General features: G+C 41.4%; 160 protein-coding genes, 1 rRNA gene and 2 pseudogenes (1 of these 163 cut by a window edge). 55 read left to right on the top strand and 108 right to left on the bottom strand.

Annotated features, from left to right (window positions below; all coding sequences use genetic code 11):
* Nucleotides 1-80 (bottom strand): 16S ribosomal RNA (locus ES896_RS16090); the annotation flags it as partial.
* Nucleotides 81-395: 315 nt separating this feature from the next.
* Nucleotides 396-1,274, bottom strand: coding sequence for a nucleotidyltransferase-like protein (locus tag ES896_RS16085; protein ID WP_035703773.1), 879 nt, complete (start codon nucleotides 1,272-1,274; stop codon nucleotides 396-398).
* 189 nt (nucleotides 1,275-1,463) lie between these two features.
* Here ES896_RS16085 and ES896_RS16080 point away from each other — a divergent pair, with 189 nt between their 5' ends.
* Nucleotides 1,464-1,811, top strand: coding sequence for a YgzB family protein (locus ES896_RS16080; protein WP_007496750.1), 348 nt, complete (start codon nucleotides 1,464-1,466; stop codon nucleotides 1,809-1,811).
* Between the two features lie 35 nt (nucleotides 1,812-1,846).
* Here the strand turns inward: ES896_RS16080 and perR are convergent, their stop codons facing one another.
* Together perR and bcp are read right to left on the bottom strand one after the other, a co-directional pair.
* Entirely contained in the window at nucleotides 1,847-2,284 is a 438-nt protein-coding gene (perR, locus tag ES896_RS16075; RefSeq protein WP_003217782.1) for a peroxide-responsive transcriptional repressor PerR, read from the bottom strand.
* Between the two features lie 159 nt (nucleotides 2,285-2,443).
* Nucleotides 2,444-2,911 carry a thioredoxin-dependent thiol peroxidase gene (gene bcp / locus ES896_RS16070; RefSeq protein WP_007496746.1) on the bottom strand — a complete coding sequence of 156 codons (468 nt, stop codon included), beginning with the start codon at nucleotides 2,909-2,911 and terminating at the stop codon, nucleotides 2,444-2,446.
* Between the two features lie 129 nt (nucleotides 2,912-3,040).
* Between bcp and ES896_RS16065 the strand changes: the two genes are divergently transcribed.
* Nucleotides 3,041-4,336, top strand: a complete 1,296-nt coding sequence (locus ES896_RS16065) for a glutamate-1-semialdehyde 2,1-aminomutase (protein ID WP_007496744.1) — start codon at nucleotides 3,041-3,043, stop codon at nucleotides 4,334-4,336.
* A 247-nt stretch (nucleotides 4,337-4,583) separates the two neighbouring features.
* Entirely contained in the window at nucleotides 4,584-5,657 is a 1,074-nt protein-coding gene (locus ES896_RS16060) for an FUSC family protein (protein WP_025206980.1), read from the top strand.
* Nucleotides 5,658-5,686: 29 nt separating this feature from the next.
* On the opposite strand, the gene ES896_RS16055 is transcribed toward ES896_RS16060, so the two are convergent.
* The 10 genes and pseudogenes from ES896_RS16055 to fabL all read right to left on the bottom strand — a co-directional run bounded on the left by ES896_RS16055 (nucleotide 5,687) and on the right by fabL (nucleotide 15,236).
* A complete protein-coding gene (locus ES896_RS16055) occupies nucleotides 5,687-6,583 on the bottom strand; it encodes an ABC transporter permease (RefSeq protein WP_008341942.1) in 897 nt (298 codons plus the stop codon).
* A gap of 18 nt (nucleotides 6,584-6,601) precedes the next feature.
* Complete coding sequence (locus ES896_RS16050) at nucleotides 6,602-7,603, bottom strand: ABC transporter permease (RefSeq protein ID WP_007496737.1); 1,002 nt, start codon at nucleotides 7,601-7,603, stop codon at nucleotides 6,602-6,604.
* A 61-nt stretch (nucleotides 7,604-7,664) separates the two neighbouring features.
* Nucleotides 7,665-9,251, bottom strand: coding sequence for an ABC transporter substrate-binding protein (locus ES896_RS16045; RefSeq protein WP_135227025.1), 1,587 nt, complete (start codon nucleotides 9,249-9,251; stop codon nucleotides 7,665-7,667).
* On the bottom strand, nucleotides 9,226-10,203 hold the full coding sequence (locus ES896_RS16040; protein WP_135227024.1) for an ABC transporter ATP-binding protein: 978 nt from the start codon (nucleotides 10,201-10,203) through the stop codon (nucleotides 9,226-9,228). The genes ES896_RS16045 and ES896_RS16040 overlap by 26 nt, the downstream gene beginning before the upstream one ends.
* Nucleotides 10,172-11,194 carry an ABC transporter ATP-binding protein gene (locus ES896_RS16035; protein ID WP_135227023.1) on the bottom strand — a complete coding sequence of 341 codons (1,023 nt, stop codon included), beginning with the start codon at nucleotides 11,192-11,194 and terminating at the stop codon, nucleotides 10,172-10,174. The genes ES896_RS16040 and ES896_RS16035 overlap by 32 nt, the downstream gene beginning before the upstream one ends.
* A 112-nt stretch (nucleotides 11,195-11,306) precedes the next feature.
* On the bottom strand, nucleotides 11,307-13,049 hold the full coding sequence (locus ES896_RS16030) for an ABC transporter ATP-binding protein (RefSeq protein ID WP_041090773.1): 1,743 nt from the start codon (nucleotides 13,047-13,049) through the stop codon (nucleotides 11,307-11,309).
* Nucleotides 13,050-13,144: 95 nt separating this feature from the next.
* Entirely contained in the window at nucleotides 13,145-13,675 is a 531-nt protein-coding gene (gene ntdP / locus ES896_RS16025; protein ID WP_008341956.1) for a nucleoside tri-diphosphate phosphatase, read from the bottom strand.
* Nucleotides 13,676-13,822: 147 nt separating this feature from the next.
* A complete protein-coding gene (locus ES896_RS16020; protein WP_035391255.1) occupies nucleotides 13,823-14,083 on the bottom strand; it encodes a YgaB family protein in 261 nt (86 codons plus the stop codon).
* Nucleotides 14,084-14,257: 174 nt separating this feature from the next.
* A pseudogene (locus tag ES896_RS16015) lies at nucleotides 14,258-14,407 on the bottom strand (gamma-type small acid-soluble spore protein); the annotation flags it as partial.
* 76 nt (nucleotides 14,408-14,483) lie between these two features.
* Nucleotides 14,484-15,236, bottom strand: coding sequence for an enoyl-[acyl-carrier-protein] reductase FabL (gene fabL, locus ES896_RS16010; protein WP_007496726.1), 753 nt, complete (start codon nucleotides 15,234-15,236; stop codon nucleotides 14,484-14,486).
* Between the two features lie 81 nt (nucleotides 15,237-15,317).
* Between fabL and ES896_RS16005 the strand changes: the two genes are divergently transcribed.
* Nucleotides 15,318-15,542: a hypothetical protein gene (locus ES896_RS16005; RefSeq protein ID WP_008341962.1), complete on the top strand. Its 225-nt coding sequence runs from the start codon at nucleotides 15,318-15,320 to the stop codon at nucleotides 15,540-15,542.
* Here ES896_RS16005 and mutY read toward each other — a convergent pair.
* Nucleotides 15,529-16,629, bottom strand: a complete 1,101-nt coding sequence (mutY, locus tag ES896_RS16000) for an A/G-specific adenine glycosylase (RefSeq protein WP_017366880.1) — start codon at nucleotides 16,627-16,629, stop codon at nucleotides 15,529-15,531. The two genes, ES896_RS16005 and mutY, sit on opposite strands and share 14 nt — an antisense overlap.
* 191 nt (nucleotides 16,630-16,820) lie before the next feature.
* Between mutY and ES896_RS15995 the strand changes: the two genes are divergently transcribed.
* On the top strand, nucleotides 16,821-17,801 hold the full coding sequence (locus ES896_RS15995) for a metal-dependent hydrolase (RefSeq protein ID WP_008341965.1): 981 nt from the start codon (nucleotides 16,821-16,823) through the stop codon (nucleotides 17,799-17,801).
* A 27-nt stretch (nucleotides 17,802-17,828) separates the two neighbouring features.
* Here the strand turns inward: ES896_RS15995 and rsoA are convergent, their stop codons facing one another.
* A complete protein-coding gene (gene rsoA / locus ES896_RS15990; RefSeq protein WP_034646349.1) occupies nucleotides 17,829-18,050 on the bottom strand; it encodes a sigma-O factor regulator RsoA in 222 nt (73 codons plus the stop codon).
* Nucleotides 17,998-18,600 carry a sigma-70 family RNA polymerase sigma factor gene (locus tag ES896_RS15985; protein ID WP_017366877.1) on the bottom strand — a complete coding sequence of 201 codons (603 nt, stop codon included), beginning with the start codon at nucleotides 18,598-18,600 and terminating at the stop codon, nucleotides 17,998-18,000. Before ES896_RS15985 ends, rsoA begins: the two co-directional genes overlap by 53 nt.
* 166 nt (nucleotides 18,601-18,766) lie before the next feature.
* Between ES896_RS15985 and ES896_RS15980 the strand changes: the two genes are divergently transcribed.
* From ES896_RS15980 to ES896_RS15970, 3 genes are all read left to right on the top strand, one after another.
* A complete protein-coding gene (locus ES896_RS15980; RefSeq protein ID WP_003217819.1) occupies nucleotides 18,767-18,931 on the top strand; it encodes a YvrJ family protein in 165 nt (54 codons plus the stop codon).
* Nucleotides 18,932-19,025: 94 nt separating this feature from the next.
* The gene (locus ES896_RS15975; protein WP_017358845.1) at nucleotides 19,026-20,189 is read left to right on the top strand and encodes an oxalate decarboxylase family bicupin; all 1,164 of its coding nucleotides are present in this window, start codon (nucleotides 19,026-19,028) and stop codon (nucleotides 20,187-20,189) included.
* A gap of 68 nt (nucleotides 20,190-20,257) precedes the next feature.
* Entirely contained in the window at nucleotides 20,258-20,680 is a 423-nt protein-coding gene (locus tag ES896_RS15970; protein ID WP_035391267.1) for a regulatory YrvL family protein, read from the top strand.
* 4 nt (nucleotides 20,681-20,684) lie between these two features.
* On the opposite strand, the gene ES896_RS15965 is transcribed toward ES896_RS15970, so the two are convergent.
* Nucleotides 20,685-21,152: a DinB family protein gene (locus ES896_RS15965; RefSeq protein ID WP_017358843.1), complete on the bottom strand. Its 468-nt coding sequence runs from the start codon at nucleotides 21,150-21,152 to the stop codon at nucleotides 20,685-20,687.
* 206 nt (nucleotides 21,153-21,358) lie between these two features.
* Between ES896_RS15965 and ES896_RS15960 the strand changes: the two genes are divergently transcribed.
* Entirely contained in the window at nucleotides 21,359-22,492 is a 1,134-nt protein-coding gene (locus tag ES896_RS15960; protein WP_017358842.1) for an FAD-dependent oxidoreductase, read from the top strand.
* A 23-nt stretch (nucleotides 22,493-22,515) separates the two neighbouring features.
* Here ES896_RS15960 and ES896_RS15955 read toward each other — a convergent pair whose 3' ends face one another.
* The 3 genes from ES896_RS15955 to ES896_RS15945 form a co-directional block, all read right to left on the bottom strand.
* Nucleotides 22,516-25,110: a YfhO family protein gene (locus tag ES896_RS15955; RefSeq protein ID WP_017358841.1), complete on the bottom strand. Its 2,595-nt coding sequence runs from the start codon at nucleotides 25,108-25,110 to the stop codon at nucleotides 22,516-22,518.
* An 87-nt stretch (nucleotides 25,111-25,197) separates the two neighbouring features.
* Complete coding sequence (locus tag ES896_RS15950) at nucleotides 25,198-26,181, bottom strand: glycosyltransferase family 2 protein (RefSeq protein ID WP_008341983.1); 984 nt, start codon at nucleotides 26,179-26,181, stop codon at nucleotides 25,198-25,200.
* Nucleotides 26,182-26,482: 301 nt separating this feature from the next.
* Nucleotides 26,483-26,755 carry a YfhJ family protein gene (locus ES896_RS15945; RefSeq protein WP_017358840.1) on the bottom strand — a complete coding sequence of 91 codons (273 nt, stop codon included), beginning with the start codon at nucleotides 26,753-26,755 and terminating at the stop codon, nucleotides 26,483-26,485.
* A gap of 116 nt (nucleotides 26,756-26,871) precedes the next feature.
* On the opposite strand from ES896_RS15945, the gene ES896_RS15940 reads away from it, so the two are divergent.
* Entirely contained in the window at nucleotides 26,872-27,021 is a 150-nt protein-coding gene (locus ES896_RS15940) for a small, acid-soluble spore protein K (protein WP_003217849.1), read from the top strand.
* 25 nt (nucleotides 27,022-27,046) lie between these two features.
* Nucleotides 27,047-27,220, top strand: a complete 174-nt coding sequence (locus ES896_RS15935; protein ID WP_003217811.1) for a YpzG family protein — start codon at nucleotides 27,047-27,049, stop codon at nucleotides 27,218-27,220.
* Nucleotides 27,221-27,282: 62 nt separating this feature from the next.
* On the opposite strand, the gene ES896_RS15930 is transcribed toward ES896_RS15935, so the two are convergent.
* Together ES896_RS15930 and recX are read right to left on the bottom strand one after the other, a co-directional pair.
* Nucleotides 27,283-27,597 carry a YfhH family protein gene (locus ES896_RS15930; protein WP_135227022.1) on the bottom strand — a complete coding sequence of 105 codons (315 nt, stop codon included), beginning with the start codon at nucleotides 27,595-27,597 and terminating at the stop codon, nucleotides 27,283-27,285.
* A 3-nt stretch (nucleotides 27,598-27,600) separates the two neighbouring features.
* On the bottom strand, nucleotides 27,601-28,392 hold the full coding sequence (gene recX / locus ES896_RS15925) for a recombination regulator RecX (protein ID WP_017358838.1): 792 nt from the start codon (nucleotides 28,390-28,392) through the stop codon (nucleotides 27,601-27,603).
* 95 nt (nucleotides 28,393-28,487) lie between these two features.
* Here recX and ES896_RS15920 point away from each other — a divergent pair, with 95 nt between their 5' ends.
* The 3 genes from ES896_RS15920 to ES896_RS15910 all read left to right on the top strand — a co-directional run bounded on the left by ES896_RS15920 (nucleotide 28,488) and on the right by ES896_RS15910 (nucleotide 29,764).
* Nucleotides 28,488-29,384: a TIGR01777 family oxidoreductase gene (locus ES896_RS15920; RefSeq protein WP_135227021.1), complete on the top strand. Its 897-nt coding sequence runs from the start codon at nucleotides 28,488-28,490 to the stop codon at nucleotides 29,382-29,384.
* Between the two features lie 52 nt (nucleotides 29,385-29,436).
* Nucleotides 29,437-29,547 (top strand): YfhE family protein, encoded by a 111-nt coding sequence (locus ES896_RS15915; RefSeq protein WP_017358836.1) that lies wholly within the window; start codon nucleotides 29,437-29,439, stop codon nucleotides 29,545-29,547.
* 61 nt (nucleotides 29,548-29,608) lie between these two features.
* Entirely contained in the window at nucleotides 29,609-29,764 is a 156-nt protein-coding gene (locus ES896_RS15910) for a YfhD family protein (RefSeq protein WP_008341997.1), read from the top strand.
* A 35-nt stretch (nucleotides 29,765-29,799) separates the two neighbouring features.
* Here ES896_RS15910 and ES896_RS15905 read toward each other — a convergent pair whose 3' ends face one another.
* Complete coding sequence (locus ES896_RS15905; RefSeq protein ID WP_034646352.1) at nucleotides 29,800-30,387, bottom strand: nitroreductase family protein; 588 nt, start codon at nucleotides 30,385-30,387, stop codon at nucleotides 29,800-29,802.
* Nucleotides 30,388-30,657: 270 nt separating this feature from the next.
* Between ES896_RS15905 and ES896_RS15900 the strand changes: the two genes are divergently transcribed.
* Complete coding sequence (locus ES896_RS15900; RefSeq protein WP_135227020.1) at nucleotides 30,658-31,914, top strand: transcriptional regulator; 1,257 nt, start codon at nucleotides 30,658-30,660, stop codon at nucleotides 31,912-31,914.
* Nucleotides 31,915-31,949: 35 nt separating this feature from the next.
* Here the strand turns inward: ES896_RS15900 and ES896_RS15895 are convergent, their stop codons facing one another.
* From ES896_RS15895 to mprF, 3 genes are all read right to left on the bottom strand, one after another.
* Entirely contained in the window at nucleotides 31,950-32,417 is a 468-nt protein-coding gene (locus ES896_RS15895) for a thiol-disulfide oxidoreductase DCC family protein (RefSeq protein ID WP_007496690.1), read from the bottom strand.
* Between the two features lie 338 nt (nucleotides 32,418-32,755).
* Nucleotides 32,756-33,304, bottom strand: coding sequence for a thioredoxin family protein (locus tag ES896_RS15890; RefSeq protein WP_008341670.1), 549 nt, complete (start codon nucleotides 33,302-33,304; stop codon nucleotides 32,756-32,758).
* A gap of 93 nt (nucleotides 33,305-33,397) precedes the next feature.
* Nucleotides 33,398-35,968 (bottom strand): bifunctional lysylphosphatidylglycerol flippase/synthetase MprF, encoded by a 2,571-nt coding sequence (mprF, locus tag ES896_RS15885; protein ID WP_060832188.1) that lies wholly within the window; start codon nucleotides 35,966-35,968, stop codon nucleotides 33,398-33,400.
* A gap of 168 nt (nucleotides 35,969-36,136) precedes the next feature.
* Between mprF and ES896_RS15880 the strand changes: the two genes are divergently transcribed.
* The gene (locus ES896_RS15880; RefSeq protein WP_008341672.1) at nucleotides 36,137-36,616 is read left to right on the top strand and encodes a MarR family transcriptional regulator; all 480 of its coding nucleotides are present in this window, start codon (nucleotides 36,137-36,139) and stop codon (nucleotides 36,614-36,616) included.
* Between the two features lie 17 nt (nucleotides 36,617-36,633).
* On the opposite strand, the gene ES896_RS15875 is transcribed toward ES896_RS15880, so the two are convergent.
* From ES896_RS15875 to ES896_RS15850, 6 genes are all read right to left on the bottom strand, one after another.
* Nucleotides 36,634-36,918 carry a hypothetical protein gene (locus tag ES896_RS15875; protein WP_046527466.1) on the bottom strand — a complete coding sequence of 95 codons (285 nt, stop codon included), beginning with the start codon at nucleotides 36,916-36,918 and terminating at the stop codon, nucleotides 36,634-36,636.
* 12 nt (nucleotides 36,919-36,930) lie between these two features.
* Nucleotides 36,931-37,461 carry a YfiT family bacillithiol transferase gene (locus tag ES896_RS15870; protein ID WP_017366866.1) on the bottom strand — a complete coding sequence of 177 codons (531 nt, stop codon included), beginning with the start codon at nucleotides 37,459-37,461 and terminating at the stop codon, nucleotides 36,931-36,933.
* A gap of 13 nt (nucleotides 37,462-37,474) precedes the next feature.
* Nucleotides 37,475-38,482, bottom strand: coding sequence for a zinc-binding alcohol dehydrogenase family protein (locus ES896_RS15865; RefSeq protein ID WP_135227019.1), 1,008 nt, complete (start codon nucleotides 38,480-38,482; stop codon nucleotides 37,475-37,477).
* 89 nt (nucleotides 38,483-38,571) lie between these two features.
* Complete coding sequence (locus ES896_RS15860) at nucleotides 38,572-39,069, bottom strand: hypothetical protein (protein ID WP_050827071.1); 498 nt, start codon at nucleotides 39,067-39,069, stop codon at nucleotides 38,572-38,574.
* 99 nt (nucleotides 39,070-39,168) lie between these two features.
* Nucleotides 39,169-39,927, bottom strand: a complete 759-nt coding sequence (locus ES896_RS15855) for an anti-sigma factor (RefSeq protein WP_050827070.1) — start codon at nucleotides 39,925-39,927, stop codon at nucleotides 39,169-39,171.
* The gene (locus ES896_RS15850; RefSeq protein WP_017358828.1) at nucleotides 39,924-40,490 is read right to left on the bottom strand and encodes an RNA polymerase sigma factor; all 567 of its coding nucleotides are present in this window, start codon (nucleotides 40,488-40,490) and stop codon (nucleotides 39,924-39,926) included. The genes ES896_RS15855 and ES896_RS15850 overlap by 4 nt, the downstream gene beginning before the upstream one ends.
* Before the next feature lie 354 nt (nucleotides 40,491-40,844).
* Between ES896_RS15850 and ES896_RS15845 the strand changes: the two genes are divergently transcribed.
* Nucleotides 40,845-41,171, top strand: coding sequence for a YnfA family protein (locus ES896_RS15845; RefSeq protein WP_008341684.1), 327 nt, complete (start codon nucleotides 40,845-40,847; stop codon nucleotides 41,169-41,171).
* A 55-nt stretch (nucleotides 41,172-41,226) separates the two neighbouring features.
* Here the strand turns inward: ES896_RS15845 and ES896_RS15840 are convergent, their stop codons facing one another.
* From ES896_RS15840 to ES896_RS15810, 7 genes are all read right to left on the bottom strand, one after another.
* Nucleotides 41,227-42,942, bottom strand: coding sequence for an ABC transporter ATP-binding protein (locus ES896_RS15840; protein ID WP_007496669.1), 1,716 nt, complete (start codon nucleotides 42,940-42,942; stop codon nucleotides 41,227-41,229).
* Between the two features lie 12 nt (nucleotides 42,943-42,954).
* The gene (locus tag ES896_RS15835) at nucleotides 42,955-43,881 is read right to left on the bottom strand and encodes an ABC transporter substrate-binding protein (RefSeq protein WP_024720274.1); all 927 of its coding nucleotides are present in this window, start codon (nucleotides 43,879-43,881) and stop codon (nucleotides 42,955-42,957) included.
* 111 nt (nucleotides 43,882-43,992) lie between these two features.
* Nucleotides 43,993-45,597 carry a helix-turn-helix domain-containing protein gene (locus ES896_RS15830; protein ID WP_135227018.1) on the bottom strand — a complete coding sequence of 535 codons (1,605 nt, stop codon included), beginning with the start codon at nucleotides 45,595-45,597 and terminating at the stop codon, nucleotides 43,993-43,995.
* Between the two features lie 75 nt (nucleotides 45,598-45,672).
* Nucleotides 45,673-46,713, bottom strand: coding sequence for an NAD(P)/FAD-dependent oxidoreductase (locus ES896_RS15825; RefSeq protein WP_024720272.1), 1,041 nt, complete (start codon nucleotides 46,711-46,713; stop codon nucleotides 45,673-45,675).
* Nucleotides 46,714-46,866: 153 nt separating this feature from the next.
* Nucleotides 46,867-47,496, bottom strand: coding sequence for a rhamnogalacturonan acetylesterase (locus ES896_RS15820; protein ID WP_135227017.1), 630 nt, complete (start codon nucleotides 47,494-47,496; stop codon nucleotides 46,867-46,869).
* A 150-nt stretch (nucleotides 47,497-47,646) separates the two neighbouring features.
* Nucleotides 47,647-48,111: a DUF6884 domain-containing protein gene (locus ES896_RS15815; protein WP_024720270.1), complete on the bottom strand. Its 465-nt coding sequence runs from the start codon at nucleotides 48,109-48,111 to the stop codon at nucleotides 47,647-47,649.
* Nucleotides 48,108-48,656: a VanZ family protein gene (locus tag ES896_RS15810; protein WP_135227016.1), complete on the bottom strand. Its 549-nt coding sequence runs from the start codon at nucleotides 48,654-48,656 to the stop codon at nucleotides 48,108-48,110. The genes ES896_RS15815 and ES896_RS15810 overlap by 4 nt, the downstream gene beginning before the upstream one ends.
* Before the next feature lie 174 nt (nucleotides 48,657-48,830).
* Here ES896_RS15810 and ES896_RS15805 point away from each other — a divergent pair, with 174 nt between their 5' ends.
* From ES896_RS15805 to ES896_RS15795, 3 genes are all read left to right on the top strand, one after another.
* Nucleotides 48,831-49,409: a TetR/AcrR family transcriptional regulator gene (locus ES896_RS15805; RefSeq protein ID WP_035703724.1), complete on the top strand. Its 579-nt coding sequence runs from the start codon at nucleotides 48,831-48,833 to the stop codon at nucleotides 49,407-49,409.
* 80 nt (nucleotides 49,410-49,489) lie between these two features.
* Nucleotides 49,490-49,834, top strand: a complete 345-nt coding sequence (locus ES896_RS15800) for a DMT family transporter (RefSeq protein ID WP_017358819.1) — start codon at nucleotides 49,490-49,492, stop codon at nucleotides 49,832-49,834.
* On the top strand, nucleotides 49,835-50,149 hold the full coding sequence (locus tag ES896_RS15795; RefSeq protein ID WP_017366853.1) for a DMT family transporter: 315 nt from the start codon (nucleotides 49,835-49,837) through the stop codon (nucleotides 50,147-50,149).
* A gap of 40 nt (nucleotides 50,150-50,189) precedes the next feature.
* Here the strand turns inward: ES896_RS15795 and ES896_RS15790 are convergent, their stop codons facing one another.
* The 4 genes from ES896_RS15790 to ES896_RS15770 all read right to left on the bottom strand — a co-directional run bounded on the left by ES896_RS15790 (nucleotide 50,190) and on the right by ES896_RS15770 (nucleotide 58,512).
* Nucleotides 50,190-51,002 carry a leucine-rich repeat domain-containing protein gene (locus ES896_RS15790; RefSeq protein ID WP_135227015.1) on the bottom strand — a complete coding sequence of 271 codons (813 nt, stop codon included), beginning with the start codon at nucleotides 51,000-51,002 and terminating at the stop codon, nucleotides 50,190-50,192.
* A 414-nt stretch (nucleotides 51,003-51,416) separates the two neighbouring features.
* Nucleotides 51,417-51,743 carry a hypothetical protein gene (locus tag ES896_RS15780; RefSeq protein ID WP_135227029.1) on the bottom strand — a complete coding sequence of 109 codons (327 nt, stop codon included), beginning with the start codon at nucleotides 51,741-51,743 and terminating at the stop codon, nucleotides 51,417-51,419.
* Complete coding sequence (locus tag ES896_RS15775) at nucleotides 51,736-52,338, bottom strand: class D sortase (RefSeq protein ID WP_017358814.1); 603 nt, start codon at nucleotides 52,336-52,338, stop codon at nucleotides 51,736-51,738. Before ES896_RS15775 ends, ES896_RS15780 begins: the two co-directional genes overlap by 8 nt.
* A 21-nt stretch (nucleotides 52,339-52,359) precedes the next feature.
* Entirely contained in the window at nucleotides 52,360-58,512 is a 6,153-nt protein-coding gene (locus ES896_RS15770; protein WP_240688392.1) for a SpaA isopeptide-forming pilin-related protein, read from the bottom strand.
* A gap of 701 nt (nucleotides 58,513-59,213) precedes the next feature.
* Here ES896_RS15770 and ES896_RS15765 point away from each other — a divergent pair.
* Nucleotides 59,214-60,722: an AcpB/EbpR/MafR family transcriptional regulator gene (locus ES896_RS15765; RefSeq protein WP_046526913.1), complete on the top strand. Its 1,509-nt coding sequence runs from the start codon at nucleotides 59,214-59,216 to the stop codon at nucleotides 60,720-60,722.
* Between the two features lie 52 nt (nucleotides 60,723-60,774).
* On the opposite strand, the gene ES896_RS15760 is transcribed toward ES896_RS15765, so the two are convergent.
* From ES896_RS15760 to ES896_RS15725, 8 genes are all read right to left on the bottom strand, one after another.
* A complete protein-coding gene (locus tag ES896_RS15760) occupies nucleotides 60,775-61,056 on the bottom strand; it encodes a hypothetical protein (RefSeq protein ID WP_017366847.1) in 282 nt (93 codons plus the stop codon).
* A gap of 370 nt (nucleotides 61,057-61,426) precedes the next feature.
* The gene (locus ES896_RS15755) at nucleotides 61,427-62,701 is read right to left on the bottom strand and encodes a hypothetical protein (RefSeq protein ID WP_057078320.1); all 1,275 of its coding nucleotides are present in this window, start codon (nucleotides 62,699-62,701) and stop codon (nucleotides 61,427-61,429) included.
* 31 nt (nucleotides 62,702-62,732) lie between these two features.
* A complete protein-coding gene (locus ES896_RS15750; protein ID WP_057078321.1) occupies nucleotides 62,733-63,302 on the bottom strand; it encodes a hypothetical protein in 570 nt (189 codons plus the stop codon).
* 239 nt (nucleotides 63,303-63,541) lie between these two features.
* Entirely contained in the window at nucleotides 63,542-64,372 is an 831-nt protein-coding gene (locus tag ES896_RS15745; RefSeq protein WP_008341723.1) for a DNA alkylation repair protein, read from the bottom strand.
* A 190-nt stretch (nucleotides 64,373-64,562) separates the two neighbouring features.
* The gene (locus ES896_RS15740; protein ID WP_135227012.1) at nucleotides 64,563-65,750 is read right to left on the bottom strand and encodes an MFS transporter; all 1,188 of its coding nucleotides are present in this window, start codon (nucleotides 65,748-65,750) and stop codon (nucleotides 64,563-64,565) included.
* A 26-nt stretch (nucleotides 65,751-65,776) separates the two neighbouring features.
* Nucleotides 65,777-66,604 (bottom strand): MerR family transcriptional regulator, encoded by an 828-nt coding sequence (locus tag ES896_RS15735; protein ID WP_135227011.1) that lies wholly within the window; start codon nucleotides 66,602-66,604, stop codon nucleotides 65,777-65,779.
* Nucleotides 66,605-66,744: 140 nt separating this feature from the next.
* On the bottom strand, nucleotides 66,745-67,068 hold the full coding sequence (locus tag ES896_RS15730; RefSeq protein ID WP_135227010.1) for a carboxymuconolactone decarboxylase family protein: 324 nt from the start codon (nucleotides 67,066-67,068) through the stop codon (nucleotides 66,745-66,747).
* A gap of 26 nt (nucleotides 67,069-67,094) precedes the next feature.
* Nucleotides 67,095-67,484, bottom strand: a complete 390-nt coding sequence (locus tag ES896_RS15725) for a tautomerase family protein (RefSeq protein ID WP_065460026.1) — start codon at nucleotides 67,482-67,484, stop codon at nucleotides 67,095-67,097.
* A gap of 111 nt (nucleotides 67,485-67,595) precedes the next feature.
* Between ES896_RS15725 and ES896_RS15720 the strand changes: the two genes are divergently transcribed.
* The gene (locus tag ES896_RS15720) at nucleotides 67,596-68,480 is read left to right on the top strand and encodes a LysR family transcriptional regulator (protein ID WP_135227009.1); all 885 of its coding nucleotides are present in this window, start codon (nucleotides 67,596-67,598) and stop codon (nucleotides 68,478-68,480) included.
* Nucleotides 68,481-68,509: 29 nt separating this feature from the next.
* Here the strand turns inward: ES896_RS15720 and ES896_RS15715 are convergent, their stop codons facing one another.
* The 4 genes from ES896_RS15715 to ES896_RS15700 form a co-directional block, all read right to left on the bottom strand.
* Nucleotides 68,510-68,923, bottom strand: coding sequence for a DUF6508 domain-containing protein (locus tag ES896_RS15715; protein WP_058214336.1), 414 nt, complete (start codon nucleotides 68,921-68,923; stop codon nucleotides 68,510-68,512).
* 147 nt (nucleotides 68,924-69,070) lie between these two features.
* On the bottom strand, nucleotides 69,071-69,832 hold the full coding sequence (locus ES896_RS15710) for a methyltransferase domain-containing protein (protein ID WP_412055289.1): 762 nt from the start codon (nucleotides 69,830-69,832) through the stop codon (nucleotides 69,071-69,073).
* 441 nt (nucleotides 69,833-70,273) lie between these two features.
* Entirely contained in the window at nucleotides 70,274-71,659 is a 1,386-nt protein-coding gene (gene rlmD / locus ES896_RS15705; protein ID WP_420359081.1) for a 23S rRNA (uracil(1939)-C(5))-methyltransferase RlmD, read from the bottom strand.
* 102 nt (nucleotides 71,660-71,761) lie between these two features.
* Nucleotides 71,762-72,631, bottom strand: coding sequence for a DNA-3-methyladenine glycosylase family protein (locus ES896_RS15700; RefSeq protein WP_135227007.1), 870 nt, complete (start codon nucleotides 72,629-72,631; stop codon nucleotides 71,762-71,764).
* 433 nt (nucleotides 72,632-73,064) lie between these two features.
* Here ES896_RS15700 and ES896_RS15695 point away from each other — a divergent pair, with 433 nt between their 5' ends.
* From ES896_RS15695 to ES896_RS15685, 3 genes are all read left to right on the top strand, one after another.
* Nucleotides 73,065-73,571 carry a hypothetical protein gene (locus ES896_RS15695; RefSeq protein ID WP_007496625.1) on the top strand — a complete coding sequence of 169 codons (507 nt, stop codon included), beginning with the start codon at nucleotides 73,065-73,067 and terminating at the stop codon, nucleotides 73,569-73,571.
* A gap of 131 nt (nucleotides 73,572-73,702) precedes the next feature.
* A complete protein-coding gene (gene corA, locus ES896_RS15690; protein WP_135227006.1) occupies nucleotides 73,703-74,662 on the top strand; it encodes a magnesium/cobalt transporter CorA in 960 nt (319 codons plus the stop codon).
* 33 nt (nucleotides 74,663-74,695) lie between these two features.
* Nucleotides 74,696-75,190 carry a DUF2716 domain-containing protein gene (locus tag ES896_RS15685; RefSeq protein ID WP_041090709.1) on the top strand — a complete coding sequence of 165 codons (495 nt, stop codon included), beginning with the start codon at nucleotides 74,696-74,698 and terminating at the stop codon, nucleotides 75,188-75,190.
* Nucleotides 75,191-75,224: 34 nt separating this feature from the next.
* Here the strand turns inward: ES896_RS15685 and pdaA are convergent, their stop codons facing one another.
* Nucleotides 75,225-76,016, bottom strand: a complete 792-nt coding sequence (gene pdaA / locus ES896_RS15680) for a delta-lactam-biosynthetic de-N-acetylase (protein WP_065460022.1) — start codon at nucleotides 76,014-76,016, stop codon at nucleotides 75,225-75,227.
* Between the two features lie 102 nt (nucleotides 76,017-76,118).
* Nucleotides 76,119-76,310 (bottom strand): SE1561 family protein, encoded by a 192-nt coding sequence (locus ES896_RS15675; protein ID WP_003218031.1) that lies wholly within the window; start codon nucleotides 76,308-76,310, stop codon nucleotides 76,119-76,121.
* 147 nt (nucleotides 76,311-76,457) lie between these two features.
* Between ES896_RS15675 and yfkAB the strand changes: the two genes are divergently transcribed.
* From yfkAB to ES896_RS15655, 3 genes are all read left to right on the top strand, one after another.
* Nucleotides 76,458-77,579 carry a radical SAM/CxCxxxxC motif protein YfkAB gene (gene yfkAB, locus ES896_RS15670; RefSeq protein ID WP_017366833.1) on the top strand — a complete coding sequence of 374 codons (1,122 nt, stop codon included), beginning with the start codon at nucleotides 76,458-76,460 and terminating at the stop codon, nucleotides 77,577-77,579.
* A gap of 7 nt (nucleotides 77,580-77,586) precedes the next feature.
* The gene (locus ES896_RS15665; RefSeq protein WP_025206933.1) at nucleotides 77,587-78,423 is read left to right on the top strand and encodes a mechanosensitive ion channel family protein; all 837 of its coding nucleotides are present in this window, start codon (nucleotides 77,587-77,589) and stop codon (nucleotides 78,421-78,423) included.
* A gap of 280 nt (nucleotides 78,424-78,703) precedes the next feature.
* Nucleotides 78,704-79,423: a YebC/PmpR family DNA-binding transcriptional regulator gene (locus ES896_RS15655; protein ID WP_007496614.1), complete on the top strand. Its 720-nt coding sequence runs from the start codon at nucleotides 78,704-78,706 to the stop codon at nucleotides 79,421-79,423.
* A gap of 374 nt (nucleotides 79,424-79,797) precedes the next feature.
* On the opposite strand, the gene ES896_RS15645 is transcribed toward ES896_RS15655, so the two are convergent.
* The 3 genes from ES896_RS15645 to ES896_RS15635 form a co-directional block, all read right to left on the bottom strand.
* A complete protein-coding gene (locus ES896_RS15645; RefSeq protein WP_017358796.1) occupies nucleotides 79,798-80,580 on the bottom strand; it encodes a YfkD famly protein in 783 nt (260 codons plus the stop codon).
* 67 nt (nucleotides 80,581-80,647) lie between these two features.
* The gene (gene cax / locus ES896_RS15640) at nucleotides 80,648-81,715 is read right to left on the bottom strand and encodes a calcium/proton exchanger (protein WP_135227004.1); all 1,068 of its coding nucleotides are present in this window, start codon (nucleotides 81,713-81,715) and stop codon (nucleotides 80,648-80,650) included.
* 65 nt (nucleotides 81,716-81,780) lie between these two features.
* The gene (locus tag ES896_RS15635; protein ID WP_058214339.1) at nucleotides 81,781-82,158 is read right to left on the bottom strand and encodes an OsmC family protein; all 378 of its coding nucleotides are present in this window, start codon (nucleotides 82,156-82,158) and stop codon (nucleotides 81,781-81,783) included.
* A 75-nt stretch (nucleotides 82,159-82,233) separates the two neighbouring features.
* Between ES896_RS15635 and ES896_RS15630 the strand changes: the two genes are divergently transcribed.
* Nucleotides 82,234-83,415, top strand: a complete 1,182-nt coding sequence (locus ES896_RS15630; RefSeq protein WP_046342950.1) for an MFS transporter — start codon at nucleotides 82,234-82,236, stop codon at nucleotides 83,413-83,415.
* A gap of 207 nt (nucleotides 83,416-83,622) precedes the next feature.
* Here the strand turns inward: ES896_RS15630 and ES896_RS15625 are convergent, their stop codons facing one another.
* From ES896_RS15625 to ES896_RS15615, 3 genes are read right to left on the bottom strand one after another with little or no spacing between them, the layout of a single operon-like run.
* Nucleotides 83,623-84,441: a YihY/virulence factor BrkB family protein gene (locus ES896_RS15625; protein WP_008341753.1), complete on the bottom strand. Its 819-nt coding sequence runs from the start codon at nucleotides 84,439-84,441 to the stop codon at nucleotides 83,623-83,625.
* Between the two features lie 18 nt (nucleotides 84,442-84,459).
* Entirely contained in the window at nucleotides 84,460-84,792 is a 333-nt protein-coding gene (locus ES896_RS15620; RefSeq protein ID WP_017366825.1) for a hypothetical protein, read from the bottom strand.
* Between the two features lie 20 nt (nucleotides 84,793-84,812).
* Nucleotides 84,813-85,283: a low molecular weight protein-tyrosine-phosphatase gene (locus tag ES896_RS15615; RefSeq protein WP_008341755.1), complete on the bottom strand. Its 471-nt coding sequence runs from the start codon at nucleotides 85,281-85,283 to the stop codon at nucleotides 84,813-84,815.
* Between the two features lie 174 nt (nucleotides 85,284-85,457).
* Here ES896_RS15615 and ES896_RS15605 point away from each other — a divergent pair, with 174 nt between their 5' ends.
* The gene (locus ES896_RS15605; protein ID WP_007496593.1) at nucleotides 85,458-86,813 is read left to right on the top strand and encodes an alanine/glycine:cation symporter family protein; all 1,356 of its coding nucleotides are present in this window, start codon (nucleotides 85,458-85,460) and stop codon (nucleotides 86,811-86,813) included.
* A gap of 75 nt (nucleotides 86,814-86,888) precedes the next feature.
* On the top strand, nucleotides 86,889-87,104 hold the full coding sequence (locus tag ES896_RS15600) for a DUF1128 domain-containing protein (protein WP_008341757.1): 216 nt from the start codon (nucleotides 86,889-86,891) through the stop codon (nucleotides 87,102-87,104).
* A gap of 107 nt (nucleotides 87,105-87,211) precedes the next feature.
* On the opposite strand, the gene ES896_RS15595 is transcribed toward ES896_RS15600, so the two are convergent.
* A complete protein-coding gene (locus tag ES896_RS15595) occupies nucleotides 87,212-87,730 on the bottom strand; it encodes a type 1 glutamine amidotransferase domain-containing protein (protein ID WP_007496591.1) in 519 nt (172 codons plus the stop codon).
* A 255-nt stretch (nucleotides 87,731-87,985) separates the two neighbouring features.
* On the opposite strand from ES896_RS15595, the gene ES896_RS15590 reads away from it, so the two are divergent.
* The gene (locus ES896_RS15590; protein ID WP_135227003.1) at nucleotides 87,986-92,266 is read left to right on the top strand and encodes a multifunctional 2',3'-cyclic-nucleotide 2'-phosphodiesterase/3'-nucleotidase/5'-nucleotidase; all 4,281 of its coding nucleotides are present in this window, start codon (nucleotides 87,986-87,988) and stop codon (nucleotides 92,264-92,266) included.
* 97 nt (nucleotides 92,267-92,363) lie between these two features.
* Here ES896_RS15590 and ES896_RS15585 read toward each other — a convergent pair whose 3' ends face one another.
* From ES896_RS15585 to ES896_RS15555, 7 genes are all read right to left on the bottom strand, one after another.
* Nucleotides 92,364-92,798 (bottom strand): terpene synthase, encoded by a 435-nt coding sequence (locus tag ES896_RS15585; protein WP_135227002.1) that lies wholly within the window; start codon nucleotides 92,796-92,798, stop codon nucleotides 92,364-92,366.
* An 82-nt stretch (nucleotides 92,799-92,880) separates the two neighbouring features.
* The gene (treR, locus tag ES896_RS15580) at nucleotides 92,881-93,597 is read right to left on the bottom strand and encodes a trehalose operon repressor (RefSeq protein ID WP_017358787.1); all 717 of its coding nucleotides are present in this window, start codon (nucleotides 93,595-93,597) and stop codon (nucleotides 92,881-92,883) included.
* 19 nt (nucleotides 93,598-93,616) lie between these two features.
* The gene (gene treC, locus ES896_RS15575) at nucleotides 93,617-95,317 is read right to left on the bottom strand and encodes an alpha,alpha-phosphotrehalase (RefSeq protein WP_017358786.1); all 1,701 of its coding nucleotides are present in this window, start codon (nucleotides 95,315-95,317) and stop codon (nucleotides 93,617-93,619) included.
* Nucleotides 95,318-95,332: 15 nt separating this feature from the next.
* Entirely contained in the window at nucleotides 95,333-96,766 is a 1,434-nt protein-coding gene (treP, locus tag ES896_RS15570) for a PTS system trehalose-specific EIIBC component (RefSeq protein ID WP_017358785.1), read from the bottom strand.
* Between the two features lie 162 nt (nucleotides 96,767-96,928).
* Nucleotides 96,929-97,315, bottom strand: a complete 387-nt coding sequence (locus ES896_RS15565; RefSeq protein ID WP_135227001.1) for a DnaJ family domain-containing protein — start codon at nucleotides 97,313-97,315, stop codon at nucleotides 96,929-96,931.
* Nucleotides 97,316-97,397: 82 nt separating this feature from the next.
* Nucleotides 97,398-99,122 (bottom strand): methyl-accepting chemotaxis protein, encoded by a 1,725-nt coding sequence (locus ES896_RS15560; protein ID WP_135227000.1) that lies wholly within the window; start codon nucleotides 99,120-99,122, stop codon nucleotides 97,398-97,400.
* A 31-nt stretch (nucleotides 99,123-99,153) separates the two neighbouring features.
* Complete coding sequence (locus ES896_RS15555) at nucleotides 99,154-100,812, bottom strand: pyridoxal phosphate-dependent decarboxylase family protein (protein WP_135226999.1); 1,659 nt, start codon at nucleotides 100,810-100,812, stop codon at nucleotides 99,154-99,156.
* A gap of 578 nt (nucleotides 100,813-101,390) precedes the next feature.
* Between ES896_RS15555 and ltaS the strand changes: the two genes are divergently transcribed.
* Both ltaS and ES896_RS15545 read left to right on the top strand, forming a co-directional pair.
* Complete coding sequence (ltaS, locus tag ES896_RS15550; protein ID WP_017358781.1) at nucleotides 101,391-103,373, top strand: lipoteichoic acid synthase; 1,983 nt, start codon at nucleotides 101,391-101,393, stop codon at nucleotides 103,371-103,373.
* A 101-nt stretch (nucleotides 103,374-103,474) separates the two neighbouring features.
* The gene (locus ES896_RS15545; protein WP_135226998.1) at nucleotides 103,475-104,062 is read left to right on the top strand and encodes a YjgB family protein; all 588 of its coding nucleotides are present in this window, start codon (nucleotides 103,475-103,477) and stop codon (nucleotides 104,060-104,062) included.
* A gap of 42 nt (nucleotides 104,063-104,104) precedes the next feature.
* Here the strand turns inward: ES896_RS15545 and ES896_RS15540 are convergent, their stop codons facing one another.
* Complete coding sequence (locus tag ES896_RS15540; protein WP_007496570.1) at nucleotides 104,105-104,608, bottom strand: DoxX family protein; 504 nt, start codon at nucleotides 104,606-104,608, stop codon at nucleotides 104,105-104,107.
* 368 nt (nucleotides 104,609-104,976) lie between these two features.
* Nucleotides 104,977-105,444: a DUF4944 domain-containing protein gene (locus tag ES896_RS15535; protein WP_019743524.1), complete on the bottom strand. Its 468-nt coding sequence runs from the start codon at nucleotides 105,442-105,444 to the stop codon at nucleotides 104,977-104,979.
* A 71-nt stretch (nucleotides 105,445-105,515) separates the two neighbouring features.
* Here ES896_RS15535 and ES896_RS15530 point away from each other — a divergent pair.
* A pseudogene (locus ES896_RS15530) lies at nucleotides 105,516-105,803 on the top strand (DUF817 family protein); the annotation flags it as partial.
* An 18-nt stretch (nucleotides 105,804-105,821) separates the two neighbouring features.
* On the opposite strand, the gene nagE reads toward ES896_RS15530, so the two are convergent.
* Nucleotides 105,822-107,186, bottom strand: a complete 1,365-nt coding sequence (gene nagE / locus ES896_RS15525) for an N-acetylglucosamine-specific PTS transporter subunit IIBC (protein ID WP_038475020.1) — start codon at nucleotides 107,184-107,186, stop codon at nucleotides 105,822-105,824.
* Nucleotides 107,187-107,376: 190 nt separating this feature from the next.
* Here nagE and map point away from each other — a divergent pair, with 190 nt between their 5' ends.
* The 3 genes from map to ES896_RS15515 all read left to right on the top strand — a co-directional run bounded on the left by map (nucleotide 107,377) and on the right by ES896_RS15515 (nucleotide 108,822).
* Entirely contained in the window at nucleotides 107,377-108,126 is a 750-nt protein-coding gene (map, locus tag ES896_RS15520; RefSeq protein WP_008341769.1) for a type I methionyl aminopeptidase, read from the top strand.
* A 262-nt stretch (nucleotides 108,127-108,388) separates the two neighbouring features.
* The gene (locus ES896_RS20180; protein WP_008341770.1) at nucleotides 108,389-108,550 is read left to right on the top strand and encodes a hypothetical protein; all 162 of its coding nucleotides are present in this window, start codon (nucleotides 108,389-108,391) and stop codon (nucleotides 108,548-108,550) included.
* 134 nt (nucleotides 108,551-108,684) lie between these two features.
* On the top strand, nucleotides 108,685-108,822 hold the full coding sequence (locus ES896_RS15515; RefSeq protein ID WP_008341771.1) for a YflJ family protein: 138 nt from the start codon (nucleotides 108,685-108,687) through the stop codon (nucleotides 108,820-108,822).
* A 41-nt stretch (nucleotides 108,823-108,863) separates the two neighbouring features.
* On the opposite strand, the gene ES896_RS15510 is transcribed toward ES896_RS15515, so the two are convergent.
* On the bottom strand, nucleotides 108,864-109,514 hold the full coding sequence (locus tag ES896_RS15510) for an MOSC domain-containing protein (RefSeq protein WP_035391364.1): 651 nt from the start codon (nucleotides 109,512-109,514) through the stop codon (nucleotides 108,864-108,866).
* Between the two features lie 122 nt (nucleotides 109,515-109,636).
* On the opposite strand from ES896_RS15510, the gene ES896_RS15505 reads away from it, so the two are divergent.
* A complete protein-coding gene (locus tag ES896_RS15505; RefSeq protein ID WP_035391366.1) occupies nucleotides 109,637-109,909 on the top strand; it encodes an acylphosphatase in 273 nt (90 codons plus the stop codon).
* 14 nt (nucleotides 109,910-109,923) lie between these two features.
* Here the strand turns inward: ES896_RS15505 and ES896_RS15500 are convergent, their stop codons facing one another.
* The 3 genes from ES896_RS15500 to ES896_RS15490 form a co-directional block, all read right to left on the bottom strand.
* On the bottom strand, nucleotides 109,924-110,349 hold the full coding sequence (locus tag ES896_RS15500; RefSeq protein ID WP_135226997.1) for a hypothetical protein: 426 nt from the start codon (nucleotides 110,347-110,349) through the stop codon (nucleotides 109,924-109,926).
* Nucleotides 110,350-110,449: 100 nt separating this feature from the next.
* Entirely contained in the window at nucleotides 110,450-111,556 is a 1,107-nt protein-coding gene (locus ES896_RS15495; RefSeq protein WP_135226996.1) for a nitric oxide synthase oxygenase, read from the bottom strand.
* A gap of 104 nt (nucleotides 111,557-111,660) precedes the next feature.
* On the bottom strand, nucleotides 111,661-112,218 hold the full coding sequence (locus ES896_RS15490; protein WP_135226995.1) for a PadR family transcriptional regulator: 558 nt from the start codon (nucleotides 112,216-112,218) through the stop codon (nucleotides 111,661-111,663).
* Between the two features lie 113 nt (nucleotides 112,219-112,331).
* On the opposite strand from ES896_RS15490, the gene ES896_RS15485 reads away from it, so the two are divergent.
* A complete protein-coding gene (locus tag ES896_RS15485) occupies nucleotides 112,332-112,817 on the top strand; it encodes a phenolic acid decarboxylase (RefSeq protein ID WP_008341777.1) in 486 nt (161 codons plus the stop codon).
* 73 nt (nucleotides 112,818-112,890) lie between these two features.
* On the opposite strand, the gene ES896_RS15480 is transcribed toward ES896_RS15485, so the two are convergent.
* The 12 genes from ES896_RS15480 to ES896_RS15425 all read right to left on the bottom strand — a co-directional run bounded on the left by ES896_RS15480 (nucleotide 112,891) and on the right by ES896_RS15425 (nucleotide 129,552).
* Nucleotides 112,891-114,522, bottom strand: a complete 1,632-nt coding sequence (locus ES896_RS15480; RefSeq protein ID WP_135226994.1) for a M14 family metallopeptidase — start codon at nucleotides 114,520-114,522, stop codon at nucleotides 112,891-112,893.
* Between the two features lie 181 nt (nucleotides 114,523-114,703).
* Nucleotides 114,704-116,002, bottom strand: coding sequence for an Mg(2+)/citrate complex secondary transporter CitM (citM, locus tag ES896_RS15475; RefSeq protein ID WP_024719341.1), 1,299 nt, complete (start codon nucleotides 116,000-116,002; stop codon nucleotides 114,704-114,706).
* A 190-nt stretch (nucleotides 116,003-116,192) separates the two neighbouring features.
* The gene (locus ES896_RS15470; RefSeq protein WP_135226993.1) at nucleotides 116,193-117,170 is read right to left on the bottom strand and encodes a tripartite tricarboxylate transporter substrate-binding protein; all 978 of its coding nucleotides are present in this window, start codon (nucleotides 117,168-117,170) and stop codon (nucleotides 116,193-116,195) included.
* 4 nt (nucleotides 117,171-117,174) lie between these two features.
* Nucleotides 117,175-117,873: a response regulator gene (locus tag ES896_RS15465; protein ID WP_135226992.1), complete on the bottom strand. Its 699-nt coding sequence runs from the start codon at nucleotides 117,871-117,873 to the stop codon at nucleotides 117,175-117,177.
* Between the two features lie 3 nt (nucleotides 117,874-117,876).
* Nucleotides 117,877-119,472 carry a sensor histidine kinase gene (locus ES896_RS15460; protein ID WP_072367740.1) on the bottom strand — a complete coding sequence of 532 codons (1,596 nt, stop codon included), beginning with the start codon at nucleotides 119,470-119,472 and terminating at the stop codon, nucleotides 117,877-117,879.
* 141 nt (nucleotides 119,473-119,613) lie between these two features.
* Nucleotides 119,614-122,100, bottom strand: a complete 2,487-nt coding sequence (locus tag ES896_RS15455; protein ID WP_240688390.1) for an exosporium glycoprotein BclB-related protein — start codon at nucleotides 122,098-122,100, stop codon at nucleotides 119,614-119,616.
* Between the two features lie 116 nt (nucleotides 122,101-122,216).
* Nucleotides 122,217-123,299: a bifunctional diaminohydroxyphosphoribosylaminopyrimidine deaminase/5-amino-6-(5-phosphoribosylamino)uracil reductase RibD gene (gene ribD, locus ES896_RS15450; protein ID WP_135226991.1), complete on the bottom strand. Its 1,083-nt coding sequence runs from the start codon at nucleotides 123,297-123,299 to the stop codon at nucleotides 122,217-122,219.
* A 281-nt stretch (nucleotides 123,300-123,580) separates the two neighbouring features.
* Nucleotides 123,581-125,338: a WD40 repeat domain-containing protein gene (locus ES896_RS15445; protein ID WP_135226990.1), complete on the bottom strand. Its 1,758-nt coding sequence runs from the start codon at nucleotides 125,336-125,338 to the stop codon at nucleotides 123,581-123,583.
* A gap of 4 nt (nucleotides 125,339-125,342) precedes the next feature.
* Nucleotides 125,343-126,146: a formylglycine-generating enzyme family protein gene (locus ES896_RS15440; RefSeq protein ID WP_024718589.1), complete on the bottom strand. Its 804-nt coding sequence runs from the start codon at nucleotides 126,144-126,146 to the stop codon at nucleotides 125,343-125,345.
* 32 nt (nucleotides 126,147-126,178) lie between these two features.
* Nucleotides 126,179-126,904: a GTP cyclohydrolase II gene (locus tag ES896_RS15435; protein WP_017360404.1), complete on the bottom strand. Its 726-nt coding sequence runs from the start codon at nucleotides 126,902-126,904 to the stop codon at nucleotides 126,179-126,181.
* Nucleotides 126,905-127,416: 512 nt separating this feature from the next.
* A complete protein-coding gene (locus ES896_RS15430; protein ID WP_007496773.1) occupies nucleotides 127,417-128,073 on the bottom strand; it encodes a class I SAM-dependent methyltransferase in 657 nt (218 codons plus the stop codon).
* Between the two features lie 1,131 nt (nucleotides 128,074-129,204).
* Nucleotides 129,205-129,552, bottom strand: a complete 348-nt coding sequence (locus tag ES896_RS15425; protein ID WP_035391383.1) for a YflT domain-containing protein — start codon at nucleotides 129,550-129,552, stop codon at nucleotides 129,205-129,207.
* Nucleotides 129,553-129,774: 222 nt separating this feature from the next.
* On the opposite strand from ES896_RS15425, the gene ES896_RS15420 reads away from it, so the two are divergent.
* Together ES896_RS15420 and ES896_RS15415 are read left to right on the top strand one after the other, a co-directional pair.
* Nucleotides 129,775-130,152 (top strand): YfmB family protein, encoded by a 378-nt coding sequence (locus tag ES896_RS15420; protein ID WP_017366799.1) that lies wholly within the window; start codon nucleotides 129,775-129,777, stop codon nucleotides 130,150-130,152.
* A 121-nt stretch (nucleotides 130,153-130,273) separates the two neighbouring features.
* A complete protein-coding gene (locus ES896_RS15415) occupies nucleotides 130,274-131,278 on the top strand; it encodes an NADP-dependent oxidoreductase (RefSeq protein WP_008343189.1) in 1,005 nt (334 codons plus the stop codon).
* A 37-nt stretch (nucleotides 131,279-131,315) separates the two neighbouring features.
* Here the strand turns inward: ES896_RS15415 and ES896_RS15410 are convergent, their stop codons facing one another.
* Nucleotides 131,316-132,458: a DEAD/DEAH box helicase gene (locus tag ES896_RS15410; RefSeq protein ID WP_008343190.1), complete on the bottom strand. Its 1,143-nt coding sequence runs from the start codon at nucleotides 132,456-132,458 to the stop codon at nucleotides 131,316-131,318.
* Nucleotides 132,459-132,610: 152 nt separating this feature from the next.
* Here ES896_RS15410 and ES896_RS15405 point away from each other — a divergent pair, with 152 nt between their 5' ends.
* Nucleotides 132,611-134,164, top strand: a complete 1,554-nt coding sequence (locus tag ES896_RS15405; RefSeq protein WP_008343192.1) for an ABC-F family ATP-binding cassette domain-containing protein — start codon at nucleotides 132,611-132,613, stop codon at nucleotides 134,162-134,164.
* A 49-nt stretch (nucleotides 134,165-134,213) separates the two neighbouring features.
* Here ES896_RS15405 and ES896_RS15400 read toward each other — a convergent pair whose 3' ends face one another.
* Nucleotides 134,214-135,404, bottom strand: coding sequence for an MFS transporter (locus ES896_RS15400; RefSeq protein ID WP_135226989.1), 1,191 nt, complete (start codon nucleotides 135,402-135,404; stop codon nucleotides 134,214-134,216).
* A 259-nt stretch (nucleotides 135,405-135,663) separates the two neighbouring features.
* Nucleotides 135,664-136,089, bottom strand: a complete 426-nt coding sequence (locus tag ES896_RS15395) for a MerR family transcriptional regulator (RefSeq protein WP_060780864.1) — start codon at nucleotides 136,087-136,089, stop codon at nucleotides 135,664-135,666.
* Between the two features lie 143 nt (nucleotides 136,090-136,232).
* Here ES896_RS15395 and folE2 point away from each other — a divergent pair, with 143 nt between their 5' ends.
* A complete protein-coding gene (folE2, locus tag ES896_RS15390; protein WP_060780863.1) occupies nucleotides 136,233-137,129 on the top strand; it encodes a GTP cyclohydrolase FolE2 in 897 nt (298 codons plus the stop codon).
* Nucleotides 137,130-137,157: 28 nt separating this feature from the next.
* Here the strand turns inward: folE2 and ES896_RS15385 are convergent, their stop codons facing one another.
* Nucleotides 137,158-139,050, bottom strand: a complete 1,893-nt coding sequence (locus tag ES896_RS15385) for an ABC-F family ATP-binding cassette domain-containing protein (RefSeq protein ID WP_041506629.1) — start codon at nucleotides 139,048-139,050, stop codon at nucleotides 137,158-137,160.
* A 133-nt stretch (nucleotides 139,051-139,183) separates the two neighbouring features.
* On the opposite strand from ES896_RS15385, the gene ES896_RS15380 reads away from it, so the two are divergent.
* The gene (locus ES896_RS15380; protein ID WP_017366794.1) at nucleotides 139,184-140,257 is read left to right on the top strand and encodes a tetratricopeptide repeat-containing glycosyltransferase family 2 protein; all 1,074 of its coding nucleotides are present in this window, start codon (nucleotides 139,184-139,186) and stop codon (nucleotides 140,255-140,257) included.
* A 178-nt stretch (nucleotides 140,258-140,435) separates the two neighbouring features.
* Nucleotides 140,436-141,827, top strand: a complete 1,392-nt coding sequence (gene bcaP / locus ES896_RS15375; RefSeq protein WP_008344176.1) for a branched-chain amino acid transporter BcaP — start codon at nucleotides 140,436-140,438, stop codon at nucleotides 141,825-141,827.
* A 36-nt stretch (nucleotides 141,828-141,863) separates the two neighbouring features.
* Here bcaP and ES896_RS15370 read toward each other — a convergent pair whose 3' ends face one another.
* Together ES896_RS15370 and ES896_RS15365 are read right to left on the bottom strand one after the other, a co-directional pair.
* Nucleotides 141,864-142,097: a hypothetical protein gene (locus ES896_RS15370; RefSeq protein WP_008344178.1), complete on the bottom strand. Its 234-nt coding sequence runs from the start codon at nucleotides 142,095-142,097 to the stop codon at nucleotides 141,864-141,866.
* A gap of 6 nt (nucleotides 142,098-142,103) precedes the next feature.
* On the bottom strand, nucleotides 142,104-142,361 hold the full coding sequence (locus ES896_RS15365) for a hypothetical protein (RefSeq protein WP_008344180.1): 258 nt from the start codon (nucleotides 142,359-142,361) through the stop codon (nucleotides 142,104-142,106).
* Between the two features lie 65 nt (nucleotides 142,362-142,426).
* On the opposite strand from ES896_RS15365, the gene ES896_RS15360 reads away from it, so the two are divergent.
* Nucleotides 142,427-142,906, top strand: coding sequence for an Hsp20/alpha crystallin family protein (locus ES896_RS15360; protein ID WP_008344182.1), 480 nt, complete (start codon nucleotides 142,427-142,429; stop codon nucleotides 142,904-142,906).
* Here the strand turns inward: ES896_RS15360 and ES896_RS15355 are convergent.
* The gene (locus ES896_RS15355; protein ID WP_017360415.1) at nucleotides 142,887-143,114 is read right to left on the bottom strand and encodes a hypothetical protein; all 228 of its coding nucleotides are present in this window, start codon (nucleotides 143,112-143,114) and stop codon (nucleotides 142,887-142,889) included. The genes ES896_RS15360 and ES896_RS15355 overlap by 20 nt on opposite strands.
* Nucleotides 143,115-143,205: 91 nt before the next feature.
* Between ES896_RS15355 and ES896_RS15350 the strand changes: the two genes are divergently transcribed.
* The gene (locus ES896_RS15350) at nucleotides 143,206-143,610 is read left to right on the top strand and encodes a hypothetical protein (protein ID WP_056705609.1); all 405 of its coding nucleotides are present in this window, start codon (nucleotides 143,206-143,208) and stop codon (nucleotides 143,608-143,610) included.
* Here the strand turns inward: ES896_RS15350 and ES896_RS15345 are convergent.
* The gene (locus ES896_RS15345) at nucleotides 143,542-144,972 is read right to left on the bottom strand and encodes an SLC13 family permease (protein ID WP_135226988.1); all 1,431 of its coding nucleotides are present in this window, start codon (nucleotides 144,970-144,972) and stop codon (nucleotides 143,542-143,544) included. The two genes, ES896_RS15350 and ES896_RS15345, sit on opposite strands and share 69 nt — an antisense overlap.
* Nucleotides 144,973-145,204: 232 nt before the next feature.
* Between ES896_RS15345 and pbp4 the strand changes: the two genes are divergently transcribed.
* Both pbp4 and ES896_RS15335 read left to right on the top strand, forming a co-directional pair.
* Nucleotides 145,205-147,244: a penicillin-binding protein PBP4(5) gene (gene pbp4, locus ES896_RS15340; RefSeq protein ID WP_135226987.1), complete on the top strand. Its 2,040-nt coding sequence runs from the start codon at nucleotides 145,205-145,207 to the stop codon at nucleotides 147,242-147,244.
* A gap of 144 nt (nucleotides 147,245-147,388) precedes the next feature.
* Nucleotides 147,389-148,627, top strand: a complete 1,239-nt coding sequence (locus ES896_RS15335) for an MFS transporter (RefSeq protein WP_135226986.1) — start codon at nucleotides 147,389-147,391, stop codon at nucleotides 148,625-148,627.
* A 34-nt stretch (nucleotides 148,628-148,661) separates the two neighbouring features.
* On the opposite strand, the gene ES896_RS15330 is transcribed toward ES896_RS15335, so the two are convergent.
* From ES896_RS15330 to rfbF, 5 genes are read right to left on the bottom strand one after another with little or no spacing between them, the layout of a single operon-like run.
* A complete protein-coding gene (locus ES896_RS15330; RefSeq protein WP_056408123.1) occupies nucleotides 148,662-149,591 on the bottom strand; it encodes a putative nucleotide-diphospho-sugar transferase in 930 nt (309 codons plus the stop codon).
* Nucleotides 149,592-150,782 carry a glycosyltransferase family 2 protein gene (locus ES896_RS15325; RefSeq protein ID WP_035391401.1) on the bottom strand — a complete coding sequence of 397 codons (1,191 nt, stop codon included), beginning with the start codon at nucleotides 150,780-150,782 and terminating at the stop codon, nucleotides 149,592-149,594. It lies immediately after the preceding gene.
* Nucleotides 150,779-151,690 carry a putative nucleotide-diphospho-sugar transferase gene (locus ES896_RS15320; protein WP_057078350.1) on the bottom strand — a complete coding sequence of 304 codons (912 nt, stop codon included), beginning with the start codon at nucleotides 151,688-151,690 and terminating at the stop codon, nucleotides 150,779-150,781. The genes ES896_RS15325 and ES896_RS15320 overlap by 4 nt, the downstream gene beginning before the upstream one ends.
* A gap of 12 nt (nucleotides 151,691-151,702) precedes the next feature.
* Nucleotides 151,703-152,674 (bottom strand): GDP-mannose 4,6-dehydratase, encoded by a 972-nt coding sequence (locus ES896_RS15315; RefSeq protein ID WP_057078351.1) that lies wholly within the window; start codon nucleotides 152,672-152,674, stop codon nucleotides 151,703-151,705.
* Between the two features lie 4 nt (nucleotides 152,675-152,678).
* Nucleotides 152,679-153,443: a glucose-1-phosphate cytidylyltransferase gene (rfbF, locus tag ES896_RS15310; RefSeq protein WP_019743935.1), complete on the bottom strand. Its 765-nt coding sequence runs from the start codon at nucleotides 153,441-153,443 to the stop codon at nucleotides 152,679-152,681.
* A 354-nt stretch (nucleotides 153,444-153,797) separates the two neighbouring features.
* On the opposite strand from rfbF, the gene ES896_RS15305 reads away from it, so the two are divergent.
* Nucleotides 153,798-153,947: a DUF1540 domain-containing protein gene (locus tag ES896_RS15305; RefSeq protein WP_008344201.1), complete on the top strand. Its 150-nt coding sequence runs from the start codon at nucleotides 153,798-153,800 to the stop codon at nucleotides 153,945-153,947.
* A gap of 200 nt (nucleotides 153,948-154,147) precedes the next feature.
* Nucleotides 154,148-155,227, top strand: a complete 1,080-nt coding sequence (locus ES896_RS15300; protein ID WP_039168562.1) for a DUF3900 domain-containing protein — start codon at nucleotides 154,148-154,150, stop codon at nucleotides 155,225-155,227.
* 63 nt (nucleotides 155,228-155,290) lie between these two features.
* Here the strand turns inward: ES896_RS15300 and ES896_RS15295 are convergent, their stop codons facing one another.
* Nucleotides 155,291-156,490 carry an MFS transporter gene (locus ES896_RS15295; protein WP_135226985.1) on the bottom strand — a complete coding sequence of 400 codons (1,200 nt, stop codon included), beginning with the start codon at nucleotides 156,488-156,490 and terminating at the stop codon, nucleotides 155,291-155,293.
* A 102-nt stretch (nucleotides 156,491-156,592) separates the two neighbouring features.
* Between ES896_RS15295 and ES896_RS15290 the strand changes: the two genes are divergently transcribed.
* Complete coding sequence (locus tag ES896_RS15290) at nucleotides 156,593-157,501, top strand: LysR family transcriptional regulator (RefSeq protein ID WP_019743938.1); 909 nt, start codon at nucleotides 156,593-156,595, stop codon at nucleotides 157,499-157,501.
* Between the two features lie 32 nt (nucleotides 157,502-157,533).
* Here ES896_RS15290 and ES896_RS15285 read toward each other — a convergent pair whose 3' ends face one another.
* Nucleotides 157,534-158,013 carry an aminoacyl-tRNA deacylase gene (locus ES896_RS15285; RefSeq protein ID WP_135226984.1) on the bottom strand — a complete coding sequence of 160 codons (480 nt, stop codon included), beginning with the start codon at nucleotides 158,011-158,013 and terminating at the stop codon, nucleotides 157,534-157,536.
* A 146-nt stretch (nucleotides 158,014-158,159) separates the two neighbouring features.
* Between ES896_RS15285 and ES896_RS15280 the strand changes: the two genes are divergently transcribed.
* Entirely contained in the window at nucleotides 158,160-159,362 is a 1,203-nt protein-coding gene (locus ES896_RS15280; protein ID WP_135226983.1) for an MFS transporter, read from the top strand.
* A 13-nt stretch (nucleotides 159,363-159,375) separates the two neighbouring features.
* Here ES896_RS15280 and ES896_RS15275 read toward each other — a convergent pair whose 3' ends face one another.
* The gene (locus tag ES896_RS15275; RefSeq protein ID WP_135226982.1) at nucleotides 159,376-160,107 is read right to left on the bottom strand and encodes a MurR/RpiR family transcriptional regulator; all 732 of its coding nucleotides are present in this window, start codon (nucleotides 160,105-160,107) and stop codon (nucleotides 159,376-159,378) included.
* A 204-nt stretch (nucleotides 160,108-160,311) separates the two neighbouring features.
* On the opposite strand from ES896_RS15275, the gene ES896_RS15270 reads away from it, so the two are divergent.
* Nucleotides 160,312-161,640 carry a 6-phospho-beta-glucosidase gene (locus ES896_RS15270; RefSeq protein ID WP_135226981.1) on the top strand — a complete coding sequence of 443 codons (1,329 nt, stop codon included), beginning with the start codon at nucleotides 160,312-160,314 and terminating at the stop codon, nucleotides 161,638-161,640.
* A 34-nt stretch (nucleotides 161,641-161,674) separates the two neighbouring features.
* Here the strand turns inward: ES896_RS15270 and ES896_RS15265 are convergent, their stop codons facing one another.
* Nucleotides 161,675-162,265, bottom strand: the 3' portion of a protein-coding gene (locus ES896_RS15265; protein ID WP_135226980.1) for a DUF3885 domain-containing protein. The gene runs 57 nt beyond the window's last position; the window shows 591 of its 648 coding nt (coding positions 58-648); the start codon falls outside the window, past its right edge; its stop codon occupies nucleotides 161,675-161,677.

Below are 162,265 nucleotides of genomic sequence, written 5' to 3'. Positions count from 1 at the left end.
CTCCCTTCTGTCCGCTCGACTTGCATGTATTAGGCACGCCGCCAGCGTTCGTCCTGAGCCAGGATCAAACTCTCCGAGGTATGCAGGATGCATATCACACATGCGTTGCTACACGATGTAGCGAACTTAGCATGTGATCATTTCCTGCCTCGTCAGTCTGACTGACTACCTATGAAGTATCATAGGATTTTTTATAAAAACTCGAATTAACAGGTACGTTTTGTCTTGTTTAGTTTTCAAAGATCATCTTCGTTATCGCTCAGAAGCGACTTTCTTAATATAACATTTGAGCGCCGTGTGCGTCAAGTGTTTTTTTGAATTTCTTTTTGTCCGCTTTTCTTTCAAAGCAACTCGGTTGCTCATTAGCGACGTTTAATAATATACCATCATAATATTCATGCGTCAATATCTTTTTTAACAAAATATCCTCGGTGATAGATTTTTTGTCCCTTCGTTTCAATTGGCTCTACTAGCACAATTCCTTTTTCCACAAAGAAATCAATCATCACACTAAGATCAGGTGTGAAATGTTTTAGATCAGGATGTGCAAGAAGCTCGCCAAACAGCCAAATTTCCTGCTGTTCCATGACATGACGCAAATGAGCCGCACCAATTTCTGCTTTTGAATGAATCAAGAAATCATTCGCTAGGAATAAAAGTTCTAACCGTTTATGAAGACTTTCGTGGCTTTCAATCAACTCTGAATAAAGTTTATATACTTCCGGCTCCATATGACGTACTTGGTTCCAAACGGTCACTTCTGGGTGGAAGCCTTTATCAATCACTTCAATACGCGCCAGATGATGCAGGGCATGCACAATGGAATTATATGCATCGAGGAATTGATTTGATTCAAAAAATGCTTTTCCTTCTATATATCTTCGAATGAGCTTGCCATATTCTAAACCAATTTTGAGCTTGCGGTTAGAAAACGGGAATGTACTCAGTTCATCAATCAAGTTGAAAATATATTCATTTCGATCAAACAGGACTTTTCCGTTTAAAATCCAATCAATAATCCGTCTGTTGGTACCTAAGGTAATCCATTCCTTCAACTGATCATCTGTGACAACATTTAAAGAAGCTGTTTGGTGACCGGATTCATAGTGCTTAATAAATAACGGTTCTTCCGCATCCTTTACGATGACTAGAAGCGCTGCATCAAAGTTATCCGTCTCAGAAGATACTTTATGTCTTCTTTCTACTATAATCACAGCTAATGTATCTGGATGACTTGCTCTCTCTTGATAAATAGGACGGAGAAGATTTTCCATAGTGATTCCTCCAATACTCGGGTGTAAGGTTCTTCTCTAATGCTATGTATTTCTCCTCATAGAATCAAAATTCCTTCAATACATGAAAAAAGATCGTTGAATCATTATAAGCAATTTATTCACAAAACTCTATAACTAATTCAAACAGAAAGGTAAAATGTGCTATATTGGAGATAAGGGGGACTAGGGATGGCGAAATACTCCAGTAAGATTAATAAAATCAGAACATTTGCACTTAGTTTGGTTTTTGTTGGTTTTTTGATCATGTATATCGGTGTGTTCTTCAAGGAATCGGTCTGGCTGTCGACCTTCTTTATGCTACTCGGCGTGTTATCGATTGGATTGAGTACAGCCGTTTACTTTTGGATCGGTATGCTTTCTACGAAGGCAGTCCGGGTCGTATGTCCAGGCTGTGAGAAGGAAACAAAAGTGCTTGGGCGGGTGGACATGTGCATGCATTGCAGAGAGCCACTTACACTCGATCCAGCATTAGAAGGCAAAGAGTTTGATGAATCCTACAATCGAAAAAAGTCATAAAAATAAGCTGACCATTCAACTGGTCAGCTTTTTCATTAATGATTTTCTTTTTTTGCACATTCTTGACAAGTGCCATAGATCTCCAAGCGATGATGACTTACTGTAAAGCCTGTCACATGGGATGCAAGCTGTTCTACTTCATCAAGGCCAGGATAGTGAAAGTCAACGATCTTTCCGCAGTTTTCACAAATCGCATGGTAATGGTCAGATGTCGCAAAATCAAATCGGCTTGAGGAATCCCCATACGTTAATTCTTTTACTAATCCAGATTCCCGGAAGACTCGTAAATTGTTGTAAACCGTTGCTACACTCATATTAGGAAATTTTCCTTCAAGTGCCTTATATATATCGTCCGCGGTTGGGTGTGTCATAGAATTTACGAGAAACTCCAAGATGGCATGGCGCTGCGGAGTAATTCGAACACCGGTTTCTTTTAGAGCATCTAAAGCGTCTTTTAGTTCGTGAGCAGCCATTTCATCATGCACCTCTCTTTTCAAAAATATTCTTATATTATAATCTTTATAAATAGTGTACCCCCAGAGCCGAAACTTTGTCAATTACAATCCTCTTTTTTACCTATTCTTCTATACAAAAAAGACCGGCACGACTGCCGATCTCATCTCGTCAACATATTAAGCATGAGCTTTCAGTTCCTCAAGCGCTTCTTCCACATGATCTTTCACCTTTACTTTACGCCACTCTTTCACAAGCTTTCCTTCTTTATTAATAAGAAACGTTGAGCGTTCAATTCCCATGTATTCCTTACCAAAGTTCTTTTTCAGCTTCCATACACCGAAAGCTTCAGACAATTTTTGTTCGTCATCTACAAGAAGCAGGAAAGGTAAGTCATGTTTTTCTTTAAACTTTTGGTGCTTGTCTTGACCGTCTGGGCTTACGCCGATGATCACAGCATCTAATTCCGCAAAGCTTTGATGGCGGTCACGGAAATCACAAGCTTCCGTTGTGCACCCCGGCGTCATATCTTTTGGATAAAAATAAAGGACAATGTGTTTCCCTTTAAAATCAGAGAGCTTTACTTTCTCTCCATTATCACCAAGTAATTCAATATCAGGTACTTGCTGCCCCACTTCGATTGTCATGATACAATCCCTCCAACCTATTTTTTCATTAGCCTATCCAATTTCGAGAAGATATTCAACTAAGGACGCTTGCATCGGCATGTTAAAATAATGATAGACGACGTGATACGTTGAGATAGGAGGCTATTTATGAAATTCACCGAATCAGAAAAATTACATCAAGAGGCGCTGGAGCATATTGTTGGAGGGGTTAACAGCCCATCTCGTTCATATAAAGCAGTGGGCGGCGGGTCACCTGTTGCAATGGAAAAAGGCGAAGGCGCTTATTTTTGGGATGTTGACGGAAACCGTTATATCGACTATTTGGCAGCATACGGTCCAATTATTACGGGACATGCTCATCCTCATATTACAAAAGCCATCACGAAAGCAGCCGAGACAGGTGTCCTTTACGGAACACCAACGAAGCATGAAGTCACTTTTGCTAAGATGCTGAAGGAAGCGATGCCTGCTTTGGATAAAGTTCGTTTTGTCAATTCAGGTACAGAAGCTGTGATGACGACAATCCGTGTCGCTCGCGCTTATACAGGCAGAACAAAGATCATTAAGTTTGCCGGATGTTACCACGGTCATTCTGATCTTGTGCTAGTTGCGGCCGGCTCTGGACCTTCCACTTTAGGAACACCAGATTCAGCGGGCGTGCCTAAAAGTATTGCCAATGAAGTCATTACCGTTCCATTCAACGATATAGACAGCTACAAAGAAGCATTAGACCGCTGGGGTGATGAAGTAGCAGCTGTTCTTGTTGAGCCAATTGTCGGGAACTTTGGCATCGTAGAGCCTAAAGACGGTTTCCTGCAGCAGGTTAATGACCTGACTCATGAAAAAGGGGCTCTAGTCATCTATGATGAAGTCATTACAGCTTTCCGCTTTATGTATGGTGGTGCACAGGACTTGCTTCAAGTAAAACCTGACCTCACTGCATTAGGTAAAATTATCGGCGGCGGTCTTCCAATCGGCGCTTACGGCGGCAAAAAAGAAATTATGGAGCAAGTCGCCCCGCTTGGACCAGCCTACCAAGCTGGTACGATGGCAGGTAATCCCGCCTCCATCCTTTCTGGTATTGCATGCTTGGAAGTGTTAAAACAAGACGGGGTGTACGAACGTCTTGATCAACTCGGGGCCATGTTAGAAGAGGGAATTTTAGCCCACGCAAAAAAACATCAAGTAGATATTACAGTGAATCGCTTAAAAGGTGCTCTCACCATTTATTTTACAAAAGAAACGATTGTGAACTACGAGCAGGCTGAAAATACGGATGGTGAAATGTTCGCCCGTTTCTTTAAATTCATGCTCGCACAAGGTATTAACCTCGCTCCTTCTAAATATGAAGCTTGGTTCTTAACCATTGCGCATACTGAAAATGATATTTCCGAAACGCTCAAAGCAGTAGATCATGCGTTTGAACAACTGAAACAATCATAATGAAGAGAAAAACAGACGTAAATTCATGCGTCTGTTTTTTTATTTACCAGCTCTTGATTGTCAAAAGCGAGTGAATCTGTTACATTTTTTCTCAATACCTTCTTTTGATGTTTTCATGAACTTTCAAAAATCACTTGAATATTTCGGAAGACCGCTGTATATTACTTAGTTGTTTCATCAAAATATTTATGATATATGACAAGTGGTCATCTATTATCGAAAAGAAAGGAATGCAGGGACAAAACCAATGAAACTTGGAGCCCGTATTTTAAAAACTGGTATTGCCATTGTACTCGCGCTTTACCTGGCAACATGGCTTGGATTGCCGACACCCGTCTTCGCGGGAATTGCAGCTGTATTTGCTATCCAGCCATCTATTTATCGATCATTTTTAACGATTGTTGATCAAGTGCAAGCCAATATTATTGGAGCAGCACTTGCCATTACGTTCGGTCTGCTTTTTGGCACAGGACCAGTCATCATCGGCTTAACTGCCGTCATGGTCATTGCGATTAATTTAAAGCTGAAGATTGAACACACGATTCCGATTGCACTCGTAACCGTCATCGCGATTTTAGAAAGTGCAGGGGATCATTTCCTTTCCTTTGCCTTAATTCGAACAGCAACTGTGGTGTTAGGCGTACTTTCTTCATTTTTAGTGAATTTGATTTTCCTGCCGCCAAAGTATGAAACAAAGCTTGTTCATCACATTATGGAAAATACGGAGGAGATTTTAAAATGGATCCGTCTGAGCTCCAGACAGTCTACTGATCATTCCACTTTAAAGGATGACATCGATCAAATAAAAGAACGCATGATCAAATTAGATCACATTTACTTGTTATACAAAGAAGAACGAAGCTATTTAAAGAAAACAACTTATGTCAAATCTAGAAAGCTTGTTTTATTCAGACAGGCAATCATGACGTCTAATCGAGCGCTGTACTTGCTGAAAAAGCTTCATAAGTTAGAAAATGAAATTCATTTGATGCCAGAGCATTTCAGAGAGAGCTTAACAGATGAGATTGATTATTTACTGTACTGGCATGAACGTACCTTGATGAAGTTTGTTGGAAAAATGAAACCGCAGGACGATGATTTTCAGAATGAATGCTCTCTTCGTCTTGAAGCATTAACGAAATCATTTATTCAGCACCAGCAAAATCAAGAAAACGACTTGCTGGATTACAATATGCTGAATGTGATGTCGAGCATTATTGAATACCGTGATGAATTGGAGCATCTAGATACTTTGATTACAAGCTTCCAAACGTATCACCCAAAAGATAGTGAGATTGAGACAGAAGAAAAAGAAGCTTAAATAGAAAAGACCGATTCTTAGAATCGGTCTTATTTTATTTTCTTCATTTTAGGATCAAGGGTGTCCCTTAATCCATCTCCCATCAAGTTAAAACCAAGAACCGTCAGCATGATCGCAATCCCCGGGAAAAATAAAGTCCACGGCGCTTGTACGAGATAAGGTCTCGCATCGGCAAGCATTTTCCCCCACTCTGGACTTGGCGCTTGTGCACCTAATCCTAAAAATCCTAAAGCCGCCGCTTCGATAATGGCTGTACCAATCGCAAGCGTCGCCTGAACGATCACCGGCACCATACTATTTGGCAGAATGTGACGAAGAACGATGCGGCGGTGTGACATCCCGACTGCCTTTGCTGCTAAAACATATTCTTCTTGCTTAATGCTCAGCACCTTTGAACGAACCAGCCGCCCAAAAGTCGGGACGTTAATAATCGCTATGGCAATAAGGGCATTTTGTAAGGAAGGGCCTAAGATGGAAACGATCGCAATCGCTAATAGAATGCTAGGAAAAGCGAGTAAAATATCAAATAGTCTTGAGATGACAGCATCCAGCAATCTGCCGCCGTAACCTGCCATCAATCCAAGCAATGTCCCTAAAATAACCGACCCGAGAACGGAGAAGAAACCCACCCATAATGAAATCCGAGCTCCATGCACGACTCTAGAAAATATGTCTCTCCCGAAATCATCCGTACCAAACCAATGTGCAGCCGAAGGGGCACTAAATCGTTCGCCTAGTGACTGCTCGTTGATTCCATAAGGAGCAATGAGCGGTGCAAAGATTGCTAGGATCAGAAATAAAAAGACAATCACAGTGCCAATGACCGCCAGCTTGTGCTGAAAGAACAGTTTCATCGATTCAAGAATCAGTGATTGAGAGCGTTCTTCCTTTTGTTCAGGTGCTTGAAGCTCTTTTTGCGCTTCCATGTCGTCACTCTCCCTTCTCTAGTATTTAATCCTCGGATCAATGACTGCATACAAGATATCCACAATGAAATTGATCAGCACAAATATGAGCGCTACAACAAGAATGCCAGTTTGAATGACAGGATAATCACGATAGCTAATGGCATCGTAAATATACCGCCCAATTCCCGGCCAAGCAAAGATCGTTTCTGTTAAAATGGCTCCGCCTAGCAAGAGACCTGTTTGAAGACCAATAATCGTTAAAATCGGAATGAGCGCATTTTTCAGCCCATGCTGATAAATGATGAAAAATGAACGTACCCCTTTTGCTTTTGCTGTTCGAATAAAATCTGAATGAAGAACTTCCAGCATACTTGCCCTCGTAATCCTTGCAATAATCGCAGCAGGAATCGTTGCGAGAGCGGTACTTGGTAAAATTAAATGCTTGATGCTGTCAAAGAATTGATCAAATCGTCCTTGCAAAAGCGTGTCCAGCGTATGAATATAGGTGATCGACTCTACCGGATTTCTGACGTTTTCTCGTCCTGTAGTCGGCAAAATACCTAATTCAATCGAGAATAGCCACTGTCCCATTAAGCCTAACCAGAAAATCGGCATGGACACCCCAATGAGCGCAATAAACATGGCCACATAATCAAAGAAAGAATGTTTAAACCACGCACTAATGATTCCGGCATTCACACCGACAATAATCGCCAGCAACATAGCGAAGAAAGTCAATTCTAATGTAGCGAATAAGTAAGGCTTCATTTCCTGGGCAATAGCCGCTCCTGTTCGTATGGAAGTCCCTAGATCGCCTTTTAAAAGCCCCAGCATGTAGTGACCATATTGTACGTACCACGGCTGGTCTAAACCAAGCTGAATCGTCAATTGCTCTACTGCTTCTTTCGTTGCCCGCTGTCCTAAGATGACCTGCGCCGGATTTCCAGGGATAAACCGAATAATAGAAAATACAACTAAGGTCATTCCGATCAGTACTGGAATGAGCATTCCTGCTCGCTTCATACAATAAGCAAACAAACAGCTTTCACCGCCTTTTCATTGTTTGGATAAGGGAGATCGAACGATCTCCCTTATTTGCTTATTCGAAATATACGTCAGTCAATGCTTCGGAACCAGTCGGATGCGGCTGGTAGCCTTTTAAATCTTTAGATGCAGCAAGCATTGGAATTGAATGGACTAATGGAATCCAAGGCGCTTCATCATGAATGATTTCTTGAGCTTCTTGATATAATTCATTTCGCTTCTTTTGATCCGTATCGGTCTGCGCTTCAATGAGGATGTCATGCATTTTATCGTTTTGGAAGAATGTATAGTTGTTGCCGCCAATACTGTCTTTATCTAATAATGTATAGATGAAATTATCAGGATCGCCATTGTCCCCTGTCCATCCTAATAAGAACACATCTGCTTCGCCTTTACTTGCTTTATCTAAATAAGTCGCCCAATCATATGTGACGATTTCGGCTTTGACACCAACTTTTTCAAAGTTTGACTGAATGACTTCAGCTACCTTCATCCCGTCTGGCATATATGGACGCGGCACAGGTATTGCCCAAAGCTTGATGCGAAAACCGTCAGGGAAGCCTGCCTCTTTCAATAGTTCTTTTGCTTTTTCCGGATCATATGGATATGGCTCAATCTCGTCATTGTAGCCTTCTAATGACGGAGGAAGTGGATTTTTTGCTGGTTCAGCAAGCCCTCCATAAAACGACTCGATGATTGATTCTTTATCAACTGCATAATTGAGTGCCTGACGAACCAACTTGTTATCAAGCGGCTTTCTAGTCACTGTCAACCCGATATAACCTACGTTCATGGATGGTCTTTCAATCAGCTGGAGCGCTTTGTCTGTTTTAATGCCATCTAAATCGGACGGATTGACGCCGTCCATTAAGTCAATTTCGCCTGTTTTAAGCGCATTTAAACGAGCAGAGTTTTCAGGAATAGAGCGGAAAATGATTTGTTTCAGTTTTGGTTTATCTTTTTGCCAGTAATCTTCGTTCTTTTCTAAGACAATACGGTCGTTCTGCTTCCATTCTTTAAACTTAAATGGTCCTGTGCCAACTGGGTTTTCTCTAAATGAATCACCGCTTTTTTCAACTGCTGCAGGACTGGCGATACCAAATGGTGACATGGCGATGTTTTTCAGAAATGTTGCTTGCGGGCGTTTGAGCTGAAATTCAATTTCATGCTCTCCTTTGACGATGATGTCTTTAATGACATGCCCTTTATCTTTTTTATAGCCGCCAAACATGCCGTAGTAAGGAAATTTTTCGGCATCTCCATTCATCCAGCGGTCAAAGTTGAATTTCACTGCTTCTGCATTAAAGTCTGTGCCATCGTGAAATTTCACACCTTCTCTTAAGTAGAACGTGTACGATTTTCCGTCCTTTGCAACATCCCATTCTGTTGCGAGGCCCGGATGGATGGTCGTGTCTTTTTCACCGTAATTCAAAAGCTTTTCAAACATATTCTCTGTGACCTTGAAGGTTTCGCCTTCTGTTGTTGTAATCGGATCAAGTGACGTAGAGTCCCCTCCTCTGCCGAATACGAGAGTGTCTTTTGTGGCTTTTTCTTCTGATGTTGATGAAGATGAACAGCCCCCTAAAAATAACGCAAGTGCTAGCACAAAAATGAAACTACTGAATAACCATGTCTTCTTCATTGTGTTCCTCCTTTTGATATAAATAGCACGCAGCTGCATGGCCTGTTTTCTCCTCATACAAAGGCGGAACAGCTTGCAAGCATTGCGCCCACCTTTTTGGACATCTTTTATAGAAAGGACAGCCATCTTCTGACACCAGGGTGGATTCTTCCGCTGACACATCCTGCGTTTCCAGCACGTGATCCATATGTGGAATGGATGTCAGAAGAAGCGATGTATAAGGATGAAGCGGCTTGTGAAATACGTCCTCCGCAGGACCCATTTCTACAATACGGCCAGCGTACATCACTGCAATTCGGTCGCTCATATACTTGACAACGCCTAGATCGTGAGAAATAAACAAGTACGTCAGAGAAAGCGTATTTTGCAATTCGAGCATTAAATTCAATATTTGCGCTTGAACCGATACATCTAAAGCGGAAACTGGCTCATCGGCAATCACAAGACTTGGATGAGTAATCAGCGCCCTAGCAATTCCAATACGCTGCCTCTGACCGCCACTGAATTGGTGCGCATAACGGTCTCCATAGGATGGGTCAAATCCAACAATGTGCAGCATCTCTTTTACACGCTTTTGTCTTTCTGCTTTTGTTCCATGTTTATGAACAATGAGCGGTTCTTCTAAAATGTCTTTGATTTTCATTCGTGGATTTAAGGAAGCATATGGATCTTGGAAAATCATTTGAATGTCTTTTCTGAAGGAACGCATGTCTCGTTCTTTCAGAAGCGTCACTTCTTTTCCTTTCATTTGGATTGAGCCAGAAGTCGGTTCGATTAATCTCATTAAGCTTTTGCCAAGGGTTGATTTCCCGCAGCCAGATTCGCCCACAATGCCGAGCGTCTCTCCTTCTTTCACATGAAAGGACACTTGATTTAAAGCCAAAGTCGTCTGTTTGTGTTTAGAAAAAAATGCCGATGTGTCATAACGCTTCGTCAGTTGATTCACTTGCAAGAGTGGGTGATTCAGTGTCTTCTCCTCCTTCCATTAGAAAACATGCAACGCGGTGATTGTATGAAATGGTTTGTAAAGATGGGTCTTTTTCAAGACATTGCGTCATTTGATATGGACAGCGTGGTGCAAATTGACAGCCGGACCGAATAGCTCCTGGCTTAGGTACATGACCCGCAATCGACATGAGTTTTTCTTTTTTCTCTTTAAATGATGGAACAGAGGCGAAAAGACCTTTCGTGTAGGGATGGAGAGGTTTTTGGAAAATACGGTCAACGGTTCCTTCTTCTACGATTCGACCGGCATACATAATCATGACACGCTGGCATATTTGCCGCACGACGCCTAAATCATGAGTAATAAATAAAATAGCGGTGTCCATCTCTTCATTTAACTTTTTGAGCAAACGAAGAATTTGTGCTTGGATGGTGACATCAAGTGCAGTCGTTGGTTCATCTGCAATCATGAGCTTTGGGTGACACAGCATCGCCATCGCAATCATCACACGCTGACGCATGCCGCCCGATAGTTCATGTGGATATTTTTTGAGTAATGACGCTGCTTGTTTCAGGCCTACCGTTTGAAGCAAATCTACCGCCTTCACTTTTGCTTCTTTTTGGCTGATGGCCTGATGTGTAAAAAGGGCTTCTGTCATTTGCTTGCCGATGGTCATGAGTGGATTGAGAGAAGTCATGGGTTCCTGGAAAATCATTGAGATGTCATTCCCTCTGACCTCTCGCCATTGTTTCTCCGAAAGTGACAGCAGGTTTTGACCTTCAAATTGTATGTGACCTGTTGTTTCTGTTTGGTGATTCAGCCCCATTAAAGACATCGATGTGATGCTTTTCCCGCAGCCAGATTCGCCCACAATACCTAAGGTTTCTCCTTTTTGAATAGAGAATGAGATGTCATGGACGATCGGTACTCTCTGCTTTTTTTGCTGAAAGGCAATGGACAGCTGTTTGACATCTAGCAATACTTCTTGTTCTTTCACATCTTCACCACCCCGTCATACTTTTTAAAATTGTATTGAGACAAGCTGGGAAATATGTCATGTTTTTGACAAGCATAAAAAAGCCTATCCGCTAGAATCGGATAGGCTTCTACTAATTTAATGTTTGAATGGTAAATAGATGGCGATAGTGGCTGTCTCGGTTCATTAATTCTTCATGTGTTCCTTTTTCCACAATCTCGCCTTGTTCCATGACCACAATGAGGTCCGCATGTGTAATCGTTGATAAACGGTGCGCAACTATAAAAGTTGTGCGATCTTTTGCCAGCTTTTGCATCGCTTCTTGAATGTAATGTTCACTTTCTAAATCAAGTGCAGACGTCGCTTCGTCTAAAATAAGCAGCGGTGGATTTTTAAGAAATACCCTTGCAATTGAAATTCGTTGTTTTTGACCGCCTGATAGCTTTACGCCACGTTCTCCTACTTTCGTGTCATATCCTTCAGGAAGAGACATGATAAAATCATGCGCATTAGCCGCTTTGGCAGCCGACACAATTTTCTCAAAGGATGCTTCCGGGTCTCCCACAGCGATATTTTCTTTAATGGTGTCACTGAATAAGAATGTATCTTGGAGGACCATCCCGACTTGATTACGCAGGCTTCTTGCCTTGTACTCTTTAATATCAATGCCGTCAATTTCGAGTGATCCGCTTGTGACATCATAAAATCTTGGAATTAAACTGACGAGTGTCGACTTCCCTCCGCCACTCATTCCTACAAGCGCAACGGTTTGACCTTTTTCTACTTTCAAGGAGATATTGTGTAAAATCTCTTCCTGTGTATGTTCGTAACGGAACGTCACATCTTTAAATTCTACCTCTCCTTTTAAGTGATTGGCTTCTTTTGCATTGGGCTTGTCTGTTACTTCATACGGTTCATCAATAAACTCAAAAATACGATCCATTGAGGCTACTGACTGAGTTAAAGTCGTCGATGAGTTAATGAGACGACGAATCGGGTTGTACATCCGGTCAATGTAGCCGACAAAGGCAATCATTGTCCCAATTGAAAGCGACCCGTTAATGACGGTATAGCCAGCAAAAGCAATGATGAGCAGCGGCGCAATGTCTGTGATCGTATTGACGACGGCGAATGTTTTGGCATTCCAATTCGTATGATTGATCGCTTTGTTTAAGAAATTTTTATTTTCATCGTGAAAATTCTCTTGTTCGTATTCTTCAATCGCAAAGCTGCGAATGACAGGCATTCCTTGTACTCGCTCATGCAGGTGCCCTTGTACCTCAGCGAGTGCCTGCGACCGCTCTTTTGTCAGTTTGCGAAGCCGTCCGTAAAAATACTTCACTGCTAACGCATACAGCGGAAAAATAATGACAGACACAATGGTGAGTTTAAGATCCAGTGTACACATAATGGCTATCACAATCAGGACGGTCATCAAATCAAGCCAAATGTTCATAAGCCCTGTGATGACAAATTCCTTTGTTTGCTCCACATCGTTGATGACCCTTGAAATAATTTCCCCTGTTCTCGTGTTGGCGTAATAACGAAGGCTTAGCTTTTGAATGTGCGAGAACAGTTTTTCCCGAATATCAAATAATACTTTACTGCCTGTCCACTGCGCATAGTATTGTCTGTAGTACTCAACAGGCGGTCTCATCACTAAAAATAATACAAGCATGATTCCCATAATAATAAAGAGAGTGGATGTTTTTTCTTCAGCCGATCCAGAGCCTTGAATGACATCATCAATGACATACTTTAAAAGCAGAGGCAATGTTAAGGGGATCGAGAACTTAATCATTCCGATCACCATTGTCAATGCAATCTGTTTTTTATACGGTGTTACAAAAGCCATGTAACGTTTTATGACCCCCATGTAAATCTCCTTCCCAATCTATCAGTGCCTCTTATCCGTACGCAATCAAAAACCTGTTGGCTTTGAAAAGCCAAACAGGTTTTAGCTGCTGTTACTTATTTTGTATAACGCAAAAAACGTTCATACCACATATCCACAAATTCTGGAGCAAACGGTCCCTTCCGCTGGTGAATCCAATGCAGTAATGTATTTAGATGCTCTCGTAAGATACTATCGATTTCTTTTGGATAATTCATCTGCCTCTTATGATCTGCATATTCATCCTCATCCAAAATATTATACGTCATGTCCGGAAAGACTTTGACATCTAAGTCGTAATCAATATACTTAATCGCCTCTTCATCTGTCGCAAAAGGAGAGCTGATGTTGCAGTAATAATACACCCCATCATCTCGAAGCATCCCAATGACATTAAACCATTGTTTTGCATGAAAATAGCAAATAGCCGGTTCTCTTGTCATCCATGTTCGGCCATCGGATTCAGTCACCATTGTTCGATCGTTTGCACCAATGATACACAATTCCGTTGCTTTCAGAATGGTGGTTTCATTCCAAATCCTGTGGATCAAGCCATTATGTTTATAGCTTTGAATTTGGATGGTTTCTCCTTCCTTGGGATAGCCCATATTTTCTCCCCTACTTTCTATAACAAACAAACCTAACAGTCCAAAGACCTAATTTCCCAACTAAACATGTCTCTATTATATTATACCGTTACATCATTAAAAAATGAAATGAAAAAGCCATTCAACCCAATTGAACGGCACACTCTTTTACATCACGGTTGAGCTCTTCTCCATTTGTTTATACGAATTGATGACTTGTTTAGTCTGTTTTGTAAATAGTGTCTGGACTTTTTGCAGTTCCTCTCGTTTCTGTTTGATTTGATCATGAAGCTTATGCCGCTCTTCCTTTTTTTCACCTTGCAGCAATTGTTTTTCTGTCTCTAAGTACAGATCAAGTTCTCCTTGTACATCGAGCAGCTGATCCATAAGCTGCATTTGTTCTTTGACAAGCTGATCGAAATCAGACATCTAACTCCTCCCTTTCCTTCGATTCCACTTTTTGTATCTATACCATTTCTTGAAAGAAGGAAGAAGTCCTTTGACTGTTTATGTAGAGGTTTTACAGGTTTTGTCGGATGGTGGAAAGAGGCAAAAAGAAAAGCACTTCATTCGTAGATGAAGTGCTTCCCTTTGTTTCAGTGATTAGCTGTTTTGTTGTTTGTTTTGCTCAGCTTTTTGGTTGTATTTTTTTACGTGCTGTGCGTCAGTCTCGCTAGCAAATTCAGTGCCATATTGACCGCCTTGTGCAGCAGCTTGGTTTTGTTTTTTCACTTGTTGTGCGTTTGTTTTGTTTTGTTGTTTATCCATCATTATCACCTCCACGCACATTAATTTGTGCAGAAGGTGTACATCTTATTCATGATTTTTTTTAAACAAGCAAAGAACGTCCGCCATCGACGATAATCGTCTGTCCTCTAATCATATCTGCTTTGCCTGATACAAGGAATTCTACACTGTCGACCATGTCTTTAATTTCCACCATACGGCCTGCTGGTGTATTTTTCTTAGCGTCTTCTAATAGCTCTTCACGATTTGGGAAGTGCTTGAGTGCATCTGTATCGATGGCGCCGCCTGATACGGCATTTACGACGATATTTTTTTGTGACAGCTCAACGGATAAGTAGCGTGTCAAAGCTTCTAGTGCTGCTTTAGATACACCTACCACCGTGTAGTTTTCAAGGTAGCGGATAGAGCCTAGTGAGCTAATGCTGACGATATGTCCGCCGCCGTTTTTCTCCATTAATTTGGCTGCTTCTTGTCCGCAGAATAACAAGGCCTTCGCATTGATATTCATAGTCCAGTCCCAATGATTTTCTTCAAGATCCATGATTGGGCGCTGAACGCCAGATGCCGCATTGTTCACAAATACGTCTAAACGGCCAAACGTTTCGTCAATTTGCTGGAACATATCTTTGATTTTCTCTGGCTGACCAACGTTGGCTTTGACAACTAATGTTTTAACACCCATCGCTTCAATTTCTTCAGCTGTTTCAAGTGCTGCTTTTTTGCTTCTTGCATAGTTAATGACAATGTCATATCCTTTTTCAGCCAGGCGAAGGGCTACTTCTTTCCCGACACCTCTACTGCTGCCTGTAATTAGTGCACATTTACGCTTGTTCATTATGGTTCATCTCCTGATTTGAATAGTTTTCGTCCATTCGCTTCACACTAATAGGAAAGTTCCTATTAGGAGGTTACATTCATGTATGTCGGACGCGATTTAAGCCAGCTTGGCATGATGTCAAAGGATCAATGGAAAGATACTGAGCTTGCTTTTTTTCATCATGCTTTCCAACAAATTTTACCTTATTTAAACGAAGAAGGGCAATCTAAGTATCGAGAAATCATTTCTGAAATTGAAAACCGCGGGGGTCTGCACCGAAATGAAGCCGATTATACCCATGGTACAACGGTTAAATATGACTAGGCTGTTCAAGTGCCATCTTCCATATTTTTTGATGTGAGACTGGCAAAGCATATGCCTCAAATTCTTCTGTTGTGACTTTTTTCAGCATCGTGTCATCAGATACAGAGGTCACACGTCCAAAGAAAACAGAAATATTCCAGATGAGGTGGGTAAATACATGTTGAATGGTGCCTTCTAAATCACCAAGTTCTGCTTGTACACCCGCTTCCTCTTTTAAGAAATCAATCAGCTGCTCTTTTTCCGTTTTTCTTCCCTTCATTGTTTCCATGTTTGGGAACTCCCATAAATTCGCAAGCAGACCTGTACTTGGACGCTTATGAATATAGAGGTGGCCTGCATCATCAAATAACACCACCGCTGCCATTGATTTCGCAGTCGGCTTTTTCTTTTTACTTTTCACCGGCAGCTCATGCTGAACGCCTTCCTCAAGTGCCGAGCAATGCATGTTTACAGGACAAATGAGGCATGCAGGAGAGGTTGGGGTGCAAATAAGCGCACCTAGCTCCATTAGCCCTTGATTGAATTCTGACGGCTTTTCCCGGGAAATGAGCTGATCAACCGCAAATTCGAAAATGTTTCTCGTTTTTGGTTTTGCAATATCATCCCATATGGACAAGATACGGGAAATGACCCTCATCACGTTGCCGTCTACCGCAGGGTATGGCTTGTTATAGGCGATACTCAGCACTGCGCCGCTCGTATACGGACCTACTCCTTTCAGCTTTGAAAATTGCTCTTTCGTATCAGGGACAACGCCCTCGTAGGATTCATATACTTCTTTCACAGCAGCCTGTAAATTACGCACTCTTGAGTAGTAGCCCAGACCTTCCCATGCTTTCATGACCTTTTCTTCATCAGCTAGTGCGAGATCTTTCACCGTCGGGAATTGCTCCATAAACCGGTTGAAGTACGGAATGACCGTATCCACTCTCGTTTGCTGGAGCATTACTTCTGATACCCAGACGCGGTATGGATCTTGATTTTCACGCCATGGAAGGGTACGTTGTTCTTTTTCATACCAATCGATTAAATCATGCTGAAAACCCGCAATATCTTTGCGGTCCAGCTTTTCTTGAATGTCTTTCATCTCTATACTCCTTCTTATCGAACCGAGAGCTAACGTTCTGAAAAGAACCTTATTTGTTGTATACTGTTTGTAGATACGTTAACATGTTACATTAAATCGGGATAAAGCAAAAGTGATTTTGCACATAGTCTTGTTGAGAAACGTATACTTTGTATGATTGTTCCTAAGCATGACAACTAGGAGGTAATCAATTGGACACTGGTACTCATGTAGTAATGGGCATTTCTCTTGGGGGACTTGCGCTTTTAGATCCAGCCGTCAGCGCAGATCCACACATGGCTCATGCCGTGATGATTGCGACTATTGCCGGCTCCCAAGCACCAGACATTGATACTGTGCTAAAACTAAAAAATAATGCAGTTTATATAAGAAATCACCGAGGATTTACTCATTCCATTCCGGCTGTACTGTTCTGGTCACTGCTGATTCCGGCTGTGATTTTCCCATTTGTGCCGGGGGCAAATTTACTTCACCTTTGGTTATGGACACTATTAGCCGTCGTGCTTCATGTGTTTGTCGATATTTTCAATGCATACGGCACACAGGCCATTCGGCCATTTTCAAAGAAGTGGGTAGCGCTAGGGATCATTAATACGTTTGATCCGTTTATCTTTTTTACACATCTTGTCGCCATTGTCGTTTGGGCGATTGGCGGGCATCCCGGCTATACGTTTATTACGCTGTATGCCGTGATTTTCTGTTATTATATCGTCAGGGTCATCATGCAGCTTCAGATTAAACGTCAGCTGCGTGCACGATTCGATGAAATTGAAGACATTATTATTTCGCCTACAATGAAGTTCAGACAATGGCGCATTGCCGTGAAATGTAAATCCTCTTTCCATGTTGGACGCAGTATGAATGGTGAGATCATCATTTTAGACACCTTTAACCGTGTGCCGGTCCCTGATACAGAGATTATGAAAATTGCCAAGCAAGACGAAAACATTTCAGCCTTTCTCTCCTTCTCCCCTGTCTACCGGTGGGAAGTGGATAAATACAAGGATCATTATGAGGTACGGTTCATTGATTTGCGCTACCGCAGCAAAGGTCACTATCCTTTTGTCGCGATCTGCCATATCGACATGGACCACCAAATCAAAAATTCCTATACCGGCTGGATTTTCAGTGAAGAAAAACTGCAAAAAAAATTAAGACTCGGCTCTGTGTGAGCGAGTCTTTTTTTGTGCTTACAACTCTTACAACTTCGTCATATATTCCACAATAAACTCCCAAAAGCCAGGTCCTTCTTGGTAAATCAGCCAGTCTACTTTTTCGATGAGTTTGATATAGAGTTCTTGTTCGAGGTCTTCCCTTTCTTGATATGCCGTGTTTTGTAGTTTCTTTTTGATCATGGGTGTGAAGGTTTCAATGAGTTCTTCCATTTCTCCATTGGTCATTTTGTCTTCGTTCACGGACATTTCCCCCTGTTTCTTCTTTTAGTTTGTTGAGCGCTTTTTTGTGGATGTTTGAGATGTTTTGTCTCGTTTCGCCTAGCCGGTCGGCTATTTCTTTCATTGTTTGACCATCGACATAGATTTGGGTTAGAACCATTTTTTGTTTTTCTGTGAGCTGCTGATAGGCCTTGTACAATCTTGGGTCTTGCAGGTGCTCCCCTAAGTCTTGTTGGTTGAAGAGCACCGCTTCATACGTATCTGTTTGAACAGGGTCTTTCACTTCTTGCGTATCAGGATGATCGAGTATGAGCGGAAAACGCTGCTGCTTTTTTTTCACTCGTTTGTCAAAGTCGACTGAAAAGATGCGGATCATTGTGGAAATATACTTGATGATGCGGATTTTTTGATAAAACTGCTTGAACTCGGAATCTAGTTTTTTCGCATTTTCTTCGTTTGGCTCTTCCATGACTTGCCTAAGCAGTTGCTGGTTTTTAGGATTGCTTAAAAATTGCTGAATGAGCGGGTGGTCAACGATTTCCTTCCATTTTGCTTTCAATAACAGCCGATAATCCATGTGCATCCTCCCCTTTGTTCTCTCTACTTGCATTAAGTGGACAAAAGTTAAAAAAAGTAAACTTTGTGAAACGGGTCTAATGGTTCATTTTCTCCCCTTTTGATTTCATATTTCTTCTTTCATACCACTTATAGAGAAGACGAGCATCCGCTGGGAGGTGAGATAAATGGAGACCTTTTTTTCGGAGGAATGGCTGAAGCAGCTTGGTCAGGCTGGCTTTCCTGCCATTTTGACGGTTTATTTGCTGACACGCTTTGAACGAAAGTTTGATGAATTAAGCAAACTCATCCAACGATTGGTCGCTGTTCAAAAAAATGATGAATCAGATTGACATCTTCTTGATTCGTTTCACCTTATGAAAGCGAGGGCGAAATGAAAGGCCTTTTGTCACCTCACACAATACGATGTTGAAAGGGGATTTTATCATGAGTGAAAAGCAAAATGGGGTACCGCAGCCGATTCGAGGAGAAAAAGGAGCAACGGTCAAAATTCCACGTAATCTCGAGCGAGACAGGCAAAACCCAGATATGCTCACGCCACCAGAAACCGATCATGGAACGGTTCCCAACATGAAATATTCTTTTTCTGATACGCACAACCGTTTAGAAAAAGGCGGCTATGCCCGCGAGGTAACGGTACGTGAACTGCCAATCTCTAAAAGTCTTGCCTCTGTGAACATGCGGCTAAAGCCTGGTGCGATTCGCGAGCTGCACTGGCATAAGGAAGCGGAGTGGGCGTACATGATTTATGGAGAAGCACGAATTACATCGGTTGATGCAGAGGGGCGGAATTTTACAGAGGATGTGACTGAGGGAGATTTATGGTACTTCCCTTCTGGCTTGCCGCACTCTATTCAAGCACTTGAACCGGGAGCTGAATTCTTGCTTGTGTTTGATGATGGTTCCTTCTCTGAAAATAGTACGTTCCAAGTGACTGATTGGCTTGCCCATACCCCAGAGGAAGTCGTTCTCCAAAACTTTGGAATGACAAAGGAGCAATTTAAGAAGCTGCCAGAGAAAGAGAAGTATATTTTCCAAAAAGGAATTCCTGGTTCCCTTGAATGTGACAAGGTGCAAACAGAGCAAGGAGAAGTTCCGAATTCCTTTAAATATGAGCTGTTAAAACAAGAGCCGATTACGTCAAGCGGTGGACAAGTGTGGATTGCGGACTCTACCAATTTTAAAGCGTCTAAAACGATTGCATCCGCTCTTGTGAAAGTTGATCCAGGTGCCATTCGTGAGCTGCACTGGCACCCAAATACGGATGAATGGCAATATTTCATTTCTGGAAAGGCACGAATGACGGTCTTTGCTTCTGATGGACATGCGAGAACCTTCAACTATCAGGCGGGAGACGTTGGCTATGTGCCATTTGCGATGGGGCATTATGTAGAAAATACAGGCGACGAACCGCTCTATTTCTTAGAAATCTTTAAGAGCGATCATTATGCAGACATTTCACTCAATCAGTGGCTTGCGGTGACACCGAAACAGCTTGTTTTGGATCATTTAGATCAAGGCGAAGAATTCTTAAAACTGCTTGATACAGAAAAACATCCTGTCATCGCTGCACCTAAAAAAGAGGATTAATTCCAACCTTCCTGCAAAAAGGCTGTCCTTTTTGCAGGTATCTTCATGTAAGGGAGTGTTGTTTATCCATGCAGCAATCTATTCACGCTTTATGGCAAGGGGTGAAATGCCTGATAGCGCTATCAGCTGTCTGTTACATATTTTTGTTGTTTTGTGTACTGTTCTTTCATTTGACGGGTGCTTTTTATCAATCGGTTTTATCGTTGCTTCTGTTTATGGGCATCTACGTTGTACTCGGGATCTCTTTTGAACATCTGGAACACGTGCTCATGTGTTTTGTTCGTAAGTGTCGGTCCAAAAAACGATCCATTGTTTTCTATACCGTTTTATTTCACCTTTTGTTTATTTGGGGTGCTGTCTATTTATCAGACGAATTGGTTGACGGCATTTTGCTGACTACTTCTGAAGAAATTCTTTTTGCGCTAAGTCTTTGGCTATTTCATTTTTTGTTTGATTATGCGACGTTTTCGTTTGATAAGGAAGCTTCGTGAGGCGCTATCGTCTTTTTGTGGAGAGCACTTGTTTGACCTGCTCCATATGATGAAGATCATGCTTAATCAAACCTTGAAAATAACTTGATAACGTCAGCTCGGTTTGACCGATCAGAAAGGGTGTAGTCCAGCGGGATGCTTCGATTTTCTTCATTTCTTGAAGCAATTTTGTTCTAACAGCAATAAATCGCCCGATCGTCTCGCTTCTCTCTTCCTTTCTTGCTCTTTCGGCTGACTGCCGGTTCATTTCATGCACATCAGGTGCCTGAGGTAACGCTTTATTGTTCCAAAATTCCTTTAGGCGATCGTCTAAAATAAATTCATCCCATGGAACGAAATGTGCGATGATCTCAGCAATGCTCCACTTTCCATCAGCGATGGCGCTACGCCATTCTTCTTCTGTTACTTTCGTTAGTGACTGTACCCATTCAAGGGTGTGTTCATAGTGTTTTATCACGGTGTCTTTGTTCATGTTTTGTTATCCCCTTCATGTTTTTAAAAGAAGTTGATCAGAAATTGGTTAGTTTCATTCTTGCGAAATCATTTATAACATATTATCATATACTTTAATTACCAAATGAAGAGGGGGAATTGTGATACGCTGTCCTATATGAAAAAGCTTATTTTTTTGCACTAAAATAAACCGACCGGTCTGTTTATAAAATAGGAGGGAAAATAATGAAATCTCAAAATGTGATCATTATCGGCAGTGGTGTAGCAGGATTGGCTACTTCTTTATTCTTAAAAAAGGCTGGAATGGAAAGTACGATTTATGAAAGCAGGTCAGATGAAGAATTAGAAACAGGAGCAGGTTTTTTACTGTCTCCGAATGGGGTAAAGATTTTGGATGAAATCGGGTGTAAAAATGAAGTGATAGCAAATGCAACCGTGATAAAGAAGCTCCAGCAAATAAACAGTGAAAATGAAGTAGAAGCGATCTTTCACAATTATAGTGAAAAATATTATGATGCTCCTTTACTGAACGTCATGAGAGACCAAATCATCAAATCACTTTTAAAAGAAGTTCACCGTCAAGGAATAGAAGTGAAATACAACAAAAAATTAATCTCAATCAAACAGCAGCCTCATACCGTTCAGGTTCTTTTTGAAGATGAAACTGAGATAACAGGTGATATTGTAATAGGAGCAGATGGAACTTTTTCTAAAACAAGAGAGGCTATTGCGTTTAATGCTAAATTAGACTATAGCGGTTTTTGGGGACTACAAGGAGTATCGTTTGTGAAGGATTTTGTATTGGATGAGGCAACAAGTTATTTTTACAATGACGGAAACTTTCAATTCATTTTTGGGAAAGCGCATCCAACAAATAAAATGAATATTTTATGGCAAGCTTTCTCTCAGTGTCCTGAGAAGTTACCTACAAAACATTTTGAGAAAGCCAATAAAGAAACCATCCGACAGTTATTATATAAACAAATGGAACATTGGAACATTCCTAAACACCTTTCTGACATCATCGATCATACTAACATGTTCTTTCCAAGAAGTATCTATGAAATAAAGGATTTTCCTGTGTGGTCAAAAGGACGTGTTGTTCTTGTAGGTGATGCGGTACATACGGCGAACCCTTTTGTTGGTCAAGGAGCATCGTATAGTCTAGAAGATGCCATGCTCATAGCAAAGATGCTAAGGGATCATGATTATCGAGATGCGTTCTATTATTATGAAAAAGATCGAAGAAAGAGGACAGAAGAATTGAATGCGCTATTTCAGCACATGAGTATTCAAAACGATATTGATAAAAAAATGAACGAATACACGATTGAATGGGATGAAGAAACTTACGTATGAGATGAAAGATAAAAAAACACCACTTATGCTGAAAAGTGGTGTTTCTTGTGTTTTCTCCGTGCATAGAGGATCGCACCGATCAAACTGACGAGTGAAATCAATGCGAGAATTCTGATATAAGGCGGATAGTAGGTTAGCACGATCTCGTTTTTTCCTTTTTCTATTGGAAAACCGATAAACGCATAATTGGCTTGTTCAATCTCGGTTTGATGGCCGTTCACCGTGAGCTCCCAGCCTTTTTCATATGGAACAGGCAGAATCATATAATCATCGCCGCGCTTGTTCTCATAAGAAATCGTAAAGCGGTTATTTTTAAGTTTCACCTGCTGGCTGCCATCATCCTGTTTTTCTTTTTCATATGCCCGCGCAAGGGTGCGGTAAGACTCATGATACAGCTTTAATTGACTCAGCTCATACGTCCCTTTTGGAACTCGTATGGAAAGGATTTTTTCCGCAGGGACTCGGATCGTCACGTCATTAACGCCTGTTTTGTAGATAGACGTATTGCTTTTGCGTGATGTGACATAGTCATCCACAGATAACTGAAACCCTTCGTTACGGTCGGTCCGCTTCACATAAAAGCTCACATACACATCCCCAGCGCGGACCATATCATCTGGAAGGGTGATATTCAGCCCACCCGTTTTCCCGTATACATCAAGCACGCCATTTTCGTATACCGCTTGTTCAGTATGAATGTTTGTATCCTTTATTCGATCAGGCGATTGGTCGATTTCAGCATTTCCTTTTTTGTTTAAGATCACACCTTGCAACATCGCATGTTCTTTATCAAGTGCTGACGCATGCTCTAGTGACTTTTCTGAATAGACGGTACTCGTTGTTCTTGCAAATGGGAGCGGGCGTGTATTTTCATACACTTCATAATGTTCGCTTTCCAATATTGGCTTAAAATAAACCGGCGGTGAGAAAGACATCGATTTGTCTCTCATATAATACTTCCCGTAGGTCAGACTGTATAAATTCGCCCTGTCCCCCATTGTTGCATACCGGCTGACACTTTCCCGTCCCATATCAATTTGCAGGTCATTCCAGTAGAAATGGAGCAGATGCTGATTCAATATACTTGAATACGCACTCATGCCTTGAAAGCCTTCAAACAATGGGGTGTTGTTGCGCACGCCGTTCATCCAATCAATCCGGGCAAGCGGATCTTCTTTTGAACGGCTTTGAATCTGCTGAATGAGCTTCATTTGCTCATGTCCAGCATACGCCTCACTATTCAGATACGTATCTGATACGCTCTTAATATTGCTTCTTTCAAATAAGTAGCCCTGCTGATACACGCCTGCTGTCAGTAAGCTCACAACGATGAGCACAGCTGAAAAGAGTCGAAGGTGCAGACGTTTTCCCGCATGTATCGAGAGGAAGAACAAACTGATCACAAGCAGTCCTATTCCAGTAAATACAACAACATCCATATTTCCCTTTGCTCGTTCTGAAAGAGCGACTGCGAGAAGGAATACAAGCCAAGCGCCTAAAACCGCACGTTTTTTCCACTTCCACTCCATTTGCGAGAAATGCTTGATGGTGATGGCTACGACTGCTCCAACTGTAAAAGCAAGAATATATTCAAATCTGTACTGCGGTGCAGAAAAACCATTAAACACGCTCGCCATCTTTGGACTGTAGTGAAAAATGATCAGCAGAACACTGATTGATGTGAACATGAAAAACCATCTGTTCCGGTAAAGCGGAACGAGAAACAGACAAATCAGAAAGATGACCGGCAATAAGTACACCCTGCTTGTAAACAGCAGATGATCATGCAGCTCAAACCAAGGAATTGCCTGTTCATACGGCGGTCTTACATTATTAAGAAAGCCGTAAACAGACGGGATAAAAAAGGCAGCACTGATCCCAAACGATAACAACGTAGAGATCGCAAGGGTCCAGAACACCTTCCAGCCTCGCTCCTCGCTTTGAAGCTTAATCATATATCTGAAGACGAGATAAATGGCTAAAAAGATAAAGTGAATGTAAGCAAAGTAAAAATTATTGATCAGCATGAGACTGCAAGCCGCAATAAACCAAGCCGGCTTGCCTGTTTTAAAAATCCGTTCAACCCCGAGCACAAGCAGCGGAAGCCACATCATGCTGTCGGTGAAAAACTCCCAAAACGTTTGATGCCGAAAGTACACAATAGACAGTCCGTAAATACCGGCACCTGTCAGCGCCCCCAGCCTATGTTGCACAATCGAAAGGAGCACACGATATGCGATGAACAGAATGACTGTCAGCTTGATCACACTCAGCCAAATAACAGCATTTGCCCAAAAGTGAATGTCTGTTGACTGTAAAAGATGAAGCGCATTTAACAGCCAGACAACAGCGACTGTGACCATAAAGACCATCGACGTTGTAAAATAATAACCTAATTGCGTATATGTACCGCCGCCTAGACCAAATTGATAGGAATAAAAGAAGTTTCCTTTGACGTATTCGTCATACAGCAGCTTTTTAAACGGGAGCATTTGCGAAATGCCATCTCCATCTCCCGTCATATATCGGCCTTGCGTATATTCATATAAGAAAAAGGAGTGTCCTAATAAAGCAAGAATGAGGCACATTCCAATGAGTATCCATCTACGTTTCATCATCTAAATCCTTTCTCCAAAAGATCCACTGTTCTTTGAAACAAAACAACCCAGCAAGCGATTCGTGCTTGCCGGTTATTTGACTCCACGTTATTTAAATAACTGCGTTAACACTCGGTCTTGTTCTTTTGAGCTCGTCTCTTGTTCCATGACATTTGATTCTTGAATTAAGTAATGCGGCCTCTTTTTCGTTTCATAGTAAATCCGGCCAATGTATTCTCCGATCACGCCTAGACTCAAAAGCTGGACACCACCGAGGAAAAGCACAGCTGAGATTAAAGTGAAATAACCCGGTACCATGATGCCCGTTCTGACGATTTGAATAAAGGTCGCCACGATGTAAATCAAAGAGAGAAATAAGATCAAAATACCCGTATAAAAACAAATACGCAGCGGGCGGTTGTTAAAGGAAATGACACCATCAATCCCGTAGTTAAATAATTTCTTCAGTGACCATTTTGTATCACCGTGCTGTCTTTCCACATTTTCATAATAGATGACCTTTTCTTCAAAGCCAATCCAGCAAAAAAGCCCTTTTGAAAAACGATTTCCCTCTTTCAGCTGAAGCAATGCGTCGATCGCTTGACGGGAAATTAAGCGGAAATCTCCTACACCATCACGCAAGTCCACTTCGACCACCTTGTTCATCACTTTATAATACATCGATGATAGGTAAGAACGAAGCTTGCTGTCCCCTTTACGGTTTCGTTTGGCAATGACTTGATGATAACCTTCTTCGTAGCCTCTAACAAAATCCTGAATCAAATACGTTGGGTGCTGCAGGTCGGCGTCCATAATGATCGCAGCTTCCCCTTTTGCATGCTCAAGACCTGCTAAAATTGCAGCTTCTTTCCCAAAGTTACGGGAAAAGGAAATGTATTTGACTTTTGCACTTTTGTGAGAGAGCTCTCTCATGTATTGAAGCGTATTGTCTTTGCTTCCATCATTCACAAAGATGATTTCAAAGTCATAATGAAAATCGCGAAACTCTTCCTCGAGTGCCTCAAAGATTCGTCTGATGTTTTCACCTTCATTGTAAGAAGGAATTATAACAGAGAGCAGTTCCCGTTCCATATCGCACCTTCTCTTCACTTTTTTCACATAGTCTGTTATGTTCATTATTCCTTTTTTGTCAGAAAACGAAACCCTTTTTTATTATCCATAAATTTCATGTATCCTTAATCGTTACATTATATCAGAGTTTTATTTCCAGTGATTTTCACCAACATGAATTTAATGTAATTTTAAGTTTATCCATTGTAAAAAGCCTGTAATTTTGATCACAGACTGGGTATTGTTTCATAAAATTGTTTGGTCATTTATATATTTTCCTGTTTGTTGAAAAAGATGAGTGGATGTGAAAAGGGCAACCCTTTTAATGAAGCAGCCCTTTGTTGTTTTGTTGCAAATGCTCATTTGCCTTCGATTGTTTATTTTGAAATAAATGCAGCTGAGCACCATAGCTTTCGATCCATTCTTGGACAATCCGTTCAGTCGTTTCCTGTCCTTTATATTTGCGGCCAGCCTTTGCATAGGTTGTTTCAAAATCACTCCAAAGGAGCTCTACCCATGTACGTGCTTCTTCATATGTGAGCATATTGTTTTTTTCCATTAGTTGTTCGGTTAATCGCTCAAAATATTGTTCCATACTGGTTCCTCCTTCATCTAGCAGAAAGTGCCTTTTTAAAAAAACCTCTTTTTTCATATACTACCCTTACGTCTTCAAAAGACGCAAATGATTTGTATTGTTTGGAGGGAATCAGTATGCGTAATAAAGCAAAGGGCTTTCCAAATCAAGTGAATCACAAGTTTGAAGGCGAACCAGGGGCCACAGATGCTTATGCGTCTAAAAGGCCGAACGGTGAGACGAATACACGTCCACAGGAACGTATGAGGGCATCAGGGAAACGCTAATTTTTCCAAAGGGAGTGCTTGAGATATGAGTTCAAATGGGAAATCGTATATGGAAGACTTTGTTCAATTAAGAACAACTGCTTACCCTCAACCATGGGCGAATGCTAAACATTCTGCCTCTCAGGTCAACGGAGAAACGCAGCAAACGCAGCACGACATCGTACTTCAGAACAACGTCCGTAAACAACGTTCGAAGTAAAGAAAAGGACTGATCTCTAGGGATCAGTCCTTTTTCTTCTTACCTCAGCAAATGGCTATTGATCAGTCCTTTTGCGTAAGCATTGAAATCGGTAGGGCATCTTCTTTATTTGGCGCTGATACTCTGTAGCCCCAAGCAAAAACACCATTTAAATACTCCACATAAAACTGCTCGTCTGTATCTTTGATGTTATAAATCGTTTTCGTCTGAATAGCAGCTGGATCTAATAAATAGGCTTTCGCCATGTCAATTTTCCGCTCCAACACGGCATATTCATTCACAATGCCTAGCTGCTCAGCCTTTCTTGCTTTTTCAGAAAGAGCGGCAATCTCCTGCTTTAATTCGTATTCTGTCATTTCACTATAGCGCTTTTCCATCTGTCATTCCCCTTTGTCTAAAACGTGATCAATTGTATCAAGATCAAATCCTTTTCGGTAAAGGAATTGCTTCACTTTCATTTTTTTCTCAAATGATCCGTCATATCCTACCTTGCGTTTTGCCTTCTCAAGCATATAGTGAAGGGCTTCTTCTTCCTTTTCCTCTTCTTGTCCATCATAGGCTTCTTGAAGGGCTTTATCAATGATATCAAATGAAAATCCTTTTCGCTGAAGCTGCAATTTGATACGCTGTTCAATTTCTTTTGCGGACCGGTTTTTCTCTTTCTTAACCAGCTTCAGCACTTGCTTCACTGCTTCCTCTAGCTGCAAATCATTTGGATATTGCGATAGTGCTTGTTCGATGGTGTCATCGTCTATGCCTTTCAGCTTTAATTCTTTTTTTAGCACTGACGGGCCTTTGCTATTCGTTTTTCGGTGGGTGCTTACATATGCTTCTGCAAATTCAAGATCATTTACATACTTATAATGTTTTAATTTGTGTATAATTTCACTAATAGCAGGTGCTGGTATGTCTTTTTTCGTCAAATAATCGGTGACTTCTTTCACTGATCTCATCCGATACGATAAATAATCGACGGCCTGCTGAAATCCTTTTTTTACTGCATCACCGAATTGAATCTCTATGATATCGGCTTCGTCCAGCTCTTTTCCCTTTTTCAAATCATGCTGGACGAGCACATCTAGATCAACGCTAAAAGCGTACTTTTCATCAAGAAAGATATTCACGCGTTCTGTATTGTTTTTCTGAGCAGAGATTTTCGTAATATAGGGCATCCTGTGATCACTCCTTTTTTCAAACAGTCAGGATGTTTCTTCTGATTCAAAATCGTGAAAGATATAGGTATGTATATGAGAGGAGAAGATGTCAATTGAATATCGCCATTACCGGAGGAACCGGGTTTATCGGCCAGCATGTTACAAAGGTGCTCGCAGCTGAAGGACATCATCTATATATTTTAACAAGAAATCCAAAGGAATCCGAACAAAATCATTTACACTATGTGCAGTGGCTGACAGAAGGTGCTAAGCCTGAACATGGATTGCCTGCGATTGATGTATGGATTAACCTTGCTGGAAAATCCATTTTCACACGCTGGACGGACAAAGCAAAAAAAGGCATTCTCTCCAGCCGTATTCAATCCACACAAGAAGTGAGACGAATTATAGAAGCGCAGGAATCGAAACCATCAGTTCTCATTCAAGCAAGTGCTGTCGGTATCTACGGCACTTCCAAGACAGAAGACTTTACGGAGGAGGCCCCTCCAGCCGATACAGACTTTTTAAGTCATACGTCAAAACTTTGGGAAGCTGAAGGGCAAAAAATTGAGGCGCTCGGTATTCGCACGGTTTATACACGCTTTGGGGTAGTGCTAGGAGAAAAAGGCACACTTCCTCTTATGACCTTGCCATACAAGCTGTTTGCCGGTGGAACAATTGGCTCTGGCTCGCAATGGGTATCTTGGGTTCACGTGGAGGATGTAGCACATCTCATTGCGTATGCCATTCTACATGATCACATATCAGGTCCACTCAATGTCACGTCTCCAAATCCTGTTCAAATGAAGCAGCTGGGGCAAACCATTGCATCTGTCCTTCATCGCCCTCACTGGCTGAAGGTGCCGTCCTTTGTCATCAAAACTGCACTTGGCGACATGTCATTGCTTGTTCTAGAAGGCCAGCGCGCCCTGCCGAAAAAGGCACTGCTGTCTTCTTATGAGTTTTTACACCCTGAGCTAAAAGAAGCGATTTTGCATTCAGAGGAATAAATGTTGTCAAAAACACCCATCCTATTAAAAATGAGATGAGGGGGCGATTTTGATGAAGAAAAAAGAACACCAGCCGACTTCAAAACTGAAGAAAACCCAGGAAGTTCTGTATCAGCAGGAATTCAAAAAAGCGGAAAGAGCAGCAGAAAAAAGAAACAAATAAAACGGATATTCCTCTTTTACAAGCACATAACTAAAGTGATCTTGTAAAGGAGGGAAAAGCTTTGAAAAAAGACCAACACAAAAAATCCAACCACCAGCTTGCGGCACAAGAGACGGATGGCGAATATGTTGAATTTTCCAAAGAACTTGCAGATCCGAATGACGTAAAAGCGATGGCACGTATGAAAGCAGCCGATCAGCGTGCCAAAAAACAATAAGTAAAAAGAAACAGACCTTATCAAAAGGTCTGTTTTTATTTGATTTCAGTTAGCAGGCTTGATGCCTTCTGACGTGACTTTTCCTCAGGCACCTCTTCTGGATAACCGATGTGAAGAATCGCTGCAAAGCGTTCGTTTTCCTTTAATCCCATATCCTGTTGAAACCCTTTGTCGTATAAAATACGGCCGCTCTTCCATACCATACCGACTCCTTGATCCCAAGCCAGCAGCTGGAAGTTTTGAATGAGCGCACTCACAGCGGCAAAATCATCATTTCTCACAACTGGATTTTCGTCTTCTTTTAGAACAACAAGTAAAAGTGCTGGTACTTTAGAAAAATAATCTCTGTACTGATTGATCTTTTCTTCTTTTGCGTCTGGATTGTTGCGTTTAAAGAAAGCAATAAACCGCTCCACAAATACCTCTTTTGCTTCATCCGTCACTGCATATAAAAAACGCCAAGGTTCCGTGATTTTATGATTGGGTGCATAGACTGCGTCCTCTAATAATGGCTGAAGCTGTTCAATGCTCACCGGCGTTTCTTTAAATTTTCGAATCGATCGTCTATATCTGACAGCGTCTCGAACCGTTAACGCTTCTGTTTGTTGTTTTGTTTCTGGCATATATGTCATCCTTTCAATCAACCTTAATTGAAATTGATTCTCATTCACATTATAAACATGATCATGTGTTGTTTGCAAATAGGACCTCACCTCTCTGCTAAAAAGTTGTTTGACTTTTTCAAGTAATGTTACAATCATATTACGTTTTAAACAAATTTTGAGAAAAAAGCCAAGATGATGAAATGATTTCAGGTATTTCCACTTTGTCTCATGCGGCTATTTTCTCAAAAAGCTTTCAACCCATGATTGGAAGGGAGGCTTCTGGATGGAATGAAAATCAATATTGGGCAAATCATCAAACTCTATCGTTATAAACAAAATATGACCCAATCGGAGTTGGCAGAAGGAATTTGTTCTGTCTCTCATTTAAGTAAAATTGAAAATGGCTCAAAAGAGGCCAATCAAGATACGATCAATCTTTTGCTTGAACGGCTTGGAATTAGTCAAGAAACGCTGTCGCAAAAGGCGCGTCACCTGCTGTCATTGCTCGATGAGTTTCAAATGAACATGTATTTCTATGCACTCGATCAAGCAGAGCAAAATGCAGAAATGATCATTCAACACGAAGAACAGTTCTTTTCGCTAGATTTAGGGATTCAGTATCATTTGTCCTTATTTCAATTTTATTTATTAACAGAAAAACAGCCGCTTGCCTTAAAAACGCACCGCGTGCTTAAAAAGTTTGAAAAAACCTTTATTGACACAGAAAAAGAAACGTTTGAATATCTAGATGGCATCCACCAGATTAAAATCGGTCAGCTCGAAGAAGGATTGAAAAGACTTGAAAGCTGCTTTTCTTACGCTTCTGTTGAACAGAGCGACCTGTATTATCACTATGCAAAAGCACTTGGAGCCATGGGGCATCTCGGTGATGCGCTTGAGGCCACACATCAAGCAATGGATTTGTATAGACAAAAAAATAATTTCAAGCGGGTCATTCATTGTACACTCATTCATGGGGTCATCTCACTGGAATTAAAGGCCTTTCAAACAGCTAAAAGATATTTAAAAGAAGTGATTTTACACACGTCGCTTCACCCTGATGCTTATATTAAGATGACAGCTTATTTTTATTACGGGGTTCTCTTAAAACGCCAAGGCGATTTCTCATCCGCTGTGCCTTATTTACTAGATTCACTCAATTATTTTAATCAAGAACAGATAGAAGATCGTTACTGTGAAACGCTTTATGAAATCGCGACATTGTATGCGGAATATGATCGCAAAAAGGCGCTTCCATACATACACGAGCTGCTCAAACAGCCTCGTATTCAACCTAACTGTTTATATATGATTAAAATCTATAAATTGATGATTGAAGAGAATCCTCATGATTTGAAAACTTATTTAGTAGAAGCAGCGATTCCTTACTTTGAACACAATCAGCTCCACAATGAGTACTTGTTTGCTCTTAGAACCTTGCTTTCCTATGCGGCTTCTGAGCTTGATAAGCGTGCATATATGTCTTACACAACGAAGCTGCTTGATCACTTAGCATCATTTATCCCATATTACAAAAAAGCATGACCTTCTGCCGATCGAAGGTCATGCTTTTTCTATGATTAGATGGTCTTTTGTTGATCTGTATCGGGACGGGTGACTTGTTCGACAGAATGAATGTACCGTTTTCTCGCAAAATAATCGTAAGCATGCTGTCCAAAGCCAAGCCAAATGCTGAGTACAATGAATGGGACCGTTCCCCATAATGCAGGAATGTGACAAGCCATTCTCAGCCACGTATAAATCCCTGAGTTTTTTTGATTTTTCGCTAAGGAAATAGACACGATTCGTTTCTCTGCCTTCTCTTCACTAATTTTATTCAGTCTCAGCAGCTGTGAGTGTCTAAATGATTCAAAGTGAATTCGGTTTTTCCAATCAAGTGATTTCAACAGGTCAATTGCTTTTGCACATGAAGGACTTTGTCCGTCATAAAACACAAGCAGTCTGAGTGATTTGATGGAACGCTGTTCTCTTTTCTTTGATTCAGCGAGCTTCTTTTTTTCTTGATCGAGATAGATGATTTTTTTCATAAATTGATCGCCAGCCCTTTTCCTTCATTTATTTTTTTTAGTTCGTTCAAAGGAGATTACAACTAGATTACTATAGTTGCTGGGCCTCTTGTATTGGGAAAAAGCCATCCAACGTGCGTTATATGAGCCTTTAGATAAGGGCAAAATAGCTGATTTCATGGCCTATATGAGGTTTTTCAACTAAAAGTGGTTGGGAAAATCGTGATGCTTTGCGGTTTTCTGCGGTATTTGATAGAATTCTGCGGTTTTTCTACATCTTTATGCGGTGTTTTGTAGGTGAAACGCAAAAACAAGATAAAAAAAGACTACTTCCCATTGCGGCGAAGTAGTCTTTTGGTTTATATTTTTGCCAAAACTTCTACTATTTCTTTCTCAATATCTTTCCATAAGTAACGATCTGTCGTATAGTGATGTGCGGCTTCTTTCGCAAACACTTTAAATGCCTCCTCAAAATCGGGTGCATCTTTATCCGGCTTTTTCTCGTCGACAAAGCGCTGAGCTTCTGCTGAGCGAGGTCCCCATTTCCCCACTTCTTTCCCGTCCTGATCAATAATGACGATAATCGGAATCGATCTTGCGGTCCCGTTCGTTAAATACTGATCCATCAGGTCTAGGTGCTCGTCCCGAATGAAATAGCGCGCATCAATCAGTGCTTCATTTGCAATACGCATGAAAATAGGTACATTGACCATCGCATCGCCGCACCAATCTGCCGTGATCACAAGCGCTCTCAGTTTTTTCTTTTGAAGTTTTTGAAGCAGCTCTTTTTCCTTTTGATGAATTGCGTACTGGTTGTACACCGTGAGTAAGTTTTCACGGTTTTTCTCCATGTTGTGTACATATGTACGTTCAGCTAATCCCTTTGTAAACCATTCATTTAGTGTCATGTGAACATCCCCCTTACCCTTCAACTTTACCACTTTTGCTATTCTTTTGTCTAAAAAAACCTTCACCTAGTGAAAGGTAAAGGTTCTTTGGACTTATGGACGCCGTTTTCGATTTGGGTCCATTCCTATCAGCTTAGTGACGAGCACCATTGTGACAGGCAGTGATGTATTCTTTTTATACGCTAAATATTTTCCGCGCCATTCTGGTTTATATTTCTGTTTAAACGACCGTAAGCCGCTGAAACTATACATATATCTGACGTTATTGAAGATGACACTCGCCAAACGTTCTGTCAGAAAGGACTGGTGGAACGTGCCAACATTCGATAATGGCGCCATTCCCATGTTAAAGGATGTGTAGCCTTTTTCTTTCGCCCATTGAAAAAGGTGGATAAAGAGTGCATCCATCATCCCGTTCGGTGCATCATGCATATGACGCATGAGGTCGATGGATATCTCTCCTTTTTGGTACATCGGCATTAAGGACACAAAAGATATGATCTGCCCTTGTTCATCCTTTAAAATCGCAATCGGTGCTTTTTGAAGGTAGTCTTCATGGAAATAGCCTAATGAAAATCCTTTTTCTTTTTTCTTGCCCAGCCAGCTGTCAGAGATTTGTTTTAAGGTTGAGATCAATTCCTCTGAAAAGGGCGGCTCCAGCATTTCAAACGTATAGCCTTCTCGTTCAAATTTATTTGCGACAGCCCGTAAGTTTGATTTTTTCTTTCCTGACAAAGAGAACGTTTCTAAATCGACCATGGCTTCTTCCCCAAGCTTAAAGAAGTGAAAACCTAGGTCATGATAAAGCGCCATTCCTTCACGTTCTACTTGATAAAAAGCGACACGATAGCCTGCTTTTTCTGTCTGCTCCAAAAATTCTTCCAGTACAAGCGGATAAGAGGCTCTACGCCCAGAAGGATCTCCAAGCACAATAACGCAGCGGCCAATCCGGCCAAACTGAAGCATCGCCTCTCCATCACTTGAGAAAAACAGTTTTTTGTCTCCCAAAAAACCTAGATGACTAAGAGCATTTCCTCCCTTTTCTTCGAGAAAAGTTTTTAATTTTTCTTCATCGGCTTCTTCGCCGATTGGAACTGCTTTTTTGTTAAAAATCAATTTGCTAATGAAAAAGAAAAGAGGGACGCCAATTAAAGCAATCATACTGGTCATCGTGATATGCCGTTCATTATGAACCAAATAGTCCTTGCTTAAGAAATGACCAATTTTCATCCAAATGAAGTTTCCAATGACATTATAGTTAAACAACACGAGTAAATATCCGGCGGCGGCGGCCACAAACTGATTCAAAGAATAAGGCGCCTGCTGCTTCACAAATTGATTTCGAAGCGAGAAAAATACCACCATGATGACCGGCAATATAAAGATCAAACTTAGGTTAAACCCTTTTAGTAAAGTAAACACAAAGCCGCCTGCCAGGGCAATCATTGTCAATAGATAAGACCGTTTTGTTCTTTTATACACTTCAATGGACAAAATCATTAAAATGATCCCGAACATTAAAGAAAGACCATTAAATCCTGATAACAAAAAGCGTGGAATGGTTGTGATCACACCTAAACGATCAACAGGAAGCACAACGGAAGCCATAATGAGCAAACCGCTTCCAAACGTTAAAATGGACAAAGATCCGTACAATAAACGGATGAGCAGCGCTCGGTGCAACACAATTAAGACGTTTGTTGTTTCAATTGCAGGCGCCATTCTCGGATTGCCTTCAAGACGCCTGAGTGTTGTTCCAGTTAAATCGTATGCCGCTAGACAAAGTCCAAGAATAAACGGGAAAATGGAGTAAACGAAGCGGTACAAAACAAGCGCTGTCAGCACCATCTCTTTATCAAACCCAATGTATTGCATACTGAGTAAAAAGATCAGATCAAACGAACCAAATCCGCCCGGAACCATACTGATTAAACCGCCGATTGACGCAATCGCAAAGACGCCTAATACAATACGGACATCAACGTTCATCCCCATAGAGACAACAGCCATGTACATGACAAGACCAGCTGCCAGCCACTCTAAAAACGATGCACCAATATAAGCATAGATCGGGTGCTTCAGTCCGTTTTCACCGCTCTCAATCGAGCTTTTTCGAATGGACGCCATGATGATGTAAATGGGCACAATACAAGCAAAAATAATGACAAATGCCCATAACCACGGCTCCTGACTAATAATACTTTCAACTGGCAGGACCCTAACTAAAATCAAATCACTGAAAATAGATAAGCCTAGCAGAACAGAGGATGTTAAAAGGGCTATGCCTTTCAGCAATTTTTTCGTATCGGTTATGTATTCCTTATATAGAAGCGTTCTAAGCCCTGCTCCTGATAAACCACCGAATCCAAGTACACTGTTAAAGGAGTTGGCGATCCAAGAAATTCGGATCGTTTTCCAGCCGCTGATGGGCATATCAAGGCTTTTTCTTAAAATAAAATCATATAAGGACATGGATAAAACAGCGACAAGTCCAAGAAAGACAAGAATAAACAAGTCCATTCGATTCAAGCTGTCAATAATATAAAACGTCTTTTTAATGGAAAGGCCGCTCAGCTCCTGCTTGGCGACAAAAATTAAGACAAGGATGATCACGATCGGAAAGAGCATTTTTAAGATCGTCATACCCGTTTTTTTGTTCCACATGTTTTTCCCAACTTTCTAAGTTGCTTCATTAATTTCAACTGACCATTATTATACAACAAATACCACTTAATTCATGCAGTTTAACATTCAAAAGCTTCATGATACTTTCAATTAGAAGTAAAAATCAGTAATATAAAGAAAAGAGCCGCTTAAAGGAAGTGAACAAGCGTGGAATATAATATTCATGACACCACCGTACTAAAAGAGGAAATCCTATCTCCTGAGGAAAAAAAGACATGGGTGCTGTATATGAAAGTGCTCACTGCTGCAGGACTTGGAGATGTTTCTGAATGGATGAAGCTTGATATGAGTATGCCTCAAATGAAAGTGCTCATGCTGCTCAATAACCATGGCTCTCTTAAAGTGTCCGAAATTGCTGAAAAAATGGGGGCTTCTTTGTCCAATATGACAGGGCTGCTTGATCGGTTAGAACAATCGAACTTTGTGGAACGAAAGCATTCTGAGCGTGATCGTCGAATCATTGTCGTAGAATTGACAGAGGAAGCGAAAAATATTTTCAGAAGTATTTATCAAAAAGGGCATGAAAAAATTAAAAATTCCCTGCAACGGCTCAATGACGAGGAAAAAGAAAAAGTTAATGAAGGTCTAGCCATTTTAGAAAAAGCACTTCGTCCTGAACGTGGCTAAAAAAGAAAAAAAGACGGTCACTTGAGGTCCGTCTTTTTTAATTCTTCTTTTCCTTGTTTATCTGGGGTGAAAAGATATTGACGAATGACTTCCCGATCATCCCACAGGAGATAACCTAAACCGATAATGAGAAAAATGATGCTGATCCACGTACCGCCTGGGAGTATATCTTCCAGTTCCTCGATCGTTCTTACTGTGCTTACATTTCCACCATAACGAATCTCAAACAAAACGAATTTTGCTATATAAAACAATGCCGCCATGCAGATAAACATAGCGCCGACAATTCTTCTACTAGACATGTGTTGACTCCTTTACTTCCACTGATTTCTTTTGATTAATTCCGTGATATGGGCGAGATGATGCTGTGAATGCCAGACGTACATTCCTGTTGCATCATATAAGGACACCGTTTGTTGATCGGCCGGATGGTAATATGCAGCGTTGAAATCTTCCTCTGTCATCTCGCGAAGTAATGTGACCCATCGGCGATGCAGACTGCTGATTAACGGCAGCGATAGACTGATAGACGCCTTACTGTCAGGAAGTGAAGCAAATGCTTCCTGATCATATGGACGTATGTGCGGTGTTTCTTCTGTCAGCGCAAGTTTAAATCGCAAGTAGGCGTTCAGATGGCTGTCGGCTACGTGGTGAATGAGCTGACGAACGGTCCATCCACCTGGCCGGTATGGGGTATCCAGCTGATCATCTGTCAATGGAACAACTGCCTCTTCATACTTTTGAGGAATGAGTGCCAGCTCATCAATCCATGCCTCCAGCTGCTTTTTCGTTTGTTGGTCCACCCGTTCATATAAGCCAATCGGATATTGTAATGACGTCGTCATTTGCTGCCCCTCCTTAAAATCCTTCTAGAACAAATTTACCTATCATCTTCCCTTGCTCAAGTGTTTGATGTGCCTGCTTCAAATTGGCGGCATTGATGGGGCTAAGCACCTTTGTTAATGTATGTTTTAACTTCTTCTCTTCAAATAATGTACTCGCTTCTTTTAAAAGCTCGTGCTGCTTCATCATATCCGATGTTTTGTACATCGGCCGTGTGAACATGAATTCCCATACAAATGCAGCACTTTTATTTTTGAGTAATTGAATGTCTAAATGCTGCTGATTTTCAACAATGGTACAGATCGTTCCTTGAGGTTTAATCGCTTCTGCCATCCCTTTGAAATGGCCATCTGTATCATTTAAGCATAAAATGTAATCCACTACGCCAATCCCTTTTTCCTGAAGCTGCGCTAAGAGCGGCTGGTGATGGTCAATGATATGATCAGCCCCTAATGAGAGACACCATTCATTTGTTTCAGGTCTTGAAGCAGTGGCGATCACAGTCGCTTTCGCTAATTTGGCGAGTTGAATGGCGATAGAGCCCACTCCGCCTGCTCCACCGATGATCAGCAAGGTCGAGCCTTCTGCATTCCGCTTCATATGCATTCGGTCGAATAGCGCTTCATATGCCGTAATTGTTGTAAGAGGCATGGCAGCTGCTTCGGCAAAAGAGAGATTTGCAGGCTTTTTCGCCACAATTCTCTCATCCACAAGCTGGTATTCACTATTTGAGCCTTGTCGCGTGATATCTCCTGCGTAATAGACGTGGTCACCCGGCTGAAACAACGTACACGCTTCGCCCACTTCCACCACCGTACCGCTTGCATCGTAGCCAAGAATTTTCAGTTCTTCTTCTTTCTGATTCTTCGGTGACCTCACCTTTGTATCCACTGGATTCACCGACACAGCCTCTACTTTCACCAAAATATCCCTGCCAGCTGCTTTGGGCTTTGCCACCTCCTGATCGATCAAGCTTTGTTCATGCTCAATTGGCAAATACTCAAATAGTCCAACTGCTTTCACTCGCTCGCACTCCCTTTCTCCATGCTTCTTTTCCACATTTTATCATACATTTCTGATGCTGATGGATCAGTCAGCAAGCGATTGCACATTTAGGAGTTCTTCAAAGCCCTTCGTTCCCTCACGATGTAAGAAGGTCGAGCCTTTTGTAAAGAGAGGACATAGGTGAACCAGCCGCTCGATTTAAAGAAGTACTGAACATAATAAAACTGAATGTGCTGAAAGAAAACGACGATGAACAGAAAAATTGTGAATAATAGCGTCACAATGTCTCCCTGCATCGATCCACTGATCAATAACATCACAAAACCGAGCATCATGAGCTGTTCGAGCCTCTGCATGATCAGGATAACGAGATGTCCCCGTTTGGTTAGGTCACCTGATTGACGCTTTCGAATGTTTCTTGATTTATAAAACCATACCATACTTGTCACTAGATGATGAATGATAAAAAGAGAGATCATGACCATCAATAAAGGAGTTGATTCAAAAAGGTCTTTTATAATGAATGGGATCACCAAAAAATAAAATGCGGTAAATGCGTGTCTAGCTGATAAGAGAAATAGTTGTTTTTCTATGTATCGCTGCATGTGCCTCACCTCTATATGTAGTACGTCTCATTTGTCATAAGGTTCCTTCTGCCTATCAAAAAAGGATGCCCTTAAAAAGGCATCCTTCATGAATCAAGCTTAAAATGCAGCACTCAGTACGACAGGGCCTTGCGGAAGCTTGTTATCCTTTTTTGGTTCAAGGGTGACAGCCACCGTATCCCATGATTCGTTTGCTTCTTTTTCAGATAACGCATAGGTGACAGTGCCCTCTCCTTTGCTATCTGTTTTAAAGGCACCTGCCGGAACGGGCTGATCTCCTTTAATGAGCCATACTTGATAAACAGCTGATGAATCAAGCTGGCCTTTTAATCCGTCGGCACTCACGACAAGCTCTTTTTTGCCGTGATGCTCAATCACTGAAAAAGCACCCGTTGTTTTTGCCGATTCGGCAGATGCCAGTGATTTTGTCGCAACAACTTTGACAGGTTGTTCTGCTTGATCTGTTCCATTTGTTAAGAAATACACGTTCCCAGCTGCAGAAATGAGAAGTAGTGCGGCAACGAGAGGCAAAAGCCATTGATTTTTCTTCTTCATTGGCGGTTTCATCTCATTTGCATCACGCACTATTTTGAGATCTTGAGGCGGGTTCGATGTTGCAGCGATTGTTGTCTCTCGTATCTCTTCTTCAAATACTCTTGATAAAATGCGGTCTTTCATCCCTGCCGGAGGCGTTTCGTCCTCTGCTAGAAACGGAATATCAGACATGAGCGATGTCAGTTCTTCAAGCTCTTCTTTGCAATCCGAGCAATGTTTGATGTGTTCTTCAAACTGCGTCTTTTCTTCTCCTTGTAAATGCCCGTTAAAGTAATCAATGACTTGATGTTTACACTGAGTCATGCCTCTTCCTCCTTTCCTCCGCGAGACAGTTTCGTTCGTAAATGCTTCAATGACAATCGAACTCTTCCCTTCACCGTTCCAATAGGAATGCCTAGTTTTTCCGCAATGCTCTTTTGTGTCATTCCTTTAAAATAAACATCTTCGATGATGGTTTGCTGTTCTTTCGACAATGTTGATACTGCTTCACGTATGATTTGTTTTTCTTCGTTCCATTCTACTTCTTTTGACACATCTTCTTGATGATCTGCCAAGTATTCAATATGCTCATCTTCAAGAGCTGTTTCATTTCGGTGTTTCCTTAATAGATCGATTGCCGTGTTTCGTGACATCATAAATAACCATGAGGAAAATTTCCCTTTATCTGTATTGTATTCTCCTATGCCGCGCCAGAGCTTGATAAAGACTTCTTGAAGCACTTCCTCCGCCAGCTCACGGTTTCCAGTCATTTTATAAATAAACGAATATAACACACGTTCATAGCGATCGTACAATAATTCAAGCGAGGGCTTATGTCGATCATGTTTGATCTTGTGATACAGCTCAAAATCCTTCAGTGTGTCCATGGTCATCTCCTTCCTTTTTCATGAGAAAGAGCATTATGCATTCATCATGAAATCTTCACGTATGGCTCATCACCCAAATTGCTGAGATCAGCCTCCTTTGTACTTTACTCTTTTTTCAAGGAGAAAAAAAGAGCGCTGAAAAAGGAAATGTGTTCCTCATGAGAATGTACTTACTAAACGGATGGATTGACCATTTGGATCATCCACCTCTAGGAAAGTCAAGAATCCATGTGTTTCATTCACTGTTCAGTTGATTTTAGCAAACTCTCGTCAGGCTCTCAATTTACATCAGGTAGAACGCATCCTTTCATCATGTCATAATAGAACGAAACAGGAGAACTGGAGTGTCCGAAAATGATTGTAACGATTGTTCTTTTTTTATTAGCTGGTCTGGCTGAAATAGGTGGCGGTTATCTTGTCTGGCTGTGGCTGCGTGAAGCAAAACCCGTCAGCTACGGAATCGCAGGTAGCCTCATCTTGGTCGCTTACGGCGTCATCCCTACATTCCAGCAGTTCCCGACCTTTGGGCGGGTTTATGCGGCCTATGGCGGTGTTTTTGTCGTTCTCGCTGTGTTTTGGGGCTGGTGGGTCGATCGCAAAACCCCTGATCTGTACGACTGGGTGGGTGCTTTGATCTGTTTAGCTGGTGTCAGTGTGATGTTATTTGCCCCCCGCAGTTAATGGTCGGATGATGATCACACGCTAAAAAGCCGGCAATATGCCGGCTTTTCCTCTTTTACATTCTAAACTGTGTTTCATACAAACGCCGGTACATCCCGTCCATTTCCAGCAGGTCTTCATGCCTGCCTTGCTCCTTGATGCCCTCTTTTGTTAAAACCACAATCCGGTCAGCATGCTGGATGGTCGCTAGGCGATGCGCAATAATAAACGTGGTTCGTCCTTCAGATAGTTCTTCAAGTGAGCCCTGAATAAAGGATTCTGTCTCCGTATCCAGAGAAGATGTGGCTTCATCTAAAATAAAAATTGGCGGATTTTTAAGGAAAATACGTGCAATAGAGATACGCTGTTTTTGTCCGCCAGATAACATCATTCCGCGTTCACCGATGATCGTATCAAGCCCATTTGGCAAGCTATTTACAAGATCCTTCAGTTGGGCTTTCTCCACTGCCTGCCACACTTCTTCATCAGATGCATCGAGTTTTCCGTATAAAATGTTTTCTCGGATGGTCCCATGGAATAAATAAATATCTTGCTGGACGACACCAATTTGTCTCCGCAGCGAAGGCAGTGTCATCTTTCTTGTCTCTATGCCATCAATTGTAATGGTACCCTCCTGCCATTCGTAAAAACGTGGCAGCAAACTGCAAAGCGTCGATTTCCCAGCACCAGAGGGACCTACGACCGCAATGGTCTCTCCTTGTTTCACCTCAAGATTGATGTCATGAAGAACCGGTTTGTCTGATTCATATTGAAAAGACACATGCTCAAAAACGATATCCCCATTTAACTGATCAACTTCAATGGCATCATCCGCATCCTTTTCATCTGGTGATTGATCGATGAGTGATGCAAATCGTTTAAAGCCCGCTGCACCTTTTGGATACATTTCAATGACTGCATTGATTTGTTGAATGGGTCCTAAGAAGATGCCTGTTAATAGCACAAATGACACAAATTCCCCATACGTCATATTTTTTTGCAGCACAAACCATGCGCCACATACAAGGCCAAACACTGTCACACTCTTAATAAGAAAATGACTGACAGCGGTATGCACAGCCATCATTTGATATGTGGTTAGCTTTGTCTTTCTAAATTGCTCGTTATGTTCAATAAATCGGTCCATTTCATGTGATTCATTTCCGAATGCTTTCACAACCCGTATGCCACTAATATTGTTTTCCACACGTGAATGGAATTGACCAATACTCGAGAACATTTTATCAAAAGCAGCAGACATTTTTTTCGTAAAATAGACGGATAATCCGATCAAGAATGGAACGACAATAAATGTGAGAACTGCCAGCTGCCAATTAATCGATAGCATCAAGCCAAAAGCACCCGTGAGTGTCATGATCGCGATAAATAAATCCTCCGGGCCATGATGCGCAATTTCACCAATATCCATTAAATCATTTGTCATACGGGACACGAGTTTTCCCGTTTTCTTTTTGTCAAAGAAGCGAAAGGACATTCTTTGCACATGAGAAAATAGCTGATTCCTCATATCCGTTTCTATATTAATGCCTAATTTGTGCCCAAAATAGGTCACGACATAATGCATCGTAGAACTGATCACGTATAAAACGAGGAGCAGAATGCCCCAAAACCAAATGGCATCCCAATCACCATTTGGCAGCAAATCGTCCATCACTTTACTGATGGCAAGGGGAAAGGATAATTCGAGTAAGGCTGCCAGTACCGCACAGGAAAAATCTAATATAAACAGCCCCATATATGGTTTGTAGTATGAGAAGAAACGCTTTAACAATTGACAGACCTCCTACCGATCAGACATTTCTGTCAATATGTCAGCAAACTCTTCCGCTTGATTGGCTACTGCAATCGGATCGTAAGGCCAGAAGAACTCTGTATCCATTTGATAGGTCTGCTCTTTTTTGACAGATTCTAGACTCTTCCAAATAGAATTGTTTTTATCAAATGTTCCGCCGTTGCTTTCATCAATGAAAATGTAATCTCCTGCATATTCAGGAAGGGTTTCATAAGAAATGACTTCATACCCTGTCTTACTTTTTAAAATTGTATCTCTGACCTGTTTTGGTGGGTTTACCTGTAATTGCTGATATAATGCCTGCCCGCCTCGATAAATTCCGTTACCATATACATAGACATCATTTTTAAAAGCGCCCATAATCGAGACCGTTTCATTCTCTTTTAAAGCAGACTTCACTTTTTTCCTAGCAGCCTCGATTCGTTGATCGAAGGCGGTGAGGAATGCTTTTCCTTCCTCTTCTTTATTTAAAATTTTTGCCAGCGTCGTTAATTCTTCATGTGCATCTTTGAAAGAACCGTAAGGATACACGATGGTAGGCGCTATTTTTTTGTACACATCATAGACTTTTTCATCCTGTACGGCTGTGATAATCAGATCAGGCTTTAAGCTAAGTGCTTTTTCAGCTGAACGCTCGTCACTGATGTCCTCTATTCCTTTTATCTTGTCCTTTAAGTGTACGTTCTTTAAATCCTGCGTGGTCGATCCCACAGGCTGAACGTCAAGTGCAATCACACTTCCTAAATATCCATCTACGAGAATTCGTTTAGGTTCAGCAGGAATCTCTATCTTTCCTTTCACTGTTTCAACCGTTTTCGTTTCTTGCTTTGATTCTGCTGTTTTGGCTTGTTCTTTATTGCCACAAGCCGTCAATATCATTAGAAGAATGACAGCACATATCCAATACGTCTTTTTCATCTCCATATTCCTCCTTCATTTTCGCCACTTCAAATGAGAATAGTTATCAATTACTAGTCTCATGTATTCTATCAACCTCATCTGTCGTGGTCTATGGAGGATTCTCGCAACTTACATATGGACAATTGTTGGATAGGCTGGCTGTGTCAATTGAGAGACAAACCGGTCCATCAAAAGAAGTGCACGCTCTCCTTCATCAAATCGAAACTCCTCCAGTTTTACTGGATAAAAGGTACCATTTTTCACAGCCGATAATTGACGAAGAACATCACTTTCTTCCATTCGCTTGTCCATTTGCTTATACCACCCATATTGGTCAGAGACAATAAAAAACATATGATCCGCCTCGTATTCTCCAAGTCTCTCTAAAGGAATGACTGTATGTTGATTAGGAAGAAGAACTTCTTCTAAAATGGCTTTTGGAGGTTTTAAGCCAAGCGTTTCGTAAAGATAGAAGGCCCCTCTTGCCTCATAGGACCACATATACACTTTGTCATGTCCTCTCATTTCATAGATTGCAACGGTCTCGCCTTTTTCTCTAAAGGAAGACAGGGTGTTTCTTGCCTGTTGACTATGCTGTTCAAATCGCTTCACCCAATCGTTTGCCTCATTTTCTCTTCCTAAAAGGCGTCCTATAGACAGTACCTCTGGTACAGCATGATGACCGGCGTATGGCAGAACAAGAACTGGTGCGATTTGCTCCAATCGCTTGATCAATGCAGGTTTTGAATAATAATAGTTAGGGACGATGATGACATCTAATTGAAGTGATTTAAAGACGTCATCAGGCGTGTGTTCATTTATGACGAGCGAACTAGCTAGATGTTCTTTGAGTATATCTGAATGGAGATCGGTTTCTTCGTCAATACAAACAGGCTCAATGCCTATTGCAACCAATGACCCGACAAATTGAAAAGCAGCAATCCGCTCTGGTCTTCGGTTCATTCGAAACTGACTGGGCGTTCTTCCTGTTTTTTGACGGAACTTCCTGCTGAAATATAAACTGTCTGCATACCCGACTTGCCGTGCTATGATTTGAATTTGATCGTCTGTTTGCAAAAGACGTTTTTTGGCTTCGTCTATTCGAATTTGTGCAATGTATTCTGTCACACTCATTCCCATACTTTGTTTGAAAAAGGTAGAAAAGTAACTCTCATGAAACCCCATCTTATGAGCTAAGTCTTTTCTTGTTAGTTTTTGATCATAATGCTCAGCCATATACTGCAAGATCATGTTAATCGAATAATGCACTTTTTCGTTGTATGGCTTGGATTGTTTGCGGAAAATGAACATGATTTCTTCCAGCCATTTCGCCTGTTCTTGTATGATTTGGCTCGTCTGTATTTGTTTGATGTAAGAAAAAAGGACGGCAGAGCCTTTCACCACTTCCCCGTTATCAGGGAGATTATCGTGATTCACCTTATAGACCAATTCATTTTGTGCATCTTGTGCCAGAGTGAATTGGTCAAATGTGACAGTATAGATCACTACTTGCTCGCTGGATAAAGATTGAACCATAACATCTATTCCTGAGCGGATCAACACACTGTCTTTGGCGTTTAGCTCATATCGAATTCCTTCCATGTCAAGTCTTACCGCACCGTCCGTAGACAAGAACATCAGTGAAGATGTTTGCCATGAGTCCGTTTGTTTCACAGAAAGAGATCGTTTACTGCTTTCTTTCATGCGAAGAATTGTATGAGTATAGGCGGTCATTTCCTCTTTCTCCTTCCATATAAAAAAGTGCTAAAATAAACCATTTTAGCACTTCAATGTCTGACTGAATGGTGATTATCGCGCTCCAGCCGTTTGTAATTCTTTGTTTTTCTCTTTAAAGCGTTCATTATGTGAAGACACGTACGCTACTTTTTCTGCTTCTGGTTCGATGTATAGCTTTGCGCTATTGAGTGCATTGACTCCATCAACAAACGTACCGGCAATTAAACGCACTTTACTTTTATGTGTGCATAAGTCGCCAACTGCATAGACGCCAGGTAAATTGGTTTCCATCTTTTCATTGACCTCGATGAGTCCCCACTCACCTTGCTTGAGTCCCCATTCTGATAGAACGCTTAAATCACCTTTCATGCCATGGTTGACGATGACAGCATCGGTTTCGATTCGTTCGATGTCGCCTGTTTCTAAGTGCTGAATGGTGACGGCTTCAATTTTGTCACCTTGACCATGAAGCTCTGTGAGTTCATGCGGTGTGAGAATGCGAGCACTAGATGCTTTCATGTTGGCGACGTTTTTTTCATGTCCACCAAACATATCACGACGATGCACAACGGTCACACTTTCAGCAATTGGAACGAGGGCATTGGCCCAATCAACAGCTGAATCTCCGCCTCCAGAGATGACCACCCGCTTTCCTGCAAACGTCTTTAGCTCCTGCACAGTGTAATAAAGGTTTGTTACTTCATAACGGTCTGCATGCTCGATTTCAAGTTTTCGCTGAACTGGAATTCCGTGACCCATCGCTAAGATGAGGGTCTTTGTCAAATGACGATCGCCATTTTCAGCCGTCAGCAGGATATGACCATTCTCATCCCGCTCGAATTGTGTGATTTTTTGATTCAACGCAATCTCTGGTTCAAATGTTTTCGCCTGCGTTTCTAACTGCTGAATCAGCTGTTCACCTCTTGTTGGCGGCAAACCACCCACATCCCAAATAACTTTTTCAGGATAGAGGAGGATTTTTCCGCCAAGGCTTTCGTTATACTCCAGTACCTTCGTCTTTAAATCCCGCATCCCGCTATAAAAGGCGGTGTACATTCCTGCTGGACCGCCGCCAATAATGGTGACGTCAAACAATTCAAGCTGATCTGTCATTTGAGTCCCTCCGTTTTTTCATTGAATGATCTATTTATCATTGATATTGATTCTCATTATCATATGTACCTATTGTAGTCTACTCTGGTGAAGGGAATCAATAGCTTTCTGCAAAAAAAGAACAGGACGAGCGCTTTCTCGTCCTGTCAGCCATCACACAATCGTTAATCCAAGGTCCTTTAATTCCAGCGAAACAAGTCTTGCAATCGCATCTGCTCCTTCTTTTGTAAAGTGCGTGCGATCCTCTATGCCTGTTGACAGCATAAAGTAAGAAGTCGTTTTCTCTATGCCGGAAATTTGATAAAACTGAAGGCTTGCCGTATTTAAATCTACAAGAAGGACTTCTTCTTCATCAGCTAGTTCTTTCATCGCGGCACAGTAATCAGGGAAATCGTTGATATATTCTCCGTCTTTTTCATGAAAGCGGCCGACTGGCGTTAATAAAAGCGGTGTAGCTCCTTTCGCTCTTGCTCCGTGAATATATTGAGACAAATAGCTTTTATACGTTGTGAAAGGATCTGTATGCCGTTCGGGCTTCTCCGTTGAAGCATCATTGTGCCCCATTTGTGTAAACAGCCAGTCCCCAGGCTGAATGTCAGCCAATATTTTATCAAGCCGTCCTTCTTCAATGAATGTTTTTGAGCTTCTTCCACCGATTGCGCGGTTGTCGACGCTCACACCCTGCGCTGTGTAGCGATGTAAAAACTCTCCCCATCCTCCTTGAACAGGACGATCTGGATAAGATGCAACGGTTGAATCACCAGCTAAATAGATGGTTGTCATGTTCATACGCCTCCTTTTTCATCTAGCCACTCTAATAAGCGATGCGGACATCCAAGTGGCTGCTGAAAAGATATGAAACAATCAGCATCGCTACTTCATTCATTCTCTTTTTAATGATCAAAACCCTGCTTACCGGTAGATGTGAATACGTTAAATATGCGGCGGAAGTTCTACTTTTGTCTCAACAGCTTGCTTTAACGCCTGAAGCATATAGCCAATTCCTTTATATGGAGCCAGCGGATAAATCGCTGTCTGATGAGGAAGTAATAACGGATCGATCACCTTTCGATATTTCTTTCCACCTAGTATCACTAATTCATCATATGCAGTGAGATGTTTTTCATGAAATTGCTGACTTAGTGCTTCTCTTGTTATCTGATCAGTATGCGGTGTACCAAAAGCCACATCATAATTTTCATGAATAATATCATCTGCCTTTAAGAATCCATGCTTCGCTGAAATGATTAGATAGTCTGAAAAGAACGTTCGGGCATAGCTTTTCGTACGCTGATGCAGCGGACTTAAATAAACGAGGTTCGCCGGCTGGCTCCCTGCCTCTGGATGGACGTCCCACATTTTCTTCGCCCCACATGGAATGATACAAACTCGCTTCACTTGATTTTCTCCTTCCTTCGTTGATACATCCGATACAACATACAACCTAGCGCTGTGCCAAGTGTATTTAATAGAATATCATCAATATCGCTGCTTCTTGTAATCATACCAGATTGCGAGAATATCCATTGAAGCACTTCAATTATTGTTGACAAGAAAAAGCCAGCAAGAATCGCCTTTTGCCAGCGCAAGGTTCGGAATGCTTGATAAAGAAAAAAACCAAGTGGCACAAATAACAAAATGTTCCCTGCCAAATTTAAAAAAACAAGATTGGGATAGCCATGATGATAGGCATGGAGATTTTGATAAATGGACTGCAAAGGCATGAGGTTGACACTCACCTGATCCCTTGGAGCGGAAAAACGATTAGGAAAGACCGTCAAATATAATAAAACATTTGTATACATAAATAGACAGGCAAAAACGATTTCAGTTCGTAAATAGATAAATCGTTTTTGTTTTTTCGCCTGTCTGTATCTCATATGTAAATAAAGCGGGACGAGCAAGAGAAAATAAGTCATGGAAAACATCGCACTGAATGTCATACAGAGAGCTGCCCCTTTCTCACATCATGCTTGACCATATTTACAGCTTATTCAGGCCTGCCCGCATCTATTCATCACTTATTCTCCTATTCAATGACGAGAAACCCATATTGACAAATCGTCATTTTTCCGCTAAACTGACTGACATTCAGTCATTTTAAGGTCGGTGATCCTGTGTCAAAACGAGAAAAAATTATGCTTGCTGCGATTGATGCCTTTAAAGAGAAGGGAATTGAAAAGACGACCATATCGGATATTGTGAAAACAGCAGGAGTAGCGCAAGGAACGTTTTATTTATATTTTCCTTCAAAGCTTTCCGTCATGCCTGCTATCGCTGAACATCTGATCGCACAGATGGTGCCTGCGATCGAAAAGGAATTAACTCAGCATGCGGATGTACTTGATCAAGCAGATGCGCTAGTTGAATTTATTTTCTCTTTTACAAGACAATACCGTGATGTCCTTGCCCTGACCTACTCAGGTTTAGCTGCCACCGAGCATCTAAAGGAATGGGAAGATATTTATGAACCGATTTACAAATGGGTCGCTGCTTTTTTAGAAAAAGCTAAGCGGGACAAAAGAGTCCGTGCGAACTTGAACTGTCAATATGCTGCGAAATTCATTATCGGTTTACTTGAATCATCAGCTGAGCAAATGTACTTATTTACAGAAACAGATACAGAAGAGGTTCTGATTCAAAAACGAGAGGTCAAGCAATTCCTTCTTTACGCACTCGGCATAGAGACACCTTAACTTAGTACAGCACTTGCTGTACGCTCTTTTTTGGCTTCAAAATGACGAATCGTCAGTTTTAAGTTTTAGGAGGAAATACGATGAAAAAAAGCTGGATGTATGTTGCACTCACATGTTTATTTGAATTACTTTGGGTGTTTGGTTTAAATAAAGCAGATGCTGTGTGGGAGTGGGCGATCATTATCTGCCTGATCCCGGTTGATTTTTATTTTCTAATGAAAGCCTGCGAGAAGCTGCCGACAGGGACCGTGTACGCCGTGTTTGCCGGAGTTGGAACGATTGGTACGTCTTTAATGGATTATGCGCTGTTCGGCGGTTCGTTTTCATTAGAAAAGCTTTTATTTATGGGTATTTTAATTCTCGGAATTATTGGACTGAAGGTGTCTGATGGAGATGCACATGAGCAGAAAGGAGAAGCGGTATAAATGGGCTGGTTTTTTGTACTGTTGGCCTCTGCCTGTGAAATTGGCGGAACCATTGGTCTCAATATGTTTAGTAAGAAAAAGCAACTCACGACAGGCATGTTATTTGTCGGCGGATTTGCCTTATCCTTTTTGTTTTTGTACGCCTCGTTCTCTTCCGTTCAAGTCTCCGTTGCCTATACGGTTTGGATTGGACTTGGAACAGCGGGTTCTGTCTTGTTTAATATGATTCTATTTAAAGAGCCGAAAAACATGATTCGTATCCTCAGCTTGCTGCTGATTGTGATTGGCGTCGTTGGGCTGAAGTTATTTGCGTAATAGAAAAAGCAATGGAATAGATTATCCATTGCTTTTTAAGTTAATTTTTATACTTTTCTTGGTACGCTTTAAATTGTTTTTCGTATTTTTTCAACTTTTCCCCATCGACTTTTGAATTTATTTTCGGTTTCCGCTTTCCAATTACCATTACATCTTTATCTACAATAGGACTTGATAAAAAGATGTATGGTGCAAAACGATCACACTTCGTATGTGGAAGGGTGACGGATAATCTAGCGTATTCTTCTGTCGGGAATTGGTTTGAAATGTCAAGTTCCTTGAGTCCCTCTAATGCCGATATTGGCTCTAAAGACTCGTCCTTCACTTTTATATTTGATAAGCACAGATATTTTAAATGTTTGAGGTATCTTAAAGGTTGTAGAGTATTTAAGTTTAATGTATTCCAAATCCCACCTGACAATTGCAACCATTCTAAACCAGTGTTTTTTTGCAAAGGAGCTATGTCATTCAACTTTGAAAAATCTGTTAAGGATAAAGATTTTAAAAAAGTGTTTTTTGATAGATCCCATAAACTTTGTGCCTTTGTATTCCATTCAAGTGACAATACCTCAACATCTTGAAGAGAACTGATGATTGATAAATCTTCTACTCTCAGTTCACGCATATAGAGCATTTTGGGATTAACTAAGCTCAAGATCGCATTGAATTCCTTTTGGCCCACTTTGTAAATCCACAATTTCGTCAGGTTAGAAAAAGAGTTCAACCTTTCAATATTTTTTGTTTTTCCTGTGATTACTAACTCAGTGGCATTTTCATCTACATCGGCTAAATCATGAACAGCTTCTGGTCGTGCATCATGACGAAAAATATATTCAGGGTCTTCTTTAAACATTCTTTTACCTCCACACCTACTAATGATGGATATCTAAATGAATTTTATCAGAAGTTTGGAGTCAAAACTTGATTCTTTCCGATATTTTTGCCGAAGAAATAGAGGAAGGGATAAAAACTAGATGATCTTCTTTGTCCGTTTAACCACAATCCGCCGATGATTACGTCTGTTTTCAATCCATTTTATAAAATCTTTTTCATCTAAAATATGGAGCAACAACATATCAACGACTTCGCTTTCACTATACTCCATATATTCTGCACAGGTCTTGACGATAGCTCGTACTCTTTCATATAAACAAATAAAAGAACTCCAATTCATAGACGAATTAGAGTCCTCATTATATGACTAATACAATTTTCCCACCTTAAAACCGAACCCGTTCATTAAAGATCTTGCTTTTTTATTTCTCGTTTAATGTGGATCATGCTGCTCAAGCAAGAGATCCATTGCGTAAATCGATTCGCCTTTTTCATCCAATAAAAAGTACACAATCAAAGGCTCTCCAAAGGACCCTGTCTGCTGCGTGAACAAAACACATGTGAATTTTTCAATACCTATCGGAATCTTCCTTCTTAATAAAGGATGAAGAATAGGCGAAGTCCGAATTGTATCTATATCCACATCCCAACGTTCGTTTTTTAAAGTGGGATAATGCTCTACTAACAATTGGTGTAACATGTCGGTCGTGAACGCTGCTTTTCCAGCATACCCATCATCTATTATGTTGGTGTTATACATCCGAAGGTTGCTTATCCTTTGAAGCATTGATTCGTATTCCTTTTAAGACAAATCGTTTCTGGCCATCAAGAGTACAAGTGATCAATGTCAGTTCATTTTTCCCGCGATCCTTTAGTACATCAACATCCGTCGGTTCTATCGTAGCAGAGCTGACAATTTTATATTCGTATGTTTCTGCTTGATGATGTAAGACGACTTTTTCTCCTTTAGGCACCTCTGGCAGCTGCCGGAAAAGCCGGTCGCCTCTATACCCTCTATGGCCTGCAATCGTGAAATTTCCTTCACCTGGCATTTGATGAGATTTGATTTGAGTCAGTGCAATACTTAAATTTTCTTTTGTTGTAACAGGTAGCACTTTTTCATTTAAATCAATTGACGGGATCTCAAGCTCCATCGTATCTCGCAGGTCTTCTTCTGACACAGTTAAATGTGGAATAGAAGAAAGGGCATCACTGTCATTTTCTTCAATCATTTTCAATGCCTCTTCCATGGCTGCTGCCTCTTGAGACGTTCGCCACTCATATAGAAAAGGAACGGAGATGAGCATTAGTCCTGCGACCACCAAAAAGCTGCCTAATAAGGTTCTTTTTTTCATCAATACACTCGTTCCTTTCTTTTACTGAATGGTTCTTCTTCTGACTACAAGAAGAACAGATCCAGACACTACTAGTAAAATCCCTGCATAAATCAAATAACGAAGCCATTCTTCCCCAGTCTTTGGCAATTCACCGTTTGAGTCATGAGGCGGATGTTGATCCCCTTGATCTGAGACTGGAGGATTCGTGTGGTCCTCTTCATTCTTCATTGGAGCATTTTTCACAATCAATGTCTTGATCTCCACTTCGCCCATTTGAATTGTAAAAGCGATTGGTTTTTTTAACGCTACATAACCATTTGGAGCTTTCGTCTCTGTGAGTGTATATTCACCAGGTTTAAGCCCTTTGACAATGGCTTCTCCGTCTTTTCCTGTTGTCACAGATTTGATGATTTTCCCTGCTTTTGTACGAATGTCAAAAGCTGCACCTTTTAAGGTTCTATCAGTCTGCTGGTCTACCTTTATGATACGCAGACTTCCTAAAATCAAGTGATTCTTCGCTGTTACTTGAAGAGGCTTCTGCTGATTTTTCTCAATCGTAAACCGGATCGGCTGATCATCTAATTCATAGCCGTGAGGCGCTTTCGTTTCAACGAATTGATATTCTCCCGGTTTTAGATCGTTGATGTGAAGCTTTCCTTTTTGATCCGTTACAAGTGATTTCTTCAACGTTTTCCCGTCTTTACTCTGAAGAGCAAACTCTGCGTTTTCCAACGTGTGTCCTTCAGCATCCACTTTGGTCAGTTCCACTGCTCCCGGCGTCAGTTTGTTGATCATTTCTACTTTTGCTGGTTTGTCTTGACCTAAACGAATCGTAAATGAGACAGGTGTCTGATCCAATTCATAGCCGGCAATGCTTGCTGTTTCGACAAATTGGTAGGTTCCTGGCTTCAGTTGATCGACTGTCAGTTGACCGTTTTTGTCTGTCTTTAAGTCTTTCTTCACACGCTGATCGTGCGCATCAATCAGGTCAAAGGTCACGCCAGCGAGCAATTGACCATCCTCCCCTTTTTTCTGAAGCTTTACCGCACTTGTCGTCCGAATATTTTCTTTTGTCACTTTCACCAGTTGATTTGGATTGAAATCAATCTTGAAGTCTACTGGTTCTGCATCAAGTTGATGTCCAAAAGGAGCCTTCGTTTCAACCAATTGGTAAGCGCCTGGTTTCAAATCGTTGACAGTGATGATGCCTTTTTCGTTGGTTGTTAAACCTGACATCAATTCTTTACCATCATCATTGAAAAGGGTAAATTCTGCGCCTTTCAATCTTTCTTGTTCTTCCCCTATTTTAGTTAGTTCTACAGAACCTTTCTTGAGCTGATTGATTGCCTCCACTTGAATCAAGTCTTTTTGACCTAATTCAACTTCAAAGACAAGTGGTTTCGCACTCAATTCATAGCCTTCAAGACTCTTTCTTTCAACAAATTGATAGGTTCCAGGTTTAAGACCTGTGAAGGTAATCTTTCCATCCTGATTGGTTGTAATTCCTTCTCCTCCTGCCACAATCTTTCCTTTGGCATCAGATAGATCAAAGACAACCCCTTCTAATGATTTCCCATCTTCACCTTTTTTGTGTAACAGCACTCCGCCAGTTGTGCGGCTATTTTCTTTTGTCACACTGACCAGCTTCTCAGGGTTAAATGGAATAGCAAAAGTGACAGGTGTTTCGTCAAGCTCATGACCGAATGGCGCCTTCGTTTCAACAAACTGATAGGTTCCAGGTTTCAGATCGTTGACGATGATCTTCCCGTTCTCATCTGTGACAAGACCTGTTTTTATCTCTTTTCCATTTGCATCTACTAGCTTGAATTCTGCTCCTTCAAGCACATCATTCTTTTCACCGAGTTTCGTGAGCTGGACAGCTCCAGTTTTGAGATCATTGATCACTTTGATCTCTGCCGGTTTTTTTTGTGCGATTTCGATGGTAAACGGATAAGGTTTATTTTTCTTTTGGTAACCATCAATACTCTCTGTCTCCACAAGCTGATATTTGCCCGGTTTGAGGTCATCGACCAACAGCTTCCCATCTTCATCTGTTGTCAAATCTTTACGCACGACTTTGTCATTTTGATCCAAGACTTCAAATCGAACATCTTGAAGCTTCTTGCCATCTTCCCCTTCTTTCATCACTTCTAATGCACTTGTTTCATAGAGGTTCTTTTGTGAAATGATGACTGGTTCTTTTGGATCGAGTGGTACTTCAAATGTGATGGGTGTTTCATCTAATACATAACCGTCTGGTGCGTTTGTTTCGATGAGCTGATACGAACCCGGTCTTAGTTCATTGATCGTGATCTTGCCATCTTTTCCTGTGACAAGCGCACCATTTAGCTCATGCCCATCTTGATCTAAGAGCTTGAACTGTGCACCTTCTAGTCTCTCTCCGCCTTCACCTATTTTGCTCAATTCTGCAGAGCCTTTGATGATGTCATTTACTGCGGTGACAACCGTTGTTTCTGTTTGATTTTCTTTAATGGTGAACGGCCATTTTTGCTGATTTAATTGATAGCCTTTCGGTGCGTTTGTTTCAACAAAATAATAGGAACCTGGCTCAAGATGTTTGAATAGGATTTCTCCTTTTTCATCCGTTTTCAAATGGGTTTGGACGGTATCTCCAGATTCATTTTTCAGTTCAAATTCTGCATTTTCTAATGCCGCACCCGTTTCTTTGTCTTTTTTCGTGAGCTTCACATGCTGGCGGATTTCTTGGTTTTGCACCGTCATGCTGTTTCCTATTTTCGTTTGATCTCCTGATTCGTAAGGCTGATCAATCGTGACATTGATCGGTTCCTTCGTTTTCAAATAACCATCAGGTGCTTTCTCTTCTGTCACGATATAGTCACCATACAGAAGACGATCAAATCGAAGAGCTCCTTCTTCATCTGTTGTCTTTGTTCCAATGACGATACCGCTCGCAGCATCTGTCAGAGAAAAGGTTGCTCCTTTTAGCGCTTTTCCACCACTCGCATCTACCTTTTTAATGGTTAAAGCGCCAATCGCTCCTGTGCCATCTCCCATGCCAGCGGTACGTTTGACCACAATTGAGGCTTCGGATTCCTTTTTGATTTCTTTTACATTTTCACCTCTAAACGTTACTTCGTTTTGAAGTGTACTTCCCACCTTATCTAAAATGAGAGATTGGTATTCTAAAATATAGGGTCTCGTGATTTCTTCTTTAAATTTGATTTGAAAAGAATCTGGATCGAATTCAAGGTCTAGTTCATAATCCTTCCCTTTTTCAAGCTCATCCTTTTTAGTCACTTGCCCTTTTTCATCTATTGTTGTCGAATACAGATGAAATGAGTTTTCTATTATGGCTTGATTACTGCTCGGATGGTCTATAATCGTCGCATCTTGGACTGTTGATTGACCAAAGTTGATATTCAGTTTCCAATCAATGACTTTCCCTTGTTGATTTCCTGACTTGCTCGTGTATTTCCCTCCATTTGGAATGGACACCACAGCATTCACGTCTGATTCTTTCGTCTTCCCATCATAAAGGGTCGCTTTATTTTCGTAGGTTTTCTGTACTAAATCCATTCCTTCAACACTTGTTTGATACGTGATTTTGTATGGGGAATCAATGGCATGTTTGAAAATGACTTCGAAGCCTGATTCTCCCTTTTCATTTTCAAGGAATTTGATGTCATAATGTTCTTTCGCTAATACTTCTTTTTCTTCCGCACCATTTTCCCCGCCTTGTAAATCAAGCGAGTAGACGATAATTGAATCTTTAAGCAAACGCTGATTTCCTTGAATGAAATCCTCGATTTTCGCCTCTTCTAGATGCTTCAAATTATAGTTCACACCGATATTCCATGTGATCTCTTTTTTCTTTGCATCATATGTTCCATTCTTGAACCCATTGGACTGCGTGTATGTGTCAGGCGTAAAGACAGATTGGTTTTCCTTCGTCAAATCCTTGCCATCTTCATTTACCCATTCAAGTTTTACATGGTTACGCAAGTTCTTTTGATCTTTATCTGCTCTTTTTTCATAATCAAAAGACGTTGTATATGTGATAGTATGTTCTGTCTTGATTTCTTTCGTAAATTGAATATCAAATCCATTTGCATGTTCAACGATTTGATAATCTGTGCCTTCTTCAAGCACTGTATTACCTGTCGTCACTTTTAAACTATCTTTTTGCAGCGTCAATCCTTCGTTTGTAAACGTATCTTTTAATATCACGTTGTTCATGGTTTGTTGATCTTTGTTGAAGATGATACGCCATGGAATGGTCTTGTTCTTGTAATCCGGTGTTCCGTGGTCTTTCGTTAGGATTTGCTGATCAATTCTTTGCTTCCCTTGTTCGCTCTCTTTGCCAGCTGTTACAGTATTGATAATGTCTTCAGCTTCGAAAATTCGCTCGGTTGCTTTTGTTTGATATGTGATCAGGTAAGCCGAGTGGATATCTTGATTGAATTGCAAGGTAAACCCGTTTTGTTCATCCTTTTTTTGAGGTTGAACCACATAATCTTCAAACGCTTTTGTTCCTGATTCTTTGCCATTCTCATCAATTGTGACTTCTTTGACTTGAATTGAGTCAGATATTAGCGCCTGTGTGCCGTTAAAGAAGTCTTCTATCAAAGCATCCTTTTGAGCCAGCTTTTTTTCGTTATAGTTATACCGAATTTCCCAAGTAATCGTTTGTGTGACTGGATCGTAGTGGGCGGCTTTTTTATTTAAAGGGCTGCCTCTTGTCACATTCACGGTTCCTTCTGCTGAACTAATCTCTTTATCAGCAGAGACAAGGGAGGCTTTATTACGAAATGCAGACTGATCTTGATTCGTAATGTCCGTTTCATACATTAAACGGTAAGCGAGATGCACGTCATCTTTAAATTCGATCGTGAAATCTTGACCATCTGCTGTTTGGCCGATGGTGTAGTGATTTTCGTCAAGCAGCTGTCCAAGCGATGTTTCACCATTTAGCTTTGTATCTACACGATAAAGCTTGATTGAATCTTTTTTTAACGCTTGACCTTCTTGAATCGGATCTAACAGTTTCGCTTGTTTGACATCATCTAAGTCCATATTAAAATCGACTGTCCATTGAATGGTTTCAGCATTGTAAGATCGATTGGGTTCTCCCTTTTTAGAGACATTTGGACCATTTGGAATGTATTGAATCGGAATCGATATCGTATCTTTGCCTTCAATCGGGGTAATCACCACTTCTTTTTCTTCAGTGATCACTGTTTGTTTATCTAATTGTGTCCATACTTGAAGTGTTCCTTGGATATTTGAATATTGTTTAATAAAATCTGTGAACTCGATGGAGGCATTTCCGCTTTCATCTACAGAAAAATAACCGATGATCGATTGATTAAATTTCATCTCGAGTCGATCGATTTTTTCGTAAATGACTAATTCCTCTGGAACCTTGAAATGGAATTCATCCCCGCCATTATAGTTATGACCATTCGGGATGGCCCACTTATAGTTAATGGAAATCAGTGAGTTGACGTCAGGCTTATCAACTGAATTACCTTCCTGATCTTCAAAAATTAATTTGGCATCAGTAAGGAGATTTTCTTGTATCTGCATTTGTTTTGAAACACTTTGCAGCCCTACACGCTTAGACACGTTCACTTTGTTTTTTAGTAACTCATCTTCATCGCTTTGTGTCTTTTGAACAGTTTCTTGATTGTTAGCAGCTTTGTCTTTCTCCGATGAGGTTGAATCATCTTTTGAAAGATTTTCTTTATGCTCATTTTGCTTTGTTTTCTCTTTTTTCTCAGCTATACTGGTGACGTCAATATCTATAGATCCTTCTAAATTCGGATCAAGCTCAATATCCTCATTGAATGTGACAGTCACTTCATTTTGTTTTGAAACGGTATACTCACCAACAGGGATGTCATCGACAGTAATGAGTTCTTTCTGCTCCTTCTCTACCTGCATGACTGAAGGAAGAGAGAGAATATACGGATATTGCTTTTTGAGATCAATTCCTTTAATAGACCAATGCACAATGGCCTTTCTAACTTGCTGATCTTCTATGTTTGATAACTTGTTGCCTTCGCTATCAGCAAACTCAATATTCACATAAATATTCTCTTGAATGTCTTTAGCTTGTGCCCCTGCTAAAGGCAAGATTCCTAATATACTAGACTGTATGACTAACACCGCAATGAGAGCCAATGACAATATTCTTTTCAATACATCCACCCTTTTCTAAAATTAATTTTCAACAATGATAAAAAAATCAGTTGTATACTGTCAGATCAATCACTCCGCTTCTGATCAAATATTTTCTAAAAAAAATGCACCTTAAGACCCTATGAATAAGATGAGTTGATCAATCATGAATTGAAAGGAAATCATGAGTAGTGGGAATAGTAACTAGATAGGGGTCTATAGAAATGGGGAATAGTGAGAGGGATCGTGAAAAGATTAAATGTGAATTTTTCTATTTATACTGGAACGAACAATAAATAATTAGTACATGCATATATAAGCATGTATTCACATATAGAACGTTCATATAAAACAAGCATGACTCATATGGTATGTATGGTGAGATAGTTCAGCATCATATAGATCGCATTCCTTCTACTCCCTTCCATATGGTAATCAAAAAGCCGATGCTTTTTATTCTTACTTTTACCGTTTGAGCAGCAAAAAAATAAACAAAATGATCCATTTTTATGGGATTCATGGCATACTTATCATCTTTTAAAAGAAAGATATGGAGAATTAGGGTATAACATTTGTTTTCGTCTAATTTTTTTCTCTTTTATCATGAAAAGTGAAGACAAAACGATTTAGCCTAAACATTAAAATCATTTTATGCCTATTTAGAAATTAAAATGTTCTTTAAGTGAACTTCATAATATAAAGGCAAGCCAAGGGAAGGAGTTAGTTGTTTAATGGAGCTCATTGATAATAAATCAAAGAGATGGATAAAAATTCTAAAACTGCTTGTATCAAAAGATAAGTGGTGGAGCCTTCAAGAGATATCGAATGAACAAATCGGTTCGGTTCGTGCCATTCAAAACGATTTAGAACAAATGAAGTCGTTCCAAACAGAGAACGGTGAGCCGTTAATCCGCATAAAGCCAAGACAAGGCATATCCATTTGTTATACACAGACGATACGAGTCGACTACTATATCAAAGAAATTCTAAAAGATACGATTGAAATTCGATTGATTGACGGCGTTTTCTTTGAACAAAACAGGTCTTTCTATGAATGGATGGACACGCTGAATATCAGTAGATCCACATTGTATAACACCATACATAAAATCAATTCGCTTCTTACCTCGTATGACATTGAGTTACGACCAGATAGTATGCAGTTCCATGGAAATGAGAAGGAGATTCGTCAATTTTTTGTGGAATTTTTGTTTGAAGTTTATGGAAGCAGGCTTTGGCCATTCGATGATATTCAAAAGCAAGATGCAGTTGATTTTTTACAAAAGCTATTTCAGGTGCTCGAAGTCAATCTACCTGATGTGGCTTTAGATAAATTTTGCCTATGGCTCGCCGTTTCCATACACCGATTGAGGAAAAATTTTACCATACGACGCAATTATAGGTACTCAATGGATAAGGAAAAACAAACATCTACAGCTAAAGGTATCTATAAACAAATCAAAAACTTGGAAGAACACGTTTGCCAAATGACAAAGGACACTTTTGGTGTTACATTGGATCGTCACGAATTTGTCTTTTTATTATTGATTGAACCAGCTATTGGCCATTATAAATCAATTGAAACGGTCGAAGAAAAATTGACGTTCTTTCAATCGCATACACCACAGCTCTTTGAAGCCATTCATTCCTTTATCAATCAATTGGAGTTGATTTTTCATCAAGAGGTGGCTAATCGCAAGGCGATGACACTGATTCTTCTCCAATATTATGTGTATTCTAGGGAAATTACCGTAAGAGATGGATTCCTTTTCAAAAAGAAATCGAGTTATTTATCAGAGGTAAAAAAACAGCTTCCTTACTTCTATTCGAGGATTACTCATATCATCCAAGAGTTAAAAACAGACGATATACTCGCTTCTTTTGTGAAAAATGAACGAGAATTGATTCGTATCATTACTTCTAACTGGAGAGGGCTTGTTCATTTGGAAATGGATCGGAGAAACGTGTTGAACATTTTTGTCATTTCAACATTAGGTTATAATCATAGTTTGTTTATTGCGGATTTAATTAAATTAAGATTGCCTCCTCTCATTCATATTTTCACAAGTCCAGAAAATACATTAAATGAACTGACAATGGATCGACTTGGGATTGATATGATTGTGACCGATACTGAGCTTCCTCATCAATTAGGACGGTCTACGCTGCTGATCAGCTCTTTTCCAACAAAGAAAGAATTGGACAACTTGCAATCAAGATTGGTTGATATGACAAACTAAGTTTCACCAAAAAAGCTGCTGAGACATGCTCAAGCAGCTTTTTGGTTCTGTATTAATGAAGCACGATTTGTTCATTCATCAAATCAATGGCGTAAAGCGATTGCCCATATTCATCTAATAAAAGGTATACTTTGAGCGGGGCAGTGGTTTGATCTGTTTGCTGCGTGAATAGGACACAAGTGAATTTTTCAATCCCATCTGGCAGCTTGCTTTTCAGAAAAGGATGAAGAATAGGAGAGATTCGAAGGGTATCAACATCTTTTAGCCAAAGCTCATCTTGTAACGCAGGATAATGGTCAACCAAAAACTGACGAAACACTTCCAATGTACTCAAGGTAGATATCCTCACTTTCTTCTAACTTGGCTTCAAACTCACCTAAAAACAAACGGAACCAACTCATCATATGATCTCGGTACACGTATTTTCGCATACGGCTTGAGACATGATCATTCACTTTTTAGACTTGATACTGTAGATCAACTGTACTGTCACGAATGTTTAATATGTATAACGTTTCCTATGTCTTCTCATTGACTCCACCACGAATCCAAACAATGGACCTATGATCATATTCTTACCTGTTTTCTTTCGTGATGAAACGACAACTTCCTGCTACAATATTCCATTTTTCTGCAAAAAAGAGGGAGATGGGACAAAAAAAAGAACAGCACTGACTGTTCTTTCAATAGCGTAAAGTGCCAATTCAAATATCCTGTAAAGGAATGACTTCCCCGCTCACTGCATCCACTCCATCATGACAATCTAGTTTTCCACATAAGACATACTGCTTTTCTGTAAAATCATATACATAGATGGGGGTCAGCTCTAACCGATCTTTTAATTTTTCGAAGGCTTCTTGTTTTGTCAGGGTGATTTCGCCAGGGGGGTGGAGTTCATCCAACATGCCACACTCCTTAAACATTTCTTTTCTATCTATGTAATTAACGGCTTCAAATGTAAGGGCATCAATGAATATCAAGATTTTATCTGTAAGCAAGCTTTTCTCTTGTCTATTTGCTTTTACTGTTGCATGAATGTAATGATCACGATGAAGAGAAATGCAAACCCATTTTCCGGTGTCGTTAGGATATTCCTGACTCAACAATTTTTGAACTGCTTTCAAACACTTATCTTTTTCTTCCTCTGTTATGGGCATTGTATCTGGTGAGGGTTCAATTGAAAAGGCTTGATCATCTGAGATGTCTTCTTGAATATTTAATTCCTTTCTTACAAAAGGTTCAGTTATTGGTTCATCCCATTTGATGATTTGGTTGATATTGAGACATTGATGTTCCTGTATCGTACCTTCAAACGGGAGGATTCCGGTTCCATCATTCTTTACATACACTTCTTCTAACGCATAAATTGGACGAATTTTATTCTGATCAAAAGAAGGCCATTCGATTCGTTGCACTTGCTGAAGGGCTAAGCTTTCAATCTTCTCAATGAGCAGCGTATATTTTTCAGCCCTGTGCTTTTTTATAGAAACAAATGGGCCGTGAAGAACAAAGTAAATGAGTTGTCCATGTTCATCCCATTTCACATCAATCATGCCCGAAGGGGTCACTGGTACACCAGCAATTTTTTCTTCAAAAATAAGCTCCCCTTTCTCCTCTTTATGCAAGTGAAAGTGCTCTCCATATATCAACCCTGTTTCTTGTTCAATCCATTTGATGGCGTCATTCTGGCCGCTATCAAAGCACACACCCTCCTTTGCATATGTTTTACCCCTGACAAAAACAGCACTCTCAACCTTTCCTGTATTCAAATTCACTTCTATCACGGCTGTGCCATCCGGATTTAAATCTTCGTCCACAGGTGCCGTTTGATGTGGAGGAAACCATTCCATACACAATTTATAAATTGTTTCATTAAACATATTCACATTTCGGTAATACTCGTAGTTTTTTAAACGATAATCATCTAAGCCGAACTTCTTTCTTGTATCATCTATTAGATGCTGTAGAGTTTCATTCATTTGTTTCACCTCAATCTGTTAAGTGATTATCTTATGGAAGGACGAATATGACGATAAAGCCGAATAGGATGATAGCTGATAAAAGGCCTAAAACCAAACCCATCATATTTGATTCCTTTGTATACCCTTTTAATTCGTGTTCCTCAGTAGATCGATCAATTTTTCTAAAGCGAAAAAGCATGCTTACATTCATAATAACTAGAAACATAGCCACTAAGAAAAATAGAAATGCAGGTTGTATTTCAAAGAATGGGTTCGTTACATCTCGGAAGCTAAATGACTGAAAAAACATCAGACCACTCAACACTACTCTCGAAATATTTTCTGTTCTCTGTTCTTTCTCCCACTCTTTTCCTAACTTCTCTTTTTCATAGATAGCTACCTGCTCAAAAATGGGAATGATAGATTTTGTTGATTTCCTTTTAAAAAATCCTAAAATACTTTGAAAGAGCATGACAATTCCTAGACAAAAAAACAAATGAGTTAATTGAATATGTAAGAATTGAAAAAAGATTGAAAACGTCACGATCATGATGCCAGCTATTAAATTACATGTGACTAATTGGTTTGTTCTCATTTTTTTCAGTGCTACTTGTTCCATACAATACTCCTCTCCGTCTCTATTGGTTCTAATAAAAGCTCTATCTGTACTACGTTTTTATCGAAAAAATGTTTCAATATTTTTCCTTTCTATTGTGAATTTGGTTTTTCACACGAAAAAAGTAAAGAGTAATCCCCTTTACTTTTTCGCTTGCCTCTATGGGTTTAGTCCTATTCTCAAACCGCTGAATTGACTGCTTACTCATTTTCATGGACTGTCTAATCAGTTGATATTAGTGTTTAAAAATTCCCCTTCACAATCGTTCTTTTGGCTTTCTTGACAATTCTGCTAGTTGCTTTTGTATCAGAATCTTTTAACCACTGTTCACACAGGGTTATGACCCAATTTGGTTGTGTTTTACTAGCGTCATTGAGCCAGTTTCCTACAGAATCTTGAACATATGTTGATGGATCAGATTTGAGCAAGTCTAGAATAGGCTGTGCCCTCATTGGCTCTTGTTTTAATGACTCAATATGCTTTGTCCAAACACCTCTTGGGCGAATAGCTTCTACTGAGAATCGGCGAATATTTTCATCTTTACTTTTAGCCCATTCTGTTAAATGTTCTATACTTTGATCGAGCTGATCCGTTAGGCTTTCTCTCACTGACATCCACGCAATTTCTCGAACTCCAAAATGAGGATCAGCTGCAAATGGTTGAATGTACGCCAATTTCTCTTCCAAAGTTGATAAACGGTGTTTGTTCATATAAGCAGCCCAACAGCGGACGCTATCAGATACATGGTGAGTAAACGCCTGTAGCACTTCCGTTTGTTTTTCCCCATTCTCTTTCTGTAACACTTCATCTAACAATTGACCGATGAGACGAATTGCTTTCATTCCAGACTCAGCCTTTTGTTGAGTGACATCAGATGATACATCGTCTAAATGATGGTCTAAACCAACGGATGGCAAAACATGATGTAATAACGTCAGATGATTGACAGCCAGCCATTCAGTTAAATTCACACTCTCTATTTTTCCTTGATTCAAAAGGAACAAGACGTCATGAGGGATATCAGTCCCCTTTCGAGCACCTTTTCGATTGATGATCTCTTCGCTTATTTGCATTTATTTTCTCTCCTCGTCTAGTGGTGCTTTTGTTTGATATTCATCGTTTTTAAAAGAAATATATGAATGCCTTCAATCTTTGGATATTGCCCCCTATTTTATCAAATAAATCACTTTACTGGTGCATTCTTCAAACCAAAAAGGAACTACCCGAAATAAGTAGTCCCTTCCATACAAAATTGAATTTAAGTTACCTTCCTTGCTCGATCACCTTCAAACGCATATGTTGAGAAAATCGGTCAAACGCCACCATGAGAATGGTCATGAGTAACGCAAGGAAAACCGTACCGGCGCTGAGCCAACTTAGGTTCAATACAGAGGTTCCGTTTAACACAATCCCCCCTACCCCCGAGCCTAAAGCAAATCCGAATTGAATAAATGATGTATTGACACTTAATGCAATATCAGGAGATTTCGGAACAAGGGTTACAAGATATAGCTGCTGAGCTGGTGATGTACTCCATGTTGCGATCATCCATATCATGATAACAGCCACCATGACCACGAGATTCCCTGTGACAAATGCTAGTAGCATGAGCATCATGATTTGCAAGATGATGCCAGAAAAAATCGTGAAGATGGGTCCTTTTTTATCTGCTGCCATCCCTCCAAGGCTTGATCCCAAAAAGCTGCATATTCCCGCTAGTAATAAAATGCCACTGATTTCTGTGATGCTTAGGTTGGCTGATTTTTGGAGGAAAGGCGTTAAATAGGTAAATAAAGTCGAATATCCCCCTACATAGAATAACGTGACTGCCACTGCAAGCAATATTCGCTTGTCTTTTAAAATCGATAATTGCATACGAAGCGTCACCGGTTCTTGTTCTTTCATAGAAGGGATCCGCCTATACACCACAATTAGCGGAATAAGCGTGATCACTCCAATGGCTGCGAATAATGCTTTCCATCCGATCATACTGCTTAGAAATGTCCCGATTGGAACGCCTAAAACCAAGGAGCTGCTTAATCCCATTAAAATGATGCCAATCGCTGTTCCTCTTTTTTCTCGTTCCACAAGACGAGTTGCCACAGCCATTGCCACTACAATCGCCGTTCCCCCACTGATTCCTTGTAAAATTCTTGTGATCATGACCATTTCAAACGAATGGCTGATACTTGTGATAAAGTTACTTAAAATAAAAATGATCAGCGCCCATGTTAATATTTTTCTGCGGTCCATATTGATGGTTAGTGCAATGACAATCGGTGCGCCGATTGCTGCTGAGAGCGCTAAGGATGTGACCAATAAACCAGCAGTAGACGTTGTGACATGTAAATCATGTGCGACCATTTGAATAATCCCTGTAATGATATATTCGATTGTTCCGATGAAGAAGGCTGCTAAAGAAAGTAAATAAACAACGACTTTATTTTTCATCGTGACGTTTCTCCTTTGGGCAATGTTTACGATTTGACTTCATTTTTTATAGGAATTTGAATTTCAATGAGTCTTCCTTCTTCATTTTCAGACAATGGGTAATAAATCTCTCTGCCCGGCTGATCTTCTTTCACGCGGTATCCGTTATGTTCGATCCATGTCGCCAGGTCAACACAAGCAGATTGTGCAAATGGGGATTGTGAATGAAATAATAGTGTCGCCATGGTTTCTTCAGCTGGTAACGTGCGCATCGTAATTCCCTGAGGAAGAGAGCCCCTTAACGCTTTAGCGGAATACCCAACCTCAAATTCGAACTCACTTTCTTTAGCAAGTGATTCCCTCCACAGCACGATTTGTGGCTCTGAGTTCAATTCTTGCGGGTGTTTATGTAACAAATGATGAAACGTTTGAAAGAATGATGGGATTTCATCAACAGTTCCGTTGGATTGAAAAGACATGATGCGTTTGCTTTCAACCGATTTGATGATGACCTCCTGCTCTTTTTCAACACAACCCTCTCGTTTGATGAGGTGCATCCGCTCCTTAATACGCGCTAATTTCTGCTGTTCTCTCTCGATCAATTGCTGAATCTCACTTTCTTTCAAGAGAAACATGCCCTGAATCTGCTCGACAGAAATATCTTCACGAAGAAGCTGACTCATTTGCTTTAACGTAAAGCCTAATTCCTTGTACAGAAAAATCCGATTAACCTCAAGCAGCTGCTCAGCTGAGTAATACCGGTATCCAGATTCTTGATCGATCTGTTTAGGTTTTAATAAATCGATCTGGTCATAATACCTTAAGGTTTTGACAGGGACTTTACTTAACATAGAAAAATCGCCAATCTTGAACATCCTGCATCTCCTCCGTTTTGTTGATCTGATCAAAGTATAAACCTTTCAGTAAAGGGGAAAGTCAATAGAAGATTTTAAAATACAATTTATTCGCATATAAAAAAGCCCTATCTCAAATAGGGCTCGTTGTTTGATGAATTTTATTTGTCCTCCAAAATATGTTTAGCCGCTTCTAGTGCTGAAGCTGCTTTAGGCCATCCGATATAAAAACTAAGATGAGTGATGACTTCAATCAATTCGTTCTTGGTGACACCATTTTCTTTGGCAAGATGTAAATGGTATTCCAGCTGATTCAGACTGCCCGTACTTACTAAAGCTGAGACTGTAATCATACTGCGATCTCTAAGAGAAAGTTCCTCCCTTCTCCATAAATCTCCAAAGAGAACTTTTTCTGAATACTCAACAAATGCTGGAGCAAAAGCTCCGAGAGTGAATTTTACAGTTTGCTTGATTGGTTGATGCATAGCTATTTCCCCTTTCAATCGTTCCGTTACTTGATCATCTGCGCAAGCCCTTCTCCAAAGGACCAATTTTCCAAGCCTGTCTCAATCAGCATAATGAATACATTTTCTTTTGATATATGGAGTTTGTTATACAACTGGTCAGCTATTTCCTTATATAAAGATTGCTTCTGTCCCTCGGTTCTTCCTGAACCACATGTAATTTGGATATATAAAAGACGATGATCTCTTTCATGACGAACAAGATAATGGGGATCAAAAAAAAATTCTTCTTTCTTATGTGAACTGAATACCTGAAAGTAGTCTTTTTTAGGAACTTGAAATTCTTTTATCAGAGCCTTCATGATCGTTTGGCTAATAGAAGTTAAGCTTTCTTTATCGTACTCATCTTCCATATAATTGACTTTTACAAATGGCATGTATGTCATCTCCCTTTTTCTGTCTCACTTCATTTTACATCCCAATACTCGTTTTATATAATTGAATAATATATAAAAATGTATTCATATATCGAATGGAGAATATTAGAAATGTACCTAAAAGAGTTAAAAGCATTTAAAGCCGTGATTCAGGAAGGGACCTTCTCAAAAGCCGCTCAAAAATTGAATTATGCACAGTCGACCATAACGAATCAGATTAAACGATTAGAAAAGGAGTTAGGATTTCAATTGTTTGTAAGAGGATGGGAGGCTGAATTAACCCCTTCAGGACAATTGTTTGCCAAAGAGATTGATCAGTTGATACTCCATTGGCATTTTGTATTAGAGCAATCACAAAAACTCCAAAAAGAAGAAATCGGAACCTTGAATATAGGCGTCATAGAACCAATTGCTGTCTCTATTCTTCCTTCCGTCCTTCAAACATTCAGAAAGCAAAAACCGAATATCACATGCCACTTTATCATCGGTAATACAGATTTCCTTCACAAGCAGCTCCTCCAGGGGGAGATCGATTTTGCTATTGCAGGGGAACCTGTGATGAACACACTTCCGTTTGAGGAGTTGTACAAGGAGGAAATGTCTTTTATTATTGCAAAACAGCAGGCAGATCAAGTTGGAACGATCTCATTGATCAAGGAACTTTATGAACAGCCTCTGATCATAGGCGGGGAAAGTTGTTTATATCACATGAAGTTACAAAAGGAACTTTCAAGAATAAATGTGGAGCCCTTCACTTATACCGTCAGCCAGATTTCAGCCATTCCATCATTTCTAAAGGGATTTCCCTCTGTCGGCGTCGTCCTTTCCTCTACCCCATTATCAGACGAGTTTGTGAAAATTCCAATTGAAATGGAGGACCCTTTTATCCCGATAGGAGTCTTAACTCATAAGGACCCCCATCTCTCTCTGGAAAACACCAAGCAGCTGCTGCTTAATCTATTTCGTCAAGAAGCGGAGCAATTCACATGCTCGTGATCTCGTATCAAAAACAAAAAACCTAGATTTCATACATCTAGGTTTTTTAATCTTTCAAGCCATTTCAAGATCGCTCCACTTTTAAAGAAATTGAATATGGCTCCCTCACTAAATCGCTCAGCTCTCAAAACCCCCATGATGAGAGCAAGTACACACTGTGCATTTAAATTTGAAATGTCCACATGCTCCATATCGTTCGTTCCCCATTCAATGCCATTTTCTTTGAGGATTTCTCTATAGTGGATAAGTTCCATTTCTTGATGCTGTTCTGCAAAGGTATAGACATCTTCAATAAAGCGTTGGACCGTTTCTGAATAATTCACAAAAGGCATCTGGATTGGGCGTTCAGCTATTCCATCATTTTCTTGATCGATCACCCATTCTCCGATATGATCCTCCTGAAGCTTCGGTATGTATTTTGTCAGAATCTCAAATTGACTCATCGTTATCCTCCTCTATTTTTTTAGAATGCTTTCAAGTCCGACAATAATAAAAGGAAACATTTTCAGGCCATGTATCGTGCATACAGGAATGACATTAGTTCAGAATTAAGCTGGAGCCTTCAAATAGATCGAAGGCTCCATTTCCAACTAAATTGCTTTAGCTAAAATCATAAATCGGTGTTGTTTTGCGTCAAAATAACCCTTTTGTTCAATGGTTTTATGAATGGTGTATAATTCATCCTTGAACTTACTTATTTCAAAACCTGGCACTTGCCAAGGAATTGCTTTTAGATAATACACCAATGCTCCGATATCATAAAATCTTAGAATGGGGAACTCTTCAGCACTTTTCAACACCTCAAAATGATTCTCCTGTATCTCTTTTAAAGCTAGCTTTAAGTTCCAATCAATAAATTCTTCATTTATTGGTACCCTTAGATTCTCATTAATCTCTATGCAATCGAGTCCACCGACTTGTTGAGTTAGAAAAATACCTTCTTTCGAGATAATTCTTCTCACCTCTTGAGATGAAAATGACTCATGTTGATTGATGATAAGATTAAATTTTCCAGTCTCAAACGGCAAATTTTCATCATTAGAAATTTGAACTACCTTAACTCCTAAAGGGGTTAATCGTTCTTTTGCGACAGGTACATTAGGTAAGTAACCTTCTGTAGCATAAACTGATGTTGGAAAAGGTCTTAATTTTGATAAAAACTCTCCACCACCTGTTCCCATGTCCAGCATTGATTTTGCACTTTGAACAAGAGAAGTAGCTATACTACCATATGACCATGAAAGCAACTCACTTTTCATTCTTCCAGTTTCAGATATGAATGAGAAATCCCACCCAACAAAAGGTTCATCTGCTTGTTTTATAAATGAAGAAAACTGTTTGTCATTCATCATAATCCCTCCAATTATCATTTTGCAGTTTTAATGATTAAATAATAGGTGGGCCTCTTACGAATATATAAAGTTGTTATATTTCATGTTCTTTTAGTCTCATATTCAATAACTCCCTGTAAGAATCTTGATTTTTGACATTCATTCCAAAATTCATTCAACTGATATTTGAGTAAGACATGATTTTGTTTGAGAATCGAGAGTTCATGATGGATGTCTCATTATAGAGGTCTAAGTACAATGATAGAAGAGAATACGAAAAAAGAGCTTAGGAAAAAATAGATTGTTAGTTAAAGTAAAACCCCTCCTGTTGGAAGGGTTTTTTCATTTAGTTACTGCCTTTTCTATTGCTGTTTTCGGTCCACCAATTTCGTCTGCTGTGGGTCCATATATAGTTGGAATCGTTTGAATGCATTTTGGTCTATCATAGCTGTCATTCCCTTTTTATTTAAGAGATAAAGACACTACACACTCCACATGAGCCGTATGCGGGAACATATCCACTGGCTGCATGTATTCGATTTTGTAGTCTTTTGACATGTATTCGAGGTCTTTTGCTAGTGTAGATGGGTTGCAAGAGACGTAGACAAAGCGTTTTGGTTTGACTTGTTTGACGGTGTCTAGGAAAGTGCGTTCGCAGCCTGTTCTTGGCGGGTCGACGACGATAACATCGGGACGGAAGCCTTCTTTAACCCATTTTGGCAGCCAGTGTTCGGCTGTGCCTGTCACATAAGTCGCGTTTTTCATGCCGTGTTTTTTGGCATTTTTCTTCGCGTCATCAATTGATTCTTTGATGACATCCATACCTCTTACTTCTTTTGCGCCATCTGAGATCCACATTCCAATGGTTCCAACACCGCAATACGCATCGACTACCTTTTCTTTGCCAGTCAGTTTAGCCGCTTTTTTCGCTTCGTCGTAAAGCTTTAATGTCTGCTTCGGATTCAATTGGAAGAAAGCACGTGCACTCAATTCAAATGAGACGTCTCCTAAAAATTCTTGGATGACCATGTTGCCAGCTAGGTGCGATGTTTTATGCCCAAAGATGACTGATGTTTTTTCGCCATTGATATTGTGCATAATAGACGTCACTTCTGGCAGACGTTTTTGAATGGCTTCGGCGATTTCTTTTTTCTTTGGAAACTCAGGCTTTGATGTGACAAGGACGACTTGGACTTCACCTGTTTCAAAGCCGACACGCACAACAATCGAGCGCACGTCGCCTTTTCTTGTCCGCTCGTTGTAAACAGATACGCCGAATTTCTCTAAAATTTTGCGGACGACGCCTGTTGTTTTATTCGTTTTCGGATGCTGGACGATACATTCCTTGATCGGGACAAGTTTATGGGAATTCAGCCCATAAAGCCCTGCGATGATGTCGCCGCTATGTGATCTTCCGACTTGGAACTGACTTTTATTTCGGTAGTGCCATGGATCTTCCATACCGATTGTTGGTCTAATGTCGATCTTTTCAACCGACAGCTTTGTATGACGCTCCATTGATTGAATGACAATATCGCGTTTTTCCTTTAACTGCTGCTCGTATGCCAAATGCTGAAGCTGACAGCCTCCGCACTCTTCGTATACTGGGCACGGCGGTTTCACTCGATGTTCTGAGCGCTTGCGGACTTTCCTCACCGTACCTTCTGCATATTTCGCTTGGACATTCGTTGCTTCAACTACTACTTCCTCACCTGGAAGTGCACCTGGGACAAAGACCACTTGCTTTTTAAAATAACCGACCCCTTCCCCATTAATGCCAAGGCGTTTAATGGTAAGCGGGAACTGCTGCCCCTTTTGCAGAAGGGCTCCTTGCTGTTTTTCTTTCACGTTTATTCTCTCCGTTCTATTTAAACCTTTATCGGTTGTCCTCATTTTATTCCATCTGAATAGTATATCACGACTTGGACGAAGAGAGAAAATGCCTTTCAATTATTTGTCTGTCTCAATACTTCTCCATAAATAAAGGGAGGCGTAGCTTAAATACGGTGCCCACTCCTTGCTTAAAACTGCCATCTCTTCTTTTGTTGGCTTTTCTGGCAGGTCAAAGTGACGTTTGATCGCATTTTGAATCCCGATATCTGCCATTGGAAAGAGATTTGGTCTTCCAAGTCCATTCATGAGGACATTTTGAACCGTCCAAGGTCCAATCCCTCTAATCGGAAGCAGACGTTCTTCAATTTCAATATCCGTTAAGTCGTGTAATTCTTCTAAATCCAGAGAGCCGCTCACTATTCGCTTTGAGACATCAATGACATATTCCGCTTTTCGCTGACTGAATTGCAGTTTTCTCAAATCATCGGTTTCAAGTGATGCAATGGTTTCCGGTAAAGGGTCAAACCAAACGCCGTCGATTTGCTCACCATACGTATGAACAAACCGTTTCGTCAGCTCATAAGCAAATGCAAGATTGAGCTGCTGATGAATGATGCATTTCATCAAGCAATGATATAGATGGAAATCCAGCATAAGCGGCGTTCCGATATGACGTTCAAAAATGGGCGCAAGATTTGTTTGAGCAAAATGGTCATGCACGGCATGTAATTGATGCTCCATGCCAAATATCCGCTTCACCTCAGAAAGGATGGCTTCCTCCGGCCCGTTAGCCTGTACCCGGAACGAAGGTGCTTCTTTTGTTCCTGTCGCTTGAACGACTGCCATGTACGGTTTATGATTCAGCCTCATCGGTACTTTGATTTCTCTTTTATCCAGATCGACCGCCTTTAATGGATCGCTCGACAAACGTCTCAGCACTTGATCGAAGTGATAGGGCGGTTCAACCAATAGGTGTTTTTCCCACATGTTTTTCCTCTTCCTTTCTGTCAACACACGCAGATGTGATTGTTTCACTTTGCATGAATGATTCTCTATATTGAATACTTTTAAATATAAAGAGTACAAGAATTTATCAGTTATATCTTCCTTATTTATGGTCATTCTCCTTTTGGATAGATGAAAATTTTTAGTCGAATTTAGCTAAAATTCGACAGCAATCTTCAACATTTTAGGATCATTTTCCTTAAATTAGAAATAGAACCTATGGGTGATATCTTCTGTTTCAAAAATATTTGTATAATTATGACATATCAAGGAGGTGAACAAAGGAATTAGCGGATTAGGCAATCATTTGTTTCATCTTGCAGGAACATATTTACCTCATTGATAACCGGCTTCACCTAGTTTCACGTTTTACTAAAAGAAGACCCAAAATTTAAAAACAAAGGAGATCCGACCAATGAAAAAAACAATTCTTTCTGTTGCCCTTGCCACTGCTGTTTCTTCGACACTACCAGTATTCGCTGACGCTGCTGAGCAAAAAACTGCTCCAGTTTCAACAACTATTCAGCAAACTGTGTTAAACAAAGCTGCTGAAGGTAAAGCAACGACAAATGCGACAAATGTTAACATTAACTTTGACGTACTTGGAATTGCCAATGCATTAATTAATGCTGCAAATGCTAACACAAACCGTGAAGGCTTTGTCAAAGGATTAATGGAGTCTGCTTTCTATGCTGCTGGCGCAAAATACAATGTTATGGTATTTAACTTAAGCCAAGGCTATGAGACTCGTTTCAACGGTGTTAAAACGTTTGCTACTGTTAAATACGGAAGCATTACGTACGGAGTTTGGGTATTTGAAAATGGATCTTTCACAAACAAAGGTGATGGCGGTTACATCAACTGGGCATTTAGAGGTTGGTTCGACCGTAACGGTGGTTTCGTCAACTTCCGTCGTCCTTAATTCTCGCTTTATCCATCAATCATACACGCACATTGGACCGATCTCAGCGATGAGATCGGCTTTTTTATGGTGAAAACGTATAAGTTCACCGCTGCTGCTTCATGATATAATGCAAGTCTGGAGGGGTGCACATGCTGAAAAAACTTGCAGTGACAAAAAACGGCGACTTGATTGAACATGCAACATTGCAGCAGCTTTCAAGCCCCGATATTGCCTGGTATTGGATTGATTTTTATGTGCCAACGGAAAAGGAAGCAGCACTGTTAAAGGAATTTTTTCAGTTCCATCCGCTTGCGATTGAAGATTGCTTCCATTATTTACAGCGGCCGAAGCTTGATTTTTATGAAGGATATATATTTTTCGTTCTTCATGCCCTCAATCAAAAAACACTTCGATCTGAGGAAGTCGACCTGTTTGTTGGAGAAAACTATATCGTTACTTTTCATTTGAAGGAAGCACCCTACATTGATCGAGTCATTCGAAAGCTCAAAGGGTCTGATAAAGCGCGAGAGAGCGGTCCAGAGCATATGGCTTATATGCTGATCGACCAGCTCGTCGATGATTATTTTCCTATTATTTATCAAATTGAGGACAGGCTCAATGAAATCGAGGATGAAGAAGGGCATAAAACGTATGGTACATTAATGAACGAAGTATTCGGTATTCGATCCGATTTGCTCAAACTGCGCAGAACCATTATCCCGATGAGGGACCTCTTATATCGAATTGTGAACACGAATATGATGAAAAGCGATGCAAACCGGCAAGCATATTTTAATGATATTTATGATCATCTATTGAAACTAACAGAGATCGTTGAGTCAAATCGTGATATGACAGCCGATTTACGAGATAGCTATCAAACACTAAATTCCAACCGAATGAATGCCATCATGATGACACTGACCATTGTCTCGACGATTTTTATTCCACTGACCTTTATTGTTGGGGTATATGGGATGAACTTTGATAACATGCCTGAATTACACTGGAAATATGGCTATTTTGGCGTACTGATTTTCATGGGTTTGCTTGTCTCAGGGATGCTTTTGTGGTTTAAACATAAAGGATGGTTTAGGATTTTCAAATAGTTTTTTGAGAGAAGTGCTTGAAAGGGAGATACTATGGAAAACTGGATTCCACTGACAGACAAAGAACTAAAGTACGCATGGAAAACATTTGATCAAAAGTTTAAATTTAACCCAAGCATCTCTCGCTTTCCCGGTTTTCAAGCACCATCTCCTTACATCACATATGATATCTCTGCTTATTTCGAGGACCCTTCTCTCCTAAGTGCGGATGAAGACCTTGAAAAGAAGGCACTGCTGTCTTTTCAGGAGAATATCACCGGAACCGGCGAATATATGCAGGTACTTGATTGGCAGCACGAATGCTATTGGATCACACCATACGGCTCATTTGAAAAAGATGAATTTGGAGAATGGAGAGTTCCTGTGCTCCCAAATGGGGATTACTATTTCTTTTTATCAAAAGAGATGACCTGGGGTTTACTAGGACACCCTTGGGAGCAAAGCATCACGATTTTCGGTGAGGGCTTGATTGACTCCTTTACTCGTCATCGCCCCCTTTTGTTCCAGCGTAAAATAAGAGAAGGATAAGTCAAAAAGCTTGCAGATGTCTGCAAGCTTTTTTCTATAGCTGAGGGAGATGCCATACTTTTTCAAGCATGAGATCGTCTAAGCTTTTAAAGGTATATCCTTGTTTTTTTAAAGCAGTGATGGCATCATCAAGTGCCTCGGCATTGTCCCTTGAAACGGTATGAAGTAAGTAAATGGCACCCGGATGCGCCTGTTTCATCATTTGATTGTACGCATACTGTTTTCCTTTTTGATGGTGGATGTGCCAATCTACAAACGCTACTGACCAGAAAACGCTTTGGTAGCCAAGCTGTTTCGTTTCCTTTAGTACCCTTTCACTGAACACCCCGCGCGGTGGACGAAGGTAGAGGTTATCTTGTTTTCCTGTGATTTTGTATACCGCTTCATTGACACGATCCAGTTCTTCTTTGATTTCTTTCGTGCTCTTTGTTGTTAAATCTGGATGGTGATAGGAATGGTTGCCAATAATATGACCTTCCTCTGCCATACGTTTGACGAGCTTGGGCTGGTCCTTTACAAAGTGCCCAGTCACAAAAAAGGTGGCGGGTACTTGATGTTTTTTCAGTACGTCCAAGATTTTGGGTGTGTACCCATTTTCATAGCCATTATCGAAAGTAAAATAAATCTCTTTCTTTTTCGTATTTCCTAAATAGAAAGCATCATATTTCTTTAAGAGTGTCGTCAGTTCCTTGCCGGCATCTGCTGGCTTGTGCCCTTTGCTTTTAGCAAATCCCCAATGAATCGGCTGATTAGACACGGCTTCTAGTTTTGAAAAAGGCATCGATACAAAAAGCGCACATAAACAGATCAGTATGCATTTTTTCATTTACGTCACTTCCCGGTTTTTCTTCTATTGTGCAGATTATACCGGGTACTCATACACTTTTTGACCTGCCAATTTAAAGAAAAAAGCCCGCATCAGCGCGAGCTATTCTTCCTTCCAATCGGTTTTAAACCGTTCATATTTCGCTTCTAGGTCGTCAATCATCTGGATCAGTCTGTCTATATCCTCAACGTCTGTGGATTCAGGATCTAATGAATCAATCACATTCATAAACATATCTAATCGGTTCTTTAAATAATCAACCTGCTGCTCTTTGCTGTCTGCTGCCTTGCCCATAGATACACTCCCTTTAGCATTTGTTTATAGCTTATCTTTTTTTCCTTTGTAAATCAATTGTGTCCCCTCTTGCGTATAACGGTGATGGGGCTTAAAATTAACTGTTGGCGGGTCTATGTTTGCCCGAATGAAAAGGAGATAGATACCATGAACCAAAAAACAGCACTTCGTCCGATTACACCTGCATTCGACCCTTGGGAAGCCTATCTCGATGTGCAGGATTACGGAGAAATGAAGCTGACAAATATTGAATTGACGACAACGACGTTGTGTAACATGAGATGTGAGCACTGTGCGGTTGGCTATACTTTGCAGCCAAAAGATCCGAATGCACTTCCACTCGATTTACTGCTTCGCCGTTTAGATGAAGTACCGCTCTTGCGTTCCCTTAGCATTACAGGCGGAGAGCCGATGCTGTCTCTGAAATCTGTACGGGAATATGTCGTTCCTTTATTAAAGTATGCCCATGAACGCGGCGTCCGTACCCAAATTAATTCGAATTTAACGCTTGATTTGGCTCGATATGAAGAAATTATTCCATACTTGGATGTCCTACACATTTCACATAACTGGGGGACGGTCGAAGAGTTTGCTACGGTTGGTTTTGCAATGATGGACCGAAAGCCAACCTTTGAGCAGCGTGAGAAATTGTTTAACCGCATGATTGAGAATAGTCAAGCACTTGTGAAAGCGGGTGTAACCGTATCTGCTGAAACGATGCTGAATAAGCGTACGCTTCCTTATATTGAACACATCCATCGTCAAATCGTGGACGAGATGAAATGCCAGCGTCACGAAGTTCATCCGATGTATCCAAGTGATTTTGCCAGCGCCCTTGAATCATTGTCGCTTCCGCAAATGCGGGATGCGATTCATCAGCTGCTCGATGTTCGTGATGAGAACACTTGGATGCTGTTTGGCACATTGCCATTTTATTCATGCAGCACAGATGAAGAAGACCAGCGCCTCTTGTCTCGATTGCGTCAAGCGAAAAATGTGACAGTACGAAATGACCCTGATGGCCGTTCACGGTTGAATGTGAATATTTTTGATGGGAATATTATTGTGACAGACTTTGGCGATACACCGCCATTAGGAAATATTGAAACCGATACGTTGCAATCAGCTTATACACGCTGGATGAACACAAAATTGGCAAAAGAACTGAATTGTCATTGCCCAAGTGTGCAATGCCTTGGTCCGAATGTTCTTGTGAAAAACAGTTATTATCAAGATGTTGATTTTACTTCTCGTACAGCCAGGGGGTAACCGATAGATGGACGAAACATTTCTGACAGTGGTCAAGAACAAATACATTGAAATTCTCCTTGTTGGCCTCATTCTTTGGCTTGCCGTCTTTATGATCAACAAAGCGCTTCAGATTTTCTTTAAACGCACTGAATTCATTGAAGACAAGAAGAAAAAAACGATTGAGAGCTTGGTCAAATCGGTTTCAAAGTATACAGCTTCCATATGTTTTGTCTTATATGTGATTTCTCTATTCTTTCATGACTTTGGGAAGATTCTTGCGGGGGCTGGTGTTGCTGGAATCGTCATTGGTTTTGGCGCTCAGACCTTGATTCGTGATATTTTAGCCGGCATCTTCCTCATTTATGAAAGGCAAATTCATAAAGGTGACTATGTGACGGTCAATAATCTTTTTAACGGAACCATTGAAGAAATTGGTCTCCGGTCTTTGCAAATTAGAGAATGGAGCGGCAAGCTGTTAACCATTTCAAACGGAGACATTCGTCAAATCCAAAACTACAATATGCACTACATGCGTATCACAGAGTCAGTCTTGATCAGCGCAAACCAAAATCCTGACATTGCTTTCAAGGCGCTAGAAACAGCATGTGATCAGTTAAATCAAATGCATCATGATTTACTGAAAAAAGATGAATTCCAAAACGCCATTGAACCTTTTCAGGTTCATGGCATTATGGGGCTCAATAAATTGAATCGCGGGATTGAGATCACCGTAAAAGGAATGGTCGAGGATGAAAAATACTTCGAAGCCGCCCTCGCTGTGCGAAAAGAAATGATCACACAACTTCATCAGCATGATGTGAAATTGCTTGAGGATCTCGTCTATCCACAGCCTGCAAAATAACCTCATTTTGATGGGGTTATTTTTTTGATCACTTTTTGTTAATCAGTTAATTATCATGCATGTAGTTCACTAGATCATTCGGTATGATGAGCTGACTAGACCACATGAGAAAGATGAGACACTCGAACAGCTCGGACACTTCAGCTAAGAAATTCCTTTCATTTCAGCCCTCTTACTTCTATCCTCTTGACTGATTCATGTATAATAGAAAGCAGATTGATTTCATGCAGCATGGGGACCCTCATACTGTGTATTTACTAAGTGAAAGAGAGTGAATAAGATGGGTCGTAAATGGAACAACATTAAAGAAAAGAAAGCATCAAAGGATGCCAATACAAGTCGTATTTACGCAAAATTCGGGCGTGAAATCTATGTGGCTGCCAAGCAAGGTGAGCCAAATCCAGAATCAAACCAAGCACTTCGTTTTGTCCTAGAACGTGCAAAAACATATAGTGTCCCAAAACACATTGTGGACCGTGCGATTGAAAAAGCCAAAGGTGGCGCAGAAGAGAACTTCGATGAGCTGCGTTACGAAGGATTTGGTCCAAACGGATCAATGGTGATCGTTGATGCCCTGACCAATAACGTCAACCGCACAGCGTCTGATGTTCGTGCAGCATTTGGGAAAAACGGCGGAAATATGGGCGTCAGTGGATCTGTTGCTTACATGTTTGACCAAACAGCGGTGATCGGTGTCGAGGGGAAAAGTGAAGAAGAAACGCTTGAACTTTTAATGGAAGCAGACATTGATGTACGTGACATTATGGAAGAAGATGATACGGTGATCGTCTATGCTGAACCAGATCAATTCCATCAAGTTCAAGAAGCGTTCAAACAGGCAGGCGTAGAAGAATTTACTGTGGCCGAAATCACAATGCTGCCTCAAAACGAAGTGACATTAGATGATGAATCGAAAGCACAATTTGAAAAACTCATCGATGTATTAGAAGAGCTTGAAGACGTGCAGCAAGTTTATCATAATGTGGATTTAGGGGAATAATCAGCTAAGCCATCGTAGTTGTTGGATTCATTCAACTTCTGCGTTGGCTTTTTTATTTTCTTGGTAAGGTTTACGTTCTACTCAAGACCATGTAATATGAAGATAGAGTCATTCCCACAAATAACCAAGGGGTTGAGTTTCATTTTTAAAACATGGTGGTTTTCGTATTCTGGCTTTATGATCCTCCCTTATATTGGCCTATGCTTTATTTTCAACAATTTGACGATATTCACTAAAATCATTTTCTTTTTTTTCATTATATGGTATTTATATAACGCCTTTGATTTTTACATTCATGAAATGAAAAAGAAAAAAGATAGGACATCTTAATCAAAAAACAGTCATCTCCCCTTGGTAAGAGGAGATGACTGTTTTTAATTCATCCCTTGAAACCCAAACGTCAGGTGATCCTGAACAGGAATCCAAGCACCGATTCCTTGTGAGGTCACATTTTTCACGACGAGTTTGCGTTTATTTCCTTTGAGCACAAGATACACTTCTCCGTATGTGACCTTTCCTTTTTCATTAATCGCTGGTGCATAGGCATGAAGCGATGCTGCTTTTTTCGGAGATACGTGGTAGGACTGATCTCGCTTTGTTCCTGCACCAATCACTGTGTCGAAGGCGAGCGGAAGTTTTGTTTTTTGGATGGCTTTTTGCATCATCAATGTTTTCACATCTTCTGGGTTTGGTACTTTTGCTGTGAGCCCTCCACTTACTTTTACTTGTTGCTTTTGCACATATTTGCCGATGGCTGTTTTGTTTCCGCCTCTATTATCAATGTGATTCGTGTTCACTTTTTTGTATTCCCAATTGGCGACGGTTTCGTTTGAATCATAGCTAAGTGCCCATCTTCCAAGAAAAATCGTTGCCCTGTAGCCAACTGCTAGCGGTGTACCTGAGATACTGGATTCATTCAGCATTTTAATCAAATGTGTATTTTCAATTGGTACACTTGTTGTTTTAAATAATTCGGCTGTCAGCTCGCTCGGCTGGAGCAGCGGCTGATCTTGTGACGCATTTGGATACGTATTTTCCTTTGAGATACTGGCGACAGACGATGGCACCTTAAACGGCTTTGCTGCTTCGGCTGGAAAGCTGTATAGAAAACTTAAGGATAAGAGAACAACAAACATGATGCGGGGCATCTTTTTCATATCATCACTCTTTCTCATTCATTTTTCCATAGTATTTTCCCGAAAGACGTCCCTTATCCACAAAAGATTATAAAAGGAAAAATCCAATCGCCATAATGAAATAGGCAGCGAGCAATGTAGCACCTTCAAACCAGTTCGTATCCCCATCATTTGAAAGGATGACCGTTAGTAAAACAGAGGATGCCATGGCAATGAGCTCTGGTAATGAGAAGATCAGTGGCATTTGCTTTTCAAAAAACAGAGAGCTGATCACAAGGATCGGTGCGACCATCATGGCGACTTGAAGCGTAGAACCGAAAGCAATTTCGACCGCGACATCCAATTTGTTTTTATACGCCATAATGACAGCAGATGCGTGTTCTGCTGCATTACCGACAATCGCAACAATGATGACCCCGATAAACAGTTCACTCCAGCCAAACTGTTCTCCGACTGTGTCAAATGTATGGACGAGCCGCTCTGAAATATACGCCACAGCAATTGTCGCAAGGAGTAAAATCGCCGTGGCAAACTTCCCCGACCACTCTGGTGTTTCTTCTTCCGTCGCTGCTTCCCCTTCCGCAATTTCCTGCTTGGCAACATAAACACCTCTGTGGCTGACCAGTTTGAAATAGAGTGCTGCGACATAAAGCAAAATCATCACGATGCTAATGCCGATACTTAAAACAAATTGACGATCTTCTGCCATCCCCATGGAAAAGACTTCTGGAATGACAAATGCCACAATAATCGCAAACATAAGCAGCCCAGAGTTATGCCTTGCATCGTGGACGTTGAACTCTTGTCGTTTAAATTTCAATCCGCCAACGAAAAAGGACAGTCCGGCCACGAGCAGTAAATTGCCAATCACTGAGCCAGTGAGTGAAGCAAGGACAATGGCAGTGAGTCCTTGTTTTAATGCAAAAAATGAAATGATTAATTCCACTGCATTTCCAAAAGTAGCGTTTAACAAACCGCCAATTCTTGGTCCCGCTATAATGGCAAGACTCTCTGTCGCTCTTCCCATATAACTTGCAAGACCGATGATGGCGATACAATAGACGGCGAACATGACAGCCTGCGGGAAATGAAGAAAACTGCCAATCACAGATAATGGAACACCGATTGCGACAATCACTAGAAACAAACGATTCATACAGCCAATCTCCTTTACATCATATCTGACTGTTATTCTTTCGTGAGTGCCGGCATCATATACATTTAGATTCGTTCGTGTGAAAGGGTGATATCAATCGTTCCTTTCACGGATTGCACCATGGAGCAATGCTTCAACGCAAGTTTCATTACTTTTTCCAGCTGTTCATCAGAGGTGCTGATGCTTTCAAAGATCATATGTAAATGAATATGAGTGATTTTGTTTACAGTTCCTTCTCTTGTCGTTTCAGGTGTAATGGTCAGCCCTTGATAGGATATTCGTTTTTTTCGGCATACATGAATGACCATTTCTCCAAAACAGCCCGCAATAGCCGAGGTGAACAATTGATACGGCCTGTATCCCGCTTCTTCATTTCCCGAAATAGACAGCTGCCTTTGATCAGCATTTGCGACCCACCGATCATTTTCGTATATCAGCTTCATTCCTTTTCCACCTTTCTATTGAAACCCCTATGGTTCCATTGTACGATGAAAGCATGAACTTGTAAGGAGCTTCTTATGTCGAGAATTCATTTTATGATTTTAATTTTACTTGTATCCGTATCTGGTTTTTCACAGGGAGCGTTACTGCCAGTTATTTCGATTATTTTCGAACATGCCGGCACTTCCCCGACGTTAAACGGACTGCATGCCACCGGTTTATATATCGGCGTGCTGCTTGCGTCTCCTTTTATGGAAGCGCCGCTGCGCCGCTTCGGATTTAAACCATTGATCGTCATTGGGGGCGCTGCTGTCTTTTTAAGTTTATTTAGTTTTGTCTTTATTGAATCTTATGTCGTCTGGTTCTTCTTGCGGCTGATGATCGGCATCGGTGATCATATGCTTCATTTCTCCACACAGACGTGGGTAACCTATGCCTCTTCATCTAGAAATCGCGGGCGAAATATTTCATTGTATGGGTTATCCTTTGGACTCGGTTTTGCCGCTGGCCCTTTTTTAACACCACTCATTGAAATCAATCCATCCTTGCCGTTTATTGTGTCTGGTGCAGTTAGTTTGTGTATTTGGCTGCTTGTGTTTGTTTTAAAAAATACATATCCTGATACAGGTGAAATGCAGACGTCAGAGCAGACAAATAGTTTGAAGCGCTTCAAGAAGGCGTTTCAATTTGGCTGGGTAGCGTTTATGATGCCGTTTTGCTATGGCTTTTTAGAAACGACGCTCAATAGTAACTTCCCTGTGTATGCGCTGAGAAGCGGGGTGACGATAGATGCTGTTGCGTTTATTTTACCTGCGTTTGCGATTGGGAGTATTGTTTTTCAGCTTCCTCTCGGGATGCTGAGTGACCGTTTCGGCAGACGACGCATGATTTTAGTTGTGACACTCGTCGGTTCATTCTTTTTCCTTTTAGCAGGGATTTTCATTCAGTCCGTTTTGGCTGTTGCGATCTGTTTCTTTATCGCAGGTATGGCTGTAGGTTCGACCTTCTCACTTGGCATCAGTTATATGACAGACTTATTGCCAAAGCATCTGCTGCCTGCTGGGAATTTGATGTGCGGGATGGCGTTTAGTGCAGGAAGTATTCTCGGTCCGGTTCTTGGCGGATTCTTTGTGCAAACGTTCGAGGGCATGAATTTACTTTACCTTGTCAGCATTGTGATTTTATTTGTGTTTTGTTGTGTTCGATTTGGGAAGACGCTGGCAGTGGTCGACACTCCAAACGAATCCATTTCTCATTAAAAACTCCTCTGCACCTATGCAGAGGAGTTTTTTTATCTAGTGATACCCATTTTGTCCATTCGCACTTCCGCTTGTTTTGTGCTTTGGCTGATGGCCTTTGTTTTGTTTTGTGTTGCTTCCGCCTTTTTTCGATTGTTTAGACATTCGGTATTCCCCCATCCGTCAAGATTGAACATGTTCGTTCTCCTTTAGGATGCCCGGATTTCTTCACACCTTGCCTGGTACGATTTTACGCTTATGTAAAAGCGCATTGAGCTCGCCGCCGAGGATGATCATAATGCCGGTTAAATAAAACCAGATCATTAATATAATGATTCCCCCAATGCTTCCGTACATCGCACTATAGTTAGCAAATTCGCCTACATAAAATGAGAACAGCATGCTGACGAGAATCCAGCCAACAGAGGCGAATATGGCGCCCGGCAGCACAAATTTCAATTTCAGCCTGATGTTAGGGGCAAAATAATATAGGGATGTAAAAACAATCAGTAAAATCAGTGGACTAATAATCCATCTCATGGCGGTCCAAATGGTGAGAAACGCATCTGACTGCCCTACTAATTTGGCAACGAATAAACCAAGCTCTTTTCCAAAGACAGGCAGCATCAAGGCAAAAATAATCGTAAGCACCATCGCAATGGTTAAGATGATTGATGTTAAACGTACGAGAATGAAGGAACGATTTTCCTCAACTTCGTAAGCGTGGTTAAATGCTCTGACCACCGCATTAATGCCGTTGGATGCAGACCAGAGTGCCGCAATAATCCCGAATGACAACAATCCGCCGTTACGGTTATTCAGCGTCTCTTCGGCAATGGATTCAATCATCGAAAGCGCTCCCTCTGGCGCATAACCAGAAATGACACTTAGAACATCCTTTGATGTCAGCGGCAAATAACCAACAAGCGTCAGCACGAAGATGAGAAACGGAAATAATGAAAGCAAAAAGAAATACGCAAGTTCAGCTGATTTTGCCGGTCCTTCATGCAGCAAAAAGCGTCCAATTAACGCTTTAACAAAACCCATACGCCTCATCTCCAATGATCAATCTTTCTGTTTCTTTTGAAAGTGATCCTTTGTTTCTTCAATAATCTCTAATACCTTTGGTGTTGTTTCCTTTAACTGATTCACTTGTTCATTCAGAAAAGACAAATCATCTGAGACCGTTCTCATCAATTGCTTCGTTTCTTCCATTTTTTCCTTCACGCAAGCAGACATCCTGCCCGGCTCCAGGCGGTATTCATCCAGCTTTTGCTGGCAGTCATTCCATTTTTCTTTCAGTACAGTTCTTGTTGGACGATGAAATAATGTCAGCAATATGCCGCAGGCTGCGCCTATAACAGCTCCCCGAAGCACGATTTGTTTGTTCTCTTCCATCTCATCTGATCTCCTTTCAGTTAAAGGTGTTTCTCTTTTTTTACATACGTCAAAAAACGATCAATTCCTGTTTCAATTAAATCATGTACTTCCTCAAAGTTCCCAGTGTAATAAGGATCTGGCACATCGTCTCGATCGTCGTCTTCTACAAAGTCAAGAAGACGGCCAATAAAGTGATGTTTTCCATAGCCGGCTAAACTGCGGAGGGCGCCAACATTTTCAGCATCCATCGCAATGATATAGTCGTATGTGGTGATATCCTTATCCATGATTTGTCTTGCAGTCATTCCTTCATAGCTGATACCCTTTTCATCAAGCAGCTTTCGTGTTCCTTCATGCGGAGGACTGCCTTGATGCCAGCCGCCAATGCCTGCTGAATCAATCACAAAGTGTTCACTCAGCCCTTCGTCTTCGACTCGTTTTCTAAACATCGCCTCTGCCATCGGTGACCTGCAAATATTGCCGAGGCATACAAATAATACATGAATCATCCTTCATTCTCCTCCTATCTTTTCCCTAAGAATCCCTTTGGAAAACCTTTTCTCTATCATATCAAGCCCTTTTTCTTTTGGAAACTTTGCAAGAAAAACTCCCATCGGCATTGACAAATTACACAAAAACAGGAGAAACTTTAGGAGAATTACACAAACAAAGGGGGACATTAGATGGGAATCATTGAGCAATTTGTCACGACGATGAACAATTTTTTGTGGGGGCCTCCCCTGTTAATTTTAATTGTTGGTACTGGAATCTACCTCACCTTTCGCGTTCTCTTCATTCAAATTAGATTACTTCCTTATTCTTTAAAGCTCGCTTTTTCAAAACAAGACAAAACTTCAGAGGGAGATATCTCCCATTTCCAAGCATTAATGACGGCTCTTGCTGCAACTGTCGGTACAGGGAATATCGTCGGTGTTGCCTCAGCTGTCATTGCAGGTGGTCCTGGTGCAGTATTTTGGATGTGGTTTGCTGCATTTTTCGGGATGGCCACCAAGTTTGCAGAAGCTGTTCTTGCTGTAAAATACAGGGTCAAAAACGAAAAAGGCGAAATGTCTGGCGGACCTATGTATTATTTAGAGCATGGCTTAAAACAGAAATGGCTAGGGGTGCTATTTGCTGTTTTCGGTGCCAGTGCTGCCTTTGGGATCGGCAACCTGGTACAGTCTAATTCCATTTCAGGCGTCATGAATTCTACTTTTCAAATTCCAACATGGGTAACAGGTATCATCATTACCGCCTTTACGGCACTCGTGATTTTAGGCGGAATTAAAAGTATCGGCCGAGTGACATCTATTTTTGTACCAGTCATGGCTTTATTTTACGTCATTTGTGGGCTCATCATTCTTGTCATGAATGCTGATCTTGTTCCTGGCGCAGTCAGTCTTATTTTCTCAGATGCCTTTACAGGTCAAGCCGTGGCAGGTGGTGCGATTGGAACCGTTATTCGTTGGGGTGTCGCGCGAGGCGTCTTTTCCAATGAAGCTGGTCTTGGATCAGCACCAATTGCTGCTGCAGCTGCGAAAACGGATATGCCTGCCCGTCAAGCTCTCGTCTCTATGACGCAAGTGTTTATTGACACCATCATTGTTTGTTCTATCACTGGCATTACGATTGTCATGGCAGATATGTATTTAACAGAAAAAAGTGATGCGCTGACTTCGTTATCCTTTGCTCACTTCCTCGGTCCAGCTGGCTCAACCATCGTAGCAATCGGTCTGCTCCTGTTTGCCTATTCAACCATCATTGGCTGGTCCTATTATGGAGAGAAATGCTTTACATATTTGGCGAAGGATTCGTATGTCATGTATTATCGTATCGTGTTTGTGATAGCTGTCTTTTTCGGTGCCGTGTTTAAGAATGACTTCGTCTGGGGCGTAGCAGATATGCTCAATGGACTGATGGCCATTCCAAACTTAATTGGACTCATCGGTTTATCAGGTGTTGTGGTGTTTGAATCCAAACGAATCATTGATAAGATCAAAGAGGAGAAAAAGGAAAAAAACATTTCAGTGTCGTCATAATAGCCCTTTTATTCTTTTGCTTTTCTGTTAAAATAGACATATTATTCGACACATGCAGGAAAGGACGTGCCGCCCTTGTCACAGCAAAAAGCGGCTGAAGTCAATCAGCTGATTGAAGACATTTCGCAAAAGCTCAATATGCTGAATATTGGAGTCATCAAAGCCGAAGACTTCAGTCCAGATAAGTATGAAGATATTGAATTTCTTCACCAAATGGTGATGAAAAAATCTTCATTCAGCCCAAGTGAAATGCAAGCCATTGCAAGCGAGCTGAAAAGCTTAAGAAAATAATCGTGCACCTGATACTGAATTGCGGTTGACGCCGCTTTCTTACATCCATGCACAGAAAAAGCCAGCACCTCCCAAGGTGCTGGCTTTGTTTATCCTGTCAAAACTACTTATTTTGCAAGCAGTTTTAATGATTCACGGTTAAATGCTGGAATGTCATCAGGTGTACGGCTTGTGACAAGCTGATCCTGACAAACGACGACTTCTTCATCTTTGAATTTGGCGCCTGCGTTTTCCATATCTACTTGAATGGATGTATAGCCGGTCGCACCTCTTCCTTCCAGCGTCTTCGCTGTAATAAGCAATTGCGGTCCATGACAGATCGCAAATACTGGTTTTTTCTCGTCCATAAAGGCTTTTGTGAATTGCACGTAGCGATCATCCGCACGCAGAATGTCTGGTGAGAAGCCGCCAGGAATCAGAAGTGCATCGAAGTCTTCTGGTTTCACGTTATCGATAGACGCATCGACTCTTACTTCTGCCTCTCCTTGCTTTCCTTTCACTGTTTTTCCTTTTTCGTTTTCAATCACTGTGATCTCATGGCCTGCGTCTTTAAAGGCTTTTGCAGGCTCGGTGAATTCAACATCCTCAAAGTAATCTGTTAAGACAACTGCAATTTTCTTACCCATGTAGAAACCCTCCTGCTTGATTATCGTTTACACTACACACTATACCCCCACCAATTGAAATCAAACATCCTATCCCTATGAGAAAACCCCCTTTCAGAAAAAATAAGCATTTAGACTCATTCACATTCCCTTAACAAGGTAATTCGTATGATTTATGTTATCTTTACAATAATCTGCAAAAAATAACTACAAAAGTTAACGAAACATTTCTACAATAGGTATTGTGGTCAAAAAAATTAGAAAGGCGGAGATCAGGTGAAGAAGCAAGCACATAGGTCTAAACGAAGGAAAAACCTGTCTATTCTGCTCACTTCCATGATGTTGATTAGTCTCATTCTCCCAGCAGTACCTACTCATGCAGAAACAGAAAGCGGCAGTGCCGTAAAGGTCAGTATCTTAGCCACAACGGATGTTCATGCGAACATGATGAATTATGATTACTACAGTGACAAAGAAACAAATGAATTCGGTTTGGCAAAAACAGCCGAGCTGATTGACAAGCACCGTTCACAAAATCCCAATACACTCCTTGTTGATAACGGAGACCTGATTCAAGGAACCCCTCTTGGAGAATACGTTTATAAAAATGAAAAAGACAGCATCATCAATCAAACAAAGGTTCACCCCATTATTCATACACTCAACAAATTAAAATATGATGCAGGTACACTCGGCAATCATGAATTTAACTACGGTTTATCTTTTCTTGATGGTACCATTGCGGGCGCCAACTTCCCGATTGTCAATGCAAACGTCAAAAAGTTAAACGGAGAACACCGATTTACTCCTTATGTCATTCAGGATAAAACCTTTAAAGATGCAAACGGAGCCTCCCAAACTGTGAAAGTCGGTTACATAGGATTCGTACCACCACAAATTATGACGTGGGATAAGAAGCATTTAGATGGACAAGTTCAAGTGCAGGATATTGTGGAGTCTGCCAATGAAACCATTCCAGAAATGAAAGCAAAAGGCGCAGATGTCATCGTCGCTCTTGCTCATACAGGAATTGAAAAAACAGCTTCACCTAAAGGATCAGAAAATATGATCTTTGACCTTGCCACGAAAACAAAAGGCATTGATGCGATTGTGTCTGGCCACCAGCATGGCACATTCCCTAGCGCTGAATATAGCGGCGTAGACAAATTTGATGTCGCGAAGGGAACCATTAATGGCATTCCTGTCGTCATGTCAAAAAACTGGGGAAGCTACCTCGGAGTCATTGATTTAACACTAGAGCCAGACGGCAGCAACTGGAAAGTCACAGACGGAACAGGCAAAATTGAATCCGTTGCCGGGGTGACATCTCAAAACAGTACAGTGAAAAATGCCATTCAAACAACTCACCAAAACACCCTAGATTACGTCAGAAAGCCAGTTGGAAAAACAGAAGCAGACATTAACAGCTTTTTCGCTCAAGTAATGGATGACCCTTCTATTCAAATCGTGACAGATGCCCAGAAATGGTATGCACAAGAAAAAATGAAAGATACTTCGTACAAAAACTTGCCGATTCTCTCTGCAGGTGCACCATTTAAAGCCGGCGGACGCAATGGTGTGAACTATTATACAAATATCGCAAAAGGTGATTTAGCGATTAAAAACATCGGTGATCTTTACCTTTACGATAACACCGTGCAGATTGTAAAACTAAAAGGCAGTGAAGTAAAAGACTGGCTTGAAATGTCTGCTGGTCAGTTTAACCAAATCAAACCAAATACTTCAAATGAACAGCCTATTTTAAACGAAGAATACCGCTCATATAATTTTGATGTGATCGATGGTGTGACGTACCAAGTAGATGTCACACAGCCTGCTAAATACAGCACAACAGGCACACTTGTTAACGCTAGTGCGAACCGCATCAAAAACTTGTCTTACAACGGAAAACCCGTTTCTGACAATCAAGAATTTTTAGTCGTGACAAACAACTACCGTGCATCTGGCGGCGGAGGGTTCCCGCACCTCACACAAGATAAAGTGGTGCTCGCCTCAGCAGATGAGAACCGCCAAGTGCTGATGGATTATATTATTGAACAAAAAACCATTAACCCAAGCGCAGATCAAAACTGGTCCATTGCACCAGTAAAAGGCGCAACAGTCACCTTTGAATCTTCTCTACTTGCAAAACCGTTCGCAGAGAAATCAAGCAGCGTCGACTTTATTCGGAATGCCAGCACAGACGGACTTGGCGTGTACAAGCTAGCGTTTAAAGATGATGGTACAACAGAACCACCTGCAACAGACAATTGGCATTTAACGGTGATGCATACAAACGATACACATGCACATCTGGATGATGCAGCAAGACGCGCAACCAAGATCAAAGAAGTTCGCGCCCAAAGCGAAAACAATATTTTATTAGACGCTGGAGATGTCTTCTCTGGTGATCTCTATTTCACAAAATGGCAAGGACTTGCCGATCTGAAACTGATGAACTTAATGAAATACGATGCCATGACGTTTGGGAATCATGAATTTGACAAAGGTCCATCTGTCCTTCGTCAATTCCTGACAGGTGATGCATCCAGTGTAGATGCTAAAAACCGTCATCAGTTTGAAAAACCGAACTTCCCGATCGTGTCATCAAACGTGAATGTCTCTAAGGAAAAACAGTTAAGCGACTTAGTGAAAAAACCAGCAACATTTAAAGCTGGTGAGAAAAAAGAAGCTGGCATTTACCCTTACATTCTACTTGATGTAAATGGTGAAAAGGTCGCTGTATTCGGTCTAACCACTGAAGACACAGCCATTACATCCAGCAGTGGTCCCAACATTCAATTTCAAGATGCATACAAAAAAGCAAAAGAAACAGTCAAAACCATTCAAACTGAGGAAAAAATCAATAAAATTATTGCGCTCACACATATTGGCTATAACCGTGATCTAGAACTGGCTCAAAAAGTAGATGGCATTGATCTCATCATTGGTGGTCATACCCACACCCTTGTTGAAAAATTAAAGGTCATCAATAAAAAAGAACCAACGATTGTTGCGCAAGTAAAAGACTACGGACAATTTTTAGGAAAAGTAGACGTGGCCTTTGACAAAAAAGGCGTCGTACAGCCAAAAGAATCTACTTTTGACCTCATCACGATCGACGACTCTGTGAAAGAAGATGCGGACGCAAAAGCGATTCTTGATCAGTACAAGGCAGATATCCAAGATTTAAAAACCGAAAAAGTCGGGACGTCAGATGTCTTTTTAGATGGACAACGTGAACACGTCCGTGCAAAGGAAACGAACCTTGGAAACTTTATTGCAGATGGCATGTTAAAGAAAGCACAAGAATCTGCTGGGGCTGACCTTGCCATTACAAACGGCGGTGGTATTCGAGGCAGCATTGAAAAAGGAGATATCACATTAGGGGATATTTTAACGGTGATGCCTTTTGGAAACACACTATATGTCGCAGATTTAAAAGGCAGTCAAATTAAAAAAGCGCTTGAACAAGGTCTTTCAGGCATTGAAGAAGGCGGAGGCGCATTCCCTCATGTAGCCGGTATTGAATATACGTTTACACTGAGTAAACCGGCTGGCAGTAGACTGATTGATGTCAAATTGAAAGATCAAAATGGCAATCTGACTGACATTGATGATCAGAAAACATACCGCGTGGCGACTAACGCATTTGTCGGCACAGGCGGTGATGGCTACAGCGTCTTTACAGAAGCGTCTCATGGTGAAGACTTAGGCTATGTTGACTATGAAATTTTCAAAGAGCAAATTGAACAGGCTGACGGTCATATTTCTCCAGTCATCGACCATCGAGTGAAAGAAGTATTCCTTCCTCGCTTGAAAGGAAAAGGCGCCTATGACATTCAAGATGATGAGAAATTCCAAACGTATGTGCAGCATACGAACAAAGCATTGCTCTATTTAGACAAAGCAACCGAAGCGAAAAAGGTTCAATTGTCTCTATCAAAAGGGCAGGTAGCTGAACTGAAGAAACGAGAGCAAGATCCAAACGTCACCATCTATCATGACAAAGTCGGTCTAGCATTACCGCTCTCCAATTTGTCAGAGCAACAAGCAGATATATCAATGGCAAAAACAAATAAGGTGAAAAATGCATTAACCGACACTTACGATTTCCAAATCAAACAAGATCAGAAAAATGTGTCTACCTTTAAAGATCCCGTCACACTGTTCTTTACATTAGATGCGCCTGAAAAAGCGAAAAAACCAGGTGTCTATTATGTCGATCGTGAGAAAAACCGCTATGCCAAAACAAGTAACGGTTCATTCGAAAACGGGATTGTCTCAGGTAAAACGGAGCACTTTAGTGAATACACCGTACTCAATCAAAGTGAAGCTGCTGGAACAAGTCCAGACCAAAATGGCGGAGACGGTGGAGCTTCTGCTCCAGGCGGTTCGAATCCAAATCAGGATGGAAGCGGCTTACCAGGCGGCACACTGCCGAATACGGCAACGATGATGTATACAGCGGTATTGATTGGCTTACTCATGCTCGCCTCAGGCGGTATCCTTTATTACTACCAGCGCAAGCGCACACGAAACAAAGTATCATCTTAATCGAAAAGGACAGAGCATTGGCTCTGTCCTTTCAGATTGAGGACAAAGGGCTAAAATGTACTTTATTTTAGCCCTTTGTCTTTTTTCCATCTCACTATCAATCTTGGGATAAATACATCCAATGACGGTCATCAAATTCTTTCACATCATCTGACCCTATATGACGCAGCATTCTATTAAAGAACGTGATATCATCTTCATCATCAACGGCATATAAATCCTCTTGAACATATTCTCTCGTAATGACATTCGTTAAGTTCGTGTTATTCACAAATTCAGCAAAGTACGATTTCACAAGGGTTAAATCTTCTTCACTTAATGTTTCATCACTGATAATTGAAATATGAAATACATTCAAAATCGCTTGAATGTCTTCTTCATCCATATAACATAATGGCTCTAATTTTCTATCTTCTTCCGTAAACGGTTTTCGCGTGTCTTCAATGATGACATAACATAAAATCCTGTGACCTTTCATCACGCTAAAAATTTCTAAATCTCGTAATTTGAGTGGTCTATTCAGTCTGATCATTTTTCCTCCTGAGATGTTGCTCTCGTTATTGTTTAATCCCTTGTTTCCCTACAACCTGAAATAGACAGAGCTTCGGCCCTGTCTACTTCTCTCTTCTAGCAAAATCCACGAATCTGAAACGATCTAGCCGGTGGCGGCTTTCAGTGTATTGGAATAGACTCGTATCCTCCAAGAACACATAATTTTTCACCACCACCACATGATCAAACCCGTTCAAATCAAGATACCTCTCATCTTCTTCAGTACATGGCTCGACCACAAATTCCTTTTGAGCATAACTAATCGAGACCCCAAGTTCTCCTTCAATATACTCGTAGATCGATCCTTCACAAATGTCCTTAGACAAGAACGGCACATGTTTTTGCAAGAAGTAATCTTTGTCTAAAATGACTTCTTCTCCGCTAATATTGCGAGAGCGAATGACTTCCCAAACGTCCTCCTGCCCACTGATTTTCAGCTGAGACTGAATATACTGATCTGGCTTGATTAAACCGAACTCATGAACCGTTGTTACCGTCTTGCGTCCAAGCGTTTGGGAAAGCTCTTTAAAGCTGACAAGACCCGAAACTGGGAACTGCATTTTCTCTCGATTCAGCAATACTGAGCCTTTCCCACGAATTTTTTGGATATAGCCATTTTGCACAAGGATGTTTAATGCCTTTCTCACCGTCTCACGGGATGTGTCATACATGACAGACAGCTCATGTTCTGATGGGAGGATGCCTTTATCCTGCCATTCACCTTGTTCAATTCGTCTAGCGAGCTGATCATAAATCACTCGAAACTTATTCTCTTTCATTTTCCCTCCGCCCCATTTACTAGCGTTTGGTTAAATGATAAACGATTGACTCATATGGGCGCAACGTAAATCCCTTGATATCTGCCGGCACATCCTCATAATTGGACAGCAAGACTTGCCCTTCCATTTCATTGACATCCTTTGCAAGCTCATCTGGAAGTGTAAAGTCCGTCTCGCCTGCATAAAAATGGTTGATCACGAGGATCTTCTCATCTTTGCCTTCTCGGACATATGCAAACACCTTTGGATCATCTGAAAGCAGTAAAGTAAAGCTCCCATAGGTGATTACATCAAGTTCTTTGCGAAGTCTACAAAGGGCTTGATAATGATAAAAAATCGACGTCTCATCTTTTAAGGCAGCTTCTACTGAAATGCCGTTTTGAGCTGGTTCAATCCAAGGCGTACCTTTTGAGAACCCCACATTTTTTTCCGACGTCCATTGCATAGGTGTCCTTGCGTTATCTCTTGATTTGACCTGTAAAATCGCCAAAGCTTCTTCCTTTGTTTTCCCTTTTTCAAGCATGACTTCGTACATATTCAGTGATTCGATATCGCGGTATGACGAAATGTCCTCAAAACGAGGATTCTTCATCCCAATTTCTTCACCTTGATAAATATAAGGAGTGCCTTGCATCAAATGAATGGTGGTCGCCAGCATCTTCGCTGATTGCTGATGGTACGTGCCATCATCACCGTATCTAGACACGATGCGTGGCTGATCATGGTTGCACCAAAATAGTGCGTTCCAGCCGCCGCCCTCATGCATTTTCGTCTGCCATTCTGACAGAATTGATTTCAACTCTAGAAAATCAAATGGCGCAATGGCCCACTTTTCACCGTTAGGATAGTCAACTTTTAAATGATGAAAATTAAACGTCATATCCAGCTCCTGCCGATCAGGTCTTGTATACCGAATGCAGTCTGCAATATTCGTTGAAGACATTTCCCCCACGGTCATGCTATCGTATTTCGAAAACACTTCCTGGTTCATTTCATGCAAGAATTCATGAATTCTCGGCCCATCTGTATAGTACATGCGCCCGTCACCTTGCACTGATTGCCCGGCATCATCTAAAAAGCGTTGATCCTTTGAAATGTTATTGATGACATCCAGTCTGAATCCATCGATCCCTTTTTCAAACCAAAAGTGCATGATGTCATATACTTTCCTGCGCACTTCATCATGTTCCCAATTGAGGTCTGCCTGGGTAACATCATATAAATGAAGATAATAGTCACCTGTCGCTTCATCTAATTCCCACGCTGGCCCGCCAAACTTTGACTGCCAGTCATTCGGAGGAGAGCCGTCCGCTTTCGGCTCCTTCCAAATATAATAGTCTCGATACGGGTTTTCCTTCGACTCTCGGGAGGCTTGAAACCACTCATGGAAAATCGACGTATGGTTCACAGCGAGATCCATGATGACACGAATCCCTCGTTCATGTGCTTCTTTCAGCATGTGCTCAAAATCGGCCATTGTGCCGTACATGTCATGGATTTTTGTATAATCACTAATATCATAACCGTTGTCATGCTGTGGTGACTCATACATAGGAGTCAGCCAAATACAATCCGCCCCTAGCTCTTTAATATAGTCGAGCTTTTTCGTCACACCATTGATATCACCTGTACCAGAGCCTGTTGTGTCTAAAAAGCTCTTCGGATAGATTTGATAGACCACGGCTTTTTTCCACCACGGTTCGTTTGTTTGTTGATTCAATTTCCTTCACCACCACTAGTTAAGTTCTTGTGATACATCCTTCTTCTTAAGTTTTGCATATAAAAGGGTACCAATGAATGGGACGATCAGCACAATCACCATTCCGATGGCAAATGCCCCCCAATATTTCGGAATGATCGAGAAGATTCCTGGAATGCCTCCAACGCCGACTGAACTTGCCAGTACCCCTTGTGAGGCAATAAACATACCAGCTATCCCTGAACTGATCAGGGCAAAAATAAACGGGAATCTATAGCGCAAGTTCACCCCAAACATCGCCGGTTCAGTAATCCCCAAGTAAGCAGAAATACTTGATGTCAGCGAGAGCCCTTTTTGCTTTTCATCTTTTAAGACAAACATCATCGCAAGTGCCGCTGATCCTTGAGCAATATTAGATAGTGCGAGCATTGGCCATAGGAACGTGCCGTGCAGTTTTGAGTTAATCAGCTGAATATCGACTGCTAGGAACGTATGGTGCATGCCTGTAATGACTAACGCTGCATACAATCCGCCATATAAAAGACCACCAAGTGCTGCGAATTGCTGGAATACAGTGACGAGTCCAGATGTTAATACGTTTCCGATCGCAAATGTAACGGGACCAATGACGATAAATGATAAAAATCCAATGAGTAGTAATGTAATTGGTGCAACAACTAACAGCTGAATACTTTCAGGTGTCCTTTTTGTTATAAATAATTCGAGCTTTGCAAGTAAATAGGAGGCAACGAGTATCGGAAGAACCTGTCCTTGGTAACCTACCTTTTGTACTTCAAGTCCAAACAAATTCCATACAGGTATGTCACCTGTCTTTTCCGCCGCTCCATACCCCCACGCATTCAACAGATCTGGATGTACAAGCATCAGTCCGAGGACCATCCCTAAAAGCGGATTTCCTCCAAACCGCTTGACAGCCGACCAGCCGATTAATGCTGGCAAAAAGGTAAAGGCAGTGCCTGCAATCAAGTTGATCATATTTGCTAAATCCGCCCAAGCCGGATACACATCCACAATGGATTTTTGATCAAAGAAAATATCAGGAGCTGTTAAAATATTATTAATCCCCATCAATAAACCGGCTGTCACGATAGCTGGAAGGATTGGAATAAAGATATCTGCAAGCGTTTTCACCGCACGCTGAAGTGGGTTTAATTTCTGATCAGAGGCACGCTTGACGTCCTCTTTTGTCGCTTCGCCGATTCCCGTCTGTTTGACCATTTCGGCATAAACCCGATTCACCACTCCTTGACCAATGACCACTTGGTATTGGCCATTCGCTGAGAAAGATCCCTTCACTTCATCAATTTGTTCTAGTGCTTTCTCATCCACCTTACCTTCATCTTTTAGCACAAAACGAAGTCTTGTCACACAATGTGTGGCTTGATCAATGTTTTCTTTGCCTCCAATGGCTTTCACAATCTGATCTGCCGCTGCCTGATAATCAGCCATGCTATCCCCTCCGAGATCGTTTTTTTATAAGAAAAAAGAATCAAAACTTGTATATACATGTTCACTTCATATTTTATATTTGTATATACATGTAGTCAACAAGAAAATGTAGCGCTTTCATAAAAAAAGCTCCCTCAATGTGCTCAGAGAGGCAGCGTGTCATCATCTTTTTTTATGCTCCGTTAGTTTTTCATAGACCCTATTCTTATAAAAGGAGGAGGCTGGACGAGCAAATGTTTGGCGCTTGGATGTGAGTTCATCGAGGCGTTTTTGTTTTTCCTCACATACGAGAGAGAGTTTTTTTCTTTCTTCTCCATCTATACTCGTTTTCAGTAACTCTTTGACCGTCATTAGTTCTTTATTCAAAGCGGTTTCTTCCCCGGCAAAGCCAGCATTTTTCATGATTCGATAGCCCATCCTCAGTTCTTCTGGTACATGAGCAGCATCATCCTTTGGCAGAGGTTTCCCAAAACCTGCTAGTCCTTCAAAAGCTCCATGGTCCATCGCCTTTTTGATCCGTTCTTCTGACAATCTCTGCGCAAAATCCATGACACGTCTCCTTTCAGATTGTCTGTTATTTTGGTTAAGCATAGCAAAAAAGCTGACTCTCTCACAAGAGCCAGCTTTCTCGTTATTTTTTGTCGATTTTAAAAGTAGATACCATTTGTGCCAAGTCCTCTGACATGTCAGAGAGCTGTTCAATCGCACTTGAAATTTGCTGCATGCCAGCACTTTGTTGTTCTGTTGCTGCCGCTACTTCTTGAGAGCTTGCCGCATGTTCTTCTGACACGACCGAAATTTGTTCAATCGATGTAGAAATTGTTTGATATGCTCGTTCTACCTGCTTAATAGATTGAAGCAAATTGTTCGTTCTGCTTGCAAATTGAGACACTCCATCATAAATACCAGCGAAGTTCTGCGAGGTGCCTTTCATTTGCTCACGGCCTTCTTCCACAGCTTTACTGCTTTCCTCCACGCTTTCAAGGACACGCTGACTATTTTCCTGTGTGCCAATGACTAAGTCTGAGACCGTTTTAGCTGCATCAGCTGACTGTTCAGCTAACTTACGGACTTCATCAGCCACAACAGCAAATCCTTTTCCTTCTTCTCCTACACGGGCGGCTTCAATAGAAGCATTCAGTGCAAGCAGATTCGTTTGCGCTGAAATGTCCGTAATAATGGAGATGACACTTTCAATTTCTGTTGAATGTGATTGCAATTCTTCTGCCGCCTGCTTTGAGCTTGTCATCATGTCGTGTAACATGTTGAGATGTTCAAGCACATGCTGCACTAATTTTTGACCAGATTCTGACTGCTCTTGTACTTCTGATGAAACAGATTTCATTTCATCCACTTCTTTTGTCACGCCTTCGATTTGAGTATCGATTTCCGCAACAGATGTTGTGCAGTCTGTAATGTTTGTGACTGAATCATTGATTCCTTCACTCATATTCGTCATCGCTTCTGACACTTGTTGTGCACTTTGACTAGATTCTGTTGTCACTGTGCGAAGCTGTGAAGACATTTTCGACACTTCACTTGATGAGTTTGAGATCTTTCCAATAAGCTCTTTGATCCGTCCCTGCATTTTCTGGAAGGAAGCCGCTAATTGACCGATCTCATCTTTACTTTGAACTTCTACCATGCCAGTTAAATCACCATCTGCAATTCGATCCGCTGATTCCATTAATGAACGTGCTGGTTTTGCAATTCTTCTTCCCATGAAGAATGAGAAGAGTAATCCACCGATGAGCACAATCGCAGATGCTACTGTGATATAAATTGTCAGCTTTTTCGTTGTTGCTGGAACAACAGACGCATCTAAGTCAATTCCTAAAATCCCCGTGAGTTCACCGCCTGAATCTTTAATTGGTAAAAAGACGGATTTATGAGTCCCATACGAATCAACGTAAATGTCACTTTTGACCATTTTATCTTCAGAAAGAGCTTGTTTCATTTCATCTGAAAAGACATAATCTTGATCAAAATCATTGTCTTCCCCTGTTAGTACGATGATTCTTTCTTTGCCGCCCTTATTTGATAACACGTATAAGTTCTCAAGCGTATGATCTTCTTTCAGCTCTGTGAATTTCTTTTTGATCTCCACATAAATGGGATCATCCTTCCCGCTAATGCTAAGGACATTTCCATCAATATTATCGATTTCTTTTTTCGCTGTATCAATATCTGTTGTTAATCGATAATCAAATTGCTTTAATAATTGGGAAGATAAATCCTGGCTAACTAAATAAAATGTTAGAACGAATAATGCAACGGTTGCGAGTAATGTTACGACAACGACTGACATGATTTTGGAGGATATCGTAAGTCCTCCAAATTTCCTTTGTTTCGCCATTTTTTTCTACATCTCCACTCTCAATTTTAATTTAAGCCTCTACACTTTCAAATTGTCCACAAACAGATGCAATGACATCTTTTAAATAAGATACGATATGAGGGATATGCTCCGGTAACGTATAAGGTGAAATCACAAAAAATTTACTCACACTTAGATAGAATTCTTGACCTTCTTTGGCATTGACTTGTAAAAACTTCGTTGTATCACCAAAGAACATTTCGTCTCTTTTCTCTCCAAGCTTTTCAAAGAGGATTTTGTTCAAATCATTGTTGCGCTCAATTTCCATAGCAGTTGCTTCACCAGACACTTCTTCCTTAAAACGAGGAGAGCCGTCTAGGTAAATTCTAAACAATGTAGCCATTCCGACATTGTCATCATTGACGACTTCTGCTTGTGGAATTTCCTGACAAAGTGCTTCTCTAAATGCAAGGTTCACCTCTAAAAATTGACCGAGCAAGCGCTGGTATCCTTCAATTCCAAACGTTAGCAGCACACTTAGCATGCTGATGGAGCTTCCCATTCTTGAGCATTCCAGTGTATAACCCGTATGGTATTCGCCGTAGCCTCTATGACCAACGTATGGTGTCTCTTGTTCTTCCAGATCTAAACGCTTTAGGTCTGCTGCGTTTTTCACTAAGAATAAACTAGATGTGTAAGGCGTTTGGCCGAGCTTTTGAAAGTCAAAGCACATCGTGTCAGCAAGAGAAAGATGCTGGAATTTCGCTTTGATTTCTTTTAGCATACGAAGAACACCGTCTGAGAATTGCAGCGGGTTTTCAGATACATCATACTCATTAAAGAAAGCAAAGAATCCACCAAGCGCCGAATCTGCATGAATATGCGGCACCTTGAGACCATACTTCTCAGCAATGGCTTCTGCCGTTTCACGCACCCCTTTTACATCATCAATTGCAATGGCATCTGTTGTTCCGGTTGTTGCCACAATATAAACGGGAATTCCGCCATTTTGGGCAACACGTTCCATTTGACAACGCAAATCTTCCATATCCATCGAATGATCTTTATTCGTCTTAATTCTGATTAAGTTGTCTGTGCCAATCCCTGTTGCTTCCATTGACTTAAATAAGCTGTAATGTGCTGCATCAGAACAAAACGCATAAAGATTTTGCGGGACACCTTTTCGTAATGACTCCGGTGCAACTTTCGAAATTGCTAAACGAAGCCCCGAGAAAATAGCCCCTTGACCTCCCCATGTTGTGTAGCCCCCGCTCACATTTGGATCATATCCGATGAGCTTAGACATCATTGAGACCACTCTGACCTCAGCTTCTGCGCCTGCTGGTCCATACACATCCCATAGGTTGTTTCCGTTAACCAGCATAGCCGTCAGCATGCCTAGAATTCCTGGTGTACTTGCCATTGGCAAAATGTTCGTGAAGAAATACTTCGTGTGGTATGGATGATTATGTAAAAGCTTCAGTAATTCTTCATTCACAAGTTCCGCTTGTTGTCCGTTCATCGGAATTTGACTTGTTTCAGTGAGCTTTTTGTAAAAGTCCTCCTCACGATTCTTTTCACCTTTTAGGTGAGCACGGTTCGGATCCTTCAGGTCATCGACCCCTGAAATGATCTGTTCCATTAATTTAATGAGTTCTTTCCGCTCTTCTGCATTTCCGTCCTCACTCGGAAACCAGTTCTGAACGAGGTTCTGTGCTCGTACAGTCATATACTATCAATCCTTTCAATGGAAGATTTCCTGTCACTGTCTATATCGACCCCGTTTCAAAAGTTTATAGTGTCGAACTGTTCACTTAAGTATATTTAGATAATTTGTTCACCCGTCAAAACGAATAAAACCCTTACAATACACATCAAAACCATTATGTTTGTGAAACAACAATATATATCAATATACTTTCTTGAAGGAATTATTATCCAGACAATTCAGCGGTTTATTCATTCATTTTTTTTACTTAACCTGCATAAACATTAATAAACACTGGAAATCCGCCTAAATGCACCATTGTAGAAATCAAATTAATTCTTTAGACTTGTGTCTTTTTACCTGTTTTATTGATATAGCAACAGGAAAATTACAGAATTTTCTGTCATTATTAGGATGAATTTCACAAAAAGTTTTTCGGAGATCGAATATTTTCGATGTCTTCCCAACTCCAGCTCGGACAGGTTGCCTTAGGTGCTCACCGGTTATGACTTTTCTATTTGTGCATTTCATGGTATATTCTAATGGTTCGTTTTCTTTCGTTCCGCCTCTTCCGTTTAACGGAGAAAAGGAGTGTTTAAATGAAAACATTTATTCAAAAAAGAGGCCTCGGCTTCTTTGTAATTGCAGCCATCTTGTTATGGCTCAAGACGTATACAGCTTATTTAATCGAATTTAAACTTGGTATATCAAATGTGCTTCAGCATATTTTGCTTTTTGTGAATCCTATTAGCTCCAGCTTGTTCTTTCTTGGCTTTGCTTTATTGTTCAAGAAAAAATGGCAGCCTGCCGCTATCATTGTGATTCACTTTTTCATGTCTTTTTTACTTTACGCAAATATCGTGTACTATCGATTCTTCAATGACTTTATCACGCTGCCTACAGTGATGCAGGCAGGAACGAATGGCGGACAATTAGGTGATAGTGCATTTTCACTCATGCGTTGGACTGATATGTTTTACTTTCTCGATACCATCATCTTGATCGTACTCGCAGTCCGCATGAAAAGACAGCAGCAAACAAGTACAGCGACAGTACCTGTTCAAAAAACAAAATCGTTTAGACTCGTTCTTGTGTCCTCTGTTCTGATCTTTGTTGTCAACTTAATCGCAGCAGAAATTGATCGCCCAGAGCTTTTATCAAGATCGTTCGACCGCAATTATTTAGTCAAATACTTGGGTGCTTATAATTTTACGGTGTTTGATGCCATTCAAAATGTGAAATCAAACAGCCAGCGTGCCCTGGCAAATTCAAGTGACGTAACAGATGTAGAGAATTATCTAAAGGCGAACAGCGCTGATCCTAACCCGGCTTATTACGGGAAAGCGAAAGGTATGAACGTCATTACAATTTCTCTTGAATCACTGCAAAACTTTGTCATTGATTACAAAGTGAATGGAAAAGAGGTCACTCCTTTCCTCAATTCATTAGCCCATGACAACAAAACGTTTTATTTTGATAACTTCTTCCATCAAACAGGACAAGGAAAGACATCTGATGCGGAATTTATGATGGATACGGGGCTTTTCCCATTATCACAAGGCTCTGTGTTTATTAACAAAGCTCAAAACACATATCAGGCGCTTCCTGGCATTTTGAAAAAGGACCAATACACGTCCGCTGAATTCCACGGGAATACGAAAACGTTCTGGAACCGAAATGAAATGTTTAAGTCCTTTGGATATGACAGATTTTACGATTCTGAGTACTACGATATGAATGAACAAGATACGAAGAACTATGGATTGAAAGACAAACCGTTCTTCAAAGAATCCATGCCAATGCTTGAAAATCTAAAACAGCCGTTTTATTCAAAATTCATTACGCTGTCAAACCACTTCCCATTTGGTATGGATGAAGGTGATACTGATTTTGAACCTGGCGACTTCGGAGACTCCGTCGTTGATAACTACTTCCAATCTGCTCATTATTTAGATGAAGCCATTGAACAGTTCTTTAATGACTTGAAGAAATCCGGTCTCTATGACAATACCGTCGTCATTATGTACGGTGACCATTACGGCATTTCAGAAAACCATAATGAAGCGATGGAAAAAGTGACTGGCGAAAAAATTGGAGACTATGAAAATGCCCAGCTTATGCGTGTGCCGCTCTTTATCCATGTGCCAGGCGTAAAAGGCGGACAGATTCATAAATACTCTGGTGAAGTGGATGTTGCGCCTACCCTTCTCCACCTGCTCGGAGATGATACGAAGAACTATTTAATGTCTGGTTCTGATATCTTATCGAAGAACTTTAAAGAGCTTGTGCCATTTAGAAATGGAGACTTCGTGTCTAAGGACTACACGAAAGTAGGTAACAATTATTACAGCAACAAAACAGGTGAAAAAATCGAGCCGACTGAAAAGGCATCACAAGAAAACGAAACGGTGAAAAAGATGCTAGAGACATCTGATAAGATTGTCACGGAAGATTTACTCCGTTTCTACAAACCTAAAGGCTTTACACCAATTGAACGAAATGATTATGACTACACAAAGAAAGTACAGGATGAAAAAGATTCCTCTTCCGCCAAAGATGAATCCAGCTCGTCTTCCAAATAACTTTCTCATTTAAAGCCCCAGCCGATCCAAGATCAGCTGGGGCTTTTTACGTTTGATCCGCATGACACCGGGTATAGGTGAAGAAGGAGGGATTATTGATCATGAAAAAAACAGCAGCATTTCTCGTGACCGCTTCACTCGCTTCTTCCACCTTATTTGCTTTCAGCCCGGCGATTTCAGCGCACGCCCTGACCCAAACGCAGGCAGAACAATCCATTCCTCAAGGTCCGAAAGCAGCACTAAACAGCATTTATCAGCTGGCACATAAAGGACAAATGCCATACTATGCAGAAGGACTCAAAATAGGGGTTCAAACAAAAAAAGACGTACGGCATAAATTAGGACAGCCTTATCCAGCAACCGGGCAAAACGGCTTTGATTTGTATCATGCTGAGATGGGCAACCCTGGATTCGCTTTTCACTATGACAAAAAAGGCAAAATAAACGAAATCCGTTATTTTGGAACAAATGTAGAAAAAGAAACGAATATCGGAGGAATGACTCCTTCCCTATTAAAGAAACAGCTTGGACCTGCAGATTCAGTCAGCACCATCCCGCAAACAAAAGAGAAGAAATACGTTTATCAGACCGGTGATTATGAGCTCGAATTTGTCGTCGGACATGATCCAGATATCAGTCAGCACGAGCTGACTGTGGTGCATATTAACCTCATCAAAGCCGGTTCCTAAATAAAAAGCATCCTGAGTTTTCGCTCAGGATGCTTTCTTTTATTAAGATGCCACTTCTAAATGCGGCTTTCTTTTCAGTTTTCTCTTAAGGACTGGACCTGCTACATAATCAAGGCCAAGTTTTCCGGCATTTCCTTTCGCTGCCATAATGAAGACGGCAATCAGAAGAAGAAGCGGGTTAACAGAGACGGTTCCAGCTAGTAAGAAAGAGACATTCATCACGCTTCCAAAAAAGGCTGCCGTTGTTGTAAACAATCCAACAATTAGTCCTAGACCAACTAAGATTTCTCCCCACATGACCATGGCACTGAAGAGTCCGGCATTTGGCAACGCGACATTTTCTAAAAACCAGACATAGAACGGATAAACAAGATGTCCATCTTTCACAACAGGTTCAGCTATGGCAAATTGCAAATATCCTGATGCATCGAATCCGCCTGTTAGTTTTCCAATACCAGATGTCAGCCAAGTCCATCCGATATAAAGTCTTGCTGCCAAGAGAATAACGGCTGCCCATACATTCGTTTGTAAGAATTTTGTAAACATGATGATGCCTCCTTTTAAATTATGTGAAATATTTCACATTCTCTTTATGATCTTATTATACTATGTAAAATATCATTTGTGATCCTTTTCACATATATATTCACAAATTGTTCATGAATATCAAGTAGAGGTAAACTTTTCTCTTGTTATCACCGTCTAAGTTATTTCAGACAGTGAAAAGGGGTTACATTTTGTATGAAAACATTATTGCAGAGGCTGGGATCTGATCTGGATTGAAGATGATGAGGTAACTAATGAGACTTTTGAAGTCATTGCGCATTGGCTGTTGGTATCAATAATTACATAGTTGCTAAGGAAAAGCAGGCTGACTGGAGCCTGCTTTTTTGTCTTTGTTAACAAAGATCTTATTAATTAAGATTTACTATGTTTTTTTCTTTTATTTTTATATTAGATGACTTTTCAGAATCTTGATTTTTCCACTCTATCTCTATTTCTAATTTGTGTCCTTTTATTTTTTCTTCTGGTATGAAATCAAATGTTGTTATATGATCTGGAGCATTTTCAGATTTATCTGTGGCATATTCCGCCAAATCATAGTTCTCATTTTCTTCATATACTTTTCCATCTATTTTTAGTTTTAATGTTTTAATTTTTATTTCTTTTTCTATATTTTCGTTCCCTTTCCAATAAAGTTCCAAATAATAGTTTGGGCCTATACTTGTCTTGTCACTTCTCGTTAGTTCTGCTTTCCAATACTTATCTTTACTTTCACCCATGAATTTTGGGTAATTGTTTTTCGCATAAATTATTACGCATGTTGCGGTAATAAATAGAATGAATATGGTTGATAGAAGAATGACTTTTTTAATTTTCATATTTTTCTCCTTAAATTTAATCAAAATAAATACAAATATACCAAAATTATATTTAAAATATAAGGGTGAATGTGATTTTTTTGCTCCTAATTGTTGAGTCTCCAAAAACAGCCGTTTCCTTTCAGGTCGGTTCATCGACCTTTCGCATGCTGCTTGTTATCTCGTTTTTGCTGATTGGCTTTTTTATTTGGGTGGCCGAAAATGTCACGACCTTTTTAGGAGCATGGCAATATCCAAATCAGCAGCATGCTTGGTCTATCGTCCATCTTGGTAAAATCAGTTCATGGTTTTTACTTGTTGTCATCAGCATTGTACTGGTGATCGAACAGCGAAAACAAAAAAACGTTCAGCCCATTTGATCTGGCTGAACGCTTTTTTTAGTCCCGAGCGACTTCCTTGCGAAGATCATCGGCGACAAATTCGACATTTGTTCCAATGATGATTTGTACGGAAGTTTTTCCTGACGTCAGTACCCCTTTGGCACCTGCTTTTTTCAATGTACCTTCATTTAATAAATTGGTATCTTCTACTGTTAAACGAAGACGGGTCGCACAATGGTCAATTGTGGTGATATTGCCTTTGCCGCCTAGTCCCTCTACGAGAATACTTGCTCCGGCAGTATGTGTATCATCCCCTGAAATATCTTCGATGTCATCATCTTCCCTGCCCGGTGTTTTTAGCTTTAACAATTTAATCAGGAAATAGAAAACAACAAAGTAAATCACGCCATAGATGACCCCAACTACAAGTAACAGAATGGGTTTTTGCGCAATTCCAAAACTTAAAACGTAATCAATCGCACCCGCTGAAAAAGCGAAACCGCTATGAATGCCTAAGGTGTTGACAATAAAGAGCGAAAGACCAGTTAATATCGCATGAACACCATATAAAAGTGGAGATAAAAACATAAATGAGAATTCAATTGGTTCTGTGATCCCTGTAATAAATGACGTCAGTGCCATTCCAATCATAAGACCGGCTGTTGCTTTTCGTTTTTCAGGCTTTGCGGTCACAACCATCGCGAGACATGCCGCTGGCAGCCCGAACATCATCACTGGGAAGAAACCAGTCATAAAGACACCTGCACTTGGATCGCCTTTGAAGAACCGCGCTAAATCACCTGTCGCTCCGCTGAATTCACCGAATTGAAACCAAAATAGATTATTCAGCACATGGTGAAGTCCTAATGGAATGAGCAGGCGGTTAAAGAAGCCAAACAGCCCGGCACCCGTTGCTCCAAGACTTAAAATCCACTCCCCTAAATCATTGATCACACTTTGAATTGGAGGCCATACATATCCAAAAACGGCTGCTAATAGAATGGTAAAAAGTGCTGTCATAATAGGCACAAGCCGTCTTCCACTAAAGAAACCTAAGTATTCAGGCAGTTTCGTGTCCTTAAATTTATTGTAAACGTAACCTGCCAAAAGTCCGCACAAAATACCACCCAATACCCCCATATTGTTGGTCGAATTGATCGACGTGGTACCAGCTGACAAAATAAAATAAGAGATCGCTCCAGATAACGCCGCTGCTCCGTTACCATCCTTTGAAATACCAATCGCTACACCCATAGCAAAAATTAAAGCCAAATTCGCAAAAATTGCATTTCCTGCCGCATGAATAAACGGGATGTTGAATACATCTTCTCGCCCAATAGCCAAAATGATACCCGCTGCAGGAAGCACAGCGATTGGAAGCATAAATGATTTTCCTAACTTTTGAAAAAACTGAAACACCATCTTATTTCTCCCCCCTTCGTCATCATCATGAACAAATCTCTCATGATGTTCATAAAAAATATATCATATGCACATCTAGTTATCTATACCAATTTGTCCACATCTCACCCGAATCTCAGCCTTTACTCTTTTGGCGTAAAATGTGGTAAGCTATTGAATAGAATGAAGTTATAGAAAGCGGGAATGAACAGTGATTGTCAAACATGATCATGAGTTAGAAGCCTTAAAAAAAGTCGGCCGAATTGTCGCTTTGGCAAGAGAAGAAATGAAAAGCCAAGCGAAACCAGGCATGTCTACAAAAGAATTAGATTTGATTGGGAAAAAAATATTAGAAGAGCATGGAGCCAATTCAGCTCCTGAAAAAGAATATGATTTCCCCGGTACGACTTGCATCAGTGTCAATGATGAAGTCGCACATGGCATTCCAAGTGAAAAAACCATTTTACAAGAGGGCGACCTCATTAATATTGATATCTCAGCAGAGCTTGATGGATATTATTCCGATACTGGGATTTCATTCGTTTTAGGTACAGGAGATGCTCGTCTTGAAGCATTATGCCAGTGTGCAGAGGATGCATTCCTTGAAGGATTAAAGCATGCGAAAGCCGGTAAAAGACAAAATCAAATTGGCCGTGCTGTTTACAATACAGCCAAAGAACAAGGATTTACCGTCATTAAAAACCTGACAGGACACGGCATTGGGAAAAGCCTGCATGAAGCACCTAACCATATTTTGAACTACTATGATCCATTCGATAATGCTTTGTTTAAGAATGGGACAGTCATCGCCTTTGAACCTTTCATTTCAACAAATGCTGAGTCGATTTATCAAGCGGATGACGGCTGGACATTTAAAACACCTGATAAGAGCCTGGTCGCACAGATTGAACATACGATTGTGATCACAAAAGACGAACCGATTATTTTAACAAAGCTGTAAGCAAGCGGGTCCCCTCCTTCACTGGAGGGGATTTCAGCGTGTAGACAAACCCTCGCATTCGGTGTCAGTCCTGCGCGCCAGTACTCGTCCTTCCTAGACTTCAAAGGTTTTCTATCACGCTGAAGAGAAGACAAAGGGCTAAAATCAAGTTCATTTTAGACCTTTCTCAACAATCTGCAATCCCTTTCACGAATCTGTCACGACTAAACAAAAATGCCTGTGGTAAAATAGGCAAAGATATGCGAAAGGGGTCTTATTTGATATGTGGTTCATCATCATCGGTGTTATCTTCTTTATTGAAAGTATTATTTTAACGGTTGTAGGTATTAAGAAAAAACAATCCATGATGACCTACCTCGGGATTGTCATCATGATTATGACAGTCGGCATGATCATCGTTACCCTCAACCCGCCAAATTCATAAATGATTATTTCCAGCATATACATGGATCATAGGCAGATAGAATCAGTTTTCATTTCTAAACACCTGCACACTTTTCACGTCCTTTTTTGAGATGTTACAATGCAGGCAGTTTCCATTGAAAGGAGTTTTCTATCATGCATTATGGTAGCAAAGGCTGGTATGTCGAAGAATTAAAGAAGCTTGGTGTGACCAAGCATGAAGGAAGAAAGCTTCAAAGCTTTAAAACTTATTTCCTTGCAAATCTTCTTGAGCAAAAGAAAACGAGCTCTTAAATGTTGAAAAGCCGTACATCCATATCAGATGTACGGCTTTTTTATATGGGCTGAACACGTTTTTCTAAAGACTTCCTGACCACATCTGCTAAGGCATCTACTTCAAGAACTGCTTTCAGCCTGTTTTGATCTACTTGACGGTATTTGACTTCATTGACTTCGTGGACTGTGATGGAATGGGGCGCTTTTTCGACTAACACAAGAGCTTCATCAGGAGAGACCATTCCTTCTTTCAGCACACGCAAATAAAAACCGGTATATCCCGTTTGCTGCACTTCCTTCACAAGCTTCATGTTTCCATGCTTAAGAGAGAGCTTCACACATGGCTGTCTTGGCTGGCTGACCTCAACAATCGCTTCCCCAAACTGAAATACATCTCCAATACGGACTTCTGTCTCTACAAGCTGATGCACGGTCACGTTCTCACCGAAGGCTGCCTCCTGTAACGGCACCCCTAAAAATTGCTCAAAATAAGTATAGTGATCATATGGAAAGACGCAAACGGCTTTATCATAACCTCCATGATGAACCAAATCACCTTGTCCGTCTCCACCAAAATTGAGCTGACTCAAATAGACAGGCTTGTGAATACGCTTTTTGTTGATGGCTGTTTTGATTTCTTTACCATTCACATAGGTGGTGATAGGTTGTCCTACTTGAATTCCTTCGATGTCGTACCTTGTCTGCCCCACTCTCGCCATCTCCTTTGATTGTCTGATTGCTTTTATTTTACATGGTTTGACAGTCAAATCATAGTCGGTACGTGAAGGAACGAGACAGGTTATGGTACGATGAGAAAAAAGGAGAGATGACATTGGTTCATTATCACGCTATTGTAAAAGGACGAGTGCAAGGAGTCGGTTTTCGTTATTTTGTTCAAGGAGAAGCCGTCAATCGAGGGATAAAAGGCTGGGTACGCAACACAGATGAGGGTCACGTGGAGTTAAAAGTAGAAGGAGAGCAGCAGGAGGTGTTTGACTTTTTAGAGACCGTCCGTAAAGGTAGTCCTTTTTCAAAAGTCACACATTTGGACATGGAGCCGCTCACCAAGTTCGCCCATTATCAAGACTTTCGGATTAAAGGATAGTTGATGTGTATCCTTTATTTCACAACAGTAAATGGGTTTGCAACATAATAACCAATCAAGGTTGTACGTGAAGCATCTTTGTAGAGACTCACATGAACATCATAGTTGGCTGATCCACTGTTAGGAAGTAATAAACGAGTAGGTGCTGCGAAAGCTTTTTGTCCAGAGATAGACCCTTCGTGTGTAAAGACTGGTGTCACTGGGAAAGTAAGTTTTCGAACAGCAGCTGTATAATAAAGTGTTTCATTTGTTGTTGCGGTCATGTTGACGTTGACCTGAGGATGAAGCGAAGTATAAGTTGAACGATCGGTTGTCACCTTTAAAACGATGTCATTCTGAACCATTGCTCCAGTCGTTGCTTTAGCTCTTTCATCACCTAGTGGTAGAAATCCGTTGAAACTGAATACAGCCAAAAATATGAGCAACGTCATTTTTTTCATCTCTATTCCCCCTTTTTGATTTCACCGCCATTAAACCATCATTTTCCAAATCAAACAACATTCCAAAGACTCATTTCATACAAAAAAACCTAGCTTTTCGCTAGGCTCTTTCCGTCCCGTGGTAGGGTTTTTCCTGATAAAAATAATTCGGTTTCACGATCGTATTGTCATAGTGACGATGGAAGATATGCGTAGCAGCTGGTGATACTGGCGGAATCAGCCATGTCCAATCACCAGTCAGCTTACGGTCAGCCTTTTCCTCCTGTTTTTCAAATTGTTTGAACTGATGGGCAGCTGTATGATGATCCACAATGGTCACCCCTGCCTCGCGATAAGAGTGCAGAACCGCGACATTCAATTCGACAATGGCTTTGTCTTTCCAAAGTGACGAATTTTTTGTTGTATCGAGCCCTAAAATAGAAGCGACTTTTTTCAACATATTGTAGCGGTTTTCGTCAGCTAGATTACGTGCGCCAATTTCTGTTCCCATATACCATCCATTAAACGGTGCCGCATTGTAATGAATGCCACCAATTTCTAATTTCATATCAGCAATAATCGGAACAGCATACCATTTCAGTCCTAAATCACCGAACCCATCATATTCAGGATGAGTGATCTCTACCTCTTGAACGATTTCTTTCGGAAGATCATACAAAACCGGCGGCTGATCTTTTAGCTGAAACATAAGTGGCAGAAGGTCAAAATGCGTGCCTTCGCCTTTCCAGCCATGCGCTTCACACAACTTGGTTAATTCAAGTGATGCCTCGTCCCCAATGATGCCATATTCCGACTCATATCCCGCATAACGAACGAGCTGATGATTATAAATAACGACTTCCTTCCGTCCCTTGTTCTCTGGTGGGAAGATGGTAATGGACGGTTTGATTTTACCCCCATTTGTCGCATACTCAATATGATGAAAGAGTGCCTCTTTCACCTCATCTTCTGTTGTCACGTGCCGGCAGTCATGCACATGCAGTGTTGACCAAAACAAGCGCCCAATGCACCGGTTGCTGTTGCGCCATGCCATTTTTGCCCCGTGAGCTAATTCTTCCTGCGTATGAGTATACATGCCGTCAGACTCAATATCTTGTTTTATTTCATGCAGACGTGCTGCTTTTTCTTCATTTGACTTGCCTAATTCTTCATAGCATACAGAAATAAAAGCTTCTGCTTCATTCCACAACGCTTCTTGGTTACTCAAACATACTCGCCTCACTTTAATACGAATATATCCATTGTAGCGGTTTCTATTGATAAATTCACTTGTTTCAAACCATTTTTTATCATATCGTGCGACGATTGTCCTTAGACAATGGATGAATCAATGACTTCAAGGGTCTTTTGGAGCCAGCGAACATACCCTTTTTCCCTTTCAATTGCTCTTGTCAGCACTAAATAATGCCCGAATTGTGTTGAATGCAGTGATTGGGCAGATGGGTCTTCTTCTGTTAAAACGTTCAGTTTCTGTTCAAGCATCTCTACTTTCTTTGTTCGCTCCTGCAGCTGATGTGAGAAGAGACCGGCCGCTTCTATTTGATCCATAGATGAGATAAAGAACGTTTTTAACATAAATTCATCTTTTGTTGTGTCTGGAATCGGGCCTTTTTTCCTTAACCACTCATGCAGTTCTCTTTTTCCTGCATCAGTGATTTGATAGACCTTCTTCTCTAGCTTCTTTCCTTGTATGTGAATATCAAATTCAATAAAACCCTCTTCTGTTAGCCGCTTTAATTCAGGGTATATTTGACTATGCTTCGCACTCCAAAACTGTCCAAGGGAATCTTCAAAGTGTTTCTTCATATCATATCCCGTCAGCTCACGCTGATCTAGTAAGCCAAGAATGGCATATTTCAGTACTCTCATGACATGCCTCCAACGCATATTCTTTGACAATAGTATACCATACACCCTAAAATAAACATGTAAATCGTGACATGTTTGAAACAACATCATTTTAATTGAAAGAAGGAATAAACATGGATCAATTCGTTGGACTTCATATGATTTATACGTATGAAAATGGCTGGGAATATGAGATTTACATTAAAAATGATCACACCATTGATTACCGCATTCATAGCGGAATGGTTGGAGGCCGCTGGGTTCGTGATCAAGAAGTGAATATTGTGAAACTGACAAAAGGGGTATACAAAGTTTCCTGGACGGAACCGACTGGGACAGACGTGTCTTTAAACTTTATGCCTGAGGAAAAACGCATGCATGGCGTCATTTTCTTCCCAAAATGGGTGCATGAACGTCCAGATATCACCGTTTGCTATCAAAATGACTATATCGACCTCATGAAAGAATCCCGTGAAAAATATGAAACCTATCCGAAGTATGTCGTACCAGAATTCGCAGACATTACGTACATCCACCATGCTGGGGTAAACGATGAAACGATTATCGCAGAAGCACCGTATGAAGGCATGACCGATGAGATCAGAGCTGGACGAAAATAGAAAAAGCGGCACGCACTGTGCCGCTTCTAGGGTGGTTGACAAAGGGCTAAAATGAACTTGATTTTAGTCCTTTTTATTTCATACCTAACGTCTTTTGAGATAACAAGAATCGGTAAACTGGTAGTTCATCGCCTACTTTCGATGCAATAAAACCTGATGACATATAGCTGTCTTTTGATTCTGGTTCAAGGGCAAGTGACAACAAATTGGTCTCTGGCTGTGCAGTCACATATACCTTTGTTCCTTTTGGTAGCTGACGTTTCTTTTCAACGAGTCTCGTTTCAAGCTGAATCTCTGTTTTGCTTGTTTCCACTCGTTTTGTCACCTGATAGGCTTGAACTGGCACTTTCATGCCAACAGGCAATGTCACACTTTTTAATCCTAAAGTTCTAAGCTTTCTATCTACTCCTTCATGTCCTGGGAGAATGAGATAAGCTGTCGGTCGTTCTCTTGTCAATACAGGAACCGCATCACTTGCACTATGAAAACGCACTGGGACATTGGTGGTTTGTCCTTTCTCAATATCCACCATTTCAAGTGAATCATTCACAGGCGCCTTGAAAGCATCTTGAATGACTACTTGATCATCATCATTTGGTTGAAGACCTTTTTTCACAAGTTTCAGCCGCTCCGTCACCATTTGCTGCTTCACCTGCTTAGCATGCTTCACCGTTGTCTCAATGATTTTTTCATGAGTGGTGACTTGTGCTGCCACACGCCGAGTAAAGTCCTCTCTGCCAATTCCAATCCCCCTACTTTCTACAAGAAAGGATAAAGCTGGTGAAAGCGCCAAGGCATTTCGGCCAATTCGTGCATCGGTTCCGCCTTCATAAAGGTCGATCTTTCCGTCCTTCCCTCTTGTGTTTGTATAATATAAATCGTTGGAAAATCCCTTATTCGCCAATGCTTCACGCACTCCGTTGACGTACAATTCATTTGACGTTAATCGAATGCTTTCAGGAATGTTTAAATTCTTACCGGATAATATCAGCAAATCGTGATACTTGAGAGCACCTGATGCACCGATATCTTCAAACTGCTTTTGACCGACATCATATTCATGGGCATCAATGACGACCTCGGGCGCATAGCGATTAAATTCTTGATGAAGGGCTGTCAGCTCTGGAGATTCTAATGTCATGTGGTCACGGTTGCCATCCATTCCGTTTGCAAGCCTGCGGTCAAATGCATAAGAACCATCTGGGTTGATTCTTGGGACAATGATGACGTTGACATGGCTCAGGATGCGCTCTCCTTCATCACCTGCTAGTCGTTTGGCGATGACAAGGGCAGATTCACCGGAGGCTGGTTCATTTCCGTGTATTTGTGCTTGAAGCCAGATCGTTGGCTTTTTTGACAGTGGAGAGATGTGGCGATCCTTTGTAAAATAGAGGGCTGGAATGGACCTGCCTTCAATGGATGTTCCAATCTGTTTCTGCGTGGCGTAAGGACTTTTACTGACAATGTCACGTAAAAAATCTTGAAGCTCTTCTTGTGTGGTAAATGCTTTTCCTTTTTTCTGAAAAGCAGGGGTATCAAACGTTTCGTCAGGCTCAGGATACAGTTTTTGAACTGAGGCTGGCTGCTCATAGCTTTTTCCATAATAAGGGGTCTCTGCATTCGCTGAAGCTGGGGTGACCATCGACAAACTTCCTGCCATGAGGCATACAGCAGCAAAAAGAATGGTACTTTTCTGTTTGGACATGCTATCCTCTCCCTTCGTTGATTTGCATTATAAAGAAAAAAACAGCAAAAGTGTCAGCATTTTTCAAAAATATATCTTTTGGAGGAATCATGTATGTCTTTATATAGGTCAAATGAATGGAGCTTGCCCTGCAATAGGACCTAAAAAAGAGCGCCTGCATGAGCAACAGACACTCTTCTCATTACCAGATCGAAATGGCCCCAATGAGAACCGCCATCACTGTCATGGCGACGACTGCAAGAACCGCCCATTTCATGCCAAATTTCTGATGCTGATCTAGTGATACCCCAACGAGTCCAACAAGTAAATGAGTCGATGGAACAAGTGGGCTTAACATATGAATCGGCTGACCAATGATAGATGCCCTCGCAATCTCAATTTTATCGACACCGTATGCTGCCGCTGTTTCTGATAGGATCGGCAGTACCCCATAAAAGTATGCATCATTCGGCATAAAGAAAGTGAAGATCCCGCTTGTTAGTGCGACAATGACTGGAATAAACCCGCCAAGCTGCTCTGGAATAGCTGAAACAATCGAAATCGCCATTTCATCAACCATTTTCGTCCCAGTTAAGATGCCTGTAAAAACACCTGCCGCAAAAATCATCGAAGCAATCGCCAAAACATTTGTTGAATGAGCCGCAATCCGCTCACGCTGCTGCTCTAAATTCGGATAGTTCACGATAATGGCGACACAGAAGGCAAGAACAAACAGAACCGTTAAGCTTACTTTTCCTGACACAAGCAAGAGAACCAATAGCAAAGTCAGTGTCAGGTTAAACCACCAAAGTTTCGGTCGCTTAATATCATCTTGCAGTGCCGCTGCCATTTCATTGGCATGAATCGGCTGTTCGAGCTCAATAACACCAAGACGTTTTCTTTCAGACTTCCCAAGAAAGTATGCCACCACAATCATGCTCAAAACCCCTGCGCCAATGACTGGAATCATCGGGCCAAATAAAAGTGATGGATCAACGCCAAGTGCACTTGCCGCTCTAGGTGTTGCCCCTCCCCATGGAATCGTATTCATAATCCCCATGCCGACTCCGGCAATCCCCGCTAAAATAATTGGACGGATGCCAAGCAGCGTAAATAATGGAAGCATCGCTGTTGTTGTAATCATGTACGTTGTTGTTCCATCACCATCAAGTGCAACAAGCATCGTCAGGACAGCTGTTCCAACGACAATTTTTAAAGGATCGCCTTTGACAATGTTTAAAATTTTCGCCACCATCGGATCAAATAAACCAGCATCAATCATAATGCCAAAGTACAAAATCGCAAACATGATCATGACCGCTGTCGGTGCGACTTGCTGTACACCTTTGACAATCATGTCAGAAATTTCAGTAAAATGAAAACCTGCAATAAGAGCAAATGCAATTGGTGTTAATACCAATGCCGTTAAAACAGACATACGTTTCGTCATAATCAAAACCATAAATACAACCATCATAAGAAATCCTAAGATTGCTAACACTTTTTTCACCCCTTATGTTGTATACGCTTTCATTAAATGTTGGTATCCCATTTCCAACCCTTTCTGTCATGATATCTGACGCCTGAATTGAAGTAAATATTATGAATTTTAATTCTTTTTTGGTCGATAAATGCTTTTTGTTCATTTTGTGCAATCGTTGTTGTTTGTTGGTTCCATGAAAAAAGCGGTCTCATTTGACCGCTTTTTCTCCTTGTATAAATTGCTCATAACGCCTTAATTGATCTTCCATAAAGACCTTTGCTTCTTTACTGTTCATATAGCGGCCTGTCCAGCCTTTTTGTTTTAACTGCTTTTTCCATGACTTCGTTTGCGTCATTTTTTGAAGAAGCTGATCCCATGCTCGAATGTCGTGCTGATTCATTTGCTTTGGTCCCATCACACCACGCCAATGAGAGAAGATGAGCGGAATCCCTTGTTCTTTCCAAGTGGGCACGTCTTTGAATCCTTCTAAACGCTGATTCGTTGTGGTCGCGACGAGCTTCAATCTTTTCTTTTCATAATCATGGCGAACCTCTGTAATGGTCGTAGTCGCCGCATCTACCTCATGGTCAATGAGTGCTTGAAATAAATCATCTGCACTGTCAAATTTTGAAAACTGAATGCGGTACGGATCTATCCCTGCCATTTCGGCAGCCCGTGCGAATGAGATTTGATCATCATTTCCAAAGTCCGGGGCAAACCCAATTTTTAAGGAATCCGGTTTCTTTTTTAGTGCGTGTAATAGCTCTTTTCCATTTGAGAAAGGAGAATCAACTGGCACTGCGACTACCTGCCACTCTTCCGCAAGAATAGCAAGCGGGGTAACATCATTCATGGTCACGTTACTGCTGCCCAGCAAATTACGGCTTAATAATAAGCTTGAATTTAAACTGATATAATTGGCATCTCGCTCCATCATATAGGTCCAGCCTTTATCAACCGTTCCGCCTCTTTGATAAAGAATATGCACAGGCTCTTCCACTAGCTTTTCTTGTTCTAGCACGGTTTTCATCACTTGAGCCGTTTGGTCAAACCCGCCGTCAGGTACACCTGATACCACAATGTATAATGGGCTGTGCTCCAGGAAAGAATCTTTTGCTGTTTTTTCATTAAAGGTGAGCGTTGTACAAAGGCAGACCAAAATGAGTAGGAGTATTCCTTTTTTCATTTTTTTATGACTCCGTTTGTTTTTTGGCGGGATAATATTTTCGTTCTGGTCTACCAATGATTCCATACGCCAGCTCTGCCCGGCATTCTCCCATTGTCACAAGATACTCTACGTATCGTCTTGCTGTTGTACGTGATGCGCCCATTTTTTCTCCGAGTTCTTCCGCTGTAATTCCGTTCATCGCTGCTGTCATGAATGTTTTCACTTTGTCCAAAGTCAGTGAATTAATGCCTGTTGGCAAGTCTCGCTCATCCTTTTGCTGCGATTCTTCCTGTATTTGACCAAAAAACAGATCAATCATCGTTTGATTGACTTCCTCTTTTGAATTGATTAACTCTCGCTTCTCTTTATATTCGGTTAACACCTGCGTGAATTTTTGGGCGGTCACTGGTTTGATTAAATAATGAACGACTCCATAATGCAGGGCGTCTCTTAACAGCATCGTTTCCGTTGCAGCCGTGATAATGATCACATCCACTTCAGGATGGCGCTCTCTTAACAGCGGCAAAAGGTTCGTGCCGAGCTCATCAGGCATGTAGACATCAAGTAAAATGAGATCCACTTGTTCTTTTTGAAGTGCCTCCCACAGATCCTTTGCACTCTTTGCCTTGCCGGTAACTTGAAAGCCTTGTACCTTTTGTATATAAGATTCATGAATCGCAGCGATTCGAAAATCATCTTCCGCAATGAGTACCTTTATCACAACCTATTCCCCCTTTGTGCCTTTCGGTATGTAAACAGTGAAGATGGCACCGCCTTCTTTTTGGTTCGCAACTTCAATCCAGCCCCCAAGTTCATCTAGTACTTCTTTGACATTGGCAAGTCCATAACCTCGCCCTTCTCCCTTTGATGAATGTCCTCTTGTGAAAAGTTGTGAAATGGCTCCTTCATCTACACCGTCCCCTGAATCAGATACCTCTATGATAATATCAAATCCAATATCTGTGATGAACAAGCTGACTTCTCTTTTCTCCTTATTCAATACAGCCTCAAACGCATTGTCTACGAGATTGCCAATGATGGTGATAAAGTGAGATAAACTTAAATGGGCTGGGAGCGGCTCCAATGAACTATTTTCATCAATGTGAAAATGAACCTTTTTCTCAGATGCCTTTCCTAACTTCCCAAGTAAAATGGCTTGAATCTTCGGAGAGCGAATTTGTTTCATGAGTAAATCATGCTGGCGATTTTGAAGTGTATACTCTTCTTTAATTAACTCAATGGCTTCATCCACTTGTTTCAACTCAAGCAAGCCTAAAATAGCGTACAGCTTATTCGAAAATTCGTGTGTTTGTGCTCTAAGGTCTTCTGAATATTGACTGACCTCTGTCAATGTATCCAGCAGCTTTGTCAGCTCGGTTTTCTCCCTGAAGCTCACAATTCCTCCAAATACTCGATTGTCCTGCACCACTTTTTTGACATTTAGCACGAAGGTTTTATCATTGACGACTGATTCTATGTTAGGTTCAATCGTCTCTACCTTTAGATAGGAAAGAAGATTGGCATTTGGCAACACTTGATTAATATGAAGAGGCAGCGTTGAAGAGACGCGTAGCATCTGTTCAGCTGACGTATTCATCATCGTAATGGCACCTTTACGGTCAAATGCAATGATTCCCTCTTTAATCGCATGCAGCATCGCTTCTCTTTCTCGATATAATGAAGCAATTTCATGCGGTTCAAGCCCTAATATATCTTTTCGAATACTCCTTGTTAAAAAAATCGCTCCAAAAACCCCAGGCAAGAGCACAAGAAGGGCAATATAACTTAATTTCAAGAGTTGATGAGCTGTCGCTTGATCGATATCTCTTTTTAAAAATTCGACACTGACTGTCCCAATAATCTCTTCATAACTGCCAGTTTCTTTCATGATCGGAGCACTTCCTCTGACTACGGTTTCACCATCAGAATCACCCGTTGATATGGAAGTTCCTCCAAATAGCAGTGTACTTCTTCCTTCCGACACACTGATGGTTTTCCCTACATCCTCATGATTCGTATGAAAAAGAACCTTTCCTTTTTGATTGGTGATAAAAATGGCATGCGCTCTTACTTGCTCTTTCATTTGCTCAAGCACAGCCTGTTCTTCATTTTGCGAATCTCCCGTGGCCACCGATGTTTTAATAGGCGGCATATAAGATATCGTTCTAGCAGTTTGCACCGCCAGCTGTTCAGCTTGGCTCTGCCTTTCTGATGTCTGCAAAAAACCAAAACAAATGGTCAATAAGGCAATAACAACAAGTAAAAGACCAATAATTAACCCCAAAATTTTTGTTTGTAAAGTGACTTTCCTTTTGCCCATCCTCACCGCCACAACCCCTAATTCAGTAGATTCACCCGAATAGACTCTAAGAAAATCATATCATTTTTTCTCATGAAGTTAAGAGAAAATTCACACAGACAAAAAAGGATGACTCAGTATTGAGTCATCCCTGTGTGCCTATTACGTGATGGATAAACCAGCACTTGCATAGCCTGCTACGGTATTCACTAAGGAAAGACCTGTAGCTGATGCCGAGAATACGACAAGTAATCTTGTTTCTGGTGTGACTGGTACATTTAAACCAGTAGCGATGCCGTTTGTAATAGCCCCTAGCGTTAAAATCCCGGTTAACGCTGGAGCCAATGTGACGCTCGCTACTTGAGTGAAGCTGTTATTTGGTGTCGGTGAAGCAAACAGACTAGCAGTTACAGTAATACTCGTGCCAACTAAAGAAAGGGCTGCTGTCGTGCTAAAATAGCCGGCAAATGAAGTAATGGTTCCTGCTCTTGGAACGGAGAATGCCATGTTCAACAATGTGCCTGCTGCTCCGGTTAAATCAATGATTCCTCCTACAATACTGACACCTGTCGCCGAGTTACCGAATCCGACCAAGCTAGATGTTCCAACTAGACCGCCTGCGATTGTGGTTAAAACAGCTGGCGTACCAGATGCAAATGGAATAATCGCACTTGATCCTGTCACACCTGTTGCACCGGTTGCGCCCGTGGCTCCGGTTCCTGTAGCCCCTGTTGCACCGGTCGCTCCCGTGGCTCCGGTTACTCCGGTTGCTCCCGTGGCTCCGGTTACTCCGGTTGCTCCCGTGGCTCCGGTTACTCCGGTCGCTCCCGTATCTCCCGTGGCTCCTGTGGCTCCGGTTACTCCGGTTGCTCCCGTGGCTCCGGTAGCGCCAGTTGCTCCGGTTACTCCGGTTGCTCCCGTGGCTCCGGTTACTCCGGTCGCTCCCGTATCTCCCGTGGCTCCTGTGGCTCCGGTTACTCCAGTCGCTCCCGTATCTCCCGTTGCACCCGTGGCTCCAGTTACTCCGGTCGCTCCCGTATCTCCCGTTGCGCCTGTCACACCTGCGGCTGCCAATAACGTATAATCTGGAGACGTATCTGGTGTGCCGGTTGGTGGTGCTGTATTTACGATATAAGTTCCACCTTCATATGTCACCACTTGACCTACTGTATAGGTTGGAGCTGTTGCTGGGTCAAATGCCAAAATACCAGCTAACCCTACTCCGGTTGCCCCGGTATCTCCCGTTGCACCTGTGGCTCCGGTTACTCCAGTCGCTCCCGTATCTCCTGTTGCACCTGTAGCTCCGGTTACTCCGGTCGCTCCCGTATCTCCCGTTACACCTGTGGCTCCGGTTACTCCAGTCGCTCCCGTATCTCCCGTGGCACCCGTGGCTCCAGTTGCTCCGGTCGCTCCCGTATCTCCCGTTACACCTGTGGCTCCGGTTACTCCAGTCGCTCCCGTATCTCCCGTTACACCTGTGGCTCCGGTTACTCCGGTCGCTCCCGTATCTCCCGTTACACCTGTGGCTCCGGTTACTCCAGTTGCTCCCGTATCTCCCGTTGCACCGGTCGCTCCAATTGCTCCTGTCGCTCCGGTTGCGCCTGTATCTCCTGTGGCTCCTGTCGCTCCGGTTCCTGTTGCTCCTGTGGCACCCGTATCTCCGGTGGCTCCTGTCGCACCGGTGGCTCCGGTTCCTGTTGCTCCTGTGGCACCCGTATCTCCGGTGGCTCCTGTCGCTCCGGTTGCGCCTGTCGCTCCGGTTGCGCCTGTATCTCCTGTAGCGCCGGTCGCTCCGGTTCCTGTTGCTCCTGTGGCACCCGTATCTCCGGTGGCTCCTGTCGCTCCGGTAGCACCTGTATCTCCTGTAGCGCCGGTCGCTCCCGTTCCTGTTGCTCCTGTGGCACCCGTAGCTCCGGTGGCTCCTGTCGCTCCGGTTGCGCCTGTATCTCCTGTAGCACCGGTCGCTCCTGTTCCTGTGGCTCCTGTTGCGCCCGTTGCTCCTGTGGCTCCTGTCGCTCCGGTTGCGCCTGTATCTCCTGTAGCACCGGTCGCTCCTGTTCCTGTGGCTCCTGTTGCGCCCGTTGCTCCTATGGCTCCTGTCGCTCCGGTTGCGCCTGTATCTCCTGTAGCACCGGTCGCTCCTGTTCCTGTGGCTCCTGTGGCACCCGTGGCGCCCGTATCTCCCGCAGCTGCTAACAATGTATAATCTGGAGACGTACCTGGCGTACCTGTTGGTGAAGCTGTATTCGCCACATACGTACTTCCATCAAATGTCACCACTTGACCTTCTGGATAGGTTGGGGCATCCGCTGGATCAAATGCCACGATACCGGTTAAACCTACACCGGTGGCGCCTGTTGCGCCCGTTGCTCCTGCTGGACCCGCTGGGCCTACTGGACCCACTGGACCCGCCGGACCTGCTGGGCCTCTCCTTCCTCTTCCCCCTGGCGGTCCTTGAATGACACACACACAAGGATCTTTTCCACAGCATGGATTTTTTACTGGTTTCCTTTGTTTGTCTGATTTACCTTTCTTACAACTATCACATTCCCAGCCATCATCCTTATACGCATCATACCAGCTTCCTTTTTGGTAGTGGTCTGTCGAATGAGTTGGGTATATCTTTCCGCATTGTCTACATTTTCTCATAGAATCACCCCAATCCATCGTATTCATCATGATCGATAAAGGTGTATGTACAATTTTATTTTTATCAAAAAATTTGAAAGGCCTTGCACTCTACGTGCAAGGACCTCTCTCCATCGTTAAAATGTCATCGTCATTTTTAAATCTTTTCCTACCATACTATATTCAATATCCGCTGGACGGATCGCCTTTTTTAGTTTTTTCACACCTTCTCCTTCAAAAAAAGTAGGTGCATCTTTCCCTCCGATTAATAAAGGTGCCATATAGATAACAGCTTCGTTCACAAGGGATGCTTCTAAAAATGACGCACTCACACTGCCCCCTGCCTCTACAAGCACTGACATCACAGAGCGCTTCTTCAACATGTGTAACACATCCTGAAGATCTGTCCGGTGTTCTCCGCTTGTGACAAATACTTGATGACCTTTTTGTATCAACTGTTGATACTTTTGATGATCATAATCTTGTGATGTACAAATTATGGTTTCTGCCCTATGATCTGTTAAGCATTTGGCATGAAGCGGTATCCTTAATGTTGAATCTAAAATGACACGAATGGGCTGATGGTTGAATGAATCCTTTACAATTAAGCCGGCATCATCTTGAATAATCGTTTCCACTCCTGTCAGCACCGCATCTGCTTCTTGACGTAAGCGCTGCACTTCTGTTCTCGCTTCTATTCCAGTGATCCATTTGCTTTCTTGCTCAGCCGTGGCAATTTTCCCATCTATCGAAATAGCTGATTTTAAGACAACATATGGAAGGTTTGTTTGCATCAAATGAAAAAAAGGAGCATTTAAACGATCTGCTTCCTGTTTACATATCCCTTGCTCCACTTCAATTCCAGCCTTTTTCAAAAAGGCAATTCCTTTACCTGCAACAACCGGATTCGGATCTTGGGTGGCAATCAACACTTTCTTCACACCACTTTTGATGATTGCTTCGGTGCAAGGGCCTGTTTTTCCGTGATGTGTACAAGGTTCGAGTGTCACATACATGTCAGCTCCCTTCGCCTTTTCTCCTGCCATTAGCAGTGCATGAATTTCAGCATGAGGCTCGCCAGCCTTCATGTGCGCACCAATCCCAACGATCTTACCGCTCTGAACAATCACTGCACCAACAAGCGGATTGGGTGAGGTTTGTCCTTTCATCGCCTTCGCGTTGGCAATCGCCAGCTTCATATAAAAAACATCGTCTTTCATCTCGGGCTCCTTTCTTCTCTCAAGGGAAAGAACTCCTTCAGAAAATGAAGGAGTTCTATTCTCATGTGCTATACTTTCTCAAGCCGTTTCTTTTCAGATCGATCATAGTAAGGCAAGGAATAAAACAGTTTATATGATGCTCGTTGTTTACAAAAACAGCATTTGCGACATTCATATTTATTAATGAGGAGCACATGCGGACAATTGAGTACAGTCAGACCTTTTTTCATATGTTCCTTGCAAACACTTATCATGAGAATCCCCCGCTTACATTCTTTTTCTTAATGAGAGATTACTTCTTTCGGAAATTGTTCAAATAAGCGCAGTACTTCCGTATGTGTGCCATCTTCTCGAATATGATAAATACCACCGTCATATGAGCTTGCATACACATCATTTCCTAGTTGTCTAATGGCACTAATGCCATTCTTAGCAATTCGAATCGGACCTGTATTGACATCTAGCTCTGGATTCCAGACCACAATATATCCCCAATAGTCTCCGCTCACAATATAGCCAGAGTCTGTCACAGTGATGGATTTAATGGAATATTGATGCTCGTTGTGCTGATTTAAAATTCTGCCTGTATGCAAATCAAACAATCGGACGTTTTTATCACGGCTGACAATGGCAATACGATCTCTTTTGCTATCAATAAATACATCATTTAACAGCTCTGTCGCCCCGATATATTCTGCTGTTAAGGACAAACTCTTTTTATCGAGAAGACAGATGGTTCCTTCAACTGCCGCTGTGATGATTTGATCTCCTTCTACCTTTAATGCTTTGACCGCGCAATCATGTGCTTTAGAACGGCCGATTTCCTTTAAGTGTTCAGTCGAAATGACATGCACATAACCGCCATAAGTGCCGATATAAAATTGACGATCCTCCTCATGGAAATACACACTATTGACAGGACCTGTGTTGAGATCAAAAGAGACCATTTGCTGCAATGACTCGTGTACAATATGCACCTGGCTCGCATGATCGCCCCATGCATAATAGCTTCCATCCCGAGCAACAGCCACTCCATTTGTGAGAACACCTGTTGATTTTGCGATTTCGATTCCATTTTTTCTGAATTTTCCGTCATCTGATGCAGTGATAATATCACCCGCTTCAGTCAACGCAATATCATTAATAGAAGGTGTCGCCAATTCCTGCTCATCAGAAATCACTTTTCCTTCTTGAATGGACCATTCACAATACGTTTTCCCAAAGCTGGCTCCTAAAATGGCCTGCTCATCTTCTGTCCAAACAAGCGAGCGCTCCCATTGATATTTATGAGGCAGCAGCGTATCAATTAAATCACCGGTTTCATAATTCCAGAGCTTAATTAAATGGTCATATCCCGCTGTGAGCAAGTAGTTACCGCTCGGCGAAAAGTTTACACGTTTCACACCTTGTAAATGAGCTTTAATGATTTTTTTCTCCTGTAATGTAGCGGCATCATAAATGATGACCGTGCCATCGTCTCTACCAAAGGCGAATACTTCTTTTTGATTGCTGCCGCTGATGGTATCCAGCTCATAATCAAACGGGCCAATTTCACCTACAATTTCTCCTGTTTCATAGAGCCATACAAGGACATAGCCATCGTCACCAGTTGTATAAGCTTTATCCTCATGAATCCATACAGCTAATACATCCTTGCTATGTCCATGAAATTCTCTTAAAATGGCTCCCGTTTCAATATCCCAAACTAAGCATCTTCTGTCTCTGGACACTGATACAAGAAGCGTATCCTGCTTTGCAAATGCGACAGCTTCCACATCATCCGCATGACCATATAGCGTACGAATTCTTGTATGTGTGCCAGTATCATATAATTGAATGGTATAGTCTGACGATGCACTCGCTAAATACGTTCCATTTTCCGAAAGGGATAAAGAGTTGATGATATGCTCGTGACTGCCAATGAATGTTCCTTCTCCCGTGGCACGGTCCCATTTATAAATACAGCGATCATAGCCACCTGTGTAGACAATTTGGTCATGCTGAGTTGATAAAACGGATGTAATCGGTCCTCTATGCATGGTTTTACACTCCCACCTTTATATGTTGTTTTTGACGAGTAACTACACGAAAACCAGTAAATCGAAAAACAGGGTCTGGGTGTTTACCGTGTCTTCTTGCGACTCTGCATAAATCTCCGCCTCTTGCGAAGGAGCCACCTTTTAAAATGTAGTAATCACTGCCGAGTGTCTCGGTTAAATCATCGACAACCTCAATTCCGCCTTCATATATGTGATACTTGGTGTTGACCCATTCTTCGACATTGCCACCCATATCATATAGTCCAAATAGAGATCTTCCTTTTTCGTAATGACGGACAGGTGTCGTTTTTTCAATATTTGATTCGTGCGTATTACAATAAGAGGGGTCAAACTCATCTCCCCAAGGATATTGATGTCTCGTATTGCCCCGGGCAGCATATTCCCATTCTTCCTCAGTAGGGATCGATACCTCATATCCAAGCTTCCCGCTCAGCCACTGACAAAATGAGAAAGCTTCCTCGATGTCCATGCCCCAAGCTGGATGGTCTTTTCCCCCGCCAAGTTCTAGGTTCGTCAAGCTCTCTGGATAAGGCTTTCCTGTCTCGTCGCAATAGCTTTGATACCATTCATTTGTGACGACCGTATCTGAAATGAAAAATTCGCTCATATACGGCTGATAAGATGGAAATTCTTTGTACAACCATTTTTGAAATTTTTTCTCACGGCCATAGGCTGGATTCAGAAGTTTGTCCTTCCAAAATTCTGATGCCTTTTTCATATCTTCTTCATTACTTCCAATCGTCGCATAGCCGCTTGGGATTTGAATCCAATTGATATCAGGTTTCACGCTTTTCTCCCGCCTTCTTTAAATAAACTCATCTACTGATTAATTAATTTCTTCTCATCGACCATATGCCCTGATGCTGCTTTTGCCTTTAAATATGCTTCATTATAGAGAGAGGCTTCTACCGTATGATCAAACCGTAAAACCGGAAGACCGTAAGCAGCAATGGAATCGACTTTATCTGGATTATTGGTTAAGAGATGCAATGGTTTCCCTTTGTTTAAATAGTGCAAGACAGCCGCTGCTTCCTCGTAATGCCGATCATCATCTCCGCAGCCGATCAACCTGTTCGCCTCAAATGTATCCAGTTTCATTTCCTGTAATTTATACGTGAAGGCTTTGGCCATTAGCCCAATAGAGCGCCCTTCTTGATTGGCCATATACACAAGCATGCCTTTTCCGTAATCGGTGATTTTTTTTAGCGATGATGCAAGCTGTGGACCGCAATCACATTTCAGTGACCCAAACACATCCCCTGTTTGGCAGACACTATGAATTCGCACAAGCGGCGGCACTTCATTTTCAAAGTCGCCAAAAAGGAGACAAGAGGAAAATGTTTGCTGCTCGGTACTCATTTGTACAATAGACTCAACCGTTGGCGTTGTATCAGCTTCTACAGACGCAAAGGCATACCATGTAAACTGCACTTCTTCATGTTCAATAGAGATCGGCAGGTTCACTGGCCCCACGAGCAAATAGTGTTTTTCTTGAAATGTAAAATGATGAATCATTGATTGTAGTTCAGCTACAAACTTGTTCATTTGTCTCCCCCTATTCATCACTGCACCCCATTGAACTCTCTCAGCGCAGTGATGGCGTGATGAATATGTGTATGCACTCCCTTTGCACCCTGAGCACCGGTTCCAGCTAGAATCATGGCTCAGGAGAAATTTCCTGACATACTGGCTGAATAGATGTGCGATGCCAATCATCCATCAGTACCTTTCATAAAGACTCTTTTTAGACTGTCACTTGTCCAGTACAAAGGAGCAGAAATCGAGCTTCATACGCTGTATTCTCTGTAAGAGAGCAACACCATTTGATGATTCTTGAATGGAAACTGACATGCTCTTTCTCTAAAAGAATATCTCTGCTAGCTTCGAGCTGCTTTCTCCTTTACTAGAAGCTCTGGTCCTTCAAATGCACGTCATCCGGTTGTACCCTTTGATTGGATGAATAGTCCGTACTTCAATTCAGCTACATTGATTGAAGCACTCGCCTAGGTATGCACCAAGAACCATCACATCAAACATCGCGTTTATCCTCCTTTGCACTAGATTTTGACAGCAATGACATGATGCTGGCTGATCCCAGCCTTCGCTTGTAATGGTGTAATCGAAACGAGCTCAAGCCCTGATGTACAAATCTTTTCTCCAAGCTGAGTATCTGAGAATGAAAAATGGAAGCGTCCATCTTCTCCGATTAAGCCTGTTTTCCACTCTTCTCCCCATACAACAAGGGAAAACACACCACCTTCATGAAGCAGCGAGGAAATCTGCTTTAAGTATCGTTCGTGGTCATCAGGGTGCTGATGGTGAAAGCAGCCATGATCTAAAATCAGATCAAACGTCAGCTCGCGCCCTTGATCCATTGACCAAGACATAAAATCTTGATGATAAAAATGGACAGGAACCTCTTTTCTCTTCTTCAATCCTTGCCATTCCTCATGCTCATAAAGGTCAATGCCGGTATATGCCGACAGTCCTTGTAAATGTTCAAGAGCCCGTCCATTCCCGCAGCCGATATCCAGCACAGAAGCAAGTGCATCCTTTTCCCTGGAACGCCATGCCTTGAGAGACATCACAGCAGCGTCTGTTAATGATGGATCAGTAGACCACATATCTGTTCTTTGCTCATAGTGTTCTTGAAAAGCCATGCGCATTTTCTCTAAATACAACCCGCTGTCTTCATGATACAAAGCCTTTTTCATCACTTGACCTCCTTCAATTCACAATCACCTTTCCTAACAAAGGTGGTTTTCAAGCAAAAAGCCTTATGATAAAATGAAAGATGGATTTTTTAGGAAATCTGTTTTCTGAAAAAGGAGAGAAGCATCCCACATGTCACTCTTCTTTTTCAGCACTCATCTTCACATACAACCACAGCCATTCAACTATTACAGCGCCTCAGTTTGTTATACATTTTCTTCATATGGGTTCACCTCCTTAACAGCGCTAGGAAAGCGCTTTCTTTATGATGATCCTCTGAATATTACCATTGAGAAATAGGCATAGTAGAAAAACGAATCTACCATTCTAAGCTATCTATCATTCATTTCTTTTTGTCTAATAGATATTTCTTCAGTATCGCTTTGCCCCAGAAGTGCTCTTCCTTAGGTCTTAATGCATCATCCTTTACAGAATTGATCCTGAAATCCACCTATCAAAAATTTAACAACTAATTCCATAATGACTTGATTAAGCCAAATATATTGTTTTTAGATTATTTTGTCAACAAATTATTTCCTAAACATTAGAATGATTTTCTAATTGAAAATACAGGTATATTTCGTGGTTTTTTGACCTTAAAACACTTATTTCTACACAAAAATACAACTTAAACCAATAGAACTAAGAAATTTATCTACTAAATTACACAAGATTTTTATTTCATTTTGAGATAAAAATAAAGATATCATAATTATTTCCCGAATGGTTTTTTGTGATATTTTCACTACTTTTTTCTTTTTTTTGATGGTATCCTTTGATATTTCTATATTTTCAATTAGACATTTTACTGTTTATCCCAATTTTTTAACCTGTCTTATTATAGTGAAAAAGACAGATGGTAGATTTTAATTATCGCAGTATGAAAAAAAGCCCCTTACAAAAGTAAGAGGCTTTCAGCGTGTAGACAAACCCTCGCATTCTTTGTCAGTCCTGCGTGCTGGTGCTCACGAATGTGAAATTCGCTCCGCGCCAGTACTCGTCCTTCCTAGACTGCAAAGGTTTTCTATCACGCTGAAAAGAAGACAAAGGGCTAAAATCAAGTTCATTTTAGCCCTTTGTCAAAAATCTGAAAAAAGCCCCTTACAAAAGTAAGAGGCTTTTTACGATGGCGTTTATGCCCAATTTTTCACTTTTTCATGGTCAGTCACAAAGAGAAGAACTTTTCCTTCGTCTAAATGTTCTTCAAATGTCTCAGCTTCATCTTTTGAGAAACCAATTTCGTGAATCTTATTGCGGAGTTCATCTCCCTTTTTGCTAAAGATGTTTCCAACCGCATGCTTGAGTCCAACTTCTTTTGGACCTATCGTATTGGCATCTGCATTGCTTGCAATACGCTCAGTTCGATCATCGTCATGGGACAGAACATAAATGTCCTCTCTTGCAACACCGAGTTGTTTTAATTGCTCCACATCTCTTTGAAGTGTTTCATCATTTGAATACTCTCTTACAACAGGTTTCATTTATTATTCCTCCTTTAACGTCTTACGAATCTTTTACCCGTCACTTTTGTCATTAAACCTTCCTCCAGCACATCCATTTTTACTCTGTGAACTTAATGCGTCTATGGACTTATTTTTGACAAAAAGACTGTAAAAATGACTAAATTTTCTGAAAAATTATATGCTTTCCTTGTCATTTGTTGTACAATTCTTATACTGGAGGCTAGAAATGGGGGGGAGCTGATGTATTATTTTTCAGCTGAGCAGCAGTTTAATGCATGGGTTGTCAGTGATTTGGTGAAACAGCTTTTTCAAAAATGGAATCCTGAAGAATCAAAAGCAAAGCCGCTTACTTTGTTTGCTGAACAGCACTTTCACATCTGCATCGATTATCTCTTTTCTATTATTATTAACATTGGAGATATCGAGTCAATCGAACAAGATCCACAAGACCTGTTGTCCTCATATTTAAATATCCTTTTTCCTTTTGTGACGCACGATATGATGAAAGCCTCCATGCAAAATGCAAATGAATATTTGTTAAAAGAACGTGATGCGGATGAGTATCAACTGTTTGGTTGTCTCCCGCCGCTCCTTTCTGTCTCTCTTCAAAAAAAGTAGTCCCCTTCTTTTAGATGGTGGCTGCTTTTTTGTATGTGCTTGGAAAAGACCGTATGTTTTGAACGAAAAGAAGCATCATGTTAATGTAAATCTAGGTTGCAAGTGAAAGGGAGGATTTGACATGAGTCAACAAAAACAAATTCAATTAGCAAAACGTCCAAAAGGGTTACCTACTAAAGATGTTTTTCATTTTGAAACAGTTGATATACCAACGCCGCAAGATGGCGAAGTCTTGATTCAAACGAAATATGTGTCTGTAGATCCTTACATGAGAGGTCGAATGCAAGATACAAAATCCTATACACCTCCGTTTAAACTCAATGAAGTGATTCAAGGTGGTGTGGTCGGAGAAGTCGTCGAGTCCAAATCTCCTCAATTTGAGAAAGGTGATTTTGTACTTGGATTCCTTGGCTGGCAGGAATATTCTACTGCCAAAGCAGAGTCTCTGACAAAAATTGATCCATCCATTGCGCCGTTATCTTATTACTTAGGGATTTTGGGCATGCCAGGACAAACCGCCTATTTTGGACTTCTTGCGATTGGTCAGCCAAAAGAAGGCGAAACGGTTGTCATTTCTGGAGCCGCAGGTGCCGTTGGTTCTGTTGTCGGACAGATTGCTAAAATCAAAGGTGCCCACGTCGTTGGAATTGCCGGATCTGATGATAAACTGGCTTATTTAAAAGAACTGGGCTTTGATGAAACCATTAATTATAAAACAACAAATGATTTAGATGACGCCATTGCAAAAGCCTGTCCAAACGGTGTCGATGTGTATTTTGACAATGTGGGCGGCGACATCTCTGATGCTGTAATGAATCATTTGAACCGTTTTGCACGTATTCCAGTCTGCGGCGCCATTTCTTCTTATAACATTAGTGCAAGCGAAGACATTGGCCCTCGTGTGCAAACAAAACTCATTAAAACAAGTGCATTAATGCAGGGCTTCATTGTTGCCAACTACTCTGATCGTTTTGAAGAGGCGGCAAAAGATCTCGCACAATGGGTAAAAGAAGACAAACTGACTTACAAAGAAACCATTATCGAAGGTTTTGACCATATTCCAGATGCATTCCTTGGACTATTCAAAGGGGAAAATGTCGGAAAACAACTTGTCAAAATTTCATAACACAAAAAGGACCCGCCAATTATGGAGGGTCCTTTTCTTATGCCTGCTTGGGCGCAAGGTGCAGCTGGCCTTGCTTATACACAATTTCTTCAAGCGAAAGATTCAGCTTTTTCGCCATTTTTTTCAGCATTGATTGCTCTTGAGGTGTGACAAGACTGATGACTGCGCCTTCTTTTCCTGCGCGTCCGGTTCTACCTGAACGGTGGATGTAGCCCTCTTCATTTGGCATATCTGCATGAATCACATATGGCAGATCATCAATATCGATTCCTCTTGCTGCAATATCTGTTGCAAGGAGGAGCGGGAATTCACGCTGTTCAAATGCCTTTAAGATGACAGCACGCTCTGCTTTTTTCGCTTCACTGTGAAGCACACCAAGGTCGACATGGTGATACGCTAATTTTTCTGCATAAATGCTCAAATTCGTAATATCTCGCACAAAGACAAGTGCCTGCATGTCCTCAAGCCGTGATAGCTTTTGCAGTAATTTCACCTTGTCGCGCTGATCACATAACAGGTAATAATGCCCTACCTTCTGCGCTTCTTCTTGGCTTCTGCTAATTCTCAATACCTCTGGTTCAGATGCAATGTCTTTGATCAGCTGAACGGTTTCTTCTTTCAATGTTGCAGAAAAACAAAGGATTTGTCTTTCTTTTAATGTGGATTTAATGATCGCTTGGATCGTTTTCATATGCTCTGGGACAAGAAGTTGATCTGCCTCGTCTAATACAATCGTTTTGACTTCGTGCATTTTCAGTTTCTTGATTTTGATTAACTCTTGTACGCGACCCGGTGTCGCCACCACGATATTCGGGTGTTTTTTTAGCTTTTCCTGCTGCTTCTTGATGTTTGCCCCGCCTATTAAGGAAATAGCTTTGATGTCTGAACCTTGTTTGAATTCTTGCACGACATCAAAAATTTGCATCACAAGCTCTCTTGAAGGTGCCAAGATTAAGACTTGCGGGTGTTTGATAGTCACATCAATTTTATTTAAAAGCGGCAGAACATACGCAAGTGTCTTCCCTGTTCCAGTCGGTGATTCTGCGATCACATCGCGTTTTTCCGTAATCCACTCTGCTGTTTGTTCTTGTATCGCTGTTGGCTTCTCAAAGCCAGCCGCTTCAAAGTTCTTTTGAATAAATGGCTTTGCTTCTTTAAAAAATGCCCAATTTTCCGTCATGTTGATCTCCTTTATCCTCATTCAATCTATCCTTAAGTATCTCAAAATCAGCTTTGAAACGCAATTTTTCTTTTGATGCTTTTATCGAGCCGGACAGTTCGATATAATCATGAGAGGCACTAGCCGTTTTGAATCTATTTGAGGTGTAAAAAATGATATTATCTGTTAAAGATTTAAGTCATGGCTTTGGCGACAGAGCCATTTTCCACGAAGTCTCCTTCCGGTTATTAAAAGGCGAGCATGTCGGCTTGATCGGCGCCAACGGTGAAGGAAAGTCAACGTTTATGAATATTATTACTGGCAAGCTTGAGCCAGATGCAGGAAAAGTCGAATGGGCAAAAAATGTCCGTGTCGGCTACCTCGATCAGCATACCGTGCTTGAAAAAGGAAGAACCATTCGTGAAGTCCTTCAAGATGCATTCCATTATTTATTCTCAATGGAAGCCGCAATGAATGACATTTACGAAAAAATGGGTGAAGCAGATCCTGATGAGCTAGAAAAGCTTTTAGAAGAAGTAGGCGTCATTCAGGATGCCCTGACGAACAATGATTTTTATATCATTGATTCCAAGGTAGAGGAAATTGCAAGAGGTCTTGGGTTAACAGATCTCGGGCTGGATCGTGATGTGACAGAGCTGAGCGGCGGACAGCGTACAAAAGTACTGCTTGCGAAATTGCTATTAGAGAAGCCTGAAATTCTTCTTCTTGACGAGCCGACCAACTATTTAGATGAACAGCATATTGAGTGGCTGAAGCGCTATTTGCAGGAATATGAAAATGCGTTTATCCTCATTTCACATGATATTCCGTTCCTAAACAGTGTCATTAACTTGATTTATCATGTCGAAAATCAAGAACTCACGCGCTATGTTGGTGATTATGATCAATTTAAACAAGTGTACGAAGTGAAAAAGCAGCAACTAGAGGCAGCGTATAAAAGGCAGCAGCAAGAAGTGGCTGAATTAAAGGATTTTGTCGCGAGAAATAAAGCACGTGTCAGCACTCGAAATATGGCGATGTCTCGTCAAAAGAAACTCGATAAGATGGACATGATTGAATTAGCGGCAGAAAAACCAAAACCAGAATTCCACTTTAAACCTGCACGTACATCAGGGAAATTAATTTTTGAAACGAAGGATTTAGTCATTGGGTATGACGAACCACTTTCTCGTCCATTGAATTTAAAAATGGAACGCGGGCAGAAAATTGCGTTATACGGTGCCAACGGTATCGGAAAAACGACACTGCTCCGAAGCCTGCTTGGAGAAATCTCCCCCATTTCTGGTGAGGTGGAACGTGGAGAATTCTTGCATATTGGCTACTTTGAGCAAGAAGTAAAAGAGCAAAACAGCAATACTTGTATCGAAGAGGTGTGGAGCACCTTCCCATCGTACACACAATATGAAGTCAGAGCTGCCCTTGCCAAATGCGGTTTAACGACAAAACATATTGAAAGCCGTGTGTCTGTTTTAAGTGGTGGTGAAAAAGCGAAGGTCCGCCTTTGCAAGCTCATTAACGAAGAAACCAATTTGCTTGTTCTCGATGAGCCGACAAACCACTTGGATGTCGATGCAAAAGAAGAATTAAAGCGCGCGTTAAAAGAATATAAAGGCAGCGTCCTATTGATTTCCCACGAACCTGAATTTTATCAAGATGTGGCTACTGAAACTTGGAATTGCGAATCCTGGACAACCAAAGTATTATAACGACAAAAAAAGCCTCATATCTTTTCAAAAGATATGAGGCTTTTTTCTATTAATGACCTGGTTGGATATTCACCAGATGCTTACGGCCAAGAAGCAGGATGACCATTCCTAAGAGAACAACTGCCGCCCCTACATAATAAGGGGTGCTTGCTGTGTAAGTTTCAGCGAGAACTCCCGCAATCCAAGGCGCAATCGCACCACCAATAAATCGTACAGCACTGTATGAAGATGATGCAATTGAACGCTCAACAGGAGCTGATCCCATCACAGCCGTCGTAAGCACCGTATTGATCATGCCGAGGATTCCCCCAGCAATGACAATACCGCAAATGACCACGACCACATGTGATGTCCATATTCCAATGCCGAATAAAATCACAGCAAACGAAGCAAAGAGAACAACAAGAGCTGTTAATGTACCCAATTTGCGATGAATGACCGGCGCTGAGAAGACAGATGTCACAGCCAAAAATAATCCCCATCCAAAAAAGACATAACCAAGACCATGCTCATCAAGATGAAGCACAAATGGCGAATAAGCTAGAAGAACAAAGAATCCAAAGTTATATAAGAAAGCAGCAGATGCCATCGTTAAAAGCCCCTTATATTTCAAGGCTCCAACAGCTTCAAATAATTTCACCTTTTTCTGCGGCTTTTGCATAGGTGGAAGCATAAAGGTAATGGCTAAAAGAGCAACGAGCATTAACACTCCCACACCAAAGAATGGCCCGCGCCAAGAGATCGTTCCAAGCTCACCGCCAAGGAGCGGCCCAACAGAAATCCCAAGACCTAGTGCCGCCTCATATAAAATGATGGCTTTCGCACTTCCTCCAACAGACACACCGACAATCACTGATAATGCCGTTGAAATAAATAAGGCATTCCCAATGCCCCATCCGCCTCTAAAACCAATTAATTCATTAATGGTTGAAGAAGTACCGCCTAAAGCAGAAAAGACAATAATAAAGATGAGTCCTAATAATAACGTCCATTTGGCACCAATACGACTAGAAATAAAACCGGTAAAAAACATCACAAAGCCGGTGACAAGCAAATAGCTCGTAAATAAAAGAGACACCTGACTTGGAGATGCATGTAATTGTGATGCAATGGCTGGCAAAATCGGGTCTACAAGCCCTATGCCCATAAATGAAATCACACAAGCAAAGGCCACCGCCCAGACGGCTTTTGGCTGTCTAAGCAAACTCGTACGCTGTTTCAATACTTCTTCTTCCTTCATTCCATCAGAACCTTTCCTACAGTTGTTTAACAAAATAAAATAAACACGCTGAGGTGTTTATTTTATTTTGTTGACAAAGGGCTAAAATGAACTTTATTTTAGCTCTTTGTCTTCTTTTTCAGCGTGATAGAAAACCTTTGCAGTCTAGGAAGGACGAGCACTGGAGCGGAGCGAATTTGGCATTCGTGAGCACCAGAGCGCAGGACTGACAAAGAATGCGAGGGTTTGTCTACACGCTGAAATAAACACGCTGAGGTGTTTATTTTTGTAATTGCTCAATGGCATGAGCCGCTCTTTCTTTCATCATTTCAAGATCCTTTTTAAAGGATTGAATCGTTTCTAGCTTTTTTGTAATCAATTGATGCTGCACAGTCAGCTGCGCCTCAATATCTAACAGTTTCTCTAATCGTTCCTTCGGGTCAAGTGACAACAAGTAGCCTTCTTTATTCAGCTCAAGCTGTTTTCCGATTTCCATAAACGACTGAAGCTCTTGTAAAGAAAAGCCAAGTACTTCTTTGGCCTGCATCACTTTCTCCAGTTCTTCCATGTCATCCTCTGAGTAAAGTCTGACACCGCCCTCTGTCCGCTTTGGTGCTGATAATAAACCAATCTCTTCATAGAAACGAATGGTCCGTTTCGTCAGACCGCTTCTTTTCGCCACTTGATCAATTTTCATCCATTCCATCACCAGTGCCTCCTGCTCATCAATTCATGTTTTATTATACACCTTTGTTACCTTAACGTAAACGTTAATGTTTGATCACTTGATTTCTATTGTGGTTTGATGCAGAATAAATAGGAATCATTACGTTTTAAAGGAGGTACCATATGTGTTCATTTCCATCCAAAAAAGAACGACACGCACAATTCGGTTCTGTCCCGCCAAGCGCTAGAACAAAACCTAGTCAAAAAGAGGACATGATAGACATCCAACAAACCGAACAGGACTTTTATTTTGATCTGGAACAGGTCGGAATTTGCCGTGTGTCGTACCCTGTACATATTTTGTCTAAAACGACTCCACAGCACCAAACCGCTTCCGCTGATTTTACGCTGAGTACATATTTGCCAGCTCATCAAAAAGGCATTCATATGAGCCGTCTCACCGAGCAGCTTCACTCATTTTATGAGAGCGGAAAGCCGGTTGATGTGGATTCCTTAAAAGAATTGACAGCACAGCTTGCCAAGCAAATGAATCAGCCATCTGCCTCGATTCAAGTTTCCTTTCCGTGGTACATGGAAAAAAAGAGTCCCATCAGCAGAAAGTCCGGTTTGATGCATGCAGACGTGCAATACGACATCCACTTTCATGAAGAAAACGGATGGATTTGTCATATTGGCTGCACTGCTCAGGTGACAACGTTATGTCCTTGTTCAAAAGAAATCAGTGAATACGGCGCACATAATCAGCGTGGCACTGTATCGATTCAGGTAGAGCTGTTTGAACAAGGTCAACTCCCTGACGACATGAAAGCAGATCTACTGCGGATCATCGAGTCTAATGCGAGTGCGCCCCTTTACCCTGTACTCAAAAGACCAGATGAAAAACAAGTGACAGAAGAGGCCTATGAAAATCCACGTTTTGTAGAGGATGTTGCGAGGTTAATTGCAGCAGAGCTATATGAACAAAACTGGATTAAAGGCTTTCAAATTGAGTGCCGAAATGAAGAATCCATTCATCAGCACGATGCTTATGCCAAATGTTCTTATCAAAAAAAACTGTAGAATGTCTCTACAGTTTTTTTGCCAACCTTTATTTTTCATTACTTTCTAATTCTTCAATCATCATCGACAGTTCTGTCCAACGATCCATCGCTTGTTCTAATTCTTCAGCGACGGCTTTTTGCTTGTCCATCAGCTCTTGAATTTTCCCAAAATCACTGCCAGCCTCAGCAATGCTGGCTTCGAGCTGCTGGTGTTTGTCCTCTAGTGCTTGTATCCGATCTTCAATCCCATCCCATTCAAGCTGGTCCTTATAGGATAGTTTTTTTCTCTTTTTCGGTGCAGCTTCTACTTGTTTTTCAGCTGGTTTTGTCTCTGTCCGCTTCTGTTCTTTTTCTTGCTCCATATAATCGCTGTAAGCACCTTGGAAGTGTGAAATACGTCCATTCCCTTCAAACACAAGCAGACGATGGACGACTCGGTCTAAGAAATAACGATCATGCGACACGGTGATGACTACGCCTGGGAACTGCTCCAAATAATCCTCTAAAATGCTGAGCGTCTCTGTATCAAGATCATTCGTCGGCTCATCTAAAAAGAGAACATTCGGCTCTTCCATCAATACCTTCAATAAATACAATCTGCGGCGCTCTCCCCCTGACAGCTTGCGGATAAACGTGCGCTGCATGGATCTAGGGAATAAAAATCTCTCCAGCATCTGCTCTGCTGTCACAATGACGCCATCTGCCGTTTTGACAATTTCAGCTGTTTCTTTGATGTAATCAATGATATTCAGCTCTTCATTCATTTCGTTATGGTCCTGCGTGTAATAGCCAATGCGGACTGTTTGTCCAATGGTCAATTGTCCATTCGTCGGTTCGATTTTACCCGCCAGGCAATTGAGTAAAGTCGTTTTGCCCACTCCATTCGGTCCGATAAATCCGATGCGATCCCCTGGCACGACTAAATCGCTGAACTGGTCCACAAGGGTTTGACCAGCAAATGTGATGCTGATCTCTTCTGCCTCAATCACTTGTTTTCCAAGCCGGTGAGAACCGATCGCAAAATCAAGCTCTCCCTTTGCATCAGGTCCCTTTTGATCCTTCAGCTCTTCCACTCTGCCGATACGCGCTTTTTGCTTTGTCGTTCGAGCCTTTGCCCCTCTTCTGAGCCATGCAAGCTCACGTCTAAGCAAATTTTGACGTTTCGTTTCTTTTACTTGAGCTTCTGCTTCTCGTTCCGCTCTTTTTTCTAAAAAGACTTCATAATTTCCTTTATATGTGTAAAGCTGCCCCTGGTTTAATTCATAAATCCGATTGGCGACACGGTTTAAGAAATAACGATCATGGGTAACAAGAATGACAGCCCCGCTGTATTGACTCAAATATCCTTCAAGCCATTCAATGGTTGCGTTGTCCAGATGGTTTGTCGGCTCATCTAAAATCAGCAAACCCGCAGGCTGAATTAAATTTTTGGCGATCGCCACACGCTTTTTCTGTCCACCTGATAACGCATGAACAGATCGGCTCACATCTTTAACGCCAAGCTTTGTCAAAATCGTTTTCGCCGAAAGGTTCGCATCCCATGCGTCGTCCTGATCCATTTTATTTTGCATACGCATAAGCGCTTCTTGTTTTGCCTCGTTTTGTGGATCATGCTCTAAATCAGCCAGTGCCTTTTCATAGGCCTTCATTGTTTGAATCATTGGTGCTGTTCCTGAAAAAATATAGTCGAGAATCGTTTCATCCCCGCTCATTTCAGGATCTTGCTCGAGAAATTCGATATCAAGTGTCCCTGCCTTTGTGATGTCGCCTTCCTCAAATGATTCAAGTCCTGCAATGACTTTTAAAAGCGTTGACTTCCCTGTTCCATTCGGTCCAATTAACCCGATGCGTTCCTTTGGTTCTATATGAAAAGAGATATGATCAAACAGCGTTTTTTCGCCATAGGTTTTATATAATCCTTCTACATTCAATAAACTCATTTTATCAGCCCTTACATAGATTCTTCCTTTATTTTAAATCAGTCAGTAGCAGAAAACTAGTTTTAAAAAAACCCGCTGCTGAAAAGAATGTTTCCTTTTGATGCTCGATACACTATGAAGAGGTGATCTAAAGATGATAACCATTAGTTTATGTATGATTGTGAAAAATGAAGAGGAGGTTTTGGCTGACTGCCTATCTTCTGTTCAAGACATTGTAGATGAGATGATCATTGTTGATACAGGATCAACGGATCAAACAAAGGACATTGCTCACTCCTTTTCAGCAAAGGTGCTCGACTTTGAATGGGTCCAGCATTTTGCAAAAGCACGCAATTTCGCTTTTTCCCATGCGACAAAAGAGTATATCTTATGGCTGGATGCCGACGATGTCCTACTTGAGGAGGACCGGCAAAAACTGCTTCAGCTCAAACAGACGCTAGATCCCGCAGTAGATGCCGTCTCGATGTTTTACCACGTTGGATTTAGCGAGGACGGTCAGGTGAATTTTAAATATAGAAGAAATCGGCTCGTCAAGCGTGCCTTGAACTTTCAGTGGTATGGGGCCGTTCATGAATTCCTTCAAGTGTATGGCAACATTTTTCCCGCTGATATCGCCGTCACCCATCAAAAGCGTAAAAAAACAACCGCTGGAGAGCCTGGACGCAATCTGCGCATTTATGAAAACATGCTTGCAAAAGGCGAAGAGATGACACCTCGTGATCTCTTTTACTTCGCCAATGAATTACGAGATAACAAGCAGCATGTGAAGGCGATTCGCTTTTATCACAAATTTTTAGCCACAAAACAATGCTGGATTGAGGATGAAATTCGCACATGCCAAAATTTAGCTGACTGCTATTATGCAGTCGGTTTTGAAGAAGCCGCCTTATCCTCCTTACTGCGATCCTTCTTATATGATCAGCCCCGTCCAGAATTTTGCTGCCGGATTGGGGATCATTTCAAAGCACAAAATAAACACAAAGCAGCGATCTATTGGTATGAGCAGGCACTGAAGGCACCTGAAATCGAAACAGCCTTTACACTGACACAATATAAAACATGGTATCCTCACCTTCAGCTTTGCTATTGTTATTATCAGCTCGGTGATTTGGCTCAAGCCAAAACCCATCATCTTGCATCCTCAGCCCATTACCCAACACATCCGAGTGTGCTGTACAATGAAAAAATATTTGCTGAAGAAACGTAAATCTCCTGTTATCACATCCGCCTGTCAATGACGGCGGATGTCTTTTGATACACATTAGACTTTTGTGACATTTAACACTTTAGTGATTTAAAGCGTTTTTCAACCAATTGACTAAATTGTCATTTACGCATATACTAACATTCGTCTTACGAAAAGATTTATCCATTAGGAGGTCAACATGAGTTCTTTATTTAGAAAAAAGTCTCTCGATCAGCTCATGCTTGAAAGTCAAACGAAGCGGCTGAGCCGTTCTTTGAATACATTTGATTTAATCTTGCTTGGCATTGGCTGTGTGGTCGGGACTGGAATTTTTGTGATAACGGGGGTTGCGGCTGCGAAAGATGCGGGACCTGCGATTATTATATCTTTTATTTTGGCTGCGATCGCATGCGCCCTTGCTGCTTTTTGCTACGCTGAATTTTCCTCGTCCATTCCAGTGTCAGGAAGTGTCTATACGTATTCTTACGCAACACTTGGAGAATTCCTCGCCTTTTTAATGGGCTGGGATTTAATGCTTGAATATGTTGTTGCGCTCTCTGCTGTGGCAAGCGGATGGTCATCCTATTTTCAATCACTGCTCAGTGGATTTGGTCTGCACATACCGAAGGCTTTATCGGCTGCACCCGGAGCCGCTGATGGGGCCATCTTTAACCTGCCAGGCGCACTCATTATTTTACTCATTACCTTTATTGTCTCAAGAGGCGTAAAAGAGAGCACGAAGCTGAATAACATCATTGTGCTCATCAAAATTGCCATTGTCCTCCTCTTTATCATTTCAGGCTTTGCTTACGTTAAACCTGAAAATTGGACACCTTTTATGCCAATGGGCTTCCATGGCGTGATTGCAGGAGCGGCAACTGTCTTTTTTGCTTACCTTGGATTTGATGCAATCGCTAATGCATCAGAAGAAGTCAAAAACCCGCAAAAAGCGATGCCAATCGGAATTATTGGCGCGCTCGGTGTTTGTACAATTTTATACATCGGGGTGTCCTTTGTCTTAACCGGCATGGTTCACTATACGAAACTGAATGTCAGTGACCCTGTCGCTTTTGCTTTACAAGTGGTTGGACTGAATAGTGTCGCTGGTATTATATCGGCAGGTGCTATTATTGGGATTACGACCGTGTTAATTGCACTTGTCTACGCTCAGGTTCGTTTAACCTTTGCCATGAGCCGAGATGGACTCATGCCAAAAATCTTTTCAAACGTTCATCCAAAATCGAAGACACCGGTTGCCAACACTTGGCTGACAGGCGCTGTTGCGGCATGTATCGTTGGTTTCGTCAACTTATCAACACTTGCTAATTTAGTCAGCATCGGTACACTTGCGGCCTTTACGGTGATCTCGATCGCTGTGATCATACTCCGGAAAAAACATCCGAATATGAAAACAGCGTTTAAAGTACCCTTTGTTCCTGTTCTTCCCATCATTAGTGCGGTCATTTGTATGATCTTGGCTGCCACACTGAAATGGGAGACATGGCGAGCCTTCCTCATCTGGGTAGCCATTGGTGTCGTTGTGTATTTTACCTACGCAAGACGCAAAAGCCATCTGAATCAAACACAATAGAAAAGAGACACGGGGAATCCCGGTCTCTTTTTTTGTTTAAATCACACTGTTTTTCACTGAATTCGAGTCCACCATATCTGGATCGAGTACGCTTGAAATCGGAATGACAAGCGGTGAACAATCTCCATTGTCCTCACCAAAACCTTGGTTCAATTTCATCGAGAGAAAATAATCGATCTGCTGATAAGGCCCTAGCGTCAGTGATGCCCCCCTATCCATTGCATTGATTTTAAAAGCACCGACATTGACGACTGAGGGTGAGAATAACATCACACATCACTTCCTTGGAATAGGTTTAGCTGCTGGCGAAAAAGAGGCAGGTGAGTCCACTTGATCTCGATCATCTACATGGCTCTTTGTTCCGACAAAACCGCTGGCATCTCCAAAATTCTGTCCGTACCCCTGATTTTTTTTATCTGAGTTTTGCCACTCTGCTAACAAATTTTGTCCGACATTCACCGCCGACGCATTTTCAAAGGAATTAATTTTTAACATGAAAATATTAATATTGATATACGGAGTTGGTTGAACCACAGATAAACCTCCTTTTTATAGGTATATGCGAGCACCCATCAAGTATGTTAACAGGAGGTCTTCACATGGACTTCGAAAAAATGAAGCAGTGGATGGACATTGCCCAGCAAATGCATGGAGATGATTTTTGGAAAATGATATTCGATGATGAGCAAAGATCTCCCTTTATGGCAAATGGTCCGTCTCCCTTTACATTCTCGCAGCAAGATCAGCGAGGAACAGATGCATCGTTTCCACCAGTCGACATTGTGGAAACCCCTACTGAATTTCAGTACTTAATTTATCTGCCTGGCTACCGGAAGGAAGATGTTCAGGTGCTGTCATATGGTGAATACTTGGTTGTAAAAGGACAACGTTTTTCCTTTTTTAACGAACAGGATTTTCGCCAAAAACAAGGAAAGTATGGTCCGTTTGAAAGAAAAATTCGGCTCCCAGATATGATTCTTGGTCAAATGAATGCGGCCTTTAAAGACGGCGTGCTATACATTCGCCTGCAAAAGGATGAAGGAAAAGCAACTGCGATTATCATAGATGACGAATATTAATACTGACTGCGTCTATTAGATCACGATCATCAATCGTTTCAATTGGCAAGATCGTGATCACGCCATCGGCATTTTGTTCACCAAAACCATTGTTTCTTTTGATCGTCGAGCAGTGATTTCGTACGATCGTCGAACCGAATGTCATCGAGGACCCTGTACCAATCGTATTCGTCTTCATATGGGTAATCTGAATGCGTGTAGGCAGCATGCCCTTCTCCCCCTTCATGTATCTCTATAAGTATATACTTGGTAGCTTTTCCATAGACTAGAGCAAGGCGAAAGAAAAGGTTGTGGTCCACTTGAAACATTTCATTCAATCACTCTTTAAAAAAACCGAAGCAAGTCCATCCCCATCTGTCGTCGAGCTGGAAAAAAGACTCACCGCTCTTGAGCAGAAAATGTCTGCACCTGCTCCGCCTGTCTCGGAGGATACGCACATTCACATTGAATCACTGCATGTGGACAAAATTGACTACCATTTAGAGTTTGGTGAGCTTTCCATTGATCAGCTTAAAGGCAGACTCAACATTGGAGCCACCTATTACACGCCAAAGGACCCGCACCTCAAAAAGGCAGCTTCAGTACCGAAGCCAAAAGAAACAAAAACACCAAAAGTCTCCATTCGATCAAAGTCTTCATCTCAGCACGACCGGAAGCCAGAAATAAACCGCAAGCACAATCGCTACAATACTGATCACATTTAGCCAAAAGCCAGCCTTGACCATATCAGATATTTTCAGCACGTCCGCACTAAAGACAGCCGCATTTGGCGGTGTGGAAATTGGCAACATAAACGCACATGAGGAAGCTAACGCAGCCGCAGCCATTAAGCCGTACGGCTCCATGCCAATTGCAAGTCCAAGCCCTACTGTAATCGGAATGATCATGTTCGCAACTGCTGTATTGGACATAATTTCGGTCATAAATAAAATAGAAGCCGTTAAAATAATCAGCAGCATGAGATACGACAGCCCATTTAAATGCTGTAAATTTTCCCCGATCCATCCTGTTAGATTCGTTTCCGCAAATCCTGTAGCGAGCGAAAGCCCGCCTCCAAACAAAAGCAAAAGCCCCCACGGCAACTGCTTCATATCCTGCCATTCTAGTATTCTCTCTCCATTTGTCGCTGGAATGAGAAATAACAGCATCGCCCCAAAGATTGCGATCGACGTATCCGAGACAGGAAGCCCGCCAAACAAAAAGATTTTAAAAATCCATAAAAAAGCCGTCATAAGAAAAATAGCAAAAACCCATTTTTCTTCTTGTTTCATTTTGCCTAAATCCTCTAAACCCTTCCGTATAAACGCCGCTCCCATTTCACCTGTGTGCTCTACCTTGAACTGTATCTTGGTCAAATACAGAAATAAGAGAATAAGCAGAACAGCCGCCACCGGAAAACCAAACAAAAACCATTCAAAAAACATAATTTCTCGATCTAACAACTTTTTTGACATCGCTGCAAAAACAGCATTTGGCACAGACCCAACGAGTGTCGCCAGTCCGCCAATAGAGGCTGAATAAGCGACTGATAATAGGATGCTTTTACTGAATCGGTCAAGAGATGCACCAGACAAAATATCGTTCGCCTTCACCTCTTTAATCACAGCCAGTGCCACCGGCAGCATCATCAGTGCTGTGGCTGCATTTGAAATCCACATAGATAGAAAAGCCGTTGCCATCATAACCCCTAATACAATGCGGTCACTTCTTGTGCCAATGATGTTTAAAATATGTAAGGCCATTCTTCTATGTAAATTCCATTTTTCAATAGCAATGGCAATCATAAATCCGCCCATGTACATAAAAACAATCGGGTCTCCATAAGCTCTTGATGTTTGCTCCATCGATAGCCCGCCAAGTGTTGGCAAAAGGATGATGGGCAATAAAGAGGTAGCCGGTATAGGCAAAGCTTCTGTGACCCACCATGTCGCAGTCCAAGCAGTAACGCCCAGTACCACTCTTGGTGCATAGGTCAATTCACTTTCTGGAATGAGCAAAAAAATAAGCAAAAAGAAGATCGGTCCAAGAACAAATCCAGTTAGATTCACTTTTTTATAAACGATCACAATTCCCCCTTCATGAAAACGCTTTTAAAATTTTTCTAATTTTTCACATTCGATGATCACATAAAAAATCCTTTAAATCATAAGAAAAAATGAAGAGATTCTTCAGCAGCAACTGTGTCTTGCTTCATATTTCCACTTCATGTCTTAGTCTATTTTCATAGGAGAAACTATACAAATCCTACACAGTAACTGTAAACTATAGAGGATCTAATCAAAAATTGAGGTGTTTTCATTGTATACAGATCAACGAAAATCATTTTGGAAACAGAAAAAAGTCATCATTCCCCTTCTTAGCATCATCGTGATTGCTGCTGCTCTCTTTTTCTTAAAAGATTCGCTTTTCTCAAAAGAAAAAGAGGCGCTGAAAGCCGCTGAATCCTTTACGAAACATCTGGAGAAAAAAGAATTCACGAAACTGGCAGATGAGGTCACAAGTGGCTCTCTGAAAGCCAGTGACTTTTCTAAAAAACAACTTGCCGAAAAATACGATAAGATCTTTAGCGGCATTGGTGCAAGTGATCTAAACGTCTCAAACGTCAACGTAGAAAAACAGGACAAAGGAAATGGGTATCAATTCACCTATGAAGTCACGATGAAAACGTCACTTGGAAAGCTGAACAAACTCTCTTACAAGGGCGTTCTCTCCGAAGAGGATAACGAGTGGAAAGTAGACTGGAAACCAAATCTCATCTTCCCGCAAATGGAAACGGGTGACACCATCAAAGTGACAACGGATCCTGCGGTACGCGGAAATATTGTAGATCGAAAAGGGCGCACGTTAGCCGAAACAACTGGTGGACACGCACTTGGCATCATCCCTGGAAAGCTCGGGACAGGTACGGAAAAAGAAAGCAACATCAAAAAAATCAGCAACGCTTTTGATATAGATGAAGAGCTGATTCAAAATCACCTGAAACAAGCATGGGTCACAGATGACACATTTGTCCCGCTAAAGTCTATGTTAGAGCAAAAGCCGATTCCAAAAGACATAAATGGCGTCACCTATCAAACGAAGGAAATGCGCTACTATCCATATAACGAAGCCGCTGCCCATCTGACAGGCTATGTGGGAAAAGCAAATGCGGATGATATCAAAAGAAATCCAGCTTTAAAGGCGGATCAAATCATCGGCAAAACCGGCCTTGAATTCACATTTGATAAGAACTTAAGAGGACAAGATGGCGGAAGCATCCTCATTATCCATGATGAAACAGGTATTGAAGAAACATTACAAAAAACAGACCGAAAAGACGGAAAAACAGTCAAGCTGACCATTGATGCATCTTTACAGAAAAAAGCCTATCAACAGCTGAAAGGTGAAAAAGGGGCTGTCACCATTATGAACCCATCATCAGGTGATTTATTAGCGCTTGTTAGCACCCCTTCTTACGATGTCAATTTAATGACCAACGGGATCACGCCTAAACAATATCAAGCATACAGTGAAAATCCTGATCTCCCATTCCAAGCTCGGTATGCGAGCAGATATGCACCAGGATCCACATTCAAAACCATTACAGCAGCGATTGGACTGGAAACAGGTGTCACAAAACCTAATAAAGTACGCACCATTCATGGACTGAAATGGCAGAAGGATCAATCTTGGGGAAATTATCGCATTACACGGGTACATGACAAAGAACAAGTCAATATGGTCGATGCCCTCGTGTACTCAGATAATATTTATTTTGGACAGGAAGCCCTTGAAATCGGCAAAGATACTTACGAGAAAAAAGTGAAAACATTTGGATTTGGTGATGATTTAAACATGCCGTTTACAATGAAACCGGCACAAGTGTCTAACGACGGAATCAAATCAGACATCTTACTTGCCGACTCAGCATATGGCCAAGGAGAATTACTCATGTCACCAATTGAACAAGTACATGCCTATTCACCATTTGCAACAGGAGGAAAGCTTGTGTACCCTCGAGTCATTCAGGATGAAAAAACCGCATCACCAAAACAGATCATCAAAGAAGATACAGCAAATACGGTGAAGGACGCACTCACTCAAGTCGTCACCAATTCAAACGGAACCGCTCACTCGTTGCAAATAAAAGGGGCTGATATAGCCGCTAAAACGGGAACAGCGGAACTAAAGAGCAAACAAGGTGCGACAGACGGTACTGAAAATGGATTTTTACTTGCGTTTAATCCTAAAAAAGAAGATTACGTCCTCGTCGGCATGATTGAAAGTGTGAAAAACCGTGGAGGCAGTGGACTTGTCATTCAAAAAATGAAGCCTGTCATCGCTTCTTTCTATAAATAAACCTTTAGAGACACACGCTCCATCAAGCGCATGTGTCTCTTTTTTTCTAAATCATGACAATTTGCTATTGTTTTATAGTTCACCTTATGAATAAAATGAGGAGAATGAAAAAAGAAACAAGTTGAATGAAAGGAGGAAGTCTCATTGGCTATTGCTGCTCAAACAAAGGATAAACCTCAAAAAGCGGTCACCGGTTCAACGGTTTATCCTATTTTATTGATTATTGGTATTTGCCATATGCTCAACGACACATTGCAAGCCGTGATTCCTGCCATGTTCCCTATTTTAGAACGCTCAATGGGGCTGACCTTTACTCAATTAGGGCTAATCGCCTTTACATTAAATATGGTCTCCTCTGTCATGCAGCCTGCGATCGGGTGGTACACAGATAAACGGCCGATGCCCTATGCACTGCCTATCGCATTATTTTCAAGTGCTGTCGGCATTCTCGGCCTTGCGTTTGCACCATCATTTGCGACCATCCTACTGTGCGTCGTCTTTATTGGACTTGGCTCTGCGATTTTCCATCCAGAGGGCTCACGGGTTGCTAACATGGCAGCTGGTCCTAGACGGGGTCTTGCTCAATCCATCTATCAAGTCGGTGGAAATACAGGCCAAGCCTTTGCTCCGCTAATCGCTGCATTCATGCTCGTCCCTCTCGGTCAGCCAGGTGTGGCTTGGTTTACGATTGTTGGAATGATTGCTGTCGGTTTCCTTCTTTATATTTCAAGATGGTACTCAGGAAGACTTCAAACCATTCGAGCACAAGCGAAAAAAGCGCCTGCAAAAGCAGCAAGATCTGAACTTCACCGCAAATCAGCGCTCACAGCACTTGGCATTATCGTCTTTCTTATTTTCGCACGTTCTTGGTATGGAAATGCGATCTCGAATTTCTATGCGTTTTATGCGATTGAGCAATATGGTTTGACGATTAAAGAATCACAAACTTATATTTTCTTATTTCTTATATTGGGTGCGATTGGGACGTTTTTAGGCGGGCCGCTTGCAGACCGCTTCGGCAAGAAAACCGTCATTTTAATTTCCTTATTAGCATCCTTTCCGCTTGCCCTGCTTCTCCCATTTGCCGGACCAGTTTTTGCTTATGTTTTACTTGGACTCATTGGGATCATTCTGACCTCAAGCTTCTCTGTCACCGTGGTCTATGCCCAAGAACTATTTCCCGGGAAAATTGGTACAATGTCTGGTTTAACTGTTGGGCTTGCGTTTGGTATGGGAGCGATTGGATCCGTTGCCCTCGGCTCATTAATTGATGCAGTCGGTTTAACACCTACCATGATTGGTGTCGCCTTTTTACCGATATTAGGCATCCTAGCCTTCTTACTGCCAAGCGATCAGACCATAGCGAAATGGAATGAATCATAAAAGGTAAAAACCGCTCAATAAATGAGCGGTTTTTTCATATCTCATAAAAATGCGTATCAGGAACATGCTTCTTTGCAATAAACCCCTGCTGAAAGTCTGGAAAGACCTTTTGCACCTGTTTAATTTTCAGATGAATCAAATCAGCATACGGAATATACAAATGATCCACAAGAGTGTGTTCTGTCATATAGTAATACCAATTCAGATTAAAGGTATTTTCATCAATGATCGTAAAGGCAGAAAAATGATAGAACAGCAGTGGACATTCGTCGAGATACATATCTCCTTTCACAACGGAGAGCTTATAGTTTTCAATATTCCAAATCGCTGCATTGGCACCTTTAGATGCCACCACATGGACACCCTCAAAATCATCGACCCATCTTTCAACATACCGCTGATCACCATATGTCTTTTTTTCCGTATCCATTTCTACTGTACAGTGCGCAATGCAGTTCTCTTTCCACTGCGTCACAGCCCGTTTGGCCACATCTGTGTTTCGACAGCCTACAAACCCAGTATTAAAACGGCCAGATAATTCATAAAAGTGATAGAATCGCTTGGAATTCATATGATCTGTCAAAAATACATGAGCGAGTGGATTTTCTGCAAATATCGCCTCTGGATCATGATAAAAATACAAATCTGTATCCAAATGAGCAAGATAATCTGCATCAGAGGACTCAAGAATTTTGAGTAGAAACGCAGGCTTAAGCGTCCAGCAATACTCGTGGAACGTACGATCCGCCTTTGCTTTTCGCAGCGAATCATCTTCCACATCTTCAAGCTGTTCATATTGGACATGTGGATGAGGAAACTGATTTAACACCTTGTAAGCCAAAGGATCAGCACATAAGACAGAAAGTTTGTATGATTGAGCCGTCTGCTCAAGTGAATGAATCAGCGCCAGTAGCTTAAATACATGGGTATTCGACACAATGGTTGTGAAATGATAGGATGCCATCTACAACACATCCACTTGGAACAAGTCAACATGCAGCAGCTCTTTTGTGAGCCCTTGGATGGCCTCTGCCAGCACCGTGCATCCATGTTCCTGCTTGGCAAGTTGGGCCGCCTCTGACAGCTTTTTCAAAGGGAAATGCTTTGCCGTCAGCACGTCCTTTTGATCACGTTTAATGCCCACATTCCGCTCTGTGATCATATGAAGCAGCTCCAAAAAATAAGCGAGCAGATCATCATATGCTTCATTCTTACGCAGCTGGCGAATGTCTTTCACGATATCATTTGTCACGGTATGAGAAAATGGTCCAGAGAAAGCCAGATGAACATCAATCGAATCAATATTGTTGTACTTCTCGCACATATACAAAATGTTATATTTGATGTCATCGAATGACGTTAAATTACTTGGATGTTCCTGATGCACACTTAAAATATCCTCACGCAGCTCAAATGAGAGGCCAAGCTGATGCAGACGAATGCCTAAATCATAATCCTCAAACCCGTATCGAACGATTTTTTCATCAAACATCCCTAGTTCCATAACATGCTTTCGCTTGACGGAAGAGTTATTTGTGATAAAAAATCGCCACGGCAATTGATAAGAACTTAAATCATAGTCGTACGTGTTTAAAATGTCTTTCAGAATATCAATAAATTCGGACTGCAAGTCGAAGCTTCTCTCTAGAAATGCGCCGTTTTTTATTTCCTCCATCGACACAAGAGACGTTTTGTCTTTCATTTTCCGCTGATACAGCCCTTGTTTTTTTAATCGCTTCACATGATCTTTATCAAAACCGGTGTAAAAATAACGGTAGATTCGCTTCCAGCATACACCGCAAATGACACGGTCCTCATGATCAGCATGTGCCTCTGCGTGCTTTTGAATAAATTGGGGCTCTGCCAGCATATCGCTGTCATGGAATATTAAGAGGTCTCCCTCTGCCTCACGAATGGCATGATTGCGCCCCTTGGCAATTCCTTGATTGACAGGAATACGCACCTTTTTGAATGGAAAGTTCACCTCAATGTTTTCGAGCATTTCCATCGTGCCGTCCGTTGACCCATTATCAGCGACAATGACCTCAAATGGAATATCGGTTTCCTGAAGCGTTAAGGAAAAGAGGCTCCCTTCTAAACGCTCTTTCGCATTATAACTCGGAATAATGACGCTGACCTTCGGCTTTTCATTCATGCGCCATCCTCCTCCAGTTTGGCATAGCCGTTAAACATCGGATTGACTTGTTCTACCGATTCAATCACATGACGCAGCACTTCCCGATAGGCTTCTTGGAAAAATGGCAAGTCATCTCTTCCTTTTTCATGGATTTGCTGCATATCATCTTTGCTTAAGATCCGAAAACCACTGAAATGATAGCAAATGAGTGGGCTTCCATCCTCAAGCAAAATACGTCCATTCTCTTCCTGATAAGAATGCTGGCCATAATTCCAGTGACCAATATTCACACCCTTTGTTTGAATATCTTCTACTTTTTCAAACAGCATCGGCATATGATCCAAATACCCTTGATCGCCAAATTTCCCCTCTCCAGGCGCATTTTTGCATTCCTTTAGACATTCTTCTTTCCACCAGCTCAGGCACTTTCGGCCGGCTTCATCTCCTTTAAAATGCAGGAAGCCTGAGTTATAACGCCCTAAAAGCTTCTGAAGCATCTTCACTTCCTCTGGATCAAAGCTTGGAATGACAATATCCCCTCTTGATAGCAGCACAGACGCATCAGGCTGATTTTGAAAAATCACTTGTGGACGCTCATAAAAGAACAAATCCGCATCAAGATACGTCACTTCCTCCGCCTGGCCCTGCTTAAATAGCCACTCAATCCAAATCGGTTTTAATGTCCAGCAATATTCCGAATCATTTCGTTCCTTTTTGATCTCTAGAAGCTCCGGCGTTTCAAGCTCACGCACATGAACAAGATCGACATGCGGGAAATTCATTTGATGAAGCAAATCAAATGCAGCATCATCCATACATAACGTCTTGATGACAGCATCATCTTCTACTTGCTTCAACGATAAGAAAAACGCAATGGCTTGATAAAGTCTTCCACTTGATAGAACCGTACAATATATGCTGTTCATCTGTATACACCTCTATTTTTGAAAGAATTCGCGATACCATTCAATTGTCTTTTCTAACCCTTCATCAATGGAGTAATCAGGCTTCCAATCAAGCAGCTTTCTCGCCTTTTCTGCTGATAAATATTGATGCTTAATCTCATGCGTTCCTTGATTCAAAATACACGGCTTCAGTTCACTGCCCATCGCCTTTAAGATTTTATCAACGAGCTCAAGCACGGTCAGCTGAATTTCATTACTAAAGTTAAATGCTTCTCCTGCAAGCCCTTTTTCCTCCATTTTTTCAGCTAGGAGTAAATAAGCCTTGACCGCATCTTCAATATAGAAATAATCACGGATAAAGGTTCCGTCACTTCTAATTTCTGGCGCCTTTCCCTCTAACACAAGCTGGATGGTTTGCGGAATGATTCGGTTAAAATTCAAATCCCCGCCTCCATATAAATTACCGCAGCGCGTAATACAAACCGGAAGACCATATGTGTTGTAGTACGTGTGAGAAATTAAATCTGCACAGCTTTTTGACACATCATATGGATGCTTGCCGTTAAGCGGCATGTCTTCATCATAAGGAAGCTGCTCTTGATCCCCGTATGCTTTATCACTCGATGCCACAATCACTCGTTTGATAAGCGGCTGCCTTCTGCATGCCTCCAGCACATTCCATGTTCCTAAAATATTGGCTTCAAATGTAGAGACCGGGTGACGATTTGCGACCCCAACAATCGCTTGGGCGGCCAAATGAAAGACCGTATCAATCTCATATTCTCCTAACGCACGTTCTATCGTTTGCATGTCCTCAAGTGCGCCTTGGACGACATTCATCTTTTCAAATTGACCGCCTTGATATAAGTTCGATCTTGGCACCTGATCACGTACAAGCCCTGTTACGTTTGCTCCTTGATCTATCAATTCCTTGACGAGGTAACTCCCTAACAATCCCGTACACCCGGTCACAAATACGTTTTTCCCATTCCAAAATCCGCTCATGCTGTCACCAAACCTTCCATGGTTGTTTTCCTTCAGTCCACATGCCGTTGATTTCTTTCAAGTTTTTATACGTATCAATTGCTGTCCAAAATCCGTGGTGCTCATAGACTGCAAGCTCGCCATCATTCGCCAAGTTCTGAAGAGGCTCTGCTTCAAAGACGCACTGATCATCATCTGTTAAATAATCAAAAACCTTTGGAGACAACACAAAAAATCCTCCATTGATCATCCCGATACTGTCTGTCTTCTCAGAGAAGGATTGTGCCATCCCGTTATACACCTTCAGCGTGCCGTACTGTGATTTCTTTTCAATTCCTGTGACAGTGGCAGCTGCTCCAAGCTCTTGATGGCGCTTGAGCAAATGAAACATATTGATATTGGCAAGTCCGTCACCGTACGTCATCATAAATGTCTCATCACCAATATAATCCTGTACCTGCTTTAACCGCCCGCCTGTCATCGTATTCTCACCCGTATCTAAAAAGGTGATTTTCCAATTCTCCGAATTCCCTAAAAGCTTCATTTCCCCTGTCGACATATCCAGCTGCATGCTGTGATGCCGCCAGTCGTAGTTGAGAAAATACTCTTTGATTTTCTCTCCTTTATATCCAAGCAATAAGATAAACTCGTCTACACCGTAATACTGATAGATTTTCATAATATGCCATAGAATAGGCCGGTCTCCGATCATAGCAAGTGGTTTAGGAAGCGCTTGTGTGACCTCACTCATTCTCGTTCCCTTTCCTCCGCAGAGAATGACTGCTTTCATCTTCTCCCCTCATCTCTCTATGAAAATTTTTGATTGAAAACCCTATCTTCATGCGGAAAATCAGTACATGTACCCTTATACTTTGTCCGACATCAGGTTTTGAATCTACTCTATTCATATGTCGGAATAAGAGAGGGTGCCACCTAGCATTTAACTATTTTTACAAACAAAAAAGAGCGAGATTTGCATTCTCGCTCTTTCAAAGTTTAAATTGTATATTTTCAGGGTAGATGGTATGATAAACATGTGCATATACAGCACAAACAGCCTCTTTCAATAAAGAGACTACTAGATTGAATGAACTCAAGTGGCAGCTTGCTTCATTCTGAACATGAATCACGGAGGTGAATTCCCATGGCACAAAATGTACTTTGTGAAGTGAACTCTTGCCGTTTTTGGGCTGACAACAGCTGTACAGCCTCTACAATTAAAATTGGTAAAAGCACAATGACTGACGTGACTCGCAATGCTGAAACAGATTGCGAAACATTTGAAACAAAATAATACATGATTTTCTGAGATGAAGGAACTGGCAGGTTCCTTCTTTTCTTTTATCATTCTATCAAGAATGATAATTATTATCAAGCGTTTTTCACGAAACATTTCTCGGGAAATAATGACACGATATTTCTCCATTCGTTGACGATTTTCACTCCTTTTTCTATACTCGACATATCCAAAGAAGAAAAAGTGGTGACCAATCAGTGGATTTTACGATACGATTTCTATCATTCTATGTGGTTGAAATAGAAGGCAAAGAGGAACAAGCAAATAAACGGTTTAAACATTACCAAACATTAAACCAAGAAGAATTTGAACAAAGTGAGCTGAAAGACTTTCTAGACGGTGAGCTTAAAAAAATCGTCAAACGAAAAGTGGACAGACACCCTAAGTCTGAGCAAGTACCGACTAAAATTGGCCGATTTATTGTCGAACCCGGGCATGAACTCGATTCAAATCCAAACTACAATTTATTTCATCAGACGCGATTTGCAGATACAAAAGAAGTATTTAACGAATGCAGTGAACAGTTTGTTCGCACCTATTTAGATACAAGTGCTGTTAGAGGCGGCGTGTTTTTGGTTGCATCTGCGGTTCCTAAAAAATATTTCGATGACTCTTTTGTCTTTATCATGAAATGCGACTTTGAACAGAAGGTCGCTTCTATTGCTGATACATCTACCTTGATCAAGAAAGTAGAAATGGCAATTACAACAAAAAACATGAAATCGATTCAATACCCGTTTATGCCAGAAGAAGGTATGACAGAGGAAGCTGAAGTGAAAATTCATCAATCCTCACACGCTCGTTATTTTGAAGACTTTCTAAAATTCGTCGAATACGGGGAATCGATGCCTGAAATCATGAAATCACAGGTCATGAATATGGTGCAGGAACATGTATTTGAAACATTTCAGGATGAAAGTGAAGAATTAAAACAATTTGAAGAGGACCTTGAAATATGGGAAGCAAGTGAAAAACGGGAGATTCGGGAAACACTCGATACAGAACAGGTCACACTAGCGGCTTCACATATTGTTGAACAAACCCCTGATATCACAATGAAGATGCGTCTAGGCGAAACAGAAATTAAAGGACTTTTAGCCGACTTCGGCCATTCGATTCATATTGCAAAGGTCAACAATCGATATGTCGTGCTCGTTGAAGCAGATCAAATTGTATTTGAAAAAGGAAGCACACCTGTTGAATTCCATAAACCCAATGGCTTGAAAGAGGTCGTCAGCCAACTCACGCAAAAAGCCTATGATTCAGACTTAGAATAAGAGAATATGACTGCCTCCTGCGATTAGCTGCATGAGGCAGTTTTTTATATAACGCTTTATTTTTTACACTGCACTAGAAGAAACATGCTGCCCGCTTCTTATCCACATGCTGACGAGCATTAAACTTATGATAAGCATCAGCCAAAAGACGCTGTTTGTTCCGAAAAACTGGATCAACGTATACCCACACAAAGGTCCTAAAGCAGCCCCCATATCTTGAACAAAAGAATAGCTGGCGAGAAAGCGGTTCTTATCTGTTTGAGCAGAAGCTTTTTGAAAGGCAAGTGTATCGGTGAATGTTGTGACAATTGTTGCCATCAGCTGCATCAAAAGCAGCATCAATAGGAACCAGCCGCTTACCTTCAGCATGATCCCAAGAAAACTGAGCCCTCCAAAAGAAAGAAACATCCAGCATAACATTCGTTCCTTTATCACAAGACGATCAAACCATTTGCCCGTTCTCGGTGCGAGAAATGGTTCCCATCCCCACCTGAGTGCTTGAATAACACCGCTTAAAGCCGAAGCTCCGATGACAAAGCCAAACAGAGTCAATTCATCTTGCTCAATCTTTGCTTCAATGACATGACTCAGCGTGGATGCGAATAAACCTTGGATGATCAGTGCGATCAGCATGCCTGTTATCAGTACTTTTACCACATCTCGTGTAAACCACTTCTGTTTGATGCCATGATACACCTGCGTGCCTTCTCTCTTTTCAATTTCATCCAACGATACATAAAAAATGCAGCCCATCAATGTGAGTAAGCCAAAGACAAGCGTCATGGACTGAAAACCGATCAAGCTGGCAAATATCCCGCCAAATAACATTCCGAATAAACTGCCTAGGCGGTAAAGTCCATTATAAAGACCAGTCAAATGACCTTGTGCGCCTTCATCCATTTCAGCAATCAGTCTCATTCCACTCATCCGAAGTAAAGTCCACGCCAATCCCCAAGCACATCGGCATATGAGCAGCAGCCAAAAGCCACTGACACCATAGAGCATCGTGGTCACTGACGCTAGCAAAATAGCAATCAATACACCTGTCTTCATCGGCACATACCGGTATAGCCACCAAACAACTGGTGCTAAAGGGATGCGAATGAATCGGTTGATCGAGAGCAGTAAACCTACCTCCCAAATGGACGATAAACCAATCTCTCGCCAGTAGATTGGAAGAACAATATACAGCATGGAATCCCCAATGAGTGCAAACGCCGTGATGAGTGATATAAACACGACCTGCTTTTGACGATGATCCATTTTTCTTCCCCCTTCGCTACCTTTACGATAAGGGATACCTTATAATAAATCTAATGAATGTTTTTGATTGAATCATCAAAATAATTGATAGGCGGTGCAAAGATGAATTTACATGCCCTCCGTATTTTTGCAAAGGTAGCCGAAACAAAAAGTGTCACTCAAACGGCAGACGTGCTGTCTTTGACGCAGCCGGCTGTGACGGCACAATTACGAAGCATTGAACGAGAGATCGGCTTTCGTCTTTTCAAACGAAACGGCCGGGGGATTACATTGACGGAGATGGGAAAGATCCTGTATCCATATGCCCGGCAAGTATTCGAGGCGGAAAAAGAAGTGGAATATCAGATTACCCTTCTGCAAAACGGAAAAAAAGGAAGACTCAGAATTGCTTCTACCTACGTACCACTTAACTTTTTGCTGCCTGATTGGCTTGCCTCTTTTAAAACATCATCGCCACAGACAGACATTGAATTAAAAAGCGGAAACTCCGCTCAAGTGATCGAAAGCTTGCTTCAATATCAATCAGATGTGGCGATTGCTGTAATTGAAGATCTGCACCACGAAGATCTTCACACCTCTCACTTAACTGATTTAAGTTATGACTTTATCGTGCCTGTGGATCACCCGTTAAATGGACAAACCGTCCCCCTAGAACGCCTAAGCCATGAACCCTTTTTAATGCGAGAAGAAGGCAGTTCAACGAGAGACAAGCTTTTTTCCCTTTTTACCGCTAAAGGAATTAAAAAACCGACCGTTGATTTACAATTCAGTGGTGTCCACGAAGCCATTCAAATGATCAAAGCTGGCTATGGCATCACCCTTGTTCCTCGTGACGCTGTTCAGCGAAGCTTAGAACGTGGAGAGATTGGGCGCGTGTATATCGAAGGAATAGACATTATCAGACCTGTTGTGGTCTGCAAACGGGCGAATGACCTTGAGGAAAATAGGACGGTGAATGCTTTTCTGCAAATGAAAGACATCGGACCCTTTATAGCACCTGACTCCAATTAAAAAAGTGCCTGCTTCAGCAACAGGCACTTTTTCTATTCGGATGGCTGAACAAGATCAAATGGGACCGCTTTTGATGCTTTTACTAGTTGTTCTGGGGTGATGAGTATTTCATTTCCCCATTCTCCCGCTCCAACGCCTAATATCTCTTCTTCTAATAGCGATGCTTCGATAATCGTGCGGAACCCTTCAGGCTGCCAACAAAATGGCGGAATCGAGCCAATCCGATAGCCCGTCACTTCAAGTACCGTGTCAGGTGAAGCCATTTTGATATTACGAGAGCCTGCGGCTTTCTTTAGTTTCCCTGATTTGATGTGCTGGTCAGCACCAACCATTACAAGCAGCTGCTCCCCTTCCCCTGTTTCAAAGATCAATGTTTTGATCATTTGTCTTTCTCTAAAACCAAGTGCTGCAGCTACATTCGCTGCGCCCTTCTCTGTGTCGGCAGAAAATGTTTTGATGTCATACGGGATGCCATGCTTGTCCAAAAAGTCATGTGCTGGTAATGTTCTCAATTGATTGAACCCCTTTCCTTACGTTGTTCTTTCATTTAGCTTATCACAATCCTCTCATCCTTAAGATGTATTTTTCAATGGAAAACCTCTGCACACTTCGCCAACATGCTATACTGAACTTGTTTTTGAAAAGGAGTCGGTTGGATATGGGAAATAAGTTTTGGTGTTATACAGGCAGTAAAAGCCTTCTCATGCTAAGTGATATTCTATTTTTGATGACAGTCACATTGGTTATTTATCAAGATACACAATCTGTCGCCTATGCGGCTGTATTTCCGCTCATAAGAACACTATGTCAGCTATTGGCTGGGCTCCTCTCTCCTGTTTTGACAGAACTCTTTCAAGCCAAGCGTCTATTGAAATGGGTCCCTCTTTTACGTATTGGAATGCTCGTCGTATTCACGACCCAATTTGATTTCTTTCAGCAGCACCTGATCTGGCTGTTTAGTGCATTCGTTTTGATTTCCATCACAGGCGGGTTCATCAGCCCTTTATTACAGGCCATCATGCCGATGCTTGTGCCAGAAAATCAGCTTGTGAAAGCGAACAGTACAGCCTCCGTTTTTTATCAATCTGTTCAAATCGCCGGCTATTCGTTTACTGGAATGCTCGTCCTGTTGATTGGTCCATCTTATTTAATGTGGGCCTCTTGTTTCATGATTGTGTTGTCCTATCTATTGATCATCCCTGTTTTTTCTCTACTCAAGCAAGAAGACACGGTTCAAAAAGAAAATAAGATGAACGGGTTCAAGGATGGCTGGAAGATCATTTGGACAAACAAAACGGTTCGCATCCTGACTTTCATGGATGTTTGTGAAAATATTGCAGGTGCTTTGTGGGTCGGACCGGTTACGCTTGCCTTTGTCACACTTGTTTTAAAGGAAGGTGCGGAATGGTGGGGATATATCAATGCCGCATATTATATAGGTGCCATTATAGGCGGACTCATGGCCGCATGGCTAAGTCAGTTTATTCAAAAACAACTTCTCCTCTTTATGGCAGCGGGCTCTTTTATTTATGCAGTGCTGACGATCCTATTTTCGCTAAACAGCCTGCCATGGCTTGCATTGCTGCTTTGTATTTTAATGGGGCCTGCCTATCAAATTCGAGATGTCTCTCAGCAAACCATTCTTCAAACGGAAACGCCAGTCCATGATTTATCAAAAGTGTATTCGGCTCAATACGTTCTCTCTTCTATGTCTGTCAGTTTATCTATTTTCTTTGTTGGATTAATTGCGGATACATTCGGAGCGAGATTTGTGTATTTGTTAGGCGGACTGTTTGTACTCATCTGCTCAAGCATTGCCATCACCGCTTTCATGATGCAGAAAAAAAGAGCAGCTGTTTGAGGCAGCGGCTCTTTTACTTTTCTTTTAACATCGTAAACATGTCACGCGCCATTGCTTCTAGGATATACACAACGGGTGTCTGTGTGGTGATGTTGGCTCTATGGACTCGTTCGTCTGTGACGTAATAAGCAATATTTAAGTCAGAAATACGAGAAATTGTACAGTGCTGATTGTTTGTAATACTAATGATCGTGCTGCCTTCTCTTTTTAGTTTCGAAATATGATCAATCGTTATGCGGTTCTCTCCTGATACCGACAGCACAATGGTGACACTATTGTCTAAATACTGCATATTCATCGGGAAAAACGGATCATTGATGTAGAATGAAAATTTCTCAAGACTTGAAAAGTACCTTGCCCCATACTGCGCCAAAATACCAGAACTGCCCGTCCCAATAAACAGCACATTCTTTGCATCCGCAATGAGCTTCGCTGCCTCTTTAATCTTCTCTTCAAAATCTCCTTTAAGTGTCCGTTCGATAAATTCATACAGGAAATGCTGCGTGCTTTTCAAAGAAGGTGTTTGTTCTGCTTCTAAATACATTTTGAGCTTCACCTTAAATTCTGAAAAGCCTTCACAATTCACTTTTCGACAAAAGCGAAGGACAGATGAGGTCGATATATGTGCGGCATCTGCCAAATCACGAATTCTCATATAGACGACTTTTTCACTGTTTTCCATAATGTATCGGTATAAAGCGCTTTCTAGTTCATTAAAGCTGGAAATGACCTCACTTGAAAACATCTGACTTCCCCTTTCTCCAACAACATGACACAAGACGTTTCTTTTATGTAACAAATCTCTAAATAGGGCACCCTTGCCTAAAGACGCTGAAACCGTTTACGCACAAGGTACTCTCACGATAAGCTATAAATGTACAAACAAATGATAAAAGATTGATTCACTCTATTATAACATTGTGCGTTACATTATTCGGAGGTGCAGAACATGACAAAAGGATTAAAGGTTGTCACAATCGGCGGAGGATCAAGCTATACACCAGAACTTGTCGAAGGATTCATTAAACGGTACGATGAATTTCCAATTAGCGAACTTTGGCTCGTCGATATCGAAGCAGGTAAAGAAAAGCTTGAGATCGTCGGAAATCTTGCAAAACGCATGGTAAAAAAAGCGGGACTTCCAATCGAGGTTCATTTAACTTTAGATCGCCGGAAAGCACTGGTAGACGCTGATTTCGTCACAACACAATTCCGCGTCGGATTACTGGAAGCACGTATGAAGGATGAACGCATTCCTTTAAAATATGATGTCATTGGTCAAGAAACAAACGGTCCAGGCGGTCTATTCAAGGGTCTGCGCACCATCCCTGTCATTCTTGAGATTGTGAAAGATATTGAAGAATTATGCCCGGATGCTTGGCTTGTGAATTTCACCAATCCAGCTGGTATGGTCACAGAAGCTGTACTTCGCTATTCAAACCACCGCAAAGTCGTTGGCTTATGTAACGTACCAATCGGCATTCGCATGGGCATCGCCAAAGGACTTGATGTCGACGCAAGCAGAGTCGAAGTCAGCTTTGCTGGATTAAACCATATGGTCTTTGGACTGAACGTGTTCTTAGATGGCAAAAGCATCATGGATCAAGTGATCGAAGACATGGCAGATCCAAACTCCACCATGTCCATGAACAACATTCAAGCGATTCCGTGGGATGCAGATTTCTTAAAAGGGCTTGGTGTGATTCCTTGTCCGTACCACCGCTACTATTACAAGACAAGTGATATGTTGGCTGAAGAGAAAAAAGCAGCAGCGAATGAGGGAACTCGTGCAGAAGTCGTCCGTGCACTAGAAAATGACCTGTTCGAGCTTTACAAAGATCCTGATCTTGATATTAAGCCGCCACAGCTTGAAAAACGAGGCGGTGCTTATTACAGTGATGCAGCATGTAACTTAATCGCATCCATTTATAACGACAAGCACGACATTCAGCCTGTAAACACAATCAACAATGGCGCCATCAGTGACATTCCAAATGATTCTGCCGTTGAACTGAACTGTGTCATCACAAAAGACGGCCCAAAACCAATCGCTGTTGGTGAAATGCCGGTTGCTGTCAAAGGACTTATTTCTCAAATTAAATCCTTTGAACGTGTAGCCGCTGAAGCAGCTGTAACAGGTGACTACAACACAGCCCTTGTTGCCATGACCATCAATCCGCTCGTCCCATCAGATGCCATTGCAAAAAGCATCCTAGATGAAATGCTAGAAGCACACAAAGACTACTTACCACAGTTTTTCAATAAAGTTGAAGCATAAAAAGAAGCCGCACTTGTCAAAAGTGCGGTTTTTCTTATTTCCCGGCAAACAACTGATCCATCTGAGCACGGTCATAGTCTAATAGCCAGTGCTGTAAACCTTCATAAACTGGACGCAGATGTTCTGGATCTGCCGCAATAAGATCACAGCCTCGATCATCATATAAGTGGAAAATCATCTGTTTTGAAAGATTGATGAGATAATTGTCATAACCTAGCTTTCCTTTCAAGATTTGATTCGGTTTGCAAAAATCCTCTTGGCATATGGCTTGTAGAAGCGGGCGCAATCGAATATCTTGCAGCTGACACTTGAGTGTAAATCTCTCTATTTTCATTGTTTCTTCTAGTTTTGATTGTACATAAGTCAAACGCTCGTGAAGCAATCGGTGACGCACTTGTCGGTCGGCATATTTTTGATAAACAAGGAGCTTTTGCCTCGTTAGTTCATGTTCATGCTGCGTGTAAACATCCGTGACAAGTAGAATATCGTCTTCTGGATCAAAAGTATATCTGACAATTTTTAAAGCCCGATCGCCTGCTTTTTCTAATACAACCGATTCTTCTCCTAATGACCAATCTGCCACTTCAAAGCGAAGACCAAAAGGCCACCTATAAAAAAGAGGCGG

Source organism: Bacillus sp. 005/A4HT-01/001 (genome assembly GCF_004634445.1).
In the GTDB taxonomy this organism is placed as follows: Bacteria; Bacillota; Bacilli; order Bacillales; family Bacillaceae; genus Bacillus; species Bacillus altitudinis.
This window is presented reverse-complemented; position numbering and strand designations above follow the sequence as displayed.

Coding starts and splice junctions, on each gene's coding strand:
- ES896_RS15970 (WP_035391267.1), top strand. CDS start 20,258: ATGCAGCAATCTATTCACGCTTTATGGCAAGGGGTGAAATGCCTGATA.
- ES896_RS15870 (WP_017366866.1), bottom strand. CDS start 37,461: ATGACGACGTCATTACAATATCCGATTGGCTTATATGAACGGGTGGAC.
- ES896_RS15985 (WP_017366877.1), bottom strand. CDS start 18,600: ATGGATTATCGGCTGTTATTGAAAGCAAAATGGAAGGAAATCGTTGAC.
- ES896_RS15950 (WP_008341983.1), bottom strand. CDS start 26,181: ATGGAACGGGAACTGCTCTCTGTTATAATTCCTTCTTACAATGAAGGT.
- ES896_RS15470 (WP_135226993.1), bottom strand. CDS start 117,170: ATGAAAAAAGGAATACTCCTACTCATTTTGGTCTGCCTTTGTACAACG.
- rsoA (WP_034646349.1), bottom strand. CDS start 18,050: ATGTCCGTGAACGAAGACAAAATGACCAATGGAGAAATGGAAGAACTC.
- ES896_RS15795 (WP_017366853.1), top strand. CDS start 49,835: ATGGGCTGGTTTTTTGTACTGTTGGCCTCTGCCTGTGAAATTGGCGGA.
- ES896_RS15480 (WP_135226994.1), bottom strand. CDS start 114,522: ATGTCCAAACAGAAAAGTACCATTCTTTTTGCTGCTGTATGCCTCATG.
- ES896_RS15560 (WP_135227000.1), bottom strand. CDS start 99,122: ATGGCGAAACAAAGGAAATTTGGAGGACTTACGATATCCTCCAAAATC.
- ES896_RS15430 (WP_007496773.1), bottom strand. CDS start 128,073: ATGAAAAAGGCTTTGTATCATGAAGACAGCGGGTTGTATTTAGAGAAA.
- ES896_RS15955 (WP_017358841.1), bottom strand. CDS start 25,110: ATGATGAAACGTAGATGGATACTCATTGGAATGTGCCTCATTCTTGCT.
- ES896_RS15605 (WP_007496593.1), top strand. CDS start 85,458: ATGGGAATCATTGAGCAATTTGTCACGACGATGAACAATTTTTTGTGG.
- ES896_RS15435 (WP_017360404.1), bottom strand. CDS start 126,904: ATGAACAAGTTTGTAGCTGAACTACAATCAATGATTCATCATTTTACA.
- ES896_RS16065 (WP_007496744.1), top strand. CDS start 3,041: ATGAAATTCACCGAATCAGAAAAATTACATCAAGAGGCGCTGGAGCAT.
- ES896_RS15655 (WP_007496614.1), top strand. CDS start 78,704: ATGGGTCGTAAATGGAACAACATTAAAGAAAAGAAAGCATCAAAGGAT.
- ES896_RS15595 (WP_007496591.1), bottom strand. CDS start 87,730: ATGGGTAAGAAAATTGCAGTTGTCTTAACAGATTACTTTGAGGATGTT.
- ES896_RS15715 (WP_058214336.1), bottom strand. CDS start 68,923: ATGAGTCAATTTGAGATTCTGACAAAATACATACCGAAGCTTCAGGAG.
- ES896_RS16060 (WP_025206980.1), top strand. CDS start 4,584: ATGAAACTTGGAGCCCGTATTTTAAAAACTGGTATTGCCATTGTACTC.
- ES896_RS15895 (WP_007496690.1), bottom strand. CDS start 32,417: ATGAAAAAAATCATCTATCTCGATCAAGAAAAAAAGAAGCTCGCTGAA.
- ES896_RS15405 (WP_008343192.1), top strand. CDS start 132,611: ATGATATTATCTGTTAAAGATTTAAGTCATGGCTTTGGCGACAGAGCC.
- ES896_RS15330 (WP_056408123.1), bottom strand. CDS start 149,591: ATGGCATCCTATCATTTCACAACCATTGTGTCGAATACCCATGTATTT.
- ES896_RS15635 (WP_058214339.1), bottom strand. CDS start 82,158: ATGAAGCTGATATACGAAAATGATCGGTGGGTCGCAAATGCTGATCAA.
- ES896_RS15675 (WP_003218031.1), bottom strand. CDS start 76,310: ATGGGCAAGGCAGCAGACAGCAAAGAGCAGCAGGTTGATTATTTAAAG.
- ES896_RS15830 (WP_135227018.1), bottom strand. CDS start 45,597: ATGACCGCCTATACTCATACAATTCTTCGCATGAAAGAAAGCAGTAAA.
- ES896_RS16085 (WP_035703773.1), bottom strand. CDS start 1,274: ATGGAAAATCTTCTCCGTCCTATTTATCAAGAGAGAGCAAGTCATCCA.
- ES896_RS15810 (WP_135227016.1), bottom strand. CDS start 48,656: ATGACATTCAGTGCGATGTTTTCCATGACTTATTTTCTCTTGCTCGTC.
- ES896_RS15935 (WP_003217811.1), top strand. CDS start 27,047: ATGAGTTCAAATGGGAAATCGTATATGGAAGACTTTGTTCAATTAAGA.
- ES896_RS15535 (WP_019743524.1), bottom strand. CDS start 105,444: ATGAAAATTAAAAAAGTCATTCTTCTATCAACCATATTCATTCTATTT.
- ES896_RS15360 (WP_008344182.1), top strand. CDS start 142,427: ATGGACTTCGAAAAAATGAAGCAGTGGATGGACATTGCCCAGCAAATG.
- ES896_RS15900 (WP_135227020.1), top strand. CDS start 30,658: ATGAAAATCAATATTGGGCAAATCATCAAACTCTATCGTTATAAACAA.
- ES896_RS15695 (WP_007496625.1), top strand. CDS start 73,065: ATGAAAAAAACAATTCTTTCTGTTGCCCTTGCCACTGCTGTTTCTTCG.
- ES896_RS15745 (WP_008341723.1), bottom strand. CDS start 64,372: ATGCAAATAAGCGAAGAGATCATCAATCGAAAAGGTGCTCGAAAGGGG.
- ES896_RS15700 (WP_135227007.1), bottom strand. CDS start 72,631: ATGTGGGAAAAACACCTATTGGTTGAACCGCCCTATCACTTCGATCAA.
- ES896_RS15445 (WP_135226990.1), bottom strand. CDS start 125,338: ATGCATAGAGGACCGATTACATCCGTTTTATCAACTCAGCATGACCAA.
- ES896_RS15425 (WP_035391383.1), bottom strand. CDS start 129,552: ATGAAACCTGTTGTAAGAGAGTATTCAAATGATGAAACACTTCAAAGA.
- ES896_RS20180 (WP_008341770.1), top strand. CDS start 108,389: ATGTGGTTCATCATCATCGGTGTTATCTTCTTTATTGAAAGTATTATT.
- ES896_RS15645 (WP_017358796.1), bottom strand. CDS start 80,580: ATGAAAAAGATGCCCCGCATCATGTTTGTTGTTCTCTTATCCTTAAGT.
- ES896_RS15630 (WP_046342950.1), top strand. CDS start 82,234: ATGTCGAGAATTCATTTTATGATTTTAATTTTACTTGTATCCGTATCT.
- ES896_RS15860 (WP_050827071.1), bottom strand. CDS start 39,069: ATGCAGCGATACATAGAAAAACAACTATTTCTCTTATCAGCTAGACAC.
- ES896_RS15890 (WP_008341670.1), bottom strand. CDS start 33,304: ATGACACTAAATGAATGGTTTACAAAGGGATTAGCTGAACGTACATAT.
- ES896_RS15500 (WP_135226997.1), bottom strand. CDS start 110,349: ATGAAAAAAATGACGTTGCTCATATTTTTGGCTGTATTCAGTTTCAAC.
- treR (WP_017358787.1), bottom strand. CDS start 93,597: ATGAAAGAGAATAAGTTTCGAGTGATTTATGATCAGCTCGCTAGACGA.
- nagE (WP_038475020.1), bottom strand. CDS start 107,186: ATGGTGTTTCAGTTTTTTCAAAAGTTAGGAAAATCATTTATGCTTCCA.
- ntdP (WP_008341956.1), bottom strand. CDS start 13,675: ATGGGCTATCCCAAGGAAGGAGAAACCATCCAAATTCAAAGCTATAAA.
- corA (WP_135227006.1), top strand. CDS start 73,703: ATGCTGAAAAAACTTGCAGTGACAAAAAACGGCGACTTGATTGAACAT.
- ES896_RS15855 (WP_050827070.1), bottom strand. CDS start 39,927: ATGACTCAGTGTAAACATCAAGTCATTGATTACTTTAACGGGCATTTA.
- ES896_RS15355 (WP_017360415.1), bottom strand. CDS start 143,114: ATGCTGCCTACACGCATTCAGATTACCCATATGAAGACGAATACGATT.
- ES896_RS15790 (WP_135227015.1), bottom strand. CDS start 51,002: ATGTTTAAAGAAGACCCTGAATATATTTTTCGTCATGATGCACGACCA.
- ES896_RS15820 (WP_135227017.1), bottom strand. CDS start 47,496: ATGACAACCATCTATTTAGCTGGTGATTCAACCGTTGCATCTTATCCA.
- ES896_RS15305 (WP_008344201.1), top strand. CDS start 153,798: ATGGCACAAAATGTACTTTGTGAAGTGAACTCTTGCCGTTTTTGGGCT.
- ES896_RS15755 (WP_057078320.1), bottom strand. CDS start 62,701: ATGAATGAAACTCTACAGCATCTAATAGATGATACAAGAAAGAAGTTC.
- ES896_RS15325 (WP_035391401.1), bottom strand. CDS start 150,782: ATGAATGAAAAGCCGAAGGTCAGCGTCATTATTCCGAGTTATAATGCG.
- ES896_RS15460 (WP_072367740.1), bottom strand. CDS start 119,472: ATGGGCAAAAGGAAAGTCACTTTACAAACAAAAATTTTGGGGTTAATT.
- ES896_RS15410 (WP_008343190.1), bottom strand. CDS start 132,458: ATGACGGAAAATTGGGCATTTTTTAAAGAAGCAAAGCCATTTATTCAA.
- treP (WP_017358785.1), bottom strand. CDS start 96,766: ATGGCTGATTATCAGGCAGCGGCAGATCAGATTGTGAAAGCCATTGGA.
- ES896_RS15750 (WP_057078321.1), bottom strand. CDS start 63,302: ATGGAACAAGTAGCACTGAAAAAAATGAGAACAAACCAATTAGTCACA.
- ES896_RS15615 (WP_008341755.1), bottom strand. CDS start 85,283: ATGATTCATGTATTATTTGTATGCCTCGGCAATATTTGCAGGTCACCG.
- ribD (WP_135226991.1), bottom strand. CDS start 123,299: ATGAAAGACGATGTTTTTTATATGAAGCTGGCGATTGCCAACGCGAAG.
- ES896_RS15735 (WP_135227011.1), bottom strand. CDS start 66,604: ATGTTCAAGATTGGCGATTTTTCTATGTTAAGTAAAGTCCCTGTCAAA.
- rfbF (WP_019743935.1), bottom strand. CDS start 153,443: ATGAAAGCAGTCATTCTCTGCGGAGGAAAGGGAACGAGAATGAGTGAG.
- ES896_RS15665 (WP_025206933.1), top strand. CDS start 77,587: ATGGACGAAACATTTCTGACAGTGGTCAAGAACAAATACATTGAAATT.
- ES896_RS15420 (WP_017366799.1), top strand. CDS start 129,775: ATGTATTATTTTTCAGCTGAGCAGCAGTTTAATGCATGGGTTGTCAGT.
- fabL (WP_007496726.1), bottom strand. CDS start 15,236: ATGAACAAGCGTAAATGTGCACTAATTACAGGCAGCAGTAGAGGTGTC.
- ES896_RS15540 (WP_007496570.1), bottom strand. CDS start 104,608: ATGTTTACAAAATTCTTACAAACGAATGTATGGGCAGCCGTTATTCTC.
- ES896_RS15625 (WP_008341753.1), bottom strand. CDS start 84,441: ATGGGTTTTGTTAAAGCGTTAATTGGACGCTTTTTGCTGCATGAAGGA.
- cax (WP_135227004.1), bottom strand. CDS start 81,715: ATGAATCGTTTGTTTCTAGTGATTGTCGCAATCGGTGTTCCATTATCT.
- ES896_RS15940 (WP_003217849.1), top strand. CDS start 26,872: ATGCGTAATAAAGCAAAGGGCTTTCCAAATCAAGTGAATCACAAGTTT.
- ES896_RS15290 (WP_019743938.1), top strand. CDS start 156,593: ATGAATTTACATGCCCTCCGTATTTTTGCAAAGGTAGCCGAAACAAAA.
- ES896_RS16005 (WP_008341962.1), top strand. CDS start 15,318: ATGTATGTCGGACGCGATTTAAGCCAGCTTGGCATGATGTCAAAGGAT.
- ES896_RS15385 (WP_041506629.1), bottom strand. CDS start 139,050: ATGAGTTTATTGAATGTAGAAGGATTATATAAAACCTATGGCGAAAAA.
- ES896_RS15275 (WP_135226982.1), bottom strand. CDS start 160,107: ATGTTTTCAAGTGAGGTCATTTCCAGCTTTAATGAACTAGAAAGCGCT.
- ES896_RS15775 (WP_017358814.1), bottom strand. CDS start 52,338: ATGAAAAAAAGAACCTTATTAGGCAGCTTTTTGGTGGTCGCAGGACTA.
- ES896_RS15400 (WP_135226989.1), bottom strand. CDS start 135,404: ATGAAGGAAGAAGAAGTATTGAAACAGCGTACGAGTTTGCTTAGACAG.
- ES896_RS15295 (WP_135226985.1), bottom strand. CDS start 156,490: ATGGATCATCGTCAAAAGCAGGTCGTGTTTATATCACTCATCACGGCG.
- ES896_RS15555 (WP_135226999.1), bottom strand. CDS start 100,812: ATGACTGTACGAGCACAGAACCTCGTTCAGAACTGGTTTCCGAGTGAG.
- ES896_RS15585 (WP_135227002.1), bottom strand. CDS start 92,798: ATGATCAGACTGAATAGACCACTCAAATTACGAGATTTAGAAATTTTT.
- ES896_RS15415 (WP_008343189.1), top strand. CDS start 130,274: ATGAGTCAACAAAAACAAATTCAATTAGCAAAACGTCCAAAAGGGTTA.
- ES896_RS15765 (WP_046526913.1), top strand. CDS start 59,214: ATGGAGCTCATTGATAATAAATCAAAGAGATGGATAAAAATTCTAAAA.
- ES896_RS15370 (WP_008344178.1), bottom strand. CDS start 142,097: ATGTTATTCTCACCCTCAGTCGTCAATGTCGGTGCTTTTAAAATCAAT.
- ES896_RS16020 (WP_035391255.1), bottom strand. CDS start 14,083: ATGTCTGATTTCGATCAGCTTGTCAAAGAACAAATGCAGCTTATGGAT.
- ES896_RS15565 (WP_135227001.1), bottom strand. CDS start 97,315: ATGGATTTTGCGCAGAGATTGTCAGAAGAACGGATCAAAAAGGCGATG.
- ES896_RS15975 (WP_017358845.1), top strand. CDS start 19,026: ATGAGTGAAAAGCAAAATGGGGTACCGCAGCCGATTCGAGGAGAAAAA.
- yfkAB (WP_017366833.1), top strand. CDS start 76,458: ATGAACCAAAAAACAGCACTTCGTCCGATTACACCTGCATTCGACCCT.
- ES896_RS15395 (WP_060780864.1), bottom strand. CDS start 136,089: ATGGAATGGATGAAAATTGATCAAGTGGCGAAAAGAAGCGGTCTGACG.
- ES896_RS15930 (WP_135227022.1), bottom strand. CDS start 27,597: ATGGAAAAGCGCTATAGTGAAATGACAGAATACGAATTAAAGCAGGAG.
- ES896_RS15980 (WP_003217819.1), top strand. CDS start 18,767: ATGGAGACCTTTTTTTCGGAGGAATGGCTGAAGCAGCTTGGTCAGGCT.
- ES896_RS15490 (WP_135226995.1), bottom strand. CDS start 112,218: ATGAGAGTACTGAAATATGCCATTCTTGGCTTACTAGATCAGCGTGAG.
- ES896_RS15915 (WP_017358836.1), top strand. CDS start 29,437: ATGAAGAAAAAAGAACACCAGCCGACTTCAAAACTGAAGAAAACCCAG.
- ES896_RS15875 (WP_046527466.1), bottom strand. CDS start 36,918: ATGTCTAGTAGAAGAATTGTCGGCGCTATGTTTATCTGCATGGCGGCA.
- ES896_RS15720 (WP_135227009.1), top strand. CDS start 67,596: ATGTACCTAAAAGAGTTAAAAGCATTTAAAGCCGTGATTCAGGAAGGG.
- ES896_RS15710 (WP_412055289.1), bottom strand. CDS start 69,832: ATGATGAATGACAAACAGTTTTCTTCATTTATAAAACAAGCAGATGAA.
- ltaS (WP_017358781.1), top strand. CDS start 101,391: ATGAAAACATTTATTCAAAAAAGAGGCCTCGGCTTCTTTGTAATTGCA.
- ES896_RS16055 (WP_008341942.1), bottom strand. CDS start 6,583: ATGGAAGCGCAAAAAGAGCTTCAAGCACCTGAACAAAAGGAAGAACGC.
- ES896_RS16080 (WP_007496750.1), top strand. CDS start 1,464: ATGGCGAAATACTCCAGTAAGATTAATAAAATCAGAACATTTGCACTT.
- ES896_RS15545 (WP_135226998.1), top strand. CDS start 103,475: ATGAAAAAAACAGCAGCATTTCTCGTGACCGCTTCACTCGCTTCTTCC.
- ES896_RS15800 (WP_017358819.1), top strand. CDS start 49,490: ATGAAAAAAAGCTGGATGTATGTTGCACTCACATGTTTATTTGAATTA.
- mprF (WP_060832188.1), bottom strand. CDS start 35,968: ATGTGGAACAAAAAAACGGGTATGACGATCTTAAAAATGCTCTTTCCG.
- ES896_RS15725 (WP_065460026.1), bottom strand. CDS start 67,484: ATGCCATTTGTAAAAGTCAATTATATGGAAGATGAGTACGATAAAGAA.
- recX (WP_017358838.1), bottom strand. CDS start 28,392: ATGCCCTATATTACGAAAATCTCTGCTCAGAAAAACAATACAGAACGC.
- mutY (WP_017366880.1), bottom strand. CDS start 16,629: ATGAAAGACATTCAAGAAAAGCTGGACCGCAAAGATATTGCGGGTTTT.
- ES896_RS15845 (WP_008341684.1), top strand. CDS start 40,845: ATGATTGTAACGATTGTTCTTTTTTTATTAGCTGGTCTGGCTGAAATA.
- folE2 (WP_060780863.1), top strand. CDS start 136,233: ATGTGTTCATTTCCATCCAAAAAAGAACGACACGCACAATTCGGTTCT.
- ES896_RS15960 (WP_017358842.1), top strand. CDS start 21,359: ATGAAATCTCAAAATGTGATCATTATCGGCAGTGGTGTAGCAGGATTG.
- ES896_RS15850 (WP_017358828.1), bottom strand. CDS start 40,490: ATGGACACACTGAAGGATTTTGAGCTGTATCACAAGATCAAACATGAT.
- perR (WP_003217782.1), bottom strand. CDS start 2,284: ATGGCTGCTCACGAACTAAAAGACGCTTTAGATGCTCTAAAAGAAACC.
- bcaP (WP_008344176.1), top strand. CDS start 140,436: ATGAGTTCTTTATTTAGAAAAAAGTCTCTCGATCAGCTCATGCTTGAA.
- ES896_RS15965 (WP_017358843.1), bottom strand. CDS start 21,152: ATGAACAAAGACACCGTGATAAAACACTATGAACACACCCTTGAATGG.
- pdaA (WP_065460022.1), bottom strand. CDS start 76,016: ATGAAAAAATGCATACTGATCTGTTTATGTGCGCTTTTTGTATCGATG.
- ES896_RS16045 (WP_135227025.1), bottom strand. CDS start 9,251: ATGAAGAAGACATGGTTATTCAGTAGTTTCATTTTTGTGCTAGCACTT.
- ES896_RS15780 (WP_135227029.1), bottom strand. CDS start 51,743: ATGTATAACACCAACATAATAGATGATGGGTATGCTGGAAAAGCAGCG.
- ES896_RS15380 (WP_017366794.1), top strand. CDS start 139,184: ATGATAACCATTAGTTTATGTATGATTGTGAAAAATGAAGAGGAGGTT.
- ES896_RS15905 (WP_034646352.1), bottom strand. CDS start 30,387: ATGCCAGAAACAAAACAACAAACAGAAGCGTTAACGGTTCGAGACGCT.
- ES896_RS15485 (WP_008341777.1), top strand. CDS start 112,332: ATGGATCAATTCGTTGGACTTCATATGATTTATACGTATGAAAATGGC.
- ES896_RS15515 (WP_008341771.1), top strand. CDS start 108,685: ATGCATTATGGTAGCAAAGGCTGGTATGTCGAAGAATTAAAGAAGCTT.
- ES896_RS15825 (WP_024720272.1), bottom strand. CDS start 46,713: ATGACAGATCAGCTTGAATTGTTTGACGTCACCATTATTGGCGGCGGT.
- ES896_RS15280 (WP_135226983.1), top strand. CDS start 158,160: ATGGGAAATAAGTTTTGGTGTTATACAGGCAGTAAAAGCCTTCTCATG.
- ES896_RS16030 (WP_041090773.1), bottom strand. CDS start 13,049: ATGGGGGTCATAAAACGTTACATGGCTTTTGTAACACCGTATAAAAAA.
- ES896_RS15685 (WP_041090709.1), top strand. CDS start 74,696: ATGGAAAACTGGATTCCACTGACAGACAAAGAACTAAAGTACGCATGG.
- ES896_RS15320 (WP_057078350.1), bottom strand. CDS start 151,690: ATGAACAGCATATATTGTACGGTTCTATCAAGTGGAAGACTTTATCAA.
- ES896_RS15455 (WP_240688390.1), bottom strand. CDS start 122,100: ATGAGAAAATGTAGACAATGCGGAAAGATATACCCAACTCATTCGACA.
- ES896_RS15835 (WP_024720274.1), bottom strand. CDS start 43,881: ATGAAAAAGACGTATTGGATATGTGCTGTCATTCTTCTAATGATATTG.
- bcp (WP_007496746.1), bottom strand. CDS start 2,911: ATGACAATCGAAGTGGGGCAGCAAGTACCTGATATTGAATTACTTGGT.
- ES896_RS15315 (WP_057078351.1), bottom strand. CDS start 152,674: ATGAGCGGATTTTGGAATGGGAAAAACGTATTTGTGACCGGGTGTACG.
- ES896_RS15945 (WP_017358840.1), bottom strand. CDS start 26,755: ATGGAACAATATTTTGAGCGATTAACCGAACAACTAATGGAAAAAAAC.
- ES896_RS15740 (WP_135227012.1), bottom strand. CDS start 65,750: ATGAAAAATAAAGTCGTTGTTTATTTACTTTCTTTAGCAGCCTTCTTC.
- ES896_RS15620 (WP_017366825.1), bottom strand. CDS start 84,792: ATGGAAGAGAACAAACAAATCGTGCTTCGGGGAGCTGTTATAGGCGCA.
- ES896_RS15730 (WP_135227010.1), bottom strand. CDS start 67,068: ATGCATCAACCAATCAAGCAAACTGTAAAATTCACTCTCGGAGCTTTT.
- ES896_RS15270 (WP_135226981.1), top strand. CDS start 160,312: ATGACAAAAGGATTAAAGGTTGTCACAATCGGCGGAGGATCAAGCTAT.